The following is a 192,997-nucleotide window of genomic DNA, read 5'->3' as shown; positions in this document are numbered from 1 at the left end:
CGACGCCCTCCACCGCGCGCTTAGCGGTCCCACGCAAGACACACCCGCACGGCCCGCAACCGAAACCGATCCGGATTGAATCAACGAATGGAAGCCGGGCAAAGAACCCGGCTTCCCACGAATGGGAGAGAAGAGATGACTGATCGCACCAGGCTCCGCCTGCTTCGCAGCGGCACCGCGATGATCGCACTTACGCTGGCGCTGCCCGTCTATGCGCAGGAAGCGGCGCCGGTCGATCCGGCCGGCGAAGAGGCGCCGCCCGCCGAGGTCGTAGTCGTCGGCAGCCAGATCAAGGGCAAAGACATCACCACCGCGCTGCCGGTGTCGGTGGTCGACCGCAACCAGATCGACGCCACCGGCGCACTGTCGGGTGACGACCTGATCCGCTCGATCCCGCAGGCGGGCGACGTCACTTTCAACGAAGCCAACAACCCACAGACCAGCAATGCGGCGCGTGGCGATGTCAATTCGATCAATCTGCGCAATCTGGGCGTCGGCAATACGCTGACGCTGCTCAACGGCCGCCGCATGGTCAATCACCCGACCAGCCAGGCCGGTGACGGCAACGTGCCCGTGCTCGGCTACAACTCGAACGCGCTGCCCGTCGCCGGGATCGAACGGCTCGAGATCCTGCGCGACGGCGCGTCGGCGATCTATGGCTCGGACGCGGTCGCGGGCGTGGTCAACACGGTCACGCGCGGTGACTATGACGGCGCCGAGCTCAACCTGCGCTATGGCTTTGCCGAGGGCACGAACCGTAAAGAGTTCGAAGGCACGGCACTGGTCGGGCACAGTTTCGACGAAGGGCGCGGCAATTTCTCGCTGTTCTTCAACTATGTCCGTCGCACCGCGCAGATGGCCGAGGACCAGCCTTACACCGCGACCGACAACCTCATGTCGTACTTCGCCGACGACCCTGCCTATGCCGGCAACCTGACGGCGGACGGCCGCGCGACGCAAAGTCCCTGGGCGAACCTCGCTGTCGTGGGCGGCCCCGGTACGATCCGCCGCAGCCCGGGCAATCAGGCGCTGACCTCCTCGGCGGGCGCGTTCCACACCCAGTCGTCGCTCAATCCCGGCTGCCTTGTCACGATCAACAGCGACGTCTGCTACGGCAGCGGCACGCGCGCGACCGCAACCACCCTGCGCAGCGAGCGCTTCGACACGCGTCCCGGCACCACCGTCACGCCATCGTTCAATCGCTATAACGCCTTCTTCACCGGCCGCTACGAGCTGAGCGATGCGGTCGAGCTCTATACCGAGCTTGGCTATTACCTCGCCGATACCCAGCGCATCCAGCCGCCGACAATCAACCTCAACGCGATCGTCATTCCGGCGAGCAATTACTGGAACCCGTTCGGTCCCACCACTTTCGCCAACGGTCAGGCCAACCCCAACCGCATCCCCGGCCTCACTAATGTTCCCGCCGCCGGCCTGCCGGTGCGTCTCAGCACCTATCGCTTCGTCGATGCCGGCAATCAGGTGGTGAATGTCGAGAACTGGCAGTCACGCTTCCTGCTCGGCGCGCGCGGCAAGATCGGCAGCTTCGACTATGATACCGCGATCCTCTATTCGGAGGCGCAGGCACGCGACAGCTCGAACGCGATCGACATGACCGCGCTCCAGCGTAACCTCGCGCTGTCGACGCCTGCCGCGTACAATCCGTTCAGCGGCGGCTGCTCGGCCACCCCGTCGCTCGGCGACTGCTCGCCCGCCAGTCAGGCGACGATCGACTCATTCAGCTTCAACCTCGTCCGCAAGTCGAAGACCAGCCTGCTGCTCGGCGATTTCAAACTCTCCAACGCCAGCCTGTTCGACCTGCCCGCCGGCGGCCTCGGCATCGCGTTCGGGGTCGAGGGGCGGCGCGAGACTCAGGAGGATATCCGCGACCCGCGCCTCAACGGCACGATCACCTTCACCGACATGGTGACCGGCGAGACCAACCTGTCGAACGTCGCCGCGGTCAGCCCGACCCCCTCGACACGCGGCAGCCGCAGCGTGTTCTCTGCCTTTGCCGAACTCGCTGTACCGGTGGTCTCGCCCGAGATGAACATTCCGCTGATCCACCGGCTTGACCTTCAGCTCGCCGGGCGGTTCGAGAATTATTCGGACTTCGGATCGGTCGCTAAGCCCAAGATCGCCGCCGCATGGGACATCGTCGATGGCCTGCGCCTGCGCGGGTCCTGGTCGCAGGGCTTCCGCGCGCCGAACCTCGAGCAGACCAAGACCGTCGCCTATTCGCGGCTTGGCTCGAACAACGACTATTACCGTTGCGTTGTCGACATGCGCCGCCCGGTCAATCCGATCCCCAACATGGGCGCATGCGATCGCAGTGCCAGCTATTCGATCTTCATCAGCGGCAATCCCGAGCTGAAGCCCGAGGAAAGCACCAACTGGACCGTCGGCACGGTGATCGAGCCGAAGTTCATCCCGTCGGAATATGGCCGCCTGACGCTCACCGCCGATTTCTGGTCGATCCAGCAGACCGGCATTGTCGGCCAGTTCGGCCCGCGCAACGCGCTGGTGCTCGATTATCTCCTGCGCCTTCAGGGATCGAGCAACCCGAACGTGATCCGCTCGGCACCCAATGCCGACGATGTCAATTTCTACCAGGGCAGCGGCCTTGCTCCGGCGGGCGCGGTAACGCGGATCAACGACCAGTTCACCAATTTGCTGCCGCAGACGGTGCAGGGCATCGACCTTGCGCTGCTCTATAATGTCCGCACCGGCATCGGCCGGTTCGACGTCGCGATCAACGCGGCGCGGCTGACCAAATTCTCGCGCGATACCCCGCCCGCGGTGCAGGCGCTCTTCGATGCGCGGGCTGCCGGCACCATCGATCCGGCGACGCCGCTTACGGATGCCAGCGACCTGATCGAGGAACGTGGCAAGCCCAAATGGCGCCTCACCGGATCGCTTACCTGGAGCCACAAGGGGTTCCAGATCGGCGCGTTCGGCAATTATATCGGCAAGGTCTACGACACCAACTTCCTTGATGCGCAGGGCAACCCCTACCCGCTCGAGGGCAAGGCGTTCTTCAACCTCTACGCCCAATATCGCGTTCGTAAGGGCCCGCTCGAGGATACGCGCTTCCGCATCGGCGCGCGCAACATCTTCGATACCCAGCCGCCGATCACCGCCGACGGCTATCTGGGCTCGCTCTACGTGCCCTATGGCCGCTACATCTACGCCTCCATCGGCAAGAAGTTCTGAGGGACGTGATGCGCTGGCTCGCCGCTTTCGTCCTGCTCCTCGTTGCGGCTCCGGCCGCGGCGCAGGACGGGGAAGTGATCAACCTCTGGCCCGGCGTCATGCCGGGCGGCGGCAAGCCCGCCGGGGCGGAAAAGGTCGGGAGCGAAGGGTCGGCGACCGGTTCGGTATCCAACGTCACCGTGCCGCGCATGGTGGTGGTGCGGCCGAAGAACCCCAATGGCGCGGCTATGCTGGTGATCGGCGGCGGCGGCTATTTCCGAATCCAGATCGGCAGTGCCGCGATGCCGACCGCGCAATGGCTGGCGGAGCAGGGGATCACCGCCTTCGTCCTCTACTATCGCCTGCCGGGTGACGGCTGGAACGCAGATGCGCCGTTTCAGGATGGGCAGCGCGCGATGCGCATCCTGCGCGGCAATTGGAAGACGCTGGACATCGATCCCAAGCGGATCGGCGTCCTTGGCTTTTCGGCGGGCGGGCATCTCGCCGGCACGCTCGCGACCCGCGGTACCGACGCTTTCTATCCGGCCGTCGACGCGATCGATCAGGTGAGCGCGGTGCCGGATTTCGCCGCGCTGATCTATCCGGTGGTGTCGATGCGCGCGCCCATCGACACCACGCGCACCTTCCGCGAACTCAAGGGCCTGCCCGACTTCCGCGACGCCTTCTCGATCGAGGCGAACGTGACGGCTGCCACGCCGCCGATTTTCCTCGCTCATGCCGCGGACGATCCGATCGCCGCGCCGGAGCACAGCCTGCGCCTCCATGCCGCGATGATCGCCGCGAGGCGTCCGGTGGAGCTGCACCTGTTCGAGACCGGCGGGCACAGCTTCGGCCTCGGGCCGAAGGGCAGCGCCGTCGCGGCATGGCCCGAGCTGTTCCACACCTGGGTCCGCCGCCACAACTGGCTCGAGCGCTAGAGCAGATCGGCAGCTGGAAAAGGGCGAGCCGAAAATGGTGGACTTCCATGATCCGGAACGCAGCATATTCAAGACACGTGAACACTGAGGTACGGACGGTCGCCATTTGCCGGCCGCTGAAGCTCATAGGTCAGACCGGGGATCAGCCGGCATGCGGCGCGCACGATCCGGCACCCCAGTGCGCCGCGAACAGGATCACCGCCACAAGGTGGAGCAGCGACAAGCCCGTCGAAGAAAGAGGCCGCGCGGGTGCTTCACGCGACCGCCTGTCCAGCCACAGCGGCAGCCCGTGAGCGGCGGCTACCGCCGGCCGGTCGCGAGACGAGATGGTGGACCGCCGCCATGCCGCTGGCAAAGGCCATGCCGCGCGGGCCGGCGATGTAGCGCGGTTCCCAATGGGTCGCGAACTTGGCTTTGTAGTTGCGCAGGCCTTCGAACCCGTAGAGCATCTCGCCATGGCGGAAGAGGAACGCCGCGCCGCGCGCCCAGATCGAGGCCAGCCTGCCGCCCTCGATGCCTGCCAGCGGCGCGATCCCGAGCGTGAACCACCGATAGCCCTCCGCCTGAGCGTGTTCGATCAGGCGCAGAAACAGGAAGTCCATCGTGCCATAGGGGATGTCGCGGCGGTGGCGCATCAGATCGACCGACATTTCCTCACGGTTCGGGGTCGCGAGGATATTGGCGAACGCGACGATCCGCCCGCCGACGCGGACCACCGCACAGGGGAAGTGCGACAGATAGGCGGGATCGAAGCGGCCGAGGCTGAAGGCTTTCTCCCGTTGTTTCTTGCTGTCCAGCCACGCGTCCGACACCGCGCTGAGTTCGCCGATCAGGTGCGATGCCCCGGCGGCGTCCACCACGGCGAATTCAGCCCCTTCCTGCACCGCTTTGCGCTCGGCGTGCCGAAGCGATTTCGCCTGCGCTCCGGCGCGGGTGAAGCTCGCGAGATCGACCCGGGCCTCCTCTCCATATTTGACGATCGAAAGACCGAGGTCGATCGCATGCGGCAGGCAGGCCGCGCTGATCTGGTAGAGCAGAATCCGGCCCTGTGCCGCGTCCGCCCGTTCGCGCAGTCGCCACAGCAGATCGGCCCAGCGCGCCTCGTGGCCGACCGGATCCCCCATGACGATCCAGTTCGGCCCCTGCACCCGATACATCAGGAACGCGTCGCCTTCATCGGCCAGGATGAAGCTCTTGTCGCCCGTCAGCGCGAGAAAGGCGTCGCTGTGCCGCGCCAGCGCAAGCGCCGGTTCCAGCTGATCGCGCGCGACCGGATCGGCCCGTGCGACCCGCGGTGACGGCGCGAACAGACGCCAGAGCGCAAGCCCCGCGAGCAGGACCGCCGTACCGAACAGCGCACGCAGGAAGCGCGGCGCGTCCCCGGTCAAGCTGAACTGCCACCAAAGGCTGCTGGTATAGGCAACGTGCTTGTAGGCGAAGAAACCGGCGAAGACCGATGTCAGGATCGCGGTCAGCGCCGCGATGGTCCAGCCCGTCGAGAGCGGAGCGTCGAGCAACGAGGTCTTGCGATAGAAGGCAGGACGGCTCCACTGCAGCGCGGCGCCGATCGCGAGCAGGATGACCGCCTCTTCATAGTCCGCGCCCTTTGCGAGCGAGAACGCTGCGCCGGCGAAGAGCAGCACGCGCGTCGTGAAGAACGCGCCGTCGAGGCGCCGTAACAGGCCCGGCGCGAGGAACAGCAGCAGTGTGCCGGACAGGCTCGCGGCGATATGCGACGCCTCGACGAACGGCAGTGGCACGATATGCCGGAGCGCGTGCATCCGGCTCGTCTCCGCCGGTGTCGATCCCGACAGCAGCAGGATCAGGCCGCCCGCAAAGGCGAGCGCGGCGAGTAGCGGCGGGGCAAGCTCGCGAAGTAGCGATTGTCCCGCCTGTGCGAGCTCCTGCACGGGTCCGCGCCACGCCTTGCCCTCATGCCAGGCGAGCAGCAGCGCGGCGAGAAGCAGCGGCAGCAGATAATAGATGACGCGATAGGCGAGCAGCGCCGCCAGCAGCTGCGCCTTGTCGCCCGGAACGGTCGCGATCACCACCGCCTCGAACACGCCGAGTCCGCCGGGCACATGGCTGATCAGCGATGCGATGATCGCGAGCGCATAGCCGAGGAAGAACGCCGGATAGAGCGCCGGATCATGGGCCGGAAGCAGCACAAACAGCGCCGCGCTCGCGGCGGTAAGGTCGAGCGCCGCAACACCCGTCATCATCGCGCCGTGCCGCAGACCGGGAAGCGGCGTGCGCCAGCCGCCGATTTCGACCGCCCGCAACCCGAACCGGCGCAGCAGCAGCGGAACCAGACAGAACACCACGACCGTCAGCCCCGCGAAATGCAGCCACGGGAGCGACAGTGCGAAGTCGAACAGTGGCAGGATATGCGCGCTCGTCATCGCCGTGAGGCCCGCCAGCAGGATGACGCCATTCCAGAAGCTGAAGCTGGCGAGCGCGATGACGCTGCCGATCTCGCCCGCGTCCAGCCCCGCCGAGCGGTAGATGCGATAGCGAGCCGAACCCCCGGTCAGCAATGCCAGGCCGAGATTGTGGCTGAGCGTGTAGCTGGTGAATGACGCGAGCGCGTAAGTCCGCCATGGCAATTTGCGTTCGATGACCTGAAGCGCGAACCGGTCATAGAGCGTGAGCAGCAAGTAGCTCACCGCGGTGAGCAGCAGCGCCATACCGATCTGGCCGGCCGACAGGGCGTCGAAGGCGTGGCGGATTTCATGCGGACGGACCGTGTGGAGCAGCTTGAACAGCGCCGTCAGGCCGAGCGCGGCCACCAGCAGCGCGGTGAGGATCGAGAGCCCGCGCCGGCGGGCGGAGACCCAGCGCGCAAGGCCGGTGCCTGCGATCATCGGCGGGTCCAGTCCTGATGCTTGCAGATCAGGCCGCCGAGGATGCAGCCCGAAATGCGCAGGCTGTTCGCGCCGGTCTGAGCGATCGTCGAATAGAAGCGGCGGCCCTGATCGGGAACATAGACCTGTCCAGTCCAGTGTCCGGCCCCTTTGGAGCGATAGTCGACGAGCAGCTCGGTACCGATCAGCGAACTCAGCCCCGCCGCGCGCGCATCGGCGAGCGCTGCCGGCGCCGCCCAGACGATGTTGCCGCAGAGCAGCTGACCGCAGGCGTGAGTGCGGACAAGGATTGTGCCCTTGGGATTCTGCCATAGGCCGATCGGCGTGAGCGGTGCTTCGGCCTGTGCGGTGGCGGACAGCCCCAACAACGCTATCGCGGCGAGAAGACGCATCTCATTTGCTCCCGGTTGTGACTGCGGCGCGCTGGATGGCGGGCAGGATCGCCGCCTCCAGCGCACCGTCGTCGGATTTGAGCTTATGGCCGCCTGGCAGCACGATCCGCCAGACATTGGGCGTGGCGAGTTCGGGGCACAGGCTGTTGTCCTCTTCCGCCCCGCGGATGCAGGTCACGGGCACCCAGGTCAGCTTCGAGGCGGTCTGCAGCGCGTGCTGATCGGGAATCTCGAGCCCGGCGAGTTCGATCGGCGAGGCACGAAAAACGATGTCCGCGCCGGGAACGACCAGTACCACCGATTGGATCGGCTGACGACGCACGGGCGGCAACTGGGCAAGTCCGGCATGAAGCATATCGGCGCCGAAGGACTGGCCGATCAGCACGACGCGATCCGTCCGGCCGAGGCGCATCGCCCGCGCCATCGCATCGTCGATGAGCGCCGCGGCTTCCCCGGGCGTGCGCCGCGGCGAGAAATAGGTCAGCGAATTGACCGTGACGACGGCATAGCCGCGGGCGTTGAGCCGGGCGGCGATCTTTGGCGTCATGCCGAGCCGGTTACCCATATCGCCGGACAGGATGACGATGGCAGGCCTGGCGGAGTCCGGGCGCGCAACGGGCAGGTCACGGTACACGGGGCCGGTATAATAGCCGGCATAGAGATAGATGGCCGCGGCAAGAGCGAACGCAAGGATCAGGACGGACAGCAGCTTCTTCATGCGACCCCCTTGACGGGCACCTGTCACCGCGACGGGATGGAGATACTCTCCCGTTGCGATCTGTCGATCCTACTCCTTTGCATCCGTCCGAAAGCTGACCCCGGCATTACCTTATTGTCATGTCGCGGCCATGCCCCGGTCGGGTCGCGACGCGTAACAAGGGGCATCCACGATGATGGTCGGCGCCCCGGATCACCCGACGGGATCTCGTCAGCTGTCAGGCCTTTGCTTGCGCTGGCGGTCCTGCGACGTCGACCGTATCCCCTGACAAGGGCGTGGCGGTCATCGAGGGTCGCAACACAAACGCGTCGAACCAGTTGCTCAGCTGAGCCGATTTCCTGAACGATGGCAGGTTCCGGAACTCGAGCCAGTCGAGCGTCGTCGCAAGAGCGATCTGCCCGATATGGAGACCCGCATCGAAGTTCATATGCTGTTCGAGCCACGCATAGCTCGCTTCCAGCTTGGCGATATAGCCATCGCGAAGATCCGCGAACCGGAGCGCTTCGGGGCGGCGCACGGTTTCCCAGCGCACAGCGATCCCCGCATCCGCCATCCCCTGGGCGAGCGCTTCGAGCTGCAACGCCTGCCACCGCGCTTCGGGATCGGCGGGATAGAGGCTGTCGCCATCGTGAAGCGTGTCCAGATAGGCGCAAATGACGCTTGAATCGAACAGAGAAGGCAGGTCCGGACGGAGCAGGACCGGCACTTTGCCCAGAGGATTCTGGCCGAACACCTCATCGTTTCGGGCAGTGGGACTCGTTTCGTGATGCTCCACCACGATCCTGTCGGCGATTCCGATCTCATGGGCGAAGACGAGCGCCTTCCGGGCGAAGGGCGAGTGGGTCTGATAAAGCAGGCGCATTGGAGTTTCCTGTTTGCGGTGAAATTCTGGGGTGAACCGGATCGGCGCTGCGACCTCAGCCACAGGGGCGAGCGTCGCCCAATCCGCCTCGAACGCCGCTGAGACGCCCGGGATTGCGATATAGTCGGTCAATGTCGGCAGGATGTCGGCAGTCCATTTCCACTCCATTCGCTTGATCTCGAAGAATAGAGCGGGTGGATGCGGGCAAACCGCGAAAATGATGCCGATAACGCCTTCTTTCGACAAAGATCGGCGATAAACTGCGGGGATGGAACTCGACTTATTCGATCGCCGCTTGCTTGCGCTGGTTCAGGAGAATGCCGGGCTCACTGCCGAGCAACTCGCCGAACAGGTGCCGCTGTCGATTTCCGCGATCCAGCGCCGGATCCGGCGGATGCGCGAGCAAGGCGTCATCCTGAAGGACGTGGCGGTCTGCGATCCGAAGAAGCTGGGCCGCCCGACATTCTTCATCGTGTCGCTTCAGGTCGAGCGCGAGCGGCCTGAACTGCTTGCCGAACTCAAACGCTGGCTCAGCGCGGAGCAACAGGTCCAGCAGGTATATTATGTGACGGGAGAGGCCGATTTCGTCCTCGTCGTGACCGCGCCCGATACCGAGAGCTATGATGACCTCATGTCGCGGCTGGTCGCGCGCAACGCGAACGTCCGGCGCTTTACGACCAACGTCGCGTTGGGGGTGGTGAAGCGCGGGCTGGCGATCGCGATGCCGGACGCGCTTTAGCTTCGATATTCGCGGCTTCGCGGCGCGCAATGGCGCCAAATCGCGGACGAACTGCAAACGCCGGATCTATACTCGCGGGATGAACGGCAATTCCAGCACGCACGGCGCCACGCCGCTCATCACACTCCCGACCCTCGCTGCCCAGCTCGGCGTTGGCGCCATTCTGGTCAAATGCGAAAATCATCGGCGGCTGGGAAATTTCAAATCACTGGGAGGGGCGCACGCCGCCCGCCTCGCGCTGGCTCGTCTTGATGCAACCGGCAGGCCCGGCCGGATCCCGCGAATGCTGCTTTGCGCCAGCGACGGGAATCACGGCCTTGCCGTGGCAGCGGCAGCCCGTGAGGCGGGCGCGGAGGCGCGCGTCTATCTGCCCCATCATGTCAGCGACGCGCGCGAAGCGCGCATCCGCGGCATGGGCGGGACCATCGTGCGGATATGCGGGACGTATGATGACGCGGTCCGTGAAGCCCATGCCGCAGCGGCACGCGAAGAGGGCCTGCTGATCGCCGACACGACCGAAGACCCGGACGATGTCGTCGTCGCGGACGTAATGGCAGGCTACACGACGGTCGCGGAAGAGGTGGTGGCGCAGCTGCTCACGGACGCCCTCCCGGCACCGACTCACCTGTTCCTGCAGGCTGGGGTCGGCGGCCTTGCCGCTGCCATGGCGGAGGGCCTCACCGGTGCCATGTCGATGCCGCGCCGCGTTGTCGTGGTCGAGCCGGCGGCGGCGGCGTGCGTCGCGGCTGCGCTTGCCCATGGCGTTCCGGTCCAGATCGAAGGCACGCTCGAAACCTGCGCGGAGATGCTGTCCTGCGGCGCGGCATCCGCGCCCGCCCTGACCATTCTTCTTCGACATGACGCAGCCGCGATTCAGGTGATCGAAGACGATTTGCGGGCGGCGTGCCGGACGATGGAGCGGGCGGGAGGACCAGCAAGCACAGCTTCGGGCACAGCCGGTCTCGCCGGACTGATCGCAGCTTGCCGCAGCCCAACAGAGCGAGAGCGCCTCTCAGTCGATTCCCGATCTGTGATCCTGCTATTCGTCACCGAAGGCGTGTAGCGATTGCCAACAGCGGGATGGCATTTCCATCGCCGCTCATTGTCCCGCCTCCCCCGCTGCCAAATCCCAGCTGTCATCGATCACCGCCCCGATATCCCTAAGCGCCTCGACGGCTTGTGCGGGATCGACGACTGCATGTGGAAGATACAGTCCCGGGGCCAGTTTCTTGCCGGTCTTGAGGCCGAGCATCGCTTCGATCGCCAGACTGACGCCCAATGCGGTCATTGGCGCCTGACCCTCGGGGTGGATAATGAAGCGCCGTGCGTGCGTCATCTGCCCGTCGAGCGAAAGCCCAGTGATTTCGATCAGAATCTCGTGCGAATATCGTTCGCCCCTTCGGCGGCTGGACGTTTCGCCGACGGCGAACTGAAAGGCGACGTCGGGGGCGTTGGTCGCCGCCGAGAGGCTGAGGATATCGAGATTGCCGAATGCCTGCGCGTCGAAGCGCGTTCCATCCCGGGCCTCGAACGCGCCCGCAGCGTCTTCGCCGGCAATCCAGATGAAACGGCCGTTCCTGCGTACCAGGCTCGACGGCCCCGCTTGCGTCTGCCGGACATAGTCAGCCTCGGCGGCGGCCCCGCCGATATCCTGATCATCGAGAAGCGCCGAAACCAGCACATTGTCCACGCGGGCGAAGCCGCTCGCGAGGTCGAGCGCCGCGAAGGTGCTCGCCCCGGCAAGCCAGTTGCTGGCCAGCAGGATCGGCGCCGTCTGCGGGCGCTCACTGTAGAACGCCGCTTGCGGTCCCAGTTCGAACGCTGCGCTCGAAATGTCGATGAAGGCGGCGCCGCGATCCTGCGCGAAGAGCTGGCCGTTCAGGGTTTCGTCTTTCACGAACATCGCGGTGGCGCCAACCGCGATATCGTCCGGCAGCCCCAGATCGCGGCGGTTCAGGTCAACTGCCACGCCCCGGGCATTGCCGAGTTCCAGCGCCATGGCTTCGACCTTCGCAAGATCGCGACCGCCAAGAAGCAAGGGCAGGTCGGGCCATCGCTGACGAAGGCGCGTCGCGGCCTGCCGCCCCACAACACCCGAAGCGCCTACCAGAAGCACCCATGAATTGTCCGTGTTCATATCCTTCATACCCTCAATCTGCTTCGCGAGTGGACTTCCGCGGCAAGCTATGTACACTATGTAAGTTACATTATGTATATAGTCAACTGGGCTTTGCGATATGAGTATCGGGACGAAACGTACGCGTTTGAGCCGCGAGCAGCGGAGGCGGCAGCTTCTCGATACGGCGAAGGCGATCGTTGGGGCTCATGGCGCCGATGCGCTGACCCTTGTGTCGCTTGCCGAGGCGGCGGGGGTTACCCGGCCAGTCGTCTATGACCAGTTCGGAACACGGTCGGGCCTGTTTATCGCGCTCTATACCGAGATCGCCGAGCGCCAGCTCGAGGCGCTCCGGCATCGGCTCGCGGATGCCGAGCCGACCTTCCTTTCGGTCGCCGAAGCGGCCAGCGGGGCCTATATGCGCTGCTACGCCACCATTGGGCCCGAGGCCTTCGCCATCGTTGCAGCGATGAAGGGCGACGAGGCGATGGAGCGGTTCGGCCGCGAACTCCTGCGCCGCTATGTCGATGCCTATGCGGAGGCGTTTCGTCCCTATGCGCAGCTCGATGATGCGACGCTGGCGGTTCGCTGCGCCGCCATCATCGGCGCTGCTGAGGCGCTTTCGGGCCTTATGGTGGGCGGTGAAATCGAAGAGTCCGAAGCCGTCGCAACGCTTCTGTCGTTGATCAGCAGCTGGTTTGGCATCTGAAACGCCGTTTTCCGGGTATCGAGGGAACGGATAATTTGGGGCCGACACCTGCCTGACCGTTTTACCCGTATCCACGCAGGGTGGTCCTGAATGGCAGGATCATATTACGAGTATCCCATCGTCTTTCTCCACGGCCTGAACTGGCCGTGGAGTGGATGCGGTAACGCGGACGGGCCTAGCCCGATCGGTAGCTGGCGACTTCCGCAACGGACACCAGTGCGACATGTGGTTCCGCCAATCAGCGCCATTCCACCCGGTGCGTCCCGTCGGGCTGATCCCTGAACACCGCGCGCTTCCCGGTGAACTGCTCGATCACGTCACGCGCCGTCAGGCTGTGCTGGCTGGGCTTGACGGTAGTGAACACGCCACCTCCGGCCAATGCGAAGGGCAGCAGCAACTGGTCCTGCAGATAAGGCCCGGCAAAAGCCGAGGAGTCGAGATATCCGGCCATCCGCCCCGCCGCCTTGCGGGCCACGGTTTCGGCCGGCACGCCGAGCTGGCCGAAGCCGCTGACGATCTCGGTCACATGCTCGAACGCGGATTCGATCAACACGATGTTGCCCGGCCCCTGATCCTCGGGAAGCTGGCGCACGGCGAAGCTCTCCTCCGGCCAGTCCAACGCCTTGCGCGCCGCCTTGATCTCGCGATCGGCGATGTCGAAGGGCAGCGCGGCGAAGAACGCCGTCACCGCCCGCTCGCGCAACGCGCCGCGATCGACGCATTCGATCGGCGTGAGCGACGCCGGGTTGATGTCCACCTCGATCCGCCCGCCGCCGCGCGGGTAAAAGCCGTGCCGCACCAGCCGCGCCTCGACCGTCGGCCCCATCCGGTTAAGGATCGGGAGAAACGTCCGCGCGATGAACTCGAAAGGCGGGGCAAGCATGTTATGGGTGCCGCCCTCCAACACGAGGCGCGACGGCGCGTCGGCAAACACGAGCGGCATCAGCACCGTCTGAAGCACCAGCCCCGTGCTGCCCGCCGTTCCCACCGCGAAGCGATATTCGCCGGGCACGACCTTGCCGGGGGCGAAGGCGATATCGGACGCGCCCACCGCCAGCCCCTCGCACGTCGCATTGCCGAGCGTGCACGCTGCCTCGACCGCGGTGACGTGCTGGCGCATTAGTCCCGGCTTCGACCGCTTGCCGCGCGCGTTGATGATGCGGAAGGGCTGACCGGTAATGAGTGACAGCGCGCATGCATTGCGCACCACCTGCCCCCCGCCCTCGCCTTCCGATCCGTCGATGACGATCATGAATTCACCAGTTCGATAAAGAGTTCATCGGCGCGCTTCGCCCATTCGGGCGAGGGCGCGCGGTTCGCCAGCTCCGCGGCACGGCCCAGTTCGTCCGCGATCAGCGCGTCGAGCAGGGGGACACGCGTGCCGTTGCTGCGTTCGTTGGTCCGCGCCTTGGTTTCGACCAAAGCGGCGATCGCCGCCTCGGCCTCCGCCGTCAGGTCCGCGAGCGCGACCAGCGCCTGCAGGTTCATCGGCGGGCGCCGGTGGGGATGCAGGCGCAGCACGCGGATCGCAAGCGCGGGGCGGAGCGCATAGAAATACCGCTTCACCGCCACGTCGCCATCGCCGTCGAGCCAGCGGTCCGCCGCCGTCCGCCCGAGCCGTGCATAGTGATGCGCGAGCGCACGGACATCGAGCATGGCGTCCGCCAGCGCTGCGAACTTCGCCACGAACGGATCGTCGGGGCGATAGCGGATCGGAGATTCGATCCACTCGCTGACCACCGCGTTCGACTTGAGCAGCAGGCCGAAAGCCTTGCGTATGTCCCACCCGTTCAGGTCGATCTCGTCGAGGATCGGCCGTTCGATCACGTCGCGGCCCGGGGTCAGCGACAGATACCAATCGCGCGGCCGGACATAGATGAAGCGGATATCGTAATCGCTGTCGGGCGAGGGGAAACCCCACGCGCGCGAGCCGGATTCGACCGCCATCAGCACGCGCACGCCATCCTCGCGCTCGATGGCAGACAGGCGGCTCTCGATCTCGTGGCGGACGGCATTGGAGATGGCGGCGTTCAGGTCGGTCATTCGTAGTTCCAATGGTCACTGGTGTCGGCGCGCATCGTGGTCGCGCCGGGATCGGGAATGAAAACATGCGGCAGGATGCAGTCGGCCTGTAATGTGCCGATTTTCGCCTTGCAGCGGCAGAGTTGGTTGCGCCCGTCCATCCCGGAAATACCGCAGCATCCATCGTTGGCACGTGGATCGTCGGTAATGGCGTCGGTCAGATCGCCGGGATTCAGCCAAAGCTGGGGGGTGAAGTTGAGCCAGGGAAGGGCCGCGCGATTCAACCACGGCACCGCCATCTCGGATTCGAGCGCGACTCCCCGCGGCGTCACGGGTTCACCGACCTCGGGCATGTCGGCCTTCTTGGCGGGCAGCACCGAAAGCCCAAGGCTCAGGCGCGCACGGCACCGATTGCAGTAGAGTGACTGTATCACGACCGGACTTTCGGTGACCGGGGTGCGCGCCAAGAGCTAACCCTTCACGCACACCACCTGTTTCAGCGTATGGACGATCTCCACCAGATCGGCCTGGGCGGCCATCACGGCTTCGATCGGCTTGTAGGCGCGCGGCGTCTCGTCGATCACGCCTTCGTCCTTGCGGCACTCGACCCCCGCGGTGTCGCGGATATGCTCGTCGAGCGTCACCAGCTTCTTCGCCTCGGTGCGCGACATCACGCGCCCCGCTCCGTGCGAACAGCTGTCGAAGCTGTCGGCATTGCCCAGCCCGCGGACGATGAACGATTTCGCACCCATCGATCCGGGAATGATCCCCATCACGCCCTTGGCCGCACGAACCGCCCCCTTTCGCGTGACCAGCACATTCTCACCGAAATGATTCTCGCGCTGCACGTAATTGTGGTGGCAGTTCACCGCCTCGGCTTCTGCCTCGAACGGCTTGGCGATCTGCCCCCGGAGCGCTGCGATGACATTCGCCATCATCATGCGCCGGTTGAGCGCCGCATAGTCCTGTGCCCAGCCGACCGCCTCGACATAATCGTCGAAATGATCGGTCCCCTCGGGGAAGTAGGCGAGATCCGCATCCGGTAGGTTGATATGCCATTTGCGCATGTCCTGCTTCGCCAGCTCGATGAAGAAGGTGCCGATCGCATTGCCCACGCCGCGCGACCCCGAATGGAGCATCACCCAAACCCGCGCCTCCTCGTCGAGGCACAGCTCGATGAAGTGGTTGCCGGTGCCGAGCGTGCCGAGATGGACGAGGTTGTTCGTCTTCTCGAGCCGCGGGTATTTGTCGGTGATGCGCTTGAACCGCGCCGCGAGCATCGCCCATGCCTCGACGATCGGCGCCGGGGGCATACCCCACGCGCCCTTGTCACCGCGCGTCCCGCGCCCGACCGAACGGCCGTGCGGAACCGCGCGCTCGATCGCGCTGCGGATGCCCTCGAGAGTGTCGGGCAGATCATGCGCCATCAGCGAGGTGCGCGCCGCCATCATGCCGCAGCCGATGTCGACGCCGACCGCCGCCGGAATCACCGCGCCCTTGGTCGGGATCACCGAGCCGACGGTCGCGCCGATGCCGACATGCACGTCGGGCATCGCCGCGACATGCTTGAAGACGAACGGCATCTTCGCCGCGCGCGCGAGCTGGTCACGCGCCTTGTCGTCCACGGGCACGCCGCGGGTCCAGCTCTTGATCGGCACGCCACCCTCGACATGCTGGTATTCGAACGTCGTCGTATCGGTCATGTCGACCTCCTGCTTGCTATCATGGTGCCGGCGACGAGATGTGGCGAGACGTTTTCCCTGAGCTACTCGGCTTGCGCCGGGGCGGGCTTGAACCGCCGACCTCCCGCCCTGCGGCGGGTGCTCTGACCTGTAGTCCCACCGGCATTCGCCGGCCTGGCATTGGTACCGGCGACGAGATTGGCGGGACGTCCGGGCCGAAGCCCGACGGGGATTCGAACCCCTAAGCCCGAAGGCCTCTACCGATGTAGTCCCGCCGGCATTCGCCAGCTTATTGGTTTCACGGCGACGAAGATTGACCAGACGGTTTACGCGCTCTGCCGCTGAGCTACGGGCCCCCATTGGTGGACCCGGCGGGATTCGAACCCGCGGCCTCGGGATTACGGTTCCATGTAGTCCGATCGGCATTCGCCGTGAGTGTTCGTTCGGGCGACGAGGTTCTGGCGGACAGTTTGTGCTCTACCGCTGAGCTACCCGCTTGCGCAGGGCGGGATTCGAACCCGCGACACCATGTAGTCCAACCGGCATTCGCCCGGTGTTGCTGGTTCCGGCGACGAGTGGGTGGCGAGACATTCCTCATGCTCTAACCGCTGAGCTACGGGCCGAAGCCCGACCGGATTCGAACCGGCGACCCTGAGATCCACAATGTAGTCCCGCCGGCATTCGCCGGAGAAAATTCGTCGGCCGTGGCGACGAGAGTTGGTGAGACGATGCGTCCTTAAGCTACCTCCAACGGACGGGATTTGAACCCGCGTCTCCCTGGTGCCTTGCAGCGATCCTGGGCGCTTTACTCTCCGGACTATCGTGGTGGATGTAGTCCCACCAGCATTCGCCACGGCCGTTTTTCAAACCTCCACTTGCTTGACGATGCTCACCCAGTCGCGCGTCTCGCCACGGGCAAAACGTGCGACGGTGTCGAACACCGCGTCGGAGAAGCCCCCGACATTGAGAATGTCAGCCCGCCCGGTGGCCTGGGTGGTCCCGTAGGGCTGGATATCGATGCACACGAGCTTCGCGCCCGGGTTGCGCCGCTTGATCTTGTCCCATTGGCGCATCGTCTCGGTCGCGCCGCGGCGGTTTGCATCCACCCACGACTCATTGTCCGATACGATCACCACCAGGTCGACCACCGCGTTCTCCGAAACGAGCTGCGCCAGCGGTGCCGACACATTCGTCCCGCCGCCCCCGATCGCCGCCAGCTTTGCCGCATTGACAGCGAGGCGGGCACGCGGATCAAGGTTCAGGCGCACGACGTGCCGTTCGAACGGCAGCACGCGCGCCCGCGCGTTGGTCCGCAACATCGCCGACGCGACCAGAGCCGCGATGTCGATGCAGCGCACCTTGGTCGTGGCGCCCGTGCGGACGCCGGTGACCGGCGAGCTCATCGACCCCGATACGTCGGGGCACACGACCACGTTTCCGCGGATCGCCGGAACGTTGCGAAGCGACGTTTCCAGTGCATCCTCGAGCGCGGCCTGGACCTTGAGGGGCACGCCCTCGCCGACCGAGTTCAGCGCCACCAGCAACTGGTAGGGCAGGACTCGTGCCTTGGTGAGTGCCTCCGGATCGGCGAGCCGTGCGGCGACCGCTTCGCTCACCCCCTTCACTCCGAACGCGCCATTGCGCGCCAGCGTGTTGAGGTTGATCCGCAGCGCCTGCCAGCCCATCCGCCCGGCCAGGTCCCCCCACTGCACATCGCGCAGCGGAAAGGCGGTCAGCCATTCGAACGGCACCGGCGGCAGCGCGATCCCGCGCGGGTTGCGCTTCCATGTCTCGAACGCGGCGATCTCGGCCGGCAAAGCGGCTACATCGTACGGCTTGCCGATCAGCCAGCCATAGAAGGCACGCCGCTCCGCATCCGCGGGCTTGGGGTGCACCATCCGCACGATGTCGGCGAGCGAAGGCGAGTTGCCCGTCGCGGCCGCCATCAGGTCGCGCATCGACGCCTGCTCCAGCCAGCTCTGGACCAGCCGCTTAGGACGCGAACCGAGCGAGGTGCGCCCGACCTGACCCGAGCGCAGGATCTGCACGAAATTGCGCAGCATCCGGCCATTGTCGATCACGCGCCCGAAGACGCGGACCGACAGGTCCGGATCGGCGACCGTCAGCCATGCGGCGATCAGCGCCGGCATGTCCTTCATCGCGCCCGACTTGCGGGCATAGACCGCAACCTGCGCCGCATAGAGGGGATCGACCGCGGCAAGCGCGTCGAGCGTCTGCTCGAGCTGCTCCTCGGCCGTCGCGTAATAGGCGTCGCCGAGCGTGCCGGTAGCGGCAAGCTGCGCAAGCAGCGCCTCCGGACCATAGGCATAAGCGGGCGCACCCTCCCGGTTGACGGTGTTTACCGCCGGCAGGAGCTTCGCGATCGCAGAGGCGAAGAGGCCCTTGTTGGCCATGACACGTCCCTTTCAATTCCGCCGCAGGTTCCGGGGCGGCCGGCCCATTCCGGCCGCCCCTGCCTTTGTGCTGTCGGCGACGATGCCGACGGGATTGGAATTGCAGGCTGCGTGCCAGTTTTTTAAACCGGTCTGAATACTCTATTCAAAATATTGATTTATAGTGATTTTATTTACTTGGCGAGCCCGGGCACCACATCGCCGATATTTCGAGGCAACGCACAATCCTATTACTTGCGATATAAGTTTATACATTTGTATAGGGATGGCATGAAACCGCTCGTCGTCATCGGCTTCCTCGGCTCGACGCTGGATGCAAGCAAGTTCGGCCCGTCGCGCTGGAGCAAGTGGCGCCCATCGGTGGCACTGACGATGCATGAAGATCTGCGCGTCGACCGTTTCGTGCTGCTTCACGGCAGCAAGCACAGCCGACTGGCGGACTATATTGCGGAGGATATTGCCGCGGTTTCGCCCGAAACGCGGGTCGAGCCGCAGGTGATCGAATTCAACGACGCGTGGGATTTCGAGGAGGTTTACGGCAAGCTGCTCGATTTTGTGCGCGGTTACCCCTTCGATCCGGAGGCCGAGGACTATCTGATCCACATTACCACCGGCACGCACGTTGCGCAGATCTGCCTCTTTCTGCTGACCGAGGCGCGCTATCTGCCCGGACGGCTGCTCCAGACCCAGCCCGCGGCCAAGCTCGAGAGCGGCGCGGCACCGGGTCGCTGGACTAGCATCGATCTCGACCTGTCGCGCTACGACAGCATCGCCACCCGCTTCGCCGCCGCGAGCGTCGAGAGCACCTCGTTCCTCAAGTCAGGTATCGAAACCCGGAATCCCGACTTCAACCGGATGATCGACGAGATCGAGCACGTCGCGCTGCGCTCCAAGGCTCCGATCCTGCTGATGGGTCCCACGGGCGCGGGCAAGAGCCAGCTTGCACGACGCATCTATGAACTTAGACATCTCAAGCACCAGATCGCCGGTCCCTTTGTCGAAGTGAATTGCGCGACGCTGAAGGGCGATGGCGCGATGTCGGCCCTGTTTGGGCATCGCAAGGGTGCGTTCACCGGCGCGGTCGCCGATCGACCCGGCCTGCTCCGCGCCGCCGACAAGGGGATGCTGTTCCTCGATGAGATCGGCGAGCTCGGGCTCGACGAGCAGGCGATGATTCTGCGAGCGATTGAGGACAAGCGGTTCTTGCCGGTCGGCGCGGACAAGGAATCCGGTTCCGAATTCCAGCTCATTGCCGGCACCAACCGAGATCTGGGCGCGGCTGTGGCGGCGGGGGCGTTCCGCGATGACCTATTCGCCCGACTCAACCTCTGGACGTTCGAGCTGCCCGGCCTGGCCGAGCGCCGGGAGGATATCGAGCCCAATCTGGACTATGAGCTCGACCGCTTCGCCGAGCGCGAAGGCGACCGCGCCAGCTTCAACAAGGAAGCGCGGCAGCGCTATCTCGCCTTCGCGACGGGGCCGGATGCCTCGTGGCCGGGCAATTTTCGCGACCTCGCGGCGAGCGTGACCCGCATGGCCACCCTGAGCCCCAAAGGGCGTATCGACCTGATGTGCACCGATGCAGAGATCCAGCGGCTCAAACGCCTCTGGTCCGGCAAGCGCGACGAGGTTTCCGGCATATTGGCCGAGATCCTGACGCCCGAAGCGCTTGGAGAGATCGACCTCATCGACCGTGTGCAGCTCGCCGAAACGGTCCGGGTTTGCCAGAGGAGCCGTTCGCTATCGGAAGCCGGCCGCGCCCTTTTTGCAGTCTCGCGCGCGCGCCGCAGCACCACCAATGATGCCGACCGGCTGCGCAAGTATCTGGCACGTTTCGGGCTGGATTGGGCAACCCTGCAATCCCGTTGAGTCCGGTCTGGGAACGTCTGCTTTTGGGATCTCGGCGGGGCCGGTCAGAGGCAGCGGGGATCCCTCACCGGCGCATCGCTGCCTCGCGTCAGCCAGCGACCGTCAGGCGCGCGATATTTCTCGCCCGGCACGGTACGGGAAATCAGGTTGCAGCCAGTGACGAACGCCATCTGCTCGACCGTCGAACTGGCCGCAGCCTGCTGGGTATATTGGCGCTTACGCTGGATGTTGATGTTGTTCACGATCGCCTGAAGCTCGGGCGTCGCGGCGCCGACGATGCCCAGATAGCCGTCAGGCTGCTCACCGACCAGCCCGCCCTGCCGGGCCGCCTGATAGGCCGGATCCCGCTGAGCGGAGGCGGGAACGATCGTGGCGACCGCAAGCGCCGCCAGGCCGAATGTGGAAAGCAAATTGCGCATCAGAATATCCCCGGATTGTCCTGAATGATGGCCTTCGCCTTGTTGTCGAGACGATAGACCACTTCCTGAGTAATCGAAATGTTGAGGTTGATGACGATCGGCTTGTCGGGGGCGGTGACGTTGACACAACCACCCGAGGCGATCACCGGCGCGATCCCAAGATACCCAAGCCATCGCGGCAACACCTGTGTCATGCTTCGTAGCTGCATATATTTGCCTTTCATGGGACAGGAGCGCTTTCGCGGGGCTGAACGGCGGGCTTGGCGGCCTCCTGTGCACGTTTCTGTTCCTCAATCAACGACGGCAGGTTACGCTCGATCAGGCGGCTGGGATCGTACCAGGACTGGACCGAATCAAGCAGCTGGCGAAAGGGCGCGCTAATCCGGACGTTGAATACGAAGGGCAGGCGCGCCAACCTGCGGATCAGGAAGTTGGACTTGGTACCATCGCCCTGGCTCACGCCGGAGAAGCTGACATCGGTGATCATCTCGCCGGCGAGCGGGCCGCTCATCCGGAGCGTGAGGTTCCGGTAGTTCAGCGACTTCAGCGCCTGAAACGCCATATTGCCCCAGAAGCCGACGTCCTGCCGTGATATCTCGCCGACATAGGCGATACGACCACCCGCGCGCGCGCGAAGCTCACCGCCTTCGATCCTGCCTCCCTTCGCATCGAAGATCATCGGAAGGGTGCCGTCGAACGTGCCTGTGGCATCCAGATTGTCGAAGGCCATTTCCTTGAGGAACAGCGCCGCGTCGACGCCCTTCACGTGAAAGGTCAGCCGCCGTTCACGCGCCTCGTCGAAATCAAGGACTGTCGGATCCAGAACGAGTTCGCCGCCGGCAAAGGGCCAGCGCCCTCCCTCCACCTCCACGCGGCGGCTGTCGAGCAGCCGATAGCGCAGTGCACCGTCGCGAACCGGAACACCGGGATTGATCTCGCCCACACTGGCCCCCTGCCCCGGCGCGGTTCGCATGTTGAGCAGATCGGCGAAATCGAGTTGCGTCGTCAGCCCCTGTACTTGTCCGAATACCGCCGCCAGACTGACATTTGTCGCGGTAAAGTGGCCGGTACTCGTCACCGTGTCGCCGGCCCAGTCGATCCGGCCGGTCCCGGCAATGAGGCCGTCCACATCGGCGATCACGCCATAAGTGAGCGCCGTGAGATCGCTGGGCTGAAGGCCATCCGTATGGAAGCGGATACCGGGCACCTCGAGCAGCGCCTGCCCCTCCCCCCGCCCCAGATCGTGCGCGACCTTCGCCATTCCCACGGATAGCTGTCGCCTGGGGCTGACGAACGCGGCTTGCGCGCTGATCTTGCCATCGCTCAGCCGCAAGGTTCCGGCCGGAGCCGTCAAGCGCTCGAAGCGAGCGGGTGTCCCCGCGTCCGCGAGGGTGAAGCCGCCCCGGAGCAGGAGATCACCCCGCTCGACCTGCCAGCTCCCCTTGCCATCGGAGATGAGCAGCGGCACCGAACCGATCTGGCCGCTGAGCTCATCGAAATCCCCGCTCAGGCCCGCGCGGAAGCCGCCGTTCAACTGCCCGATATCGAGACGTGTCGGCTGATCGGCACCCAGGCGCACCGCCGCCTTGGCAATCGTGAAACGGCTGGCCGCCAGATCGAGCTGCGCCGCGTCCGCTGAAAGCCGCAATGGATTCTCGCCCACCCTGCCCTTCAAATCCGGCTTCAAGACGCGAACGCCACCCACAAGGCCCTTCGGACTCCATCGGGCCATTGCCGGCCCAAGCGGGCACAGTTGAAGGCGATCGCCGTCCAGGGCAGCGTTGGCCATGGCGATGCGCGAGAAACCGATCGTGCTGCATCGCGGGTTCACCTCGAGATTCCGGGCATCCCAACGCACCAGAAGCGGCATCGACATCCCGTCGACGCGTCCATCGTTCAGCGGTCCCGACAGGATCATTCCGGTCCGCACTTCGCCGGCCCTGCCACGCAAACTGAAATCCAGGCCGGTGAGTTCGAGCCGCGCCGCGCCAGCCGTGTAGGGCCGGACGACGCCGGTGCCGCGCAGTTCGTCACTCCCCGGCCGGCGTGACAGCCAAACGGTCGCATCCGGCAGCCCGCCGCCGGCGAGCGAGAGCTGACCCGCGAGATCGAGTCCGCCGTTGCGCAGGTCGAGTCCCAGCCCCGTGCCCCTTCCGAAACGCAATCGCGCGCCCGATCTTGCAGCAAGCTCCAATTGCTGCAGGCGGAATGCAGTCCGGTCAGCCCCCAGCGTGAACGCGAGACTGGCGGAACCGCCAAAGCCGCGGCCGGTCTCACCGACGGCGCGGATGAGCTGGCGGACCAGCGGCGCAACCGGCGTACCTTGACCCGCATCGTCAAAGGCCGCGACGCGACCGAGCATCGACTGTGGCAATGTCGCCCCTTGCACGGCGGCTTTGCCCTGAAATCCAGTCGGTTCTCCGAACACATATCGGCCGGATATCGTCGCGGAATTCGCGTTGAACTCCCTGACAGCGAGCGCCCCTGAACGGAGCGCAACGCTGCCTCTCGTACGATGATGGTCCCCACGGAAGTCCACGTTGCCACTCAGCCGGTTCAACCGACCGAAAAGCGAGTCGATGGTCGCCACATCAAGGCCCGCCCTGCCTTCCCAGCGTGCCAGCGATGCTTCCAGGGCAGCCCGAACCAGGATGCGGGCTTGCGTCGCGCGCGTATCCGCGCAGTCGATCCGGGCCGCGTGGACCGGACCATCAAGACGCGGTGCCCCGCCCTTGATGCGTACCTGCATCCTGGCCGCCAAATCCTCCAAAGCGCAATCCGCGAGGTCGAGGCGGGTGGAGCGGGCGCGCAGCGTACCGGTGAAGCCGTCGGCCAGCATCCCCTTGCCGCTCAGGCCGAGCACGACCAGACCCGCACCACTGTCGAGACGGAGTTGTGCGTCGGCGACATCGACGATCATGCGCGGCAGTGCGAACGGCTTGCCCGACGATGGCGGCAACAGCCGGTCCAGCGACCCCATCGAAAGCGCACCATCTACGATCCGACCCTTTGCCCGCACCTTGCCCGCCTTCGCCACCAGCACTTCGGCGTGCCACGGAGAAAGAGACGTACGAAGCTCAACCCAGTCCGCGACGAGATCCGGATCGCCCGGATCGCCGATCGACACGTTGATCAGCCGTTGCCGCCAAGGCGACAGCTGCTCGATCTCGTATCGCGCTGAAACGCCGCGTCTGGCCAGTTCGCTGTCGATGAAGCTGAGTGCGATCGTCCGCCGCTGCAGCCATGCGGTTCCAGCAACCACGGCCGCAAGCACCAGCACGCCGACGACCGCACGACGCCAGCGCCGTGCTGGACGTGGAGCAATTGCCAGCTCGTTTCCGACACTCGCCTCTTCTTCGCTACGACCCACGCGCGCTCCAGCCAGCAAGCGCCGCTGTGATTGCAGCACCGCAAACATCCAGAGCCTCTCTATCCAGCAAAGGTTCCTTCAGGGGCAAGAGGTAGAGGAGCGTCAGCCGCCATTCGCCGCTCGGGAAATGTCCATTCTCCAGCAACTCGCCTTCTCCACAATCTATCCGAGCAAGGGTTGCCTTGAGGTATGATAGTGGCGCCTCAGGGTCATGACTCATTGATCATAGCCGGAAGATGACGGTCGCGGCGAGTGCGAAGGCGGAAAGGAAGCGGTTGGGCATTGGTCGTAGCGGGTTGCAGCCCGACGCCGGTCCTTAAGCGACCGAACATTGCCGCCAGCTGGCGAACTTCACGTAGCCCCCGCCATTCAATGCTTCGCTGACAGAATTGTCATATTGACGTCAGCGTAACGACCCGCATGCGCATCTAGCGGTGCGGAATGACCGACACAGCATCGCTGCTGCAGCGCGCGCGCCGCAAACCCGCCCTTCTGATCGGAGGCACGGGCCTGCTCGCCCTCGCCGCCCTCGCCTATTCGACGACCGGACAGACCCAACAGCAACCTGCAGCGCAACCGCCGGTGCCGGTCCGCACCATCGCCGCCGCACAGCGTGACGTGCCCCATGTGATCGAGGCGGTCGGCACGGTCGAATCGCTCCAGGAGGTGATGGTCCGTTCCCAGGTCGATGGCGTCCTCACCCGACTGCATTTCGCCGAGGGCGATCTCGTCCGCCGCGGCCAGCTGCTCGCCACGATCGACGACCGCCCGCAGCGCGCCGCGCTGGAAGCCGCGCAGGCACAGCTCGCGCGCGATGCGGCGCAGCTGCGCGCCGCCGAGCTCGATCTGGCGCGCTACCAGAGCCTTGTCGCGCGCAACGCGATCTCGCAGCAGATGGTCGACCAGCAGCGCGCCCAGACCGATCAGCTGCGCGCGACCGTCCGCCTCGACAGCGCCAATGTCGACACTGCGCGTGTCAACCTCTCCTACACCCGCATCGTCTCGCCGGTGAGCGGCCGCGTTGGCATCCGCCGCGTCGATGCCGGCAACCTCGTCCGCACCGGCGACACCGACGGCATCGTCTCGGTCGCGCAGGTCGACCCGATCTCGATCGTCTTCCCGGTTCCACAGTCCCGCCTCGCCGGCCTGCGGACGAGCGCACGCGACACGCAGGGCGCATCGGTCGAAGCCTTTGACAGCGACGGCAATGCCCTGCTCGGCACCGGCCGCATCACCGCCTTCGACAATGCGTTCGATCCCCGCACCGGCACCGGGCGCGTGCGCGCGCAATTCGCCAACGCCGCCGAGCAGCTCGCCCCCGGTGCTTTCGTCGCCGTGCGGATGCGCACCGGCCTGACGCCGGGCGCGGTGGTGCTGCCCGCGGTCGCCGTCCGCCCCGGCGTCGACGGACATTTCGTCTATCGCGTGACCAACGGTACGGCCCGGCGCGTCCCCGTCACGCTCGGCTACACCAATGACGAAGTCGCCGTGGTCACGCGCGGGATCGCGCCGGGCAACGTCATCGTGCGCGACGGCTTCTCGCGCCTGCGCGACGGGGCAAAGGTCACCATCGCCGCCGCTGGAGCCCCCACCGGCGCGGCCGCCGGGGGTGGCCAATGAGCGATGCATCCCTCCCCGCTGCGGACGACGCACCGGCGCGGCGCGGCGTCGCCACCTGGTTCATCCATCACCCGGTCGCCACCGTGCTGATGACGCTGGCGGCGTCGCTGCTCGGCCTGTTCGCCTTCTTCAACCTTGCGGTCGCGCCGCTGCCCGAAGCCGACTTCCCGACGATCCAGGTCAGCGCCGGCCTGCCCGGCGCCAGCCCCGAGACCATGGCTTCGTCGGTGGCCACCCCGCTGGAAGTGGCGTTCACCGGCATCCCCGGCGTGACCGAGATGACCTCCACAAGCGGACTCGGCCAGACCAGCATCACGCTCCAGTTCACCCTCACACGCGATATCGACGCGGCGGCGCAGGAGGTTCAGGCGGCGATCAACAGTGTCGCCGGGCGCCTGCCGGGCGACCTTCCCAACCTGCCCACCTGGCGCAAGGTCAACCCGACCGACAGCCCGGTGCTGGTGCTCAGCGCCACCTCCGACGAAATGCCGCTGACCGAGCTCAGCGACCTGATCGACAACCAGCTCGCGCGCCAGATCAGCCAGATCGACGGCGTCGCGCAGGTCTTCATCGCCGGACAGAACAAACCCTCGATCCGCGTCCGTGCTCAGCCCGACCGGCTCGCCGCCTATGGCGTCAGCATGGCCGATATCCGGCAGGCGGTGCAGGGTTCGAACGTCAACCTCGCCAAGGGCGCGGTGTTCGGGCGCGATACGGTGGCGACGTTCGAAGCCAACGACCAGCTCTTCACCCCCGCCGACTACAATCAGGTCGTCGTGGCGTGGCGCGACGGCGCGCCGATCCGGCTACAGGATGTGGCCGAGGTCAGCGTCGGCGCGGAGAACAGCTATGTCGGCGCCTTCCCTAACGGCAAGCCCGGGCTCGGCATCATCATCCTGCGCCAGCCCGGCGCCAACGTCGTGCGCATCGCCGACGCGATCCAGGAAGCGCTGCCGCGCCTGACCGCGTCGCTGCCCGCCAGCGTAGATGTCTCGGTGCTCAACGATCGCACGCGCACGATCCGCTCTTCGCTCCACGAGGTCCAGCTGACGCTTGTCATCACCCTCGCGCTGGTCGTGCTGGTCATGGGGCTGTTCCTGCGGCAGGTGTCCGCGACACTGGTCGTCGCCGCAGTGCTCGGCGTCTCGGTGATTGCGACCTTCGCGGCGATGTACCTGCTCGGCTTCAGCCTCAACAATCTGACGCTGGTGGCGCTGGTCATCGCGGTGGGCTTCGTCGTCGACGATGCGATCGTCGTGGTCGAGAACATCCATCGCCATATGGAGATGGGCAAGACGGCGATGCAGGCCGCGATCGAGGGCGCGCGCGAGATCGGCTTCACGGTGATATCGATCACCTTCTCGCTCATCGCCGCCTTCATCCCGCTGCTGTTCATGGACGGGATCATCGGCCGGCTGTTCCGCGAATTCTCGCTGACGGTCACGATTTCGCTGCTGATCTCGGTGGTCGCCTCACTTACGCTCGCGCCGATGCTGTGCGCGCGCTACCTCAAGACGCCAAAGCACATCGACGCGGGCGGCAAGCGGCACTTCACCGATCGGCTGATCGACGCCTATGGCCGGGCACTCAACTGGACGCTGGCCCACCAGAAGCTGACCCTGCTCGGCTTCGCGGCGACGATCGCCGCGGCGGGCGCAAGCTATGCCTATATCCCCAAGGGGTTCTTCCCGCTTCAGGACACCGCCTTCGTCTTCGGACAGACAGTCGCGGCCGAGGATATCTCTTACGCGGACATGCGCGCCAAGCATGAGGCAATCGCCGCGATCATCGCAAAGGATCCGGCGGTGGAGCAGTTCAACCACGCGATCGGGACGACCGGCGGCAGCCAGTCGCTCGCCAATGGCCGGGTATGGATCGTGCTCAAGGATCGCGGCGACCGCGACGTCTCGTCCGAGGGCCTGATCGCACGTCTGCGCCCGCAGCTCGCGCGCATCCCGGGAATCACGGTGTCGTTGCGCTCGGCGCAGGACATCAACATCGGCGCGGGTGGCGGCGCGGGGCAATATTCCTATGTGCTCAAATCGACCGACACGCGCGAGATGGCGCGCTGGACGACGCAGATGACTCAGGCCATGTCCCAGTCGCCGCTGTTCCGCGACGTGCGCAACGACGTTCAACTCGGCGCGCGGATGCAGGGGATCACGATCGATCGTGCCGCCGCCGCGCGCTATGGGCTCAGCGTCGATGCTATCGATCAGGCATTCTACGACAGTTTCGGCCAGCGCCAGATCAGCGAGTTCCAGACCCAGGCGAACCAGTATCGCGTGGTGCTGGAGGCCGATCCCGCGCGCTACGCCCGGGTCGCCAGCCTCGACACGATGTTCCTGCGCTCACCGGTGACCAACGCGATGGTGCCGCTCTCAGCGGTCGCGCGGATCGATACGCAGCGCGCCGGACCGCTCTCGATCGGACGTCACGGGCTGTCGCCCGCGGCCAATATCAGCTTCAACCTGCCTGAGGGCGTAGCGCTCGGCGACGCAATGGCCGGGATCGAGCGCATCCGGCAGGAGATCGGCTTACCGCCGACGGTCACCGGCACGGCGCAGGGTTCGGCGCAGGCCTTCCAGGATTCGCTCGCGACCCAGCCGCTGCTGATCCTCGCCGCGCTGATCGCGGTCTACATCATTCTCGGCATCCTCTACGAGAGCTTCTCGACCCCGCTCACCATTCTGTCGACCTTGCCGTCGGCCGGTCTCGGTGCGGTGCTGATGCTGTGGCTGTTCGGCCTCGACTTCTCGATCATGGCGCTGATCGGCGTCATCCTGCTGATCGGCATCGTCAAGAAGAACGGCATCCTGATGGTCGACTTCGCGCTCGATGCCCAGCGGACCCGCGGACTCTCGCCGGAAGCGGCAATTTACGAGGCCGCGATCACCCGCTTCCGCCCGATCATCATGACGACGATCGCTGCGCTGCTTGCCGCGATCCCGCTGATGCTCGCCTTCGGCACGGGCGCGGAGCTGCGACAGCCGCTTGGTGTCGCAGTGGTCGGCGGGCTGGTCATCAGCCAGGTCCTCACCCTCTTTTCCACCCCCGTCGTCTATCTGGCGCTCGACCGTCTCTTCCACCGGGTACGCCCCGCACGGACGCCTCGCCTCAAGACCATGCTCGAAGGCGCCATGGCATGAACAGGATGCATCTCCTCCCCCTTCCCCTTCTCGCGATTCTCGCCGGTTGCGCGCATACGCCCGCCGCACCCCCTGTTCCCGGCAGCGTGCCTGCGCGCTGGGAGGCGGCAACCCCGATGCCGACTGGCGAGATACCCGGCGCGTGGTGGTCGAGCTTCAACGATGCCGTGCTCGACGGCCTGATCGACAGCGGACAGCAACATAATGTCGATCTCCGCATCGCGGCAGAGCGTGTCATCGCCTCACACGCGCTGCGCCGCGCCGCCACCGCCGGGTTGTTTCCCGAGATCACCGCGGAGGCGCGGAGCACCTCGGCTCGCCGCGCCACCAACGATTCCGCCAGCATAGGGCTTGGTGCGAGTTGGGAGCCCGATATCGGCGGACGCCTGTCCGCAGCCGTGCGTGCGGCGCGCGCGGACACCGGCGCCACCGCCGCCGATGCCGAGGCGGTGCGGCTGCTGCTGATCGAGGAGATCGCCCGCGCCTATATCGATTATCGCCTGCAAAATTCGCTGATCGCGCTGACGACGCGAACCGTTGCGGCGCAGGAGGAAACGCTGCGCATCACACGCGACCGGTTCGAGTTCGGCATGGCCAGCGCGCTCGATGTCGAGCGGGCAGCGGCGCTGGTTTCACAGACCCGCTCGGAGCATGCCGTGGCGAGCGAGGCGGCGGATGCGGATCGTTTCCGCCTCGCCTATCTGCTGTCGGCGACGCCGGAGGAGATGACTGCGCGGTTGACCAATGGTGGTGCGATCCCCGCCGCCGATCCGCTCGCCGTGCTGCGCTCGCCCGCCGACGTCCTCGCCACGCGGCCGGATATCCGTGCGGTCGAAGCGCGCTATGCGGCGGCGGCGGCGCGGCGCGACGGCACCGCCGGGCTTCGCCTGCCCTCGCTGTCGCTGTCGGGGCTGATCGGCCTCGATGCAGGCGGGATTGGCGGTCTTCTCGACGGCGGGACCAGCATCGCTTCGGTCGCGGCAGCGCTGGTGCTGCCTGTGCTCGACTTTGGGCGGCGGCGCGCAGAACTCGATGCGGCGGATTCGCAGCTGCGTCAGGCCGGGCTGGACTATGAGCGCGTCGTGCGCGGCGCGTTGCAGGAAACGCAGACCGGAATCGTCTCCTATCTTCAGGGCCAGGTGCGCGAGCGTGAGCTTGGCCGGGCGATGGCGGCGGCGCGGCGCGCCGCGGAGCTGTCGCAGCTCCAGTATCGTGAAGGCACACTATCACAGCTCGAGGTTCTCGACGCGGCGCGAACCGTCTATCAGGCGGAGCGGGATCATGCTCGGGCGCTGGCGGACGTGTCGGCGCGGCTGGTCTCGCTCCACCGACAGATGGGCGTGGCGCCCGCGGTGGCAAGCGGAGGCGGTGGCGCGGGACAGTGAAGATTCTGATCGTCGAGGACGAAACCAAGACCATCCACTATCTGCGCCGCGGGCTCGCGGAACAGGGCTACGCCGTCGACTATGCGACCGATGGCGAGGACGGTCTGCACCTCGCGTCCACCGGTGACTATGACGCGATCGTGCTGGATGTGATGCTGCCCAGGCTCGACGGCATATCGTTGCTCGCGGCGCTGCGCGCTGAACGCGACACACCCGTCATCATGCTCACCGCGCGGGATACGGTCGACGACCGGCTGCGCGGGCTTGGCGCGGGCGCCGACGACTATCTGGTCAAGCCCTTCTCGTTCCTCGAGCTGCTGGCGCGCTTGCAGGCGATCCTGCGCCGGGGCCGCGGTCAGGAGATGACACAGGTTCGCGTCGCCGACCTCCATGTCGACCTGATCGCCCGACGTGCGACCCGCGGACGGCGGCGGCTGAACCTCACAGCAAAGGAATTCGCATTGCTAGCGCTGCTGGCGCGGCGGCGCTCGCAGATCGTATCCAAGACGGTCATCACCGAACTCGTCTGGGACATTAATTTCGATACCAACACCAATGTCGTCGAAGTCGCAATCAAACGGCTTCGCGCCAAGCTGGACTCACCGGGCGAGGACAAGCTGCTTCATACCGTGCGCGGCATGGGCTATGTGCTCGAACCGCGCGACGAGGTGGCCGCATGATGCCGCGTTCGATCGCCGGGCGGCTTGCGCTGATGTTCGGGCTGGCGGTGACGGCGGTATCGACGATCGCCGGCATCGCGCTGTTCGCGTTCCAGTCGGACCAGTTGCGCCACCACAAGCGCGAGGAACTGGGTGCCCGCTTCCAGATCGTCGATCGGATGGTGCAGGATTTGCACTATGCCCGCAAATGGCCCTTCATCGTCGCCAAGTTCGAGGACTTCACCCCGCCGGACGGCAGCCTCTATTTCATCGTCGAAAGCCCCGATCCTCGCTTCGCGCTCCGCCCGCAAGCATTGGCCGGCACGCAGTGGAAGGCGCCGCGTGACGGCTTCGACAAGACGATATTGTCCGGTCAGAAATACCTGACGCTTGCACGCATCATCCCGGCGGCGGGCGAGCGGCCCGACGTTCGGCTGATCATCGCGTCGCGCAGCAAATATGTCGACGAGACCGAGACGGGGCTCGCCATCGGCATCGCGGTCATGTCGCTCCTCGCCGTTGCCGCTGTCGCTGCGCTCGGCTGGTGGATCGCGCGCCGCAGCCTCGCCCCCGTCGACCGCCTGTCGGAGCATGCCCGGCTGCTCGGCGCCGAAACTCTGGCGCAGCGCCTGCCGACCGAGACCCTGCCCGCCGAGCTGTCGGGACTGGTGCTCTCGCTCAACGATGCGCTCGACCGCGTGGAAGACAGCTATCAACGTCTGTCGACCTTCAACGCCGATGTCGCGCACGAGTTGCGCACCCCGCTCGCCAACATGATCGGCGGCACGCAGGTCGCGCTATCGCGCAACCGCCCGGCGAACGAGCTTGAGGAGATGCTCCAGTCCAACCTCGAGGAACTTGATCGGATGCGCCGCATCGTCAACGACATGCTCTTCCTCGCCCGCGCCGATCAGGGCGAAGTAGCTGCCAATTTGAGCCTCTGTTCGCTCGCTGAGGAAACGCGAAAGAGTGCTGAATTCATGGCCCCGGTGTTCGACGAAGCCGGCGTCACGCTGGAGATCGACGGCGATGCCGAGGTCCCGATCGAGCGGGCGTTGTTCGGACGCGCGATGACCAACCTGCTCGATAATGCCGTGCGGCATGGAGAAACGCCGGGCCGGGTCACCGTCACGATCGGCTATGAGGGCGACGCCGCCTCGATCGGTGTATCGAACCCTGGCGCGGCGATCGATCCGGTTCACCTCGACCGCATCTTCGACCGTTTCTACCGGATTGATCCCGCACGCTTCAACAGTGGCGAAAGCCATGGCTTCGGCCTGGCGATCGTCAAAGCAGTTGCACGAATGCACGGCGGATCGGTGTTTTCCCGAAACGAACCGGGTCGCATCTGCATCGGCTTCACCGTGTCCCGCACCGATCGGCCCCTGAATGAGACCGGGGCCATATCCTGACTAATGCCGTATCGAAGCGAGGAGCAGTTTTGCCTGCTCAAGGAACGCCTCTGTTAGCCGCCCGGGCTGGCCCTGTGCAGCCGTGACGAATGCGTATTCGTGCAGGATTGTGGGCACTAGCGGGCGCGAGACAAGCGGCGGACGCAGATAGCTGCGCGCCAGCAACTCGTTGACGATCGCGATGCCCACCCCTTGCGCGGCGAGCGCGCAGGCCGAACCGTGCGTATGGGTTTCGATCGCAACGGTAGGCCGCAGGCGGCTTGTCGCAAAGACCTGGTCGACCTGCGCGCGCCAATGTCGTCCAGATCCCAACAGGATCAGCGGCTGTCCCTTGAGCAAGTCCGGAGTCACTTCGGAATGGGCTGCGAGCGGATGATCGCCGGTGAACACCGCGACGGTTCCGTTCGCAATCAGCGGCTCACAATGAAGCTCATCGTCGTTCACCGGCATCTTCATGAAACCGCAATCGACGATCCGCGTGGCGATCATCGCCTTGGCAGTTTCCGTACTGCGAGAATCCAGGCTGAAGCGGACGCCGGGATAGAGTTTGAGGAAGCTCGCGACGATTTCGGGCAGCAATCCTTCGGCAAAGCTCGGCGGTGCGACGACGCGAAGCTCGCCTGTCGCTGAACTGGCGATATCCGCGGCGAGGCTGTTCACGCGCTGCAGACCTGCGAGCGCGAACTCGACCTCGCGCGCCAGCATCAGACCGTCCTTGGTCGGCACAAGCTTGCCCCGGTCGCGATAGAAGAGCTCGAAGCCAATCGTGCGCTCGAGTTGCGTCAGCATCCGGCTTACCCCCGGCTGGGTGGTACCGAGATTGCGCGCCGCCGCGGTCGCCGATCCGGTGCGCATCACTTCGGCAAAGGCAGTCAATGTGCGCACGCCGAGCGCAGATACCTGATGCGGACGCGCCGGTGTCACAGTCATCGCTCAGCCGATCGGGACGACCGGCAGGCGGATGTATGACGCGGCTTCGCGCGCGACATGCACGGTGTTGCGCGCGATCTGAGGAGGCGCGCCGGGGACGCGCCAGTCGCTGTTGGGGTTGACGTCGAAATGCGGGAAGTTGCTGCTCGACACCTCGATCCGGATGCGGTGCCCGGCGACGAAGCGGTTGCTGGTCGGGAAGGCCGGGATGACGAGTTCATGGACCTTGCCCGGCTCCAACGGTTCGGCGCGCTCGAACGAATTGCGAAAGCGCGCGCGCAGAATGCCATGCGCCAGGTTCATAGCATAGCCCTGCGGATAGTCGGCGCAGGGCGGATAGACGTCGACCAGCTTGATCGTGAAATCGGTATCGACCGCCGAGGATTCGATCAGCAAATGCGCGACGACGCTGCCGGTCACCTCGACATCCTGCGCCAGCGCCTCCGTCTCGAACACGAGCACGTCGTCGCGTTCCGCAGTCGCGCGGCCGGATACGGCCCCGCCGAGCATGCCGGCCGCCTCGCGCTGGTCGAACGCGCCCGCATGCATCAGCGGCGCACCTGATGCCAGCGCACCGCCGATCGTCGGCACCGGCCGGGCGGGATCGAAGTCATAGCGTCGCGGTCGAGCATCCGCGTCCGGCAGCTCCGCCGCCAGTCGACCGTCGCCGTGCAGATAGAGCTTCGTCTCCACCGTCCGCGCGATCGGCCATTCCTGTTCGTCGCGCCATAGACCGCCATGGTCGAGCCGCCCCTCCGCCGTCCGCCGGCCGCTGCCCCCACCCATCACGAAGATCCGGACGGGCGCGGGCAGATGTTCGGGTGCATCGTGGCCAAGCATATGGCGATCGAACCAGTCGCGGCGCAGCGCGAAATAGTCGCCGCCGATATGGCCGTCGAGCGGCGCCTCCGGCCCGAAATCGACGTCGCCGGCATGGCGGACCGACCGCTGCCCATGCGTCCACGGACCCAGCACCAGCTTCACCGGTCCGCGCTTGATCGGGGTCAGGCCGGTGAAATTCTCGATCGCGGTCTGCGAATAGGGATCGTACCAGCTGGACATATGCACCATCGGCACATCGGCATAGCGGTCGAAATAGCCGCGCGCATAGAGGCCAAGCCGCGTCCAGAAGCCGTCGAGCCGGTCATGGTCCCATTGTTCGAGCACATAGGATTCATATTCGGGCGCAGCGGCCAGCGGCGAGTTGCCCCGCGTCCAGCGCCGCCCGATCCACTCGCGCATGTCCTGCGCCTCAAGCGCCGCGCGCCGCACCGGATCGGCGGCGGTTTCAGGCGCGAGCAGCGCATGCTTGAGCGCCCAGGTCAGTTGCTTGAGTTCGAACGCCCCGCCCTGGCGGATACCGCCATGATAGGCGCTGGAGAAGCCGCCGGAGTCGAGGAACATCGCCTTGAGTCCAGGCGGGTCGAGGCACGCCAGCGCGCTTTGCACATGCGCGCCATAGGACAGGCCGAGCGTGCCGATGCGTCCGTCGCACCAGGGCTGATCGAGCAGCCAGGCGAGCGTGTCAGCACCGTCCTCCGCCTCGTTCAGATATTTGGTGAACTCGCCCTCGGACTCGTAGCGGCCCCGGCAATCCTGCAGGACGAAGGCATAGCCGGCCTGCGCGAACCAGCGCGCGACCTGCGGCTTGGTACGCGGTTCGGGATCCTGCTCGGTGCGGTCGCCGTGATTGGCCTCGCGCTTGCCATAGGGGGTCCGCTCAAGCAGCACCGGGAACGGTCCTGCGCCCTCAGGCAGGTAGATATCAGTGGCGAGATGCACGCCGTCGCGCATCGGCACCATCGCATCGGCGATCATGACAGGGTCGGTGATCATCGGGCGACGGGGACGACATGCGCTGCAGGCGCGCCGGGACCGACCGGCAATTCGAGCGTGACCCAGCTGCCGACGAGCAGCATCCCGGTCAGGCCGATCGCGATGGAGAAGGGCAGCATCATCGCGATCAGCGATCCGACGCCGAACCCCTTCACCCAGCGCTGGCACATGATCAGCACGAGCATGAAGTTCGACGCGACCGGGGTGACGATGTTGAAGATCGAATCGCCCATGCGATAGGCGGCGGTGGTCATTTCCGGCGACACGCCGAGCAGCATCAGCAGCGGCACCGCGATCGGCGCCATCACGCTCCACTTGGCGCTGGCCGATCCGATCAGCAGGTCGAAGATCGATGAGAGCAACAACAGCATGATCAGCATCAGCGGCAGCGGGAGGGCCAGCGCGCGCAACGTCTCCGCGCCTTCGATCGCCATCACCGGCCCGAGCTTCGACCAGCCGAACATCGCCACGAAATGCGCGGCGAAGAAGACGATCACGAGATAGGGGGCGAGATCGCGCATCCCTCCGGCCATCATCGTCACCACGTCGCGATGCGATTTGATCGTGCCGGCCGCCGCGCCATAGGCCCAGCCCGCGCCGAGGAAGAGCAGGAAGAACGCTGCGATCAGCGCCGCGTAGAAGGGAGCGAGCCGAGCGCCGCCCGCCGCCTTGTCATCGAGCAGCGGGTGAAAGCCCGGCCACAGGGTCAGCGCCGCGAACAGCGCGACTACCGCCAGCGCGGCGATCCCCGCATGCCGCAGCCCGCGCCGCTGCGCGTCGTTCAGCGTGCCGGCATTGGGTTCCAGCCCGTCCGGCGGCGTCGCCTGCCACCGCGCCAGCCGCGGTTCGACGATCCGGTCGCCGACAAACCAGACGACGGGCAGCAGGATGAGTCCCAGGGCGGCGGTGAACCACCAGTTGCCGAGTGGGTTGAGCGGATAGCCAGGCTCAAGCAGCTGCGCCGCCGCCTGGGTGATTCCCAGCATCAGCACGTCGAACTGGCCGGGCAGCAGGTTGCCCGCGAAAGCCCCCGAAATCCCGGCATAGGCGGCCGCGATCCCCATCAGTGGATGGCGCCCGACCTCGGCATAGACGATCGCCGCCAGCGGGATCAGCACGACATAGGGCGCATCACCGGCATGGTGCGACATCAGCCCAATGAAATAGGTAGCGGGGGTGAGGTAGCGAACCGGGAGGTTGCGGGCAGAGCGACCGATCAGTGCAGCGAACAGTCCGGCGCGCTCCGCCACCGCCGCGCCCAGCATCACTACCAACAGGAAGCCGAGCGGGGGGAAGCTCGCGAAGGTCTGCGGCATCTCGACCAGCAGCTTGCGCAGGTTCGCGGCGGAGAACAGGCTCTCCACCACGACCGGCGCGCCACTGGACGGGTTGATCGCACTCCACCCGGCCTGCGCGCCGAACAGCGAGACCAGCATCACCAGCCCGATCAGCCCAAGGAAGATGAAGGCCGGATCCGGCAACATATTGCCCAGCCGCTCGATCCGGTCGAGCCAGCTGCGCCGCCCGGCAATCTTCCCGCTTTCCATCGCCCCGTCCCCGTTCGTGCGCCGGGCCTACATCTTCACCGAGAAACGGGCGTAGAGGAAGCGCCCGCGTCCGTCATAGGTGTAGATGTCATAGTTGATTGGTGCGTTGGCGTAGGAAGCGGGCGGCATCTTGTCGAACAGGTTGTTGACGCCGATGCCAAAGCGCGCGGCACCGTCCTGCACGTCGAAATTCACCTCGGCGTCGATATAGGTAATCGCCTTGGTCCAGCTGTCCTTCACCGCGTTCGCGACGTCGGTGGTCTTGCCGATATAGCGGGCGCGCAGCACCGCATCGGCACCGTCGCCGGTCCAGCTCAGCGAGGCCTGGCCCTTCCAGCGCGGATAGGTGGAGCGGGGCTGGTCGCCCCTGCCCGCGCGATTATCGACGATCACCCCGCCGGTCGCCGGGTCCGGCGAGTCGGTACGGAAGCGGCTGAGATAGGAGACGTCGACCATCGCACCGAGCCGGCCGATGCCGCTGTTGAAGTCATAGCGCAGCGTCGCGTCGACGCCATCGGTCAGGATCGAGGCAAGGTTCTGCGATCCCTGCAACAGGCTGAGCACGGCGCCGGTCCCGGCATCGCGCCGCACCAGATCGCAGAACACGCCTGCGCGCTGCGCGCACAGCTGCAGGATCTGAGTCGCCGATTGGGCCGCGATCGCGTCCTTGATCTTGATGTTGTAGTAATCGACGGTCAGCGAAAGCCCGCGCATCGGGGTGATCGCGACGCCGGCGCTGATGCTGTTCGAGGTTTCGGGCTTCAACGTGCGGTTGCCGCTGATGACTCCGGGGATCAGGCCGTTGAGGTTGTAGTTCGCCTGATTATAGCCCGCCGGCACGCCGGCACAGCCGGGCCGTGATGCGTTTGCCGCCGCGCCGCCATTGCAGGGATCGGTGCCCTGGAAGGTCGTCTCGCGCGCACCCTGATAGAGTTCGAGGATCGACGGGGCGCGGAAGCCCTGGGCATAGGTGCCGCGGATCAGGATCGGTTCGATCGGGCGATAGCCCATCCCCGCCTTGAACGTCGCCTTGCCGCCGACCGTCGAATAGTCGGAATAGCGCGCGGCGAGGCTGAGATCGAGCGCCTGACCGAGCGGCGAATCCTTGAGCAGCGGGATCGAAAGCTCACCATAGACTTCGTGGAGGTCGTAGCTGCCGCTGGTCGGCGTCCGTGTCTGCGCGGTGGTCTTCGCATAGAGCGCCGCGTTGAGATAGGTCGGTGCGGCGTTGGCGATCGGATCGGGATTGTCGACGCCCTTGTTGCGGCGATATTCATAGCCGACCGCGAGCGCGACATTGCCGGCGGGAAGCGCGAACAGGTCGCCCGTCGCGTTGACCCCGGCGTTCCATAGTTCGGTGCGATTGGATTCGCGCGTGGTGAAGCGGATATAGTTCGCCTGTGCCGCCGTCATCTGGCCGAACAGGTTGACAGGCACGCACCCGGCGGTCGCCGCGCATGTCGCGGGATTGCCGAGCGCCAGGAACAGATTGTCGTAGTTGATGCCGTTCTGCGCGGTCGACTCGATGGCGTTGCGGGCATAGCTGCCGAAGACATCCCAGCGCCAGACATTGCCCAACAGCCCGAACTCGCCGTCCAGCCCCGCGGCAACCCGGTAGGTCTCGACATCCTGCATGTTGTCGCGGTTGCCGACCTCGCTCATCACCTTGCGGATGCGGAACGCCGAGTTGGCGGCGAAGCCCAGCGCATTGGCGACGGGCACGCCATTGCCGGTGCCGAACGGATTGAAGGCGTGGCTGTTGGGGATCGCGAAGCCGCGCACCGTGCCCGCGGTACCGCCGATGTCGAGCAGGACCGGCGAGAAGAGTTGGTTCGATTTGCGGCGGTTGTACAGGCCGTCAATATGGAACTCGACCCCGTCGGCGACTTCATAGGCGAAGCGGCCGTAGAAGCCGTAGCGTTCGGACGGTCCGGCCGAATAGATGCCCTGCGCCTGGGTGTTGTACGCATCGCCCGGCAGCGACGCGACGTGGAATGCGTTGTCCGCGAGGTTGCCGGTGCCGTAGCGCGCATCGGCGCCGTTGAGCGCGATCGGCGCCGCGCTTCCGCCAAAGCCCGCAGCCGTGCCGAAATAGCCGTTCCCGGCGAGACCCGGCAGGATGTAGAGGCCCGCCGGGCTGGTGCCCGGCGCAGTCACCGGCACCAGCGTCTGAGTGGTCAGCGCGCGTGCGTCGGTGCGGATCGGCTGTGACTTGAAATAGCTCGCCGACAGGATCACCGAACCGCGCTCGAACTTGTGGCCGAGGTTCAGGATCGCCGAATATTCCGCGCCATCGCCCTTGTCCGTGGTCGCCACGCGGCCACTGGCCCGGATTCCGCTGAACGGCTGGATGGTCTTGATGTTGATGACGCCCGCGATCGCATCGGCGCCATAGATGGCCGAGGCGCCGTCTTTCAGCACCTCGATCCCCTCGATCATGCCCATCGGCATGGTGTTGAGGTCTACAAAGTCGCGAAAGCCACGCTGACCGACGGCATCGACCCAGCGATGCCCGTCGACCAGCACGAGCACGCGATTGCCGCTGCCCTCGCCGCCGCCCAAGTAACGCAGATTAATGGACGATGCGCCGTAGGACGTGCCCTGCGTGCCATTGGAGTTGAGGCTGACGCCGGCCGAGGGCAGCTTTTGCAGCAGCTCGCCCGGTGAGGCGGTACCGGACTTGGCGATATCCTCGGCGGTCAGGGTCAGCACCGGGCCAACGCTGGCGGCATCGGTGCGCTGGATGCGCGATCCGGTGACGACGATCGCGGGTTCCTCAGCCTCTTCCGCCGTATCGGCAGCCTGCTGGGCAAAGGTCGGCACAGCGGCCACGAGCGCGGCCAGGCTGACGCCGACAAGGGCTGTACGCGTGCGGCGGGCCTGTGAAATCCGGTCGATCATGCTTCTCCCCCAACTTTTCTTTTTCGATTCGCGGACAAGCCTATCAATCCGTCGGAGCGGCGAAACGTGATGGCGCAGGATCATTGGTACATATCATGGATGGTATGATGTTGCCGGTTCTCGCGCACCATTCGATATCGCTGTTGCACCCATGGGCAGGAGAAGCGGATGGACACGCCCCTGACGGATCGTCGCAGCCTGCTGTTCGGCCTCGCCGCATGCGCGGCGCTGCCCGCGGCGGCGGCGAACCCGCGATCGATGCGCGTCGCCTTGCTGGGCCAGTCGCTGATCCAGCAGGATCTGTGCATGCCCGGCTGGGAGGGGATGGCCGGGATCGTCGCGCAGCTGCGCCGGGCGGATATCGTCTTCACCGATCTGGAAACCGCGATCGACGCACCGGGCGCGGGACCACCGACCCGCACCGGCGAAGTCTTCCACGCCGCCAGGCCGGCGGTCCTCGATTGCCTGAAATCGCTCGGCGTCTCGCTGGTGACGACTGCCAACAACCATGCCTGGGATATGGGGCCGGGCGGCATCCTCGCCGCGATTGAGCAGCTCGACCGGCGCGGTATCGCGCATGCCGGTACCGGACGCGATCTTGCGGCCGCCGCTGCGCCGGCGTTCCGCCAGACTCCCGCGGGCGCCTTTGCGCTGGTTGCGGCAGCGGCGGGGGCGATCCGCGAGGGTGCGGCGGCTACGCCCGCCCGGCCCGGCGTGCACGAATTGCGCCGCGCCCGGTCCGGCGCGCTCGAGCGGGAGGATGTCGACCGCACCCTCTCCGCGATCCGCAGCGCGCGCGCGGCGGGGGCGACGGTGCTGATGTGCCTGCACAATCACTATTGGGAGCCGGTGCAGGCCGACACCCCGGCCTGGCAAAAAGCGTTCGCGCGCGAATGCGTCGATGCCGGCGCTGCGGCCTTCGTCGCGCACGGCACGCCGCTGATGCAAGGGTGGGAAATGTATCGCGGCGCCCCGCTGTTCCACGGCCTCGGCAACTTCATCTTCCAGACCCGCAAGGCCGACGATTTCTACGGTCCCGCTACTTGGCGATCGATGATCGTCGATGCCCGCTTCGCGCGCGGTCGGTTCGTCGACGCCCGCCTCATCCCAGTCGAGCTCGAAGCGCGCAAGTTCGGCGGCGAGTATAGCGCAGGCTGGCCTCGCATAGCGCCTGGACCAACCCTGACCCTGGCACGATGACGATCTTCCAGATGTGTCCCTGCGCATCCTGAGACCGTTCGGCGCGAATCACCCGTCAAACAACGCGGCGATCTGCGCTTCTGCGATCGCGCGCGCCTCGTCCGCGTCAAGCACCGCGGGCGACAGGCAAAGTTCAAGCCACAGGCCGTCTACCAGTGCGGCGATCGCAATCGCGGCACGGCGCCGTGCGATCGGCGGAAGCCCGCAAGCGGCCAGCAAGGCTTCGAGCCCGTCCCGATAGCGCGCATATTGCGCATCATGAAGCGCGGCGATCTCGCCTCGCGCGATCACCAGCCCCCAGAACGCCGTCCAAGTCGCCAGCAGCGCGCGATCGGCAATCGGCGGTGCAAAGCTCGCCGCTACGTAGGCCATAAGCCGCGCCCGCGGATCCTTGCCCGCACCCTCTACCGCAGAATCATGCGCTACCGAGACCCGCTCTCCGACATGGGCATAGGTTGCGGAGATCAACGCATCGACCCCACCGAAATGATGCGCGACCAAGCCCGGAGAAACCCCCGCCTCCAACGCGATCGCCCGCACCGATGCGCCGCTCGCTCCGTCACGCCCCAGCACGCGTGCGGTCGCCTCGATCAGTGACAGGCGTCGCGCATCGGGTTCGGCGCGGGTGAAGCCGGGCTTGCTCATCATGCGAGCTTATTATACGATCGTATAATAAGCAAATTGCGGAGCCGATCATGGCCACCCCTGCCCCTTTGCCCGAACCCGGGTTTGATCCCGACGCCGACTGGTCGCTGCCGGGCTGGATCTATACCGATCCCGAGTTTCTCGAGCTCGAGACCGCGCGCATTCTGCGCCCGTCATGGCAGATCGTCTGCCACGAGAGTGATCTTGCCGAACCAGGCGACTGGCGCACCCTTTCCTATCTGGGCGAGAATGTCGTCGCGGTGCGCGGGCGTGACGGGACGATCCGCGCCTTCCACAATGTCTGCCGTCACCGCGCCATGCGGATCGTCGAGGGCGGCGCCGGCTGCGCGAAGAAGCTAGTCTGCCCCTATCATGCCTGGACCTATGAATTGGACGGACGGCTGTCGGGGGTGCCGATGCGGCAAGACTATCCGGCGCTGGACATGGAAGCGGGCGGGCTTGTTCCTGTCGACCTCACCACCTGGCGCGGCTTCGTGTTCGTGCGGCTGGAGGATGATGGCGGCCCTTCCCCCGCCGAGATGATGGCGCCTTACGACCATGAGATCGCACCCTATCGCTTCGAGGAGATGCGGCGGATCGGGGACCTCCGTGTCCGCGACCGTGCGGTCAACTGGAAGAATGTCGGCGATAACTACTCGGACAACCTCCACATCCCGGTCGCGCATGACGGGCTGACCCGGCTGTTCGGCAAATCCTATGGAATCGAGGCGGCGGGATGGGTCGACAAGATGTCGGGCTATCTGGTCGACCGCGTCTCGGCCAATCCGTGGGAGGCCTTTTACCAGCGGCACCTTCCGCATGTCGATCACCTGCCCGAGCCGAACCAGCGGCTGTGGCTCTATTACAAATTGTGGCCGAACATGGCGTTCGACATCTATGCCGACCAGATCGACTTCATGCAGTGGCTGCCAGCCTCGCCGACCACCTGCGTGCTGCGCGAGATGACGTTCGCGCTTCCGGATGATCGGCGGGAGATGAAGCTGACCCGCTATGCCAATTGGCGGATCAACCGCGTGGTCAATGCCGAGGACACCTGGCTGATCGAGCGGGTGCAGCAGGGCATGGCGTCGAGCAGCTACACCGCCGGGCCGATCGGGGCGAGCGAGGTGTGCCTGCGCAGCTTCGCGGCGAAGATCCGCGCGATCATTCCCGAGGCGCGACTGCATCGCGCGCCCGCACCGGGCTGGTCGGGCCGCCCACACACCGTCTGAGATCGGGGGAAACATGAAGAGATACGACGCGATCGTCATCGGCGGTGGGCATAATGGCCTTGTCTGCGCCTTCTACCTTGCCCGTGCGGGGCTGAAGGTCCGCGTTCTGGAGCGGCGCGACGTTGTCGGCGGCGCAGCGGTGACCGAGGAATTCCACCCCGGCTTCCGCAACTCGACCGCGAGCTATACCGTCAGCCTGCTTCGGCCAAAGGTGATCGCCGACATGAAGCTGCACGAGCGCGGCTGGCGGATCGTCGAGCGGACGATCAGCAATTTCTTCCCACATGACGATGGCTATCTCAAGCTCGGCGGCGGCACCGCGCGCACCCAGACCGAGTTCGCGCGCTTCTCGCGAAGAGACGCCGAGACCTTCCCGCGCTACGAGGAAGCGCTGGAGCGCGTCGCCGAAGTGCTGCGCGACCTGTCGCTCAAGACTCCGCCCAATGCCGGGGGCGGGCTGCGCGCACTGCTCGCGGCGGCGATACAGGGCAAGCGGCTCGCGGGCATGAGCGTCGAGGCGCAGCGCGACGTGATGGACCTGTTCGTCAAGTCGGCGCGCGACTTCCTCAACGGCTGGTACGAGAACCCGTATATCCAGGCTGCGTTCGGCTTCGATGCGGTGGTGGGCAATTATGCGAGTCCCGATACGCCGGGATCGGCCTATGTCCTGCTCCACCACGTCTTTGGCGAGATCAACGGCAAGAAGGGCATGTGGGGCCACAGTGTCGGCGGCATGGGCGCGATCACGCGCTATATGGCCGAGGCGGCCGAGGAGGCGGGCGTCGAGATCAGCCTCGAGGCGCCGGTCGCGCAAGTGCTGGTCGATGGCGCCAAGGTCGCGGGCGTGCGGCTGGAAAGCGGCGAGGAGATCGCCGCGACGATCGTCGCCTCAAATGCTGGCCCAGCTTTGCTCTATCGCCAGCTTGTCGACCGCGGCGACATGCCCGCCGAATTCGCCCGGCGAATGGACGGCTACAAGACCGGATCGGGCACGTTCCGGATGAATGTGGCGCTCAGCGAGCTCCCCAACTTCACCGTGCTGCCGGGCAAGGAAAAGGCCGAGCACCACACCGCCGGCATCATCATCTCGCCGACGCTCGACTATATGGACAAGGCGTTCACCGACGCGAAGGCGAAGGGCTGGTCCGACGCGCCGATCGTGGAGATGAAGCTCCCCACCAGCGTTGACGACAGCCTTGCCCCGCCGGGGATGCATATCGCCTCACTCTTCTGCCAGCAGTTCGCGCCGGTGCTGCCCGATGGCCGGAGCTGGGACGCGGAGCGCGAGAAGGCGGCCGACGTCATCATTGACACGGTCACGCGGCACGCGCCCAATTTCCGCAAGTCGATCCTTGGCGTGCAGATCCACTCGCCACTCGATCTGGAGCGCAAGTTCGGGCTGATCGGCGGCGACATCATGCATGGGCATATGTCGCTCGACCAGCTGTGGGCGTCGCGCCCGATGCTCGGGCATGGCGACTATCGCGGGCCGATCAAGGGACTCTATATGTGCGGTGCGGGCACGCATCCCGGCGGCGGCGTCACCGGGGCGCCGGGGCACAATGCCGCGCACGAGATCCTGCGTGACCGCTCGTTCGTGCGGCGGATGCTGCCGGTCTAGCGCGTGCGCCGCACCCACAGATACACGGGCAGGCCGAGTGCGAGCAGGCCGAGGCCCCAGAGATTGGCGCGCAGGCCGAGGCCGTAGATCATCCACAGCACGAACAGCGCGGCGACGATTGCCGCCAGCGTTACCGCGCGGTCGCCGGCGAGCAGCTTCAATGCGGCGAGCGCGCTGACGAAATAGGCGAGCATCCCGGCCGCGAGGCTGATCGTCGCGATGTCGGCAAAGAGCGTGCCGGTGCGTCCGGTATAGTTGAGCGCCATCACGATCGTGACCAGCACCCCCGACACCAGATGGGCGCGCGCCGGAGTGCCCTGGCGGCTTTCCTTACCGAACCAGGCGGGGAAGACGCCGCCGCGCGCCATCGCCCAGGGCATTTCACCCTGCAACAGGATGAAACCGTTGAGCGCGCCGAGCGCACTGATCGCGGCGAAGATCGCGGCGATCTCCAGCGCGCCCGTCCCCCAGGCGCGGCCAAGGAAGACGGCGAGCGGAGCGGGGGAAGCGGCGGTGACGTCCGCCGGCATCATCAACCCGATCGCGCCGGCGACGAGTAAATAGACCAGCCCGGTCAGCGCCGTACCCAGCAACGTCACGAGCGGCACGATCCGCGCCGCGTCCTTGACCCGATCGGCCGGAACCGTCGCTGATTCAACGCCGAGGAATCCCCAGAAGGTCAGCGCAACGGCAGCGGAGATCGCGCCCGCGCTGATCGGCACCGACGGGTTGGTGACGATCGCCGCCCGACCGTCCGCAAGCAGCAGCCACAGCGCGAGCAGGACGATTGCGACCAGCGGGACGAGCTTCGTGACCGCCGTCACCAGCTGGATACGACCCGCCAGCGCCACGCCGCGAATGTTGATCGCGACCAACGCCCAGATCAGCAGCAGCGCAGTTGCAAATGCCGGCAGCCCGCTCGCAATCCCCGGGAACGGCACGCTGAGCGCGCTCACCACCGCGATCGCCAACGCGCCATTGCCTGCCCAGATCAGGATCCAGTAGCTCCAGGCGACCGCGAAGCCGACCACCGGGCCGAATGCCGCATCGGCAAAGGCATAGGGGCCGCCCGCGCAGGGCAGCTTCGCCGCGAGCCGGGCGAAGACGAAGGCCAGCATCATCGCACCGGCGATCGTCGCGCCCCAGCCGATCAGTGCGTTGGTTCCGAGCGGGGCGAGCGTCGCGGGCAGCAGATAGATGCCCGATCCGATCATGTTGCCCACGACCAGCGCCAGCGCCGGCCAGAAGCCGAGCGCGCGACGTGGCGTTGACGGGACTCCATCGGCCATGCGCTCTTTGTCGCCACCGCGGCGACATCCGTCCAGCGGGAAAAATGCGGACGGCGCTTGATCGCCGCGCGGCCGCATGATCATCATGCGCGATGGCTGTGACGCGCTTTCCACCCGACCTCATGGACGCGGCGCTGGCGCTGCACGACAATCGCCTGTCCGAGGCCGAGCGCGGCCTCAAGGCCTATCTGAAGCGCGATCCGTTCGACGCGCGCGCGATCCGCATGCTTGCCGAATTGGCCGGGCGGATCGGGCGATTGAAGGATGCCGAGACCCTGTTGCGCCGGGCGGTCGAGCTTGCACCCGCCTTCACCGCGGCGCGCGCAAACCTTGCCCTCGTGCTCTACCGCCAGAACCGCGCGGAAGAGGCGCTGGCCGAGCTCGACGCGTTGATCGATGCGGAACCCGATCATCCCGGCCATGCGAACCTCAAGGCGGCCGCGCTGGGCCGGCTCGGCGCATTCGAGGAAGCGATCACATTGTACGAGCGCGTACTGGCGGAGGCGCCCGCGCAGCCCAAGCTGTGGATGAGCTACGGCCATATGCTCAAGACCGTGGGTCGGCAGGCCGACGGCATCGCCGCCTATCGCCGCGCGATCGAACTGCGGCCGGAGCTGGGTGAAGCATGGTGGAGTCTCGCGAACCTCAAGACCGTGCGGTTCGACGATACCGACATCGCCGCGATGGAGGCCGCGCGCGCGGCCCCGGCGCTTGGGGAGGAAGACCGCTTCCACCTCGATTTCGCGCTGGGCAAGGCGTTCGAGGATCGCGGAGAGGCCGATCGCGCCTTCGGCCACTATGCCTCGGGCAACGCCTTGCGCCGCACCCAGCTCGTCTATGACGCCGACGAGACCGGGCGCTTCGTCGACGACTGCATCGCGCTGGCCAGCCCGGACTTCTTTGCCGACCGAGCCGATTGGGGATGCGACGCGCGTGATCCGATCTTCATCCTCGGCATGCCGCGTGCGGGCTCAACCCTGATCGAGCAGATCCTGGCCAGCCACAGCGCGATCGAGGGCACGACCGAGCTTCCCGACCTGCCCGCGCTTGCGCGGCGCATTCCCGACTATCCGCACGGCCTCGCCGGATTGACCGCGGCGCAAGCGCGCGAGCTGGGCGAGGAGTATCTACGCCGCACCGCTGTCCAGCGCCGCAGCGATCGGCCCTTCTTCATCGACAAGCTGCCCAACAACTGGGCGCATGTCGTGCTGATCCGCCTGATCCTGCCCAATGCGATCATCATCGACGCGCGCCGCGAACCGCGCGCCTGCTGCTTCTCAAACTTCAAGCAGCATTTCGCGCGAGGTCAGGCGTTCAGCTACGCGCTCGACGATATGGGGCGCTATTATCGCGACTATGCGCGGCTGATGGCGCACCTCGATCGCGTCCAGCCCGGCCGCGTCCACCGCGTGATCCATGAGGCGCTGGTGGCGGATACCGAGCGCGAAGTGCGTCGGCTGCTCGACGCCTGTGGCGTCGCGTTCGAGCCAGCCTGCCTCGCCTTTCACGAGACCGAACGCGCGGTGCGCACCGCGAGTTCGGAACAGGTGCGCCAGCCGATCTTCACCGGCGGCGACCGCGCCTGGCTGCCGTTCGCCCCGCACCTCACCCCACTCGCCACCGCGCTCGGCGATCTGGTCGACCGCTACCCGGACATGCCCGGCGCGAAGTAACGTTGCAGAAACATCACTGTCATCGAAGATTGTGAACGCCTCGTTTCGTGACGATTGACGTTTATTGCGCCGAACTACAGTCTTCTGAGACATAAATATATTCAGGGGGCCGCAATGATCATTTCAATGCGTCGTGCTGTGATGTCCGGGTTGCTCACATCGGCAGCCCTGATCTTACCCGTCTCCGCCGAAGCGCAGCAGCGCACGCAAAGCACCGCCCCCGACCTTCCACCCGATGTGGACGAGATCGTCGTCACCGCACTGAAGCGCGACGAGAACATCCAGTCGGTTCCGATCAGCATCCAGGCGATCGGCACGCGCAAGCTCGATCAGCTCAACATCTCGAACTTCAACGAATTCACCCAGCTGCTGCCCTCGGTCGCCTTCCAGACCTCACAGCCTGGCTCCACCACCGTCTATATGCGCGGAGTCGCATCGGGCGGCGACGGCAACCATTCGGGTTCGCTCCCCTCGGTCGGCAGCTATCTCGACGAACAGCCGGTGACGACGATCGGTGGTACGCTGGACGTCCATATCTACGACATTGCGCGCATCGAGAGTCTCTCCGGACCGCAAGGCACGCTCTACGGCGCGTCTAGCCAGGCGGGTACGATCCGCATCATCACCAACAAGCCCGACACGGCGGGTTTCGAAGGCCGGGTCGATGCCGAGATGAACACCGTCAAGAGTGGCGGGCAAGGCGGCAAGATCGAGGGGATGATCAACGCGCCACTATCCGGCAATATGGCATTGCGCATTGTCGGCTTCTACCAGCGCGATGCCGGCTATATCGACAACGTTGCAGGCACCCGCAGCTTCCTGCCTACCCCGGGCGGTATCACCGTCAACAACAACGCGTTCGTCAAGGAAAACTACAACGACACCGATACCTGGGGCGGGCGCGCCGCGCTGAAGATCGATCTCGACGACAATTGGACCGTCACGCCGACCGTGCTGTACCAGGAGATGCGCGCCCACGGCGTCTATGGCTACGATCCGCGGGTCGGCGATCTCAAGGTGCAGCATTTCTACCCCGAATATCGCCGCGACCGCTTCATCCAGGGCGCGCTGACGATCGAGGGCAAGGTCGGCAACTGGGACGTCACCTATGCGGGCGCCTATCTCGACCGAAAGACCTATGCCTCGAACGACTACACCGATTATTCCGAGGCTTACGACAATCTCTATGCCTCGGTCGGCGGGCTGGCCGGCTATTTCTACTATCAGGACAATGCCGGCAACACGATCGACCCGCGCCAGGTCGTCATCGGCAGCGATCACTTCAAGAAGACCAGCCAGGAACTGCGCGTCGCGTCTCCGTCAACGGATCGCTTCCGCGTGGTCGCAGGCCTCTTCTATCAACGCCAGTCCAACCTGATCCATCAAGACTATCAGATTCCCGGACTGGGGTCCGCCGTCTCGGTCAATGGCTCGCCGGGCACGTTGTGGCTGACTCAGCAGCATCGCGTCGACAAGGATTATGCGATGTTCGGTGAGGCGAGCTTCGACCTGACGTCGCAACTGACCTTCACCGCGGGAGCGCGCGGCTACATCTACGACAACTCACTGATCGGCTTCTTCGGCTTCGGCCGCAATCCGGGCATCGATCCGGCGGACGGGCGCCCCTTCACGGCGTCGCCATTCAATGCCGCGGGCAGCTCGCGCACGGGTGTCGCCAGCTGCTACCTCGCGGATGGGCGGACGCTGCGCGACGCCTATCTCGACGGCAGCCCCACCAATACGCTGCTGCCGGCAATGATCGCGGGCGGGCCGTGCACAAACCTTGCGACCTTCACCAACGGCAAACTCGTTCCAAAGAAGACCGAGGGACAGGGCGTCACCTATCGCCTCAACCTGACCTGGAAGCCGCGGGACGGACTGCTCTTCTATGCCGCCGCCTCCAGCGGCTTCCGCCCCGGCGGTATCAATCGACGCGGGGATGTCGCGCCCTATTCAGCGGACAAGCTCTATAATTACGAGCTGGGTTGGAAAACGACACTGGTCGATGGCCTGCGCTTCAACGGCGCGGTCTATATGCAGAACTGGAGCGCCTTCCAATTCTCATTCCTCGGCCCGAACAGCTTCACGATCATCCAGAATGGTCCCGACGCGCGCATCTATGGCGTGGAGATGGACGCCAATGCCTCTTTCGGCGGGCTGAACCTGACCGTGTCGGGCTCGTTCACCGATGCCAAGACACGGCAGGATCTGTGCGCGACACAGATCTGCAGCGGCACCGGCACCGATGTATTGGCGCCAAAGGGAACGCGCCTGCCGGTCACGCCGCGCTTCAAGCTTACCGGCACCGCCCGCTATTCGGTGCCGATGGGGTCTGGGCGCGGTTATGTGCAGGGGCTGGTCGCCTATCAGAGCTCGGCGGCGTCGGACATCCGTGTCGCCAAGGCGGCGGCGCTCGGACGGCTCCAATCCTATGCCACGGGCAATCTCGCGATCGGCTATGAGTTCGCAGATTATAGTCTCGAGCTGTTCGCTCAGAATATCTGGAACGAGCGCGGCCAGATCACACGTTTCCAGCAATGCGGCGCCTGCGATCAGCGTCCCTATATTGTGCCGATCACCCCGCAGACGATCGGCATAAGGCTGGGAGCGCGATTTTAGGCGACACGTCGCCTTCCATACCTTCCTGGCAAGGGGTTCTGACGAGCGCCCGCTTTCGGGCATCAGGTGACCGATTCACCCGCCAGCCCGATCCCGGCTGGGATCTTTGGTTTCCGTCGTGGCGAATGAGGTATCCCAATCCCTATCGGACTGAGCCGCCGATCCGCTCAGCCATTGACGATCGTTCCGCCATTGGGATGCAGCACTTGCCCCGACATATAGCTCGAATCCTCGCAGGCAAGGAACAGGAAGCTCGGTGCGACCTCATTCGGCTGGCCCGGGCGGCCCATCGGGGTGCTCTCGCCGAAATTCTCGAGCTTCTCGGGGCTGGCGCCGCCGCACGGATTGAGCGGGGTCCAGATCGGCCCGGGCACGACCGCGTTCACACGGACACCCTTCTCGATCAGATTTTCCGACAGTGATCGGGTGGTCGAGATCGTTCCCTCAGATGATCGAATAACCTAGCGCCTCTGGGTCGCGGCATGCCTCCCGATCCGGCGAAGGTCTTCGACGAAGCGTGCATATTCCTCGTCTTTGTCCTCCCGGACGCGCAGCAGATAGCTGGGATGGACGGTGACCCAGGCTTCTCCGTCGACGGAGAGAGGTTGCGCTTTGCCGCGCAATGCCGAAACCGTCACCGCCTTGCCGAACAGCGAACGCGCCGCCGTGGCACCGAGCGCGACCGTGATCCGCGGGCGGATCAGCGCCAGCTCGCGTTCGAGCCACCAACGGCAGGCCGAGATTTCGCCTACATTGGGTTTGTCGTGAATGCGCCGCTTGCCGCGTCGTTCGAATTTGAAATGCTTGACCGCGTTGGTGACATAGGCGCGCTCGCGATCGATCCCGGCATCGGCCAGCGCGCGGTCGAAGAGCTGGCCAGCGGGACCGACAAAGGGCCTGCCCGCGAGATCCTCCTGATCGCCCGGCTGCTCGCCGACGAAGACGATATCGGCTCCCAACGGCCCCTCGCCGAAGACGGTTCGGGTCGCGCATTTGTATAGATCGCAGCGGGTGCAACGCATCGCCTCGACGCGCAACGAGTCCCAACTTTTCGTTGCATTGACGCCGGTCATCCCGGCGGCGGCGGTCGCGACCATCTCCCTCTCCCGCCTCTGCGCGCCCGCGATCAGGCTCGGCACCAACGCGGTCTCGGGCATGTTTCTCCAGTATTTCTTCGGCATCTCCTTCAGCATCGCGCCGACCTTCACGCGCGCCGGGTTGAAGATCGATGCGTAATAGGTCTTCCAGACCGCCTCCACCGGATCGCCATCCGGCGTCTCGGCCCTGCTCGCACCAGGCCCTTCCGTCAGCGCCTCCCCATCCCAATGGAGCGACAGGTCAGGCGTCAGGATCGACCAGCGCATGCTGGCGAAGCGGCGCACGAAGAAGCCCGCATTGGCGCGCACAATATGATGGTCGGGTTCGAACCAGGCGACATAGCGCTCTTCCTCGCCGCTATTCACCTCGCGGAAGCGCAGGAAGGCACGCATCTTGTGCATGTCGCGTCGGACCGCGCTCGCCATCCGGGCTAGTTTGCGCCGCAGCGGATCGGCGCCATCCTCCATCGCCCCAGGTTTATCACGCACGCGGCAGAGCAAGGCGAACAGCAGCGAGAAACGTTCCGGATCGCGGTGACAGATCGCAGTCTGCGCGAGATCGACGAAGGACCGCGGAACGGAGAAGACATTCTCTGCAACAATGATCGGCGCGGGCTGCGCGCCGAACAGATCGCCCTCACCTTCGACCTGCCAAAGCAAGTCCTCTGGTGCAATGCCTTCCAGGACCAGCGCCCGCGCAGCGCTTCGCCAGCCATCGAAATCGTCCTGTTCGGCAAGTTGAATCGTGCGGAGCTCACGCACTAAACAGCTCCAGTTGCCTCGGCTTGGGCTGGCGCGACGCGAGCAGCGCATCGGCCAGCGTCGTGGGCCGCCAGTCGGCGGTAATCAGGAAGGGGCGAAGCCGTGCGATCGAGACGGTCAGCCGAGCGATATCATCGAGCCGCAGCCGGCGATGGCGCCGCGCCGCGATGACGCCGTCCACAGCGCGCACGCCGAGTCCCGGAATGCGCAGCAACGCCTCACGCGGCGCCTGATTGGCGTCGAGGGGAAAGAAGTCGCGATGCTTGAGCGCCCAGGCGAGCTTGGGATCGATATCGAGCGGAAGGTTGCCGCCGGCGTCCGCCGAATCCGCGAGCTCGCGACTGGAATAGCCGTAAAAGCGCATCATCCAGTCAGCCTGGTACAACCGGTGCTCACGCATCAGCGGTGGCCGGATCAGCGGCAGCACAGCGCTCGCATCCGGGATCGGAGAAAACGCCGAATAATACACACGGCGGAGGCGAAACCGGTCGTAGAGCGACGCGGCGCGGGACACGATCGCCGCATCGGTGGCCGCGTCCGCGCCCACGATCATCTGCGTCGACTGCCCCGCCGGCGCGAAATCGGGCGCGGACTTGTAGCGCGCCTTCGCGTCGGCACCGTCGAGGATCGCTGTGTTCATTACGCCCATCGCACCCTCGATCCGCCGGGCGCTCTTCTCTGGCGCCAGCCGCTCCAGTCCCGCGGTGGTCGGCAGCTCGACATTGATCGAGATTCGATCGGCATACAGACCCGCGCGACGAACGAGATCCGGGTCGGCGTCGGGAATGGTCTTGAGGTGGATATAGCCACGAAAGTCGTGATCATCGCGCAGAGCACGTGCCACCTCGACGATCTGTTCCATCGTATAGTCAGAGGTGCGGATGATCCCCGAGGAGAGGAATAGCCCCTCGATATAGTTGCGCCGGTAGAAGGCGAGCGTCAGCCGGACAACCTCGTCGGCCGTGAATCGGGCGCGGCGGACGTTCGAGCTCTTGCGATTGATGCAGTAGTGGCAGTCGAAGATGCAGCTGTTGGTCAGCAGGACCTTGAGCAGGCTGATGCACCGCCCGTCGGGCGCATAGGCATGACAGATGCCCATGCCCTCGGTCGATCCGATGCCTTTGCCATCCGCGCTATCGCGCTTCTTCGTTCCCGAGGAGGCACAGGAGGCGTCATACTTTGCCGCGTCGGCCAGGATCGCGAGCTTCTGCCGGACATCGAGCTGGGACATATGTTCATTATATGTTCCATATTTTCCTGTATCAAGACAATATGTTGGCCAGCCCCCTTCCCCGTTCAGTCTGGATCCATAGCCTGTGCGATAGCTTCAGCGAGACGGACCTGATTGAATGGCTTGCTCAAGCGAACCGTATCGCGGCCGGGCGTTTCGACGCCTTCACCATAGCCACTGGCGATGATCACCGGCATGCCGGGCCGGATATCGTCGATCGCTGCGATCAGATCGACCCCGGTCATGTTGGGCATCGCCTGATCGGTGACGACCAGGTCGATATCGTCGCGCTCGCGGAACGCCCTGAGCGCTTCAACCGCCGAATCCGCCTCGATCACCTCATGCCCGAGATCTTCGAGCAAAGCGGCGGTGTTGATGAGTACCAGCGCGTCGTCGTCCACGGCGAGGATACTAAGACGGTCCATGCGCCGGGGGGGCGTTTCCGCGACGGGATCCGCGGCTGCCACCGGCGCATCCTCCGCCACCGGCAGCCACAACACCGCCCGGGTGCCCTCGCCTACCTCGCTCAGTAGCTCGAACGTTCCACCGATCTGCTGCGCCATCCCATGCACCATCGGCAGGCCCAGCCCGGTACCCTTGCCGACACCCTTGGTCGTGAAGAACGGCTCGGTGGCGCGCCGCAGCGTTTCAGCGTCCATCCCTGTGCCGTTGTCCTTCACCACCAGCTTCACATAGCTGCCCGCCGGGAGCTTTGGGGCACCGCCCTCGGTCACGGTTTCGCGGGCAGCGGAAATCAGGATCGGGCCGCCCGAAACCATCGCGTCGCGCGCATTCACGATGAGATTGAGCAGCGCCATCTCGAGCTGGTTCGCATCGGCACGCACCGGTGGGAGCTTGAGTGGAAAGCTGGTCGAGATCGGCCATTCCGGACCGATCGAACGCTGGACCAAGTCGTTCATACCCGCGAGCAGCTGCGAGAGGTCAATGCGATCCACCTTGAGATCCTGACGCCGCGCGAAGGCGAGCATGCGCTGGGTCAGTGCCGCGCCGCGTTGGGCGCCCTCCACTGCGTTGTTGAGCAGGCGCTCGGCTAGAGGATCGTCAGGCAGGCGCCGGCCCAGCAGATCGAGGCTGCTCAGCACCGCCATGAGCAGGTTGTTGAAGTCGTGGGCAACGCCGCCGGTCAGTTGCCCGATCGCGTCCATCTTCTGCGACTGGAACAAGGCCTCGCGCGCCGCTTCGAGTTCGCGCTGGGTCTGCTCGCGCTCTGTGATGTCACGCGTGATCTTGGCGAAACCGATCGGCCGGCCATCATCGTCGCGGATCGCATCGATCACCACGCTCGCGCGAAAGCGCTCGCCGTCCTTGCGCACCCGCCAGCCCTCGGCGATGAACCGCCCCTCGCGGCGGGCCGTCTCCAGCGCGCGGAGAGGTTCGCCGGCCTCGCGTTCCTCTTCCGTATAGAAGCGCGAGAAATGCTGGCCGATGATCTCACCGGGTTCATATCCCTTGATCCGGCGCGCGCCCTCGTTCCAGCTCGAGACGCGGCCCTCGAGATCCACCATATAGATCGCATAGTCGGTGACGCCCTGAACGAGGTGACGGAACTGTTCCTCGCTGTCGCTCAGCTTGTCTTCGACCAGACGGCGCTCGGTCACATCGCGCCCATACGCATAGACCAGTCCGTCTTCGAGGGTCGTATGCCATTCGATGCGATGGTAGCTGCTGTCGATCGCCCGGAAGCGGTTCTCGTAATTGGTGAGTTCACGCGCGCTCAACGCGTTTGCGAGCGCATCGTTGCTCGGCGCAATGTCGTCGGGGTGCATGAAGTCGCTGAACGGGCGTCCGACGACGGCGTCCACCGGATGCCCCAAAATCCGTGTCCAGGATGGGCTGACCGAACGGAACATCCCGTCGGCATCGACCGCGACCATCAGGTCGCGCGACACGCTCCACATCCGGTCGCCGCGACGGCGCTCCGCCTCAAGCGCGGCGACGCTGGCTAGCGCACCGCCGATCTGCGCCGCGATCAGACGCGCGACATCGAGAATATCCGCATCGTCAGCGCGATAGGGGTTTAGCGCCAGGATTAGCGCGCCCGCCTCGACGCCCACCCCCACCCCGGGGATCGCGATCGCAATCGCCTTTGCCGGCGGCCGGTCCCATTCGCCCGACGGCCATTCCATATCAGGCAGGAGCGCGACAATTTCTCCAGCCTCGCCCAACCGATCCGGCAGGCTTGGCCCCACCCGCTCGAACATTGCGGTGTCGTCGCCAGCATCCTCCGCGAGGCGCAACGCGATGAATGGAAAATCGTAGCGATTGGTCGCGAACGCCGCATGGACCGCGCCACGCACCATCGCATGGTCGATTGCGCCTGCCAGCGCGAGTCCAAGCTGCCGCATCGTCTCCACGCGCCGTTCGCCGATGACCCGCGCAGTCTCCTCGCTGACTATGCACAGCAGTCCTCCGACACTGTTATCGGCGTTATGAAGCGGGCTGTAGGAAAAGCTGTGATAGGTCTCTTCAGGAAAGCCGCTGCGCTCGAGCAGAAGGCGTAGCGCCTTGTTCCAGGTTGCCTCACCCGCGCGAACGCGTTGAACCTGATCGGCCACCTCTTCATAGACTTCCGACCACACCTCCTGGAACGGCCGGCCGAGCATCGCGGGATGCTTGATACCAAGGGTCGGAATATAGGCGTCGTTATAGAAGAAGCGCAGGTCCGGTCCCCAGCCCAGCCACATCTCGAACCGGGTGGTCAGCAGCATCCGCAACGGAATCTTGAGCGCATCGGGCCACTGGTCCGGATCCCCAAGCGGTGTCTCTTCCCAACTATGCTCGCGCATGATGCGCGCCATCTCGCTCGTGCCGGGAAAAATGCCAGCTAACCCCTCGCTCATGCGCAGCGTATCTCCTCCTGGTTCTTGCCTAACGCCCGCATATTCAAATGGATGCGTTCAAACACCTCGCGGTCTGATTGAGTAGGACCAGCACCATTGGGGCTAGAAAATGGCGGGTTGAGCAGGTTCGCCCAGTTGCAGTTGGGCCAATGGGAAGTCGAAGTGACCGTCGCTAACCGCATTCGCCGCGTCGAGCCGCAAGAAGAGGTCGAGCAGGACAGCCGCCGCGCGCTCCACCGCGTTCGCAGCACCCATGCTTCTGCATCAATGCGGCGCTACAGGAACGCATTACAGATCGCGCTCGATCTGCTGCCCGGGCGCTAGGCTGCCATAGCGTTGAGGCCTCGGTCCTCGGACAGCGCGCCGCAACGCCTCCTTGCGGCCTCGATATAGGCGAAGATACTGGTGACCGGGTCGTCGGTCTCGTGGAATTCACCGCGGGTCTGTGTAAGCTGTCCGTCTTCCACCAGCATCTCAAGCGCGGCCCGGCCTCTTGAGACCCGGCTCTTGACCGTGCCGGTCGCGACGCCGGTGATCTTCGCCGTCTCCTCATAGGAGATGCCCCCGGCGCCGACGAGGATCAACGCTTCACGTTGGTCTGGAGGCAATTGCTGAAGAGCACGCAACATGTCGCGAAGCTCAACGACCCGATCCTGACTCGCAGGCGCGCAGAGCACACGCTCGGCGACCAGGTCGTTCCATTCCCCGACGAAGCGCTTGCGACGCTGGAGCGAGAAATAATGGTTGCGCAGGATTGTGAAGGTCCAAGCCCGGAAGTTGGTGCCCGCTTCGAACGCGGCCCGGGCACTCCATGCCTTGAGCATCGTCTCCTGCACCAGATCATCGGCGAGCTCGCGTTCACCGCACAGGCCTCGCGCGAACGCACGCAGTTGGGGAATCACGTCCGCGAGCATTTGCTTGAAGTCACGGTCGGTGATCAGCGTTGAACAGACATCCGATGATGGCTTGCTACCCATGGTATATTCCCGCCTAGTGGAGATAAAAGCACAACATTCCAGTGATGTAACGGTTCCCGACCCTGCATGAGATCTCATGAAAGCGAAATGCGGCATGCCTGAAGACCGGAGGAGTCGGGGGTCTGGAAGAATTCTCGGCCCGGTTGCCGGCAGCCGAGCGCTCCAATGGCGCTCAGTGCCGGGCGACCGCAGCGCCCTGAAGCGACCGCCAGGATCGATCTGGTTTCGGATCACAGCACACGCTTGAGTTTCTCGAGCGCAACCTGCTGGCCTTCCTTGTGATCGATGGTTGCGACGAATTTCCCGTCGCGGTCCATCAGGAAGATCGACGCGGTGTGGTCGATCGTATAATCGCCGCCCTCGATCGGGACCTTGGCATAATAAACGTGGAACGCCTTCACGATCCGCGCGATCTGCGCGTCCGATCCGGTCAGTCCGATGATCGGCGTGTTGAACAGCTTCACATATTCGCCGATGTCCTTCGCCTTGTCGTGTTCGCGATCGACCGAGACGAACACGATCTCGAACTTGTCGCCGTCGGCGCCCAGTTGTTTGCGGAGCGCCGCCATGCGGCTGAGCGTGGTCGGGCAGACATCGGGACAACGGGTAAAGCCGAAGAAGATCGCATAGGGCTTGCCGCGCAACGTCTGGTCAGTCACGGCCTTTCCGTTCTGATCGACCATGTCGAAGCTGCCACCAAAAGCGCTGGCATAGCTTTCGGCCGGGGTCGGCGCGGGCCTTTCCCGTGGCAGCAGGTAGAGGATGCCGGTCGCCACCACCGCGACCCCGGCGACGGCCCATAGCCAGATGCGCAGCCGCGCCAGGCCCGATCGTGCGCCGCTCATGCGCCCGCTCCATGGCCGATCTGCTCGACCTTGAGCTGGACGGTCACGCTTCCGCCATGCTGAAAACGAAGCGTCAGCGGCACCCGCGTGCCGAGCCGGAGCGGGGCCCTCAGCCCGATCAGCATGATGTGATAGCCGCCGGGCTTCAGCTCCAGCTTTCCCCCGGCGGGGACCGCCAATCCGTTGGGCAGCGGCCTCATCCGCATGATCCCGCCATCCATCGACATGGTGTGGATCTCCACCTTCTCCGCCACCGGGGAACTGCCGCCGATCAACCGATCCGGTCGCTTCGCGCGGTTGCCGATCGTCATGAAGCCGCCGCCATTCGCCTGCCCCGGCGCGGTTTGCCGGGACCAGACGTCGGTGATCGAGAGGTCGCCGCGTTTTACGGTTTGCGCGGTGATCGGCGTTGCGATGGCAAGCGCGATAACGCCTGCCGCCATGCGAGAAATGGGTTTCATCTCGGATCCTTTCAGAAGCTGCGGGTGAATGAGAGTTCGACGCTGCGCGGCGCGCCGACAAAGACCAGACCGGCGGCGTAGCCGGACCAGTCGGCATAGAATGCGTCGGTCAGATTGCGGCCGCGCAACGTGAGCGTGCCGAGCTTTGACTGCCACGCGACCGACGCATCGATCGTCGTGAAGGCGTGGACCTTCAAGCTGTTTGCGTTCGAGGTGAAGAAGCCACCATTGTGCCGGACCGATCCGGTGAGGGTCACCGGCAGTGCCTTGGGGGCATAGGTAACGACGAGGTCGGCGAGCCGTTCCGGCACATTGGGCGGCCGGTTGCCTGACCGGTTCGCGCCGCCCGCCTCGATCAGCGCGCCATATTCTGCGTCGAGCAGCGTGCCGCTGGCCGCGATGTTCAACTCGTCGGTCGCGGGCAGGTTGAGCGCGACCTCGACGCCGCGCGAACGCAGATTGCCACCCTGGATGGTGACCGCCGGGTTCGCCGGATCGCGCGTCAGGATGTCATCCTGGCGGATATGGAATACCGATGCGGTCAGCTCGACCCCGGTTCCGGTCAGCGAAGTCTTGACCCCAGCCTCATAGGCGTAGCCGGTGGTCAGTTTGAACCCCGCATTGGCCGCGCTCAGGAACAGCAGTCCGCTGACCGGGGTGACCGCGTAACTGTATTGCGCGAAGATCTGGGTCTTCGGCGTCAGGCTGTAGACGGTGCCGACCCGCCACGACACGGGATCATAGGTCTGGCCATAGCGCTGCACTGCGCCGCTGGTCGCATTCACGACGCGGCGGTCGAGCTTCACATGGTCGTAGCGGATGCCGCCGACGACCAGCCATTCCGGGGTCAGGTTGAGCGCGTCCTCGGCGAACAGCGCATAGGATTGAACCTCCGCGGTAATGTCCTGTCGCGTGCCGAAATTGACCGGCGTGTCCTGCGGGAAGCGGCCGCGCACCGGGTTGAACGGCTCGACGGACGGTGCCGTCCCGAAACGGCGTTGCGTAAAGAAGTCGGTCCCGCCGAACTCGATCCCTGCGGTAAAGCGGTTGCGCAGGCCCGCAACCTTGCCGTCGAAGGCAAGGTGCAGGCGCTGGCTCCAATATTGATGGTCATGGGTAATGAGCGAGGTGTTGCGGTCGATCCGCCCGGTCGCCGGGTTGAACGTGTATTCGTCGGCGTCGCGCCAGATACGGTCCGACGTGTACCAGCTGGTGTCGCTCACCAGCTTCAGCTGATCCGACAGCACATACTCTCCGCGCGCGCGCAACCACAGCGTGTCCGATCCGACATCGCCGTCGAGAACGTCGAAATTGACCCGCCGCATTGCCTTGTCGAGCACCAGCCCGGCGCTGCCCGAAACAGCGTCGGACGGGTCGCGTGCCACTGCCCGCGAGACCAGCGGGGTTCCGTAATAGGCGCTCGAATACCGGTCCTCGAAATAGTCGGCCGACACGGTCAGGGAAAAGCGGTCGCTCGGCCGGAACAGTAGCGATGCCGACGCCGCGAAGGTGCGGCTGTCGGTATCGTCGACCCAGCCCGACGAACGCGACCAGGCGATGTCGCCGCGCACCGCCACCGTCGATCCCAGCGGCACGTTGATGTCGCCGGCGAGGCGCGCGGTGTCGAAGCTGCCATAGCTCGCCAGCACCTCGCCGCCGAGGTCGCCGAGCTTCGGGCGCCGGGGCACGAAGTTGATCGCGCCGGCCAGCGCGCCTTCGCCCGAGGTGACCGAGGCAGGTCCCTTGATCACCTCGATCCGCTCGAACATCCAGCTGTCCCAGTTGCGGATGCCGACGTCCGAATTGGCCATGCGGACACCGTCGTAGAGATAGTTGGCGGCGCGGTGGAACCCGCGCATCGAGACCGAACCGATCGATCCGGGCAAATTGCCCGATGCGACGCCGGGCGCGGCGTTCATCGCCTCGATCGCGGTGCGAACGCCCTGATTGCGGAAATCGGCCTGCGTCACGACATCGACGATCGCGGGTGTCTCGCGATTGGTGAGGCCGAGGCGGCCGGCAATGTCGGGTTCGCTTTCGAGCTGGCGCTGGCCGGTGACGACGACCGTGCCGGGGTCGACGCGCGCGGCTTCATCCTGCGCAAGGGCGGGTGTCGCCGCGAGGGTCGCGGCGATGGCGATGATTGAGGTCTTCACAAATGGCTCCCTGATGATGGGCTGGAACGTGGGTGGAGGCGCTGCGCGCGGCGACGGCGCAGCCAGTGGAGAAGGCCGGTCGCGAACAGGATGGCAGGGACGAGACCGAGCAGGGCAACGAGGATGCGTGCCACGATGCCGCCGACCGAGCCGTCGTGCAGCGTGCGGATCCACGCGCTGACGCGCGTACCGGCATTGCCCCGCCGGATGTCGTGGATCGCGAGCACCCGGCCCGAATGCTGGTCGATGAAGACGAAGCTGCCCGGGAAGCGGCGATGCGGGTCACCCGGCACCTGCACGCGCATCCGGAACGGCTTGTCCGCCGCACCGGGCATGTCGATGAAGGCGAGCCGGGCATCTGGCATCGCGCGATGCGCCGCCGCGAGCGCGACGGAGATTGGGATCCGGGGGCCGTCGTCGGCGGTCGAGCGCAGGTCGGGGACCGTATCCGGCTTTGCGATCACCGTCCCGATAACTTGCGTCTTCACGTCGGGCAGCGCGAGCAGGATGCCGGTCGCGACGAGCACCAGCAGCAGCGCCGAGCTCCACAGCCCGAAATGCTTGTGAAGATCGCGCAGGCGACGGATCGGCACCGCGTGGCGCTTGAACACCAGAGCCTTGCGCAAGCTTCCGCGCGGCCACCAGGCAGCGATGCCAGTGACCAGCAGAACGAGCATCGCGACACCCGACCAGCCGACGACCTGCCGTCCGGTTTCCCCGGCGAGCAGGTGCATGTGGAGTTCGTAGAGCCAGCTCATAGCGTAGCTGCCCCAGGGTTCGGCGCGGACGACCTCGCTTCCGTCGGCGGAGAACCAGACCATCTCGCGCTCGGCGTGGTGGCCATGATGCAGCGATGGGGGATAGTGGCGGGCCGGAATCGCGCCGCCTTCGCCGGTAGCCTCGAACGACCAGTCGCCGCCGGACCAGCGCTCCCGAGCGGTCGCCAGCGCGCGATCCCAGACCGGGGACGACCAGTCGGGCGCAGGACCGCGAGCTTCACCGATCGCGGCGCGGTTCAGCGCTGCGTCGATCTCGACATAGAAGACCAGCGCCGAGCCGGTCAGGCCGAGCAGCACGAACAACAGGCCGATGCTCAGCCCCAGCCACAGGTGAACGCGGCGGATCAGGATCGGCAGCCGGGCCGGTTGAAACCGGCGCGGCGCAGGCGTCAGGGCGGCATGCCCGCCCGTGGCAACCAACATATCGGAACCTCGTTTGCCAGACGTCGGCCGCACGCGGCACGACGCGTCCGCACCGGGCGCGATGCGCCCCGTGCGATCAGGCGGCGAACGATGTCAGGCGCTCTGCCGCGCGGCAGTTATGCGCGCGCCGGCGGTCCGATGGCGGGCGGCGGCGGCGCCGCGAGGCGGTGTACCGCGAGGTCGGCGATGGCCCGCGATGCGGGGACGATGGCCGCGGGCAGGACCACCGGTTGCGGAGCGGCATGACTGCCTGGGATAAAGCCGCCGCCCAGGCCTGCGGCGAAGGTGCAGGGACTTTCGGCGGTGCTGTGCCGGTCCCGGTCACCTTCCTTCTCGATCGGAAGAAACGCCTTGGCCTGGCCCATGCCGGTACAGACCGTGATGACGATCCCGTTGGGTGCGACAGTAGGCATGAAGCCGGTCGGGATCGCGACGCGAATCGCCAGCACGAGCGCGAACAGCATCACAAGGATGCGGCGTGCGTTGCGCGACTCCCGGATACCCCCGATCATGGAGCGTTCCCTAGTCCGGGTCGAGGCGCTTGTCATGCCGTCCGCGGGTGGACATTTTGTCCCAGGCCACTGTCCGTGTTCGGGGCTTGCCCCGCCCTGCCCTGCTTGAGTGCTTTCACCCGAAGCGCAGTCCTTCAGCGCACCATTGGGTCCGTAGAGCGGCCATTGATAGAGGCGATAGTTGGCGGCTGCTATGGCGACTTCGGCCCTTCTGATATAGCAGACAAGGATGCATGGGCGCGTGGATTCAGGCAGGGGAACGATGGCGTTCCATGGTCGACAAACCAACCTGCGCACGATCCCGGGACTGCGCATCATTCGCGTCGAGCATCCGTCCGGCCAGCGGATCGATGCGCATGGGCACGACCTTGCCTGTCTGACGCTATATCGATGCGGTGGCTATATCGAGCAGGTGATGCAAGGGGAGGCACCGATAGACGGGCCGGCGGTCGCCTATCATCCGCCCCACGCGCCGCATGCGAACCTGATCGGGGGCCTCGGCCTCGAGACGCTGTCGATCCTCTTCGATCCATTGCTGTTACGCGGGCAGGTTTCGTTCGATCTGCGGGGCGCCAGCCAAATCTGGGTCGGCGGGGTTGCCGCACGGGCGGCGCAAGTGCTGCTGCGAGAACTAAGGTATCCGGCGCATGACCCGGCCCTGCCGATCGCACGCTTCCTGTCGGTGGCGCATGCCGCCCAGCCGACATCGCAGCCTGGATGGCTGGAAACGATCAAGCGCACCCTGGCCGCCGGACCTGTCCGCACTGTCGATCTCGCCCGCCGGCTCGACCTGCACCCCGCGTGGCTGGCGCGGGCATATCTGCACGCCGTGGGTGAAAGCCTTCAGGCGACCGCCCGGCGGCAGCGTGTCGAGCAGGCCATGCTGTTGATTCACGGAGGAGCGACTTCGTTGGCGGATGTCGCGGCGGCAACGGGTTTTTGCGACCAGAGCCACATGGCGCGCTGCTTCAACGCGGTGATCGGCCGTCCGCCGAGTGCGGTGGCGGCGGCAAATGCGTTGGCCGCGTAATGCCGTTCCGGTCCAGCCACTCGCGGATCACCGATGCCAGCGGATACCGCTTCCCGCTGAACACATCGTAGAAATTATGGTCGCCGAACGGAAAGATGTGGATGTCGAAGTTGCGGCGCCCCGCCTTTTGCAACTGGCCGATGCGGTCGATCGAAAGCCGCGTCGGGATCGCCTCGTCATATAGGCCGAAGGTCCACATCGTCGGAATCTCCAGCTTGCCGAGGATATCGGCGGGATCGAATCCGCGCTCGCCGATATAGTCCTCCGCCAGGATGTCGGCGCCGGCGACCTGCGACAGCGTCGGGCGGATCTCGCCATATTTGGCCACTGAATTCAGATAGCCCGAATGGACATCCTCGACCCCTGCCGCCAGCGGCACGCCCTCGCCGATGAACAGGTAACGGATCAGCGGCTCGCGCGAGGCGGCGATCGGCATGATCCAACCCGCTTGGCTACCCCCGATCATGCCAAGCTTCGTCCGGTCGATCCCGGGCTGCGCGGCCAACCAGCGTACGGCGTGCTCGGCATCGCTGGCGAAATCGGAGAACATTTTCGCGGTCGTGGGCAGGTCCCAATTGGGACAGCTCCCGGTCGACTTCCCCGTCCCGCGCTTGTCGTAGACCAGCACAGCGACGCCGCCGGCCTGCAATACGGTGTTGGTCCAGAAGCCCGTCATGTCGCGCGTCGTTGGGCCGGAGCCATGAACGATGACGATTGCGGGCATGTTCTTCGACGCGCCGGGCGGCAGGTGCAGAGTCGCGGCCAGGGTGATGTCACCTGCAGGGATCGCCACGTCGCGCGAGATCACCCCGGCGAGACGTTTAGCCGGTTCCGCCATCGCTGGCGACGCGGCCAGCCCAATCAGGAGCGAGAGGATCAGGGCAGCTACAAGCCGCGCGAACTTAAATGTCGTCTGCATGACGCCATGTTTGACGAGTCGGTCGCGCGATGGCTTGGACGATTCGAAGGTTCGAACAATCTTTCAAGGTACTAGAGCCAACCTAAATTGGGAGTGAGCGCTTCGGCAGCATCCCCCTATTACGGACGTTCGTGAGTCCGCGGCAGAGGCCCCTCAATCGCCACGATCGCGCAGCTCGGCGCGCCAGCAAATGGGGAGTCTGTCAGCTGGCGTGCTTGGGTGAGCCTTGGCTACGGATCGATCTTCTCTGTGACGCGACTGCTGGCATCAAAGTGAAACCAGCAGACCGGCGATAGCGCCGAACGCGACCATCGCTGGCGTAACCCACCCGCCCTTCATGCGCCAGACCATGGCAAGGGCGATGCTGAACAACGCCATGGCGAGCGGCAGGCTGCTCACCCGAACACTCGTCGCATACCCCAGATCTAGAAGCGTTGCAGCGATGATGCCGACCACTGCTGCTGCGACGCCCGCGAGCAGCCGATGCAACGCCGGGTTCTCCACCAGTGCCTCAAGCCGTTCGAACAGCACCAGCGAGAAGGCAAAGGCCGGCAGGAACATTCCCGCCGTGATTGCCAACGCACCGCCGAAACCGCCCGCGACATAGCCGACAAAGGTCGCGAAGATGACGAGCGGCGCTGGTAGTACGCCCGCCAGCGCGATCCCGTCGAGGAAGGTTGCATCGCTGAGCCAGCCGCGCCCGACCGTATCGGTGCGGACATAGGGGATCGCCGTATAAGCTCCGCCGAATGTGAGCAGCCCACCCTTGAGTCCGGCAACGAACAATGCAGCGAGCGTCACAGGCTCGCTCGTCAAACCAATCGCCCCGGAATCGGCGATATCGAGGAAACGCGCCCCGATCGCGACGCCAAGCGCGGCGCCAACGACGAGCAGTGCAATGCCGGATCGATGCGAAAACGCATACGCCAGGCCTCCGGCGGCCAGCAGGATCCAGAACGGCACGCCCGCCAGCGTTGCGAGCAGGCTGCCTGAGGCGATCACCGCGAGCAGCCGATCCTCGACAATATGCGAACCAATCCGGAAGACCGCGCGCAGGATCACGGCCAGGACGACGATCTGAACTCCGAGAAGCGCTTGCGACAGGCCCGGATTGCCCGCGACCCAAGACACATAGGCCCAGCCCGCAGCCAACATCAGCAACAGGCCGGGCAACATGAACCCCAAGCCCGCCAACAGCCCTCCGATCCGACCTCGGGCAATCATTCCGAGATGCACGCACAGCTCATGCGCCTCCGGCCCGGGCAGCACCTGCAGCACTGCGAGCAGCCGATTGAAACGCGCCGAATCGATCCAGCATTCCTGCTCGACAAGCGCCTGACGCAGCATGGCGATCTGTGCCACCGGCCCGCCAAAAGCCAACGCACCGAAACGTAGGAATTTCAGGAACAGGGCCGCGAGGCTGAGACTGGGAGCGCCGGTTGCAGCAGCCGCGGTCATGGACGCGTTCCACGTGCCACATGCGCGGTCCAGTCGTGCGTTTCCCCGCGCGCATCGCGGCACCAGCGATAGAGGGCATCATACACCAACATCCCGGCGTCGAGCTGCTCGAGATCATTGGCGTAGAGCCGCGACAGGCCCAGTGAAACCGCGAGCAGGCCCGCGGCTTCCGGCACGATATCGGGCCGGGCGGTGTCCGCACCCCGGACGATCATCGACAGATATTGAAGCGCCGGAAGTGGGTTCAGACCGAATGCTTCGACCATGGCGTCGAATGTGCATCGGTCACCGTCATGGCTCCAGCGAACGCCCTCGACATCAAACGGCGTCGCAGCGAACTTTTCGGCGACCCCCGCCACTTCTGAAGGGGTGACGAACAGGAATACTGCCTGCGGATCGACGAAACGCCGGATCAGCCATGGGCAGGCGATACGGTCAACCTTCGGCCTGGCGCGGGTCACCCAGATTGTGCGGCCTCGCGGATCGCGCGTCGGAAGCGCCGCCTCCGGCACCATCGGATAGCCTGCAGCCGACCAGCCCTGCGTTCCGCCTTCGAGCAACTCCGCATCGACGCCGGCATGGCGCAGCCAGGCGGCGACGCCCTCACTCAGGCCATGGCCCTGCCCGCCGATGATGATAACGCTCTTTCCGTCAAATTCTGCCGCCCACTCGGCAACTGCGGCGGCGGTACGGCGTACCGCCCCCGGAACAAGCCGTGCATCCGCGGCAAAGTCGTCCGCGGTGCGAACGTCGATTATCGCGCTGCCGTCAGGTGTCCCGATCCGTTTGAAAAGCTTGTCGGCGGAGATTGAATGAATCGCAGGCATAATGCGTCCTCATGTCGTTGGGACGCGATGCTTCGGCGTGCCGCCTCGTGGGGAGATCGCTTTCCCCATACCGTTATATAGGCGGATGCGGTTCGCCGGTGTCAAGCCAGGTACCGCGACCACTGGTAAGGAAATAGTTGCCGCCGCCAACCTGGCGAACAGCAGCTTTCGGATCGCCGGCTGTCACCTTTGGACGGCCGATTTGAGAGCGCTTTAGCGGACTGGCAAGTTGCATCGAAGGCCGCAACGGGTCGCAACCGGAGGCTCGCGTCCGCAACAGGACATCAAAAATGTTTGATTCTGCTCGAAAAAAATCCGCCGGTGGCCGGAGCAGATCGTCGGTGGAATTTTAAGAATGGTAGCGGAGGAGGGACTTGAACCCCCGACCCCAGGATTATGATTCCCGTGCTCTAACCAACTGAGCTACTCCGCCCTACCAAGGCGGCCCTTCTGGGCGAGCGGCGCACATAAGTGGCGTTTCCGACCCGGTCAAGCGAACATGTGACGCGACAGGCTTTCCCACGGCCCGCCGCGATACCACCAGGTCGCCAGTCCCACGATTTCCACCTCGCGCGCGCGGAACTCCTTGCCCAGCGCGCCGAGCAGCAGCTTCGCCATCGATGGCGCCACCTTGTTCTGGATCGTGACGTGCGGCCGCCATGCGCCCGCGTCCTGCGGCATCATCAGACCGGCGAACGCCGCGCTCAGTTCATGCCGGATTGCGGCCAGGCCGGGCGATTCGATTTTCACCGCGACGCCGCGCCCCAGCGACATCAGCCCCACCGCCTTCGCCACCGGTGCGCGCAACCCACGGGTCGCGCCGGTCAGCCTGTGCTTCAACTCCGCCTCCACCGACGGCGGAAGGTGATGGAACAAGGTCAGATGCGCAGGCAGCACATTGCGCTCAGGGGGATAATGCGCGCGCCGCAAGGTATCGAACGCCGCCTGATCCGACCTGCCGAGCAGCGCCGTCACGATGATCGGAGCAGCAGTCATTTCATCCGTCACCCCGGCCTTGTGCCGGGGTCCACGGAGCCTCCAGCGATGCCCTCAACGCTTCACATCATCGCCTGCCGCCCGGTGGATCCTGGCACAGGGCCGGGATGACGGCTCAAGGAGGGTAGCTCTCAAATCTCGACCTGGCTGCCCAGTTCGACGACACGGTTGGTGGGCAGGCGGAAGAACTCCATCGCACTTTCCGCGTTGCGCAGCATCCACGCGAACAGCTTTTCGCGCCAGATCCGCATCCCCGGCCGCTCGGAGGGCAACAGCGTCTGGCGCGACAGGAAGAAGCTGGTGTCCATCATGTTGAACACCCCGCCGCACTTGCCGCCACATGCCCCCACCGCCTTCAGCGCGCCGGGCACATCGGCCTCCTGCATGAAGCCGTAATAGAGCAGCATGCGATGGAACCCCTGCCCCAGATCGTCGACCTTCACCCGCGCCTCTTCGGCAACATAGGGGACGTCGGCGATCTTCACCGTCAGCAGGATCACGCGCTCGTGCAGCACCTTGTTGTGCTTGAGGTTGTGGAGCAGCGCATGGGGCACGCCCTCGGGAGTCGAGGTCATGAACACCGCGGTGCCGCCCACCCGCGTGGCGGAGCCTGCGGCGGACTGGATGAACACCTTGATCGGCATCGCGCCCTCGCGCATCCGCTCGACCATCAGGCGGCGGCCCTTGGCCCATGTGGTCAGCAGCGTGAAGATGATCACGCCCGCGAACAACGGGAACCAGCCGCCATCCGGGATCTTGGTCAGGTTCGCGCTGAAATAGGCGAGATCGATCAGGAAGAAAACCGCCAGGAACGGGATCGCGTAACGCTTCTTCCACTTCCACAGGCTGAACAGCACCACCGCCAGCAGGCAGTTGTCGATCAGCATCGCCCCGGTCACCGCGATACCATAGGCCGCGGTCAGGTTGGACGAGGTCTGGAAGGTCAGCACCAGCAGGATGATCGCAACCATCAGCGCCCAGTTGATCAGCGGGATGTAGATCTGTCCCGCAGTCGATGCACTGGTATGCGAGATGCGCAGGCGCGGGATGAAGCCGAGCTGGATGCCCTGCTGCGTGACCGAGAAGGCACCGGTGATCACGGCCTGCGACGCGATGATCGCGGCCATCGTCGCCAGCCCCACCAGCGGCAACCGCAGATATTCGGGGGCAAGCATGTAGAACGGGCTCTGCAGCGCGGAGGCGTCGCGCATCAGCAGCGCGCCCTGCCCCATATAGTTGCACATCAGCGCCGGCAGCACGAACCACAGCCATGAGATGCGGATCGGCTTGCGCCCGAAATGGCCCATATCGGCATAGAGTGCTTCGGCGCCCGTCACGGCCAGCACGACCGCGCCAAGCGCAAGGAACGCGGCAAGCCCATCGCTCAGGAAGAACTGCACCGCATAGTGCGGCGAGAAGGCCCACAGGATCTCGGGCGTCTGGATCGCGCTCAGCACGCCCAGCGTCGCGATCGTCGCGAAATAGGTCAGCATGATCGGCCCGAACAGGGCGCCGACACGCGCCGTACCGGTCCGCTGGATCGCGAACAGCCCGACCAGCAGGCCCACGGCGATCGGCAGGATCCAGCCCTTGGCCGCCGGCGCGGCGACCGCGATGCCCTCGACCGCCGACAGCACCGACACCGCCGGGGTGATCATCGAATCGCCATAGAAAAGCGCGGTCGCGAACACGCCGAGCAGGACGATCCCCGCCGTCCAGCGCTTCTGCCCGCTGGCCGCGTTGATCAGCGCCAGCAGCGCCAGGCTGCCGCCCTCGCCCTTGTTGTCGGCGCGCATGATGACGGTGACGTATTTCAGCGTCACGATCAGCAGCATCGACCAGAACATCAGGCTGATCACGCCCATGATGTGCGCCTCATCGAGCGTCAGCGGGTGGTGCCCCGCAAAGGCTTCGCGGAACGCATAAAGCGGGCTGGTGCCGATATCGCCGAACACGATCCCGATCGCACCGACGACCAGCTTCGCGATGGCCGTCTGGCGGCCATGTCCGTGATGCTGATCATGGATGTGATGAGAAGACGAGTCGTCGGCCGGCTCGGGGCTTCCGTTGGCCTCGCTCACGGGAGAAACTTGCGTACCGTGGCGAGCAATGCAGTGGTCATGTCAGACCGGCTACCTGTCCGTTGAAACGGCGGCGCAGTTAGCACGCGCAGCATCGGGGTGCAATTGCACCGAAATTCATCGTCCCGCGGTGGGAAACAGCGCGTTCGCCTCGCTCCGCGTCGGCACCGCGCGCAGGACGAAGCTGGAGCTGATCTTTACCACCCCGGGCAGCCGTCCCATCTCTTCCCGGTGCAGCCGCTCATAGTCGTCGAGATCGCGGCACAATACCTTCAGGCGATAGTCATATCCGCCCGAAACCAGCGCGCATTCGACGATCCCGTCAATCTGCGCGACCGCCGCCTCGAACCGCGCGAGGTCCTCCCCCACTTCGGTCCCGAGCGTGATATCGACCATCGCGGTGACGCTGTAGCCCAATCGCCGCAATCCCAGCCGCGCACTGTAGCCAAGGATGTGCCCCGACGCCTCGAGCGCCTGGATGCGGCGCGTGCAGGCCGATTGCGATAGCCCCACCTGCCCCGCAATCTGGCTGACCGGCGCACGCGCGTTGATTGCGAGCTGCTTCAGGATCGCTTCGTCAATTCGGTCCATAGTGCATGAATTCCGCGTAATTTGTCAGCGATCATCATATTCATGCAATTCACTCGCGCAAAGCACATAAGTTTGCAGAGATTCGCGGCGGTATCCTGCGTTACGTTGCACTCCGAAACAAACAAGAATCCGGAGAGTGAAGATGCGTGTCGGTGTTCCCAAGGAAATCAAGAATCACGAATATCGCGTTGGCCTGACGCCGTCGCTCGTCGCCGAGCTGACCGCCCATGGTCATGACGTGGTCGTCCAGACCAATGCCGGCAGCGGCATCGACATTCAGGACGCTGACTATATCGCCGCCGGCGCGCGCATTGTCGCCACTGCCGCCGACGTGTTCGCGCAGTCCGACATGATCGTGAAGGTCAAGGAGCCGCAGGCCCAGGAAGTGGCGATGCTCGAACCGCGCCACACGCTGTTCACCTATCTCCACCTCGCGCCCGACCCCGAGCAGGCGGCAGGCCTGATCAAGTCGGGTGCGACCTGCATCGCCTATGAGACGGTCACCGCCAACGATCGTTCGCTCCCGCTGCTCAAGCCGATGAGCGAGGTCGCAGGCCGCATGTCGATTCAGGTCGGCGCGCACTATCTCGAGAAGGAACAGGGCGGCCGCGGCGTGCTGCTCGGTGGCGTCCCCGGCGTCGCGCCGGCTAAGGTCGCGATCCTCGGTGGCGGCGTGTCGGGCATCAACGCTGCGCAGATGGCCACGGGCCTGCGTGCCGACGTCACCATCTACGACATCAGCAACGCCCGCCTGGCCGAGCTCGACCTGCACTTCGGCAGCCAGATCAAGACCGCCTATGCCAGCAAGGCGGCGATTGCGGCGGCTGTGATGGAGGCGGAGCTGGTGATTGGCGCGGTGCTCGTGCCGGGCGCCGCCGCACCCCAGCTCGTCACGCGCGACATGCTCAAGACGATGAAGCGCGGATCGGTGCTGGTCGACATCGCGATCGATCAGGGCGGCTGTTTCGAGACCAGCCGCGCCACGACGCACGAAGACCCGGTCTATGAGATTGACGGTGTAATACACTATTGCGTCGCCAACATGCCGGGCGCGGTCGCGCGCACCAGCACCTTCGCACTCAACAACGCGACGCTGCCCTTCGTGATGAAGCTCGCGAACCTTGGCGCAGAGAAGGCAATGGCCGCCGACCCGCACCTCGCGGCGGGCCTCAACGTCTACAAGGGCGCGATCACCCACGAAGCGGTGGCCGAAGCGCTCAACCTCCCGTTTACGGCCTGGCGGCCGTAACGCCCTGCCCGCCGCTGCCTACCCCTCTTCCCGGGTGGCGGCGGGCAACCTCTCAATCGAGCGCGGTCAGCCAAGTCTCGGCGGCGTGGGGTGAGAGGAAGATGTTCTGATATTCAACCAAAGTGCGGCGCAACTGCATCTTCAGCAAACTGGACTCAACGATCAGCGCGACCCGGTCGCCCTCCCGGTATAGTGCCAGATTGCCCAGTCGCATGCGTTCAGCCGCCTCTTGGGTACGGATCGGTGAGTTTCGCAGGTCCGCCAGCACGCGCACCCGGCCAAAGCGCAGCCGGGCGTCACGCACAACATCGCCCAGCACCGCAAGGTAACGATCGACATCACCAAGCTGTTGTACGGCGACACGGTTGATCCGTAAGATCCTGAGCTGGTCGTCACGGATGATCTCGTACAAGCCAGGCTCCGACGCCACGACCTGACAATCGCTATCCACCGCCGATGGTGCCATCGGTGCCACGCTCCCTCCCCCAATATTTTGCTGGGCGCATGGTTTGGACCGCCTAGGTAAATAATCCGTGTGAGAGGCCCTTTCGCCTCTATGCGCAGGGGATTTTCTTGCCTTTCGCGCCCGCTGCGGCTAAGGCGCGCCCCGTCCGACGAGTGGGTGCTCGCGGAGGGGAGGCGCGGAGAGATGATCTCACGCGCCATTTTCGCTTTGGATACAAAGCGTTCCGCCTCCAATCGCATCCGTTCATCGGATGCCGTGACCGGCATGCGGCCGCCACGGCATTTCGGCCTTCAAGACCGCTGGATCCAACCAGCCGGCCGGAAAAACGATAGTTAGGACTGAACCCTTTATGGCCACTTCGGCAAACCCCACGCGCGACGATTTCGCCGCGCTGCTCGACCAGACCCTTGGCGGAGCAGAAAGCTTTGAAGGCCGTGTCGTCATCGGCACCGTCACCGGCATCGAAAACGACCTCGCGATCATCGACGTCGGCCTGAAGAGCGAAGGCCGCGTGCCGCTGCGCGAATTCGCAGCGCCGGGCCAGCCCGCTGACCTCAAGGTCGGCGACGAAGTCGAGGTCTATGTCGACCGCGTCGAGAATGCGAACGGCGAAGCAATGCTCAGCCGCGACCGCGCCCGCCGCGAAGCCGCATGGGACAAGCTCGAGCTCGAATTCTCGCAGGGCAACCGCGTCGAAGGCGTGATCTTCGGCCGCGTCAAGGGCGGCTTCACCGTCGACCTGAGCGGCGCCGTGGCGTTCCTTCCGGGTTCGCAGGTCGATATCCGTCCGGTGCGCGATGTGCAGCCGCTGATGGACCTGCCGCAGCCTTTCCAGATCCTGAAGATGGACCGCAAGCGCGGCAACATCGTCGTGTCGCGCCGCGCCGTCCTCGAAGAGAACCGTGCCGAGCAGCGTTCGGGCCTGATCCTGTCGCTGGCCGAGGGCCAGGTGATCGACGGCGTCGTCAAGAACATCACCGATTACGGTGCGTTCGTTGACCTGGGCGGCATCGACGGCCTCCTCCACGTCACCGACCTGTCGTACAAGCGCGTCAACCACCCGAGCGAAGTGCTGAACATCGGCGACACGGTGAAGGTGCAGATCATCCGCATCAACCGCGACACCCAGCGCATCTCGCTCGGCATGAAGCAGCTTGAGAGCGATCCGTGGGATGGCGCCGGCGCCAAGTATCCGATCGGCGCGAAGCTGTCGGGCCGCGTCACCAACATCACCGAATATGGTGCGTTCGTCGAGCTGGAAGCCGGCATCGAGGGCCTCGTCCACGTTTCGGAGATGAGCTGGACCAAGAAGAACGTCCATCCGGGCAAGATCGTTTCGACCTCGCAGGAAGTCGAAGTCGTGGTGCTCGAGGTCGATCAGGACAAGCGTCGCATCTCGCTCGGCCTCAAGCAGGCTCACCAGAACCCGTGGGAAGCCTTCGCGGCCGCCCATCCGGTCGGCACCGAGGTCGAGGGCGAAGTCAAGAACGCCACCGAATTCGGCCTGTTCATCGGTCTCGACAACGACGTCGATGGCATGGTCCACATGTCGGACATCGCCTGGGGCATCTCGGGCGAGGACGCGCTCGCGCTCCATCGCAAGGGCGAGATGGTCAAGGCCGTCGTCCTGGCCGTCGAGTCGGACAAGGAGCGCATCTCGCTCGGCATGAAGCAGCTTGAGCGTGGTGGCGTCCCCACCGCTGCGGCTGCGGCTGCCGGCGGCGGCGCGCGCGTCAACAAGAACGAAGTCGTCACCGTGACCGTCCTCGAAGTTCGCGACGCGGGCCTCGAAGTGCAGGTTGGCGACGATGGCGCGACCGGCTTCATCAAGCGCACCGATCTCGGCCGCGACCGCGACGAGCAGCGTCCGGAGCGTTTCCAGGTCGGCCAGAAGTTCGACGCGATGGTCACCGGCCTCGATCGTTCGAAGAAGCCGACCTTCTCGGTCAAGGCGATGCAGATCGCCGAAGAGAAGCAGGCCGTTGCGCAGTACGGTTCGTCCGACTCGGGCGCGTCGCTGGGCGACATCCTGGGCGAAGCGCTCAAGGCACGCGAAGAGAAGAAGTGATTTCGTGCGGGGCGGGTGGTTTTTTCCGCCCGCCCCGCCAATCATTTCAACGGCTTCGCTACCGCGTCTCCTAAAACGGGATTCCCGCCGCAAGATTTTATTGATGCAGGTATAGAATCGGGCCTAAAATCGGCCCAGGCCATGCACCGACGATGGGGCGAGGCGCGTTTCCCGGCACGATTTGCCGGACAACTGGGGATACGCGATGATCCGTTCGGAACTCGTGCAAATGCTGGCAGCGGACAATCCCGGTCTGTCTGCGCGCGAGATTGAGCGCATTGTCGACACCTTCTTTGAAGAGATCACGACGCGCCTGATCGCTGATGGCCGGGTCGAACTGCGCGGTTTCGGTGCATTCTCTACCCGCGCACGCGACGCGCGTTCGGGCCGCAATCCCCGCACTGGCGAGACCGTCGATGTCGATGCGAAGCGTGTGCCTTATTTCAAGCCAGGCAAGGAAATGCGCGGACGTTTGAACGTCTGACCCGCTTGGCACTCTCCACATGACACGATAGAGCCACTCGACACGCGCGGGCGTGGCGGAATGGTAGACGCACCGGACTTAAAATCCGTTGGGCTTTGGCCCGTGGGGGTTCAAGTCCCCCCGCCCGTACCAGCAGCAACGAAGGTCAGCGGCGGCGCGGACCGGTCGACTGGCGCACCGTCAGCGCAGGGACCACGACCACAGGGCCAGCGGGCGCGTCCTGCCCGCTCCGTTCTGCGATGATCAGCTCGACCGCGCGCGCTGTCACATCCGCGATCGGCTGGGTCACCGCGGTCAGCGATGGGTGGTTGAAGCGTGCGATCGGCGTATCGTCGAAGCTTACCAGTGACAGATCCTCAGGCACTGCCAGCCCGCGTTCGCGCGCAACTTCCAGCGCGCCTAGCGTCATCTGATCGTTGCTCGCGATGATCGCGGTAGCACCCGCATCCAGCAACAAGGGCGCGGTGCTCCGGCCCGACTGACGCGAAAAATCGCCCTGCGCCAGTAAGCCATCGGTCGTGAGACCTGCTTCGGCCATCGCCGCACGCCAGCCATCGACGCGCCAGCCGCTTAGTTCATACTCGTCAGGCCCGGCGATCAGCCCGATCCGTTCATGGCCCAGCTCGACCAGATGCCGCGTGGCAAGTCCCGCCGCGATATCGTCTCCCATCGTCAACCGGAAGCCGGGCCCTTCGGCAAGCGAGCCGATCCGGGCAAGCCCGATATGCGCGTCGTCGAGCAATGCGAGGATCGCGGGGTTGGCCGAGTGCGGCGGGGTCAGGATTACCCCGTCGGGTTGCAGCGCCGCTAGCGCCGCAGAGAGCTCCCGCTCGATATGGTCGCTATGCGTGTCGACCAGTTCGACGATCAGGCGGTAGCCGTGCTCGGCGCAGGTGAGCATGCCACCGAGTAGCATCTGGTCGACCCAGTCGGTGCCGTCGCGCGCGCGCCAGCCGTCGATCGTGCGTTCGCGGTCGTTCAGCGCCATGATGAGATAGGATCGCGACCCACTCATGCGCTGCGCCGCGATCGAGGGGACGTAGCCGAGCCGTGCGATCGAGGCGCGGACGCGCTCGGCCATTTCGGGCCGGACGTTCGGTTCCTTGTTGATGACGCGGCTCACCGTCTGGAGCGACACTCCAGCGTCAGCAGCGACATGCCGGATCGTGACGGCCTGTTTGCGGCGTGCCATGCGTCAGTCCTTCAGGCCGCGAGCGGATCGGCCGCGCCGCAATATTGCGCGACATAGGCGTGATGCTCGGGCAACGCCGCGACGGTCCGTGTCACATCCTCCCGCAGTGTGGCAAGCAGCCGTCTCAGTTCCTCGTCAGACAGCTTCTCCGCGATAGGGTGCCAGTTCTGCGGATCGATCCCCTGCCCCATCATCACTTGCACCCAGCTGTTCTCAGCGAACAGTTCCTCATTCTTGCGGAAGGTGCGCCCGGTCTCGCGGAACAGCTCGATCTTCTGCGCCAGCGAGTCCGGCACCGGCATGTTGGCGACGTGCCGCCAGAAGGCACTGTCGCGCCGCTCGGTCGCCTTATAGTGCAGGATCACGAAGTCGCGGATCTGCTCGATATCCTGCCGCTGCTGCTCGTTAAACTCGGCGGCGTCGCGTTCGCTGACCCGGCCATTGGGCATCAGCCGCACGAAGCGCAGCACGGCACGCTGGATCAGGTGCACCGTCGTCGCCTCCAGCGGCTCGACGAACCCGCCCGACAGGCCGATGGCGACGCAGTTACGATACCATTGCTTGCGCCGCACCCCGCCGCGGAACTTGATGTCGAACGGCTCGATCAGCGGCTCACCCACGGTCGAGATCAGCCGGTGATGCGCCTCGTCACGCGACAGATAGCCGCTTGAATAGACGATGCCAGCGCCCATGCGGTGCTGCAGCGGGATGCGCCATTGCCAGCCCGCATCATGCGCAATCGCCTGGGTATAGGGCTGAGGCGGTCCCTGATGCTTCGCCTGTACCGCGATCGCGCTGTCGTTGGGCAGCCAATGCCCCCAATCCTCGAACCCCGCATGCAGCGCGCCCTCGATCAGCAGGCCGCGAAAGCCGGTGCAATCGACGAACATGTCGCCCTCGATCCGCCGTTCGCCATCGAGATGCAGCGCGGTAATATCGCCGCTCTCACCATTCAGCTCGACGCGCTGGATCTTACCCTCGACCCGTTTCGTGCCGGCCTCCTCCGCCAGCTTACGCAGGTAGCGGCCATATAGCGTCGCATCGACGTGATAGGCATAGTTCATCCGGTCTTGCGGGAGATGCGCGAACTTGCCCTGCATCGCTGCGGCCAATTCGAGGCAATAGTCGTCATAGGAGTCAGGATTGCCGCGCGCACGGCCAGCTAGCCAGAAATGCTGGAACCCCGCCGACCAATGGTCCTTCCCCGACAGGCCGAAGCTATGGAAATAGCTGTCCCCATCCTGCTTCCAATTGTCGAACAATATGCCGAGCTTGAACGTCGCCTGCGCGGCGCGCATGAACTCGGCTTCACCGATCCCGAGGATACGGTTGAAATTGACCAGTGGCGGGATGGTCGACTCGCCAACCCCGATCGTGCCGATCTGCTCAGACTCGACCAGAGTCAGGTCGATCATATGGCCCATGGTGCGGCTGATCGCAGCCGCGGCCATCCAGCCAGAAGTACCCCCTCCGGCGATAACGACACGGGTGGGACGCGCGCTCATTGGCTGAGTTGCCGCAGGAGGTAGGCGCGGATGCGCGATGCGGTTTCCGGCGTCAGCGGGTCCAGTATGCTGCGGGTTCCTTCGGGCAGATGTTCCGTCACGTCATCCCCATTGGCAAAGACATAATGATCGAACAGCGCGCGCCACTGCGCCTTCTCGTTCGGTGGCAGATCGCGGATCGCGAGCAGGGCATGGTGCAGCGCGTCCTCGGGCTGGCCAAGCCAGCCGGGTGTCTCACGCCACCAGTAATTGATCAGCACATTGAACGGGTCGAGCCCCTCCACATGATGATACCAATTTGACGGGATGAAGATCGCGTCGCCCGGCTCCAACTCCGCGACCTGAGCATGCGTCAGCGCGTCGCGAAACTTCGGATGCGCCACGAAATCGGGTGCAGCGAAATCGACCATGCTCACGGCGCGGCCCGCGGGTGTGTTGTCGAGCGGCCCGAGATAGAGGTTCGCGAACTGATCAGGCGGAAACAGCGTGAAGCGGCGGCGCCCGACCGCAACGCAGGCCAGATTGTCGGGAAAGTCGTTATGCGCTGCGATCCGCGTTCGGGTGCCCATCCAGATTCCCGCGCGGCACCGCCGCTCACCCAGATCGACATGGTTGTCGGCGTGCAGGCCGTCAAAGAAATCATGCACGTCGGTGGAGGCGACATAAATGGGAGGCGCGGCAGGATCGGCTTCCGCCGCATCGATATCCGCAAAGATATCGCTCAACCGTCCACGCAAGGTGCGGAAGTTCATCGCCATTGCCTGGTCGTAGAAGATCCGTTCCTCATCCGCCGCGTTTCCGAGCGCGACGGTGAATGGCAAATCGCGATGCTTACCGAGCAGATAGGTGCGCGCCTCGCCGCCCGAGCGTCTCCCCGCATCAACCAGCGGCCAGTCCGCCACCAGCCCGCGCACCACGAATGGCGCATCCGCCGAACGCAGCCGCGCATCAAGTTCTGCGGTGCTTGCGACCGCAACCTCCCTCACCGCAGCAAGTCTGCTCAAGGGGCCGGGATCGGCCTCAGCCATCGCCCAGCCGCTTGTTCTTACGCACAACCAGCGCGTTGAGATTGCCGATCGACGCCATTGCCATGAAGACCGGCATCAGATGCCCTTCGGCGTGAAGCGCGCCCAGCGCCGCCGCATCGAGCGCGCTCAGCCGCGCTTCATCGATAACATGGAAGCCCACCAGTCGGTTGACCGACCCGTCATCCAGCGTGATCTCGAGCGTCAGCGGCTCGAGCAACTCGTACCGCCGCAGCGCCGCAAAGAAGTCGCCCGAGGTCTGCCAGCCTTCGTCCAGCTCGCCCAGCTGCTCCGACACCGCCTCCAGATAGGGGGTCGGCCGCCCGGCATCATCGAACACACGCTCGCCTGTCCCAACCCTCGGGCTGGCAAGGTCGATATGCACCTGCTTTGCCCCTGGCGCATCCGCCGAGCCCCCGATCAGGAACGGCTGGATATCGATCGCCAGCGGAATATAGTCGGCGTCCCAGCCGCCGCGCCCCAGGAACAGGTTCTCGCCCTCCTGAAAGCCGAACAGCGCGAGCGCGGTGAACGCGTCGCGCTCGGCATTGCGCCGGAACAGGATCGGATAATGCACCTGCACCCGCCGGAACTCGGCGGGCATGGTCACGCAGCTCATCACCCCGTCGCCCAGCGCTTCATCGCGGTCGCGACGGACGCGAAGCTGGCGATGCTCCTCCGCCGTCAGCATTGCGTGACTTGTCGTCGTCACCGTTTCACCCATTGCCTCTCCAGCCCTATCCTACCCCGTAACAAAAAAAGCCACCCTCCGAAGAGGGTGGCTACAGGGAGGCCTAGAAATTGAAGCGGACACCGGCGGCGTAACGCGCGTAGCCGGGTGAAGCGAAATAGACGTTGTTCTCGGATCGGCGATGTCCGCGCCGGCTTTCGCCGGTGAGGTTGATGACCTCACCGAACACCGTAAGCCCCGGCCTGAACTCGTAGCTCGCGCTCGCGTCGATCTGGCCATAATCCTCGACATAGAAGGGGTTAGCGCCCGTTCCTGAGAGGAACTTCTGGCGCCAGTTATACGCGACGCGCGCCTGGATGCCGTTCTTGTCATAGAACAGCACCGCGTTGGCACTGTCGCTAAGGCCAGTCAGTGCGAACTGAGGCGGAGTCACCGACGCCTGCTTGCTATTGTCGTAGGTCGCGTCGCCACGGACGATCGTATAGTTCAGGATTGCACCGAAACCTGTGTCCCAGAAGCTGTGTTGCACAGCGAATTCGAAGCCGTAAAGGTTAGCCGTCTGGTCGCTGTTGACCGGCGTTTTGATCTGGAACGGCACCAGCGGATCTTCGGGCAACGCAAAGATCTTGCCGGTGATGTAGCCGGCGGGATCGACACCGGTCCTCTGAGTCGATCCCGGGAAGTTGGTGAAGATATACTGGCGGATGTCCTGCGTGCTGGCGTTTGCCCCGAGTGCGGCGAGTGCTGCCTGGTAACGCGGCCCGCCCGCCACTGTATGCAAGCCAAACGCGTTCTGCGTGACGCGGTCCTGCCCGATGAAATTCTCGACATCCTTGTTGAAGAAGCCGACCGAGATGTAGCTACTCGGCCCATAATACCACTCCGCCGAGAGATCGATATTCTTCGACTTGTAGGGAAGCAGGCCCGGATTGCCTCGGCTGCCCTCGCCGAAGGCGATGCGGAATTGTGTATCGAGCGTCAGTCCGCCTTGAAGGCTGGCATAGTCGGCACGGGCGATGGTGTGGCTGTAGGACGCGCGCAGCTTCACATTCTCGAACGGCGAAATGTCGAAGTCGATCGCGGGGAGCCAGTTCTGATAGCTGCCCTTGAAGCGTGAGAAATCCTGCTGCCCGGTATAGGAGATGTAGAATTCGTTCGCCGCGTCCCATGACGTGCCGTTCGGGATCGGCACCAGCGCCATCGAGTCGATGTTGGTATGATCGTAGCGCACGCCGGCGACGATATGTGCGTCATTGCCGAACGCGCTGAACTTGCCCGCGACCTGGATGTAGGGTGACAGCGTCTTTTCTGTGATCCGGCGATCGATGGTGTAGTCCGCAAGACAGGTTCCAGCGGGAGCCTTGCCGGTCTGCGGTCGGCTACAGGTGCCATAGCGCTGCTCGATAATGCCCAGCATCCGCTCGAAGTCGAAGGCGTAGAGGCTCGGGATAATGTTGGCCGCGCCGTCCATTCCCCGGAATTTGTCGGGCAGCGTCACCAATTTGAAGATGTCGTCGGGAATGTCCGACGCCGGCCCCGCGCCACTCCACGTTTCGTTCTGCAGGAAACCATAGGCCGACCGCACCTTGTTCTCGACGTATGAGACGCCGAAATCGATGCTGTCGAGCAAGCCGCCCTCATGATCGTAGCGCGCCTTCAACTGCGCCTGATTGATCTCGTCGCGGAAATACGCGTTCCGGAAGGCGTTGCCGGTCGGCATGATCTGCCCGGCATCGAGCGGATTGTTGCCAGGGTGGAAGGTCGTGGAGATGACCGGCAGATAGGTGTCGAAGTTGACCTTCTGGCTCGCCAGGCCAACCACGGCATTGCCCACCGACACGCTCGTCCCGTATTTGTTGGTCGGCTTCGACGTCGCGGTCGAATGGTGGAAGTCGAGCTGCGCGGTGACGCCGCCCGGCGCTTCCCAGGTCAAATTGCCGCCGAACGAATGGTTCTCGCTGCGGTTGGCAGTCAAAGAACCGCTGTACGACAGATCCTTACGCTCACCCGCGCCGAACGCCTCGGAATAGAAGATCGGTGCAGCCACCGGGCCGTCGGTCCATGCGCTCGATGTGTTGTTGTGGTTGAACCAGATTCCGACACTGCTCGTCCGCACCTCAACCGTGTTGCGCGAATAGGTGTAGTCGAGCGTCGCGGTGAGCGACTCGATCGGGCGGAATTGCAGGACCAGCTGCCCGTTAATCCGCTCACGTTCGATATCGTTGAGGTTGTACGAACCGTTCTGCGCGACCTCGTACACATCGCCCGCTTCAGGCCGGTTCTGGATCTGGCCATAGCGCGGATCGCCCGGATTGGCGAGCGAGCCCCAGTTGTTCTCGTTGCCCAGATAGCCGTCGCGCCAGTCGGTCTTGTAGTCGTTGTTGCTGCCCTTGCGCTTCTGGTAGGAGCCCGCGAGCAGGATGCCGACCTTGTCGCCGAAGGTCGTGCTGAAGATGCCCGAGACTTCGGGTGTGATCTCGTCCCCGTGATTGTACGAGCTGTCGAACACGCCCTTGACCGCGATGCTCCCGCGCAGGCCCGGACGGTCAAGCGGACGCGGCGTCTTGATGTTGATCGATGATCCGATGCCGCCCGACGGGATCGCGGCGCGGCCGGTCTTGTAGACCTCGACGCCGGCAATGCCTTCGGACGCCAGATTGGCGAAGTCGAACGAACGCGTAGCCGGCGCACTCGCGCCATCGCCAAGGCCCGATGTCGGCATCTGGCGACCGTTGAGCGTCACCAGGTTGAATTCGGGGCCAAAGCCGCGGACCGTGACGAATGATCCCTCGCCGTTCGACCGGTCGATCGACACACCGGTGATACGCTGAAGCGATTCAGCGAGGTTGGTGTCGGGGAACTTGCCGATATCCTCAGCGGAGATCGCGTCGACCACGCCCTGCGCATCGCGCTTGATCGTCATCGCCTGTGCAAGACTGGCGCGAATGCCGGTGACGAGAACCTCTTCCGCCTCCTCTGTGGGCGGCGGCGCATCCTGCGTGTCCTGAGCCAATGCCGGAGTCGCGGCCATCGCCAGCGTCGACACCCCGATCACCAGCCGCGAAATTGCCAGTCGTGAAACTGAGCGAGTCGTGCCCCGCATCCTCGTCCTCCCCTTCAGCGGCGCGGTGGATCCGCACTCGTTGAGAACGTTCACTTGAACCCATTGTACAACGTTGTCAAGCATCGGTCATTCATTGTAGAAACTCACAAGAATGGCGGAAAACCGTTATTGTGAACGTTCCCAATATATGCTGTTGTTGCTGCACATATGCACGGCGGACACGCCGGAAATCAGGAGAGGAAAACGCATGAGCCGGACCATCGCCGCATTGCTAGCGGCTAGCGCGATCACGGCATTCGCGCCGATTTCGGGCTTCGCGCAACAGGTACCCGCGGCAACCGATGTCCGCGTCCGTGCCGAATCGATCGTCGCCCGGATGACGCTCGACGAGAAGATTGCGTTGGTTCATGGCCTCTTCCCGCCACTGACCAGGGTCACTCCGCCCCATGAGTTGGTACCTTCGGCAGGCCATATCGAAGGCAATCCCCGGCTCGGCGTCCCGCTGGTGCGCGAGAGCGATGCGTCGCTCGGTGTTGCGAATCAGGTTGAGCAGCGCAAAGGCGATGTCGCCACCGCACTCCCCTCCTCCCTCGCCACCGCCGCAACCTTCGATCCGGAGATCGCGCGTGCCGGTGGCGCGATGATCGGGGCAGAAGCGCGTGCCAAGCGCTTCAACGTCCTGCTCGCGGGCGGGGTCAACCTCAACCGCGATCCGTGGGGCGGACGCAACTTCGAGTATCTCGGTGAAGACCCGCTACTCGCGGGTGAGTTGGGCGGAGCACACATCGCGGGCGTCCAGTCGAACCACATCGCCTCGACGATCAAGCATTTCGCGCTCAATTCGCAGGAAACCGGCCGGATGGTGCTCGACGCTCGCATCGGCGAAGCGGCGCTGCGCGAAAGCGACCTGCTCGCCTTCCAGATCGCGATCGAGAAGGGCAAGCCCGCGTCGGTCATGTGCGCCTACAACAAGGTCAATGGCGACTGGGCGTGCGAGAATGACTTCCTGCTCAATCAGGTGCTCAAGCGCGACTGGAGCTATCGCGGCTGGGTGATGAGCGACTGGGGCGGCGTCCATTCGACCGAAAAGGCGGCGAAGGCCGGCCTCGACCAGCAATCGGGGCAGGAACTCGACCGCGCGATGTACTTCGACGCGCCGCTCAAGGCGGCGGTCGAGCAAGGTCGCGTACCGATGGCGCGGCTCGACGACATGGTCGTGCGCTACCTGACCGGGCTGATCGAAAGCGGCGCCTATGACACGCCGATGCCGGCTGCGGCGCAGACCCCCGACTACGCGCGCAACGCGCTCGTCTCGCAGCGCGCGGCCGAGGCGGGGATCGTCCTGCTCAAGAATCAGGGCGGCATCCTTCCGCTTGCCGCCACCGCGAAGAAGATCGTCGTGATCGGCGGGGGGGCGGATGTCGGCGTGCTGTCGGGGGGCGGATCGAGCCAGGTGCGTTCGGTCGGTGGTGCGCCGATCGAAATTCCGCTCGCGCATGGCCCGGCGGCCTCGTTCGTCCGCGTGACCTATCACGCCTCCTCCCCGCTCGATGCGTTACGCAAAGCGCTGCCCGGCGCGGAGGTCAGCTTCATTGACGGGCGCAACCTCAACGCCACCATCGACGCAGCGAAGGCCGCGGACCTCGCCATCGTGTTCGGCACGCAATGGACCACCGAGGCGGAGGATGTGCCCGACCTCAAGCTCCAAAACCATCAGGATGCGCTGATCGCAGCGGTCGCTACCGCTCAGCCCAGGACGGTGGCCGTGCTCACCACCGGCGGCCCGGTGACGATGCCCTGGCTCGATCGCGTGCCCGCCGTGGTCCAGGCTTGGTATCCCGGCCAGCGCGGCGGCGAGGCGATTGCCAATATCCTGACCGGCAAGGTCAATCCTTCGGGCCGCTTGCCGATCACCTTCCCTGCGCATGAGGGGCAGGCGCCGCGCCCGCAGCCAGTGGGGCTCGACACCTTCACTTCGCTTCAGGCCGCGGCTGCGGCGAACCCCGCCAATCCCGGCGGCTATGAGCTCACGAGCTTTCCCGTGGAGTATGTCGAGGGTAGCGACGTCGGTTATCGCTGGTACGAGAAGAAAGGGCAGAAGCCGCTCTTCGCCTTTGGCCACGGCCTCAGCTACACCAGCTTCGCCTATGGCAAGGCTGCCGTCACCGGCGGCAAACGCCTTACCGTCTCGTTCGACGTCACCAACACCGGCAAGCGCGCGGGCGCCGACGTACCGCAAGTCTATGTGACTCGCGAAGGATCGGACATTCCGATGCGCCTCGCCGCGTTCCAGCGGGTGGAGTTGAAGCCGGGTGAGACGCGCCGCGTCACGCTCACTGCCGAGCCGCGCATCCTCGCGGATTATGACACCAGCCTGCCCGGCTGGCGCATCCGCGGCGGCGCCTATCGCGTCGCGATCGCGCGCGATGCGACCGACCGTTCGATGCTGCTCACGACCAGCCTCGACCCGGCGACGATGAAGCCCTAGCTTGATCCCGCTACCGGCGGCGCCTGCGATCAACGTGGCCGCGACAGCCGGGATGCGACGGGGTGCCTTGTGGGGAGCAGTTCAGAGCCGGACCATCCGGCGCGGCGGTCGCTGCGCTTCATCCTGCTCGTCGCGCTCGCCAATGCTGGCGGGGTGATCGGCTTTCTGCCGCTGCTCACGCTGTTGCTACCGGTCAAGATCTCGGAGATCGCAGGCGATGATCGTATTGCGGTGTTCACAGCGACCGTCATCGCCGGCGCGGTCGCCGCGAGCGCATCGAACATCCTGTTCGGCTGGCTCAGCGACCGGTCGGTGGCAAGCGGCGGCGGTCGGCGGAAGTGGATCGTGGCCGGCCTCGCCGGCCTCGCGGCGTCCTTCGCTGCGGTGGCATTTGCGGCGACACCGGGACAGATCATTCTCGCTGTCGTTCTGTTCCAGACAGCGGTCAACGCGGTTCTGGCACCGATGTTCGCCGTCATGGCCGATGAAGTGCCGGACACGCAGAAGGGCTTGTCCGGGGGCCTGATCGCGCTCGGCGCGCCGCTCGCCTCTGCCGTCGCGGCGCTGATGATCACAGCGGGTGTGAGCGGTGAGTCGGCTCGTCTCGGCTTCGTCTTCGTCGCGGTGCTGCTGTGCGTCATGCCGTTGCTCGCCACCCCATCCCGGATAGCGCCCGCCAGTGTCGCGCCCGGGGAAGCGCCGCTGCTTGGCCGCGATCTGGCCGTCGCCTGGGCGTCGCGGCTGCTGGTGCAGGTCGCGGGCAACGTGTTGTGGCTCTATCTCGTCTACTATTTCGCAAGCATCGATCCCGGGACGCCGACCTCGAAAAGCGTCGGCCCGCTCGGCCAGCTTATGACGGTCGCCTATCTCATTCCCGTCCCCGTCGCCGTGCTGGCGGGGCGGTGGTCGGACCGGATCGGACGTCGCAAGCCGTTCCTGATCGCGTTCGCGCTGCTCGCCGCGCTGGGCCTCGCTGGACTTGCCTTCGCGCGCGACTGGACCATGGCAGCCGCGGCCTTCGCGCTCTATGCGCTTGGCTCAGCTGGCTACCTGTCGCTCCATTCGGGATTCGCGATGCAGTTGCTGCCCGACCCGCGCCACCGCGGACGCGACCTCGGCCTGATCAATCTCACCAACACCCTGCCCGCACTGGTCGGGCCCCTGCTTACCTGGGCGCTCGCCACCCCGCACGATTTTCGCGCGGTGATGCTGGTGCTGGCGGGGCTTACTCTGCTGGGCGGGCTGCTGGTGCCGGCGATCCGGCATCGCCGCTAGACGCCCAGTAGCGGACATAGTCGACCTGCAGACGCTGCGGCAGCGCCGCGTCATCAACGCCCTTTTGCCCGCCCCAGTCGCCGCCGACCGCGAGATTGAGGATCAGTTCGTACGGCTTCGTGAATGGCCACGCCGCCGCCCCGCCCGGCTGATCGTCCTTCACCCGCATATGCCCGCGTCCGTCGATGCCGATCGTGATCGAACCGGGCCGCCAGTCGAGCTGATAGTTGTGATATTGGGTGCACGCCGTCAGCAGCTTCGCCTGTGCCCCGCGCTGCGTTCCCTTGACGTGGTAGAATGCGGAGCTGTGCACGGTCGCATGGATCACGTTCGCGTCCCAGCCGACCATTTCCATGATGTCGATCTCGCCACCATCGGGCCATTTGCCGTCGGTCGGAAGCATCCAGATCGCCGGCCACATGCCGCGACCGCACGGCAGCTTCGCACGGATCTCGTAGAAGCCGTAGCCGTAGCGCTGACGCGTCACGAGCTTGGCCGATGTGTATTCCTGCCCGCCCCAGTCCTTCGCCTTGCTGAGCGCTTCCCGCCGCGCTTCGATCACCAGCGCGCCCTTTTCGATCCGGGCGTTCTCAGGCCTGCCGTCGGCGTAATATTGAAGCTCGTTATTGTACCAGCCGGTCTTGTTGCGGTGCGTATCGAACAGCCATTTGGCGGTGTCGATGCGCGGGCCGTTGAACTCGTCGGCAAAGCTCGGCTTCGTCGCCGGAGCCGTCATCAGCACGTCGGCGGAGACGTTGGTCGCGCTCAGGGTCGATTGCAGCGCCAGTGCAAACGTGACGAACATCGCCTACTCCCCCCTCGATATTGTGAACGTTCACAGGATGCCAGATCGCGTGGAACTTGCAAGCGTCCGGGGCGATCGTCAGGTCTGCGGAGCGACCAGCCGGTAGCCGACACCGGGTTCGTTGCGGATCAGTGCGGGGCGGCTGGCGTCGGCCTCAAGCTTCTGGCGGAGGTTGCGGACGACGATGCGCAGATAGTCCACCCGCAACGCATGGGCCGGGCCCCAGACAGTGCGCAACAGCTGGGCGTGGCTGATCACGCGATCGGGCCGCTTGGCCAGTTCGGCGAGCACCTCATATTCCTTGGGCGAGAGATGGACTTCCTCGCCAGTGCGCTTCACGCGGCGATGGGTGAGGTCGATCTCGACCTCGCCCAGCGACACCGTCGCCTGCTCGGCATCGCTCGCGAGCCGGTGACGGAGCGCGGTGCGGATGCGGGCGAGCAGTTCGTCAGTATCGAAGGGCTTGGTGAGATAGTCGTCGGCGCCGAGGTCGAGCGCAGCTACCTTCTCCGCTACATCCTCGCGCGCGGAGACGACGAGCAGCGTCGCGGTCGAGCGCGCCTTGATCGGCTGGATCAGTTCCAGCCCGTCGCGGTCGGGCAGGCCGAGGTCGAGCAGCACCGCATCGGGCTTGTCGATGTCGAGCAGCGACAGCCCTTCTCGGGCGGTCGCTGCTTCGACCACCACATGCCCCGCGCGCTGAAGGGCAGCGCGGAGCAGGCGGCGGATATGAACATCGTCCTCGACGATCAGAACCTTGGTGGGCAACGCCATCCCCGAGGCTTAGCGCCCGGCCTTCATCTGGTCGAGCGCGCGGTTGAGCGCGAGGACGTTCACCCGCGGCTCGCCGAGGAAGCCGAGCAATGCCCCTTCGCTATGCTGCTCAACCAGCGCCCGCAGTTTTTCCGGCGCGATCCCGCGCGCCTTCGCGACGCGGTCGACCTGGAAAAAAGCCGCCTCGGGGCTCACATGGGGGTCAAGCCCCGAGGCGGAGGTTGTCACCAGATCGGTTGGGACCGAAGCGGCTGGTGCATTGCGGAGGGCGTCGGCATCGGTCTTCACGCGATCGATCAGCGCTTGCGATGTCGGGCCTAGGTTGGAGCCGGCGGAGGCGGCGGCGTCATAGCCATCGCTGCCCGCCGCGGAGGGGCGGCCATGGAAATAGCCCGCGCCAGCGAACTTCTGCCCAATCAGCTCGGAGCCGATCACGCGATCCCCGTCGCGGATCAGGCTGCCATTGGCCTGATGCGGGAAAGCCATCTGGCCGATGCCGGTGAGTAAAGCTGGGTAAGCGAGACCGAGTAGCGCACCGAATAGCAACGTCAGCACGATCGCGGGGCGCAGGGCGGATTTGAGGTCGGTGAGCATTTCTGTTGTCCTCAGGCGAGGTTGAGAGCTGTGATGGCGAGGTCGATCAGCTTGATGCCGATGAACGGCGCGATCAGGCCGCCAAGGCCGTAGATGGAGAGGTTGCGCGCGAGCAGCGGCCCCGCCCCCATCGGCGTGTAGGTCACGCCCCGCAGCGCCAGCGGCACGAGGCACGGGATGATCAGCGCGTTGAAGATGATCGCCGACAGGATCGCGCTCTCGGGCGAATTCAGCCCCATCACATTGAGCACGCCCAGCCCCGGATAGAGGGTGACGAACATCGCCGGGATGATCGCGAAATATTTCGCGACGTCGTTGGCGACCGAGAAGGTCGTCAGCGCACCACGCGTCATCAGCAGCTGCTTGCCGAGCCCGACGATCTCGATCAGCTTGGTCGGATCGCTGTCGAGATCGACCATGTTGCCGGCCTCGCGCGCCGCCTGGGTGCCGGTGTTCATCGCCACGCCGACATCGCTCTGCGCAAGCGCGGGCGCGTCGTTGGTGCCGTCGCCGCACATCGCCACCAACTTGCCGCCGGCCTGTTCCTTGCGGATCAGCGCGAGCTTGTCCTCGGGCGTCGCCTCGGCGAGGAAGTCGTCCACGCCGGCCTCGGCCGCGATCGCCGCAGCGGTGAGCGGGTTGTCGCCGGTGATCATCACCGTGCGGATGCCCATGCGGCGCAGCTCGGCGAAGCGTTCGCGTACTCCTGCCTTGACCACGTCCTTGAGCGCGACCGCACCCAACAGCTTGCCGTCCTTGGCCACCGCGAGCGGGGTCATCCCGGCGCGGGCAATCTCGTCGGTGAGCTTGCGCAATTCGGCAGCCGCAGGCGTATCGCCGAGACCGGGATTGGCGCGCAGCACCGAATCCACCGCGCCCTTCTGGATCAGCGTTCCCTCGACCTTCACGCCCGAGATGCGGGTCTGCGCGGTGAAGGGGATCACTTCGGCACCGGCAGGCAGGCTCGGCACCGAGATGCCGAACTTCTCGCGCGCCAGCGTCACGATCGAGCGGCCCTCGGGCGTCTCGTCGGCAAGGCTGGCAAGCAGGGCAGCGCGAGCGAGATCGTCGATCTGAACGCTGGCGAGGTGACGGAATTCGCTCGCCTGACGGTCGCCGATGGTGATCGTGCCGGTCTTGTCGAGCAGCAACACGTCGACATCGCCCGCCGCCTCGACCGCGCGGCCCGACTTGGCGAGCACGTTGAAACGCACCAGCCGGTCCATGCCCGCGATGCCGATTGCCGACAGCAAAGCCGCGATGGTGGTCGGGATCAGCGTGATGAGCAAAGCCGCGAGGATCGCGACCGGAATGCTTCCGCCCGCATAGCTGGCGAAGCCCGGGATCGTCGCGACCGCGATCAGGAAGATGATCGTCAGGCCGACGAGCAGGATCGTCAGTGCGATCTCGTTCGGGGTCTTCTGGCGCTCGGCGCCTTCGACCAGCGCGATCATGCGGTCGAGAAAGCCCTGCCCGGGTTCCTGCGTCACGCGTATCTTGATCCGGTCAGAGATGACGCGCGTGCCCGCGGTCACCGCCGAGCGATCGCCGCCCGCTTCGCGGATTACCGGTGCGCTTTCGCCGGTGATCGCCGCTTCGTTGACGCTGGCGACGCCCTCGATCACCTCACCGTCGGCGGGGATCAGGTCGCCAGTCTCGACCAGCACGATTTCACCGCGTGCGAGCCGGGCGGCGCCGACCAGTTCCCACACCTCGCCCGTGCCGATCAGGCGCTTGGCCTGAAGTTCGGACTTGGTGGCACGGAGCGAGGCGGCCTGCGCTCGGCCCCGGCCTTCGGCCAGCGCCTCGGCAAAGGTGCCGAACAACACGGTCAGCCACAGCCACACGATCAGCTGCACCTGAAAGGGGATCGAGAGCCGCTCCCCGCCCAACGCCAGCAACACGGTCAACAGCAGCGCTACCACCGCAGTGGTGAACAGCACGGGGTTCTTGATCAGATCCCGCGGGTTCAGTTTCTTGAAGGCGTCGCCGATCGCCGGAAGGATCAGCTCGCCCGAGAACATGGTCTTGGTGGTCATGATGGACCTCAATTGAAAGCGTTTCCGTCACCCCGTGCAGGGGTCCACGGTGCAGCGAGAGCGGGTGGCGCGGTGCGCGTGCGCCCTTGCCGGCCATGGCTGGTGGAGGGGTGGACCCCGGCACAAGGCCGGGGTGACGACGGGGGTGACGAGCCGGGCGGACGCATCAGAACAGCTGTCCGTTGATCATCGCGAGGTGATCCGCGATCGGGCCGAGCGCGAGGCTAGGAAGGAAGGTCAGGCCGCCGACGATCAGGATGATCCCGACGAGCAGGCCCACCCACAGCGGCCCCGTGGTCGGGAACGACCCCGCAGTCGCCGGCGTGTACTTCTTCGCGGCAAGGCTGCCCGCGATGGCCAGCACCGGCACGATCATGAAGAACCGCCCAAGCCACATCGCGACGCCGAGCAGGCCGTTGTAGAAGGGCGTGCCCGCGGTAAGGCCGGCAAAGGCCGAACCGTTATTCCCGGTCGCCGAGCTAAAGGCATAGAGGATCTCGGTGAACCCATGCGGCCCCTTGTTGAGCGGTCCGGCGAGGCCCGCCGGAAGGACGGCGGACAGCGCGGTGAAGCCGAGCACGCAGAGCGGGACGATGGCGATCGCCAGCACCGCGAGCTTGACCTCGCGCGCCTCGATCTTCTTGCCGACATATTCAGGTGTGCGGCCGACCATCAGACCCGCGACGAACACCGCGAGGATGGCGAACAGCAGGAAGCCGTAGATGCCCGCGCCGACGCCGCCGATCACGATTTCACCCAGCTGCATGTTGAACAGCGGGATCATCCCGCCGAGCGCGGTGAAGCTGTCGTGCATCGCGTTGACCGCGCCGCACGATGCGGCGGTGGTGACGACCGAGAAGAGCGCGCTGGCGGCGATGCCGAAGCGGACTTCCTTGCCCTCCATATTGCCGCCCATGGCGCCCAGCGCATGCAGGTTCGGGTTGCCCGCGGCTTCGGCCCAATAGGTGACGCCGACGCCGACGAGGAACAGCACCAGCATTGCCGACAGGATCGCCCAGCCCTGACGCGGGTTGCCCACGGCCTTGCCGAAGGTCCAGGTGAGGCCCGCGCCGATCACGAAGATCGAAAGCATCTGGACAAGGTTGGTGAGCGCGGTCGGGTTTTCGAACGGGTGCGCCGAGTTGGCGTTGAAGAAGCCACCACCATTGGTGCCGAGCATCTTGATCGCTTCCTGCGAAGCGACCGGGCCGAGCGCGATCGACTGTTTCGCGCCCTCAAGCGTGGTCGCGTCGATCATGGCGGCGAAGGTCTGCGGCACGCCGCTGGCGATCAGGAAGGTCGCGTAGACGATGCAGATCGGGAGCAGCAGGTAGAGGGTGACGCGGGTGAGATCGGCCCAGAAATTGCCGACCGTGCCGCTCTCCCGCCGCGCGAAGCCACGGAAGATCGCGAAGGCGATGGCGATACCCGTGGCGGCCGAGAGGAAATTGTGGATCGCCAGCCCGAGCATCTGGCTGAGGTTGCTCATCGCGACCTCACCCGAATACCATTGCCAGTTGGTGTTCGCGACGAAGCTGATCGTGGTGTTGAACGCCCCGTCCGCGCCAATTCCGGCCAGCTCGCGCGGGTTCATCGGCAGCACGCCCTGCAGACGCAGGATCGCGTAGGTGAACAGCGCGGTCGCGATCTGGAACATCAGCATATGGACGGCGTAGCGGCGCCAGCCCTGCTCGGCCGCGGGATCGATCCCGCCGAGCTTGTAGAAACCGCGTTCGACCGGCCCTAGCACGACGTGGAGCGGCGTGCGGCGGCCTTCATAGAGTGCGAACAGCCATATCCCCACCGGCTTTGCGAGCGCGACGAGGATGGCAGTGAAGACGAGGATCAGCCCCCAACCCTGAATGGTCATGGCGGTTCTTTCAGAACTTCTCGGGCCGCACGAGCACGGCCAGGAGGTAAAGGAGGAGGCCGAGCGCGGTGAGCCCGGCGAGCGTCAGGTGAAGGCTCATCGCATCAGGCCTCGTCACAGAGGCGGAGATAGGCGAGTGTCACGAGGAAGAGCCCGCCGAGCGCGGCGAGCCAGATCACGTCCTGCATGGGGCAGACTCCGAATGGTTTCGGAGGCTCAATTAGGCGTGTCGGCCGTTAAGGTGCGACGGTGAAAGCCGCACGTGGGCATTAAGAAAGCATATGGATCGCCCGCCACTGGTGGCATTCACCGCTGGGCGCGCGTAATTATCCCCTGATGGAATCCCGCCCCTCGCCCGAAGCCCTGCTCCGCGCCGCCAAGCGCGAGGAACGCGGCAAGCTCAAGATCTTCCTCGGCGCCGCGCCCGGCGTCGGCAAGACGTTCGAAATGCTGCGCGAGGGCGCCGAGCGTTTGAAGGCCGGCACCGATGTGGTCGTCGCGGTGGTCGAGACGCACGGCCGTGCCGAAACCGCCGCGCTGGTTGAGCCGTTCGAGGTGATTGCGCGCCGGACGATCGCCTATCAGGGCCATACCCTGCCCGAGATGGACCTCGATGCAGTCCTGACGCGACGCCCCACCCTCGCGCTGGTCGACGAGTTCGCGCACACCAATGTCGAGGGCAGCCGCCACCCCAAACGCTGGCAGGACGTGCAGGAGCTGCTCGACGCCGGGATCGACGTCTACACCACGCTCAACGTCCAGCATGTCGAGAGCCTCAACGATGTCGTCGCGAGCTTCACTCGCGTGCGGGTGCGCGAGACGGTGCCCGACAGCGTGTTCGAAGGCGCCGAGATCGAGGTGGTCGACCTTCCGCCCGACGAGCTGATCGAGCGGCTGAAGGACGGCAAGGTCTATATCCCGGACGAGGCGACGCGCGCGCTCGGCCATTTCTTTTCCAAGGCGAATTTGTCGGCGTTGCGCGAGATGGCGCTGCGCCGCGCGGCGCTGAGCGTCGACCGCGCCTTACTCGACGAGCTCGACGCGGGCGCGGTGCCCGGCACCTTTGCGGGCGGCGAGCGGGTGCTGGTCGCGGTGAGCGAGCTGAGCGGGTCGGACACTTTGGTCCGCGCGGCCAAGCGGCTCGCCGATGCGCTGCGTGCACCCTGGCAGGCGGTCTATATCCGCACCGCCCGCGCGGAAGGGTTCGACGAGGCGCAGAAGCGACGCATCGCCGATACACTTCGCCTCGCTGCGAGCCTCGGCGCGACGATCGCGACCGTTCCCGCCGAAACGGTGATCGACGGGCTGACCGAGCATGTCCGGATGACCCGCGCGACCCAGCTGGTGATCGGCAAATCGGTGCGCAGCTGGTGGTTCGAGCTGCGTCACGGATCGGTGGTCAACACGATGCTGCGCACCAGCGACGGGCTCGCGGTGCATGTCATCCCGGCGGTGATGTCGGGAGAAAGCTCGTCGCGCGCGCCGCGCCTGCCCGGCCGCTGGGGCAGCCCGGCCATCTATACCGCGATCGCTGCGCTCGTCGGCGGGGCGACGCTGCTCGGCAAGCTGGTCGAGCCGCTGATCGGGCGCGGTGGCGTCGACCTGATCTATCTGCTGCCCGTCATCCTCGCCTCGGGCCGCTATGGCCTGCGTCCGGGCCTGCTCACCGGCATCGCATCGGCGCTGGCGTATAATTTCTTCTTCCTGCCGCCGGTGCACAGCTTCACGATCACCGATCCGCAGAGCCTGCTGACGATGTTCGTGCTGATCGGCATCGCCGCCTTCACCGCGAACCTTGCCGGGCGATTGAAGGCGCGCGCCACGCTCGGCGCCCGCAGCGCTCAGGAAAATGCCGCGGTCGCCGCCTTCGGGCAGACGCTCGCGCGCGTGTCGGACTGGCAGACGACCAGCCAGCTGGTGTGCGAGGAGATGGCGCGGCTGCTCGAGGTCAACGTCATCCTGTTGCGCGAGAAGGGCAGTGAGCTGGTGCGCGCGGGCGCCTCACCGGATACTAGTCCGCTCGGTCCGGTCGATCAGGCGGCGGCGGAGTGGACGATGAAGCGCGGCGAACCCGCGGGCTCGGGCACCTCGACGCTCAATGCCGCCGACTGGCAATTCCATCCGCTGCGGACCGCGCTCGGCGTGCTCGCCGTCGTCGGCCTGTCACGCGACGACGGACGCGAGCCGGTGACCGCGGATCGCGCGGTGCTGCTCTCGACCCTGCTCGGTCAGGCGGCGCTGGCGCATGAGCGGCTGAAGCTGGAGAGCGAGGTCCGCGAGGTGTCGGTGCTCAAGGAACGCGACCGGCTGCGCGCGGCTTTGCTCTCGTCGATCGGACACGATCTGCGGACCCCGCTGACATCGGTCGCGACCGCGATCGAAGGGCTGGGCGTGGAGCAGCCGGACTCCCCCGCGCTCCCGGTCGCGCGAATGGAGGTCGCGCGGTTGCGACGCTTCCTCGACAATCTGCTCGATATGGTCCGCATCGATTCCGGCGCGCTCAAGCTTGCGCCCGAGCCGATCGACCTGACCGATGCGGTCGGCAGTGCGGTCCATGATCTCAAGGACTTGTTCCGCGGCCGTCATATCGACTTGAAGGTTCCCGCGAACCTTCCCTTCGTCACCGCCGACCCGACGTTGCTGCACCATATCCTCATCAACCTGCTCGCCAATGCTGCGCAGCATGGTGGCGAGACCGGGCGGATCACGATCGAGGGATCACGCACCCCAGACGCGGTGCTGCTCGCGATCCGCGATCAGGGGCCGGGGCTGGAACCGGGGATGGAGGCGCGCATCTTCGAGACCTTCGCGCAGGGGCGTGGCAGCGACCGTCAGGGCGGCAGCGGGCTGGGTCTCGCCATCGTCAAGGGCTTTGCCGACGCGATGGAGATCAGCGTGAACGCGAACAACGGCGCGGACAGCGGCGCGGTCTTCACCCTCGCCTTCCCCAACCGGCTGGTTCATTCAGCAACCCAGCCCGTGGAGGACTAGCCGAACAGCCGTTCGGGCCGGATATGCTCTGGCGCGACGCCCTGCGCGCGAAGCGCTTCGGGCCATGGCAGGTCGAACATCAACGCCTCGGTCGCCATCGCCATCGCCGGGGCGGTCTGGAGGCCGTAGCCGCCCTGCCCCGCCAGCCAGAAGAAGCCGTCCGCGTCCGGTGCGAAGCCTGCGGTCGGCACCTTGTCCGCGACGAAGCTGCGCAGGCCCGCCCAGCGCGTGCTGACCCGGCCGACATTGAGCGTCGTCGCCTCCTCGACCCGCCACGCCGCCAGCGCGATCTCATAGTCCTCGGGCTGGACGTCGCACGGCTCGACCGGAGTCACATCCATCGGCGAGGCCAGCAACAGCCCGGCGTCGGGCAGCATGTAGAAGCCCTCATCGGCCACGGTCTTGAGGAACGGCCAGCCCGAGACGTCGAGCTCGGGTGGCGGCGCGAACCCGATGATCGTGCGGCGCAGCGGCTGCAGGCCCAGCGGGCGGACCCCGGCCATGCCCGCGACCGCATCTGCCCATGCTCCGGCGGCGTTGACCAGGATGCGCGCGGCATAGGAACCGACCGGCGTCTCGACCTCCCAGCCATCGCCTGTCCGCGTAATGGATGTGACCGGCGCATCGAAGACCACTTCACCACCCGCACGGCGGAACGCGCGGGCATTGGCCTGAAGCAGCGCGTCGGCATCGAGCTTGCGCCCGCCGGTATCGAGCAGGCCGGCGACGATACCCTCCTCCCCGGTCTTCAGGACCGGGACGATATCCAACATCTCCGCCGGCCCCACGCGCGATATGGTGGTGGTGAACCGGTCCATCTCGACATGCAGCGCTTCGAGCTCGGGCATGGATTGCCGGTCCGCAATGAACAGCGCGGGCTTGGCGGTCCAGAGTGGACCATCATGATAGTCGGCGGGCGGCGCCGCGAAGAAGTCGCTGCTCGCCGCGGTCATCCCGCGCACGGCATCGTTGCCGATCCCGAAATGATAGAAGGTCGCGCTGCGCCCGGACGAATGATAGCCGAGCGCGGATTCGCGCTCGAGCACCACCGTTTCGGCATGTTGCGCAATTCGGGCCGCTGCGGAGATGCCCGCGATTCCACCGCCGATCACAAGGACTTCGACACGTTTGCGCATTTGGAAACTTCTCTCCGGCGATGCCATTCGCGGCACGGGTTAGCATTCGCATTCTAAGACGCGCGGTTTGACGTTAAGCGAACCCTGCAAACAGCGAAGCGCCGGGGATAATCGATGGATCTGAAGCATCTCGAGGATTTTGTCAGCCTCTGCGAGACGCGCAGCTTTTCGCGATCCGCGGCCGCGCGCAACGTCACCCAGTCCGCGTTCAGCCGGCGCATTCAGGCGCTTGAGCTGTGGCTGGGCGCGTCGCTGATCGACCGCAGCACCTTTCCCACCTCGCTCACCGATGAGGGCCGGCTGTTCCGCGAGACCGCGGACGAGGTGCTGAACATGCTGCAGGACGCGCGGAGCGATATGCAGGCGCGGCGCCTGTTGTCGCGCAAGACCGTCAGCTTCGCCGCGCTACACACGCTGGCGCTGAGCGTGTTTCCCGAATGGCTCAAGGATATCGAGCGGACATTGGGGCCGCTCAAGACCGATGTCCTCGCCGACAATTCGCACAATTGCATCCAGTCGCTGGTCGAGGGGGAGAGCGATTTCCTGCTCACCTTCCATCACGACGCGGTGCCGATGTCGCTCGATCCCGAACGGTTTCCATTCATCGTGCTGGGCGAAGACCGGCTGCTCGCGGCATCGCGCTGCGAGGATGGCAAACCGATGTTCGCACTGGACGGCGAAGCGTCGCTGCTGGCCTATGGCCCCAACTCGTTCCTCGGCCGGCTGAGCAATCACGCCGCGCGGGTCTTTGGCGTCCAGTTGCTGACCAGTCATGTCAACGACAACGCTGTGGCCGAGATCCTGAAGGCGATGGTGCTGGCCGGGCACGGCATCGCCTGGCTGCCCGAGAGCCTGATCCGGCGAGAACTGGCGAGCGGCTATCTTTGCGATCTGGGCGCCGATGTGCGGATGGAGATCCGTATGTACCGGTCGGCCGATCGCACGCGGCAATCGGTCGACCAGGTGTGGAAGGCGGCAAGCGCGCTGCCCGCGATGGGCGGCAGGTAACGCCGCAGTTACGCTACTCTGCCCTGCCGCCCGGCGCGGTGAGACGGATCACGCCCACGCCATTCTCGATCCGGATCGTCGTGCCGAGGGGCGCCGACAATTTACGCAGCCGTTCGAGAATCTTGTCGCCATGCGCGCGCGACGCCATGCGCGGCACCCCGCGATCCGCGCCCTTGATCTCCACCCCCAGATCGATCGGGTAGAGCTTGATCTCGGCCAGCTGCCCGCCCGAGGCATAGCGCGAGATCGCGATCACCGATTCATACAGGTTGGGGTCGGAGAAAGTGCGTGTGTTGCGCGCCTGAAGCAGTTCGGGAACGGTCGCGCTTTGCGGATCGACCCCGAACTGGTCGTACATGTCCGGCGCCACCGCATCGAGCGAGTTGTTCATCATCGCGAAGTTGCCGAGCGAGTAGAAGATCGGCTTACCCTTGTAGATCTCGATCCCGCGCAGCTGATGCGGGCCATGGCCCATATAGGCGTCGGCGCCCGCATCGATCGCCTTGCGCGCCAGCTCGATCGCGAAGTCGGCGGGCTCCTGAAAATCATTGCCCGGCTCGTGATTATGGACCGAATAAATCACGAAATTGCCGTTCTGCTTCGCCTGACGGATCGCGCGCAGGTTCGCAGTCAGGTCAGCCGCGTTCATCGAATAGCGATAGTCGAGATGCCTGCCGCCGGTCGCGCCCGGCGCGAAGCGGTTGCCGAACAGCGTCACCGCATCGCCCTTGCGCCCGTCGGTGCGCAGCGGCGACTTGGCCGCAATGGCCGTCAGCGCATCGAATTGCTCAGGGGTGACAAGCGCAGTGCGAACGGTACGCAAGGTGTTGGCGCCAGGGCGGCCGGCCACCTCGCCATAGCCATCGCTTGCGCGCGACATCGGGGTGAAGGTCGAGGTCGCCGAGACCAATGCGATGCGTCCCTTGGGCGCATCGAGATAGCGCGGCGCGCGGGCGGCGGTCATGCTCGGGCCGGTACCCGACCAAACCAGCTTCGCATCGGTCAGGCGCCGCCCGGTTTCCGCCATCCCCTCCACGCCCCAGTCGGTCGAGTGGTTGTTGGCATGGCTGACGATATCGAAGCCGAGACCGGCGACGTCTTCGGGAACGCCCGGGTCGGCGAGGATCCACGTCCCACCCGATTCCGCCTGAGCAACCCCCTTGGTGGTCGCAAGGTCGAGCACCGTCATCTCAAAATTGCCGAAGGTTACGTCCGCGCTGCGCAGCAGGCGCACCATGTCGGGGCTGCGCGCCTCCAGCGTCGCCAGCATCGGCCGCAGATAGATGAGGTCGCCGACCGCGGCGAGCGTGAACTCGTCCGCGATCGGGGTCGTCGGAACCGGCGTGGTGACCAGCGGCTCCTGTGCCGGAGCCGCGGTGAGCGGAAGCATGGCCACAGCGGCCAGCAGTGCGATGCGGACCATGCCCGAGCTCACTTGGCGCCAGCCGCCGCGAGGAGGATACCAAGGCCGACCGACATGCCCTGAACGCTCGCGCCCTTTTCGACATCGATCCATTCGTCGAGCGAATGCGCGCGATCGCCCTTCCCGCCCGAACCGATCGTGATCGCGGGGATGCCGAGGCTCATCGGCAGGTTGGAATCGGTCGAGGAATAGGAAGCGCTCGGGGTCATGCCCTTCGCGGTGATAACGCCGTTCGCGATCCGCACGATCTCAGCGGTCGCGGGCGTGCTGCCCGCGGGCCGGTCGCCGATCATCTTGAGGTCGGCAGAGATCTTGCCTTCGCGCGTGTCGCGCGCGGCATTCTCGGCGTCGACGCTCGCCTGAACGATCGTCTTGAACCGCGCCTCGACCTTGGCGAGCTCGGCGGGATTCTCGGAGCGCATGTCGAACTCGACGAAGATCTCGTTCGGGATCGAATTGACCGATGTGCCGCCGCCGGTGACGCTGGCGGCATAGGTGGTCTTGGGCGTCTTGGGCACCGGGATCGTGTAGAATTCGGTGACCGTGCGGCCCGCCGCGACCATCGGATTGACCAGCCCGAACGCACCATAGCTGTGCCCGCCCGGCCCCTTGAAGGTGACGCGATAGCGCTTCGACCCGACGCCGCCGGTGACGATGCGCTGCGGATTGGTGCCGTCCATCGAGATGAACGCGCGCACGCGATCCTTGTACTTGCCCTTGGTGAACAGATAGCGGACCCCGCGCAGGTCGCCCGGCCCCTCCTCACCGACATTGCCGACGAACAGGATATCGTATTTGGTCTTGATGGCGTTGGTCTTCATCGCGCGCGCATAGGCGAGCAAGACGGCGAGGCTGCGCGTGTCGTCGCCGATGCCGGGGGCATGCAGGCGCGTGCCCTCGCGACGCACCTTCACATTGGTCTCTTCCGGAAACACGGTGTCGAGATGCGCAGCGAGCAGGATGACAGGGCCGCCTGCCGGGCCGGTGCCGCGGTGGAGGCCCATCGCATTACCCTCGGCATCGATCTCGACATCGGTGAGACCCGCTTCAGCCAGCATGTCGCGATAGGCTGCGGCGCGCTTCGCTTCCTTGAACGGCGGCGCGGGGATCTCGGTCAGCTTGACGATTTCCTCGACGATCCGGTCATGCTCGCGATCGAGCTGCGCGGCGGCGGCGCGGTAAGATGCGCTCGACAGCGTCGCCTTCGCGGCCTTGTCTCCCGGCACGTCCGCCGCGGATGCGGTTCCGGCGGCAAGCAGGAATGCAAGGGTTGCAAGAGAAGTCATGATAGAGCCTTTCGTGAAGTCGGTAGCCGCAGTGTTAGAGTACCGGCTAAAATATTTCCCGCGCGAGTTCGCAACCGCTGAGCGCATCCGTCTAATCAGAATCGACGCGGTGAAGGGCGCAGCATATGCAGAGGGGCACAGGCCAGGACAGAACCGCGTGATCGATCCCGAACGCTTTGAGGAACTGGTTGCACGGATCACGGCAGACACGCCGCTGTCCGATGCCGCGCTTGCGGACCTGACCGACGACCGCGAAGCCTATGCATGTGCTTGCGAGCTGGATGTCATCTGGCGGCTGACGGGTGAACTGAAACCGCCATCATCGGACGCCGCATCAACGTGATCGCCATACAGGAACGGGCGTAGCCGATCCTGCAGATGCGCCATCGCGGTGACCATATGCTTCTGGACCATCCGCGTGGTGATCGACAAGCGCGCTGCAACCTCGGGGGTCGCCATCTTTTGATGCCGGCGAAGCTGGAAGACTTCGGAACAACGGGGTGAGAGCTCGGCCAGCGCGGCGTGATAGGCGCGCTCCAGATCGGCCAAACGACGCCCCTGCTCCTGCGACGCCTCCATCGCGAGACAGTTTTCCGCGACACCATCGATATCGACTGAATTGGTCAGCGGCGTGCGCCGCCTTCCCTGATCGATGATCACGTTCAGCGCGACACGGCACAGATAGCCCAAAGGATTGACGATCATCTGCTCGCGACACGCCGAGTGAAATTTCAGGAACGATTCCTGAACCACATCATCGACATCGCCCCGGTTACTGACCCGTGCCGAAACGAATAGACGCAGACGCACTTCCAGTTCTTTGAAAGATTGTTGCGCATACTCCATAGTTGAATGCTGCCCCGTTACCAGGGAAGCGTCCAATGCCGATGTCGAAAGGGGTATTCGGAATTTGCATAACGTGGCTACCCCCTCCCCTATCCCTACGGAATCCGCGGGAATCGCACGTTGCGTGCACGCTCGACGCTGACGGTCAGCGCGATGACCCGGCCGGCTTTGTCGCGCTGGAACCGGAAGGTGCTTCCGTCCCCCTGAAACGCATCGCGATAGACCGGCTTGAGCGCCTGCTGGAAATCGGGACGGTCGCGAATACCCCAGGTCAGCCCATTGGTGCCGGCCGCAATGACATAGGCCGCAGCCACCTCATCGCTCGAATAGGCGCCGGCATAGTCGGCCAGCCTCACCGCGCTCGCAGCGACCGGAGCGGTGCGCAGGTACACCGCGACATTGCCGTCGCGTCCGATCAGCTCGATCCGGTCCTTCGACACGATCCGGCTGTCGTTCGCACGGAAGCGCGCGACATCCAGTGGCGCGCCCGACGCCTGATCGACGAACAGCCCCTCCGGCATCGGCTTGGCGATTTCCGTGTCGGGCGGGGCGGGCAGGAACAAGGCCGCGACCTTGCGCCCCATGCCGGTATCGGCGTTGGCGGCATTGCACAGCAGCGCCACCGACAGCCCGTGCGCCGGGTAGCGGCCGAGCCATGCGCGATAGCCTGCGGTCGCGCCCGAATGCGCAATCTCCTCCGCCCCGTGGAAGCGGTAGTTGAATAGCCCGCGGCCATAGGTGATCTTGCGCCCGTCGCGCAGCGTACTGGGTTCGGACAGCTTGGTGGTCACGAACTTGCCGAGCTTGCCGCTGTCGAGCGCGCGGTTCCAGATCAGCAGATCGCCAACCGTCGTGAGCAGGCCGCCATTGCCGTACGCGTCCTCGAACGGCATGTCCTGTTCATAGCGGCCGTCTTTCGCGTCATAGGCCTGCGCCCGGCCCGGCACCACCTTGCGAAAATTGTCGCGCCACTGGGTGTGCGTCATGCCGAGCGGGACGAAGAACGTCTCGCGGCTGTATTCGGCGAGCGACTTGCCGCTAACCCGCCGGACGATCTCGGTCAGCAGATTATACCCGGTATTGGTGTAGCTCGATTCCGCGCCGGGTTGGTAGTTGAGCGCCTTCTGCTTCGCGGCGATGATCAGGAAGTCATTCTGGGTGTTGATACGCGTGGTGCGCGGCCAGCCCGCGAGCGCGAGCACCGCACCCCAGTCGCGCAGCCCGCTGGTATGGTTGAGCAGCTGGTCGATGGTGATGACCTGGCCATAATCGGGCAGCTCAGGGATGATCGTCCGCACATCGGTGTCGAGCCTGAGCTTGCCGGCATCGATCAGCGCGAGCGCCGCCGCGGCGGTGAACTGTTTCGATACCGATCCCGCCTCGAACACCGTGTCCGCGGAATTATGGATGCCATGCTCAAGGTCCGCCATTCCGTATGCACGGCTCAGCACCCGCTGCCCGGCCCGGTCCACCGCGATGGCGCAGCCCGGCGCGGCGTCCGAGTTGAACGTCGCGAAGATCGGATCGACCTGCGCGGCGGTGACCGGCGTCGCGGACTGGGCGGTGGCGGGCAAGGCTGCCAGCACCGCGACGCCGGTCGCGAGGGCTATGCCCCCGCGGATCGATGCTTTCAGGGCGGGGTAACGTGAGTTCATGGCAATTCCCCCTGTGCGCGTCAGAACCGGATCTTGGCCGAGGTCGAGAAGTAGCGGCCGATCTGATCATAGTGGATCTGACCCGTCGTCGTCAGCGGCGGATCGACATCGAACAGGTTGTTGACGTTGAGCGACAGCGTCAGCTTGTCGATCGTCACCCGTGCACCGAGATCGACATAGGTGCGGGCCGAAATCCGGTTGTTCTCCAGATCCTTCAGCGCGCTGTTCCACATGCCGCCAGCGACATGGCGCACGCGCGCATCGATGCTCAGCGTCTGATCCTGATAGGTCAGGCTACCGCTCGCGCGCCACTTCGGCGTGCCGAACGGAAGTGCCTCACCAACCTCGCCCGCATATTCGATCTTGCTGACGCCGTCGTCGGTAGTCAGGCTCGGCACATAGGTCGCGAGGCCGCGGAACTTGAGCGTGCCCGGCCACGAAGCCGACAGTTTGCTGAGCGGCAGATTATACGACGCCTCGAAATCGATCCCATGCGTCTTGTATTCGGCGAGATTGACGAAGGTCGCGAAGATGTGGCTGATCTTGTTGTCGGTGCCGCGAACGATCTGTCCGCAAAGCGCGGTATTGCCGTTGGCGCAGCGCGTGATGATGTCCTGGCCGCTCAGCGTCGAGATGGCGCCCTTGATGCGGATATCAAAATAGTCGACCGACAGGCTCAGGCCCGGAATGAAGGACGGCGACCAGGATGCGCCGACCGTGGTCGTCTCGCCGATCTCGGGATCCAGCGCCTGGTTGCCACCGCCATAGGTGATGATCTCGTAGCTTCCGTTGCTCCCGTCGGCGACGGTCGACCGGGTGGTCGAGCGGTTGGTGAACAATTCGCTGAGGCTGCCCGAACGAATGTCGCGCGAGCGCGAGACGCGCAGCAGCAGCTCGCTGTAGATGCGGTTGGTCAGGCCCAGCTTCCACGAGTTCACGCTGCCGGTGTTGCTATAGTGGCTGTACCGGCCGGCCGCGCTGAACTCGAGCTTGCTGAAATCCTGATCGAGCAGCGGGACCGCGACTTCGGCAAAGCCCTCCTTGACGTTGAAACCGCCGTTTAGCTCGGAGAAGTTGAAGGTGGTGAAGCCGCGCGCGGCGGAGATCGGATCGAGTCCGCTGGACTCGATCGATTCCCAGCGCGCTTCGGCACCGATCGCGATCGAAACCGGCCCGGCCCACAGCGAGAAGGGATCGCCGCGCAGGCTGACCGCCGCCGTATCGAGCTTGGTGGTGTTGCGGACGTGCGCCGTGTTCGAGAAGGCGTAGGCGACCGCCGCCGGATCGGCATTGCCCTCACCGAAGACATTGAGCGGACGGCATGCGGTGGTCGGGTCGGTCAGCGCGACGCGGCAGATGGGTGCCCCGGTCACCGGATGTGCGACGACATCGATCGCGCGCGTGAAGTTCGCGTCGACCTTCTGGTTCAGATAGCCGCGATCGTCGATCAGCTGGCCGTGGCCGTAATAGGCACTGTACCGCCATTTGCCGCCGCCGAACGATCCGTCGATGCCGATCGCGGCATCGATGGTCTCGCGCGTATAGCCGAACGTGCGATAGCCATAATCCTCGAACACGCGGCCCATGCGGAAGCTGGTCTGGTTCGCCGCGATCAGCCGGTCGCGCACCGCCTTGGGCAGGAAGGGGTTGTCGCGCGAGACGGTGATATTGCTGCCCCCGCGATTGCTTTCGGCATAGAAGGGATATTCCGCCCACATCCGCGAATAGCTGCCATCAACCCACAGCTTAGCGTCACCCAGTTCGAAGCTGGCGCGAGCGTAGCCGTTCAACCGCTGATAGGGCGCCGACAGCGCGGTCTCGTCGCGCAGGCTGGTGCCCTCGCCGCCGACCATCGAGGATCCGTCGTTCGGAGTGCCGAAGCGGAACGGGCGTAGCGTGCCGTCGCGCTCGAACGTCTGCCCGGCAAGCACGCCGGTCGTGATCAGGCCGCCGACGCTGGCGTTGGAATAATTCACGTCCTGCGCGATCACCCGACCGCCGCCCGGCTTGGAGAACAGCGTCGTGCTGCCAAGGTTGGGGCGGGAATCGCGGTCGCGCACGCCTTCGTCGTTCAGATACTGAACACCGATCATCAGGTGACCCGCGCCATCGGCGAAGCGCGTCCCGAAGGTTGCATCGAAGCCGTAGCGGAACGCGTCCTCGCGCGACGAGATGCCGCTCTGCGCACCGATGGTCAGCCCTTCGAGCTTCTCGTTGAGCATGATGTTGACCACGCCGCCGACCGCGCCCGATCCCCACGCCGCCGACGCGCCGCCGGTGACGACCTCGACGCGGCTGATCAGCCCCTGCGGCACGGTGTTGAGATCGCCCGCACCGGTGAAGCGGCGGCCGTTGAGCAAGGTCAGCGTGCGGGTCGAGCCAAGGCCGCGAAGGTCGGCCGGCGACGAGCCCGATGCGGTGCCCGAGAAGTTGGTGACCGGGGTGGTCGATGCGCGGAACTGCGGAAGATCGTTCAGCACCTGCGCGATGCTCGGACGGTCGCCCTGCAGCAGCGACTCGCCGCTCAGCACCGTGGTCGGCGTCGGCGCGTCGAAGCCCGCGCGGTCGATGCGCGATCCGGTGATGACGAGTTCACCCGGCTCCGACGCATCCTCCTCCGCGGCAGGTGCGGCTTGTGCGCTCGCCTCGTCGCTCGCCTGCGCCCATGAAGGCGCCGCGCTGAAGACCAGACCACTTGCCGCCGTGGTGAGCAGCAACAGACCCCGAAGACCCCGAGTTTTCATGTTATCTCCCTGTGCGCCGGGATCGAAAGCCCCGTCGCTTGAGAGAAAGACGCCGCGCCTGCCGCTTTCCGAATGTCCGGACCGAAACTTTTTTGTCACCGGTAACAATCCGCCGCCGTTCAGCTCATGCGGGAGCGAAGCTCTCGGCCTCGGCGGGCGCCTCCATCTCCACCAGCATCCGGCCAAAGGCGCGCGCGGCGGGCGACGCGGCGCAGCGGCTCTGGATCAGCATGAAATCGGCGCTGGGCAGTTCGGGCAGGCCATAGTTGCCGTCGAGGATGCGCATCCCCGGCTCGACATCGCCGCGCATCAGCACCGCGACGGCGAGTCCCGAGCGGACCGCCGCGCGCAGGCCGGTTTCGCTCGGCGAAGTGAAGGCGATGTGCCAGTCGATCGGCGTCGCCTCCAGCCCCGCGACACCGACCAGCCGGTTGATGCAATTAGGGGGGTGGAAGGCGAGCGGCAGCGACGCACCCGGCTGATGCACAAAGTCGTCGGCCGCGACCCAGACGAACTCCGCCCGGCGCAACCTGATCCCGCCCTTCTCGCCCCCCGCACTGGAAAGCACCACGGCGAGGTCGAGCTCCTCTGCCTCGATCATCGTGGTGAGATCGAGGTAAGTGCTGACATGGACGTCGAGCCGTACCGCGGGGAATGCGCGGGAGAAGCGGCAGAGCAGTTTCGGCAACCGCTCGCCCATGAACGCCTCGGGCGCACCGAAGCGGACCGCACCCGCGACCGAGGAGGGGCGGAAGCGCTGCGACAGCGCGTCCAGCCCCGCCAGGATCTGCCGGGCGTGCTGCAGGAAATCCTCGCCATCCTCAGTCAGGGTCAGGCGGCGCGTGGTGCGGCGGATCAGCGGCCGGCCGATCTGTTCCTCCAGCCGCCGGATCTGGTGGCTTACCGCGGGCTGGGTCAGGTTGAGCCGGCGCGCGGCGCTGGTGAAGCCGCCGGTCTCACTCACCGCCATAAAAGCGCGCAGCAGCGAAGGGTCGATATCCATACCCGTCAATTAATTAACATCAATCATGAATACCAGAAAATATAATCATTTCCGTTATCGTCGCCGTGCCTCCAGATAACGCGCCTGCCGTGGCCTTGCCCGGCCATTCGAAAGGCGCTCCCATGACTGAACCTGCCGCCAGCAAGAACAAGCTGGCCCTGCTCGCCATCTGCCTCGGCGCACTGATGTTCGGGCTGGAGATCACCAGCGTGCCGGTGATCCTCCCTACGCTCGAACGCGTCCTGCACGGCGACTTTCAGGACATGCAGTGGGTGATGAACGCCTACACGCTCGCCTGTACCACCGTGCTGATGGCGACCGGAACGCTGGCCGACCGCTTCGGGCGCAAGCGCGTGTTCGTGGCCAGCGTGGTCGCGTTCGGCGCCACCTCCGCGCTCTGCGGGCTGGCGCCGAACATGGATATCCTGATCGCCGGCCGGTTCCTTCAGGGCCTTGCCGGCGGGGCGATGCTGATCTGTTCGATCGCGATCCTCTCTCACCAGTTCCAGGACGCGCGCGATCGTAGCCGCGCCTTTGCAACATGGGGAATCGTGTCGGGTATCGGCCTTGGCTTCGGCCCGCTCGTCGGGAGTGCGGTGATCGCGCTGGCGGGGTGGAAATGGATCTTCCTCATCCACCTCCCCCTCGCCGTGCTGACGCTGGTGATCGCCATCGGCGCCGTCGCAGAATCCCGCGATCCGGACGCAAAGCGCCTCGATATCGCCGGAATCGTCACACTTTCGCTGGCGGTGTTCGGGCTGGTCTATTGCATCACGCAAGGGCCGGCGCTCGGGCTGAGCGCTGCGGGAATGATCGCGGCGGCCACCGTCGCCTGCTTCGCCGCCTTCCTGTTCGTCGAACGGCGGCAGGCGCATCCGATGTTCGACTTCACCGTGTTCCGCAACCGCGCCTTTTCCGGCGCGATCCTCGGCTGTGTGGCGATGAACATCAGCTACTGGCCGTTCATGATCTATCTGCCGATCTATCTTCAGATCGGGCTGGGCTATGATCCGCTCACCACCGGTCTGTGCCTGCTCGCCTACACCCTGCCTGCACTCATCTTCCCGCCGCTCGGGGAGCGTCTGTCGCTGCGCTACGGGCCCGGCACCGTCATCCCGCTCGGACTATTCTCCATCGGCCTCGGTTTCGTCGCGATGAAGCTCGGGAGCGATGCGGCGCAGCCCGGCTGGCTCACGTTGCTGCCCGGCCTGTTGCTCGCGGGGATCGGGCTCGGCATCACCAACACGCCGGTGACCAACACCACCACGGCATCGGTTCCGCCGAGCCGCGCGGGCATGGCGTCAGGCATCGATATGAGCGCACGCCTCATCACGCTCGCGGTGAATATCGCCGTGATGGGCCTGATTCTGGTCACGGGGATCGCGGCAGCACTGCAGCGGGCGGCGGGCGGCCCCGTCGACGCCGACCGGCTGCGCGCCACGGCGGAAGGCATTGCCGCGGGCGATGCCGGTGCGCTCGCGGCGGGCCGGGCGATCCTGGGCGATGTGCCGGACATGGTGGTCCGCAGCGCGCTCGGCGACGGCTTCGGCCTCGTCATGCTCTATGGCGGGATCGGGGCATGGATCCTGGCGGGGTTAAGCTTCGCACTGTTCCGGCCCGGCATGGCACGCGCCGCAAAGCCGTGCCGGGCAGGTTGATCGCCGCCGCCGGCAGTCACGCCGGGTCGAGCACTCCCGCTACGAGCGGCGTCACCTTCGCGACGATCGCGTCTACCCCGGCGGGATTGGGGTGGATGCGATCGGGCAGCATCAGCTTCTGGTCGGTCACCACCCCGTCGAGGAAGAAGGGATAGAGTTTTGCATCATAGCGCTTCGCCAGTTCAGGATAGATCGCGTTGAAGCGATCGGCATAGTCACGGCCCATATTGGGCGCGGCGACCATGCCGGTGAGCAGGATAGGGATGCCCCGGCGCGTCAGTTCCTCGCAGATCGCGGTGAGGTTGGCGCGCGTCTCCTTGGGGTCGATCCCGCGCAGCATGTCGTTGCCGCCGAGGTTGACCATGACGAGGTCGGGCTTGCGGTCCAGCCCGTCGAGCGTGAACGCCAGCCGCCGCAGCCCTGCCGAACTGGTATCGCCCGAAACACCGGCGTTGCGCACCGTTGCTGCGACCCCGCGGGCGGCAAGCGCTTTCTGAAGCCGCGCAGGAAAACTCTCCTGCGGCAGCACGCCATAGCCCGCATAGAGGCTGTCGCCGAACGCCACGACCAGCCGGCCATCGGCGGCTTCAGCGGCGGCTGCAGCGTTCGCCTGCGCCGCCGGCGTCTCAGCGATCGTTTGGTTTGCGGAATTATTCTCGCCCGAACACGCCGCCAGCCCTTGGAGCAGCAGCAGTGCGCCCGCATATGATGCAAGTCTGTTGGCCAAGGGTGTCTGCTCCAAGCATGTTGATCGATCCGGCGGCGGATATCGCAATCCGCGCACGCAATGTCACCCTCACCCTCGGCTCGCGCGAGGCGCCGACCGAGATTCTCAAGGGGATCGATGTCGACATCGCGCGCGGCAGCAGCGTCGCGATCCTCGGCCCTTCAGGTTCGGGCAAGTCGTCGCTGATGGCGATCCTGTCGGGACTTGAGCGCGCGAGCGGCGGCGAGGTCAGCGTGGCCGGGGTCGCGTACAGCGCACTCGACGAAGACGGGCTGGCGCGCGCGCGCCGCGGCCGTGTCGGCATCGTGCTTCAGGCGTTCCACTTGCTCCCGACGATGACCGCGCATGAGAATGTCGCCGTCCCGCTCGAGCTTGCCGGTGCCGCCGACGCCTTCGCCCGCGCCGGAGCCGAACTCGAGGCGGTCGGGCTCGGCCACCGGCTGACCCATTATCCGGTGCAGCTTTCGGGCGGCGAGCAGCAGCGCGTCGCCATTGCCCGCGCCGTGGCGGGGCGCCCTGAGATCCTGTTCGCCGACGAGCCGACCGGGAATCTCGACGGCACCACAAGCGGCGCGATCGTCGACCTGCTCTTTGACCGCCAGCGCGCGGCGGGTGCAACGCTGCTGATCATCACCCACGACCCCGCGCTCGCCGAACGCTGTGATCGCGTGCTGACGATGCGCGACGGCCTGATCGTCGCGGACAGCGCCGCTTGAGCGCCGGGGACGCGCTGGGCTGGCGCGCCAGCTGGGGGATCGCACGGCGCGATCTTCATGCCGGGTTTCGCGGGCTGCGGCTGCTCCTCGTCTGCCTGTTCCTCGGCGTCGCCACGCTCGCCACGATCGGCAGCCTGACCGCGTCGATCACCTCCGAATTGTCGTCGCGCGGGCGCGTGCTGCTGGGCGGCGATGTCGAGGTGGCGATGACCCAGCGTCAGGCGTCAGCGCCGGAACGCGCGGCGCTGGCCGAGCTGGGAACGGTCGGCGACACGATCCGCACCCGCGCCATGGCGCGCCGCGCAACGCCTGCCACCGGCGCGCCCGATGCGGTGCTGACCGAACTCAAGGGCGTCGACACGCGCTACCCGCTCTATGGCAGCCTCACGCTCGCCAGCGGAAGCTACGTCCCGCTCGCACCCGATACCGTGCTGATCGGCAAACCGCTCGCCGAGCGCCTGCTGCTCACCCCCGGGGACCGTATCCGCTATGGCGAGGCGGAGTTCCGCGTCGCCGGGATCATCGCCGACGAACCCGACCGCGTTGGTGAGGGCTTCACGCTCGGTCCGGTCGCGATCGTCTCGCTCGACGGACTGGCGCGCACCGGGCTGCTCCAGCCGGGCGCGCTCTACGAGACCAAATATCGCATCCGCCTCTCCCCCGGCGTAACACCCAAGGAAGCCGTCGACCGCCTCAAGGCGCGGTTCCCGACGGCGGGCTGGGAGTATAAGGATCGCGACCGAGCCGCCCCCGGCGCCGTGCGCTTCTTCGAACGGATGGGGCAGTTCCTCTCGCTGATCGGGCTTGCAGCGCTGGTGATCGCCGGGATCGGCGTCAGCAACGGCGTCGCCTCCTATCTCGGGCAGAAGCGCGGCAGCATCGCGACGTTCAAGATCCTCGGCGCCACCTCGGGCGACATCAGCCGAATCTATCTGCTTCAGATCGGCGCGGCGACCGCGATGGCGGTGATCGCGGGCCTCGCGGTCGGTGCGCTGCTCCCGGTCGCATTTGTCGCCCTCGCCGGCGATCTGCTTCCGGTCGCGCCCGGCATGGGGGTGTTCCCGTTGCCGCTCGCCACCAGCGCGGTCTACGGCGTGCTGATCGCCCTCGCCTTCGCGCTGCCCCCGCTGGCACGCGCACGCACCCACCCCGCCGCCGCTCAGCTGCGCAGCGGAGTCGAGGGCGCGCGCGGGATCGACCGGCGCAGCGTTTTTCTGGTCGCAGCAGCAGGCGCAATGGTCGTCGCGCTCGCGCTTGTCACCGCGCGCGAGCCGATGTTCGCCGCCGCAGTGCTCGGCGCGGTTGCCGCGGTGCTGCTCGTACTGCTCGGCATCGGTGCGCTGATCCGCTTGCTCGCCGCGCGCGTCCCGCGGCCGCGTCGCCCGTTGCTGCGGCTCGCCATCGCCAACCTCTACCGTCCCGGCGCGCAGACGGTCGCGCTGGTGATTGCGCTGGGTCTGGCGCTGACGCTGTTCGTCACCCTCGCCGCGATCCAGACCAGCCTCGATGCAGAGATCACCCGCGCCGTCCCCGAACGTGCGCCGAGCCAGTTCGTGCTCGATATCCCCTCAGAGTCGCGCGATCGTTTCGCCGCACTCGTCAAACGCGAGGCGCCCGAGGCGAAGCTCAACATCGTCCCCTCGCTGCGCGGCACGATCACGGCCTATGGCAAGCAGCGCGTCGCCGATCTCGCGACCCTGCCCGAAGGCGCATGGTTCCTGCGTGGCGAACGCGGCGTGACCTATGCCGACACGCTGCCGCAGGGCAGCGAATTGGTCGCGGGGCAATGGTGGCCAAAGGACTATGCCGGCCCGCCCTTGGTCTCGCTCGATCGCGAGGCCGCACGCATCCTGAATCTTCAGGTCGGCGACACGATGACGGTCAGCATCCTCGGGCGCGAGATCGAAGCGCGCATCGCCTCGCTGCGTCAGGTCAACTGGGACACGATGGGGTTCAACTATGTGCTGGTCTTCTCGCCCAACACGCTGGCCGCAGCGCCGCACAGCCTGACCTCGACCGTCGATATCGACGCGAAGCATGAAGGTGCCGTCTCGCGCGCGCTGCTCGCCGCCTTCCCCTCCGCATCGATCATCGCGGTGCGCGAGGTCATCGGACAGGTGCGCGAGATCCTCGATCAGATGGCGACCGCGATCCTGCTGTCGGCATCGGTCGCGATCCTCGCGGGGATCGCGGTTCTGATCGGCGCGATCGCCGCGGCGCGTCAGGCGCGGACCTATGACAGCGTCATCCTCAAGACGCTCGGCGCGACCCGCCGGCAGATTCTGGCGGCACAGGCGCTCGAATATGCGCTGCTCGCGCTGATGCTCGCCGCACTGGCGCTGGGGCTGGGCACGCTCGCAGCGTGGTACGTCATCACCGGCGTGTTCGAGTTCCGCTGGGCGCCCGACTGGAGCATCGTGCTGGCGACGCTCGGGATCGGCGCTTTGCTCACGCTCGGGATCGGATTGCTCGGCTCGCTGCCGGTGCTGTCGGTGCGGCCGGCGCAGGCATTGCGGCGGCTTTAAATCCCGCGGGAGCGGCTGGCTGGGGCGGAAGGATTCGAACCTTCGGTACACGGCATCAAAAGCCGTTGCCTTACCGCTTGGCTACGCCCCAGCATGCGCGGAAGGCACGCCCTTAGAGCGTGCCTTCCGGCTTGAAAAGGGGGTCAACCGAAACGATGCACCCAGCCATGCGTATCGGGCGCCTGCCCGCGCTGGATTGCGGTGAGCCGCGCCTTGAGCGCCTCGGTCACCTGCCCCGGTCCGCCGCTGCCGATCGTGAATTCGCCGTCGCGGCTCTTCACCTCGCCCACCGACGTCACCACCGCGGCAGTGCCGCAGGCAAAGGTCTCGACCAGCTTGCCGCTTTCCGCATCCGCCTTCCACTGGTCGATCGCATAGGGCTCCTCACGCACCGAAATGCCCTGCTCGCGCGCCAGCGTCAGGATCGATTCGCGGGTGATGCCGGGTAGGATCGTGCCGCCCAGCGGCGGGGTCACCATGCTGCCGTCGTCGAACACGAAGAACAGGTTCATGCCGCCCAGTTCCTCGACCCAGCGGCGCTCGACCGCGTCGAGGAACACCACCTGATCGCAACCCTCGCGAATCGCCTCGGCCTGCGCGACCAGGCTCGAGGCATAGTTGCCGCCGCACTTGGCCGCACCCGTCCCGCCCGGAGCGGCACGCGTGTAATGATCGGAAACCCAGATGGTCACCGCCGGCGCGCCGCCCTTGAAATAGGCACCCGCCGGAGAAGCGATGACGAGATAGAGATATTCAGACGCAGGCTTCACGCCGAGGAACACTTCGCTCGCGAACATGAACGGGCGCAGGTACAGCGACCCGCCCTCGATCTGCGGAATCCATTCGCGGTCGGCATTCACCAGCGCTTCGATCGATCCCAGGAACAGGTCGTCGGGCAGTTCGGGCATCGCCATACGCTGCGCCGATTCGCGGAAGCGGCGGGCATTCTCCAGCGGGCGGAACAGCGCGGTGCCGTCGTCGCCGGTGCGATAGGCCTTGAGCCCCTCGAAAATCTCCTGCGCGTAATGAAGCACCGCGGTCGCGGGATCGAGGCTGAGCGGTCCGCGCGCTGTAATCTTCGCGTCATGCCAGCCCTTGGCATCGGACCAGCGTACCATCGCCATATGATCGGTAAACAGCTTGCCGAACCCGGGATTCTCAAGAAGCGCCGTGCGCTCGCTGGCTTCGACCGGATTGGGGTTGGCTTCGAACTCGAACATCGCGCTGCTCACTTCACTCTCTCTCCTGTTCAAGGCGTCAGCACCATCACGCCTATGGCATCCAAGATGCCGGTTGCGCAGGCGTAAGCCCGATGGCAAAACAGGTCAACATGGCTGTCCCAACTGCTTCCCCGCTGTTCCTGCGCGAAGCCGAAATCCGACGCGGCGTCGAGCTGCTCTATTTCGGCTACAGCCACCTGACGCGCTCGATCGATGAGGGGCTGGCGGCGCAAGGCCTTGGCCGCGCGCATCACCGCGCGCTCTATTTTGTCGCGCGCCAGCCGGATTTGACGGTGGGCGAGCTCATCGCCCTGCTCGCGATCACCAAACAATCGCTGGGCCGCGTGCTCACCGACCTCACCGATCACGGCCTGATCGAGACCCGTCCGGGCCATGAGGATCGCCGCCAACGCCTGCTGCGCCTGACCCCGGAGGGCGCTGCGCTCGAGGCACAACTGTTCGAATCGCTGCGCGACAAGCTCGCAGCTGCGTATTCAAGCGCGGGTCAGGGCGCAGTCGGCGGCTTCTGGGCAGTGCTGGAGGGCCTGATCCCCGAAGCCGAGCGCAAGCGCGTCTCGGCCCTGGGGCGTTAGTTCACGCGATCTTGAACCCCTCCTTGTTCATCGCCCTGGTGAGCAGCGCGTTCTTCTCTTCCGTCAGTTGCGTGCGCAGTGCCGGGAACAGCCGCTCCTCCTCCTCGTCCATATGTTCTTCCAGATCGGCGCGGAATTTCCGCACCTTCTCGAGGAACAGCGGACTCGTCTTGGGCATATTCTCGAGCTCGTAGAGATACTGCTTCACATAGCCGTGCTCGCGGGTCAGCTCGTCGGCCTCATCGACCCTCCCCGCCTCACGCAGCGCGGGATAGATCACATTTTCTTCCTCGATCGCATGCTTGGCCAGCGCATGCTTGATCTGGCCGAGCAGCATCATGCGGCGCCCCAGCGCCTTGTCCTCGGTCGCCTCGATCGTGTCGAACAGCTTGAGCACTGCCTGATGCTCGGCGATCAGCCCGTCCATCCAGTCGCCGGCAAGCGCGGTCGGTGCCTGAACCACGGCCTTGCGGCCCAGCAGCGCCAGCACGCCCAACGCCGCGCCGCCCGCGACGGCGCCGGCAATCGAGCCGTAGCCGCCGAACCAGGAGCCATGTTCTTCCTTGAACCGGCCCTTGCTGTCGCGGGCCTGTGTCTCCGTCGCCATGATGTGCCTCCATCGAAAGGGTGTGGCACATCAACCCATTAGCGGTGGCAGCGTTCCCCGCTATCCGCGCGCCGCAGCCGCCATTTCGGCGTTCCGTCGCGCGGATGCGGCGAGTGTCTCGACCAGCAACCGGCTGAGCGCATCCTCTGCATCGAGGACGCTCAGCCCCGCCCGGGTCGACCCGCCCGGGCTCGCGACCCTATCCGCCAGTGTGCCGGGAGAGTCGGCGGATTGCGCCGCCAGCAACGCGCCCCCTTCAACCGTCGCCAGCGCCAGCCGCACTGCCTGATCGGCCGGAATCCCCAACGCCTCCCCGGCTCCGGCGAGCGCATCGATGAAGCGATAGACGAACGCCGGCCCGCACCCGGCCAGCGCGGTCACCGCGTCGAACCGCGCGGCTTCTACCCATTCGACCAGCCCGAGCGGCGCCATCAGTGCGTCCGCCGCCGCGCGTGCCTCCGCACCCGCGCCGTCCGAATGCAGCGCCACCACACCCTTGCCGATCTCAACCGGCAGGTTGGGCATCGCGCGCACGATCGCCTGTGCGTCGAACCGCGCCGCCAGCGCGGCTTCCTCCGCCCCGGCCAGGATCGAAACGAGCAGCGGCGCCCCGGCGATCCGCCCGGCAATCTGCCCCGCGATCTCGTCGATCTGCTGCGGCTTTACCCCCAACATCACCGCGTCGGGCAGTGCACCATCGGGCAGCACCCGTCCCTGCCGCACCCCCTCGGGCAACTCACGGTCGCCGCGATTGAGGACGAACACGTCTTCGCCCTGCACGGTTCCGGCTGCGATCCAGCGCCGCAACATCGCTCCGGCCATATTGCCGCAACCAATCAGCCAAAGGGTTTGGGGAACCATTACATATATCTCCAACCGTCACCCCGGCCTTGTGCCGGGGTCCACCGTGCAGCAGGTGATGCCGCCAGAGCCGCGAGCGCGATCCCTGCGGCAAGCTGGCCCCCGGCACAAGGCCGGGGTGACGAGGTGCCGAGAGAGTTACGGCCTAGTTGCGCGTATCGACAGGATGCCTCACCCTGAGAGGATGAAAAGCTACGCGATCTTCCCGACGTTCGATCTGGAGGAGAATGACGAACGCTCGCGCCTGTGCATCGAGGTCGTAACTACAATCGTTGTCGAAGCCCTGCGACAGGGAGGGGATCACTTCCACTATGCCGTGGATTGGCTCGATCCCGGCGCGGCGCCCGACAGCGGCATATTCAATCCCGACATCGCTCAGCCGCATGTTCGACAGCTCGGAGATGCTGACGCGCTCTATGAGCGCATCAGGAAATCCGTTGATCCGTACAACGCATTGGGTTCCACGGTGCGATCGATAGCGACATGCCGCTCAGCGACATTCGGCTATGACGGGCAAGCGTTCCTCTGCTTGCGGCTTGAAGACAAACTGCCGACCACGCCGGACCCATCGTTGGCGGTGGTTGAGGAACGGTGTGAGTACGTTACTCAAACCGATTATTTCGATGGTTGGGTGCCAGGCGACGCCGCACGCACGGACGACAGCTGAACACCCATAGTGGGGCCCTAAGCCTCGCCCTGTGTCTCGATCAGCGCGGCGGCCAGCGCTTCCTTGGGGCTCTTCCCACCCCACAGCACGAACTGGAACACGGGGTAGAAGCGCTCGCACTCGTCGATCGCGCTTTCGACCAGCAATTCGGTCTGGGCGAGCGTCATCGATGCGCCGTCATCGCCCGGGATCATCGCGGCGTGACGGAACAGCAAAATGCCGCTCGACGACCACAGCTCGAAATGGCCGATCCACAGCTGTTCGTTGACCAGCCCGATCGTCTCATAGATGTCGCTGCGCCGCTCATCGGGCACGCGCACGTCGGGAAAGCCCAGGAACTGGAGCACGCCGTCATCCTCGCGCCAGATCGCGCGCAGCTCATATTCGGTCCAGCTACCCTTTACGCGCGCGACGATCTCGTCGTCCTCGCGCTCATGGCTCCAGCCATGCGCCGCGTAATAGGTTTCCAGCATGTCGATTGGCGCGGCATCGTCGCGCTCATATTCGCTCTCATCGAGCATCCGGTCGTCCTCCGCCCGGCCCTTGCCTGTGCGCATGGGTGCCTTGCAGCGCTGCGCCGCACAAGCGGGTTATGGTTACTTCTGCCTAAATAGGTGTGGAAAAGCGCGGTTTACGCGCCCGCCGCACCCTTTTTCGGCTTCGCGGTCTTCGGCGCCACAGCACCGCCCAGCTTCGCCTCGAGCGCGTCGATGCGCGCCTTGAGCGCTTCATTCTCGTCGCGCGCCGCCGCGGCCATCGCCTTCACCGCCTCGAACTCATCGCGCGCGACGAAATCCATCCCGCCGACAAAGCCCTTGAAACGCTCGCGCGCTGCAGCTTCGCCTTCGCGCGCCATACCCGCAAAGGTGCCGGCCGCGCCGTTGATGGCTTTCACGAAATCGTCGAAAATGCGGTTGTCGCTTTGCATATCAATTCAGGCCCAGAATCTCGGTTTACTTCAGATACTCATTTGGGGTGCCGACGAAGCGGGCACAAGAGTTTCCGCATTCGGGTTCAATTTGTCGATCTGGTAGTTGAGGATCCCCGCAACGCAGAGCCACGCCAGATACGGCACCAACAGCCATGCCGCGCCCTTGCGGATCCGCGCGAAGACAAGCGTCGTCGCCAGCGCCAGCACGAACATCACGACGATCAGCATCAGCGCCATCGAAACCTGATGATAGCCAAAGAACAGCGGCGACCAGCCAAGGTTCGCCACCATCTGCACCGCGAACAGGATCAGCGCGGGCCGCCGTAGCCGCGATCCGCGCGCATTGACGATCATCGCCAGCGCCAGTCCCAGCAGCACATAGATGCTCGTCCAGGCGACGGGGAACACCCAGCCCGGCGGGGTTGCTTCGGGTTTGACGAGCGCCTGATACCAGAGATTCTCGTCCCCGCTCGGGAACAGCCGTCCCGACGCAAAGCCAAGCAACAGGATGAACGGTATCGTGACGATCGCCCAGCGCAGGAAGGCGAGGCGTAACTGACCCTTGGACGCTATTTCCATCGCACCCCTCTAGCGGGCGAATTTTACCCGGACGTTACGCAACCGACACTATCTGGCGCTGCTATTCCGCGGGCTCCGGCTGCGCCATCGCCGCTTCCAGCTCGCGGCTGACTGCTTGGGGCGAGCCGGTCCATTTCGCAAGCCTGCTGTAGAGGATCGGGATCAGGAACAGGGTGATCATTGTCGCGAGGATCACGCCGAATACGATCACGACGCCGATCGCCTGCCGCGCCGCTGCGCCCGCGCCGCTCGCGATCATCAGCGGCACCGCGCCCGCCGCGGTCGCGATCGAGGTCATCAGGATCGCGCGCAGACGGCGCGCCGAGGCCATACGGATCGCCTCGGCGATCGACTTGCCTTCGTCGCGCAGCTGGTTGGCGAATTCGACGATCAGGATGCCGTTCTTGGCGGCAAGCCCCACCAGCATGACGATGCCGACCTGACTGTAGAGGTTGAGCGTCTTGCCCATCAGCGCAAGGCCCAGCATGCCGCCTGCGACCGCCAGCGGCACGGTCATGATGATGACGCCGGGATGCACGAAGCTCTCGAACTGCGCGGCCAGCACCAGATAGACGATCAGGATGGTCAGGCCGAACACCAGCAGGATCGACCCGCCGGTCTCGACGAACGCCTGGCTCTCGCCGCGATAGCCCACCGCGATCACTTCGGGCGACTGCGCGGCCTGCTCCTGCAGGAAGGTCAGCGCCTCGCCCAGCGAATAGCCCGGGGCGACGGCACCCGACAAGGTGATCGCACGCAGCTTGTTATAGCGGCCAAGGTCGCGCGGACCGGACACTTCGCGTGTGGTGACGAGGTTCGAGAGCGGCACCAGCGATCCGTCGCGCGCGCGCACCTGGATCGTCCTGAGGTTGTCCAGCGTCGCGCGGCCCGCCGCGTCAGCCTGCACGATCACACGATATTCTTCGCCGCGGTCAACATAGGTCGAAACGCGCCGCGACCCGAGCAATGTCTGCAGCGCCTGACTGACGTCGTTGACCGACACGCCCAGATCGCCCGCGCGCGCCGTATCGACCTCGATCCGCAGCTGCGGCTTGGTTTCCTTGTAATCGGAATCGAGGTTGATGATCCCCGGATTCTGCGCCGCTGCGGCCAGGATGCGGTCGCGCGCCTTCGCGAGATCCTCATAGGTCGTGCCGGCGAGCACGAAGCCGATCGGCTGGCCGCGCCCGCGACCCAGTGCCGATCGCACCTGCGCGTTGCCGCGGATCGCCGGCTCGTTGGCGAGGATGCGGTTGATCTCCTGCGCTACCTGCTGCGTCGTTTTCTCGCGGTCTTCCCACGGCTTGAGGAAGACGATGAACATGCCGCTGTTGAAATCGTCGCTCGCGCCGAACCCGCCCGGCACGCGGCTGATCACCGTGCGCACCGTGCCCTCATTCAGCATCGGCAGCAATTTCTCCTGCGTCTGCGTGACGTACCGGTCCATCTGGTCGAAGCCGGTGCCCTCAGGGGCACTCACCTGTACCTGCGCGACGCCCTGATCCTCAGCGGGCGCCAGTTCGGACTGGAGCGTCAGGAAACCGCCCACAGCCGCGCCGAGGAACAGCAGCACACCAATCATCGGAATCAGCGGCCTGATGATCGCCTTGTCGAGCCAGCGGCCGTAGAAATTCTCGAGCTTCTGGAACTGGTCGTCGATCCACCCGGTGAAACGCCCGCGCTGCTGCTTCTTCAGCATCTTCGAGCACAGCATCGGAGTCAGGGTCAGCGCAAGGAAGCCCGAGAACGCGACCGCGCCGATCATCGCTACCGCCAGCTCGCGGAACAACAGCCCGGTCTGGCCGGCGAGGAAACAGATCGGCACGAACACCGCGCAAACGACCAGCGTGGTCGAGACGACGGCAAAGCCCACCTGCCGCGTGCCCTTGAACGCGGCCACCAGCGGCGGCTCGCCTTCCTCGATGCGGTGATAGACATTTTCCAGCACCACGATCGCGTCGTCGACGACCAGCCCGATCGCCAGCACCAGCGCCAGCAGCGTCAGCAGGTTGATCGAGAAGCCGAATATCCACAGCACCGCGAACGCGCCGAGCAGACAGATCGGCACCGTCACCGCCGGGATCAGCGTCGCGCGCCACGACCCGAGGAACAGGAAGATCACCAGCACCACCAACACCGCGGCCTCGGCCAGCGTGTGCCACACACCCTCGATCGCGCGGCCGATGAACAGCGAATCGTCGGAACCGACGGTGATCGTCATCCCCTCGGGCAGGTCCAGTTCGGCCGCGGTCTTCTTCGCGGCATCGGCCACCGCCAGCGTGTTCGCGCCGGACTGGCGGACGACACCCAGACCCACCGCCGACTGACCGTTCATGCGGAAGGTGGTGTAGGGGTTTTCAGCCCCCTGCTCGACCTTGGCGACATCGCCCAGTTTGACCTGATAGCCATCCGGCCCGCGGCCCACGACGAGCTTGGTGAAGCTTTCGGGCGATCCGAACGGCCGGTCGACGCGCAGCGTGACATTCAGCTGCTGCGATTCGATGCGCCCGGCGGGCAGCTCGACATTCTGGGTGCGCAGCGCGCTCTCGACATCCGCCGGGGTCAGCTGGAACGCAGCGAGCTTGTTGGCGTCGAGCCATACGCGCATCGACGGACGCGCTTCGCCGCCGACGAACACGCGCGCGACGCCGTCGATCGTGCTGAACCGGTCGACCAGATTGCGGTCGACATAGTCGCTCAGTTCGAGCCGCGACCAGCCGGGCCGCGAGACGACGAGGAACAGGATCGGGTTGGAATCGGCGTCGACCTTGCGCACCTCGGGGGCCAGCGCCTCCTCGGGCAGGTCCTCGGTCACGCTGCCGATCCGGTCGCGCACGTCGTTGGCGGCGGAATCGATATCGCGGCCGGGACGGAACTCGATCGAGACATCGGACGAGCCGTCGCGCGAGCGCGAGGTGATCGTTTCGATCCCCTCGATCCCCGACAGCGCTTCCTCGATCGGCTGGGTGATGCGCGCCTCGACCACGCTGGCCGCGGCGCCGGTATAGATGGTCTGGACCGACACGACCGGCGGGTCGGTATCGGGATATTCGCGCACCGACAGGCTCAGGAACGCGACCACGCCGACGATCGTCAGCAGGATCGAAAGGACGGCCGCGAAGACGGGCCGCCGGACCGAGACGTCGGAAAGCAGCATCAGCCGGCCTTGTTGCCGGCTTTGGGTGTCTCACTGCCCTTGGCGTTGCCCGCGCCGCCGGTGCGCACCGCCTGTCCGTCGGCGATCTTGACCACACCTTCGGTCACGACGCGCTGGCCGGCGGTCAGCCCGCCGAGGATCTCGACCATGCCGTTCTGGCGCAGACCGGTGCGAACCGGGATGCGCTTCGCCTTGCCGTTCTCGACGGTGAAGACGAAGCGATTCTCGCCCTCGCCCACCAGCGCCAGTTCGGGCACCGCCGGCGCGGTCCGCGCTGCCGCCTCGATCGTCACGGTCAGCAGCATGCCGGGCTTCAATTTGCGGTCGCCGTTCGCCAGCACCGCGCGCACCGTCGCGGCGCGGGTCTGCGGGTTGAGCACCGGGTCGATCGTGTCCACCGTCCCGCGGAACGGCTGGTCGGGATATGCCGCCGCCACGGCGACGATCGGCTGACCGGGCTTCAGCTGCGCCAGCAGCGTCTCGGGCACCGTGAAGTCGAGCTTGATGCGGCTCACGTCGCTCACCGTGACGATCTCGGTCCCGGCGGTCACCACCGCACCCGCGGAAATGTTGCGCAGCGAGACCCAGCCGCCGAACGGCGCACGTACCACGCGATCGTTGATCCCTGCCCGCGCCTCGGCCGCCTGCGCATTGGCCTGCCCCGCCAACGCAACCTGCGTATCCACCGCGCTGCGCGTCGCAAAGCCACGCGCCTTGAGCGCTTCGAGCCGTTCGAGCTGCTGGTGCGCCTCACGCGAACGCGCCTGCGCCTGGGCAAGCTGGGCGTTCTGGGTCCCGGCTTCGAGCACCGCGATCACCTGGCCGCGGCTCACAAAAGCGCCGTCATCGAAATTGAGGCGAACGATCCGCTGCGTCACCGGCGCGGTCAGCGTGACCTGCTCATTGGCGCGCGCGGTGCCGACGGCGTCGATCCGCTCGACGAAGCGCGCAGACTGCACCGCCGCCACAGTCACCAGCGGCGCTTCGCGCCCTTTCTTCAGGGCATCGCCGCCGCCGCCGCACGCTGCAAGCATCGCTGCCGAAGCGGCAAGGGTAAGAATCATTCGCATGAGGGACGCGCTATGAACACAGGGGGAAGGAAGGCAAGCGTCTCCCACGAATTTGTCGCAAAAGTGTGTCAATATGCGGAACTGTGACGTGCCGCTGCATTGCCACGCCCTGCCGTCATCCACAGGCTTCGGCGTCACATGAACGTCACATCATTGTAACATTCCACGAAATCGGGCATCGGCGCGGCGGGAGCCTCCATCATTCGCCAGATCGCCGCCTTGCCGTACCGTTCCGAAGGGACCGCCATCGATGCGCCCGTGCGCATCCTGCTGGTCACGTCGCGCGGAACCGGGCGCTGGGTGATCCCGAAAGGCAATGCCGTCAGCTCCGGCTCCGCGCCGCACGCCTGCGCCGCGCGTGAGGCGGAGGAGGAAGCCGGCGTCCATGGCGCCGCCTGCCCCACCCCGCTCGGCTCGTTCCGCTATCGCAAGACGCGCGGCAACGGCGCCTCGCTGATGGTCGATGTCGACGTCTTCCCGCTCGCCGTCACGCACGAGCTGCCCAAGTGGAAAGAGCAGCATCAGCGCGAGCGCCGCTGGTTCACGCTCGCCGAGGCCGCCAACGCAGTCGACGAGCCCGACCTTGCCGATCTGATCCGCAGCTTTGGTGCAACCGAGTTCAACGCGGCCGCGCGCCGCACCGGCGTGCTTGCCGCCGCCGCGCACAAATCAAGGGTTTCCGACATGTTCGCCTGGTTCCAGCGCCTGCTTCCAAAGACCGGCAATTTCTTCGAACTGTTCGAGGCGCATGCGGTAACGATCACCGCTTCGGCCGACGCGCTCGCCCGCCTGTTCCAGGGCGGCGGCTCCCCTGCCGACCATATCCGCGAGATCATCGAGCGCGAGCATGACGCCGACAACATCATCCGCGAAGTGCTCCAGACCGTCCGCAAGACGTTTCTCACTCCGTTCGACCGCAGCGCGATCACCAGCCTGATCGGTGCGATGGACGACGCGGTGGACGAGATGCACGCCGCCGCCGCCGCGGTCGATCTCTACGAGGTTACCGAGTTCGAGGACGAGATGCGCGACATGGCCGCGATCATCGTCGACGCCGCGCGCCTGACCGCCGAAGCGATGCCGCTACTGCGCGACGTCGCGAAGAATGGCGTCCGCCTTCATGAGCTGACCGAGCGCCTCGTCCGGATGGAGGGCCATGCCGACGACATTCACGACGCCGGCATCAAGCGCGCGTTCAAGGCCTATGGCGAAAGCGATCCGATGAAATTCATCGTCGCGCGCGAGATCTACAAGCATCTCGAACGCATCACCGACGCGCTCGAGGATGTCGCGAACGAGATCGACGGCATCGTCATCGACCACGCGTGATCGCGACCATGTCCCGCAACCCCGCAATTCGTCATCCCCGCGCAGGCGGGGATCCATTCTGGCTGGCCTCACGGCAGGAGCGGAAACGTCACGGCGAATGGATTCCCGCCTTCGCGGGAATGACGGCAAAGACTTGAGTTCTTAGACCCATGCATGAACTCGCCTTCCCGCTTCTCGTCGGCCTGATCATCGTCGCGCTGGCGTTCGACTTTCTGAACGGCCTCCACGACGCCGCCAATTCGATCGCCACGGTGGTCGCGACGCGGCTGCTCGGGCCGGTGCAGGCGGTAGCGTTCGCCGCCTTCTTCAACTTCGCCGCCTATTTCCTCACCCTCGCCTGGCCCGAGTTGCACAAGGTCGCCGAAACGATCGGCAAGGGGATCATCGACAAGGATCTGGTCACCCCCGGCGTCGTGTTCGGGGCACTGATCGGGGCGATGTTCTGGAACGTGGTCACCTGGATCAAGGGCATCCCGTCCTCGTCCAGCCATGCGCTGGTCGGCGGCATCGTCGGCGCGGGGGTCGCGCATGCCGGGGTCACCGGCATCGAGTGGAGCGGCCTCAACAAGACGCTGATCGCCATCGTCCTCTCGCCGCTGCTCGGCATGTTGCTGGCGATGCTCATCATGCTGATCTCGAGCTGGGCCTTTTCCCGCGCCACCAATCGCACGGCCGAGAAGAGCTTCCGCGCCCTCCACCTCTTCTCCTCGGCCGCCTATTCGATCAGCCACGGCCTCAACGACGCGCAGAAGACGATGGGGATCATCACCGTCCTGCTCTATTCGACCGGCTATCTGAGCGGCGAATTCCACGTCCCCCATTGGGTCGCGATCGCCTGCTACATCGCGATTGCGCTGGGCACGCTGTCGGGCGGGTGGAAGATCATCGAGACGATGGGCAGCCGCATCACCAAACTGTCGCAGCATCAGGGGTTCAGCGCCTCGATGGGCGGATCGATCATGGTGTTCACCGCCTCGCTGCTCGGCATCCCCGTGTCGACCACTCACACGATCACCGGCAGCATCATCGGCGCCGGCACCGCCCGCCGCGCCAGCGCAGTACGCTGGGGTGTCGCACGCAATGTCATCTGGGCGTGGTTCATCACCATCCCCGCATCGGCCGCGGTCGGCGCGCTCTTCTACCTGCTCACGCGGCTGTTCTAGGGACCATTCCCGGCCTGGCCCTTACAATCTGTGTAAAGCTGCGCTATATAGGGCACGCTACAGTCGCAAATCGACGGTTCTCGGAGCTTTGCGGCCCCTACTTCCTTCTTTCTGCAGCCACGGCACCGGGCGAGTCCGGTACTCGGGTCGCCCATCACTAGAAGGAATAGCTATGAGCATCACCGGAACCGTCAAATTCTTCAACGCCGACAAGGGCTATGGCTTCATTGCCCCTGACAATGGCGGCGCTGACGCCTTCGTCCACATCTCGGCCGTCGAGCGTTCGGGCATGGCCACGCTCGATCAGAACCAGCGCGTGACCTACGAGCTGGAAGAGGATCGCCGCGGCAAGATGGCTGCGGTGAATCTCCAGCACGCCGAATAATCCGTGATCCGCGTGCGGCCGCTCCGGCGTGCCGCACGCGCTTCGCCTCAAGGGAGTCCATCATGGCTCAAGTCCCCTACCGTGAGCACGCTGCGCGTGCGCGCGCCGACGCCGATGCCGCAACGCTGGACAATGTCCGCGATCGCTGCCTTCGCGCCGAAGCCGCCTGGATCGAAATGGCCGAACGGCAGGAAGGCGTCGACCGCGCCCGCGCCAAGCGCGAGCAACAACATCTTTCTCAACAGGAACCTGTGTGAACTTCAACTACAAGCTTAATACCGAACAGACTTTCCCAACGCCTCTCCGCGACGCCCCCTATTGGCCTCGCACCCGCCGCCGCAGCGCGGCAGACACCCGCGCCGCCGCGATCGCTTTCGCCGCCGCCCGCGAGATTCTCGGCTAACCCAGCCACCCCATCGTTCCTGCGCTACCCATTCCGGTCCGCGCGTTGACACAATGCCAACCTTTGCCTGCCAACGCCGGTTGACGCCGGATCACAAGCAGGAAGCGCGGCCCCCGGAATGTTCCAGTCGAACGATTTCACCAGCAAGCCCGGAGACCGCTACGCGCGCCAGTTGCGCCGCGGATTCCGGCAGCTGCGGTTCGAGCCGGAAATCGAGGCGGAATACCGCCGCAAGCTGATCGAGGCCGAACGCTCTCCCGCAACCATCTGCGCGGCCGTCGGCGCGTGCGTCTGGTTCGCCTTCGCGTTGCTCGACCTGCATCGCCTCTCCGCCCTCGGGCTTTGGGGCCGGTTCGATGCGCAGGTCTGGCTGTGGATCGGCGCGCGCTGGTCGGTGCTGGCGCTGCTGGTCGGCGGCGCGATCGTCATCCGCAAAGGCCGCGGCGATTATGGCTGGCTGTCCTGGACGATGTACACCGCGATGGGGATCGCCATTGCCGTCACCGCGATGGTCGTCCACAGCAAAGGCGCGTTCGCCGCGGAGAATGCCCAGATCGTCGTGGTGATGGCCGCCTTCCTCCCGCTCGGCCTCACCTTCCGCCGCGCGCTCGCCGGAGCAATTCTGGTCGCGATCGTTTCGGCGCTGGTGCTGCTCTTCCTCGATACGCGGCACGGGTTCGGGCACAGCCTCCAGATCGTCGCGATGCTGCTGATGGCGGTGCCGGTCTCCGCGATGGGCGGCTATCTGCGCGAGCACTCCCAACGCCGTCAGTTCCTTCTCACTGCAATACTCGATCAGCAAGCCCACACCGACCCCCTGACCGGCCTCGCCAACCGCCGCAGCCTGTTCGCCCATGCCGAACGGGTCGCGCACCTCGCCGCCAGGCAAGGAACGACGGTCGCGCTGGCGATCGTCGATGTCGACTATTTCAAGCGGTTCAACGACAGCTACGGCCACGGCGCCGGCGACCTCGCGCTGCAACGGGTCGCCGCAGCGCTCACCGCGGACCTTTGCCCACCGCTCGACATGGCCGCGCGCCTGGGCGGCGAGGAATTCTGCGTCTTCCTCCACGGCGCTTCACCCGAAGCTGCGCAAGACCGGTTCGACGCTCTGCTCGACCGAATCCGTCGCCTCGCCATCCCTCATCCCGGATCGCCCGCGGGTTTCCTGACCCTCAGCGCCGGCGCGGCGATGCTCGCGCACCGCGAACGCTTCAACACGCTCGCCAACCGCGCCGACGCCGCGCTCTACTGTGCCAAGCGCGAGGGGCGGGACCGGGTTTGCTGGGCTCAGTCGTCGGACAAGCCGGAATTGCGCGTCCCTTAGCAGGTTCGTGCAGTTCCGTCGGGTAAAGAACAGAGCTAGCGCCCGTCAAAGATGACAGAGCCCACCGCCGCTACACCGAGACCTTGCAAAATTGCTAGGATCGGCTGCGTGCTCTCAAACACAGAAAAGACAGTCACTGAGTAGGCACCAAAAAAAGGCTGAAGCAACAACAAGCACAGCATCAGCAGAATCTGGAATATGCTGATCGCCAATGCCCATCTAAATCGCCATTGATTTGCAACACCCTCACGCCATCGCTTGCTTGGGTCCGAAAATACAGCGGCCAGCAAGACTGACAGAATCGGCGTGTACTGGATCAAGAGCCAGTTCAACGCCAACTGGCCATCTTCCCCATATTTTCCGCTCAGTATCTGCATGGAGACGACAAGAGTCGCGACCAACGAAGCCGATACCCAGAGGATAAACAGGCAGCGGATAGCGCGTTCGCGTGTCATCGGAAGCCCAGAAATCTGGTATGGACGCTAGCCGGAAACGCGCCCTCGTTATCCGCAACCAGATCTCCGGATTTGGATTTACTGCTGACGAACTCATAAGCCAGCATCCATACCCTTAATGAAGGCGAGCTTTCGCGCGCAGTCTGGCTGCTCAACGCAAGTTTCCCCCGCTCTTGCCATCGCTCGAGATCAACTTGTTTGGCACGATATGATTCAGGCCTCGGCTCTTGATCCGATACGATGAAGACCAATACGCGAAACCGCCCGGTGTCGCCCTGAATCAGCTGCCGGACATAGTCGAACAACCCACCCGGGGGCGGCGGCTTTCGGCTCCAGCGGTTCCGATGCGGCCTTCCCTCGTTATCAAGCCGTTCGACATTCGTCGTAATGCCGAACCCGCTCGGAACACTGAAGTAGCGCAGGCCTGAATACCCCTTGCGGATGAGCAGCGCTTCTAACTGCTTGTCATAGGATCCGAGCGTGACGCCTCCCCGGAAATTGCCAGTAACCTCGGACATCGCCGACGGACGCGGCGGCGGCCAGGGCAGCAGGGATTCCTCCGGGGCAAGAGATCGCATATCCATTGCCGCCGCCAGGCCCGTATTGAGCACCCAGCCGACATTGTCGTTCTCGTCGGCAACCTCCCACCACAATCCGTTCGCGTTGCCGGTCCGGTGGACGGTAGCGCCTCCCGGGAGTGTACGGATGACCCGCGCCTTGCTGCTCGCGGAAACGCGCAATGCGATGGGTCGCTGTGCGATAAATGATCTGATCACGCGCCCCACCGCAAGCCACCGGTCATCCGGTGACACCGCCCCGAGCTCGGTCACAAGTTTCGAATAGGCCTTTATGAATGATAATGTCGCGATGCGGCCGCTCTCTGTGTCGCCGTACCCGCCCCCGACGGCACTCAGCCCGCCGCCAAGAATTGCTGCGCCTCCACCGAACCCGAGATTGCTCCGGGCGGCATAGCCTTCGGCCGTCGCGATCGTCTCGGTCGTGCGCACATCGGTGACCGAGAGGACGGTGTTGGCTTCCACCTTCTTGCTGCCGATGCCGGCGGCGAGCGCGCCAGGCCGGCTGCCGATCAGGCCGCCGATAAGGCCGCCCACCCCGCTGCCGCTAACGTTGCTGTTGATGCCCTGGATTTCGGCGACCATGACATAGTCGGCAGCCTTGATCTGGCCCCGGCCGACATTGGCGCCGCGCCAAAGGCCGAGGTTGCCGCCGGTCGTGCGTTCACGCTCGGCCGCGTGCAGGCCTCTACCACGATCCACGAGGTCAAAGCAGCCCGATCGCTGTACCAGCAGCTTGAGCAGTTTCTGCGGCGGCGCCAATGCACGGTCAGTCCAGCCGCGCGGATCGTCGCCATCGACGATCGACAGTGTACCGAGCTTGCGTGTGCAAACCGGAACATCTGCAATCGCCTGTTCTTGCTTGCGCCGGGCCCGGGCAGCGCCTGGGGCAGGTTGTTGTACGTGCGCCGCTTCCGCATGCCGCTCGATTGAAGGCACTGGTACGACAGGTGACTCGGCAGGGGATTCCGACCTGGATGCATCGCCAGCGGAGAGCGCGACAGAGGCAGACGACCGCTGCGGCTCGACCTTGCCTGCGGCACACCCCCCTGCAACGACGAATGCGGCTAGCAACACCAGCCCGGATCTCGCCCCCAACGCCCCCTCCTGCGCATGTTGAATTTGAGTAGACCGCAGCCCTTGCCCGAGTCGAGTCCTCAAAAGACGAAGACGAACATGTGCACCGCTGCTTATTAATGTCCGACGCCGTGAAATTACTCCCAATCGGGTCGGCAGCGATGCTTCGTATCGGCATGCGATAACACACCGCTGGTTTCGGCCATTCGCGAGTCCGCCCCTTAATCTCCCGCAAAACCGAACGGCGACACCCCGGCCTCGCGCTCATTGACCAGCATCGCGCGGCCCGCGGGCGCAGCACTTCGCTGCGGGCATTCGCGCGTGCACGCCCGGCAGCCCAGTCCTACCGGCGTCGCCTCGCCCCCGAAATCCAGCCCGCGCGCCGCCGCCAGTCCCCGCGCCGCATCCGCCGCCAGCCCCAGCGTCACAACGAACCGTGCCTTCACCGCGCCCGCCCAGCCGCCCGGCGGCGACACGCAGCGTGACGAGGTGAACCAGCGCGATCCGTCTTCCAGCTCAATCAGCTGCACCACACGCTCATCGGCGCGCTGGAAGGCGGCATAGGCGTCGAGCAGCGGGCACGGCGCCGATGACTCCACCAAAGGCGATCCGCTGGCGCCGGCGAAGCGCTTCGACACCTGTCCCGCACGGTCGAGCCGCAGCATGAAGAAGGGCAGACCGCGCGCACCCACTCGCTGCAACGTCGTCAGCCGGTGCGCCACCTGCTCCGCACTCGCCCCGAAGCGCCGCCGTAGCAGTTCCAGATCATAGCCCGTCGCCTCACACGCCCGCAGGAAGCGCGCGTAAGGCATCATCACCGCGGCGGCGAAATAGCTCACCAAATGCCGGCGATAGAGTCGCTCGGCGACCCGGTCGGCGAACCCCGCGCCGCGCACCAGCGCGTCGATCTCTGCGCGCGCTTCAGTCGCCAGTTGCTTCGCCACCGCGAATACCCGGCTCGGCGGGTCGAGCGCTTCGGACAGCTGCAACTGCCGCGCATGCAAATCGAGCCGCACCCGGAGGCCGCTCAGCACCTCGATTGGCAGCACGCGGATCGACAGCTGGTGCTTGACGCGCAGCCGCTCGGCCATCGCTCCGAACGGATCGCTCGATGCGATGCGCAGATCGTCGGCCAGCACCTCGGCTGCCGCGTCGAGATCGGCGAAATGGTTGCGCCAGCGTTCGACCTCGCGCCGCACCGCCATGCCGGGGTCTTCGCCCTCGCCCGGCATCGCCGCGCCGACACCACCCACGCCGATCCGGTCATAGGCACGCGCGAACGCCTCCGCCCCGCCCGGCGCGCCTGCCAGCCATTCGGTCAGTTCGGTACGGTCGATCTCGATATCGGCGAACAGCGGATCGGCCAGCCGCCGCCGGATCGCCTCCTCGCCCCCGCCCGGCTCGCCCGCCGCCAGCGCGCGCGGATCGAAGTCAAACGTCTGCGCGAGCCCGAGCAGCAAGGTCGCGGACAGCGGCCGCTGATTGCGCTCGACCAGGTTGAGGTAGCTCGCCGAGACGCCCAGCATCTCGGCCATCGCCGCCTGGGTCAGCCCCTGCGCACGCCGCAGCCGCCGCACCGCATGTCCCGCGAACAGCTTGCGCTCCGCCATTTTCCTACACACCCCGTTCCTGTTACGTTCGCCGCAAGATGCCAGCAAACCATCTTGTCAATTTTTTACAATGTTTCGGATCGCCTGTCATGTGTCAATCACACCATGACCACGAGAAAATATCACCGATCCTGTCAATTTCGCCAATCACGAGTCACACAGGATACAGAGAAATTTACAGGAGAAGCCCCATGAAGACTCCCGAACCCGCCAGCGCCCGGCCCGTCTTCTCGACCGCCGACTTCGCCCTGCTCAAGGAAGCGGTTGCGGACTACACGCGCAAGATCGCCGACGATCCCCGCTCGGTCCAATTCGCGAACCTCTATCACCGGCTCGGCCGTCTCGGCTGAGCTGCGCATTCCCGGGAAGGAAAATGCCCGCCGGAGACCATTCCGGCGGGCATTCCAGATCAGGCTCTGGCCAGATCAGACTCTGGCGGCGATCCGCGCCTCATGCTCAGCCTTGCCGAACGGGAAGTGCGCGTAGAACCATGCCGCACCCCAACCGAGCGCAAGGTAGCAAAGGCTGAAGACGATCGTCAGCCGGTCGACCGTCTCGATCGGCACCTGCCCGGGCTTCGCGCCGTCCGGGAATCCGGCCACCCACAGGATCAGCCCGGCAAGGCCGATGCCGATACCGCTGGTGCATTTCTGGATGAAGAAGGACCCGGCGAAGAACACCCCCTCGGACCGCCGCCCGGTCTGCGCCTGCGACTGCTCGACCACATCGGCCATCATCGATCCACCGAGCATGAAGGCAGAGACGCTGCAGGTCGTATTGACGATGAAAATGCCGAACAGCGCGGGCAGCATCGCCGGATCGCCCGGCTCGGGAAAGACCCCGGCAAGCCGCAGCCAATAGGGCAGCCCCAGCAGCACCGGCGCCAGCGTCATGAACAGCGCAGCCGCCTGACGCTTGCCCCATCGCCGCGCGACCCGCGGCGCGATGAAGAACGCCGCGAGCACGCCCGCGAACAGCACCGCGCCCAGCGCGGCAAAGGCGGCAGTCGGGAACAGCCAGACAAAGGTGTAGAGATAGTTAGACAGCGCAAAGCTGATCCCCTGCGCCGAATAGGCACACAGCCCCGCGACCATCAGCAGCGCGAAGGCGCGGTTGCGCACCGTCTCGATCAGTTCGCCGAACGTCTCCTTGAGCGTCGTCTTCTCGATCTCGGGCCGCGGCAACCGGGAAATCTCGTGGTGCGTGCCGAGTGCGGAGATCAGGATCGCCCCCGCCATCGCCGCCGCGCCCACCGCGGCGAACAGGCCATAGCCCTCGCGGTTGAGCAGCCCGTTTGGCTGCCCCTCGCCCGGCACGAGGAACAAGGTGTAGGCCGCGACCAGCATCGCGAGACCCCCGGCCCAGCCGAACAGATAGCGATAGGCCATGATCCGCGTCCGCTCGTCATAGTCTGCGGTCAGCTCCGGCGTCAGCGCGACCGACGGCACCTCATAGGCCGACACCGCGGTCCGCACGACCACCGCGGTCGCGAACACCCAGCCGAGCATCGCGGCGTGCGGCAGCTCGGGCGGGTTCCACAGCAGCAGCCAGCCGAGCGCAATCGGGATTGCCGATGCATACATCCAGGGATGCCGCCGCCCCCAGCGGCTGCGCGTGCGGTCGGACGCGGCGCCGATCGCCGGATCGATCATCGCGTCAAGGATCAGTGCGGCCATGATCGCCGCGCCGACCTGCACTGCGGGCAGCCCGATCACCTGATTGTAGAACAGCAGCAGGAAGGTCTGGAAGCCGGCGTCCTTGACCCCATAGGCGACCGCGCCAAAGCCATAGGCCAGCATCGACCGGTTGCTGATCCGTCGCACCTGCGGGGTCGCCGCGGCCTCACTCGTGCCGTCCATCACTCTCTCCCGAAGCTGCAGACCACATCGTGCACGCCGCATTTTGCAGTTTCGGGTCAGCATATGGCCGCCCTGCAATGCGTCAATCCGTCTATTTTCAAAATACTGGTATGTTGCGGACCTGCGCCCATCGGGTATAGCTGGAGCAAATTTCAGGAGAGGATGGCATGGCGCTCGACCCCGAGACGTTCGACGCCCTGATCGATACGGTCCGCCGTTTCGTCGCCGAACGGTTGCGCCCACTCGAGGGCGAGGTGGAAGCCGCCGACGCAATCCCGGACCACATCGTCGATGAGATGAAAGCGCTCGGCTTGTTCGGCCTGTCGATCGCCGAGGAGTTTGGCGGCCTCGGCCTGACGATGCTTGAGGAATGCCGCGTCGCAATCGAGATGGGGCGCACCACGCCCGCCTTCCGATCGACCTTCGGCACCAATGTCGGGATCGGATCGCAGGGCCTCGTCATGGCCGGCACGCCCGAGCAGAAGGCACACTGGCTGCCGCGGATCGCCAGCGGCGAGATCATCACCAGCTTCGCGCTCACCGAACCCGATGTCGGGAGCGACAGCGGCGCGGTAAAGGCGCGAGCGGTCCAGGACGGCGATGTCTACCGGCTTTCGGGCACCAAGCGTTTCATCACCAATGCCGACAAGGCACAGCTGTTCACCGTCATGGCACGCACCGGCGACGAACCCGGCGCGCGCGGCGTCTCCGCCTTCCTCGTGCCCCGCGACCTGCCCGGCGTCTCGATCGGCGAACCCGAGAAGAAGATGGGGCAGAAGGGCGCCAAGGTCGCCGACGTAATCTTCGACGATGTCCCCGTCCCCGCCGCCAACCGGCTTGGAGAGGAAGGCGAAGGCTTCAAGATCGCGATGCGCGTGCTCGATCGCGGCCGACTCCACATCAGCGCGGTCAGCGTCGGCGTCGCCGAACGGCTGATCGCCGACTGCGTCGCCTATGCGAGCGAACGCAAGCAGTTCGGCAAGCCGATCGCCGAGCATCAGCTGATTCAGGCGATGCTCGCCGACAGCAAAACCGAATGCCTCGCCGCCCGCGCGCTCGTGCTCGAGACCGCCACGGCAAAGGACGCGGGCAAGGACGTGGTGATGGAAAGCGCCGCGGCGAAGCTGTTCGCGACCGAGATGGTCGGCCGCGTCGCCGACCGCGCGGTCCAGATCTTCGGCGGCGCCGGCTATATCGAGGATTATGGCATCGAGCGGCTCTATCGCGACGTCCGCCTGTTCCGCATCTACGAAGGCACCAGCCAGATCCAGCAGCTCATCATCGCCAGAGAAACACTCAAACGAGGAGGCTAGCCCAAAGCCCTCTCCCCTCTGGGGAGAGGGTTGGGAGAGGGGCCGCCACAAGGGATAATCGCCAATGGACACCAGCAACTTCTTCAGCCTCAAAGGCCGCACCGCGCTCGTCACCGGCGGCAGCCGCGGCATCGGCAAGATGATCGCCGAAGCCTTCATCGCGCAGGGCGCCAGGGTCTATATCTCCTCGCGCAAGGCCCCGGCGTGCGAGGAGACCGCCGCCGAACTCGGCCCCGACTGCATCCCTATCCCGATGGACGTCTCGACGGTCGAAGGCTGCAAGGCACTCGCCGCCGAACTCGCCAGCCGCGAAGATCACCTCGACATCCTCGTCAACAATGCCGGCGCCGCATGGGGCGTGGCGTTCGAGGAGTTTCCGGAGAGCGGCTGGGACAAGGTTATGGACCTCAACGTCAAGTCGCCCTTCTTCCTGACTCAGGCGCTGCACGGTCTGCTCAAGACCAATGCCAGCCACGTTGCCCCGTCGAAGGTCATCAACATCACCTCGATCGACGGGCTGCGGCTCAACCCGTGGGAAACCTACAGCTATCACGCGTCGAAGGCGGCGCTGATCTATCTCACCAAGCGCATGGCGGCGCGGCTGATCCGCGACGGCATCATCGTCAACAGCCTCGCCCCCGGCGCCTTCGCCAGCGAGATGAACAAGGCCGCCCGCGACCATGGCGACGCCGTCGCCAAGGCGATCCCGATGCGCCGCGTCGGTACACCCGAGGACATGGCCGGCGCCGCGATCTTCCTTGCCAGCCGCGCCTCGGACTATGTCGTCGGCGATACGCTGGTAGTCGATGGCGGACTGGTCAACGCCTCGCTGGGCATCAGCATCGACGGCTAGAGCAGCCGCCCGCGCACCCCGGCCTCACGCCGTGCGCGGGCATAGGCACGGCGCACCGCCACCGGCATGTCCCGGGCGATGCTGTCCCGCAGCGCTGTGAGGCAATATTGGCGATCGCGGCGCATCAGTTGCGGCGTCACCTCGTCCTCGCGTTCCCGGCAATAGGCCGTCGCCGCCGCCGTCACCCGCTGGCGAAGCTCGGCCCGCCCTGCCGGACTGGCCAGCGCGAGGTCGCGATAGACAATGCGCGCTACCGGCTCGAGCGGGACCGCGCTCGCCGCGCACGCGCCCGGCAGCAACAGCGGCAGCAACAGGATCATTCGCATCGACAGTCTCCCTTGATCGCCGGGCAAGCCGGTTCCGTGGCGCGAAATCGCGCGCTTCTTTCCCGAATGGCGGTGTTGGGCTGCTTCGGGCCTAGCGCCCGAAGATCAGCTGCCTCGCTTCCTGATCGCGCCGTTCCGCCTCGGCGCGCATGGCCCGCACGCCTGCCAGCGTCCCGCTCCGTTCCTCACGCGACACGTCGCGCTTCCTGATATCGGCTTCGACGCGATCCGCCTCAGCGCGCATCGCGTTGGCCGAATCGCTCAGCCGCAATGCAGTGGCCCGTTTCTCGACCATCTCGGGTCCGCTCCGGCTGTATCGGGCTGACGCCTCATGCGGCTGCGGCGTTTCGAGAGCAATGCGCTCGCGCGTCGGTGTCTGGTTTCGTACACCTTGCGCGCCGGTGACAACGGAAGTGCGCGCGCGCGATGGCCGTACCTCGACCGACCTGTCGTGAGGGGGCACCGCCCGGCTCGGGACCGGCAACGCAGCGGCTTCGCGCGCCGCAATCTTCGCGCCGGGCATCGGGAGATCGGGCTGCAGCGGCACGGCAAGACCGACCTCGGCCACCGGCGGCGCTGCGGCGCGAACAAACTGCATCGCGGCGAGGGGCGCAACGGTGCCGGGAGCTGCGAGCAGCAGCACGCCGCCCAGCCACCGGCTCGCCGGCCGATGCGCCCGCGTCTCGAGGACACGGCGGATCCGGCTGGCCAGCATCGATCTGGAGACGGTCATGCCGCATGCCGCCGCGGGCACCGCCGGGCTGGCGACCGTCAGCAGCGTCTGGGCATAGTCGGCCTGAGTCATGTGCTGGATGGCATCGTCATCGGCGGCGAGCTCGGTCTGATGCGCGAGTGTGCGGACGAGGAGCCACACCAGCGGATTGAACCAGTAGAGGGCAACTACGATCCGCGCGGCGATCAGCACCGGCCAGTCGAACCGGCGGACATGCGCCAGCTCATGCGCGATCACCGCCTCAGCCTGTTCGGGGCGTTTCTCGACATCCGGCCCGATCAGCAGCCATGCGGGCGCGATGCCCCAGCTCAACGGACCCGGAACCTGCGGCGAGACCAGCAACCGAACCGGCCGCCGCAACGACGCGGCGGCACGCGCCAGCGCGTCGACCCAGCGTGTTTCGAGCGGAGGAACCGCGGCGCGAGTCCAGCGGCGCAAGGTGAGCACCCCGGCGATCAGGTGCAGCAGCGCCAGCGCCGCCCCGGCGCCGTAAAGCCAGAGCATCAAACCAGCCGGTCCATCCGGCTCCGGCGCCGACACAGGTCCACCCGGTGCGAGTGGATACACCGCGGAAGCCGCCTGCTGTGCAGGCAGGACCGCCAACTCCAGCGCGGGCATCGCCACTGCGAACAGCGGCAACATCAGCAATGCGGCGATCCCGGCGCGCAGCACCATCACCCGCTCGCTCGCCGCCAGTCCCCGCACGCCATGGCTAACGGACAGCGCGACGCCGGCGACCAGCGCCGATTTCCAGCCGAGATCGATCAACAGATCCAGCATCACTCCGCCTCCCGCCGCGCTTTGTCGATCGCGCGCTGGAGCATCTCAATCTCCTGCGGATCGAGCTTCTGCTCCATGTCCAGCAACGCCGTGGCAGCGCGCGCTGCCGAACCGTGAAAGAAGGTCTGCACCAGCCGCTCGAGCGCGGTCTCGGCGACCACTTCGGTCTGCTCGGCCGGCGCATAGACATAGGCCTGGTTCACCGTCCGGTGCGTCACCAGCTGCTTCGCGACGAGGCGTCCAAGCAAGGTCCGCACCGCCGAATCGCTCGGCGGATCAGCCAGCGCGGCGCGGACCGATGCCGCAGTCCCCTCGCCCAGCCGGCACAGAACCTCGAAAACCTCACGCTCGCGGCGCGGCAGCGACTCGATCATGCGAACCTCCTGCTACATTTGTAGCATGCTACAAATGTAGCAGCAAGCGTATTACGACGCTTCTTATCGCAGACTCGGCGGAGGCCCCCGCCGCGCTAGTCCACCCGAGGCCGCCACCTTCACAATCCGGCGAAAGGTCGGGCATTCCATATGGCTCGGCGCAGGACACGCCGCGGCATGACGCAGCCCATCGCGCATCGCGCTCAGCCGCCGCACGAGCACGTCGATCTCCTCGGCCTTTGCGACCAGCATATCGCGGTCGATCACAGCCATCCCGCGCGGGTCGAACATCGCCGCGATCTCATCGAGCGAGAACCCCGCCTGCCGCCCCAGAGCGATCAGCGCGAGCCGTTCAATCACGTTCGGCTCGAAGGTCCGCCTGAGTCCGCGGCGGCCGATCGATTCAATCAGCCCGCGCTCCTCATAGTAACGGAGCGTCGAGGCCGGCAGACCGGAGCGTTTCGCGACCTCCGAGATATCCAGCGACATCATGGCTTGACCTCAAGTCGACTTGAAGTGGCACGGTGCAGCCTCTGCACTCCCGAATCAAGCGAAAGGAGCCACCATGGGTGACGTGAAGATCGAAGAGATGAACCAGACGCAGCTCTGGAACGGCCCGGCAGGGCAGGCATGGCTTGCGATGCAGGCGACGCTGGACCGGCTGTTCGAGCCCTTCGAGATAGTGCTGGCCGATGCGGTGCGGTGGCATCGTCCCCGTACGGTGCTCGACATCGGCTGCGGCACCGGCGCCACCACACTCGCCATCGCCCGCGCGCTGGCGCCGGACGGGAGCTGCACCGGCGCCGACCTGTCGCAGATGATGATCGACCGCGCGCGCGACCGTGCAGCTGCCGAACCCGAAGGCGTCCACGCCAGCTTCCGCAGTGGCGATGCCTCGCACCTCGACGGCGCCGGTCCATTCGACATGGCGACATCGCGCTTCGGGGTGATGTTCTTCGACGATCCCGTCGCGGCCTTCGCGCGCATCCGCGCGGCGATGACGCCCGGTGCGCCGCTCGCCGCCATCGCGTGGCGTTCGCCCGCCGACAATCCCTTCATGACCTGCGCCGAGCGCGCCGCCGCGCCGCTGCTGCCCCCGCTCCCGCCGATGCAACCGGGTGCGCCAGGTCAGTTCGCCTTCGCCGATCCGGAGCATATCCGCGGCATCCTGCGCGACAGCGGCTGGGGCGACATCGCGATCACCCCGATCGATGCCGAATGCACGATGCCCGAAACGGCGCTGGCGCCGTACTTCTCCAACCTCGGCCGGATCGGCGTCTCGCTGCAACAAGCTGACGCGGCGACGCGAGACCATGTCTTCGGCATCGTCCGCGCCGCCTTCGACCCGTTCGTCGAAGGCGGCACCGTCCGCTTCAACGCCGCCTGCTGGATGATCGAAGCGCGGGCCTGACCCGCGCCTAGCGCGTAACCCCGCCCGCCGCGAGCACCGCCAGCGTCACCAGCTCGCTCGCGGTGCTCGTCATCGGCGCGACCTGAACGGGCTTTTCCATGCCCACCAGCATCGGTCCGATCACCGAATCCCCGCCCAGCTCGCGCAGCAGCTTCGCCGAGATATGCGCCGACTGGAGTCCCGGCATGATCAGGATGTTCGCCGGCCCGGACAAACGCGCGAAGGGATAGTTGGCGAGCTGGCGCGGGTTGAGCGCGACGTCGGGCGTCATCTCGCCCTCATATTCGAAGCCTACCTGCCGCCCGTCGAGCACCTTCACAGCCTCGCGGATATTCTCGAGGAACGCGCCCTTGGGGTTACCAAAGTTCGAATAGCTCAGGAACGCGACGCGCGGTTCATGCCCCATGCGCCGCGCGACCTGCGCGGTCTGCTCGGCAATATCGGCCAGTTCCTGCGCGTTGGGACGCTCGTTGACCGTGGTGTCGGCGATGAACACCGTATGGCTCTGCCCGACCAGCAGATGCACGCCGAACGCCGTGCGCCCCTCGCCCACATCGATCACACGGCGGATCTCGCGCATGTTCTGCGAATAGGGGCGCGTGATGCCGGTGATCATCGCATCGCCCTCGCCCAGCTGCAGCAGCAGCGAGCCGAAGATGTTTCGGTCCTGATTGACCATCCGCTCACAATCGCGGCGGAGGTAACCGCGGCGCTGGAGCCGCTTGTAGAGGAAGTCGACCATCGCCGGCACCAGCGGCGAATTGCGGCTGTTATGCACCTCGAAGCTCTCGGGCTCGCTGATGCCGAGTGCCCGCAACCGGTCGTGCACATCGTCGCGCCCGACCAGCACCGGTGTGCCGTACCCGCCCTCGCGGAAGGCGATCGCCGCACGCAGCACCACCTCTTCCTCACCCTCAGCGAAGATCACCCGCTTGGGATGCGCGCGCGCCCCCTCATAAGCGAGGCTGAGCACCGCGGTGGTCGGGTTGAGTCGTCCGCGCAGCGTCTGGCGATAGGCTTCCATGTCGAGGATCGGCTTGGTCGCGACCCCCGAATCCATCGCCGCCTTGGCGACCGCCGCCGACACATTCTCCATCAGTCGCGGATCGAACGGCGCCGGGATGATGTAATCGGGACCGAAGCTGTGCGCACGGCCATAGGCCAGCGCCACTTCCTCGGGCACCTGCTCGCGCGCCAGCTCGGCGATCGCCTGAGCCGCGGCGATCTTCATCTCGTCGTTGATCCCCGTCGCGCGCACGTCGAGCGCGCCACGGAAGATGAACGGAAAGCCGAGCACATTGTTGACCTGGTTGGGATAGTCCGAACGGCCGGTCGCGACGATCGCGTCGGGACGCACCCCCTTGGCCAGTTCGGGCCGGATCTCCGGCTCGGGATTGGCCATCGCGAAGATGATCGGCGCGGGCGCCATATCCTTGACCATCTCGGGCTTGAGCGCACCCGCGGCCGACAGCCCCAGGAACACGTCGGCACCCACCAGCGCCTCGGTCAGCGTGGTGCGGTCGGTGGCGACGGCGTGCGCCGACTGCCACTGGTTGATGCCTTCACGATCGGGCGTGATCACGCCCTTGCGGTCGCACATCAGGACATTGTCCTGCCGCACGCCCAATGCCTTGATCAGCTCGGTACAGGCGATGGCGGCGGCGCCCGCGCCGTTCACGACCACCTTGATGTCGCTCAGCCGGCGGCCGGTGAGCAGGCAAGCGTTGATGAGTCCCGCCGCGGTGATGATCGCGGTGCCGTGCTGGTCGTCATGGAAGACCGGGATGTTCATCCGCTCGCGCAGCGTCTGCTCGATGATGAAGCATTCGGGGGCCTTGATGTCCTCGAGGTTGATGCCGCCGAAGCTCGGCTCCATCAGCTCAACCGCATCGATGAAGCGGTTCACGTCCTCGGTCTTCAGCTCGATGTCGATCGAATCGACATCGGCGAAGCGCTTGAACAGGACCGCCTTGCCTTCCATCACCGGCTTCGATGCCAGCGCGCCAAGGTTACCCATGCCGAGGATCGCGGTACCGTTGGAAATCACCGCGACCAGATTGCCCTTGGCGGTATAATCATACGCCGTCGCGGGATCGTCGGCGATCGCCTGCACCGGCACGGCAACACCCGGCGAATAGGCCAGCGCCAGGTCGCGCTGGGTGGTCAGCGGCTTGGATGCGATGATCTCGATCTTGCCCGGCCGGCCCTCCGAGTGAAACAGCAGCGCCTCGCGCTCGGAAAACTGGATGTTGGCTTCTTCGGACATTCTTCTCTCCCGGTCACGACCCCTTTAGGCACGGGCCAGCGCCACCGCAATCTGGCGCTTTGCAAGAGACGCACCGATGACATTTCCTGCGTCCGGTCGGAAACCGCCCCGATCTGTGCGGAAATCCGCACATCCATTCCATTTGTCGGTGCCCTGCAGCTTCGCTATCCAGCGCGTATGACCGCACCGACACCCGAACAGGACCGCATCGCCAGGCTCGAAGCGGAGGTCGCGACCCTCTCCGCGCGCGGAGACAATATCGGCGGGCGCCTGGGCAAGTTGCTCAAATTCCTGCCCTGGCTGATGGCCAGTCACGTCCTGATCGGCGCCCCGGCAATGCTGATCTCGGTCGGGGTCGCCTATTTCACCTTCGTCCAGGCCGAGGCGACCAAGAAGATGCAGCAGGCCGATGCCTGGCCCTTCCTCTCCTACGGGACCAGCAACAGTGGCATCAGCGAGAAGGGCGAGCGCATGATCTCGCTGAACCTCACCAACAACGGCGTCGGCCCTGCCCTGCTCGGACCGATCGAGATCCGCTATCAGGGCCAGCCGGTGCGGGATCCCCGCGACCTGCTCACCAAATGCTGCGGCTTTCAACCCAATGGCGGGCTCAATCTCTCCACCTCACCCTCGTCCGGAATCGTCGCCCGCCCCGGGGAGACCGTCAAGTTCATGCAGATCGCCGAAACCCCGTCGAGCAAGGCGCTGTGGGACCGCTTCGAGACGGAACGGTGGAAGCTTCAGGTCCGGTCCTGCTATTGCTCGATCTTCGACGAATGCTGGACGATCGAAGGCGCTCAGGCGAAACCCCGGCCCGTCGCGCAATGCCCCACCGACTGGGTCCAGTTCCGCGAGCGCTGACCCATCCACAATTGTCGCCGATTCCGGGCTTGCCGTCCGTCCCTGAACCCCTATCGAGTCCCCTGATGGCCCACGCCGCTCCCACCCCGATGATGGCGCAATATCTCGCGCTCAAGGCCGAAGCGGCCGATTGCATGCTCTTCTATCGCATGGGCGATTTCTACGAGCTGTTCTTCGACGACGCGAAGCTCGCCAGCGGCATCCTCGACATCGCACTGACGGCACGCGGCGAGCATGGCGGTGAGAAGATCCCGATGTGCGGCGTCCCCGCCCACGCCATGGACGGCTATCTCGCGCGCCTGATCAAGGCCGGGCAGCGCGTCGCCATCGCCGACCAGATCGAAACGCCAGAGGAGGCGAAGAAGCGCGCCGGCTCCAAGGCGCTGGTCGCGCGCGCGATCATCCGCGTCGTCACCGCGGGCACGCTGACCGAGGAATCGCTGCTCGACAGCCGTACCGCCAACTGGTGCGCCGCGATCGGTGAGGCGGGCGGCGAGACCGCGATCGCCGCCGCCGATATCTCGACCGGCCGGTTCGAGATTCTCGAATGCGCGCCCGACGCTGTCGGCGCCGCTCTCGCCCGCCTCAATGCGTCCGAAGTCATAGCGGCGGATGGCAGTGACGCATTCGAGGCGACCAGCTATCGCCCGCGTAGCGAATTCGACAGCGCGGGTGGCGAAACCCGGCTCAGGCGGCTGTTCGACGTCGCAACGCTCGACGGCTTCGGCCAGTTCGGTCGTGCGGCGCTGTCCGCCGCCGGGGGTCTCGTCGCCTATCTCGAACATACCGCCAAGGGCTCGCTCCCCTTCCTCCGCCCGCCGCGCGTCACCCGCTCCGATGCCAGCATGGCGATCGACGCCGCGACGCGCGAGAGCCTCGAACTCACCCAGAGCCAGGCCGGAGTCCGCAAGGGCAGCCTGCTCGATTCGGTCGACCGCACCGTCACCGGCGCGGGCGCGCGCCTGCTCGCCGCCGACATCGCCGCACCGCTGATGGATCGCGACGCGATCGAAGCGCGGCTCGACCTCGTCCAGCGCTTCCATGACGAACCGGGACTGCGCGACGATCTGCGCGCCTCGCTCCGCGCCCTCCCCGATATCGGCCGTGCGATCGGTCGCCTCGCCGCGGGCCGCGGTTCGCCCCGCGATCTCGGCCAGCTCCGCGACGGTCTCGACGGTGCATGGCGGCTGGGCGAAACGCTCGGGAAACTTGCCGATCCACCCGCATTGCTCGCATCTCTGGCGCCCGACCTGCGCGGTCATGGCGCGCTGATCGACCTGCTCCAGCGCGCATTGGTCCCTGCCCCGCCGATCGACGCCGCCAATGGCGGCTATATCGCCGAGGGCTACGATGCTGCGCTCGACGATCTGCGCGATGCCGGAGCCGGCGGCCGCCGCGCCATCGCCGCGCTCGAAGCCGACTATAAGCAGCGCACCGGCATCGCTGCGCTCAAGATCAAGCACAACGGTGTACTCGGCTATCATATCGAGGTCGCGGCCAAGCATGCCGACGATCTGATGCGCCCCGACAGTGGCTTCACGCACCGCCAGACGCTGGCGGGCGTGGTGCGCTTCAACGCGCCCGAACTGCACGAGATCGCGATCAAGGTAACCCAGGCCGGCGCGCACGCGCTCGCTGCCGAAGTGGCGCATCTCGAAGACCTGACTGCCGCCGCGCTCGACCGGCGCGAGAGCGTGGCCGCGACCGCCGACGCGCTTGCCCGCCTCGACGTTGCCGGCGGGCTTGCCGAACGCGCGGCCGAGGGCGGCTGGTCCCGTCCCGCACTGGTCGACCATGCCTGTTTCGAGGTCGAGGGCGGGCGTCACCCCGTCGTCGAAGCGGCGCTGGCCCGCAGCGGCGAGCGTTTCGTCGCCAACGATTGCGTCCTCTCCGAAACCGACCGGCTCTGGCTCGTCACCGGCCCCAACATGGGCGGCAAGTCGACCTTCCTGCGCCAGAACGCGCTGATCGCGGTGCTCGCACAGGCCGGCGCCTGGGTCCCCGCGGCGCGCGCCAGACTCGGGCTGGTCGATCGCTTGTTCAGCCGGGTCGGCGCGTCGGACAATCTCGCGCGCGGCCGATCGACCTTCATGGTCGAGATGGTCGAGACCGCAGCGATCCTCGCGCAGGCCACATCGCGCAGCTTCGTCATCCTCGATGAAGTCGGGCGCGGCACCTCGACCTATGACGGGCTTGCCATCGCATGGGCGGTCGTGGAGGCGATCCATGAGGACAATCGCTGCCGCTGCCTGTTCGCGACCCATTATCACGAGCTGACGCGGCTGGCGGAGCGGTGCGACGCGCTGTCGCTTCACCACGTCCGCGCGCGCGAGTGGAAGGGCGACCTCGTCCTCCTCCACGAGGTCAGCGAAGGCCCCGCGGATCGCAGCTATGGCCTCGCGGTCGCGCGGCTAGCCGGCCTGCCGCCCATCACCATCGCGCGCGCCAAGGCGGTGCTGGCCAAGCTGGAAGCCGGTCGTGAGAAAACTGGCGGGATCGCCGCAGGCCTCGACGATCTGCCGCTGTTCGCAGCCGCTGCCGAGCATGAAGAGGAAGCCGTCGATGCCCTGCGAGCCGAGCTCGCGGGCCTCGATATCGACAGCCTCAGCCCGCGTGACGCGCTCGACGCGCTTTACCGGCTCAAAGGACTGGTGGAGGCGTGATGCGCGAGTCCGGCTTTCTCGGACTGATGCAGGTCATTTTCGACTGCGTGCGGGATGCATTCGGGCTGCGCCGCGCCTGGACGGTGATGGCCGTGTTCGCGCTGATCCTGTCCGCGCCCTTCCTGCTGTTCGCGCTGTTCGTCTATCTGGTCACACTGATCTTCTAGCCGTTCAGCGCACGCTGCGCCTTGGCTGCCTCGATCCACCACAGGAACTCGTCCGCGAACCGCCCGAAGCCGCGTTCCAGCGCCGCTCCGCCCTCGCCTTGTGGCACGTCGTCCGCGTCAAGCGTCTGGCCGACTTGAGCGACCGTGATCGTCGCAGGCACGACTGCCATGCCCATCTCGGTCAACGTCGGATGCCACATCGAATTGCTCCGCGCGCCGGCCAGCCGCCCGCCCGAATAGCTCACGATCGCCGCCGGGCGCCGCGCCCATTCGGCCAGGAAATGATCGGTCAGGTTCTTAAGACCCGGCTGCATTCCCCAATTATACTCGCCCGCGACGAACAGGAATCCGTCGGCGGCACGCAGCTTCTCTGCCAGCGCTTCCATCGCCGCCGGCGCCTCACCGGGCGCATAGTCCATGTACCGCCTGTCGAGCATCGGCAGCCCGACCGCCCGGGCGTCGATCAGTTCGACCTCGCACCCGCGCTCGGTCATCCGCGCGGTCATCCAGCGCGCGAGCCGGATCCCCATCCGCGCCTCGCGATAGGAACCGTAAAAGACGAGAATCTTATGTGCCATGACAGGCCCTTCCGCGCGAACCTCGCGCCCTGAAAATGAAAGAGGCCACCGGGGCCATCTCTGGCACCCGGTGACCTCCGACATGGTCAGCGGCCGGAAGCTCCAGCCCGGGAGACCATGCGGGCCGCTTGTCCGCTGCTGGCGCCGTTGTTTAGGGGAAAATACCCCCCGTGCGCCATTCCGGTGGAGGTGATCCACCGGATGCATCGGAACTTAGCGACGCGTCTCCCGAACGAACTGAACCGACCCCATTGCTGAACCATGAGACATCGGATCACCTCCTTTCGCTTGTTAAAACGCCGTACCCGGCCTGGGCACGCAGCCAACATGAATCATCCTGATTCGCAGAACAAGTCTTGTATTGCGCCGCGAAATCGGCGATTCTTAAGGTTCTGGCGCGATGCAGGCGAACCACCCTTCAGCTCCGGCAATCTTCCGCAACCCGCAGCACTTCGGACCAGGCTGGCACCACCAGCGACGGCAGCGATGTGTTCTCCACGATGAATCGTCCGCGGCTGTAACCCATTGCATCGACCAGCGGATCGTTCGCGGGCAGCGAGACCGATGCACCATCGGTCGCAGCCCCGGCGGTGAGGTTGCGGGCGGTCGAGCTCGTCCGCACGGTCATCGTCCCCGCGCCCGCACCGCGCCGGGTCAGGTGCAACTGACGCGCCGAACGGTCGCAACGCAGCGTGAACACCGGATCGCCTGCCTGCCCGAACAGCGCGACCGAGCCGCGCGAATCCTGACGATAGCTCCACCCGCCGGGGGTCAGCGGCCAGTCGTGCCAGTTGCTGCTCGCCGCCGGCGGCGGCGGTAGCGGGGCCGGCGCCGGGGCTGGCGCGGGAACCGGTACGGGCCGCGCCGGAGCGGGCGGCGGGGCGGATGGCGCCACGCAGCCGGCAAGGACGGCGAGCGACGCGAAAGCAAAAATAACACGCATACCGAGCCTTATGGGCGAAGGTGCACCCCGGCTCAACCGCATCGGACGGCTTACCGCTTCCCCCCGCCCCACTTCGTCCGACTTTGCTTGCCGAACCGGCCCTTGCGCGTCCCCGGCTTGCCCTCGTTGCTGCGGCCCATCACGGGCGCGCGGTGCTGGTCGTGGGGAAGCCCGAGCTCCTCGGCCTCGAGCCCGCGAATCTCGTCGCGCAGGCGGCCGGCTTCCTCGAACTCGAGGTTGGCAGCGGCATCGCGCATCTTCTTTTCGAGCGACTCGATGTACGCGCGCAAATTGTGGCCGACCATGTGCGCCGGGCCATCGTCGATCTCGACCGTGACCTGATCCTTGCTCGCGACATGCGCGATGATGTCGCCGATGTTGCGCTTGATCGTCGTCGGGGTGATGCCGTGCTCGAGGTTATACGCCTCCTGCTTCTCGCGGCGGCGGCTGGTCTCGTTGAGTGCGCGCTCCATGCTGCCGGTGATGCGGTCGGCATAGAGGATCACGCGGCCCTCGACGTTGCGCGCGGCGCGGCCGATCGTCTGGATCAGCGAGGTCTCCGACCGCAGGAACCCTTCCTTGTCGGCGTCGAGGATCGCAACCAGCCCACACTCAGGAATATCAAGGCCTTCGCGCAGCAAGTTGATTCCGATCAGCACGTCGTACACGCCTAACCTAAGATCGCGGATCAACTCGATCCGCTCGAGCGTCTCGACGTCGCTGTGCATGTAGCGGACCTTGATCCCCGCCTCGTGCATATACTCCGTCAGGTCCTCCGCCATGCGCTTGGTCAGCGTGGTGACGAGGGTGCGATAGCCCATCTCGGCGGTCTTGCGGCACTCGACGATCAGGTCCTGGACCTGCTCCTCGACCGGCTTGATCTCGACCGGCGGATCGATCAGGCCGGTGGGGCGGATCACCTGCTCGCTGAACACACCGCCGGTCTGGTCCATCTCCCACCCGCCCGGCGTCGCCGAGACGCTCACGGTCTGCGGGCGCATCGCATCCCATTCGTTGAAGCGCAGCGGGCGGTTGTCGATGCAGCTGGGCAGGCGGAAGCCATATTCGGCGAGCGTGATCTTCCGACGATGGTCGCCGCGCGCCATCGCGCCGATCTGCGGCACCGTCTGGTGGCTCTCGTCGACGAACAGCAACGCATTCTCGGGCAGATATTCGAACAGGGTAGGCGGCGGCTCGCCGGGCATGCGGCCGGTGAGGAAGCGGCTGTAATTCTCGATCCCCGCGCAGCTGCCCGTCGCGGCGATCATCTCGAGGTCGAAATTGGTGCGCTGCTCCAGCCGCTGATGCTCGATCAGCTTGCCCTCGGCCTGCATCTCCTTGAGCCGCTCGGCCAGCTCATGCTTGATCGCCTCCATCGCCTGTTTGAGCGTCGGCCCGGGCGTGACGTGGTGCGAGTTGGCGTAGACGCGGATATAGTCGAGGTTCGCGACCTTGGCCCCGGTCAGCGGATCGAACTCGGTAATCTCCTCGATATCGTCGCCGAAGAAACTGATCCGCCAGGCGGTGTCGTCATAGTGCGACGGGAAAATCTCGAGGCTGTCGCCGCGCACGCGGAAATTGCCGCGGGCGAACGCCGCGTCGTTGCGCTTATATTGCAGCGCGACGAGCTTGCGGATGATTTCCCGCTGGTCGGCGACCTGCCCCTTCTTGAGGTCGAAGATCATCGCCGAATAGGTCTCGACCGATCCGATGCCGTAGATGCACGAGACCGAGGCGACGATGATGACGTCGTCGCGTTCGAGCAACGATCGGGTCGCCGAGTGGCGCATCCGGTCGATCGCCTCGTTCACCGAGCTTTCCTTCTCGATGTACGTGTCCGACCGCGGCACATACGCCTCGGGCTGGTAATAGTCGTAATAGCTGACGAAATATTCGACCGCGTTCTCGGGGAAAAAGCTCTTGAACTCGCCATAGAGCTGCGCGGCGAGGATCTTGTTAGGCGCGAGGATCAGCGCGGGGCGCTGCAACGCCTCGATCACCTTGGCCATGGTGAAGGTCTTGCCCGACCCGGTGACACCAAGCAGCACCTGATCGCGCTCGCCCGCCAGCGCCGCCTCGGTCAGCTCCGCGATCGCGGTCGGCTGATCACCCGAGGGGGTGTATTCGCTGACCAGCTTGAACGCCCGCCCGCCTTCGCTCTTCGCGGGCCGCTGCGGACGGTGCGGAACGAAGCCGGGGCCGGTCTCAGGCTCGGCAAGGCTGGTGCGGATCTGAATCGTCATGGCGCGAATATGGGGCCTTCAGATGGGGGTGCAATCGGGTTCGGCTGACAGTCGGTTGACACTGTTGACAGAAAAGAGCGGTTTTTCACGGCGCCCCCAGAGAGAGGGCAGCGACACGCGACACCGACGCGACAGGCGCGCGCCAGCCACGCGACATGTTTTCGACGGAACGCGCCACCAGGGCGACTGACAGACGACCGTGTTGTCAACGCGGGCCGAGAGGGATGGCTTACTGGATTCTGCATGCGCGCCTCACTTGCACGAGGCTAGCGCATCTGCTAGAACAAATAAAGAACATTGTGGACAACCACGAAGCGGACGGTCGACTGCCGACCCCGTTGCGGACATTTAGACGGCGACTGATCCATACTCTCGCGCATCCTCGACTGCGTCACCGCCGAAACGCCTCGCTGCTTCCAAGGCCGAAATCTCTTCCTCAGAGCCCAAACGGCTGGACCGTAGCCAGCCGTTGCCGAAATAGTACCTTTGCCTAACGCCAGACAGGACGGCCTCCGCGAACATGGGGTCAACTATCTGATCGAGCGTATGGCGATCTTGATTAGCTACTAGCACCGAAATATTCGAAGCATCGGCGGCGTAATTCAGCCATTCCGGATGCCCTGAGGCCAGTTCCAACACGAGTTCAGGTTGTTCTCTGGCTATCGAGACCAGTTGCCAAAACTTCATCTATCCCTCCGTCACCAAGCGTGACGGGCGATAGCTGCTTACTGTCAGCTTTCCACCCAATTTCGGACATTCCCGCCGGTATAGGCCGATCCGAAAGCGGCCCGGCTGCTAGCGACCCCATTATGGACGTTTACTGACGTAGCATGAGGTATGCTCCGGCGATGAAGGTCGCGGTGACCAAAACGAAGGCGATTTGGCGAGCTCGAAAGCCTTTGGTGTCGTCGCTCATGGGCGCAGGGCTGATGTAGGCACCCAATGCTTCGATGATTGCTCGCACCATGCCGATCACCCTCGCACAACACGATGACACATACAAAGACGCCCCGACTGCTTTCCACCCATTTCCAGTAGTTCCCGCGTTGGAGCGAAGGTCCAAGAACGGATGGTCAGCAAACAACCCCATTGCGGCCGTGCGGCACGGCGCTAGTCTCAAGTGATGCGATACACCTCGACCGCATTACAGGTAGTTTGCCAGTCCCTGTTTGCCGCTGGCCTCGCCGCAGTGCTTTTGTTGGTGTTGCTAAGTGGCGGCAAGGTCCTGAACCCGATAGCTGTGGCGGGCAGCGCGGAACTGCTGGTAATAACGGTAATATGTTGGGCCATGTTGGCAGCCTTTGGTTGGCTGCTGACCGTCGGAAAATGGCGACGGCACCGGAGCATGAAGCGAGCCGTGTTGATGAGCTTGCTGATGATTGCTCCACTAGTGGCTATCTTTTCTCTACTGCCGGACACCGCGCCAAGGTGGATAGGCGCGGCCTTTTCCGGACTGGTAGCTATGTTTGCCAGCATTGTTGCAGACCGATTCATTCCGAGCGAGCGAGACTGACTTCGCTGAATGTGACTCGCTGAGAGCGGTATGGCAGCTAACCACCCAGTAGCGGCCATTCATGCGCTGGCTTAGGGGCGTTAGAACCGGACAGGCAGCAAGCGATCCTTCGCGTCCTGCGGACCGACAAGAAACCGAAGCGCCGAGAGCGCAAGCCCCGCGAGGTTTCCCACCGAATTCAAGGACAGAAAGAGCAGATACCCTGCGTCATCGGTCGCCCGCGCAATGCAGAAGCTCGTTCGCTGAGAGCACGCCGAACCAGAATAAGGCAAAATTACGGCAACCTTCGCCACATTATTGACAAACTTTGTTCTGCATGCGTTATGCGCAATGGGCCATGTCCCGAGCGTAACGATGCAGGAGCCAATTATGTCCCGTTTGACCCCGCTAATTCTGATGCCGATGTTTGCCCTCGCTGCCTGTGGCGGCGGCGGTCCCACCGTGAAGGGCGAAAATGCTTCGATCGAAGAAGTCGCCAAGGCCACGCAGGATGCCGTGAAGATGCAGCCCGGCCAGTGGCAGACCCAGATCAAATTCGTTTCGGTCGACATGCCCGGCCTGCCCAAGGCGCAGGCCGACATGATGGGCCAGCAGATGGCCAAGGCCTCCGAGAATGTCGTCGAGACCTGTGTCACGCCGGAAATGGTCGAGAAGCCCCCGAGCGAGATGTTCGGCGGCAAGGCCGGCGGCGACTGCAAATATGACAGCTATGAGCTGTCGGGCGGCAAGCTCAACGCGGTGATGAGCTGCAAGCCGCAGGGCGCGGGCGAGCTCAAGGCGACCACCACCGGCACGATCGGCAGCACGTCGTACGAGCTGAACAGCGAAACCGCGATGTCGGGCGCTCCGGGCATGCCCGGCGGCAAGATGACGATGAAGACCCAGATCACCGGCAAGCGCGTGGGCGAGTGCACCGCGCCGCAGACCAAGGGCTGATCTGAGCGGGTGGCCTATTCGGCAGGCCGGTAGGCCACCCGCCACATCGCCAGCGCGATTCCGGCCGCGGCCAGTGCGATCAACGCGCTGGTCGCGATCGCGCTGAGCCAGCGGAACAGCGTGGCGCGCCCGTCGCCCGGTGACGCGTCGATCAGGCTGAAGCCATGGGTCTGGCCGGCGACGAAGACGATCAGCGCGAGGATCGCGCCGAGCGCGGCGGCATGCCACGGCTTGCGATAGCCCAGCACGTGCAGCCCGAGCCACAAGGGCGCGGCGACCGCGGCGATACCCAGCGTGACGAACAATGCACCCAGCGCCCAGGCGGTGAGCAGCGACGCCGCATCATACTGCCCCCCGGCCAGCACCAGCGCCACCACCAGCAAACCGCCAAGCGCTCCGCCCGCGGCAAGCGCGAAGCCCGCCCGGTCCAGCGTCGTTTCGTAGCGGCGCAACGGCGCGCGCAATTGATACTCGTCCACGGATCCCCTCCCCGGCGGCGCGCTGCATATCATCGCGGCAGGCCGCCGCTCAAGCGGCGTCGTTGCGGCGGTTCAGGTCATGTGCGGGACAGGGCCTAGTTTCGTGCGGTCGCGCTCTTGTCGCGGATTGCCTTGAACTCGCTGCCCGGCTTCCATTGCGGCCATCTGGCCGAGCGCGCGAGCTCGTCCCCGATCCGGTAGAAGACATCGATATCCTGAACTGCGCCGTCGAGATTCCACGCCTCGCTCCACGCGTCGCAGGCCTGATGGTAGCATTTGCCGGTATAGTCATCGACCCACTTCTGGCCCGCCGCCTTGCCGCCCTCGACAAGGTCCGAGGCGCCGGCGATGCCCATCATCAGCAGCACGGGAACGCCGCGCTTGGCCATGCTGAAATGATCGGCACGATAGAAGAGGCCGCGTTCGGGCAGGCTTTCGACCGATACCGTGCGCCCCTGTTTCGCGGCAAGGCGCGCGAGATCGTCCTCGAGCGTCCCCTGCCCCTTGCCGACCAGAATGACGTCCCTGGCCTTGCCCGCGGTCTGGAGGATGTCGAGGCCGAGATTGGCGACGGTGGTCTCGACGGGATAGATCGGGTTCTGCGCATAGGCCTCCGAGCCGAGCAGCCCACGCTCCTCGGCGGTCCAGAAGGCGAAGAGGACCGAGCGGTCGGGGGGCGGCGCAGCCTTGAACAGCCGGGCGATCTCAAACAGCCCGGCGACGCCGAGCGCATCGTCATTGGCGCCCGCGCGATAGATGCGCCCCAACTCGTCGGGCTTGCCCTCGCCATAGGCGTCCCAATGCGCGCCATACATGACCGCCTCACCCGGACGTTTCGCACCGGGGATGCGGGCGAGGACATTCTGGCTCTGCACGACCTTGTGCGTCACCGGGATTGCGGCGTCGAGCGTCACGCCCCCCAGCTCGACCGGGCGGAAATCGCTGCGCCGGGCGGCGGTGCGGAGCTTGCCGAGATCAAGGCCGGCGCCTGCAAACAATTTGTCGGCGACATCGTGCGCGATCCAGCCCTGCAGCGCGAGGCTGGTGACCTTTTCGGGCGGCACGACCAGCCCGTAATTCTCGCCGCCGGGGCTTTTGACGACGTTCCAGCCATAGCCGGCGGCATCGGTGTCGTGGACGATCAGCGCGGCCACCGCGCCCTGCCGCGCCGCTTCCTCGAACTTGTAGGTCCAGCGGCCGTAATAGGTCATGGTACGGCCGCCGAACTTGCCCGCGACCGGCTCCCCCGCGGCGGCGGCGAAATCGGGATCGTTGACCAGAATCACCACGACCTTGCCCTTGAGGTCGGCACCCTTGAAATCGTCCCAGCCGCGCTCGGGCGCGTTCACGCCATAGCCGACAAAGACCACCGGCGCGTTGGCGATTCCCACGGCAGACTTCGGCTGGAGCGTCGAGACATAGATATCGGTGCCCTGCACGAGCGGCATGCCCGCCTTGCCACCGAACGCCAGCTTCGTCGGCGCGCCGAGCAGGGTGTGAAGCAGCGGGACGGGCTGGGTCCAGCCGCCATCCTTGCCCGCAGGCTCAAGCCCCATCGCCTGCAACCGGCCGATCAGATAGCCGACAGTGCGCTCTTCGCCGATCGTGCCGGGCGCGCGGCCCTGAAACTGATCCGACGCCAGCGTGCGGACCGTGTCGGCGATGTTGGCGGGGCTGATCGTGGTCTGCTGGGCAGCGGCGGGCGCAGAGAGGAAAAGCGCGGTGATGGCAAGGCGAAGGGCCACGGAGAGACTTTCTGTTCTGTTGCGACACCAGTCTATGCGGCACGATACCGGCCGCACAATCGCTTTGGCTTGTCAGCAGGCACAGTTCGTCGCAGATGTAACAACATAACCTCAGGGAGAATCGCATGTCCCGCTGGCTCCGCCGCGCGCTGATCGTAAGCCTCGCCACCACCGCCGCCCCGGCGCTTGCGCAGGAGGCGCCCAAGCCTCCTGTCGCGGCGAAGAAGCCGCATCAGGTGACGGCCCCCTTCGGCGCGAGCCGCGAGGACGAATATTACTGGCTGCGCGACGATACGCGGAAGAACCCGGAAATGCTGGCCTATCTCAAGGCCGAGAACGCCTATGCCGATGCGGTGATGGCGCCGACCAAGCCGGTACAGGAAACGCTGTACAAGGAGATTGTCGGCCGCATCAAACAGGACGACAGCAGCGTGCCGTATCTCGACAACGGATACTGGTATTACACCCGGTTCGAGACCGGCGGGAACTATCCGATCGTCGCGCGGCGCAAGGGCAGCATGGAAGCGCCCGAGGAAATCATCCTCAACCAGCCGGAGATGGCGAAGGGCGCGAGCTTCTTCGCGATCGGCGGGCGCCAGGTCAGCCCCGATAACCGCCTGCTCGCCTATGCCGAGGACAAGGTCGGGCGGCGCCAGTATGTGATCAGGATCAAGGACCTGACCACCGGCCAGATCCTGCCCGACGAGATTCCCAATGTGCAGTCGGACTTCGCCTGGGCGAGCGACAACAAGACGATTCTCTACATCGAGAAGGATCCGGTGACGCTGCTCGGCAAGCGCGTGAAGGCGCACACGCTGGGCGCACCGGTCGCGCGGGACCGGCTGATCTTCCAGGAAGCGGACGAGACCTTCTCGATCGGCATCGAGACGACCGTCTCGAAGAAGTTCATCTGCATTTTCTCGAGCAAGACGGTCAGCGACGAGCAGCGTTGCGCACCGGTCGACAACCCCACGGTCTTCACGGTCCTCGCGCCGCGCGAAAAAGACTTCCTCTATGGCGCGCACCATGTCGGCAACCGCTGGATCATCCGCACCAACTGGCAGGCGCCCAATTATCGTCTGATGACCGTGCCCGACAGCGCAACGGGAGCGGGCAAGGCGGCGTGGAAGGACATCGTCCCGCACAGCCCCGACGTGTTTATCGAGCGCGTGCAGCCGTTCGACAATTATCTCGCGATCGAGGAACGCTCGGGCGGCAACAAACGCCTGCGGCTGCTCGGCAATGACGGCAAGTCGAGCTTCGTCGAAGCCGACGAGCCCGCCTATTCGATGGGACTCAGCGTCAACGCGGAGACCGGTACCGACTGGGTCCGTTACACCTACAACTCGCTGACGACGCCCGCGACCACGATCGAGGCGAATATGAAGACCGGCGAGCGCAGGACGCTCAAGGTCAACCCCGTCCCCGGCTACGACAAGTCGAAATATGTCACCGAACGCCTCTGGGCGACCGCGCGCGACGGGACGAAGGTTCCGGTGAGCCTCGTCTATGCCAAGGGGTTCAAGAAGGACGGCAGCGCCGCGCTGTTCCAATACGCCTATGGCAGCTACGGCAATTCGACCGATCCGGGCTTCTCGCCGATGCTCCCCAGCCTGCTCGACCGCGGCATGGTCTACGCCATCGCGCATATCCGCGGCGGGCAGGAGATGGGCCGCAAATGGTATGACGAAGGGAAGATGTTCAACAAGAAGAACAGCTTCACCGACTTCATCGACGTCACCGACTATCTGGTGAAGGCGGGCTATGCGAAGAAAGGCCGCGTCGCCGCGCTTGGCGGCAGCGCGGGCGGCCTGCTGATGGGCGGCGTCACCAACATGGCGCCGAAGGATTATGGCGCGATCATCAGCCTCGTCCCGTTCGTCGATGTCGTGACGACGATGCTCGATCCGACCATCCCGCTCACCACCGGCGAATATGACGAGTGGGGCAACCCGGAGAACAAGGCGAGCTACGACTATATGCTCAGCTATTCGCCCTACGACCAGCTGAAGCGGACGGCCTATCCGCCGATCTTCGTCGGCACGGGGCTGTGGGACAGCCAGGTGCAATATTACGAGCCGGCCAAATATGTCGCACGGCTGCGCACGCTCAAGGCCGACACCACGCCGCTGCTGTTCCGCGTCAACATGGAAGCGGGACATGGCGGCAAGTCGGGCCGGTTCGAACGCTTCCGCGAACAGGCCGAATACCTCGCCTTCGCGCTGGATCAGTTGAAGGTGAAGTAGCGCGGGCATTCCCGTCACCCCGGCCTTGTGCCGGGGTCCACTTCGCCGCAAGCTACTCGATAGAACCTTGAGGGCTTCGCGCGCCGCACGGTGGATCCCGGAACAAGTCCGGGATGACGACCGCGAGCGGGCAGTGACCGTTGCAGAGACGCGGCGTCGCGCCTAGCGAGAGCGCATGACCAAGCTCCCCGCGACCGAGGCCGAAGCCGCCACCGAACTCGAAACGCTCGCGGCGGAGATCGCGCGCCACAACCGGCTCTACCATGCCGACGACTCGCCCGAGATCAGCGACGCGGACTATGACGCGCTGATGCGCCGCAACACCGCGATTGAGGCAGCCTTCCCGCACCTCGTCCGCGAAGACTCGCCTTCTAAGCTGGTCGGTGCCGCGCCCGCCGGGCACCTCGCCAAGGTGCGCCACGCGCAGGCGATGATGAGCCTCGACAACGCCTTCTCGGACGAAGACGTGATTGAGTTCGTGCTGCGCGTGCGCCGCTTCCTCAAGCTCGGCGAAGACGACCGCGTCGCGCTCACCGCCGAACCCAAGATCGACGGCCTGTCCTGCTCGCTGCGCTACGAGAACCGCAAGCTCGTCCTCGCCGCCACCCGCGGCGACGGGCAGGTGGGCGAGAATGTCACGCCCAACGTGCTGCACATTTCGGACATCCCGACGCAGCTTCCCCTCGATGCCCCCGACGTGTTCGAAGTGCGCGGCGAGGTCTATATGGCGAAGGACGACTTCTTCGCGCTCAACGCCCGGCTCGCCGCCGAGGCGAAGGAGACCGGCAAGGAAGCCCGCCAGTTCGCCAACCCGCGCAACGCCGCCGCGGGATCGCTGCGCCAGAAGGACGCCACGGTGACGCAGTCGCGCCCGCTGAGCTTCCTCGCGCATGGCTGGGGCGAGACCAGCGCATTGCCCGGCGACACGCAGTTTGGAGTGATGAAGGCGATCGAGAGCTGGGGCTTCCCGCTCCACCCGCTGTTCGTCGATTGCGTCCAGGTCGAACCCGCGCTCGCCCAGTATCGCAAGATCGAGAAATTGCGCGCCGACCTGCCCTTCGACATCGACGGCGTCGTCTACAAGGTCGACCGGCTCGACTGGCAGGCGCGGCTGGGCAGCGTCGGCCGTGCGCCGCGCTGGGCGATCGCGCACAAATTCCCCGCCGAGCGCGCCGAGACGACACTGCGCGACATCGACATTCAGGTCGGCCGCACCGGCAAGCTCACCCCCGTCGCGCGGCTCGAACCGGTGACCGTCGGCGGCGTCACCGTCACCAACGCGACGCTGCACAATGCCGACGAGATCGAGCGGCTCGGCGTCCGTCCGGGCGATCGCGTGCTGCTCCAGCGCGCCGGCGACGTGATCCCCCAGATCGTCGAGAACCTGACGCGGGACGACGCACGCGAACCCTATGCCTTTCCCACGCACTGCCCGATCTGCCAGTCCGAAGCGACGCGCGAGGAAGGCGAAGTCGATTATCGCTGCACCGGCGGCCTGATCTGTCCCGCCCAGCGGCAGGAGCGGCTGCGCCACTTCGTCAGCCGCGGCGCGCTCGACATCGAGGGGCTGGGCGAGAAGTCGATCGTCGAGTTCGTCGACCTTGGCTGGATCGCCGAGCCGGCCGACATCTTCCGCTTGCGCACGCATCGCGACGACCTGCTCTGGCGCGAAGGGTGGAAGGACAAGTCGGTCGACAACCTCCTCGCCGCAATCGAGGCCAAGCGTACGCCCGACGCTGCGCGGCTGCTGTTCGGCCTGGGCATTCGCCACATTGGCTCGATCACCGCGCGCGACCTGTTGAAGCGCTTCACTACCCTGCCCGCGCTCGCCACGCTTGCGGACGAGCTGATCGTGTTGCGCGAAAGCATCACCCCTGCGATCGGCGAGACCGACGCGAAGTTCCGCACGCGCCTCGACAAGGCGATCGCCGAGCATATCGGGGTCGAGAATGTCGGCGCCGCGGTCGGCCACGCGCTCGCCGACTTCTTCCACGAGCCGCACAACCGCGCGGTGTGGGACGATCTGCTCGCCGAGGTCACCCCGCCGCCGTTCGTGATCGCGACGCGCGCGTCGCGCGTCAGCGGCAAGATCGTTGTTTTCACCGGCAAGCTCGAGACTCTGAGTCGGGACGAGGCAAAGGCGCAGGCGGAGTCGCTGGGCGCCCGAGTCGCGGGTTCGGTATCCTCAAAAACCGATTTTCTGGTAGCCGGATCGGACGCCGGATCGAAAATCCGGAAGGCTGCCGAACTGGGAATCGAGGTGTTGACAGAGGCGCAATGGGCGGAAATCGTGGGGTCCGCCCACTAATTTGGAGGGTGATGCTTTTTTGCAACGCACAATGGGCTTGAATCAACTGTAACAATCTCGCAAAGAATCCTCCCCATGGGGCAGCGCAAGACGGCGAAACCGCCGCACGCGCAGGCTTACCGAGCCGATCCTAAGGGGACACCAATGCGAAACATACTTCTCGTCGGCGTGGCTAGCGCCGCGATCATCATGCCCGGCGCTGCCTTTGCGCAGTCGAGCGGCACCATCGGTTTCGAGGAAGAGACCGAAGTCGTCGTCACCGGCAGCCGCACCGACGACGGCGTGCAGGGCATCGTCCTGCCCGAGACGTCGAAGGCACGTGGCGTGCTGACCGACGAATTCATCCGTCGCCAGGCACCCGGCCAGTCGGTCAACGAAGTCATCAACGTCCTGCCGGGCGTCAGCACCTCGGGCAACGACGCCTATGGTTCGGCCAGCGGCAGCTCGAGCAACATGACGATCCGCGGCTTCGACTCGACCCGCATCAGCCAGACCTTCGACGGCATGCCGATGAACGATTCGGGCGGCTATGCGATCTACACGCAGCAGCAGCTGGACTCGGAACTGATCTCGCAGGTCAACGTGAACCTGGGTTCGACCGACGTCGACAGCCCGACCGCGGCCGCCAGCGGCTCGACCGTCAACTACCGCACGCGTCTGCCGCACGAGAATTTCGGCGTTCAGGCCGTCGGCTCGGTCGGCGACTATGAATTCTTCCGCATGTTCGGCGTCGTCGACACCGGCCAGTTCACCAGCTTCGGCACGCGCGCCTTCCTGGCGGCGAGCACGACCAGCAACGTGTCGCCGTTCAACTCGCGCGCGCGGGTGTACAAGGAACAGTATAACGCCCGCCTCTATCAGCCGCTGGGCAGCAACGGCGACTTCCTGTCGATCGCCGGCCACTTCAACAAGGGCCGCAACAACTTCCAGGGCTCGGTGCCGCTGCGTACCGACACCGCCGCCGTCACCGGCTCGCGCGTCGTCGGTCCGAACTCGAACAACCGCTTCCCGATCCTGAAGGACGAGCGCCAGTATGTGGTCGCGCCCTGCACGACCAGCGTCCCGGCCCGTGCCGGCCAGGTCGATGCGGCGAGCAGCTGCGGTTCGATCTTCGACGAGCGCACCAACCCCGGCGACACCGGCAACATCCGCGCTTCGTCGAAGTTCACGCTGTCGGACAAGCTGACGCTCAACGTCGATCCGAGCTATCAGTATGTGAAGGCGAATGGCGGCGGCACCGCGGTTGCTCAGGAAGGACGTCGCGACGTCAACCCGACCGGCGGCGCAGCCAACTGCGCCACGACGGCGAACGGCCCGGCCGTGAGCTGCCAGGTCGGCTATATCGGCGGCACGCCCTATTTCGGGCGCGACCTGAACGGTGACGGCGACACGCTCGACGCGGTCCGCCTCGTCACCCCGAGCCAGACGAACACACATCGCATCGGCCTGATCATGTCGTTGCGCTACGAGCTCAACGAAGATCACAGCGTCCGTCTCGCCTACACCTATGACCGTGCCTATCACCGTCAGACGGGTGAGACCGGTTTCCTCCGCGCCGACGGCCAGCCGTTCGACGTGTTCCCGGTCAACAACCCGCTGACCGACGTGAACGGCCGCGTGCTGCAGAAGCGCGACCGCATCTCCTATGCCATCCTGCATCAGGTGGCGGGCGAATATGCGGGCCGTTTCGGTGACCTCAAGGTCAATGCCGGCCTGCGCGCGCCGTTCATGCGCCGCAACCTGACCAACAACTGCGCAACGTCGAGCGCCGGCGGCTTCGTCGAGTGCTTCACCGATGACGCAGCCGGACTGGCGGCCTATCTCGGCGCGCAGCCGCAGCAGAATGTGCCTGGCGTCGGCACCTTCAACATCCAGGGTCCGCAGCAGCGCGTGTTCAATTACAACCGCCTGCTGCCCAACGTCGGCTTCACCTATGACGTGACGCCGCAGGCTGCGGTCTTCGCCAACTATTCGAAGGGTATTCAGGTCCCGGGTACGGACAACCTGTACAACTCCTTCTACTTCCCGTCGGACACCGCGAACGCCAACCCGCGGCCGGAAACGACCGACAATTTCGACCTGGGCGTTCGCTACAACACCGGCCGCTTCCAGTTCCAGATGTCGGGCTGGTACACCATCTACACCAACCGTCTGGCGTCGTCCTACGATCCCGAGATCGAGCGCAGCGTCTATCGTAACCTGGGCAAGGTCACGAAGTACGGTGTCGACGGCAGCATCGCGTACAAGCCCATCGACGCGTTCAGCGTCTTCGCCTTCGGCTCGTATCTCCATTCGGAGATCAAGGACGATGTCGTGGTTGGCCGTACGACCGCTGTGGGTCCGCTGGGTCCGATCGGTACCGCGATCTACGCGCCGACCGCCGGCAAGTCCGAAGCGGGCGCGCCGATCTACACCTTCGGTGGCGGTTTCAACGCCACCCTGGGCCCGATCGAGCTGGGCGGCACTGTCAAGCGCACCGGTCCGCGTTACGTGTACGACACCAACGAGCCGATCCGTCAGATCGTCGCCGGCACGACCTATCAGGTCTATGGCAACAAGACCCCGGCCTACACGATCGTCAACCTGAACGCCCGCGTCGGGCTGGAATGGGCTGGTCTCAACGACAAGACCTACTTCCAGTTCAACGTCATGAACCTGTTCGACGAACTGTGGGTCGGTGGCCTTCAGCAGAACCTCAACCAGGGTCCGACGTACAACAATGTGGGCGCGGTCACCGGGTACGGCAACGCGCCGAACTCGAGCATCGGCTTCCCGCGTACGTTCATGGCATCGCTGGTCGTCGGTCTCTGATCGTCTGACATAGCCTGTCGAAACAAGACCGCCGCTCCGGAAACGGGGCGGCGGTTTTCGTTTGGGGCTCTACCGCTCTTGACGCCCCCTCTCCGCCGCCTCACCTCGTCCAGGTTCGAGGGAGAGCCGCATGTCACCTGCCACTGCCATCATCGCGGCGCTGACCACCGCCACGCCCGCCGCGGCACAGAGCCATGTCGTCGAAGCACCGCTCCACCAGCTGCGTATCTACGAGCTCTATCCGCAGACCAAAGCGGCGTTCCACGACCGCTTCCGCGATCACGCGATGCGGATCATGCGGCGGCACGGGTTCGAGATCGTGTCGATGTGGGAAGCCGGCACCGCAGAGAAGCCGGAGTTCGCCTATATCCTGCGCTGGGCAGACGCGGCGCGGATGAAGGCCGGCTGGGCCGCGTTCATGGCGGATGAGGAATGGGCGCGAATCAAGCGCGAGACGCCCGCGGAGCATCGCCCGATCGTCGGCGCTATTCAGGATCGCACGATGCGCCTGACCGATTATTCGCCGTCGATGAAGTGAGAAGGTGGGAGCCGGGACGACCCGACACGAAAATCGTTACGGCTGCTTCCTTCCGGATCTGACCGGGTTGGCGACGGCATCGTCCGCCCGACTCCCACGGCGCATATGGGGGAAGCCGCGGCGCATCGCAATAGCGCGATGATTTATGCACGAAGCGATGCTAGGCCAACGTCCGATGCACATCCTGCTGCTGGGCGCCGGAGGCTTTGTCGGCCGCCATATCCTCTCCGAACTTCTGGCGAGCGGGCATCGGGTCCGGGCTGTGGCACGCGACGTTTCGATGCTGCGCGACATGGAGCCGGAGGCCGAATGGGTGGCAATCGACCTCGCGCATGCGACGGAGGCGAGCGGCTGGGGGCCGCACCTTGCCGGGATCGATTGCGTGGTCAACGCCGCCGGCGTGCTGCGCGGGCCAGAGATGCACGCGGTGCACGTCGCGATGCCCCAGGCGCTCCACGCCGCCTGCAAACAAGCCGAAGTCCGTCGCGTCATCCTCATCTCCGCGGTGAGCGCGCGCGCCAATGTCCCGACCGACTATGCCCGCACCAAGCTCGAGGGCGAGGCGGCGCTGCGCCACTCCGGGCTGGGCTGGACGATCCTGCGCCCTTCGCTCGTCGTCGCGGAGGGAAGCTATGGCGGCACATCGCTGCTGCGCGGCCTTTCCGCCCTGCCCTTCTTCCAGCCACTGCCGGGCAACGGCAGCTTCGCCTTCTCGCCGATCCATGCCGACGACCTCGCCCGCTCGGTGCGGCTGGCGTGCGAGGATCTGCGGTTCATCGGCATGACGCTCGAGCCCGCCGGTCCCACGACCCACACGCTGCGTGAGCTCATGACCCGCTACCGCAACTGGCTGGGCTTCGGGCGCACACGATTCCTCTCGGTACCGATGCCGGTGATGCGCCTGCTCGGCCGGATCGGCGACCTCGCCGGCTCCGGCCCGGTCTCGACCAACAGCCTCACCCAGCTGATCGCGGGCAACGCCGCGGATGGCGAAGCCTTTGCCCAGGCGGTCGGATTTCGCCCGCGCAGCCTAGACCATATGATGCGCGACCGCGCCGCCGGGGTGCAGGACCGCTGGCACGCGCGCCTGTTCTTCCTCGCCCCCGCGATTCGCTGGGGCCTCGCTTTGCTGTGGCTCGCCTCCGCCCTGCTCGGCCTGTTCGCGGCGCGTGCACAGACGCTGGAGGTGCTGGCCGCGATCGGCGCGCCGGAGGCGCTTGCCTTCCCGCTCCAGCTCGGGACGGCATTGCTCGATTTCGGGATCGCAGCGCTGGTCCTGCGCGGCGCCCGCATTGCGACCATGGCGCAACTCGGGGTCGTGCTCGGCTACACGCTGGCCCTGACATTCGCTTTGCCCGCCCTCTGGACCGATCCGCTGGGACCGCTGCTCAAGAACCTGCCGATCCTGCTGCTGATCCTCGTCCATGGCGCCATCGGGGATCGCCGCTGATGACCTATCTGCTGCTCAAATGGGTGCACATACTAAGTTCCACGGTGCTGTTCGGTTTCGGCGCCGGGACAGCCTGGTATCTCTGGTCCGCGCACCGTACCGGCGATCCGGCGACGATCGCCAGCGTCGGGCGAATGGTGGTGCGCGCCGACTGGATCTTCACCGGATCGAGCGGCGTCATCCAGCCGCTCAGCGGCCTGATGCTGCTCCATATCCTCGGCTATTCGCTCACCGAATCCTGGGTGCTGGCGAGCATCGTCCTGTACCTGATCGCCTTTGCCTGCTGGATACCCGTTGTCGGCCTTCAGATCCGCGCGCAAAAGCTCGCTCGGGCGGCACATGAAACCGGCACGCCGCTGTGCGACGATTATCGCCGTACGATGCGCGTCTGGTTCTGGCTCGGCTGGCCGGCGTTCCTCGGCCTTACTGCGGTCTTCTGGCTGATGATCGCCAAGCCGCAGCTCTGGTAACCCTCAGGCGAACAACAACCCCACCAGCTCGCCGATCCTCGCATGCGCGGCATTGGCCCTTGCCGTGGGGGCCATCGGCGCATCCATATAGCAGGTGATCAGGATCGGTTTGCGCCCCGGCGGGGTCGCAATGGCGATATCGTGGACATAGCCTTCGCCGCTCGTCCCAGTCTTGTCGCCGACCCGCCATGTCTTGGGCAGCCCCGCTCGCAACCGGTCCTTGCCGGTGGGCGAAGCTTCCATCCAGCCCGCCAGCTTCGCGCGCGACGCCGGCGAAAGCGCCTCGCCCAACAGCAGCGCGTTGAGCAACCACAGCATCGCCTGCGGCGTGGTGGTGTCGCGCACTTCGCCATTGCGGACATTGTTGAGCGTCGGCTCGTCGCGATCCGACCGCGTGATCGCATCGCCCGCCGAGCGGATGAATGCGGTGAGCCCCCGCGGCCCTGAAATCTGCCCGAAGACGAGGTTTGCTGCGGCATTGTCGCTCATCACCACCGCCGCCTCGAGCAGCGCCTCGATCGACAGCGCGCCTTTGGCAAGACTGGCCTTCACCACCGGGGCATAGTCGAGCAAATCCGCCTCGCTGAACCGGATCTCGCGCTTCAGATCGATCTCGCCGCGATCGGCGCGCGCCAGCACCGCTGCAGCAAGCGGCACCTTGAAGGTCGAGCACATCGCGAACCGCGCCTCGGCCCCGTCGAAATAGCGCCGCCCGGTGCCGCTGTCATAAACAGCAAGGCCGAGCCGCCCCCCGGTCTCCTCACGGATCCGGTCGAGCGCGCTCTTCTGCTGCGCCGAAACGGTCATGGGCATGGCAGCAAGCGCAGCAGCACCCGCGATCAACTGGCGGCGAGTCGGTGTCATCATCGTCCCTGCATATCGCGATGTTCTGAAGGCAGGCTGACCGTCAATCCGTCCAGCTCGGGCGTCAGGACGATCTGGCACGAAAGCCGGCTGGTCCGCGTCGCCCCGACGGCGAGATCGAGCATGTCTTCCTCCTCCTCGCTCGCGCGCGGAAGCCGGTCGAAATCCTCCGCCGCCACGATTACGTGGCAGGTCGAACAGGCCATCTGCCCCTCGCATGTCCCTTCGAGCGGCATGCCCTTCGCTTGCCCGACCTCGAGCAGCGAATAGCCTTCCTGCCCGTCCGCCTCGCCGGCAAGGCTGCCGTCCGACGTCAGGAAGCGCACCCGGATCATGCGGCAAACCTCTGCTCACGCGCCGCCGCATCGATCCGTTCGATCGCGCCGAGCAGCTCTTCCTCGGTGGTGTAACGCCCGAAGCCCAGCCGAATGCTCGACCGCGCATCGCTGTCGCTCATCCCCATCGCCTTGAGCACATGGCTCGGCCGCCCCGATCCGCTGGCACAGGCCGACCCGGCCGAGAAGGCGATATCGCGCAGGTCGGACATCAGCCGCGCCACGTCGAGGCCCGGATAGCGCATGTTGAGATTGCCGTGATAACGGTCGTCGAACGATCCGTTGAGCGTCCAGCCCGATCCGCCCAGCGCCTGATACGCCTTGCGGAACAGCTGCGCTGCATGGGCACGATCGGCGCCGAACCGCTGCTTGGCGAGCGTCGCCGCTGCCCCGAATCCGGCGCACAGGGCCGGAGACAAGGTGCCCGATCGCCCGCCCGGCTCCTGCCCGCCGCCGTGCATCAGCGGCTCCAGCTCGACTCCGTTGCGGATCCACAGCGCCCCCACGCCCTTGGGTCCATGGATCTTGTGCGCCGACACCGCGACCAGATCGCACGCCGCGGGAATGATCTCGCGCCCATAGCCCTGCACCGCGTCGCACAGCAGCAGCGCGCCGGCGCCTTTCGCCAGCGCCGCCAGTTCGTCCATCGGCTGGATGGTGCCGATCTCGTTGTTGACCAGCATCACCGCGACCAGCCCGGTACCCGGCCGGATCGCCTCGCGCGCGGCGGCCAGCTCGACCAGCCCGTCGCTGCCCACCGGCAGCACCGTCACTGCGCGCCCGCGCCGCGCCTCGGCCGCGACGGTGTCGAGCACCGCGGCATGCTCGGTCGCGATCGTCACGATCGGTCCGGTACTGCCCTTGATCGCCCAGTTGAGCGCCTCGGTCGCGCCGCTGGTGAAGCTGATATTGCCATTGTCGGGCATCAGATCGGCGACCGCAGCGCGCGCCACCTCGACCGCCGCCCTGGCCTTGCGGCCGGGCGCGTGCGCCGAATGCGGATTGGCGAAATCGTCGCGCATCCAGGGTTGCATCGCTTCAACCGCTTCGGGCGCGAGCGGCGTGGTCGCCTGATAGTCGAGATAGGTCATCCTGCTTTTGCCGCTGCCCCCATTGCGATATCGATCCATGTGTCGGTGAAGCGCCGGATATCCTCGGGCGTCGTGCTCCAGCCCATGCTGACCCGGATCGTCCGCGCCGCCAGCTCCGGCTCCACCCCGAACGCCTCCAGCACCCGGCTCTGCTTCAATGTCCCCGACGCGCAGGCGCTGCCAGCCGACACCGCGAAGCCCTTCATGTCGAACTGCACCAGCTGCGCGGCGGCGCTGAGGTTGGGCATCGCCAGCGCGCGGATCTCACTGACATATTCCCCATAGCCCATCAGCTGCTGCGCGCCGTAGCTGCCCAGCGTACGGAAGAGGTCCGTCAGCATCTCATGCCGGTTCATGTCCGGGGTCGCGGTGCGCTTCGCCGCCCAGCCCTCGACCGCCGCGGCGAAGCCCAGCACCGCGGGCAGGTTCTCGGTTCCGGCACGATAGCCGAATTCCTGCCCGCCCGACGGCTCGAGCAGGCCAAGATCGCCAACTAACAAGGCCCCAATCCCGATCGGTCCGCCCAGTTTGTGCGCAGAGATGACCATCATCTGCGCCTGTTTGGGGAAACGCGTCAGCCCCCAGAACTGCGAAGCATCGGTCACCAGCACGCCGCCGCCCGCCTCGATCATCGGCGCATAGCGCTCGATCGGCTGGACCTTGCCCGTTTCGGGATTGACCCACTGGATCGCGATCACCGGCCGGTCACCCGCGGCGAGCGCGTCCTCGACCGCATCGAAATCAACGTCCCACTCCAGATTGACCGGCAGCACCTGTGCCTCGGGCGCCGCACGCAGCACTGCATCATGCTCGACCGAGGACCGCCATCGCGTGCCGCCTTTGGTCCGCCGCATCGCGATGGCCAGCGCCTCGCTCGCCCCGCTGGTGAAGATGACATGCCCTTCCCAGCCCAGCGCCGCCTTGATCCGCGCCCGCGCATCCTCCAGCGCCGCGCGCGCCGCGCGCCCTTCGGCATGCGGCGACGACGGGTTGGCCCAGCGCAGCATCCCCTCGATCATCGCCTCGCGCACCTCGGGCCGCATCGGCTGGGTGGCGGCATGATCCAGATAGATACGATCGGTCAGAGTGGGACTCGTTTGAAATTGCGTGAAACGGCTTCACGACTATATAGCCGACATCGCTTTCCGCGCCACCGCGCCTCCCACTTAATAAGCAGGTAGAGCTTTGCCCGAAGTCATCATCCCCGGTCCCGAAGGCCGTCTCGAAGGGCGTTTCGCCCCCGCTCCCCGTCCCCGCGCACCCGTGGCGATGATCCTCCACCCGCATCCCAATGCCGGTGGCACGATGAATAACCGCATCGTGCAGGAGATGTACAAGACCTTCCAGCGCCGCGGTTTCGCGACCTTGCGCTTCAACTTCCGCGGCGTCGGCAAGAGCCAGGGCGTGTTCGACAACGGCATCGGCGAACTCAGCGACGCCGCGAGCGCGCTCGACTGGGTGCAGAGTTTCCACCCCGAGGCATCGACCACCTGGATCGCTGGCTTCGGCTTTGGCGCGTGGATCGGGATGCAGCTGCTGATGCGCCGTCCAGAGATCCGCGGCTTTATCTCGGTCGCGCCGCCCGCGAACATGTTCGACTTCACCTTCCTCGCCCCCTGTCCCTCCTCGGGCATCATCATTCAGGGCGAGAATGACGAGGTGGTGACCCCGAGCGCGGTGCAGAAGTTGGTCGACAAGCTGCGCACCCAAAAGCACATCACCATCCACCACGACACCATCCCCGGCGCGAACCATTTCTTCGAGCACGAGATGGAACAGCTGATGGGCAGCGTGGACAAGTATCTCGACATGCGGCTGGATCCGAACTCGCCGATCCGGTAACGTCCCGGTGGTTTAGGGGGATCGCACCAGGTGAAAGAAATCGCTCTCGCGGTGGCAGTTGCCACCGCTTCGCTTGCACTGCCTGCGAACGCCCAAACTGCCTCGGTCGAGGAACGATTGGCGCGGTTGGAGGCGGAGAACCAGATGCTCCGTCATGAGATCGATCGCATCAAGCGCACGGTGGCCGGAACGGCGGCAGCTCCCGAACCCATCGCCACGCCAATCGCGGCGGCGGCGGCTCCGACCCCCGTGTCAGTCGCTGCGGCGCCGGTCCAGGAGGCGAGTCGCACGCCGTCGGCGAACCAATGGACCGGCCCATATGTCGGCATCGGCATCGGACGGCTGTCTTCGCACTATGAATATGGAAGCGGGTCCGGGTCCGCGACGATCCGCAGGACATCGGACGCACGCGGCAGCGGGTTCACTGTTCAGGCCGGATATCTGCATCAGTCTGACCTCCTCGTCATCGGCTCCGAAGTCGCCGCCCGCTGGCCGAACAACGTCACCTCGAACGTGAATAGTGGCGCAACCAGCTATTCGCTTCGCACACTCAACACCGCGATTCAGGTCAAGGGAAGCGCCGGAGTCGCTCTCGGCCCGGTGCACCTTTACGGTCTACTGGGCGTCGAGGTCGCGACGATGGATACGCAAATCTATTCGGGTGGCGTGCGCCAGGCGTTTCCGGGCAAATCGACGGCGACAGCACCATTGTACGGCGCCGGCGTGGCGGTCCGCCTGCCTTCCGGCACCTCCTTAGGCGTCGAGTATAACGAAGCCGATTTCGGCCTGCTTGCAGGTACGAACACGACGACGATGCGTGACACCTTCTGGTCGGTCAGGCTGAATCAGGCTTTCTGACCAGTCCTGGCGGACATAATCGCTCTCTGCACGTGTCTGCTATCAATCTTGGTGTAGTTCGTCGCGTTGCTCCAGCCAGCCCCTATCCTTCCACCCCGCTTCGTCGCATGATGGCGCCATGAAGCAATCGACCGCGATCAAGATCGCCACCGGCGTCGCCGCCGCTGCCATCGGCGGACTGTTCCTCTATTCGCGCGCCACCCGCCCGCCGGTGATCAACCCCAAGGTGCCGCAACCGGCCAAACCGGTCGATCTCGCCCGCTATGCCGGCACATGGTTCGAACTCGCCCGGCATGAGAACCGCTTCCAGAAGGGCATGGATGCGGTCACCGCGGAATATTCGCTGGAGAAGGACGGCAAGGTCCGCATCGTCAACAGCGGGCTCCGTTCGGGCGAAGAGGAACGCAGCGAAGCCGAGGGGCACGCCATCGTCGCGGATGAGGAGACCAACGCCAAACTCAAGGTCTCGTTCTTCGGCCCGCTCTACACCGGCGACTATTGGGTGCTCGACCATGGCGACGACTATGACTGGTCGATCGTCGGCGAGCCGGGCGGGCGCTATCTGTGGGTGCTGAGCCGCGACCCGCACCCTGCGCCCGAAACCCTCCAGATGCTGCGCGAGCGGGTCGAAGCGCTGGGCTATGACCGCTGGGCGCTGCGCATCACCCGGCACGACTGAGCGAAGGAAGCGCGATGGAGCGGATCGACATCACCGTCACCGGCGGCTGCCAGTGCGGCGCGGTCCGCTATCGCGCGAGCGCGATGCTCGACAATGCGCACCTCTGCCATTGCCGCATGTGCCAGAAGGCGGGCGGCAATATCTTCGCCGCTTTGGTCGCCGCGCCCAACGACGCACTCGAATGGACGCGCGGCGCTCCCGCCGCCTTTCGCAGCTCGAAGCATGTCGACCGCGGCTTCTGCGCGGCATGCGGCACCCCGCTCTACTACCGCAACCTGCAGGGCAGCCGCACCAACCTCACCCTCGGCTCGCTCGACGATCCCGCCGCCTTCCCGCCAAAAACCCAGATGGGCAGCGAAGCGCGCATGCCGTGGTTCGGTATCCTGCCCGCGCTCGAGGATGTCGGCGCGACCGAGGTGCAGGACCCGGATTGGGCCACAGCAATCGCCGCGAGCAATCGACAGGCGCCGGACCGGGATTAGGATCAAACTCCGGCTGACCCCTTTCATTCAGGATCGCCGCGGGCCAGCGTGCGCCTAAACCGTCCAGATCAGCACATTCCCCAGCGCCACCAGCGCGCAGACGATCATCAGCACGCCCTTTTGCCGCTCGCCCTTGCGGATCAGGCGTACGCCACCCCAGGTCAGCGCAAACGATGCGAGCATCAGGATCGCAAGCGTGGTGGAACCGGCGGTGGGAAGATTGTCCATCCCTCGGCAATGCCCAAAACCGGCCTGCGCGTCGAGCGAAGATGAAATCGCTCCTCCCCTGCAAACGACATCATAATTGCGATTGACTCGCAATAGCCAGATGCTAGGAGCGGCGCGAAGGGAGCGCCCGTGTACCATTATCTCGACCGCACGACCGCCTCGCTCGATCTGGGCGGCCGGTTCATCGTCTGGGCGGTGCGTGGCTGGGTGCAGGCCGTCGGCAAGCGCATCTGCCCGTGCAACGCATTGATCGAGGGGTTTACCCGCTGGAACGCGGCGGAGGCATTGCAGCCCTTTTCCATGGCCATGGCAATTCTTCATTGCGAAGCGCGCGAACCCCTTTATTTCCGCGCTCCGGGCCATAGCCGCGTCAGCGACGACGAGGCGCTGCTGCTCGACCTGTTCGAGCAGGCGCCACGCCGGCCCCAAAACGAGATGCGGGAGATGCTGGGCATGGTCGTCCCTCCGACGAGCACGTCCGCGCTTCTGATCGCGATCGAAACCGCAGCGGCGGCGTTCGAGGCCATCGGCCTCAGCCCGTCGGCGCAACATGGAACATGAAGTGATGAGTGACCGGAACCAAATCCCCCTCGCCCCCTCGGCGGCGCTGACGGTCGAAACCGTCCTGAGCGTGCGCCACTGGAACGAGCATCTGTTCAGCTTCACCATCAGCCGCCCGCAAAGCTTCCGCTTCCGCTCGGGCGAATTCGTGATGATCGGTCTGCCGGGCGAAGGCCGCCCGCTGCTGCGCGCCTATTCGATCGCCAGCCCGGCCTATGCCGAGGAACTCGAATTCCTCTCGATCAAGGTGCCCGACGGTCCGCTAACCTCGCGTCTGCAGAAGATCGAACCGGGCGACCAGATCTTCCTTGGCCGCAAGCCCACCGGCACGCTCGTCACCGACGCGCTGCTGCCCGGCAAGCGCCTGTTCTTCCTGTCGACCGGCACCGGCCTCGCGCCCTTCCTCAGCCTCGCGCGCGATCCCGACGTCTACGACATGTTCAACCAGATCCTGCTGGTCCATTCGGTCCGCCGCGTCAGCGACCTCGCCTTCCGCACCGAGCTCGAGGCGCAGCTCGCCGGCGATCCGCTGGTGCAGGATCAGGCGCTGCTTCAGTTCGGCTATCTGCCGACCGTGACGCGCGAGCCCTTCCCGACCGACCAGCGCATCGGCACGCTGATCGAAAATGGCGCGCTGTTCGGCCCGCAAATGGGCGGCGAGAAGCGCCTCGACCCCGAGACCGACCGCATCATGCTGTGCGGCAGCATGGAGATGATCAAGGATCTCTCGGCGATGCTCGACGGATTGGGCTTCGAGGAAGGCTCGAACGCCAAGCCCGGCCATTATGTGATCGAGCGGGCTTTCGTGGGATGAGAGGCGGCGGGGTGCCGTTCTCTTGAGGAAAACGATAGTCCGCTATTGGTTGAAAGCGGTCGTGCCTGGCCCCCGCTATGCGATAGGGCGGCAGCATGAGCGACTCCCCCGAATCCGGCCTCGCCTTTGATCCGATGACCCTTGCCTTCTACGATACGGAGGCGCCGGAATATATTGCGAGCGGGAAGAACGGCGTGAGCCGCTGGCTTTCTCTGTTCATGGAAATGCTTCCGGCGGGAGCCCGGGTGCTTGAGCTCGGTTGCGGCGGCGGCCGGGATGCAGAGGCAATGTTCGCCCACGGATTCGATGTCGAACCGACCGACGGGAGTGCAGCAATCGCGGCGAAGGCCGAGCTGAGGCTCGGACGTGCTGTCAGGGTAATGAAGTTCGACGAACTGTCGGATATCGAGGCATATGACGCCGTGTGGGCGAGTGCCAGTCTGCTGCATGTGCCGAGCGAGGCATTGGACGCGGTGCTCAGGCGGATCTTCCGATCGCTCAAACGCGGCGGCCTGCACTTTGCGACCTACAAGGCTGGCGGCGATCCGGGGCGCGACAAATTTGGCCGCTACTTCAATCGTCCCGATCTGACTGCTCTAACCGAGGCCTATTCGCGCGGTGGCGACTGGGAAGTGATATCGACCGTCGAATATGTTGGCGGTGGTTACGAGGGCGGCCAGGGTCCCTGGATAGCGATCACCGCGCGTCGCCCGTCTGGAACTTGAGTGTGGTAACGGGCCACGGGCTGCCCCTTCCAATGTTGGAATTCATCTGATCTATCCTGATCGGTGGAACACGGGCCGGCGCATCCAGACTCCGACAAACGCGGCGCTTCACCGGCGCGCCTGTGTCGCGCGCCCGTCGCGTCCCTGTCGCCAACCCGTCGCGTTCCCGTCCGAACCCGGCACGCGCGTGGCGCGTCAGTGGCGCGTGACCGTCGCGTCGCTGCAGCGTCAGTGGCGCGTCAGTGGCGCGTCGCAGGCGCGAATCCGTCGCGTTCCGGTCGTGTCGCCCGAAAAACCCGCGTTTTCCGTCGGCTTTGTAAACCGGTCGGGGGCTCAGTCCGCCGAAGCGAGCACCTTCGCATAGGCGTCCGGGTCGGCATTGCCGCCCGACAGGATCACCAGCGTATCCGGCGTCGGATCGACCTTGCCCGCCAGCAACGCCGCCAGCGCGACCGATCCGCCCGGCTCGAGCACCAGCCGCAGCTTGCGCGCCGCCCAGCGTTGCGCTGCGCGCACCTCGGCCTCGCTCACCGCTACGCCGGTGGCGCCACGGCGCGAGAGGACGTCGAAGGTCAGCTGCGCCGGCTGGAAGGTCTGCAGTGCGTCGCACGCCGTCGGCGGCGGCGAATCGCCGATCGATTCGATCCAGCCATTGGCAAGGCTGCGGCACATATCGTCCCAGCCCTCCGGCTCGACGATCGTCGTCTGCGCCTCGGGCAGCGCCAGCGTCACGCCCGACGCCAGCCCGCCGCCGCCGCACGGCACCACGATCCGGCCCGGATCGGGCAGCCGCATCTCGGCGGCTTGCGTCAGCACCTCGATCGCCATGCTCCCCTGCCCCTCGATGATCCACGGATCGTCGAACGGTGGAACCAGCGTCGCGCCGCGGGCATGGGCGAGATGCCCGGCGATCTTGACGCGATCTTCCTTCATCCGGTCGTAGGCGACGACCTCGGCGCCCAGCGCCAGCGTCGAATCGCGCTTCGCGGCGGGGGCATCGGCCGGCATCACGATCACCGCGGGGATGCCGAGTCGCTTCGCGGCCCAGGCCACGCCCTGCGCATGGTTGCCCGACGAGAAGGCGACGACGCCCTTGTCGCGATGCTCAGGGTCGATCGCGGTCAGCCGGTGCCACGCGCCGCGGATCTTGAACGCACCGATCGGCTGCAGGCACTCGGCCTTGAACATCACCGGAATTCCGCGGATTTCCGCCACCAGCAGCGGGGTTGGCGGCAAAATCGCCGCCACCTTTGCCGCTGCATCCCGCACCCCTGCCCGAGTCGGCTGTCGCAATATCGTCACGCATCACCCCGCATCATTAATTCGGACCCGGAATCACTTTACAAGGGGGGTCCCCGACCCTAAATGACCCCTCCGCTGCCCCATGGGACTTCCACCGCAAGGCAGTGTTTTCACCGTATGCCGCAAGGCAATTGGAGGTCCCTTGAGTTGCACAAGCATCATAGCGCGCTCGGGCTAGCGAAAGCCCTTCGTCCCGTCGAGCCGGTAACGCTCGTCCGTCCGCACGCAGCAAAGCGAGCAGCCCGATTCTTCGTCGAGAAGTTTCCGGGGACGACGATGTACGCCGTCAAGGCCAACCCGTCTCCTGAGCTTCTCCAGATCCTCTGGGATGCCGGAATCACGCACTACGACGTCGCGTCGATCGGTGAGGTGCGCATGGCGCGCCGCGCCCTGCCCAAGGCCGTCCTGTGCTTCATGCACCCGGTCAAGGCCGAGGAAGCGATCGAGGAAGCGTATTTCGTCCATGGCGTACGCACCTTCAGCCTCGACACGATGGACGAGCTGGAGAAGATCGTCCGTGCCACGCGCAATGCCCAGGATCTGAACCTGTGCGTGCGCATCCGCGTGTCGTCGGATCACTCCAAGCTCAGCCTCGCCGCCAAGTTCGGCGCGGAGCCCGAGGATGTGGCAGAGCTGCTCGTCGCGACCCGTCAGGCCGCCGACGCGCTCGGTATCTGCTTCCATGTCGGTTCGCAGGCGATGACTCCCGCGGCCTATGCCGAGGCGATGGAGCGCGTGCGCGTCGCCATCGTCGCCTCGTCGGTCACGGTCGACATCGTCGATGTCGGCGGGGGGTTCCCCTCGACCTACCCGGGCATGGAGCCGCCGCCACTCGACGCCTATTTCGGCGTGATCCACAACGCGTTCGAGAATCTGCCGATCTCGTACAGCGCGGAGCTGTGGTGCGAGCCGGGCCGGGCGCTGTGCGCCGAGTACAGCTCGCTCATCGTCCGCGTCGAAAAGCGCCGCGGCGACGAGCTGTACATCAACGACGGCGCCTATGGCGCGCTGTTCGATGCGGCGCATGTCGGCTGGCGTTTCCCGGTCACGCTGCTGCGTGAGGGCGTCGATGCGGAAACGGCCGAGTTCAGCTTCTACGGCCCGACCTGCGACGACATGGATCACATGGCGGGTCCGTTCGAGCTGCCGGCGGACGTTCAGGCGGGCGACTATATCGAAGTCGGGATGCTTGGCGCCTATGGCTGCGCGATGCGCACCGCGTTCAACGGCTTCGGCTCGGACATCGTCCATGAAGTGACCGACGAGCCGATGGCGACGCTCTATTCGGGCATCGCGATCGAACGCCCGACCAACGTCGTCAGCCTCGACCAGTTCAAGCGCCGCGCGCGCCGCTGAGGTCGAATGCAGACCAGAAATCAGGGCCGTCGTCCTCCGGGGCGGCGGCCCTTTTCTTTGGTCTGCTGCCACCAAAATGCAGCTTGAGCGTCTATAGTGCGGCAGCGCCGCGCGAAGCGGCCGAACCAAGGAGAGCCTGTCATGAAGATCGTGACCAGCCTGAGCTTCCAGGGCCAGTGCCGCGAAGCCTTCGAATTCTACGCGAAAGTCCTCGGCGGAACGATCACGGCCGCCATGCCCTATGGTGACGCCCCGCCCGAAATGCCGGTCGCCGAGGACAAGAAGGACTGGCTGATGCACTGCTGGATGGATGTCGGCGACCAGTCGATGATGGGCGCCGACATGGACATCGAATGGGCACCCAACATCGACAAGCCCAAGAACGGCTTCGACGTTACCCTGCACAGCGAGGACAAGGACGAAGCCCAGCGCTGGTTCGACGCGCTGTCCGAAGGCGGCCGCGTCGTCATGCCCTTCGCCGAGACCTTCTGGTCTCCGGGCTTTGGCTCACTGGTCGACAAGTTCGGTGTGCCGTGGATGGTCAACACCATTCCCTCGGAAGGCTGAGGATTGAGGGCCGCCAGCCTTCGGGACGGCGGCCCCTTCAATGCGGCACAGCAAGGGCGCTGTGCCGTCGATGCGCAGCGATGCAAGACAGGACGCTGGCCACCACGAGCCCGAACGCGGCGATCTCCAGCGGAAGCGGCAGCCGCTGCTCCCACAGGAAGCCGTAGATCAGCGCGAACACCGTTTCGAACAGGATCATCTGCCCGACCATGGTCAGCGGCAGCAGCCGGCTCATCCGGTTCCACAGCGAGTTGGCAACGATCGAGGCGAGTAACGCGACCCCGATCGAAACGCCTGCCAGCTGAAGCCACGCCGCCGCCTCATGATCGATCGGCTCGAAGGACAGGGTCACCGGGATCAGCGCTACCGCCTGCGCGCCGGTGACGAGACCCATCAGCAGGTTCCAGTCCTGCGCGGACACCCGTCCGAGCCGAGCAAGGCAGCGGCTGTTACCCACTGCAAACGCCGTCCAGGACACCAGCGCGCCGATCGCACACAGCAGTCCGGTCAGTTGCGCCGGCCCCGCTGCAGGCGCGGCCACGGCCTGCCAACCGATACAAACGACCCCGGCAGTACAAAGCAGCAGCGACGGCGCCAGCAGACGCAGCGGAACCGCCCCCGATTCGCGGCTGCCGATGATCGTCACCGCTACGGGCAAGAAGCCGATGACGAGCGAAGTCATCGCGATCCCGCCATTCTGCACCGCTGCCGACAGCAGGACGTAATAGAGCGTGTTTCCCGCCAGCGAGAGCCAGACCAGTGAGAGCCAGTCGCGCCCTGTCAGCATCCCCATCAACGTGCGCCAGCGCGGCGCGATCAGCGCAGCGGACAACAGGCCATAGGCAAGATAGCGGCCGATCGCGAGCTGGAGCGGCGAGAACTGCCCTGCTAACTCCGGCGCCAGGAAGACCAGTCCCCACAAGGCACCGGCGCCCATGCCGAACATGATGCCCAAGCGGGTGTTGGACGGCGACACGACGGCTAGCTCCATGATCGACCTCATGCTTTGCGATCGGCGGGGAATAGCGGCGAATTGGCGGGATTTGCGCCCTTGATCGGGGTCCAAAATGCAACAAAAACCCGGCTATGACCCGATCGACCACCACGAAGCGCACGCTGGACGGTTTCGACCGCGCCATCCTGCGGATCCTTCAGCACGACAACAAGACACCCCAGCGCCGGATCGGCGAAGCGGTGAACCTCTCCCCCGCCGCAGTGCAGCGGCGCATCGCGGCGATGGAGGATGCCGGCATCATTCAGCGCAACGTCGCCATCATCGACACGCATGCGGTCGCGATGACCATCACTTCGATCGTCGAGGTCCAGATGGTCAACGAGCATCAGCAAACCGCCGACGCTGCCCGCATGCTGTTTAATGCCACACCCGAGGTCCAACAATGCTATTACGTGACCGGCGGGATCAGCTTCGTGCTGGTGATCGTCGCACCCGACATGCCGGCCTATGAGGCGCTCACCCGCCGCCTCTTCAACGCGAATGAAGCAGTCGCGAGCTTCCGCAGTCTGATCGCGCTCGACCGCGTCAAGACGAGTAGCGAGATCGTCATTCCGGAGTGAGCCGGGCACTCCCGGCCCGCCGGGCCCCTATTTCAGCGGCAGAAACAGCTCCACGATGACTTCGTGGGCCGGCACCTCCGGAATGAGGGACAGCCGTCGCTGGCAATAGATCGGGAAATCCCGGGCTTCTTCTCCGCTGTCCGGAAGCCAGTCGCGATAGAGGTAGAGCGCGGCGGGCTCGAGATTGTTGGTATTGCCGGGGTAGCGCAGCACCGCACAACGCCCGCCGGGGATCACGCCGGCCTTCATATGCGCGTCGTCCGGCTCGATCGGCCGATCCGTCCCGACGCACAGGTCCATGCTGTAGTCGGCCGGGTTCGCCGGATTCCGCTCGGACCGGAAGACCATGAAGCTGGGGTTCGTCTCGGGCGACAGGCCGGCCGCCTTGCTCCAGTCTCGGAATCGCTGGATCGTATCGCCGAGCGTTTCGCGGTCTCCACGATGCTCGATCATCGCTACGGTGGTCGGCGGCACATCGCGGATCATCACGTCTTCGGGGGTAAAGAGTATCTGCATGAGCTTGTTCCTCGCATTGTCGAGAGGCCCGAAGGCCGCAAGCCACGGTCCCCAGTCGGGGGACTTCCGGAACGACGACGGAGATTGCCCGAACCGTTGCCGAAAGGCGCGAGCAAAGGCATCCGGCGCGTCGTAACCGGCATCCATCGCGATGTCCGTGACGCTTTGAGCATCCCCGGACGCCAGCCGATGCGAAGCACGCTTCAGCCGGACAAGCTGGACATAGCGATGCACGGACACCCCGAAGGTCGCCGTGAACTGCCGATGGAAATGAAACCTGGAGAAGGCCGCGACCCGGCTCACAGCTTCCAGATCCAGATCGCCATCGAGATGCCGATCGATATGGTCCAGCACCCGCAGCATCCGCGTCCGGTAGTTTTGAAGCGCCGCCTTCATCGTCCCTTCCTCCGTGGCGGCACCAGCTAGCGGCTCTTGGCCATAGCATGCTCGACCGATCTTGCGGTTTGGACGCGGCAACCCTGTTGATGATCCTGCGGGATATTGGAACGCCAAAGAAAAAGGGGGCCGAAGCCCCCTTCCCTTGCGTCGTGACGCCCGGGCTTACGCCCTGCCGTCGAGGATCGCCTCGATCGCCTCGGTGACGTGGCCGATATCGGCCATGCCGTCGACGCGCTTCACCAGGCCGCGCGCTTCATAGATCGGCAGGATCGGCGCGGTCTTGGCGCGATACTCCGCCATGCGGGTGCGCACCGTTTCCTCATTATCGTCGGGCCGGCGCTTGAACTCGGTTCCGCCGCACTGGTCGCACTTGCCCTCGACTTTGGGGAGCTTGAACTTGTCATGATAGCCTTCGCCGCAGGTGGCGCAGGTGAAACGACCCGTGATACGCTCGACCAGCGCGTCCTCGTCCACCACCAGCTCGATCACATGGTCGAGCGTGCGGCCGCGGTCCGAGAGGATGGTGTCCAGCGATTCCGCCTGTGCGGCAGTGCGCGGGTAGCCATCGAAGATCGCGCCCTTGTCGCCGAGGCCATCCAGGCTTTCGCCGATGATGCCGCTGACGATCTCGTCGGAAACGAGCTCGCCCGCTTCCATCACTGCCTTCGCCTTGAGACCGACTGGCGTGCCGGCCTTCACCGCGGCGCGCAGCATGTCGCCGGTCGAAAGCTGGACCATGCCGCGCTCGTCCTCGAGCCGCGACGCCTGGGTGCCCTTGCCGGCCCCCGGAGGCCCCAACAGGATGATGTTCATGCTCTCCCTTACCCCCAAAACCCGTTCGTGCTGAGCCTGTCGAAGCACCGTTCTTCTCTGGTCGCCAGAAAGGAAAACCAGCCCCCCGACAAGCTCGGAGGGACGGTGCCCGAACCTAGCGGAGGCGGCCGCCCTTCAGTTTCGCCTTCTTGATCAGATCGCCATACTGGTGCGCCAGCAGGTGCGACTGGATCTGGGTCACCGTATCCATCGTCACGTTGACCACGATCAACAGGCTGGTGCCGCCCAGATAGAAGGGGATCGAAAGCTGGGAAACCAGCCATTCGGGCGCCAGACAGATGATGGTCAGATACGCCGCACCGATCACGGTGATGCGCGTCAGCACATAGTCGAAATAGGCTTCGGTGTTCTTGCCCGGGCGGATGCCGGGGACGAACCCGCCATATTTCTTCAGGTTGTCCGCCGTTTCCTCGGGGTTGAAAACCACCGCGGTGTAGAAGAACGAGAAGAAGATGATGCCGGCGCCATAGAGCAGCATGTACACCAGCGATCCGTGCTGGAGATACTGGTTGAGGCTGATGATGAAGTCGCCCCACCAGCCCTGCCCGGCCTGCTGCTGGCCAGCGAACTGGCTGATCGTCAGCGGCATCAGCAACAGCGAGCTGGCGAAGATCGGCGGGATCACGCCCGCGGTATTGATCTTGAGCGGCAGATGGCTGCGCTCCGACTGGACGCCACGTTGCGTCTGTCGCTTGGGATACTGGATCAGGATGCGGCGCTGGGCGCGCTCCATGAAGCAGATGAACAGGACCAGCAGCGCGACGGCGCCGAGGATCAGGACCAGCGTCACCGGGTTCATCGAACCGCTGCGACCGCCCTCGAACAGCTGAACCAGGGTGGTCGGCAGGTGGGCGACGATGCCCGCCATGATGATCAGCGAGATGCCGTTGCCGACGCCGCGGTTGGTGATCTGCTCACCCAGCCACATCAGGAACAGCGTACCGCCGATCAGGCTGACGACCGCGCCGACGATGAAGAGCGGTCCGGGATGGATCACCGGCGAGATGCCGTTGACCCCTGCCTGAAGGCCCGCCGCGATGACATAGCCCTGGATCGCGGTGAGCGCGACGGTGCCGTAGCGGGTGTACTGGTTGAGCTTCTTGCGTCCGCTCTCGCCTTCCTTCTTGATCGCGGCAAGCGCCGGCGAAAGCGAAGTGGCGAGCTGAACGACGATCGAGGCGGTAATGTACGGCATCACGCCCAGCGCGATCACCGACATGCGCTCCAGCGCGCCGCCCGAGAAGGTGTTGAAGAAATCGAGCACACCGCCCTGGGTGCGCTGCGCCAGCAGGCCCAGCTGGGTCGGATCGACGCCGGGCAGCGGCACGTAGCTCAGCATCCGGAAGACGATCAGTGCGCCAAGGGTAAACCAAAGACGCTTCTTGAGTTCGGTGGCCTGACCAAATTTGGACAGGTTGAGGCCGGATGCGAGTTGATCGGCTGCGGATGCCATATGCGCAAATATCCTGGAAACCAAAGCGGCGGAGGAGCGTCTTCCGCCACCCCGCCGCTCATATAGGGCATGAAACCCGTTGGGCAATCATCCCCGGCGCACCTGCCCCGGGGTGATGCAAATGGGTTACGCCTTGGCGGCCTTCTTGCCCGAAGCCTTCAGCTCGGCAATGGCCTTCTGCTTAACGCGATGCTTTGCGGCATGCTTCTCGGCGGCCGGGACGATCGTCGGGATCGTGACCTTGCCACCGGCCTTCTCGACTGCCTCGATCGCGCCCTTCGACGCGCCGGCAACCGTGAAGCTCAGCTTCGCCTTGAATTCGCCCTTGCCGAGCAGGCGGACGCCGTCCTTGCCGCCGCGTGCCAGGCCAACGGCCTTCAGCGCGGCGTGGTCGATGTCGGTCGCGGTCAGCTTGCCGGCGTCGACCAGCTTCTGGATCGCGCCCAGATTGACCTCGGCATAGTCCTTGCCGAACGGATTGTTGAAGCCGCGCTTCGGGATACGCATGTGGAGCGGCATCTGGCCGCCCTCGAAGCCGTTGATCGCAACGCCCGAGCGCGCCTTGGCACCCTTCTGGCCGCGGCCTGCGGTCTTGCCCTTGCCCGAGCCGATGCCGCGTCCGACGCGCATCCGGCCCTTGCGGGCGCCATCATTATCCTTGAGGTCGTTCAGTTTCATTGTCTGCACTCGCTTTCGCTTTTGTCGCGCTCGATTCCCGGGGAGTCCGGAAACCGGAAAGGGGGCCGATAGCCCCCTCTCCTTCATCTGTCACCTGGAAAGGTGCCGGAGGCGTTAGCCCTCGACGCTCACCATGTGGTGTACCTTACGGATCATGCCGCGCACCTCGGGGGTGTCCTGCAGCTCGACCGTACGATGCATCTTGTTGAGACCCAGGCCAATCAGCGTCGCGCGCTGATCCTTGGTGCGGCGAATCGGCGACCCGGTCTGGGTCACCTTCACCGTGCCGGCCTTCGCCGCTGCTTCCTTCTTCGCCATCGCGATTACTCCGTGATCGCCGCGGCATCAGCCTCGGCGGTCTGCGAGCCGCCACGGCCCAGCAGATCGGCGATCTTCTTGCCACGACGCTGCGCCACTGCCTTCGGCGAGGTCTGGTCGCCCAGGGCCTCAAAGGTCGCGCGGATCATGTTGTAGGGGTTCGACGTGCCGACCGACTTGGTCACGACGTCTGCAACGCCCAGGCTCTCGAAGACAGCGCGCATCGGGCCGCCTGCGATGATGCCGGTACCCGGAGGCGCCGAACGGACGGTGACATTGCCGGCACCGAAATGGCCACGGCCATCATGATGCAGGGTCCGGCCCTCGCGCAGCGGCACGCGGACCATTGCCTTCTTGGCAGCTGCGGTCGCCTTCGAAATGGCTTCCGGCACTTCGCGCGCCTTGCCATGGCCGAAGCCGACACGGCCCTTGCCGTCGCCCACGACGACCAGCGCCGCGAAGCCGAAGCGCTTGCCGCCCTTCACCGTCTTCGAGACGCGGTTGATGTGAACCAGCTTCTCGATCAGCTCTTCGCCGCCGTCGTCGCTGCCAGGACCACCGCGACCGCGATTGTCGCGACCGCCACGGTTGTCACGGCCGCCACGATTGTTACCGCCGCCCGGGCCACCACGGCCACGGCCGCCACGGCCACCACGCGGTGCGCCCGCGTCAGGAGCGGCGGCGCCTTCGACCGGCGTTACGGTCGTGTTGATTTCATCCGCCATCTTAGAACTCCAATCCGCCTTCACGGGCGGCATCCGCCAGCGCCTTGACGCGTCCGTGGAACAGGAAACCGCCACGGTCGAACACAACCTGCGTTACGCCGGCCTTCTTGGCGGCTTCCGCGATGCGGGCGCCGACAGCCTTCGCGGCGTCGACATTTCCGCCGGTCGTGCCACGCACATCCTTTTCCAGGGTCGAAGCGGCGGCGAGGGTCTTGCCCTGCGCGTCGTCGATCACCTGAACATAGATGTGCTTGCCCGAACGATGCACCGACAACCGCGGACGGCTGCCTGCACGCGCCTTGAGCGCCGTGCGATTGCGACGGCGGCGCTTCTCGAAGAGAGAGAGACCCTTGCTCATTACTTCTTCTTCCCTTCCTTGCGGAAGATGAACTCGCCCTCGTACTTGATGCCCTTGCCCTTATAGGGCTCCGGCTTCCGCCAGCGGCGAATTTCGGCCGCGAACTGGCCGACCTTCTGCTTGTCGTTGCCCGAAATCTCGACCGTGGTCTGATCCGGCGTCTTGACCTCGACGCCTTCCGGCACTTCGAGATCGACGTCATGCGAATAGCCGAGCTGAAGCTTGAGCTTCCGGCCCTGCGCGTTGGCGCGATAGCCGACGCCGGTGATGAGCAGCTTCTTCGAGAAGCCTTCGCTCACGCCCGTCACCAGGTTCTGCACCAGCGTGCGCTGCATGCCCCAGAACGCCTTGGCGCGCTTGGTGTCATTTGCAGGCTTCACGTTGATCGCGCCGTCGACCACCTCGTACGAGATGTCATCGGCGGTCGGCATCGTCAGGGTGCCCTTCGGCCCCTTGACGCTGATCTGGCCGCCCTCGACGCTGGCGGTGACGCCAGCGGGAACGGTGATCGCCTTCTTACCGGTGCGGCTCATCAGAACACCTCCGCGAGCACTTCGCCGCCAACGTTCTGGTCGCGCGCTTCAGCGTCCGACAGAACGCCGCGAGGCGTCGAAACGATGGTGATGCCCAGACCGTTGCGGATCTTCGGCAGCTCCTTCGAGCCCGAATAGACGCGGCGGCCCGGCTTCGAGACGCGCGCGATCGACTTGATCGCGGGCTGACCCTCGAAATACTTCAGCTCGATGCGGATGCCGGCCGCGGGGCCCATCTGCTCTTCGCTGTAGCCACGGATATAGCCTTCGCGCTGAAGCACGTCGAGCACGCGAGCGCGCAGCTTCGACGCAGGCGTCAGGACAGAGTCCTTGCGCGCGCGCTGGCCGTTGCGGATGCGGGTGAGCATATCACCCAGGGGATCGGTCAATGCCATCTTCTAACCCTTACCAGCTCGACTTGGTGACGCCGGGGATCAGGCCCTTATTGGCCAGATCGCGCAGCATCACGCGCGCCAGACGGAACTTGCGGTAGTAACCGCGCGGACGACCAGTCAACTCGCACCGGTTACGGATGCGGGTCGGATTCCCGTTGCGCGGAATCTCGGCCATCTTGAGACGCGCGATCAGACGCTCGGTCTCGTCGAGCGACTTGTCGTTCGCAATCGCCTTCAGCTTCGCATACTTGCCGGCGTACTTCTTCACCAGCTGCTTGCGACGCTCGTTCTTGTTCACGGAACTCAGTTTCGCCATGACTTAAGTTCTCTTTCCCTTACGCTGCCTGCTTCGCTTCGCCGTCCGCATCGCGCGGGAACGGGAAGCCGAAGAGACGGAGAAGCTCGCGAGCCTCTTCGTCGGTCTTGGCGGTGGTGGTCACGATCACGTCCATGCCGCGCACCTTGTCGATGCGGTCATAGTTGATCTCGGGGAACACGATCTGTTCCTTGATGCCGCAGGCATAGTTGCCACGGCCGTCGAACGACTTGTCGTTCAGCCCGCGAAAGTCGCGAACGCGCGGGAGCGCGATCGTGATGAAGCGGTCGAGAAACTCGTACATCCGCTCGCGGCGCAGCGTGACCTTGCAGCCAATCGCCATGCCTTCACGCAGCTTGAACTGCGCGATCGACTTCTTCGCCTTGGTGACGACCGGCTTCTGGCCAGCAATCAGCTCCATTTCAGAAGCGGCCTGATCGACCTTCTTCTTGTCCTGGGTGGCTTCGCCGACGCCCATGTTGAGCACGATCTTCGAGATCTTCGGCACTTCCATGACGTTCTTGTAACCGAACTTCTCGGTCATCGCCTTGGCGATCGCGTCGTCATAGAGCTTCCGCATGCGCGGCGTGTAGGTGTCAGCCATTGATGACCTCCCCGGTCTTGACCGCAACGCGCACCTTCTTGCCGTCGCGCTCTTCAAAGCGGACGCGGGTCGCCTTGCCGTCCTTGGTCACGTGCGCAACCTTGGAGACGTGCAGCGGCGCTTCCGAACGCTCCAGACCACCCTGCGGGTTGGTCTGGGTCGGCTTGCGGTGGCGCACCGCGATGTTGACGCCGCCGACGACGACCTTGCCGTCCTTCGGAAGCGACTTGGTGACTTCGCCGGTCTTGCCCTTGTCCTTACCGGACAGGACGATGACCTGATCACCCTTCTTGATCTTGGCAGCAGCCATCACAGCACCTCAGGGGCGAGCGAAATGATCTTCATGAAGCCCTTCGAGCGCAGCTCGCGGACCACCGGGCCAAAGATACGGGTGCCGATCGGCTCCTCGTTCTTGTTGACCAGGACGGCAGCGTTGCCGTCGAAGCGGATCACCGAGCCATCGGCGCGGCGGACGTCCTTGGCGGTGCGGACGATGACGGCGCGATGCACGTCACCCTTCTTCACCTTACCGCGGGGCTGTGCTTCCTTGATGCTGACGACGATAACGTCGCCCACGCCGGCGAAGCGACGCTTCGACCCGCCCAGCACCTTGATGCACTGCACCCGCTTCGCGCCGCTATTGTCTGCGACGTCGAGATTGGACTGCATCTGGATCATCGATCCGGTTCCTTCTCGTTCGGCCTACCGGGACGATGCCCGGCGGTTCCAGTTGAACTTTTGAGCCCTGACGGACTTAAGCGATGTCGGCCCGCTCGGGGGTCGCGTGGGTGTTCACCCGCTCGATCACCTTCCAGGTCTTCAGCTTGCTGATCGGCGCAGTCTCTTCGATGCGCACGGTCTCGCCGGCCTTGTACTCGTTCGCCTCGTCATGGGCGTGATACTTCTTCGAGCGACGGATGATCTTGCCGTAGAGCGGGTGCTTGACCTTGCGCTCCACGTTCACGACCACCGTCTTGTCGCCCTTGTCGGACACGATCTGCCCGGTCAGCACGCGCTTCGGCATGATTCGTTGTCCTCTTACTTCGCAGCCGAGCGCGAACGCTCGGACTGCAGCGTCTTGATGCGCGCGATGTCCTTACGGACTTCCTTCACGCGGCTCGGCTTCTCGAGCTGGCTGGTTGCCGCCTGGAAACGGAGGTTGAACGCCTCTCGCTTCAGGTTGCCCAGCTCCTCGCCAAGCTGATCGTCGCTCTTCGCGCGCAGATCGGTTGCCTTGGTCATGTTACTCAACCCTCCAGGTGCGACGTGTCGCCGAGGCGGGCCACGACCTTGGTCTTGATCGGCAGCTTCATCGCCGCACGCTCGAACGCTTCCGCTGCGAGCGGGCCGGGAACGCCGTCCAGCTCGAACAGGATGCGGCCCGGCTTGACGCGAGCGGCCCAATATTCAAGCGCGCCCTTGCCCGAGCCCATGCGGACTTCGGCAGGCTTGCTCGACACCGGAACGTCCGGGAAAATGCGGATCCACAAACGCCCCTGGCGCTTGATGTGACGCGTGATCGCGCGGCGAGCCGCCTCGATCTGGCGTGCGGTGATCCGCTCCGGCTCCATCGCCTTCAGGCCATACGACCCGAAGTTCAAGGTCGCGCCACCCTTGGCCTCGCCCTTGATCCGGCCCTTGAAGGCCTTGCGGAACTTGGTCTTTTTCGGTTGCAGCATTGTGCCTAACCCTTAGCGACGGTCATCGCGCGCCGGGCGTACGCCCGACGTCTGCGATTCCATGTTCAGGCGATCAGTCGCCATCGGATCATGGCCCAGGATCTCGCCCTTGAAGATCCAGACCTTGACGCCGCACACGCCATAGGCGGTGTGGGCCTGCGCCTCGGCATGGTCGATGTTCGCGCGCAGCGTGTGCAGCGGAACGCGGCCTTCACGATACCATTCCGACCGCGCGATCTCGGCGCCGCCCAGACGGCCGCCGCAGTTGATGCGGATGCCCTCGGCGCCCAGACGCATCGCCGACTGAACGGCGCGCTTCATGGCGCGGCGGAACGCGATACGGCGCTCCAGCTGGTCAGCAATGCCCTGCGCGACGAGCTTGGCGTCGACTTCAGGCTTGCGGATCTCGACGATGTTCAGCGACACGTCCGAGCTGGTCATCGAGCCGAGCTTCTTGCGAAGCTTCTCGATGTCCGTGCCCTTCTTGCCGATGATCACGCCGGGACGCGCAGCATAGATGCTGACGCGGCACAGCTTCGCCGGACGCTCGATCACCACCTTGGAGATCGCGGCCTGCGGCAGCGTCTTCATGATGTACTGGCGGATCTTCAGATCCTCCAGCAGCAGGCGGCCATAGTCCGCGCCTTCGGCGAACCAGCGGCTGTCCCAGGTGCGGTTGATCTGCAGGCGCAGACCGATGGGGTTGCTCTTGTGACCCATGAGTTACGCCTCTTCCTGCACTTCGCGCACAACGATCCGCAGCCGGCTGTACGGCTTCAGGATGCGCGTGGACTTGCCGCGGCCACGGGTGTGGAACCGCTTCATGGTGATCGACTTGCCGACCGACGCCTCGGCAACGACGAGCGCGTCGACGTCGAGGTTGTGGTTGTTCTCGGCATTGGCGATGGCCGAAGCCAGCACCTTGCGCGCGTCCACCGCCATCGCCTTCTTGCTGAAGGCGAGGATGTTCATCGCGTCGCCGGCCTTGCGGTTACGGATTAGCGCCGCCACCAGGTTCAGCTTCTGCGCCGAACCACGGATCTGCGTGCCAACCGACAGCGCCTCATTGTCGCTGACGCGACGGGGAGCTTTGGGCTTCGACATCTTAGCGCTTACCCTTCTTGTCGGCGGCGTGGCCCGGGAAATACCGGGTCGGCGCGAACTCGCCGAGCTTCATGCCGACCATGTCTTCATTGACCGACACCGGCACGAACTTGCGGCCGTTGTAGACACTGAAGGTCAGGCCGACGAACTGCGGCAGGATGGTGGAACGACGCGACCAGGTCTTGATCGGACCACCACGGCCCGACGCTTCCTGTGCGGTCTCTGCCTTCTTGAGCAGATGAAGGTCGACGAACGGACCCTTCCAGACTGAACGAGCCATGGGTTAGCCCTTCTTCTTCGCGTGGCGGCTGCGGATAATGAACTTATCCGTCGCCTTGTTGTGACGGGTGCGCGCACCCTTGGTCGGCTTGCCCCACGGGGTGACCGGATGACGGCCGCCCGAGGTCCGGCCTTCACCACCGCCGTGCGGATGGTCGACCGGGTTCTTGGCGACGCCGCGGGTCAGCGGGCGAATGCCCTTCCAGCGGTTGCGGCCAGCCTTGGCGAGGTTGGTGTTGCCGTTGTCGGGGTTCGACACGGCGCCAACGGTGCACATGCACTCGCCGCGGACGTAGCGCTGCTCACCCGAGTTGAGGCGAACGATCACCATGCCGCGATCACGACCGACGACCTGCACATAAGTGCCTGCCGAACGTGCGATCTGGCCACCCTTGCCGGGCTTCATCTCAACGTTGTGGACGATCGTGCCGACCGGAGCCTGGCCGATTTCCATCGCGTTGCCGGGCTTCACGTCGGTCTTCTTGGCCGCGATCACCTTGTCGCCAACACCGAGGCGCTGGGGAGCGATGATGTAAGCCAGACGATCCTTGCCGTTCTCGTCCGCGCCGTAGTTGATCAGCGCGATGAAAGCGGTGCGGTTGGGATCATATTCGATCCGCTCCACGGTGCCGTCGACGTCCCACAGGCGGCGCTTGAAATCGATGATACGATAACGCTGCTTGTGGCCGCCCGCGATGCCGCGCGAAGTCACGTGGCCCTTGTTGTTGCGGCCGCCGGTCTTGCGCTTGCCTTCGGTCAGCGCCTTGACGGGACCACCCTTGTGCAGACCGGAACGGTCCACCAGGATCAGGCCACGCCGCGCCGGCGAAGTCGGGTTATAATTCTTCAGAGCCATGTCAGTTGACCCCCTGCGTCACGTCGATCGAGTCACCATCCTTGAGGGTGACGATCGCCTTCTTGATGTCCGACCGGGTGTAGGGCTTGCCCTTCCACTTCTTGGTCTTGCCCTTCTGGACGATGGTGTTCACCGCGGTGACACCGACGCCGAAGATCGCCTCGACCGCAGCCTTGATCTGCGGCTTGGTCGCTTCACCGGCGACCTTGAAGACCACCGCATTATGCTCGGAGACCAGGGTCGACTTCTCGGTGATGTGCGGCGCGACGATCACGTCATAGTGACGGATGTCGATCGCTTCTGCCTGCTTCTTAGCCATTGAAGCGCGCCTCCAGCTTTTCGACGGCAGCGCGGGTCAGGACCAGCGTGTCGTGCTTCAGGATGTCATAGACGTTGGCACCCACCGCCGGGAGGACGTTGACGCCCACCAGGTTGCGTGCCGCGAGGAAACCGTTGCCGGCTTCGGCGTCGATCACCAGCGTCTTCTTGCCGACCTTGAGGCCTTCGAACTGACCCAGCAGCGACTTCGTCTTGTCGCCCTCGAACGTGTCGAGGACGATCAGCGAGCCTGCCTTGGCATGGCTCGAAAGCGCCATCTTGAGGCCGAGTGCGCGAACCTTCTTGTTCAGCGAGATGTTGAAGTCGCGCAGGCGGGCGCCGTGCGCCTTACCGCCGCCGATGAAGATCGGGGCCGCACGGTCGCCGTGGCGAGCCGTACCGCCGCCCTTCTGGCGACCGAACTTCTTGCCGGTGCGCGACACTTCCGAACGCTCGCGCGTCGGGCGTGCCGTACCGCGGCGGTTCCACAACTGCCAGGTGACGACGCGATGCAGGATGTCGGCGCGCGGCTCGAGGCCGAACACGTCGTCATTGAGCTCGATGTCGCCCGATGCCTTGGCGTCGAGGGTCTGTACCTTGACCTTCACGTTCAGCCCTCCTGGCCTTCGGTCGCCTCAACCGCGGGAACTTCCTCAGCAGGAGTCTCGGCGGGGGCGTTGTTGCTGTTGGCAGCCTGCTTGATGCCGGCCGGGAACGGCGCATCCTTGTGGGCAGGAAGCTTGACCGCGTCCTTGACGAACAACCAGCCACCCTTCGAGCCAGGGACCGAGCCCTTGACGAAGATCAGGCCGCGCTCGACGTCGGTGCCGACGATCTCGAGATTCTGCTGAGTGCGGAACTTGTCACCCATGTGACCGGCCATCTTCTTGTTCTTGAAGACCTTGCCCGGATCCTGGCGCTGACCGGTCGAACCGAGTGCACGGTGGCTGATCGAGACGCCGTGCGTCGCGCGCATACCACCGAAGCCCCAGCGCTTCATGCCGCCCTGAAAGCCCTTACCCTGGGTCTTGCCCTGGATATCGACATACTGGCCCGCGACATAATGGTCGGCCGAAATCTCGGCGCCCACGTCAAGCAGACCGTCCGCATCCACACGGAACTCCGCGAGGATTGCCTTGGGCTCCACTTCGGCCTTGCCGAACTGGCCGCGCTGCGGCTTGGCGACATTCTTGCTCTTCGCCGTACCGGCGCCAAGCTGGACGGCGGTGTAGCCATCCCGATCCTTTTCGCGAACTGAAACGACCTGCAGGCCTTCAAGGCTCAGGACAGTGACCGGCACGTGGCGGCCATCATCCTGGAACAGGCGGGTCATCCCCAGTTTCTTCGCGATCACGCCAGTGCGCATGATCCATACACTCCATAACAGAGGCACCCCACGGACCATTCCGGAGGGTGCGTGCCTCAGCCCAAAATTCGATGCGAGCCCCCGTCCGGGCTGAATTCCTGCCCGAGAGCAGGAAAGACGGGGGACGCAGACCCGAGCCGGCTCCAAAGAACCAACCCGGCGGTATCCCTATGTCGTTTGAGCGTTACGCTCGGGCGGAACCTCGGATCGGGATCGATCCGGCCACCCCTGCATGATCCCGATGGAATCACGCGAATCTCGTGGGAAGCGGCGCCTTTACGTTAGCTTCACTTCCCTGTCCACCCCTGCCCCGCGATTCGCGCGGCGAATGGAACGAAAACAGCCCCGATACCGGATCGGGGCTGCATTAGCCGGCTCAGGCCAGCTTGATCTCAACGTCGACGCCGGCCGCAAGGTCCAGCTTCATCAGCGCATCGACCGTCTGCGGGGTCGGCTGCACGATGTCGAGCAGGCGCTTGTAGGTGCGCGTCTCGAACTGCTCGCGCGACTTCTTGTCGATGTGCGGGCCACGGTTGACCGTGAACTTGTCGATGTGCGTGGGAAGCGGGATCGGGCCACGGATAAGTGCGCCGGTGCGACGCGCGGTGTCGGCGATATCGCCGGCAGCCTGGTCGAGCACGCGATGGTCGAACGCCTTAAGGCGAATGCGGATGCTGTTGTCCATGTACCCTACCGATATGAAAGAGCGGGGCCGGTTACCGGCCTCTTGCTGTTCAAACTAAACTGAAGGCGCGCCCTTACAGGGGGCCTCACAAAAAAGCAACCGCCCGGCCCCGTTTTTCGGGACCGGGCGGCTATTTGCTTTTCAGGCTTACTTCTCGATCGAAGCGACGACGCCTGCACCGACGGTGCGGCCGCCTTCACGGATCGTGAAGCGCTGGCCCACGTCCATGGCGATCGGAGCGATCAGCTTGATGCCGAGGGCAACTTCGTCGCCCGGCATCACCATTTCGGTACCAGCCGGCAGCTCGATCGTGCCGGTCACGTCCGTCGTACGGAAGTAGAACTGCGGACGATAGTTGGCGAAGAACGGCGTGTGACGGCCACCTTCGTCCTTCGACAGCACGTACACGCTCGACTGGAAGTCGGTGTGCGGCTTGATCGAACCCGGCTTGCAGAGAACCTGGCCACGCTCGACTTCTTCACGGCCAACGCCACGGATCAGCGCACCGATGTTGTCGCCTGCCTGGCCCTGATCGAGCAGCTTGCGGAACATTTCGACGCCGGTGACGGTGGTCTTGCGGACTTCCGGATGGATGCCGACGATCTCGACTTCCTCACCGACCTTGACGACGCCGGTCTCGACGCGACCGGTCACCACGGTGCCGCGGCCCGAGATCGAGAACACGTCTTCGATCGGCATCATGAACGGCTTGTCGAGCGGACGCTCGGGCTGCGGGATCGACTCGTCGACAGCGGCCATGAGCGCGAGGATCGCATCCTTGCCGAGCTTCTCGTCCGAACCCGAAAGCGCGGCGGTCGCCGAGCCACGGATGATCGGAATGTTGTCGCCGTCGAACTCACGACGCGACAGCTCCTCACGGATTTCCATCTCGACCAGCTCAAGGATTTCCTCGTCGTCGACCAGGTCGACCTTGTTGAGGAAGACCACCATGGTCGGCACGCCGACCTGCTTGGCGAGCAGGATGTGCTCCTTGGTCTGCGGCATCGGGCCGTCGGTGGCCGACACGACCAGGATCGCGCCGTCCATCTGCGCGGCACCCGTGATCATGTTCTTCACATAGTCGGCGTGGCCGGGGCAGTCGACGTGCGCGTAGTGACGCGAGTCGGTCTCATACTCGACGTGCGCGGTCGAGATGGTGATGCCACGCTCGCGCTCTTCCGGAGCCTTGTCGATGTTGGCGAAGTCGACGGCCGCGTTGCCCGCGACGTTCTCTGCCAGAATCTTGGTGATCGCAGCGGTCAGCGAGGTCTTGCCGTGATCGACGTGACCGATGGTGCCGATGTTGAGGTGCGGTTTGTTCCGCTCAAACTTTGCCTTCGCCATTGTTTCCTACCTTCTGATTCAAATTTCCCGGACCGCTACGGGAATCGCGAGAACGCGGCCCCATAGCGGTTCAATTCACGTAACGCCAGCCTTAGCGCGAACGCCTCAGGCCAGCTTCGCCTTCACTTCTTCGGCCACGTTCGGCGGCACTTCGTCGTAATGGCTGAACTGCATGCTGTACTGCGCGCGGCCCTGCGTGAACGAGCGAAGCTGGTTCACGTATCCGAACATGTTGGCCAGCGGGACCATCGCCTCGACCGTCTGCGCGTTGCCGCGCGTATCGGTACCCTGGATCTGGCCACGACGGCTGTTGATGTCGCCGATGACGTCGCCGAGATAATCCTCGGGGGTGACGACCTCGACCTTCATGACCGGCTCGAGCAGCGTGATGCCCGACTTCTGCGCCGCTTCGCGCATTGCGGCGCGGGCGCAGATTTCGAACGCCAGCGCCGACGAGTCGACGTCGTGGTACGCGCCGTCATACAGCAGCACTTCGAAGTCGATGATCGGGAAGCCGACCAGCGAACCGGTCAGCGCCGTCTCACGGAAGCCCTTTTCGATCGCGGGGATATATTCCTTCGGAATGTTACCGCCCTTGATCTCGTCCTTGAAGACGAAGCCCGAACCGCGCTCACCCGGAGTCAGCTTGACCTTGACGCGACCGAACTGGCCGGTGCCGCCCGACTGCTTCTTGTGGGTATAGTCGATGTCGACCGGCTTCTTGAGATACTCGCGATACGCCACCTGCGGCGCGCCGACATTCGCCTCGACCTTGAACTCGCGCTTCATGCGATCGACCAGGATTTCCAGGTGAAGCTCACCCATGCCCTTGATGATCGTCTGACCCGATTCATGGTCGGTCGAAACGCGGAACGAGGGATCCTCGGCAGCCAGGCGGTTGAGCGCGAGGCCCATCTTTTCCTGATCGGCCTTGGTCTTCGGCTCCACCGACAGCTCGATCACCGGCTCGGGGAATTCCATCCGCTCGAGAATGATCGGGTGCGCCGTATCGCACAGCGTGTCGCCGGTCGTGGTCTCCTTGAGGCCCGCGATCGCGACGATGTCGCCGGCACGCGCCTCATCGATGTCCTCACGCGAGTTCGCGTGCATCAGGAGCATACGGCCGATCTTCTCCTTCTTGTCCTTCACCGAGTTCAGATACTGACCCTTGGCGAGGGTGCCCGAATAGATGCGGGCGAAGGTGAGCGAACCGACGAACGGATCGTTCATGATCTTGAACGCGAGCAGCGACATCGGCGCGCTGTCGGACGGCGGACGCGTGTCCACGGTCTCGCCGTCGAGCTTCACGCCCTGAACGTCCGGAATGTCGAGCGGGCTCGGCAGGTAGTCGACGACCGCGTCCAGCAGGGGCTGCACGCCCTTGTTCTTGAACGACGAGCCGCACAGCACAGGCACGAAGTCGAACGCCAGCGTGCCCTTGCGGATCAGCGCCTTCAGCGTCGCGACGTCGGGCTCATTGCCCTCGAGATACGCTTCCATCGCCGCGTCGTCCTGCTCGACGGCGATTTCGATCAGCTCACCGCGCGCAACGGCAGCGGCGTCCTTCAGATCGTCCGGAATCTCGCGATATTCGAACTTCGCACCCAGCGACTCGTCGAGCCACACGATCGCGCGGTTCTCGACCAGGTCGACAAGGCCGACGAACTGGCTCTCGATACCGATCGGCAGATACAGCACGGCGGTACGCGCGCCCAGACGATCCTTGATCATGTTGACGCAACGCTCGAAGCTCGCACCGGTACGGTCCAGCTTGTTGACGTAGCACAGACGCGGCACGCGATACTTGTCGGCCTGACGCCACACCGTCTCCGACTGCGGCTCAACGCCGGCAACGCCGTCGAAGCAGGTGACCGCGCCGTCGAGCACGCGCAGCGAACGCTCGACTTCAATCGTGAAGTCGACGTGGCCCGGCGTGTCGATGATGTTGATCAGGTGCTCTTCGCCCTTGCCCTCTTCGGCGCGCCACTTGCACGTGGTCGCCGCGGACGTGATCGTGATCCCGCGCTCCTGCTCCTGCTCCATCCAGTCCATCGTCGCCGTGCCTTCATGCACTTCGCCGATCTTGTAGGACTTGCCGGTGTAATAGAGGATGCGCTCGGTCGTCGTCGTCTTGCCGGCGTCGATGTGCGCCATGATGCCGATATTGCGATAACGCTCGAGCGGATGGCTGCGGGCCATGATCGGGGTTCCTTAGCGATGTGGGGAGCCGCTTGCGACGGCTCCCCGGAATATAGGTGCGAAAATTACCGGTGCCAGATCATCGGCGGATGCCGATGATCAAAGCTTACCAGCGGTAGTGGCTGAACGCGCGGTTCGCTTCCGCCATGCGGTGCGTGTCTTCACGCTTCTTCACCGCGTTGCCACGGTTGTTCGAAGCGTCAAGCAGCTCGCCCGACAGGCGGCCCGACATGGTGTTTTCGCTGCGGTTGCGAGCCGAAGTGATCAGCCAGCGGATCGCGAGCGCCTGCGCACGCTCCGGACGAACCTCGACCGGAACCTGATAGGTCGCACCGCCGACGCGGCGGCTGCGGACTTCGATGCCCGGCTTGATGTTGTTGAGCGCCTCGTGGAAGATCCCGATCGGGTCCTTCTTCGCGCGCTGCTCGACAACTTCGAGTGCCGAATAGACGATGCCTTCAGCGACGGACTTCTTGCCGTCCAGCATCACGCTATTCATGAACTTCGACAGAACCTGATCACCATAGACGGGATCGGGCAGGATTTCCCGCTTCTCGGGACGACGACGACGTGCCATCTTGAATTTCCTTCTAAAACTTCAGCCGGTTCCGGAACACGTCCGGGGCTTACTTTGGCTTACTTCGGACGCTTCGCGCCGTACTTCGAACGGCTCTGCTTGCGATCCTTGACACCCTGGGTATCGAGAACGCCGCGCAGAACGTGATAGCGCACACCGGGAAGATCGCGCACACGGCCGCCACGGATCAGGACCACGGAGTGCTCCTGCAGATTGTGGCCCTCGCCGGGGATGTACGAGATGACTTCGCGCTGGTTGGTCAGGCGGACCTTGGCCACCTTGCGAAGCGCCGAGTTCGGCTTCTTCGGGGTCGTGGTGTACACTCGGGTGCAAACGCCGCGCTTCTGCGGGTTCTGCTCCATCGCAGGGACCTTGCTCTTGGTCTTCTGCGGTTCGCGGCCCTTGCGGACCAGCTGGTTGATCGTCGGCATGAAGCCCTTCACCTTTTTCGTTACCGGTTGCCCGGCGGTTACTGTGCGGGAGCCCTGGTTTTGCAATACAAAAGGGCCTGGCGGGCGAACCCCCTGGCCCCAAGTCTCCGACACCGTTCAGCTCTGCCCCACCCGGAACGCCGAAAAGCCGACAGAATCGACTCTCCGCCCCGGTGCGGAACGCGCGGCCTATACGCTTGCGCCTCTGGCCGGTCAATGCCGGGGTCGATCGCCGGCCTTAACTCCATTTCAACGCGCCTCGGGCATGCGGAAAACCATGCCGCCCCCGCCCCTTCGTCCACCAATCCCCGCGCCCACGATCTGGCTCGTCGCGCTGGTGGCCTCGCTATTGTGGTCGCTCCAGACGCCGGACATGACCGCGCATTTCGTCCCATGGCTGGAAACGATCCGCACACACGGCGTGGCGCCAGCTTTCGCCGAACCCGCCTTCAACTTGATGCCGGGCTGCCTTTATTTGCTCGCGCTCGCCCTGTCGGTCCATCGTTTGCTCGGAGCACTCGGCGCATTGCAGCGTGCGC

The 192,997-nt window shown here is 65.4% G+C and carries 172 protein-coding genes, 4 tRNA genes, 1 other RNA gene and 2 pseudogenes (1 of these 179 running past the window's edge); 62 read left to right on the top strand and 117 right to left on the bottom strand.

What is annotated here, in order from left to right:
* Positions 1 to 135: 135 nt before the first annotated feature.
* Both AC07NK_RS09595 and AC07NK_RS09590 read left to right on the top strand, forming a co-directional pair.
* Positions 136 to 3,213: a TonB-dependent receptor domain-containing protein gene (locus AC07NK_RS09595; RefSeq protein ID WP_495170337.1), complete on the top strand. Its 3,078-nt coding sequence runs from the start codon at positions 136 to 138 to the stop codon at positions 3,211 to 3,213.
* An 8-nt stretch (positions 3,214 to 3,221) separates the two neighbouring features.
* Complete coding sequence (locus AC07NK_RS09590) at positions 3,222 to 4,130, top strand: alpha/beta hydrolase (protein ID WP_495170336.1); 909 nt, start codon at positions 3,222 to 3,224, stop codon at positions 4,128 to 4,130.
* 254 nt (positions 4,131 to 4,384) lie between these two features.
* On the opposite strand, the gene mprF is transcribed toward AC07NK_RS09590, so the two are convergent.
* The 4 genes from mprF to AC07NK_RS09570 form a co-directional block, all read right to left on the bottom strand.
* On the bottom strand, positions 4,385 to 6,994 hold the full coding sequence (gene mprF, locus AC07NK_RS09585; protein WP_495170335.1) for a bifunctional lysylphosphatidylglycerol flippase/synthetase MprF: 2,610 nt from the start codon (positions 6,992 to 6,994) through the stop codon (positions 4,385 to 4,387).
* Positions 6,991 to 7,386 (bottom strand): DUF2147 domain-containing protein, encoded by a 396-nt coding sequence (locus AC07NK_RS09580; protein WP_495170334.1) that lies wholly within the window; start codon positions 7,384 to 7,386, stop codon positions 6,991 to 6,993. Before AC07NK_RS09580 ends, mprF begins: the two co-directional genes overlap by 4 nt.
* A 1-nt stretch (position 7,387) precedes the next feature.
* Positions 7,388 to 8,104: an AcvB/VirJ family lysyl-phosphatidylglycerol hydrolase gene (locus AC07NK_RS09575; RefSeq protein ID WP_495170333.1), complete on the bottom strand. Its 717-nt coding sequence runs from the start codon at positions 8,102 to 8,104 to the stop codon at positions 7,388 to 7,390.
* Between the two features lie 217 nt (positions 8,105 to 8,321).
* Positions 8,322 to 9,134, bottom strand: a complete 813-nt coding sequence (locus tag AC07NK_RS09570; protein WP_495170332.1) for a glutathione S-transferase family protein — start codon at positions 9,132 to 9,134, stop codon at positions 8,322 to 8,324.
* A 100-nt stretch (positions 9,135 to 9,234) separates the two neighbouring features.
* On the opposite strand from AC07NK_RS09570, the gene AC07NK_RS09565 reads away from it, so the two are divergent.
* Both AC07NK_RS09565 and AC07NK_RS09560 read left to right on the top strand, forming a co-directional pair.
* A complete protein-coding gene (locus AC07NK_RS09565) occupies positions 9,235 to 9,705 on the top strand; it encodes an Lrp/AsnC family transcriptional regulator (protein WP_495170331.1) in 471 nt (156 codons plus the stop codon).
* Positions 9,706 to 9,784: 79 nt separating this feature from the next.
* Positions 9,785 to 10,768, top strand: coding sequence for a pyridoxal-phosphate dependent enzyme (locus AC07NK_RS09560; RefSeq protein WP_495170330.1), 984 nt, complete (start codon positions 9,785 to 9,787; stop codon positions 10,766 to 10,768).
* Between the two features lie 36 nt (positions 10,769 to 10,804).
* On the opposite strand, the gene AC07NK_RS09555 is transcribed toward AC07NK_RS09560, so the two are convergent.
* Complete coding sequence (locus tag AC07NK_RS09555; protein ID WP_495170329.1) at positions 10,805 to 11,851, bottom strand: NAD(P)-dependent oxidoreductase; 1,047 nt, start codon at positions 11,849 to 11,851, stop codon at positions 10,805 to 10,807.
* Between the two features lie 118 nt (positions 11,852 to 11,969).
* On the opposite strand from AC07NK_RS09555, the gene AC07NK_RS09550 reads away from it, so the two are divergent.
* Positions 11,970 to 12,530: a TetR/AcrR family transcriptional regulator gene (locus AC07NK_RS09550; protein ID WP_495170328.1), complete on the top strand. Its 561-nt coding sequence runs from the start codon at positions 11,970 to 11,972 to the stop codon at positions 12,528 to 12,530.
* A 238-nt stretch (positions 12,531 to 12,768) separates the two neighbouring features.
* Here AC07NK_RS09550 and rtcA read toward each other — a convergent pair whose 3' ends face one another.
* The 6 genes from rtcA to AC07NK_RS09520 all read right to left on the bottom strand — a co-directional run bounded on the left by rtcA (position 12,769) and on the right by AC07NK_RS09520 (position 18,648).
* Entirely contained in the window at positions 12,769 to 13,782 is a 1,014-nt protein-coding gene (gene rtcA / locus AC07NK_RS09545) for an RNA 3'-terminal phosphate cyclase (RefSeq protein ID WP_495170327.1), read from the bottom strand.
* Positions 13,779 to 14,573 carry a nucleotidyltransferase domain-containing protein gene (locus AC07NK_RS09540; protein ID WP_495170326.1) on the bottom strand — a complete coding sequence of 265 codons (795 nt, stop codon included), beginning with the start codon at positions 14,571 to 14,573 and terminating at the stop codon, positions 13,779 to 13,781. Before AC07NK_RS09540 ends, rtcA begins: the two co-directional genes overlap by 4 nt.
* The gene (locus AC07NK_RS09535) at positions 14,570 to 15,019 is read right to left on the bottom strand and encodes a hypothetical protein (RefSeq protein ID WP_495170325.1); all 450 of its coding nucleotides are present in this window, start codon (positions 15,017 to 15,019) and stop codon (positions 14,570 to 14,572) included. Before AC07NK_RS09535 ends, AC07NK_RS09540 begins: the two co-directional genes overlap by 4 nt.
* Positions 15,020 to 15,022: 3 nt before the next feature.
* Positions 15,023 to 16,255, bottom strand: coding sequence for an RtcB family protein (locus AC07NK_RS09530; protein WP_495170324.1), 1,233 nt, complete (start codon positions 16,253 to 16,255; stop codon positions 15,023 to 15,025).
* Between the two features lie 196 nt (positions 16,256 to 16,451).
* A tRNA-OTHER gene (locus AC07NK_RS09525) sits at positions 16,452 to 16,590 on the bottom strand.
* Positions 16,591 to 17,097: 507 nt separating this feature from the next.
* On the bottom strand, positions 17,098 to 18,648 hold the full coding sequence (locus tag AC07NK_RS09520; RefSeq protein ID WP_495170323.1) for a vWA domain-containing protein: 1,551 nt from the start codon (positions 18,646 to 18,648) through the stop codon (positions 17,098 to 17,100).
* Positions 18,649 to 18,918: 270 nt separating this feature from the next.
* On the opposite strand from AC07NK_RS09520, the gene rtcR reads away from it, so the two are divergent.
* On the top strand, positions 18,919 to 20,517 hold the full coding sequence (rtcR, locus tag AC07NK_RS09515; RefSeq protein ID WP_495170322.1) for an RNA repair transcriptional activator RtcR: 1,599 nt from the start codon (positions 18,919 to 18,921) through the stop codon (positions 20,515 to 20,517).
* Between the two features lie 44 nt (positions 20,518 to 20,561).
* On the opposite strand, the gene AC07NK_RS09510 is transcribed toward rtcR, so the two are convergent.
* Genes AC07NK_RS09510 through AC07NK_RS09500 form a run of 3 tightly spaced genes read right to left on the bottom strand, consistent with a single transcriptional unit; the run spans position 20,562 to position 24,354 of the window.
* The gene (locus tag AC07NK_RS09510; RefSeq protein WP_495170321.1) at positions 20,562 to 20,936 is read right to left on the bottom strand and encodes a YdbL family probable chaperone protein; all 375 of its coding nucleotides are present in this window, start codon (positions 20,934 to 20,936) and stop codon (positions 20,562 to 20,564) included.
* On the bottom strand, positions 20,936 to 21,130 hold the full coding sequence (locus AC07NK_RS09505; RefSeq protein ID WP_495170320.1) for a YnbE family lipoprotein: 195 nt from the start codon (positions 21,128 to 21,130) through the stop codon (positions 20,936 to 20,938). The genes AC07NK_RS09510 and AC07NK_RS09505 overlap by 1 nt, the downstream gene beginning before the upstream one ends.
* A 26-nt stretch (positions 21,131 to 21,156) precedes the next feature.
* Positions 21,157 to 24,354, bottom strand: a complete 3,198-nt coding sequence (locus AC07NK_RS09500; protein ID WP_495170319.1) for an intermembrane phospholipid transport YdbH family protein — start codon at positions 24,352 to 24,354, stop codon at positions 21,157 to 21,159.
* A gap of 393 nt (positions 24,355 to 24,747) precedes the next feature.
* Here AC07NK_RS09500 and AC07NK_RS09495 point away from each other — a divergent pair, with 393 nt between their 5' ends.
* The 5 genes from AC07NK_RS09495 to AC07NK_RS09475 are packed head-to-tail and all read left to right on the top strand — an operon-like array spanning position 24,748 to position 32,531.
* Positions 24,748 to 25,926 carry an efflux RND transporter periplasmic adaptor subunit gene (locus AC07NK_RS09495; RefSeq protein ID WP_495170318.1) on the top strand — a complete coding sequence of 393 codons (1,179 nt, stop codon included), beginning with the start codon at positions 24,748 to 24,750 and terminating at the stop codon, positions 25,924 to 25,926.
* Complete coding sequence (locus tag AC07NK_RS09490; RefSeq protein WP_495170317.1) at positions 25,923 to 29,075, top strand: efflux RND transporter permease subunit; 3,153 nt, start codon at positions 25,923 to 25,925, stop codon at positions 29,073 to 29,075. Before AC07NK_RS09495 ends, AC07NK_RS09490 begins: the two co-directional genes overlap by 4 nt.
* Entirely contained in the window at positions 29,072 to 30,460 is a 1,389-nt protein-coding gene (locus AC07NK_RS09485; protein ID WP_495170316.1) for an efflux transporter outer membrane subunit, read from the top strand. Before AC07NK_RS09490 ends, AC07NK_RS09485 begins: the two co-directional genes overlap by 4 nt.
* Positions 30,457 to 31,140 (top strand): heavy metal response regulator transcription factor, encoded by a 684-nt coding sequence (locus tag AC07NK_RS09480; RefSeq protein ID WP_495170315.1) that lies wholly within the window; start codon positions 30,457 to 30,459, stop codon positions 31,138 to 31,140. The genes AC07NK_RS09485 and AC07NK_RS09480 overlap by 4 nt, the downstream gene beginning before the upstream one ends.
* Positions 31,140 to 32,531 carry a heavy metal sensor histidine kinase gene (locus AC07NK_RS09475; RefSeq protein WP_495170314.1) on the top strand — a complete coding sequence of 464 codons (1,392 nt, stop codon included), beginning with the start codon at positions 31,140 to 31,142 and terminating at the stop codon, positions 32,529 to 32,531. The genes AC07NK_RS09480 and AC07NK_RS09475 overlap by 1 nt, the downstream gene beginning before the upstream one ends.
* Here AC07NK_RS09475 and AC07NK_RS09470 read toward each other — a convergent pair whose 3' ends face one another.
* From AC07NK_RS09470 to AC07NK_RS09455, 4 genes are read right to left on the bottom strand one after another with little or no spacing between them, the layout of a single operon-like run.
* A complete protein-coding gene (locus tag AC07NK_RS09470; protein ID WP_495170313.1) occupies positions 32,532 to 33,461 on the bottom strand; it encodes a LysR family transcriptional regulator in 930 nt (309 codons plus the stop codon). It abuts the gene before it with no gap.
* Positions 33,462 to 33,464: 3 nt separating this feature from the next.
* Positions 33,465 to 35,297 (bottom strand): CocE/NonD family hydrolase, encoded by a 1,833-nt coding sequence (locus AC07NK_RS09465; protein WP_495170312.1) that lies wholly within the window; start codon positions 35,295 to 35,297, stop codon positions 33,465 to 33,467.
* Complete coding sequence (locus AC07NK_RS09460; RefSeq protein ID WP_495170311.1) at positions 35,294 to 36,844, bottom strand: AbgT family transporter; 1,551 nt, start codon at positions 36,842 to 36,844, stop codon at positions 35,294 to 35,296. Before AC07NK_RS09460 ends, AC07NK_RS09465 begins: the two co-directional genes overlap by 4 nt.
* A 27-nt stretch (positions 36,845 to 36,871) precedes the next feature.
* Positions 36,872 to 39,745, bottom strand: coding sequence for a TonB-dependent receptor (locus tag AC07NK_RS09455; RefSeq protein WP_495170310.1), 2,874 nt, complete (start codon positions 39,743 to 39,745; stop codon positions 36,872 to 36,874).
* A gap of 168 nt (positions 39,746 to 39,913) precedes the next feature.
* Here AC07NK_RS09455 and AC07NK_RS09450 point away from each other — a divergent pair, with 168 nt between their 5' ends.
* Entirely contained in the window at positions 39,914 to 40,945 is a 1,032-nt protein-coding gene (locus tag AC07NK_RS09450) for a CapA family protein (RefSeq protein ID WP_495170309.1), read from the top strand.
* A gap of 48 nt (positions 40,946 to 40,993) precedes the next feature.
* On the opposite strand, the gene AC07NK_RS09445 is transcribed toward AC07NK_RS09450, so the two are convergent.
* Positions 40,994 to 41,590, bottom strand: coding sequence for a TetR family transcriptional regulator C-terminal domain-containing protein (locus AC07NK_RS09445; RefSeq protein WP_495170308.1), 597 nt, complete (start codon positions 41,588 to 41,590; stop codon positions 40,994 to 40,996).
* Between the two features lie 50 nt (positions 41,591 to 41,640).
* Here AC07NK_RS09445 and AC07NK_RS09440 point away from each other — a divergent pair, with 50 nt between their 5' ends.
* Both AC07NK_RS09440 and AC07NK_RS09435 read left to right on the top strand, forming a co-directional pair.
* Positions 41,641 to 42,822, top strand: a complete 1,182-nt coding sequence (locus AC07NK_RS09440; protein WP_495170307.1) for an aromatic ring-hydroxylating oxygenase subunit alpha — start codon at positions 41,641 to 41,643, stop codon at positions 42,820 to 42,822.
* 13 nt (positions 42,823 to 42,835) lie between these two features.
* Complete coding sequence (locus AC07NK_RS09435) at positions 42,836 to 44,443, top strand: phytoene desaturase family protein (RefSeq protein WP_495170306.1); 1,608 nt, start codon at positions 42,836 to 42,838, stop codon at positions 44,441 to 44,443.
* Here the strand turns inward: AC07NK_RS09435 and AC07NK_RS09430 are convergent.
* Positions 44,440 to 45,732, bottom strand: coding sequence for an amino acid permease (locus AC07NK_RS09430; protein WP_495170305.1), 1,293 nt, complete (start codon positions 45,730 to 45,732; stop codon positions 44,440 to 44,442). The genes AC07NK_RS09435 and AC07NK_RS09430 overlap by 4 nt on opposite strands.
* A gap of 92 nt (positions 45,733 to 45,824) precedes the next feature.
* On the opposite strand from AC07NK_RS09430, the gene AC07NK_RS09425 reads away from it, so the two are divergent.
* Both AC07NK_RS09425 and AC07NK_RS09420 read left to right on the top strand, forming a co-directional pair.
* Positions 45,825 to 47,405 (top strand): sulfotransferase family protein, encoded by a 1,581-nt coding sequence (locus tag AC07NK_RS09425; RefSeq protein ID WP_495170304.1) that lies wholly within the window; start codon positions 45,825 to 45,827, stop codon positions 47,403 to 47,405.
* A 141-nt stretch (positions 47,406 to 47,546) separates the two neighbouring features.
* On the top strand, positions 47,547 to 50,024 hold the full coding sequence (locus tag AC07NK_RS09420; protein WP_495170303.1) for a TonB-dependent receptor: 2,478 nt from the start codon (positions 47,547 to 47,549) through the stop codon (positions 50,022 to 50,024).
* A gap of 167 nt (positions 50,025 to 50,191) precedes the next feature.
* Here the strand turns inward: AC07NK_RS09420 and AC07NK_RS09415 are convergent.
* From AC07NK_RS09415 to AC07NK_RS09400, 4 genes and pseudogenes are all read right to left on the bottom strand, one after another.
* Positions 50,192 to 50,461: pseudogene (locus tag AC07NK_RS09415) on the bottom strand (SDR family oxidoreductase); the annotation flags it as partial.
* Between the two features lie 24 nt (positions 50,462 to 50,485).
* Positions 50,486 to 51,883, bottom strand: coding sequence for a UdgX family uracil-DNA binding protein (locus tag AC07NK_RS09410; protein ID WP_495170302.1), 1,398 nt, complete (start codon positions 51,881 to 51,883; stop codon positions 50,486 to 50,488).
* A complete protein-coding gene (locus AC07NK_RS09405; protein WP_495170301.1) occupies positions 51,876 to 53,114 on the bottom strand; it encodes a putative DNA modification/repair radical SAM protein in 1,239 nt (412 codons plus the stop codon). Before AC07NK_RS09405 ends, AC07NK_RS09410 begins: the two co-directional genes overlap by 8 nt.
* A gap of 65 nt (positions 53,115 to 53,179) precedes the next feature.
* A complete protein-coding gene (locus AC07NK_RS09400; protein WP_495170300.1) occupies positions 53,180 to 55,975 on the bottom strand; it encodes a PAS domain-containing hybrid sensor histidine kinase/response regulator family protein in 2,796 nt (931 codons plus the stop codon).
* A gap of 117 nt (positions 55,976 to 56,092) precedes the next feature.
* On the opposite strand from AC07NK_RS09400, the gene AC07NK_RS09395 reads away from it, so the two are divergent.
* Positions 56,093 to 56,299 carry a hypothetical protein gene (locus tag AC07NK_RS09395; protein WP_495170299.1) on the top strand — a complete coding sequence of 69 codons (207 nt, stop codon included), beginning with the start codon at positions 56,093 to 56,095 and terminating at the stop codon, positions 56,297 to 56,299.
* Here AC07NK_RS09395 and AC07NK_RS09390 read toward each other — a convergent pair.
* From AC07NK_RS09390 to AC07NK_RS09365, 6 genes are all read right to left on the bottom strand, one after another.
* Positions 56,296 to 56,952 carry a sigma-70 family RNA polymerase sigma factor gene (locus AC07NK_RS09390; protein ID WP_495170298.1) on the bottom strand — a complete coding sequence of 219 codons (657 nt, stop codon included), beginning with the start codon at positions 56,950 to 56,952 and terminating at the stop codon, positions 56,296 to 56,298. The two genes, AC07NK_RS09395 and AC07NK_RS09390, sit on opposite strands and share 4 nt — an antisense overlap.
* Before the next feature lie 230 nt (positions 56,953 to 57,182).
* On the bottom strand, positions 57,183 to 57,797 hold the full coding sequence (locus tag AC07NK_RS09385) for an SCO family protein (protein ID WP_495170297.1): 615 nt from the start codon (positions 57,795 to 57,797) through the stop codon (positions 57,183 to 57,185).
* Positions 57,794 to 58,258 carry a copper chaperone PCu(A)C gene (locus tag AC07NK_RS09380; RefSeq protein ID WP_495170296.1) on the bottom strand — a complete coding sequence of 155 codons (465 nt, stop codon included), beginning with the start codon at positions 58,256 to 58,258 and terminating at the stop codon, positions 57,794 to 57,796. Before AC07NK_RS09380 ends, AC07NK_RS09385 begins: the two co-directional genes overlap by 4 nt.
* 11 nt (positions 58,259 to 58,269) lie before the next feature.
* Positions 58,270 to 60,414, bottom strand: coding sequence for a TonB-dependent receptor (locus AC07NK_RS09375; protein ID WP_495170295.1), 2,145 nt, complete (start codon positions 60,412 to 60,414; stop codon positions 58,270 to 58,272).
* Entirely contained in the window at positions 60,411 to 61,616 is a 1,206-nt protein-coding gene (locus tag AC07NK_RS09370) for a PepSY-associated TM helix domain-containing protein (RefSeq protein WP_495170294.1), read from the bottom strand. The genes AC07NK_RS09375 and AC07NK_RS09370 overlap by 4 nt, the downstream gene beginning before the upstream one ends.
* 116 nt (positions 61,617 to 61,732) lie before the next feature.
* Positions 61,733 to 62,128, bottom strand: a complete 396-nt coding sequence (locus tag AC07NK_RS09365) for a hypothetical protein (RefSeq protein WP_495170293.1) — start codon at positions 62,126 to 62,128, stop codon at positions 61,733 to 61,735.
* A gap of 262 nt (positions 62,129 to 62,390) precedes the next feature.
* Here AC07NK_RS09365 and AC07NK_RS09360 point away from each other — a divergent pair, with 262 nt between their 5' ends.
* Positions 62,391 to 63,158, top strand: a complete 768-nt coding sequence (locus AC07NK_RS09360) for a helix-turn-helix domain-containing protein (RefSeq protein ID WP_495170292.1) — start codon at positions 62,391 to 62,393, stop codon at positions 63,156 to 63,158.
* On the opposite strand, the gene AC07NK_RS09355 is transcribed toward AC07NK_RS09360, so the two are convergent.
* The 7 genes from AC07NK_RS09355 to AC07NK_RS09325 form a co-directional block, all read right to left on the bottom strand.
* A complete protein-coding gene (locus AC07NK_RS09355; RefSeq protein ID WP_495170291.1) occupies positions 63,097 to 64,077 on the bottom strand; it encodes an alpha/beta hydrolase family protein in 981 nt (326 codons plus the stop codon). The genes AC07NK_RS09360 and AC07NK_RS09355 overlap by 62 nt on opposite strands.
* A gap of 267 nt (positions 64,078 to 64,344) precedes the next feature.
* Positions 64,345 to 65,535 (bottom strand): chromate efflux transporter, encoded by a 1,191-nt coding sequence (chrA, locus tag AC07NK_RS09350; protein ID WP_495170290.1) that lies wholly within the window; start codon positions 65,533 to 65,535, stop codon positions 64,345 to 64,347.
* Positions 65,532 to 66,362, bottom strand: coding sequence for a chromate resistance protein ChrB domain-containing protein (locus tag AC07NK_RS09345; protein WP_495170289.1), 831 nt, complete (start codon positions 66,360 to 66,362; stop codon positions 65,532 to 65,534). Before AC07NK_RS09345 ends, chrA begins: the two co-directional genes overlap by 4 nt.
* A gap of 356 nt (positions 66,363 to 66,718) precedes the next feature.
* A tRNA-Met gene (locus AC07NK_RS09340) sits at positions 66,719 to 66,795 on the bottom strand.
* A 56-nt stretch (positions 66,796 to 66,851) separates the two neighbouring features.
* Positions 66,852 to 67,358, bottom strand: coding sequence for a 2'-5' RNA ligase family protein (locus AC07NK_RS09335; RefSeq protein ID WP_495170288.1), 507 nt, complete (start codon positions 67,356 to 67,358; stop codon positions 66,852 to 66,854).
* Between the two features lie 131 nt (positions 67,359 to 67,489).
* Positions 67,490 to 69,385, bottom strand: coding sequence for a potassium transporter Kup (locus tag AC07NK_RS09330; protein WP_495170361.1), 1,896 nt, complete (start codon positions 69,383 to 69,385; stop codon positions 67,490 to 67,492).
* Between the two features lie 171 nt (positions 69,386 to 69,556).
* Positions 69,557 to 70,030, bottom strand: a complete 474-nt coding sequence (locus tag AC07NK_RS09325; protein ID WP_495170287.1) for an Lrp/AsnC family transcriptional regulator — start codon at positions 70,028 to 70,030, stop codon at positions 69,557 to 69,559.
* 142 nt (positions 70,031 to 70,172) lie between these two features.
* On the opposite strand from AC07NK_RS09325, the gene ald reads away from it, so the two are divergent.
* Positions 70,173 to 71,279, top strand: a complete 1,107-nt coding sequence (gene ald / locus AC07NK_RS09320; protein ID WP_495170286.1) for an alanine dehydrogenase — start codon at positions 70,173 to 70,175, stop codon at positions 71,277 to 71,279.
* A gap of 52 nt (positions 71,280 to 71,331) precedes the next feature.
* Here the strand turns inward: ald and AC07NK_RS09315 are convergent, their stop codons facing one another.
* Positions 71,332 to 71,691 carry a hypothetical protein gene (locus AC07NK_RS09315; RefSeq protein WP_495170285.1) on the bottom strand — a complete coding sequence of 120 codons (360 nt, stop codon included), beginning with the start codon at positions 71,689 to 71,691 and terminating at the stop codon, positions 71,332 to 71,334.
* A 403-nt stretch (positions 71,692 to 72,094) separates the two neighbouring features.
* Here AC07NK_RS09315 and rpsA point away from each other — a divergent pair, with 403 nt between their 5' ends.
* The 3 genes from rpsA to AC07NK_RS09300 all read left to right on the top strand — a co-directional run bounded on the left by rpsA (position 72,095) and on the right by AC07NK_RS09300 (position 74,429).
* On the top strand, positions 72,095 to 73,813 hold the full coding sequence (gene rpsA, locus AC07NK_RS09310; RefSeq protein ID WP_495170284.1) for a 30S ribosomal protein S1: 1,719 nt from the start codon (positions 72,095 to 72,097) through the stop codon (positions 73,811 to 73,813).
* Between the two features lie 205 nt (positions 73,814 to 74,018).
* Entirely contained in the window at positions 74,019 to 74,297 is a 279-nt protein-coding gene (locus AC07NK_RS09305; protein ID WP_495170283.1) for an integration host factor subunit beta, read from the top strand.
* 46 nt (positions 74,298 to 74,343) lie between these two features.
* A tRNA-Leu gene (locus AC07NK_RS09300) sits at positions 74,344 to 74,429 on the top strand.
* A gap of 13 nt (positions 74,430 to 74,442) precedes the next feature.
* Here the strand turns inward: AC07NK_RS09300 and AC07NK_RS09295 are convergent.
* The 5 genes from AC07NK_RS09295 to AC07NK_RS09275 all read right to left on the bottom strand — a co-directional run bounded on the left by AC07NK_RS09295 (position 74,443) and on the right by AC07NK_RS09275 (position 81,813).
* A complete protein-coding gene (locus tag AC07NK_RS09295; RefSeq protein WP_495170282.1) occupies positions 74,443 to 75,489 on the bottom strand; it encodes a LacI family DNA-binding transcriptional regulator in 1,047 nt (348 codons plus the stop codon).
* 11 nt (positions 75,490 to 75,500) lie between these two features.
* Positions 75,501 to 76,994: a tryptophan halogenase family protein gene (locus tag AC07NK_RS09290; RefSeq protein WP_495170281.1), complete on the bottom strand. Its 1,494-nt coding sequence runs from the start codon at positions 76,992 to 76,994 to the stop codon at positions 75,501 to 75,503.
* Positions 76,991 to 78,022 carry a cupin-like domain-containing protein gene (locus tag AC07NK_RS09285; RefSeq protein WP_495170280.1) on the bottom strand — a complete coding sequence of 344 codons (1,032 nt, stop codon included), beginning with the start codon at positions 78,020 to 78,022 and terminating at the stop codon, positions 76,991 to 76,993. The genes AC07NK_RS09290 and AC07NK_RS09285 overlap by 4 nt, the downstream gene beginning before the upstream one ends.
* A complete protein-coding gene (locus AC07NK_RS09280; protein ID WP_495170279.1) occupies positions 78,015 to 78,743 on the bottom strand; it encodes a SapC family protein in 729 nt (242 codons plus the stop codon). The genes AC07NK_RS09285 and AC07NK_RS09280 overlap by 8 nt, the downstream gene beginning before the upstream one ends.
* Positions 78,744 to 78,813: 70 nt before the next feature.
* Positions 78,814 to 81,813: a TonB-dependent receptor gene (locus AC07NK_RS09275; RefSeq protein WP_495170278.1), complete on the bottom strand. Its 3,000-nt coding sequence runs from the start codon at positions 81,811 to 81,813 to the stop codon at positions 78,814 to 78,816.
* A gap of 208 nt (positions 81,814 to 82,021) precedes the next feature.
* On the opposite strand from AC07NK_RS09275, the gene AC07NK_RS09270 reads away from it, so the two are divergent.
* Positions 82,022 to 84,262 carry a beta-glucosidase gene (locus AC07NK_RS09270; RefSeq protein ID WP_495170277.1) on the top strand — a complete coding sequence of 747 codons (2,241 nt, stop codon included), beginning with the start codon at positions 82,022 to 82,024 and terminating at the stop codon, positions 84,260 to 84,262.
* 69 nt (positions 84,263 to 84,331) lie between these two features.
* Positions 84,332 to 85,537, top strand: coding sequence for an MFS transporter (locus AC07NK_RS09265; protein WP_495170276.1), 1,206 nt, complete (start codon positions 84,332 to 84,334; stop codon positions 85,535 to 85,537).
* On the opposite strand, the gene AC07NK_RS09260 is transcribed toward AC07NK_RS09265, so the two are convergent.
* The 6 genes from AC07NK_RS09260 to AC07NK_RS09235 form a co-directional block, all read right to left on the bottom strand.
* Positions 85,488 to 86,342 carry a glycoside hydrolase family 16 protein gene (locus AC07NK_RS09260; RefSeq protein ID WP_495170275.1) on the bottom strand — a complete coding sequence of 285 codons (855 nt, stop codon included), beginning with the start codon at positions 86,340 to 86,342 and terminating at the stop codon, positions 85,488 to 85,490. The genes AC07NK_RS09265 and AC07NK_RS09260 overlap by 50 nt on opposite strands.
* Positions 86,343 to 86,420: 78 nt before the next feature.
* Entirely contained in the window at positions 86,421 to 87,116 is a 696-nt protein-coding gene (locus AC07NK_RS09255; protein ID WP_495170274.1) for a response regulator, read from the bottom strand.
* 9 nt (positions 87,117 to 87,125) lie between these two features.
* On the bottom strand, positions 87,126 to 87,710 hold the full coding sequence (gene kdpC / locus AC07NK_RS09250) for a potassium-transporting ATPase subunit KdpC (protein WP_495170273.1): 585 nt from the start codon (positions 87,708 to 87,710) through the stop codon (positions 87,126 to 87,128).
* Positions 87,711 to 87,721: 11 nt separating this feature from the next.
* The gene (kdpB, locus tag AC07NK_RS09245) at positions 87,722 to 89,749 is read right to left on the bottom strand and encodes a potassium-transporting ATPase subunit KdpB (RefSeq protein ID WP_495170272.1); all 2,028 of its coding nucleotides are present in this window, start codon (positions 89,747 to 89,749) and stop codon (positions 87,722 to 87,724) included.
* Positions 89,750 to 89,915: 166 nt separating this feature from the next.
* The gene (gene kdpA, locus AC07NK_RS09240; RefSeq protein WP_495170271.1) at positions 89,916 to 91,619 is read right to left on the bottom strand and encodes a potassium-transporting ATPase subunit KdpA; all 1,704 of its coding nucleotides are present in this window, start codon (positions 91,617 to 91,619) and stop codon (positions 89,916 to 89,918) included.
* A 10-nt stretch (positions 91,620 to 91,629) separates the two neighbouring features.
* Positions 91,630 to 91,719, bottom strand: a complete 90-nt coding sequence (locus AC07NK_RS09235) for a potassium-transporting ATPase subunit F (RefSeq protein WP_495170270.1) — start codon at positions 91,717 to 91,719, stop codon at positions 91,630 to 91,632.
* A 236-nt stretch (positions 91,720 to 91,955) separates the two neighbouring features.
* Between AC07NK_RS09235 and AC07NK_RS09230 the strand changes: the two genes are divergently transcribed.
* Positions 91,956 to 94,610: a DUF4118 domain-containing protein gene (locus AC07NK_RS09230; protein WP_495170269.1), complete on the top strand. Its 2,655-nt coding sequence runs from the start codon at positions 91,956 to 91,958 to the stop codon at positions 94,608 to 94,610.
* Here the strand turns inward: AC07NK_RS09230 and AC07NK_RS09225 are convergent.
* Positions 94,607 to 95,746 (bottom strand): NAD(P)/FAD-dependent oxidoreductase, encoded by a 1,140-nt coding sequence (locus tag AC07NK_RS09225; RefSeq protein WP_495170268.1) that lies wholly within the window; start codon positions 95,744 to 95,746, stop codon positions 94,607 to 94,609. The two genes, AC07NK_RS09230 and AC07NK_RS09225, sit on opposite strands and share 4 nt — an antisense overlap.
* Positions 95,747 to 95,860: 114 nt before the next feature.
* Here AC07NK_RS09225 and AC07NK_RS09220 point away from each other — a divergent pair, with 114 nt between their 5' ends.
* Positions 95,861 to 96,754, top strand: coding sequence for a LysR family transcriptional regulator (locus AC07NK_RS09220; protein WP_495170267.1), 894 nt, complete (start codon positions 95,861 to 95,863; stop codon positions 96,752 to 96,754).
* Positions 96,755 to 96,767: 13 nt separating this feature from the next.
* On the opposite strand, the gene AC07NK_RS09215 is transcribed toward AC07NK_RS09220, so the two are convergent.
* From AC07NK_RS09215 to AC07NK_RS09190, 6 genes are all read right to left on the bottom strand, one after another.
* On the bottom strand, positions 96,768 to 98,177 hold the full coding sequence (locus tag AC07NK_RS09215) for a CapA family protein (RefSeq protein ID WP_495170266.1): 1,410 nt from the start codon (positions 98,175 to 98,177) through the stop codon (positions 96,768 to 96,770).
* An 8-nt stretch (positions 98,178 to 98,185) separates the two neighbouring features.
* Positions 98,186 to 99,463, bottom strand: a complete 1,278-nt coding sequence (locus AC07NK_RS09210) for a M20/M25/M40 family metallo-hydrolase (protein WP_495170265.1) — start codon at positions 99,461 to 99,463, stop codon at positions 98,186 to 98,188.
* Positions 99,464 to 99,721: 258 nt separating this feature from the next.
* The gene (locus tag AC07NK_RS09205) at positions 99,722 to 100,309 is read right to left on the bottom strand and encodes an RNA polymerase sigma factor (RefSeq protein WP_495170264.1); all 588 of its coding nucleotides are present in this window, start codon (positions 100,307 to 100,309) and stop codon (positions 99,722 to 99,724) included.
* A 95-nt stretch (positions 100,310 to 100,404) separates the two neighbouring features.
* Complete coding sequence (locus tag AC07NK_RS09200; protein WP_495170263.1) at positions 100,405 to 101,964, bottom strand: serine hydrolase domain-containing protein; 1,560 nt, start codon at positions 101,962 to 101,964, stop codon at positions 100,405 to 100,407.
* 20 nt (positions 101,965 to 101,984) lie between these two features.
* A complete protein-coding gene (locus AC07NK_RS09195; RefSeq protein ID WP_495170262.1) occupies positions 101,985 to 104,708 on the bottom strand; it encodes a TonB-dependent receptor plug domain-containing protein in 2,724 nt (907 codons plus the stop codon).
* Between the two features lie 124 nt (positions 104,709 to 104,832).
* The gene (locus AC07NK_RS09190; RefSeq protein ID WP_495170261.1) at positions 104,833 to 105,711 is read right to left on the bottom strand and encodes a LysR family transcriptional regulator; all 879 of its coding nucleotides are present in this window, start codon (positions 105,709 to 105,711) and stop codon (positions 104,833 to 104,835) included.
* A 122-nt stretch (positions 105,712 to 105,833) separates the two neighbouring features.
* Between AC07NK_RS09190 and AC07NK_RS09185 the strand changes: the two genes are divergently transcribed.
* On the top strand, positions 105,834 to 107,369 hold the full coding sequence (locus AC07NK_RS09185; protein WP_495170260.1) for an MFS transporter: 1,536 nt from the start codon (positions 105,834 to 105,836) through the stop codon (positions 107,367 to 107,369).
* 16 nt (positions 107,370 to 107,385) lie between these two features.
* On the opposite strand, the gene AC07NK_RS09180 is transcribed toward AC07NK_RS09185, so the two are convergent.
* Positions 107,386 to 108,096, bottom strand: a complete 711-nt coding sequence (locus AC07NK_RS09180) for an arylesterase (RefSeq protein WP_495170259.1) — start codon at positions 108,094 to 108,096, stop codon at positions 107,386 to 107,388.
* A 17-nt stretch (positions 108,097 to 108,113) separates the two neighbouring features.
* Between AC07NK_RS09180 and AC07NK_RS09175 the strand changes: the two genes are divergently transcribed.
* Both AC07NK_RS09175 and AC07NK_RS09170 read left to right on the top strand, forming a co-directional pair.
* Entirely contained in the window at positions 108,114 to 108,812 is a 699-nt protein-coding gene (locus AC07NK_RS09175; RefSeq protein ID WP_495170258.1) for an ABC transporter ATP-binding protein, read from the top strand.
* The gene (locus tag AC07NK_RS09170; protein WP_495170257.1) at positions 108,809 to 111,337 is read left to right on the top strand and encodes an ABC transporter permease; all 2,529 of its coding nucleotides are present in this window, start codon (positions 108,809 to 108,811) and stop codon (positions 111,335 to 111,337) included. The genes AC07NK_RS09175 and AC07NK_RS09170 overlap by 4 nt, the downstream gene beginning before the upstream one ends.
* Positions 111,338 to 111,353: 16 nt before the next feature.
* Here AC07NK_RS09170 and AC07NK_RS09165 read toward each other — a convergent pair.
* Positions 111,354 to 111,428 (bottom strand) — tRNA-Gln (locus tag AC07NK_RS09165).
* 52 nt (positions 111,429 to 111,480) lie between these two features.
* Positions 111,481 to 112,557: a branched-chain amino acid aminotransferase gene (locus AC07NK_RS09160; protein ID WP_495170360.1), complete on the bottom strand. Its 1,077-nt coding sequence runs from the start codon at positions 112,555 to 112,557 to the stop codon at positions 111,481 to 111,483.
* A gap of 110 nt (positions 112,558 to 112,667) precedes the next feature.
* Between AC07NK_RS09160 and AC07NK_RS09155 the strand changes: the two genes are divergently transcribed.
* Positions 112,668 to 113,150, top strand: a complete 483-nt coding sequence (locus AC07NK_RS09155; RefSeq protein ID WP_495170256.1) for a MarR family winged helix-turn-helix transcriptional regulator — start codon at positions 112,668 to 112,670, stop codon at positions 113,148 to 113,150.
* A gap of 1 nt (position 113,151) precedes the next feature.
* Here the strand turns inward: AC07NK_RS09155 and AC07NK_RS09150 are convergent, their stop codons facing one another.
* A complete protein-coding gene (locus AC07NK_RS09150; RefSeq protein WP_495170255.1) occupies positions 113,152 to 113,757 on the bottom strand; it encodes a hemerythrin domain-containing protein in 606 nt (201 codons plus the stop codon).
* 60 nt (positions 113,758 to 113,817) lie between these two features.
* The gene (proC, locus tag AC07NK_RS09145) at positions 113,818 to 114,618 is read right to left on the bottom strand and encodes a pyrroline-5-carboxylate reductase (protein ID WP_495170254.1); all 801 of its coding nucleotides are present in this window, start codon (positions 114,616 to 114,618) and stop codon (positions 113,818 to 113,820) included.
* Positions 114,619 to 114,802: 184 nt separating this feature from the next.
* Between proC and AC07NK_RS09140 the strand changes: the two genes are divergently transcribed.
* The gene (locus AC07NK_RS09140; protein ID WP_495170253.1) at positions 114,803 to 115,285 is read left to right on the top strand and encodes a hypothetical protein; all 483 of its coding nucleotides are present in this window, start codon (positions 114,803 to 114,805) and stop codon (positions 115,283 to 115,285) included.
* A 17-nt stretch (positions 115,286 to 115,302) separates the two neighbouring features.
* Here the strand turns inward: AC07NK_RS09140 and AC07NK_RS09135 are convergent, their stop codons facing one another.
* The 5 genes from AC07NK_RS09135 to AC07NK_RS09115 all read right to left on the bottom strand — a co-directional run bounded on the left by AC07NK_RS09135 (position 115,303) and on the right by AC07NK_RS09115 (position 121,022).
* Entirely contained in the window at positions 115,303 to 115,806 is a 504-nt protein-coding gene (locus AC07NK_RS09135) for a type III secretion system chaperone family protein (protein WP_495170359.1), read from the bottom strand.
* Between the two features lie 110 nt (positions 115,807 to 115,916).
* Complete coding sequence (locus tag AC07NK_RS09130; RefSeq protein ID WP_495170252.1) at positions 115,917 to 116,213, bottom strand: accessory factor UbiK family protein; 297 nt, start codon at positions 116,211 to 116,213, stop codon at positions 115,917 to 115,919.
* Between the two features lie 30 nt (positions 116,214 to 116,243).
* Positions 116,244 to 116,795 (bottom strand): TspO/MBR family protein, encoded by a 552-nt coding sequence (locus tag AC07NK_RS09125; RefSeq protein WP_495170251.1) that lies wholly within the window; start codon positions 116,793 to 116,795, stop codon positions 116,244 to 116,246.
* A gap of 61 nt (positions 116,796 to 116,856) precedes the next feature.
* Positions 116,857 to 119,952 carry an efflux RND transporter permease subunit gene (locus AC07NK_RS09120; protein WP_495170250.1) on the bottom strand — a complete coding sequence of 1,032 codons (3,096 nt, stop codon included), beginning with the start codon at positions 119,950 to 119,952 and terminating at the stop codon, positions 116,857 to 116,859.
* Positions 119,952 to 121,022 carry an efflux RND transporter periplasmic adaptor subunit gene (locus tag AC07NK_RS09115; protein ID WP_495170249.1) on the bottom strand — a complete coding sequence of 357 codons (1,071 nt, stop codon included), beginning with the start codon at positions 121,020 to 121,022 and terminating at the stop codon, positions 119,952 to 119,954. Before AC07NK_RS09115 ends, AC07NK_RS09120 begins: the two co-directional genes overlap by 1 nt.
* A 219-nt stretch (positions 121,023 to 121,241) precedes the next feature.
* Here AC07NK_RS09115 and AC07NK_RS09110 point away from each other — a divergent pair, with 219 nt between their 5' ends.
* The 5 genes from AC07NK_RS09110 (at position 121,242) to AC07NK_RS09090 (ending at position 125,629) form a co-directional block, all read left to right on the top strand.
* Positions 121,242 to 122,351 (top strand): DUF47 family protein, encoded by a 1,110-nt coding sequence (locus AC07NK_RS09110; protein ID WP_495170248.1) that lies wholly within the window; start codon positions 121,242 to 121,244, stop codon positions 122,349 to 122,351.
* 149 nt (positions 122,352 to 122,500) lie between these two features.
* Positions 122,501 to 123,514, top strand: coding sequence for an inorganic phosphate transporter (locus AC07NK_RS09105; protein ID WP_495170247.1), 1,014 nt, complete (start codon positions 122,501 to 122,503; stop codon positions 123,512 to 123,514).
* A gap of 172 nt (positions 123,515 to 123,686) precedes the next feature.
* Positions 123,687 to 123,899 carry a cold-shock protein gene (locus AC07NK_RS09100; RefSeq protein ID WP_495170246.1) on the top strand — a complete coding sequence of 71 codons (213 nt, stop codon included), beginning with the start codon at positions 123,687 to 123,689 and terminating at the stop codon, positions 123,897 to 123,899.
* Between the two features lie 62 nt (positions 123,900 to 123,961).
* Complete coding sequence (locus AC07NK_RS09095) at positions 123,962 to 124,156, top strand: hypothetical protein (RefSeq protein ID WP_495170245.1); 195 nt, start codon at positions 123,962 to 123,964, stop codon at positions 124,154 to 124,156.
* A 264-nt stretch (positions 124,157 to 124,420) separates the two neighbouring features.
* A complete protein-coding gene (locus AC07NK_RS09090) occupies positions 124,421 to 125,629 on the top strand; it encodes a GGDEF domain-containing protein (RefSeq protein ID WP_495170244.1) in 1,209 nt (402 codons plus the stop codon).
* Between the two features lie 35 nt (positions 125,630 to 125,664).
* Here the strand turns inward: AC07NK_RS09090 and AC07NK_RS09085 are convergent, their stop codons facing one another.
* From AC07NK_RS09085 to AC07NK_RS09075, 3 genes and pseudogenes are all read right to left on the bottom strand, one after another.
* The gene (locus tag AC07NK_RS09085; RefSeq protein WP_495170243.1) at positions 125,665 to 126,084 is read right to left on the bottom strand and encodes a hypothetical protein; all 420 of its coding nucleotides are present in this window, start codon (positions 126,082 to 126,084) and stop codon (positions 125,665 to 125,667) included.
* Positions 126,085 to 126,974: 890 nt separating this feature from the next.
* Positions 126,975 to 127,598 (bottom strand): annotated as a pseudogene (locus AC07NK_RS09080) (CsgG/HfaB family protein); the annotation flags it as partial.
* A gap of 359 nt (positions 127,599 to 127,957) precedes the next feature.
* Positions 127,958 to 129,346, bottom strand: a complete 1,389-nt coding sequence (locus AC07NK_RS09075) for a helix-turn-helix domain-containing protein (protein WP_495170242.1) — start codon at positions 129,344 to 129,346, stop codon at positions 127,958 to 127,960.
* 191 nt (positions 129,347 to 129,537) lie between these two features.
* On the opposite strand from AC07NK_RS09075, the gene AC07NK_RS09070 reads away from it, so the two are divergent.
* Positions 129,538 to 129,696, top strand: coding sequence for a hypothetical protein (locus AC07NK_RS09070; protein ID WP_164513740.1), 159 nt, complete (start codon positions 129,538 to 129,540; stop codon positions 129,694 to 129,696).
* Positions 129,697 to 129,771: 75 nt separating this feature from the next.
* On the opposite strand, the gene AC07NK_RS09065 is transcribed toward AC07NK_RS09070, so the two are convergent.
* Positions 129,772 to 131,205, bottom strand: a complete 1,434-nt coding sequence (locus AC07NK_RS09065; protein WP_495170241.1) for an MFS transporter — start codon at positions 131,203 to 131,205, stop codon at positions 129,772 to 129,774.
* Positions 131,206 to 131,372: 167 nt separating this feature from the next.
* Between AC07NK_RS09065 and AC07NK_RS09060 the strand changes: the two genes are divergently transcribed.
* Entirely contained in the window at positions 131,373 to 132,518 is a 1,146-nt protein-coding gene (locus tag AC07NK_RS09060) for an acyl-CoA dehydrogenase family protein (protein ID WP_495170240.1), read from the top strand.
* Between the two features lie 64 nt (positions 132,519 to 132,582).
* Positions 132,583 to 133,371 (top strand): SDR family oxidoreductase, encoded by a 789-nt coding sequence (locus AC07NK_RS09055; RefSeq protein ID WP_495170239.1) that lies wholly within the window; start codon positions 132,583 to 132,585, stop codon positions 133,369 to 133,371.
* Here AC07NK_RS09055 and AC07NK_RS09050 read toward each other — a convergent pair.
* The 4 genes from AC07NK_RS09050 to AC07NK_RS09035 form a co-directional block, all read right to left on the bottom strand.
* The gene (locus AC07NK_RS09050) at positions 133,368 to 133,697 is read right to left on the bottom strand and encodes a UrcA family protein (RefSeq protein WP_495170238.1); all 330 of its coding nucleotides are present in this window, start codon (positions 133,695 to 133,697) and stop codon (positions 133,368 to 133,370) included. The genes AC07NK_RS09055 and AC07NK_RS09050 overlap by 4 nt on opposite strands.
* Positions 133,698 to 133,788: 91 nt before the next feature.
* Entirely contained in the window at positions 133,789 to 135,210 is a 1,422-nt protein-coding gene (locus AC07NK_RS09045) for a M56 family metallopeptidase (protein WP_495170237.1), read from the bottom strand.
* On the bottom strand, positions 135,210 to 135,584 hold the full coding sequence (locus AC07NK_RS09040) for a BlaI/MecI/CopY family transcriptional regulator (RefSeq protein ID WP_495170236.1): 375 nt from the start codon (positions 135,582 to 135,584) through the stop codon (positions 135,210 to 135,212). The genes AC07NK_RS09045 and AC07NK_RS09040 overlap by 1 nt, the downstream gene beginning before the upstream one ends.
* 63 nt (positions 135,585 to 135,647) lie before the next feature.
* On the bottom strand, positions 135,648 to 136,073 hold the full coding sequence (locus tag AC07NK_RS09035; RefSeq protein WP_495170235.1) for a helix-turn-helix domain-containing protein: 426 nt from the start codon (positions 136,071 to 136,073) through the stop codon (positions 135,648 to 135,650).
* A 76-nt stretch (positions 136,074 to 136,149) separates the two neighbouring features.
* Here AC07NK_RS09035 and AC07NK_RS09030 point away from each other — a divergent pair, with 76 nt between their 5' ends.
* Positions 136,150 to 136,995 carry a class I SAM-dependent methyltransferase gene (locus AC07NK_RS09030; RefSeq protein WP_495170234.1) on the top strand — a complete coding sequence of 282 codons (846 nt, stop codon included), beginning with the start codon at positions 136,150 to 136,152 and terminating at the stop codon, positions 136,993 to 136,995.
* 7 nt (positions 136,996 to 137,002) lie between these two features.
* Here the strand turns inward: AC07NK_RS09030 and AC07NK_RS09025 are convergent, their stop codons facing one another.
* The gene (locus tag AC07NK_RS09025) at positions 137,003 to 139,261 is read right to left on the bottom strand and encodes an NADP-dependent malic enzyme (RefSeq protein ID WP_495170233.1); all 2,259 of its coding nucleotides are present in this window, start codon (positions 139,259 to 139,261) and stop codon (positions 137,003 to 137,005) included.
* Positions 139,262 to 139,438: 177 nt separating this feature from the next.
* Between AC07NK_RS09025 and AC07NK_RS09020 the strand changes: the two genes are divergently transcribed.
* The 3 genes from AC07NK_RS09020 to AC07NK_RS09010 all read left to right on the top strand — a co-directional run bounded on the left by AC07NK_RS09020 (position 139,439) and on the right by AC07NK_RS09010 (position 142,952).
* Complete coding sequence (locus AC07NK_RS09020; RefSeq protein ID WP_495170232.1) at positions 139,439 to 140,122, top strand: hypothetical protein; 684 nt, start codon at positions 139,439 to 139,441, stop codon at positions 140,120 to 140,122.
* An 89-nt stretch (positions 140,123 to 140,211) separates the two neighbouring features.
* A complete protein-coding gene (gene mutS, locus AC07NK_RS09015; protein WP_495170358.1) occupies positions 140,212 to 142,785 on the top strand; it encodes a DNA mismatch repair protein MutS in 2,574 nt (857 codons plus the stop codon).
* Complete coding sequence (locus AC07NK_RS09010) at positions 142,785 to 142,952, top strand: hypothetical protein (protein WP_495170231.1); 168 nt, start codon at positions 142,785 to 142,787, stop codon at positions 142,950 to 142,952. The genes mutS and AC07NK_RS09010 overlap by 1 nt, the downstream gene beginning before the upstream one ends.
* Here the strand turns inward: AC07NK_RS09010 and AC07NK_RS09005 are convergent.
* From AC07NK_RS09005 to AC07NK_RS08990, 4 genes are all read right to left on the bottom strand, one after another.
* Complete coding sequence (locus AC07NK_RS09005; protein ID WP_495170230.1) at positions 142,949 to 143,530, bottom strand: NADPH-dependent FMN reductase; 582 nt, start codon at positions 143,528 to 143,530, stop codon at positions 142,949 to 142,951. The genes AC07NK_RS09010 and AC07NK_RS09005 overlap by 4 nt on opposite strands.
* A 418-nt stretch (positions 143,531 to 143,948) precedes the next feature.
* Positions 143,949 to 144,473 (bottom strand): hypothetical protein, encoded by a 525-nt coding sequence (locus tag AC07NK_RS09000; protein WP_495170229.1) that lies wholly within the window; start codon positions 144,471 to 144,473, stop codon positions 143,949 to 143,951.
* 50 nt (positions 144,474 to 144,523) lie between these two features.
* Positions 144,524 to 146,716: an excinuclease ABC subunit UvrB gene (uvrB, locus tag AC07NK_RS08995; protein ID WP_495170228.1), complete on the bottom strand. Its 2,193-nt coding sequence runs from the start codon at positions 146,714 to 146,716 to the stop codon at positions 144,524 to 144,526.
* Positions 146,717 to 147,064: 348 nt separating this feature from the next.
* Positions 147,065 to 147,403, bottom strand: a complete 339-nt coding sequence (locus AC07NK_RS08990; RefSeq protein ID WP_495170227.1) for a hypothetical protein — start codon at positions 147,401 to 147,403, stop codon at positions 147,065 to 147,067.
* A 436-nt stretch (positions 147,404 to 147,839) separates the two neighbouring features.
* Between AC07NK_RS08990 and AC07NK_RS08985 the strand changes: the two genes are divergently transcribed.
* Entirely contained in the window at positions 147,840 to 148,229 is a 390-nt protein-coding gene (locus tag AC07NK_RS08985; RefSeq protein ID WP_495170226.1) for a hypothetical protein, read from the top strand.
* Between the two features lie 369 nt (positions 148,230 to 148,598).
* A complete protein-coding gene (locus tag AC07NK_RS08980) occupies positions 148,599 to 149,165 on the top strand; it encodes a DUF3617 domain-containing protein (protein WP_495170225.1) in 567 nt (188 codons plus the stop codon).
* 14 nt (positions 149,166 to 149,179) lie between these two features.
* On the opposite strand, the gene AC07NK_RS08975 is transcribed toward AC07NK_RS08980, so the two are convergent.
* Complete coding sequence (locus AC07NK_RS08975; RefSeq protein WP_495170224.1) at positions 149,180 to 149,644, bottom strand: hypothetical protein; 465 nt, start codon at positions 149,642 to 149,644, stop codon at positions 149,180 to 149,182.
* 95 nt (positions 149,645 to 149,739) lie between these two features.
* Positions 149,740 to 151,389, bottom strand: a complete 1,650-nt coding sequence (locus AC07NK_RS08970) for a M28 family metallopeptidase (protein ID WP_495170223.1) — start codon at positions 151,387 to 151,389, stop codon at positions 149,740 to 149,742.
* Between the two features lie 125 nt (positions 151,390 to 151,514).
* Between AC07NK_RS08970 and AC07NK_RS08965 the strand changes: the two genes are divergently transcribed.
* From AC07NK_RS08965 to AC07NK_RS08950, 4 genes are all read left to right on the top strand, one after another.
* Entirely contained in the window at positions 151,515 to 153,635 is a 2,121-nt protein-coding gene (locus AC07NK_RS08965) for a S9 family peptidase (protein WP_495170222.1), read from the top strand.
* A gap of 175 nt (positions 153,636 to 153,810) precedes the next feature.
* A complete protein-coding gene (gene ligA, locus AC07NK_RS08960; protein ID WP_495170221.1) occupies positions 153,811 to 155,943 on the top strand; it encodes an NAD-dependent DNA ligase LigA in 2,133 nt (710 codons plus the stop codon).
* 144 nt (positions 155,944 to 156,087) lie between these two features.
* On the top strand, positions 156,088 to 158,754 hold the full coding sequence (locus AC07NK_RS08955) for a TonB-dependent receptor (protein ID WP_495170220.1): 2,667 nt from the start codon (positions 156,088 to 156,090) through the stop codon (positions 158,752 to 158,754).
* Positions 158,755 to 158,884: 130 nt separating this feature from the next.
* Complete coding sequence (locus AC07NK_RS08950; RefSeq protein WP_495170219.1) at positions 158,885 to 159,292, top strand: NIPSNAP family protein; 408 nt, start codon at positions 158,885 to 158,887, stop codon at positions 159,290 to 159,292.
* On the opposite strand, the gene ffs is transcribed toward AC07NK_RS08950, so the two are convergent.
* Positions 159,293 to 159,391: signal recognition particle sRNA small type (gene ffs, locus AC07NK_RS08945), an RNA gene on the bottom strand.
* A gap of 76 nt (positions 159,392 to 159,467) precedes the next feature.
* Between ffs and AC07NK_RS08940 the strand changes: the two genes are divergently transcribed.
* Both AC07NK_RS08940 and AC07NK_RS08935 read left to right on the top strand, forming a co-directional pair.
* Positions 159,468 to 160,742, top strand: coding sequence for an SDR family oxidoreductase (locus tag AC07NK_RS08940; protein WP_495170218.1), 1,275 nt, complete (start codon positions 159,468 to 159,470; stop codon positions 160,740 to 160,742).
* Complete coding sequence (locus AC07NK_RS08935; protein WP_495170217.1) at positions 160,742 to 161,212, top strand: DUF2269 family protein; 471 nt, start codon at positions 160,742 to 160,744, stop codon at positions 161,210 to 161,212. Before AC07NK_RS08940 ends, AC07NK_RS08935 begins: the two co-directional genes overlap by 1 nt.
* 3 nt (positions 161,213 to 161,215) lie before the next feature.
* Here AC07NK_RS08935 and bla read toward each other — a convergent pair whose 3' ends face one another.
* The 4 genes from bla to AC07NK_RS08915 are packed head-to-tail and all read right to left on the bottom strand — an operon-like array spanning position 161,216 to position 164,569.
* Positions 161,216 to 162,076, bottom strand: coding sequence for a class A beta-lactamase (bla, locus tag AC07NK_RS08930; protein ID WP_495170216.1), 861 nt, complete (start codon positions 162,074 to 162,076; stop codon positions 161,216 to 161,218).
* Positions 162,076 to 162,411 (bottom strand): 2Fe-2S iron-sulfur cluster-binding protein, encoded by a 336-nt coding sequence (locus AC07NK_RS08925; RefSeq protein ID WP_495170215.1) that lies wholly within the window; start codon positions 162,409 to 162,411, stop codon positions 162,076 to 162,078. The genes bla and AC07NK_RS08925 overlap by 1 nt, the downstream gene beginning before the upstream one ends.
* A complete protein-coding gene (locus tag AC07NK_RS08920) occupies positions 162,408 to 163,502 on the bottom strand; it encodes a cysteine desulfurase family protein (protein ID WP_495170214.1) in 1,095 nt (364 codons plus the stop codon). The genes AC07NK_RS08925 and AC07NK_RS08920 overlap by 4 nt, the downstream gene beginning before the upstream one ends.
* The gene (locus AC07NK_RS08915; protein WP_495170357.1) at positions 163,499 to 164,569 is read right to left on the bottom strand and encodes a cysteine desulfurase family protein; all 1,071 of its coding nucleotides are present in this window, start codon (positions 164,567 to 164,569) and stop codon (positions 163,499 to 163,501) included. The genes AC07NK_RS08920 and AC07NK_RS08915 overlap by 4 nt, the downstream gene beginning before the upstream one ends.
* 118 nt (positions 164,570 to 164,687) lie before the next feature.
* Here AC07NK_RS08915 and AC07NK_RS08910 point away from each other — a divergent pair, with 118 nt between their 5' ends.
* From AC07NK_RS08910 to AC07NK_RS08895, 4 genes are all read left to right on the top strand, one after another.
* On the top strand, positions 164,688 to 165,344 hold the full coding sequence (locus tag AC07NK_RS08910) for an alpha/beta hydrolase (protein WP_495170213.1): 657 nt from the start codon (positions 164,688 to 164,690) through the stop codon (positions 165,342 to 165,344).
* Positions 165,345 to 165,374: 30 nt separating this feature from the next.
* Positions 165,375 to 166,202: an outer membrane beta-barrel protein gene (locus tag AC07NK_RS08905; protein ID WP_495170212.1), complete on the top strand. Its 828-nt coding sequence runs from the start codon at positions 165,375 to 165,377 to the stop codon at positions 166,200 to 166,202.
* A gap of 118 nt (positions 166,203 to 166,320) precedes the next feature.
* Complete coding sequence (locus tag AC07NK_RS08900) at positions 166,321 to 166,881, top strand: lipocalin family protein (protein WP_495170211.1); 561 nt, start codon at positions 166,321 to 166,323, stop codon at positions 166,879 to 166,881.
* Positions 166,882 to 166,895: 14 nt separating this feature from the next.
* On the top strand, positions 166,896 to 167,363 hold the full coding sequence (locus AC07NK_RS08895; protein WP_495170210.1) for a GFA family protein: 468 nt from the start codon (positions 166,896 to 166,898) through the stop codon (positions 167,361 to 167,363).
* Positions 167,364 to 167,417: 54 nt separating this feature from the next.
* Here the strand turns inward: AC07NK_RS08895 and AC07NK_RS08890 are convergent, their stop codons facing one another.
* Positions 167,418 to 167,591: a hypothetical protein gene (locus tag AC07NK_RS08890; protein WP_495170209.1), complete on the bottom strand. Its 174-nt coding sequence runs from the start codon at positions 167,589 to 167,591 to the stop codon at positions 167,418 to 167,420.
* Between the two features lie 129 nt (positions 167,592 to 167,720).
* Here AC07NK_RS08890 and AC07NK_RS08885 point away from each other — a divergent pair, with 129 nt between their 5' ends.
* From AC07NK_RS08885 to AC07NK_RS08875, 3 genes are all read left to right on the top strand, one after another.
* Positions 167,721 to 168,152 carry a hypothetical protein gene (locus tag AC07NK_RS08885; RefSeq protein WP_495170208.1) on the top strand — a complete coding sequence of 144 codons (432 nt, stop codon included), beginning with the start codon at positions 167,721 to 167,723 and terminating at the stop codon, positions 168,150 to 168,152.
* Positions 168,153 to 168,156: 4 nt separating this feature from the next.
* Positions 168,157 to 168,966: a ferredoxin--NADP reductase gene (locus tag AC07NK_RS08880; protein WP_495170207.1), complete on the top strand. Its 810-nt coding sequence runs from the start codon at positions 168,157 to 168,159 to the stop codon at positions 168,964 to 168,966.
* Between the two features lie 134 nt (positions 168,967 to 169,100).
* Positions 169,101 to 169,691, top strand: coding sequence for a class I SAM-dependent methyltransferase (locus tag AC07NK_RS08875; protein WP_495170206.1), 591 nt, complete (start codon positions 169,101 to 169,103; stop codon positions 169,689 to 169,691).
* Positions 169,692 to 170,024: 333 nt separating this feature from the next.
* Here the strand turns inward: AC07NK_RS08875 and AC07NK_RS08870 are convergent, their stop codons facing one another.
* On the bottom strand, positions 170,025 to 170,939 hold the full coding sequence (locus AC07NK_RS08870; RefSeq protein WP_495170205.1) for a threonine ammonia-lyase: 915 nt from the start codon (positions 170,937 to 170,939) through the stop codon (positions 170,025 to 170,027).
* A 201-nt stretch (positions 170,940 to 171,140) separates the two neighbouring features.
* On the opposite strand from AC07NK_RS08870, the gene AC07NK_RS08865 reads away from it, so the two are divergent.
* Together AC07NK_RS08865 and AC07NK_RS08860 are read left to right on the top strand one after the other, a co-directional pair.
* Entirely contained in the window at positions 171,141 to 172,349 is a 1,209-nt protein-coding gene (locus AC07NK_RS08865; RefSeq protein WP_495170204.1) for a type III PLP-dependent enzyme, read from the top strand.
* 141 nt (positions 172,350 to 172,490) lie between these two features.
* Positions 172,491 to 172,916, top strand: coding sequence for a VOC family protein (locus AC07NK_RS08860; RefSeq protein WP_495170203.1), 426 nt, complete (start codon positions 172,491 to 172,493; stop codon positions 172,914 to 172,916).
* Positions 172,917 to 172,953: 37 nt separating this feature from the next.
* Here AC07NK_RS08860 and AC07NK_RS08855 read toward each other — a convergent pair whose 3' ends face one another.
* Entirely contained in the window at positions 172,954 to 173,907 is a 954-nt protein-coding gene (locus tag AC07NK_RS08855) for a DMT family transporter (RefSeq protein WP_495170202.1), read from the bottom strand.
* A 95-nt stretch (positions 173,908 to 174,002) separates the two neighbouring features.
* On the opposite strand from AC07NK_RS08855, the gene AC07NK_RS08850 reads away from it, so the two are divergent.
* Positions 174,003 to 174,491, top strand: coding sequence for an Lrp/AsnC family transcriptional regulator (locus AC07NK_RS08850; protein WP_495170201.1), 489 nt, complete (start codon positions 174,003 to 174,005; stop codon positions 174,489 to 174,491).
* A 27-nt stretch (positions 174,492 to 174,518) separates the two neighbouring features.
* Here the strand turns inward: AC07NK_RS08850 and AC07NK_RS08845 are convergent, their stop codons facing one another.
* The 28 genes from AC07NK_RS08845 to rpsL form a co-directional block, all read right to left on the bottom strand.
* Complete coding sequence (locus AC07NK_RS08845; protein WP_495170200.1) at positions 174,519 to 175,403, bottom strand: AraC family transcriptional regulator; 885 nt, start codon at positions 175,401 to 175,403, stop codon at positions 174,519 to 174,521.
* 165 nt (positions 175,404 to 175,568) lie between these two features.
* Positions 175,569 to 176,219 carry an adenylate kinase gene (locus AC07NK_RS08840; RefSeq protein ID WP_495170199.1) on the bottom strand — a complete coding sequence of 217 codons (651 nt, stop codon included), beginning with the start codon at positions 176,217 to 176,219 and terminating at the stop codon, positions 175,569 to 175,571.
* A 115-nt stretch (positions 176,220 to 176,334) separates the two neighbouring features.
* On the bottom strand, positions 176,335 to 177,693 hold the full coding sequence (secY, locus tag AC07NK_RS08835; protein ID WP_495170198.1) for a preprotein translocase subunit SecY: 1,359 nt from the start codon (positions 177,691 to 177,693) through the stop codon (positions 176,335 to 176,337).
* 126 nt (positions 177,694 to 177,819) lie between these two features.
* Complete coding sequence (gene rplO, locus AC07NK_RS08830; protein WP_495170197.1) at positions 177,820 to 178,371, bottom strand: 50S ribosomal protein L15; 552 nt, start codon at positions 178,369 to 178,371, stop codon at positions 177,820 to 177,822.
* A 114-nt stretch (positions 178,372 to 178,485) separates the two neighbouring features.
* Positions 178,486 to 178,689 carry a 50S ribosomal protein L30 gene (gene rpmD, locus AC07NK_RS08825; RefSeq protein WP_495170196.1) on the bottom strand — a complete coding sequence of 68 codons (204 nt, stop codon included), beginning with the start codon at positions 178,687 to 178,689 and terminating at the stop codon, positions 178,486 to 178,488.
* 5 nt (positions 178,690 to 178,694) lie between these two features.
* Positions 178,695 to 179,414, bottom strand: a complete 720-nt coding sequence (gene rpsE / locus AC07NK_RS08820; protein ID WP_495170195.1) for a 30S ribosomal protein S5 — start codon at positions 179,412 to 179,414, stop codon at positions 178,695 to 178,697.
* A gap of 1 nt (position 179,415) precedes the next feature.
* Positions 179,416 to 179,772: a 50S ribosomal protein L18 gene (gene rplR / locus AC07NK_RS08815; RefSeq protein WP_495170194.1), complete on the bottom strand. Its 357-nt coding sequence runs from the start codon at positions 179,770 to 179,772 to the stop codon at positions 179,416 to 179,418.
* A complete protein-coding gene (gene rplF / locus AC07NK_RS08810) occupies positions 179,772 to 180,305 on the bottom strand; it encodes a 50S ribosomal protein L6 (protein ID WP_495170193.1) in 534 nt (177 codons plus the stop codon). The genes rplR and rplF overlap by 1 nt, the downstream gene beginning before the upstream one ends.
* Positions 180,305 to 180,700 (bottom strand): 30S ribosomal protein S8, encoded by a 396-nt coding sequence (gene rpsH / locus AC07NK_RS08805; protein ID WP_331029828.1) that lies wholly within the window; start codon positions 180,698 to 180,700, stop codon positions 180,305 to 180,307. Before rpsH ends, rplF begins: the two co-directional genes overlap by 1 nt.
* Before the next feature lie 10 nt (positions 180,701 to 180,710).
* Positions 180,711 to 181,016: a 30S ribosomal protein S14 gene (gene rpsN, locus AC07NK_RS08800; RefSeq protein ID WP_495170192.1), complete on the bottom strand. Its 306-nt coding sequence runs from the start codon at positions 181,014 to 181,016 to the stop codon at positions 180,711 to 180,713.
* 19 nt (positions 181,017 to 181,035) lie between these two features.
* The gene (gene rplE / locus AC07NK_RS08795) at positions 181,036 to 181,620 is read right to left on the bottom strand and encodes a 50S ribosomal protein L5 (RefSeq protein ID WP_495170191.1); all 585 of its coding nucleotides are present in this window, start codon (positions 181,618 to 181,620) and stop codon (positions 181,036 to 181,038) included.
* Complete coding sequence (rplX, locus tag AC07NK_RS08790) at positions 181,613 to 181,930, bottom strand: 50S ribosomal protein L24 (protein WP_447723951.1); 318 nt, start codon at positions 181,928 to 181,930, stop codon at positions 181,613 to 181,615. The genes rplE and rplX overlap by 8 nt, the downstream gene beginning before the upstream one ends.
* The gene (rplN, locus tag AC07NK_RS08785; RefSeq protein ID WP_066574426.1) at positions 181,930 to 182,298 is read right to left on the bottom strand and encodes a 50S ribosomal protein L14; all 369 of its coding nucleotides are present in this window, start codon (positions 182,296 to 182,298) and stop codon (positions 181,930 to 181,932) included. The genes rplX and rplN overlap by 1 nt, the downstream gene beginning before the upstream one ends.
* 76 nt (positions 182,299 to 182,374) lie before the next feature.
* Positions 182,375 to 182,644 carry a 30S ribosomal protein S17 gene (gene rpsQ, locus AC07NK_RS08780; protein ID WP_066574429.1) on the bottom strand — a complete coding sequence of 90 codons (270 nt, stop codon included), beginning with the start codon at positions 182,642 to 182,644 and terminating at the stop codon, positions 182,375 to 182,377.
* Positions 182,645 to 182,658: 14 nt separating this feature from the next.
* Positions 182,659 to 182,862, bottom strand: coding sequence for a 50S ribosomal protein L29 (gene rpmC / locus AC07NK_RS08775; RefSeq protein ID WP_254294779.1), 204 nt, complete (start codon positions 182,860 to 182,862; stop codon positions 182,659 to 182,661).
* Between the two features lie 5 nt (positions 182,863 to 182,867).
* Positions 182,868 to 183,299: a 50S ribosomal protein L16 gene (gene rplP / locus AC07NK_RS08770; RefSeq protein WP_332723224.1), complete on the bottom strand. Its 432-nt coding sequence runs from the start codon at positions 183,297 to 183,299 to the stop codon at positions 182,868 to 182,870.
* A gap of 12 nt (positions 183,300 to 183,311) precedes the next feature.
* Complete coding sequence (rpsC, locus tag AC07NK_RS08765) at positions 183,312 to 184,019, bottom strand: 30S ribosomal protein S3 (RefSeq protein WP_495170190.1); 708 nt, start codon at positions 184,017 to 184,019, stop codon at positions 183,312 to 183,314.
* A 3-nt stretch (positions 184,020 to 184,022) separates the two neighbouring features.
* Entirely contained in the window at positions 184,023 to 184,403 is a 381-nt protein-coding gene (rplV, locus tag AC07NK_RS08760) for a 50S ribosomal protein L22 (RefSeq protein ID WP_495170189.1), read from the bottom strand.
* A 1-nt stretch (position 184,404) separates the two neighbouring features.
* Positions 184,405 to 184,683 (bottom strand): 30S ribosomal protein S19, encoded by a 279-nt coding sequence (gene rpsS / locus AC07NK_RS08755; protein ID WP_254294775.1) that lies wholly within the window; start codon positions 184,681 to 184,683, stop codon positions 184,405 to 184,407.
* 3 nt (positions 184,684 to 184,686) lie between these two features.
* Positions 184,687 to 185,538, bottom strand: coding sequence for a 50S ribosomal protein L2 (gene rplB / locus AC07NK_RS08750; protein ID WP_447723945.1), 852 nt, complete (start codon positions 185,536 to 185,538; stop codon positions 184,687 to 184,689).
* 1 nt (position 185,539) lies between these two features.
* Positions 185,540 to 185,857: a 50S ribosomal protein L23 gene (locus AC07NK_RS08745; RefSeq protein ID WP_495170188.1), complete on the bottom strand. Its 318-nt coding sequence runs from the start codon at positions 185,855 to 185,857 to the stop codon at positions 185,540 to 185,542.
* Complete coding sequence (rplD, locus tag AC07NK_RS08740; RefSeq protein ID WP_447723942.1) at positions 185,850 to 186,464, bottom strand: 50S ribosomal protein L4; 615 nt, start codon at positions 186,462 to 186,464, stop codon at positions 185,850 to 185,852. The genes AC07NK_RS08745 and rplD overlap by 8 nt, the downstream gene beginning before the upstream one ends.
* Positions 186,465 to 186,466: 2 nt before the next feature.
* Positions 186,467 to 187,222, bottom strand: coding sequence for a 50S ribosomal protein L3 (rplC, locus tag AC07NK_RS08735; RefSeq protein ID WP_495170187.1), 756 nt, complete (start codon positions 187,220 to 187,222; stop codon positions 186,467 to 186,469).
* A 376-nt stretch (positions 187,223 to 187,598) separates the two neighbouring features.
* Entirely contained in the window at positions 187,599 to 187,907 is a 309-nt protein-coding gene (gene rpsJ / locus AC07NK_RS08730; RefSeq protein ID WP_447723939.1) for a 30S ribosomal protein S10, read from the bottom strand.
* A gap of 147 nt (positions 187,908 to 188,054) precedes the next feature.
* Positions 188,055 to 189,251: an elongation factor Tu gene (tuf, locus tag AC07NK_RS08725; protein WP_495170186.1), complete on the bottom strand. Its 1,197-nt coding sequence runs from the start codon at positions 189,249 to 189,251 to the stop codon at positions 188,055 to 188,057.
* A 105-nt stretch (positions 189,252 to 189,356) separates the two neighbouring features.
* Complete coding sequence (fusA, locus tag AC07NK_RS08720) at positions 189,357 to 191,450, bottom strand: elongation factor G (protein WP_495170185.1); 2,094 nt, start codon at positions 191,448 to 191,450, stop codon at positions 189,357 to 189,359.
* A 106-nt stretch (positions 191,451 to 191,556) separates the two neighbouring features.
* On the bottom strand, positions 191,557 to 192,027 hold the full coding sequence (gene rpsG / locus AC07NK_RS08715; RefSeq protein ID WP_447723933.1) for a 30S ribosomal protein S7: 471 nt from the start codon (positions 192,025 to 192,027) through the stop codon (positions 191,557 to 191,559).
* 59 nt (positions 192,028 to 192,086) lie between these two features.
* Positions 192,087 to 192,458 (bottom strand): 30S ribosomal protein S12, encoded by a 372-nt coding sequence (gene rpsL, locus AC07NK_RS08710; protein ID WP_235077518.1) that lies wholly within the window; start codon positions 192,456 to 192,458, stop codon positions 192,087 to 192,089.
* A gap of 277 nt (positions 192,459 to 192,735) precedes the next feature.
* On the opposite strand from rpsL, the gene AC07NK_RS08705 reads away from it, so the two are divergent.
* Positions 192,736 to 192,997, top strand: partial view of a putative hexosyltransferase gene (locus AC07NK_RS08705; RefSeq protein ID WP_495170184.1) — the 5' portion only. Its footprint extends 881 nt past the window's final position; 262 of the gene's 1,143 nt are visible here — the first part of the coding sequence; its start codon is at positions 192,736 to 192,738; its stop codon lies off the right edge, out of view.

Source organism: Sphingomonas sp. GW821-FHT09B04, from assembly GCF_059418285.1.
This window is presented reverse-complemented; position numbering and strand designations above follow the sequence as displayed.

What these genes read in the sequence shown, in the direction of transcription:
- AC07NK_RS09595 (WP_495170337.1), top strand. Translation starts at nt 136, where the DNA reads ATGACTGATCGCACCAGGCTCCGCCTGCTTCGCAGCGGCACCGCGATG.
- AC07NK_RS09590 (WP_495170336.1), top strand. Translation starts at nt 3,222, where the DNA reads ATGCGCTGGCTCGCCGCTTTCGTCCTGCTCCTCGTTGCGGCTCCGGCC.
- mprF (WP_495170335.1), bottom strand. Translation starts at nt 6,994, where the DNA reads ATGATCGCAGGCACCGGCCTTGCGCGCTGGGTCTCCGCCCGCCGGCGC.
- AC07NK_RS09580 (WP_495170334.1), bottom strand. Translation starts at nt 7,386, where the DNA reads ATGCGTCTTCTCGCCGCGATAGCGTTGTTGGGGCTGTCCGCCACCGCA.
- AC07NK_RS09575 (WP_495170333.1), bottom strand. Translation starts at nt 8,104, where the DNA reads ATGAAGAAGCTGCTGTCCGTCCTGATCCTTGCGTTCGCTCTTGCCGCG.
- AC07NK_RS09570 (WP_495170332.1), bottom strand. Translation starts at nt 9,134, where the DNA reads ATGGAGTGGAAATGGACTGCCGACATCCTGCCGACATTGACCGACTAT.
- AC07NK_RS09565 (WP_495170331.1), top strand. Translation starts at nt 9,235, where the DNA reads ATGGAACTCGACTTATTCGATCGCCGCTTGCTTGCGCTGGTTCAGGAG.
- AC07NK_RS09560 (WP_495170330.1), top strand. Translation starts at nt 9,785, where the DNA reads ATGAACGGCAATTCCAGCACGCACGGCGCCACGCCGCTCATCACACTC.
- AC07NK_RS09555 (WP_495170329.1), bottom strand. Translation starts at nt 11,851, where the DNA reads ATGAAGGATATGAACACGGACAATTCATGGGTGCTTCTGGTAGGCGCT.
- rtcA (WP_495170327.1), bottom strand. Translation starts at nt 13,782, where the DNA reads ATGATCGTCATCGACGGATCGGAAGGCGAGGGCGGGGGGCAGGTGGTG.
- AC07NK_RS09540 (WP_495170326.1), bottom strand. Translation starts at nt 14,573, where the DNA reads ATGACCGACCTGAACGCCGCCATCTCCAATGCCGTCCGCCACGAGATC.
- AC07NK_RS09530 (WP_495170324.1), bottom strand. Translation starts at nt 16,255, where the DNA reads ATGACCGATACGACGACGTTCGAATACCAGCATGTCGAGGGTGGCGTG.
- AC07NK_RS09520 (WP_495170323.1), bottom strand. Translation starts at nt 18,648, where the DNA reads ATGGCCAACAAGGGCCTCTTCGCCTCTGCGATCGCGAAGCTCCTGCCG.
- rtcR (WP_495170322.1), top strand. Translation starts at nt 18,919, where the DNA reads ATGAAACCGCTCGTCGTCATCGGCTTCCTCGGCTCGACGCTGGATGCA.
- AC07NK_RS09510 (WP_495170321.1), bottom strand. Translation starts at nt 20,936, where the DNA reads ATGCGCAATTTGCTTTCCACATTCGGCCTGGCGGCGCTTGCGGTCGCC.
- AC07NK_RS09505 (WP_495170320.1), bottom strand. Translation starts at nt 21,130, where the DNA reads ATGACACAGGTGTTGCCGCGATGGCTTGGGTATCTTGGGATCGCGCCG.
- AC07NK_RS09500 (WP_495170319.1), bottom strand. Translation starts at nt 24,354, where the DNA reads ATGTTTGCGGTGCTGCAATCACAGCGGCGCTTGCTGGCTGGAGCGCGC.
- AC07NK_RS09495 (WP_495170318.1), top strand. Translation starts at nt 24,748, where the DNA reads ATGACCGACACAGCATCGCTGCTGCAGCGCGCGCGCCGCAAACCCGCC.
- AC07NK_RS09490 (WP_495170317.1), top strand. Translation starts at nt 25,923, where the DNA reads ATGAGCGATGCATCCCTCCCCGCTGCGGACGACGCACCGGCGCGGCGC.
- AC07NK_RS09485 (WP_495170316.1), top strand. Translation starts at nt 29,072, where the DNA reads ATGAACAGGATGCATCTCCTCCCCCTTCCCCTTCTCGCGATTCTCGCC.
- AC07NK_RS09475 (WP_495170314.1), top strand. Translation starts at nt 31,140, where the DNA reads ATGCCGCGTTCGATCGCCGGGCGGCTTGCGCTGATGTTCGGGCTGGCG.
- AC07NK_RS09470 (WP_495170313.1), bottom strand. Translation starts at nt 33,461, where the DNA reads ATGACTGTGACACCGGCGCGTCCGCATCAGGTATCTGCGCTCGGCGTG.
- AC07NK_RS09465 (WP_495170312.1), bottom strand. Translation starts at nt 35,297, where the DNA reads ATGATCACCGACCCTGTCATGATCGCCGATGCGATGGTGCCGATGCGC.
- AC07NK_RS09460 (WP_495170311.1), bottom strand. Translation starts at nt 36,844, where the DNA reads ATGGAAAGCGGGAAGATTGCCGGGCGGCGCAGCTGGCTCGACCGGATC.
- AC07NK_RS09455 (WP_495170310.1), bottom strand. Translation starts at nt 39,745, where the DNA reads ATGATCGACCGGATTTCACAGGCCCGCCGCACGCGTACAGCCCTTGTC.
- AC07NK_RS09450 (WP_495170309.1), top strand. Translation starts at nt 39,914, where the DNA reads ATGGACACGCCCCTGACGGATCGTCGCAGCCTGCTGTTCGGCCTCGCC.
- AC07NK_RS09445 (WP_495170308.1), bottom strand. Translation starts at nt 41,590, where the DNA reads ATGAGCAAGCCCGGCTTCACCCGCGCCGAACCCGATGCGCGACGCCTG.
- AC07NK_RS09440 (WP_495170307.1), top strand. Translation starts at nt 41,641, where the DNA reads ATGGCCACCCCTGCCCCTTTGCCCGAACCCGGGTTTGATCCCGACGCC.
- AC07NK_RS09435 (WP_495170306.1), top strand. Translation starts at nt 42,836, where the DNA reads ATGAAGAGATACGACGCGATCGTCATCGGCGGTGGGCATAATGGCCTT.
- AC07NK_RS09430 (WP_495170305.1), bottom strand. Translation starts at nt 45,732, where the DNA reads ATGGCCGATGGAGTCCCGTCAACGCCACGTCGCGCGCTCGGCTTCTGG.
- AC07NK_RS09425 (WP_495170304.1), top strand. Translation starts at nt 45,825, where the DNA reads ATGGCTGTGACGCGCTTTCCACCCGACCTCATGGACGCGGCGCTGGCG.
- AC07NK_RS09420 (WP_495170303.1), top strand. Translation starts at nt 47,547, where the DNA reads ATGTCCGGGTTGCTCACATCGGCAGCCCTGATCTTACCCGTCTCCGCC.
- AC07NK_RS09405 (WP_495170301.1), bottom strand. Translation starts at nt 53,114, where the DNA reads ATGTCCCAGCTCGATGTCCGGCAGAAGCTCGCGATCCTGGCCGACGCG.
- AC07NK_RS09400 (WP_495170300.1), bottom strand. Translation starts at nt 55,975, where the DNA reads ATGAGCGAGGGGTTAGCTGGCATTTTTCCCGGCACGAGCGAGATGGCG.
- AC07NK_RS09390 (WP_495170298.1), bottom strand. Translation starts at nt 56,952, where the DNA reads ATGGGTAGCAAGCCATCATCGGATGTCTGTTCAACGCTGATCACCGAC.
- AC07NK_RS09385 (WP_495170297.1), bottom strand. Translation starts at nt 57,797, where the DNA reads ATGAGCGGCGCACGATCGGGCCTGGCGCGGCTGCGCATCTGGCTATGG.
- AC07NK_RS09380 (WP_495170296.1), bottom strand. Translation starts at nt 58,258, where the DNA reads ATGAAACCCATTTCTCGCATGGCGGCAGGCGTTATCGCGCTTGCCATC.
- AC07NK_RS09370 (WP_495170294.1), bottom strand. Translation starts at nt 61,616, where the DNA reads ATGTTGGTTGCCACGGGCGGGCATGCCGCCCTGACGCCTGCGCCGCGC.
- AC07NK_RS09365 (WP_495170293.1), bottom strand. Translation starts at nt 62,128, where the DNA reads ATGATCGGGGGTATCCGGGAGTCGCGCAACGCACGCCGCATCCTTGTG.
- AC07NK_RS09360 (WP_495170292.1), top strand. Translation starts at nt 62,391, where the DNA reads ATGGCGTTCCATGGTCGACAAACCAACCTGCGCACGATCCCGGGACTG.
- AC07NK_RS09355 (WP_495170291.1), bottom strand. Translation starts at nt 64,077, where the DNA reads ATGCAGACGACATTTAAGTTCGCGCGGCTTGTAGCTGCCCTGATCCTC.
- chrA (WP_495170290.1), bottom strand. Translation starts at nt 65,535, where the DNA reads ATGACCGCGGCTGCTGCAACCGGCGCTCCCAGTCTCAGCCTCGCGGCC.
- AC07NK_RS09345 (WP_495170289.1), bottom strand. Translation starts at nt 66,362, where the DNA reads ATGCCTGCGATTCATTCAATCTCCGCCGACAAGCTTTTCAAACGGATC.
- AC07NK_RS09335 (WP_495170288.1), bottom strand. Translation starts at nt 67,358, where the DNA reads ATGACTGCTGCTCCGATCATCGTGACGGCGCTGCTCGGCAGGTCGGAT.
- AC07NK_RS09325 (WP_495170287.1), bottom strand. Translation starts at nt 70,030, where the DNA reads ATGGACCGAATTGACGAAGCGATCCTGAAGCAGCTCGCAATCAACGCG.
- ald (WP_495170286.1), top strand. Translation starts at nt 70,173, where the DNA reads ATGCGTGTCGGTGTTCCCAAGGAAATCAAGAATCACGAATATCGCGTT.
- rpsA (WP_495170284.1), top strand. Translation starts at nt 72,095, where the DNA reads ATGGCCACTTCGGCAAACCCCACGCGCGACGATTTCGCCGCGCTGCTC.
- AC07NK_RS09305 (WP_495170283.1), top strand. Translation starts at nt 74,019, where the DNA reads ATGATCCGTTCGGAACTCGTGCAAATGCTGGCAGCGGACAATCCCGGT.
- AC07NK_RS09295 (WP_495170282.1), bottom strand. Translation starts at nt 75,489, where the DNA reads ATGGCACGCCGCAAACAGGCCGTCACGATCCGGCATGTCGCTGCTGAC.
- AC07NK_RS09290 (WP_495170281.1), bottom strand. Translation starts at nt 76,994, where the DNA reads ATGAGCGCGCGTCCCACCCGTGTCGTTATCGCCGGAGGGGGTACTTCT.
- AC07NK_RS09285 (WP_495170280.1), bottom strand. Translation starts at nt 78,022, where the DNA reads ATGGCTGAGGCCGATCCCGGCCCCTTGAGCAGACTTGCTGCGGTGAGG.
- AC07NK_RS09280 (WP_495170279.1), bottom strand. Translation starts at nt 78,743, where the DNA reads ATGGGTGAAACGGTGACGACGACAAGTCACGCAATGCTGACGGCGGAG.
- AC07NK_RS09275 (WP_495170278.1), bottom strand. Translation starts at nt 81,813, where the DNA reads ATGCGGGGCACGACTCGCTCAGTTTCACGACTGGCAATTTCGCGGCTG.
- AC07NK_RS09270 (WP_495170277.1), top strand. Translation starts at nt 82,022, where the DNA reads ATGAGCCGGACCATCGCCGCATTGCTAGCGGCTAGCGCGATCACGGCA.
- AC07NK_RS09260 (WP_495170275.1), bottom strand. Translation starts at nt 86,342, where the DNA reads ATGTTCGTCACGTTTGCACTGGCGCTGCAATCGACCCTGAGCGCGACC.
- AC07NK_RS09255 (WP_495170274.1), bottom strand. Translation starts at nt 87,116, where the DNA reads ATGGCGTTGCCCACCAAGGTTCTGATCGTCGAGGACGATGTTCATATC.
- kdpC (WP_495170273.1), bottom strand. Translation starts at nt 87,710, where the DNA reads ATGCTCACCGACCTCAAATCCGCCCTGCGCCCCGCGATCGTGCTGACG.
- kdpB (WP_495170272.1), bottom strand. Translation starts at nt 89,749, where the DNA reads ATGACCACCAAGACCATGTTCTCGGGCGAGCTGATCCTTCCGGCGATC.
- kdpA (WP_495170271.1), bottom strand. Translation starts at nt 91,619, where the DNA reads ATGACCATTCAGGGTTGGGGGCTGATCCTCGTCTTCACTGCCATCCTC.
- AC07NK_RS09235 (WP_495170270.1), bottom strand. Translation starts at nt 91,719, where the DNA reads ATGAGCCTTCACCTGACGCTCGCCGGGCTCACCGCGCTCGGCCTCCTC.
- AC07NK_RS09230 (WP_495170269.1), top strand. Translation starts at nt 91,956, where the DNA reads ATGGAATCCCGCCCCTCGCCCGAAGCCCTGCTCCGCGCCGCCAAGCGC.
- AC07NK_RS09225 (WP_495170268.1), bottom strand. Translation starts at nt 95,746, where the DNA reads ATGCGCAAACGTGTCGAAGTCCTTGTGATCGGCGGTGGAATCGCGGGC.
- AC07NK_RS09220 (WP_495170267.1), top strand. Translation starts at nt 95,861, where the DNA reads ATGGATCTGAAGCATCTCGAGGATTTTGTCAGCCTCTGCGAGACGCGC.
- AC07NK_RS09215 (WP_495170266.1), bottom strand. Translation starts at nt 98,177, where the DNA reads ATGGTCCGCATCGCACTGCTGGCCGCTGTGGCCATGCTTCCGCTCACC.
- AC07NK_RS09210 (WP_495170265.1), bottom strand. Translation starts at nt 99,463, where the DNA reads ATGACTTCTCTTGCAACCCTTGCATTCCTGCTTGCCGCCGGAACCGCA.
- AC07NK_RS09205 (WP_495170264.1), bottom strand. Translation starts at nt 100,309, where the DNA reads ATGGAGTATGCGCAACAATCTTTCAAAGAACTGGAAGTGCGTCTGCGT.
- AC07NK_RS09200 (WP_495170263.1), bottom strand. Translation starts at nt 101,964, where the DNA reads ATGAACTCACGTTACCCCGCCCTGAAAGCATCGATCCGCGGGGGCATA.
- AC07NK_RS09195 (WP_495170262.1), bottom strand. Translation starts at nt 104,708, where the DNA reads ATGAAAACTCGGGGTCTTCGGGGTCTGTTGCTGCTCACCACGGCGGCA.
- AC07NK_RS09190 (WP_495170261.1), bottom strand. Translation starts at nt 105,711, where the DNA reads ATGGATATCGACCCTTCGCTGCTGCGCGCTTTTATGGCGGTGAGTGAG.
- AC07NK_RS09185 (WP_495170260.1), top strand. Translation starts at nt 105,834, where the DNA reads ATGACTGAACCTGCCGCCAGCAAGAACAAGCTGGCCCTGCTCGCCATC.
- AC07NK_RS09175 (WP_495170258.1), top strand. Translation starts at nt 108,114, where the DNA reads ATGTTGATCGATCCGGCGGCGGATATCGCAATCCGCGCACGCAATGTC.
- AC07NK_RS09160 (WP_495170360.1), bottom strand. Translation starts at nt 112,557, where the DNA reads ATGTTCGAGTTCGAAGCCAACCCCAATCCGGTCGAAGCCAGCGAGCGC.
- AC07NK_RS09155 (WP_495170256.1), top strand. Translation starts at nt 112,668, where the DNA reads ATGGCTGTCCCAACTGCTTCCCCGCTGTTCCTGCGCGAAGCCGAAATC.
- AC07NK_RS09150 (WP_495170255.1), bottom strand. Translation starts at nt 113,757, where the DNA reads ATGGCGACGGAGACACAGGCCCGCGACAGCAAGGGCCGGTTCAAGGAA.
- proC (WP_495170254.1), bottom strand. Translation starts at nt 114,618, where the DNA reads ATGGTTCCCCAAACCCTTTGGCTGATTGGTTGCGGCAATATGGCCGGA.
- AC07NK_RS09140 (WP_495170253.1), top strand. Translation starts at nt 114,803, where the DNA reads ATGAAAAGCTACGCGATCTTCCCGACGTTCGATCTGGAGGAGAATGAC.
- AC07NK_RS09135 (WP_495170359.1), bottom strand. Translation starts at nt 115,806, where the DNA reads ATGCTCGATGAGAGCGAATATGAGCGCGACGATGCCGCGCCAATCGAC.
- AC07NK_RS09130 (WP_495170252.1), bottom strand. Translation starts at nt 116,213, where the DNA reads ATGCAAAGCGACAACCGCATTTTCGACGATTTCGTGAAAGCCATCAAC.
- AC07NK_RS09125 (WP_495170251.1), bottom strand. Translation starts at nt 116,795, where the DNA reads ATGGAAATAGCGTCCAAGGGTCAGTTACGCCTCGCCTTCCTGCGCTGG.
- AC07NK_RS09120 (WP_495170250.1), bottom strand. Translation starts at nt 119,952, where the DNA reads ATGCTGCTTTCCGACGTCTCGGTCCGGCGGCCCGTCTTCGCGGCCGTC.
- AC07NK_RS09115 (WP_495170249.1), bottom strand. Translation starts at nt 121,022, where the DNA reads ATGCGAATGATTCTTACCCTTGCCGCTTCGGCAGCGATGCTTGCAGCG.
- AC07NK_RS09105 (WP_495170247.1), top strand. Translation starts at nt 122,501, where the DNA reads ATGCATGAACTCGCCTTCCCGCTTCTCGTCGGCCTGATCATCGTCGCG.
- AC07NK_RS09100 (WP_495170246.1), top strand. Translation starts at nt 123,687, where the DNA reads ATGAGCATCACCGGAACCGTCAAATTCTTCAACGCCGACAAGGGCTAT.
- AC07NK_RS09095 (WP_495170245.1), top strand. Translation starts at nt 123,962, where the DNA reads ATGGCTCAAGTCCCCTACCGTGAGCACGCTGCGCGTGCGCGCGCCGAC.
- AC07NK_RS09090 (WP_495170244.1), top strand. Translation starts at nt 124,421, where the DNA reads ATGTTCCAGTCGAACGATTTCACCAGCAAGCCCGGAGACCGCTACGCG.
- AC07NK_RS09085 (WP_495170243.1), bottom strand. Translation starts at nt 126,084, where the DNA reads ATGACACGCGAACGCGCTATCCGCTGCCTGTTTATCCTCTGGGTATCG.
- AC07NK_RS09075 (WP_495170242.1), bottom strand. Translation starts at nt 129,346, where the DNA reads ATGGCGGAGCGCAAGCTGTTCGCGGGACATGCGGTGCGGCGGCTGCGG.
- AC07NK_RS09070 (WP_164513740.1), top strand. Translation starts at nt 129,538, where the DNA reads ATGAAGACTCCCGAACCCGCCAGCGCCCGGCCCGTCTTCTCGACCGCC.
- AC07NK_RS09065 (WP_495170241.1), bottom strand. Translation starts at nt 131,205, where the DNA reads ATGGACGGCACGAGTGAGGCCGCGGCGACCCCGCAGGTGCGACGGATC.
- AC07NK_RS09060 (WP_495170240.1), top strand. Translation starts at nt 131,373, where the DNA reads ATGGCGCTCGACCCCGAGACGTTCGACGCCCTGATCGATACGGTCCGC.
- AC07NK_RS09055 (WP_495170239.1), top strand. Translation starts at nt 132,583, where the DNA reads ATGGACACCAGCAACTTCTTCAGCCTCAAAGGCCGCACCGCGCTCGTC.
- AC07NK_RS09050 (WP_495170238.1), bottom strand. Translation starts at nt 133,697, where the DNA reads ATGCGAATGATCCTGTTGCTGCCGCTGTTGCTGCCGGGCGCGTGCGCG.
- AC07NK_RS09045 (WP_495170237.1), bottom strand. Translation starts at nt 135,210, where the DNA reads ATGCTGGATCTGTTGATCGATCTCGGCTGGAAATCGGCGCTGGTCGCC.
- AC07NK_RS09040 (WP_495170236.1), bottom strand. Translation starts at nt 135,584, where the DNA reads ATGATCGAGTCGCTGCCGCGCCGCGAGCGTGAGGTTTTCGAGGTTCTG.
- AC07NK_RS09035 (WP_495170235.1), bottom strand. Translation starts at nt 136,073, where the DNA reads ATGTCGCTGGATATCTCGGAGGTCGCGAAACGCTCCGGTCTGCCGGCC.
- AC07NK_RS09030 (WP_495170234.1), top strand. Translation starts at nt 136,150, where the DNA reads ATGGGTGACGTGAAGATCGAAGAGATGAACCAGACGCAGCTCTGGAAC.
- AC07NK_RS09025 (WP_495170233.1), bottom strand. Translation starts at nt 139,261, where the DNA reads ATGTCCGAAGAAGCCAACATCCAGTTTTCCGAGCGCGAGGCGCTGCTG.
- AC07NK_RS09020 (WP_495170232.1), top strand. Translation starts at nt 139,439, where the DNA reads ATGACCGCACCGACACCCGAACAGGACCGCATCGCCAGGCTCGAAGCG.
- mutS (WP_495170358.1), top strand. Translation starts at nt 140,212, where the DNA reads ATGATGGCGCAATATCTCGCGCTCAAGGCCGAAGCGGCCGATTGCATG.
- AC07NK_RS09010 (WP_495170231.1), top strand. Translation starts at nt 142,785, where the DNA reads ATGCGCGAGTCCGGCTTTCTCGGACTGATGCAGGTCATTTTCGACTGC.
- AC07NK_RS09005 (WP_495170230.1), bottom strand. Translation starts at nt 143,530, where the DNA reads ATGGCACATAAGATTCTCGTCTTTTACGGTTCCTATCGCGAGGCGCGG.
- AC07NK_RS09000 (WP_495170229.1), bottom strand. Translation starts at nt 144,473, where the DNA reads ATGCGTGTTATTTTTGCTTTCGCGTCGCTCGCCGTCCTTGCCGGCTGC.
- uvrB (WP_495170228.1), bottom strand. Translation starts at nt 146,716, where the DNA reads ATGACGATTCAGATCCGCACCAGCCTTGCCGAGCCTGAGACCGGCCCC.
- AC07NK_RS08990 (WP_495170227.1), bottom strand. Translation starts at nt 147,403, where the DNA reads ATGAAGTTTTGGCAACTGGTCTCGATAGCCAGAGAACAACCTGAACTC.
- AC07NK_RS08985 (WP_495170226.1), top strand. Translation starts at nt 147,840, where the DNA reads ATGCGATACACCTCGACCGCATTACAGGTAGTTTGCCAGTCCCTGTTT.
- AC07NK_RS08980 (WP_495170225.1), top strand. Translation starts at nt 148,599, where the DNA reads ATGTCCCGTTTGACCCCGCTAATTCTGATGCCGATGTTTGCCCTCGCT.
- AC07NK_RS08965 (WP_495170222.1), top strand. Translation starts at nt 151,515, where the DNA reads ATGTCCCGCTGGCTCCGCCGCGCGCTGATCGTAAGCCTCGCCACCACC.
- ligA (WP_495170221.1), top strand. Translation starts at nt 153,811, where the DNA reads ATGACCAAGCTCCCCGCGACCGAGGCCGAAGCCGCCACCGAACTCGAA.
- AC07NK_RS08955 (WP_495170220.1), top strand. Translation starts at nt 156,088, where the DNA reads ATGCGAAACATACTTCTCGTCGGCGTGGCTAGCGCCGCGATCATCATG.
- AC07NK_RS08950 (WP_495170219.1), top strand. Translation starts at nt 158,885, where the DNA reads ATGTCACCTGCCACTGCCATCATCGCGGCGCTGACCACCGCCACGCCC.
- AC07NK_RS08940 (WP_495170218.1), top strand. Translation starts at nt 159,468, where the DNA reads ATGCACATCCTGCTGCTGGGCGCCGGAGGCTTTGTCGGCCGCCATATC.
- AC07NK_RS08935 (WP_495170217.1), top strand. Translation starts at nt 160,742, where the DNA reads ATGACCTATCTGCTGCTCAAATGGGTGCACATACTAAGTTCCACGGTG.
- bla (WP_495170216.1), bottom strand. Translation starts at nt 162,076, where the DNA reads ATGACACCGACTCGCCGCCAGTTGATCGCGGGTGCTGCTGCGCTTGCT.
- AC07NK_RS08925 (WP_495170215.1), bottom strand. Translation starts at nt 162,411, where the DNA reads ATGATCCGGGTGCGCTTCCTGACGTCGGACGGCAGCCTTGCCGGCGAG.
- AC07NK_RS08920 (WP_495170214.1), bottom strand. Translation starts at nt 163,502, where the DNA reads ATGACCTATCTCGACTATCAGGCGACCACGCCGCTCGCGCCCGAAGCG.
- AC07NK_RS08900 (WP_495170211.1), top strand. Translation starts at nt 166,321, where the DNA reads ATGAAGCAATCGACCGCGATCAAGATCGCCACCGGCGTCGCCGCCGCT.
- AC07NK_RS08895 (WP_495170210.1), top strand. Translation starts at nt 166,896, where the DNA reads ATGGAGCGGATCGACATCACCGTCACCGGCGGCTGCCAGTGCGGCGCG.
- AC07NK_RS08890 (WP_495170209.1), bottom strand. Translation starts at nt 167,591, where the DNA reads ATGGACAATCTTCCCACCGCCGGTTCCACCACGCTTGCGATCCTGATG.
- AC07NK_RS08880 (WP_495170207.1), top strand. Translation starts at nt 168,157, where the DNA reads ATGAGTGACCGGAACCAAATCCCCCTCGCCCCCTCGGCGGCGCTGACG.
- AC07NK_RS08875 (WP_495170206.1), top strand. Translation starts at nt 169,101, where the DNA reads ATGACCCTTGCCTTCTACGATACGGAGGCGCCGGAATATATTGCGAGC.
- AC07NK_RS08860 (WP_495170203.1), top strand. Translation starts at nt 172,491, where the DNA reads ATGAAGATCGTGACCAGCCTGAGCTTCCAGGGCCAGTGCCGCGAAGCC.
- AC07NK_RS08855 (WP_495170202.1), bottom strand. Translation starts at nt 173,907, where the DNA reads ATGGAGCTAGCCGTCGTGTCGCCGTCCAACACCCGCTTGGGCATCATG.
- AC07NK_RS08850 (WP_495170201.1), top strand. Translation starts at nt 174,003, where the DNA reads ATGACCCGATCGACCACCACGAAGCGCACGCTGGACGGTTTCGACCGC.
- AC07NK_RS08845 (WP_495170200.1), bottom strand. Translation starts at nt 175,403, where the DNA reads ATGAAGGCGGCGCTTCAAAACTACCGGACGCGGATGCTGCGGGTGCTG.
- AC07NK_RS08840 (WP_495170199.1), bottom strand. Translation starts at nt 176,219, where the DNA reads ATGAACATCATCCTGTTGGGGCCTCCGGGGGCCGGCAAGGGCACCCAG.
- secY (WP_495170198.1), bottom strand. Translation starts at nt 177,693, where the DNA reads ATGGCATCCGCAGCCGATCAACTCGCATCCGGCCTCAACCTGTCCAAA.
- rplO (WP_495170197.1), bottom strand. Translation starts at nt 178,371, where the DNA reads ATGAAACTGAACGACCTCAAGGATAATGATGGCGCCCGCAAGGGCCGG.
- rpmD (WP_495170196.1), bottom strand. Translation starts at nt 178,689, where the DNA reads ATGGCGAAGAAGGAAGCAGCGGCGAAGGCCGGCACGGTGAAGGTGACC.
- rpsE (WP_495170195.1), bottom strand. Translation starts at nt 179,414, where the DNA reads ATGGCGGATGAAATCAACACGACCGTAACGCCGGTCGAAGGCGCCGCC.
- rplR (WP_495170194.1), bottom strand. Translation starts at nt 179,772, where the DNA reads ATGAGCAAGGGTCTCTCTCTCTTCGAGAAGCGCCGCCGTCGCAATCGC.
- rplF (WP_495170193.1), bottom strand. Translation starts at nt 180,305, where the DNA reads ATGAGCCGCACCGGTAAGAAGGCGATCACCGTTCCCGCTGGCGTCACC.
- rpsH (WP_331029828.1), bottom strand. Translation starts at nt 180,700, where the DNA reads ATGGCATTGACCGATCCCCTGGGTGATATGCTCACCCGCATCCGCAAC.
- rpsN (WP_495170192.1), bottom strand. Translation starts at nt 181,016, where the DNA reads ATGGCGAAACTGAGTTCCGTGAACAAGAACGAGCGTCGCAAGCAGCTG.
- rplE (WP_495170191.1), bottom strand. Translation starts at nt 181,620, where the DNA reads ATGGCTGACACCTACACGCCGCGCATGCGGAAGCTCTATGACGACGCG.
- rplX (WP_447723951.1), bottom strand. Translation starts at nt 181,930, where the DNA reads ATGGCTGCTGCCAAGATCAAGAAGGGTGATCAGGTCATCGTCCTGTCC.
- rplN (WP_066574426.1), bottom strand. Translation starts at nt 182,298, where the DNA reads ATGATCCAGATGCAGTCCAATCTCGACGTCGCAGACAATAGCGGCGCG.
- rpsQ (WP_066574429.1), bottom strand. Translation starts at nt 182,644, where the DNA reads ATGCCGAAGCGCGTGCTGACCGGGCAGATCGTGTCCGACAAGGGCGAC.
- rpmC (WP_254294779.1), bottom strand. Translation starts at nt 182,862, where the DNA reads ATGACCAAGGCAACCGATCTGCGCGCGAAGAGCGACGATCAGCTTGGC.
- rplP (WP_332723224.1), bottom strand. Translation starts at nt 183,299, where the DNA reads ATGCTGCAACCGAAAAAGACCAAGTTCCGCAAGGCCTTCAAGGGCCGG.
- rpsC (WP_495170190.1), bottom strand. Translation starts at nt 184,019, where the DNA reads ATGGGTCACAAGAGCAACCCCATCGGTCTGCGCCTGCAGATCAACCGC.
- rplV (WP_495170189.1), bottom strand. Translation starts at nt 184,403, where the DNA reads ATGTCGAAGCCCAAAGCTCCCCGTCGCGTCAGCGACAATGAGGCGCTG.
- rpsS (WP_254294775.1), bottom strand. Translation starts at nt 184,683, where the DNA reads ATGGCTCGTTCAGTCTGGAAGGGTCCGTTCGTCGACCTTCATCTGCTC.
- rplB (WP_447723945.1), bottom strand. Translation starts at nt 185,538, where the DNA reads ATGGCTCTGAAGAATTATAACCCGACTTCGCCGGCGCGGCGTGGCCTG.
- AC07NK_RS08745 (WP_495170188.1), bottom strand. Translation starts at nt 185,857, where the DNA reads ATGGCTAAGAAGCAGGCAGAAGCGATCGACATCCGTCACTATGACGTG.
- rplC (WP_495170187.1), bottom strand. Translation starts at nt 187,222, where the DNA reads ATGCGCACTGGCGTGATCGCGAAGAAACTGGGGATGACCCGCCTGTTC.
- rpsJ (WP_447723939.1), bottom strand. Translation starts at nt 187,907, where the DNA reads ATGGACAACAGCATCCGCATTCGCCTTAAGGCGTTCGACCATCGCGTG.
- tuf (WP_495170186.1), bottom strand. Translation starts at nt 189,251, where the DNA reads ATGGCGAAGGCAAAGTTTGAGCGGAACAAACCGCACCTCAACATCGGC.
- fusA (WP_495170185.1), bottom strand. Translation starts at nt 191,450, where the DNA reads ATGGCCCGCAGCCATCCGCTCGAGCGTTATCGCAATATCGGCATCATG.
- rpsG (WP_447723933.1), bottom strand. Translation starts at nt 192,027, where the DNA reads ATGGCACGTCGTCGTCGTCCCGAGAAGCGGGAAATCCTGCCCGATCCC.
- rpsL (WP_235077518.1), bottom strand. Translation starts at nt 192,458, where the DNA reads ATGCCGACGATCAACCAGCTGGTCCGCAAGGGCCGCGAACCGCAGAAG.